This is a genomic window from Brachybacterium ginsengisoli, from assembly GCF_002407065.1.
Lineage (GTDB): Bacteria > Actinomycetota > Actinomycetes > Actinomycetales > Dermabacteraceae > Brachybacterium > Brachybacterium ginsengisoli.
Genome location: NZ_CP023564.1, coordinates 3,639,332 through 3,868,443 on the forward strand (window position 1 = coordinate 3,639,332; position 229,112 = coordinate 3,868,443).

Annotated in this window: 192 protein-coding genes (2 of these 192 running past the window's edge); 84 read left to right on the top strand and 108 right to left on the bottom strand. The window is 71.6% G+C overall.

Annotated features, from left to right (window positions below):
• The 3 genes in view from CFK41_RS16295 to CFK41_RS16305 are tightly spaced (at most 26 nt apart) and all read left to right on the top strand, a layout consistent with a single transcriptional unit that may run on beyond the window.
• On the top strand, positions 1–180 hold the 3' end of the coding sequence (locus tag CFK41_RS16295; protein WP_169928854.1) for a glycoside hydrolase family 3 protein. The gene continues 2,784 nt to the left of window position 1, outside the view; the window shows 180 of its 2,964 coding nt (coding positions 2,785–2,964); its start codon lies beyond the left edge, outside the window; its stop codon occupies positions 178–180.
• A gap of 26 nt (positions 181–206) precedes the next feature.
• Positions 207–2,252: an alpha-xylosidase gene (gene yicI, locus CFK41_RS16300; RefSeq protein ID WP_096800623.1), complete on the top strand. Its 2,046-nt coding sequence runs from the start codon at positions 207–209 to the stop codon at positions 2,250–2,252.
• Positions 2,249–4,279, top strand: a complete 2,031-nt coding sequence (locus CFK41_RS16305) for a beta-galactosidase (protein WP_096800624.1) — start codon at positions 2,249–2,251, stop codon at positions 4,277–4,279. The genes yicI and CFK41_RS16305 overlap by 4 nt, the downstream gene beginning before the upstream one ends.
• A gap of 32 nt (positions 4,280–4,311) precedes the next feature.
• On the opposite strand, the gene CFK41_RS16310 is transcribed toward CFK41_RS16305, so the two are convergent.
• The 4 genes from CFK41_RS16310 to CFK41_RS16325 form a co-directional block, all read right to left on the bottom strand.
• Positions 4,312–6,732, bottom strand: coding sequence for a glycoside hydrolase family 3 C-terminal domain-containing protein (locus tag CFK41_RS16310; RefSeq protein ID WP_096800625.1), 2,421 nt, complete (start codon positions 6,730–6,732; stop codon positions 4,312–4,314).
• Between the two features lie 86 nt (positions 6,733–6,818).
• A complete protein-coding gene (locus tag CFK41_RS16315) occupies positions 6,819–7,763 on the bottom strand; it encodes a carbohydrate ABC transporter permease (RefSeq protein ID WP_096800626.1) in 945 nt (314 codons plus the stop codon).
• Entirely contained in the window at positions 7,763–8,785 is a 1,023-nt protein-coding gene (locus CFK41_RS16320; protein WP_096800627.1) for an ABC transporter permease, read from the bottom strand. The genes CFK41_RS16315 and CFK41_RS16320 overlap by 1 nt, the downstream gene beginning before the upstream one ends.
• The gene (locus CFK41_RS16325; protein ID WP_096800628.1) at positions 8,782–10,059 is read right to left on the bottom strand and encodes a glycoside hydrolase family 5 protein; all 1,278 of its coding nucleotides are present in this window, start codon (positions 10,057–10,059) and stop codon (positions 8,782–8,784) included. The genes CFK41_RS16320 and CFK41_RS16325 overlap by 4 nt, the downstream gene beginning before the upstream one ends.
• A gap of 50 nt (positions 10,060–10,109) precedes the next feature.
• Between CFK41_RS16325 and CFK41_RS16330 the strand changes: the two genes are divergently transcribed.
• Positions 10,110–10,754, top strand: coding sequence for a TetR/AcrR family transcriptional regulator (locus CFK41_RS16330; protein WP_096800629.1), 645 nt, complete (start codon positions 10,110–10,112; stop codon positions 10,752–10,754).
• A gap of 9 nt (positions 10,755–10,763) precedes the next feature.
• Here the strand turns inward: CFK41_RS16330 and CFK41_RS16335 are convergent, their stop codons facing one another.
• Positions 10,764–12,443 carry an extracellular solute-binding protein gene (locus CFK41_RS16335; RefSeq protein WP_096800630.1) on the bottom strand — a complete coding sequence of 560 codons (1,680 nt, stop codon included), beginning with the start codon at positions 12,441–12,443 and terminating at the stop codon, positions 10,764–10,766.
• Between the two features lie 259 nt (positions 12,444–12,702).
• On the opposite strand from CFK41_RS16335, the gene CFK41_RS16340 reads away from it, so the two are divergent.
• The 6 genes from CFK41_RS16340 to CFK41_RS16365 all read left to right on the top strand — a co-directional run bounded on the left by CFK41_RS16340 (position 12,703) and on the right by CFK41_RS16365 (position 20,783).
• Positions 12,703–14,271: a glycoside hydrolase family 30 protein gene (locus CFK41_RS16340; RefSeq protein ID WP_096800631.1), complete on the top strand. Its 1,569-nt coding sequence runs from the start codon at positions 12,703–12,705 to the stop codon at positions 14,269–14,271.
• A 277-nt stretch (positions 14,272–14,548) separates the two neighbouring features.
• Complete coding sequence (locus tag CFK41_RS16345; protein ID WP_169928855.1) at positions 14,549–15,826, top strand: extracellular solute-binding protein; 1,278 nt, start codon at positions 14,549–14,551, stop codon at positions 15,824–15,826.
• A gap of 1 nt (position 15,827) precedes the next feature.
• Entirely contained in the window at positions 15,828–16,766 is a 939-nt protein-coding gene (locus CFK41_RS16350; RefSeq protein WP_096800633.1) for a carbohydrate ABC transporter permease, read from the top strand.
• On the top strand, positions 16,763–17,584 hold the full coding sequence (locus CFK41_RS16355; RefSeq protein WP_227873126.1) for a carbohydrate ABC transporter permease: 822 nt from the start codon (positions 16,763–16,765) through the stop codon (positions 17,582–17,584). The genes CFK41_RS16350 and CFK41_RS16355 overlap by 4 nt, the downstream gene beginning before the upstream one ends.
• Positions 17,585–17,634: 50 nt before the next feature.
• Positions 17,635–19,419 (top strand): hypothetical protein, encoded by a 1,785-nt coding sequence (locus CFK41_RS16360; RefSeq protein WP_096800634.1) that lies wholly within the window; start codon positions 17,635–17,637, stop codon positions 19,417–19,419.
• A 53-nt stretch (positions 19,420–19,472) separates the two neighbouring features.
• The gene (locus tag CFK41_RS16365) at positions 19,473–20,783 is read left to right on the top strand and encodes an acid phosphatase (protein ID WP_096800635.1); all 1,311 of its coding nucleotides are present in this window, start codon (positions 19,473–19,475) and stop codon (positions 20,781–20,783) included.
• Positions 20,784–20,831: 48 nt separating this feature from the next.
• On the opposite strand, the gene xylB is transcribed toward CFK41_RS16365, so the two are convergent.
• Entirely contained in the window at positions 20,832–22,223 is a 1,392-nt protein-coding gene (gene xylB / locus CFK41_RS16370) for a xylulokinase (protein WP_096800636.1), read from the bottom strand.
• Between the two features lie 177 nt (positions 22,224–22,400).
• Entirely contained in the window at positions 22,401–23,594 is a 1,194-nt protein-coding gene (gene xylA, locus CFK41_RS16375; RefSeq protein WP_096800637.1) for a xylose isomerase, read from the bottom strand.
• Between the two features lie 153 nt (positions 23,595–23,747).
• Between xylA and CFK41_RS16380 the strand changes: the two genes are divergently transcribed.
• Both CFK41_RS16380 and CFK41_RS16385 read left to right on the top strand, forming a co-directional pair.
• On the top strand, positions 23,748–24,938 hold the full coding sequence (locus CFK41_RS16380; RefSeq protein WP_096800638.1) for an ROK family protein: 1,191 nt from the start codon (positions 23,748–23,750) through the stop codon (positions 24,936–24,938).
• 564 nt (positions 24,939–25,502) lie between these two features.
• Complete coding sequence (locus CFK41_RS16385; protein WP_096800639.1) at positions 25,503–27,170, top strand: ABC transporter substrate-binding protein; 1,668 nt, start codon at positions 25,503–25,505, stop codon at positions 27,168–27,170.
• A 33-nt stretch (positions 27,171–27,203) separates the two neighbouring features.
• On the opposite strand, the gene CFK41_RS16390 is transcribed toward CFK41_RS16385, so the two are convergent.
• Positions 27,204–28,244, bottom strand: a complete 1,041-nt coding sequence (locus tag CFK41_RS16390) for a LacI family DNA-binding transcriptional regulator (protein ID WP_096800640.1) — start codon at positions 28,242–28,244, stop codon at positions 27,204–27,206.
• Between the two features lie 211 nt (positions 28,245–28,455).
• On the opposite strand from CFK41_RS16390, the gene CFK41_RS16395 reads away from it, so the two are divergent.
• Positions 28,456–29,439, top strand: a complete 984-nt coding sequence (locus CFK41_RS16395; protein WP_096800641.1) for an acetylxylan esterase — start codon at positions 28,456–28,458, stop codon at positions 29,437–29,439.
• A 62-nt stretch (positions 29,440–29,501) separates the two neighbouring features.
• Here CFK41_RS16395 and CFK41_RS16400 read toward each other — a convergent pair whose 3' ends face one another.
• From CFK41_RS16400 to CFK41_RS16435, 8 genes are all read right to left on the bottom strand, one after another.
• Entirely contained in the window at positions 29,502–30,272 is a 771-nt protein-coding gene (locus CFK41_RS16400; RefSeq protein WP_096800642.1) for a hypothetical protein, read from the bottom strand.
• Between the two features lie 70 nt (positions 30,273–30,342).
• The gene (locus tag CFK41_RS16405; RefSeq protein WP_096800643.1) at positions 30,343–31,968 is read right to left on the bottom strand and encodes an ABC transporter substrate-binding protein; all 1,626 of its coding nucleotides are present in this window, start codon (positions 31,966–31,968) and stop codon (positions 30,343–30,345) included.
• A 55-nt stretch (positions 31,969–32,023) separates the two neighbouring features.
• Complete coding sequence (locus CFK41_RS16410; RefSeq protein ID WP_096800644.1) at positions 32,024–32,896, bottom strand: carbohydrate ABC transporter permease; 873 nt, start codon at positions 32,894–32,896, stop codon at positions 32,024–32,026.
• Between the two features lie 10 nt (positions 32,897–32,906).
• Positions 32,907–33,899, bottom strand: coding sequence for an ABC transporter permease (locus CFK41_RS16415; protein ID WP_407641124.1), 993 nt, complete (start codon positions 33,897–33,899; stop codon positions 32,907–32,909).
• Positions 33,900–34,400: 501 nt separating this feature from the next.
• Entirely contained in the window at positions 34,401–35,579 is a 1,179-nt protein-coding gene (locus CFK41_RS16420) for an endo-1,4-beta-xylanase (protein WP_096800645.1), read from the bottom strand.
• Between the two features lie 146 nt (positions 35,580–35,725).
• Positions 35,726–36,652: a carbohydrate ABC transporter permease gene (locus tag CFK41_RS16425; protein WP_096800646.1), complete on the bottom strand. Its 927-nt coding sequence runs from the start codon at positions 36,650–36,652 to the stop codon at positions 35,726–35,728.
• 8 nt (positions 36,653–36,660) lie between these two features.
• Positions 36,661–37,635, bottom strand: a complete 975-nt coding sequence (locus CFK41_RS16430; protein ID WP_096800647.1) for an ABC transporter permease — start codon at positions 37,633–37,635, stop codon at positions 36,661–36,663.
• 34 nt (positions 37,636–37,669) lie between these two features.
• Positions 37,670–39,343: an ABC transporter substrate-binding protein gene (locus CFK41_RS16435; RefSeq protein ID WP_096800648.1), complete on the bottom strand. Its 1,674-nt coding sequence runs from the start codon at positions 39,341–39,343 to the stop codon at positions 37,670–37,672.
• Between the two features lie 464 nt (positions 39,344–39,807).
• Between CFK41_RS16435 and CFK41_RS16440 the strand changes: the two genes are divergently transcribed.
• On the top strand, positions 39,808–40,503 hold the full coding sequence (locus CFK41_RS16440; RefSeq protein ID WP_096800649.1) for a DUF624 domain-containing protein: 696 nt from the start codon (positions 39,808–39,810) through the stop codon (positions 40,501–40,503).
• On the opposite strand, the gene CFK41_RS16445 is transcribed toward CFK41_RS16440, so the two are convergent.
• Together CFK41_RS16445 and CFK41_RS16450 are read right to left on the bottom strand one after the other, a co-directional pair.
• Complete coding sequence (locus CFK41_RS16445) at positions 40,487–41,740, bottom strand: endo-1,4-beta-xylanase (protein ID WP_096800650.1); 1,254 nt, start codon at positions 41,738–41,740, stop codon at positions 40,487–40,489. The two genes, CFK41_RS16440 and CFK41_RS16445, sit on opposite strands and share 17 nt — an antisense overlap.
• Positions 41,737–44,103, bottom strand: coding sequence for a beta-glucosidase family protein (locus CFK41_RS16450; protein WP_096800651.1), 2,367 nt, complete (start codon positions 44,101–44,103; stop codon positions 41,737–41,739). The genes CFK41_RS16445 and CFK41_RS16450 overlap by 4 nt, the downstream gene beginning before the upstream one ends.
• Before the next feature lie 345 nt (positions 44,104–44,448).
• Here CFK41_RS16450 and CFK41_RS16455 point away from each other — a divergent pair, with 345 nt between their 5' ends.
• From CFK41_RS16455 to CFK41_RS16485, 7 genes are all read left to right on the top strand, one after another.
• Positions 44,449–45,774 (top strand): extracellular solute-binding protein, encoded by a 1,326-nt coding sequence (locus tag CFK41_RS16455; RefSeq protein WP_096800652.1) that lies wholly within the window; start codon positions 44,449–44,451, stop codon positions 45,772–45,774.
• Between the two features lie 2 nt (positions 45,775–45,776).
• A complete protein-coding gene (locus CFK41_RS16460) occupies positions 45,777–46,751 on the top strand; it encodes a carbohydrate ABC transporter permease (RefSeq protein WP_096800653.1) in 975 nt (324 codons plus the stop codon).
• 1 nt (position 46,752) lies between these two features.
• Positions 46,753–47,565 (top strand): carbohydrate ABC transporter permease, encoded by an 813-nt coding sequence (locus CFK41_RS16465; protein ID WP_096800654.1) that lies wholly within the window; start codon positions 46,753–46,755, stop codon positions 47,563–47,565.
• A 109-nt stretch (positions 47,566–47,674) separates the two neighbouring features.
• Positions 47,675–48,853, top strand: a complete 1,179-nt coding sequence (locus tag CFK41_RS16470; RefSeq protein WP_151904869.1) for a Gfo/Idh/MocA family protein — start codon at positions 47,675–47,677, stop codon at positions 48,851–48,853.
• Entirely contained in the window at positions 48,850–49,608 is a 759-nt protein-coding gene (locus CFK41_RS16475; protein ID WP_096800656.1) for a ThuA domain-containing protein, read from the top strand. Before CFK41_RS16470 ends, CFK41_RS16475 begins: the two co-directional genes overlap by 4 nt.
• Positions 49,605–50,693, top strand: coding sequence for a Gfo/Idh/MocA family protein (locus tag CFK41_RS16480; protein ID WP_096800657.1), 1,089 nt, complete (start codon positions 49,605–49,607; stop codon positions 50,691–50,693). The genes CFK41_RS16475 and CFK41_RS16480 overlap by 4 nt, the downstream gene beginning before the upstream one ends.
• A 109-nt stretch (positions 50,694–50,802) precedes the next feature.
• Positions 50,803–51,960 carry a Gfo/Idh/MocA family protein gene (locus CFK41_RS16485; RefSeq protein ID WP_096800658.1) on the top strand — a complete coding sequence of 386 codons (1,158 nt, stop codon included), beginning with the start codon at positions 50,803–50,805 and terminating at the stop codon, positions 51,958–51,960.
• Between the two features lie 19 nt (positions 51,961–51,979).
• On the opposite strand, the gene CFK41_RS16490 is transcribed toward CFK41_RS16485, so the two are convergent.
• Both CFK41_RS16490 and CFK41_RS16495 read right to left on the bottom strand, forming a co-directional pair.
• Positions 51,980–53,551: an aspartate-alanine antiporter-like transporter gene (locus CFK41_RS16490; RefSeq protein ID WP_096801148.1), complete on the bottom strand. Its 1,572-nt coding sequence runs from the start codon at positions 53,549–53,551 to the stop codon at positions 51,980–51,982.
• A gap of 160 nt (positions 53,552–53,711) precedes the next feature.
• Positions 53,712–54,386 (bottom strand): maleylpyruvate isomerase N-terminal domain-containing protein, encoded by a 675-nt coding sequence (locus CFK41_RS16495; protein WP_096800659.1) that lies wholly within the window; start codon positions 54,384–54,386, stop codon positions 53,712–53,714.
• Positions 54,387–54,643: 257 nt separating this feature from the next.
• On the opposite strand from CFK41_RS16495, the gene CFK41_RS16500 reads away from it, so the two are divergent.
• The gene (locus CFK41_RS16500) at positions 54,644–55,732 is read left to right on the top strand and encodes a Gfo/Idh/MocA family protein (protein ID WP_096800660.1); all 1,089 of its coding nucleotides are present in this window, start codon (positions 54,644–54,646) and stop codon (positions 55,730–55,732) included.
• A 27-nt stretch (positions 55,733–55,759) separates the two neighbouring features.
• Here CFK41_RS16500 and galB read toward each other — a convergent pair whose 3' ends face one another.
• Together galB and CFK41_RS16510 are read right to left on the bottom strand one after the other, a co-directional pair.
• Positions 55,760–58,471, bottom strand: coding sequence for a beta-galactosidase GalB (gene galB, locus CFK41_RS16505; protein WP_096800661.1), 2,712 nt, complete (start codon positions 58,469–58,471; stop codon positions 55,760–55,762).
• Between the two features lie 144 nt (positions 58,472–58,615).
• On the bottom strand, positions 58,616–59,590 hold the full coding sequence (locus tag CFK41_RS16510) for an FCD domain-containing protein (protein WP_096800662.1): 975 nt from the start codon (positions 59,588–59,590) through the stop codon (positions 58,616–58,618).
• On the opposite strand from CFK41_RS16510, the gene CFK41_RS16515 reads away from it, so the two are divergent.
• The 3 genes from CFK41_RS16515 to CFK41_RS16525 all read left to right on the top strand — a co-directional run bounded on the left by CFK41_RS16515 (position 59,589) and on the right by CFK41_RS16525 (position 62,711).
• Positions 59,589–60,377 carry an SDR family NAD(P)-dependent oxidoreductase gene (locus tag CFK41_RS16515; protein WP_096800663.1) on the top strand — a complete coding sequence of 263 codons (789 nt, stop codon included), beginning with the start codon at positions 59,589–59,591 and terminating at the stop codon, positions 60,375–60,377. The genes CFK41_RS16510 and CFK41_RS16515 overlap by 2 nt on opposite strands.
• Positions 60,378–60,436: 59 nt before the next feature.
• Positions 60,437–61,846: a GntP family permease gene (locus CFK41_RS16520; RefSeq protein ID WP_407641125.1), complete on the top strand. Its 1,410-nt coding sequence runs from the start codon at positions 60,437–60,439 to the stop codon at positions 61,844–61,846.
• Between the two features lie 382 nt (positions 61,847–62,228).
• A complete protein-coding gene (locus CFK41_RS16525) occupies positions 62,229–62,711 on the top strand; it encodes a hypothetical protein (protein ID WP_096800664.1) in 483 nt (160 codons plus the stop codon).
• Positions 62,712–62,792: 81 nt separating this feature from the next.
• Here the strand turns inward: CFK41_RS16525 and mgtE are convergent, their stop codons facing one another.
• A complete protein-coding gene (gene mgtE, locus CFK41_RS16530; protein ID WP_096800665.1) occupies positions 62,793–64,151 on the bottom strand; it encodes a magnesium transporter in 1,359 nt (452 codons plus the stop codon).
• 217 nt (positions 64,152–64,368) lie between these two features.
• Between mgtE and CFK41_RS16535 the strand changes: the two genes are divergently transcribed.
• The 6 genes from CFK41_RS16535 to CFK41_RS16560 all read left to right on the top strand — a co-directional run bounded on the left by CFK41_RS16535 (position 64,369) and on the right by CFK41_RS16560 (position 70,621).
• The gene (locus CFK41_RS16535; RefSeq protein ID WP_227873127.1) at positions 64,369–65,889 is read left to right on the top strand and encodes a mannitol dehydrogenase family protein; all 1,521 of its coding nucleotides are present in this window, start codon (positions 64,369–64,371) and stop codon (positions 65,887–65,889) included.
• The gene (locus tag CFK41_RS16540; RefSeq protein WP_096800666.1) at positions 65,886–66,890 is read left to right on the top strand and encodes an L-idonate 5-dehydrogenase; all 1,005 of its coding nucleotides are present in this window, start codon (positions 65,886–65,888) and stop codon (positions 66,888–66,890) included. The genes CFK41_RS16535 and CFK41_RS16540 overlap by 4 nt, the downstream gene beginning before the upstream one ends.
• A 74-nt stretch (positions 66,891–66,964) precedes the next feature.
• Positions 66,965–67,618 (top strand): bifunctional 4-hydroxy-2-oxoglutarate aldolase/2-dehydro-3-deoxy-phosphogluconate aldolase, encoded by a 654-nt coding sequence (locus CFK41_RS16545; RefSeq protein ID WP_096800667.1) that lies wholly within the window; start codon positions 66,965–66,967, stop codon positions 67,616–67,618.
• Positions 67,615–68,580, top strand: a complete 966-nt coding sequence (locus tag CFK41_RS16550) for a sugar kinase (RefSeq protein WP_096800668.1) — start codon at positions 67,615–67,617, stop codon at positions 68,578–68,580. Before CFK41_RS16545 ends, CFK41_RS16550 begins: the two co-directional genes overlap by 4 nt.
• A gap of 194 nt (positions 68,581–68,774) precedes the next feature.
• Positions 68,775–69,212: a MarR family winged helix-turn-helix transcriptional regulator gene (locus tag CFK41_RS16555; RefSeq protein ID WP_096800669.1), complete on the top strand. Its 438-nt coding sequence runs from the start codon at positions 68,775–68,777 to the stop codon at positions 69,210–69,212.
• 101 nt (positions 69,213–69,313) lie between these two features.
• A complete protein-coding gene (locus tag CFK41_RS16560; protein ID WP_096800670.1) occupies positions 69,314–70,621 on the top strand; it encodes an MFS transporter in 1,308 nt (435 codons plus the stop codon).
• A gap of 10 nt (positions 70,622–70,631) precedes the next feature.
• Here CFK41_RS16560 and CFK41_RS16565 read toward each other — a convergent pair whose 3' ends face one another.
• The 3 genes from CFK41_RS16565 to CFK41_RS16575 form a co-directional block, all read right to left on the bottom strand.
• Positions 70,632–72,380: a gamma-glutamyltransferase family protein gene (locus CFK41_RS16565; RefSeq protein WP_096800671.1), complete on the bottom strand. Its 1,749-nt coding sequence runs from the start codon at positions 72,378–72,380 to the stop codon at positions 70,632–70,634.
• A gap of 279 nt (positions 72,381–72,659) precedes the next feature.
• Positions 72,660–73,898, bottom strand: coding sequence for a D-mannonate dehydratase ManD (gene manD / locus CFK41_RS16570; RefSeq protein WP_096800672.1), 1,239 nt, complete (start codon positions 73,896–73,898; stop codon positions 72,660–72,662).
• Between the two features lie 99 nt (positions 73,899–73,997).
• The gene (locus CFK41_RS16575) at positions 73,998–75,410 is read right to left on the bottom strand and encodes an MFS transporter (protein WP_096800673.1); all 1,413 of its coding nucleotides are present in this window, start codon (positions 75,408–75,410) and stop codon (positions 73,998–74,000) included.
• A 225-nt stretch (positions 75,411–75,635) separates the two neighbouring features.
• Here CFK41_RS16575 and CFK41_RS16580 point away from each other — a divergent pair, with 225 nt between their 5' ends.
• Positions 75,636–76,427: an IclR family transcriptional regulator gene (locus tag CFK41_RS16580; protein ID WP_096800674.1), complete on the top strand. Its 792-nt coding sequence runs from the start codon at positions 75,636–75,638 to the stop codon at positions 76,425–76,427.
• Positions 76,428–76,456: 29 nt separating this feature from the next.
• On the opposite strand, the gene CFK41_RS18010 is transcribed toward CFK41_RS16580, so the two are convergent.
• Entirely contained in the window at positions 76,457–76,987 is a 531-nt protein-coding gene (locus CFK41_RS18010; protein ID WP_169928857.1) for an SRPBCC domain-containing protein, read from the bottom strand.
• Positions 76,984–77,697, bottom strand: coding sequence for a hypothetical protein (locus tag CFK41_RS18015; RefSeq protein ID WP_096800675.1), 714 nt, complete (start codon positions 77,695–77,697; stop codon positions 76,984–76,986). Before CFK41_RS18015 ends, CFK41_RS18010 begins: the two co-directional genes overlap by 4 nt.
• A gap of 66 nt (positions 77,698–77,763) precedes the next feature.
• On the opposite strand from CFK41_RS18015, the gene CFK41_RS16595 reads away from it, so the two are divergent.
• A complete protein-coding gene (locus CFK41_RS16595; protein WP_096800676.1) occupies positions 77,764–79,041 on the top strand; it encodes an MFS transporter in 1,278 nt (425 codons plus the stop codon).
• 51 nt (positions 79,042–79,092) lie between these two features.
• On the opposite strand, the gene CFK41_RS16600 is transcribed toward CFK41_RS16595, so the two are convergent.
• From CFK41_RS16600 to CFK41_RS16610, 3 genes are all read right to left on the bottom strand, one after another.
• Complete coding sequence (locus CFK41_RS16600; protein ID WP_227873128.1) at positions 79,093–80,358, bottom strand: MFS transporter; 1,266 nt, start codon at positions 80,356–80,358, stop codon at positions 79,093–79,095.
• Between the two features lie 100 nt (positions 80,359–80,458).
• Complete coding sequence (locus CFK41_RS16605; RefSeq protein ID WP_227873129.1) at positions 80,459–81,076, bottom strand: DinB family protein; 618 nt, start codon at positions 81,074–81,076, stop codon at positions 80,459–80,461.
• 49 nt (positions 81,077–81,125) lie between these two features.
• On the bottom strand, positions 81,126–81,701 hold the full coding sequence (locus CFK41_RS16610) for a mycothiol transferase (RefSeq protein ID WP_096800677.1): 576 nt from the start codon (positions 81,699–81,701) through the stop codon (positions 81,126–81,128).
• Positions 81,702–81,819: 118 nt separating this feature from the next.
• On the opposite strand from CFK41_RS16610, the gene CFK41_RS16615 reads away from it, so the two are divergent.
• Positions 81,820–82,788, top strand: a complete 969-nt coding sequence (locus CFK41_RS16615) for a helix-turn-helix transcriptional regulator (RefSeq protein WP_096800678.1) — start codon at positions 81,820–81,822, stop codon at positions 82,786–82,788.
• Here the strand turns inward: CFK41_RS16615 and CFK41_RS16620 are convergent.
• The 3 genes from CFK41_RS16620 to CFK41_RS16630 form a co-directional block, all read right to left on the bottom strand.
• Positions 82,751–83,566, bottom strand: coding sequence for a sulfite exporter TauE/SafE family protein (locus CFK41_RS16620; protein WP_096800679.1), 816 nt, complete (start codon positions 83,564–83,566; stop codon positions 82,751–82,753). The two genes, CFK41_RS16615 and CFK41_RS16620, sit on opposite strands and share 38 nt — an antisense overlap.
• A gap of 76 nt (positions 83,567–83,642) precedes the next feature.
• The gene (dhaL, locus tag CFK41_RS16625; RefSeq protein WP_096800680.1) at positions 83,643–84,317 is read right to left on the bottom strand and encodes a dihydroxyacetone kinase subunit DhaL; all 675 of its coding nucleotides are present in this window, start codon (positions 84,315–84,317) and stop codon (positions 83,643–83,645) included.
• A gap of 10 nt (positions 84,318–84,327) precedes the next feature.
• Complete coding sequence (locus tag CFK41_RS16630) at positions 84,328–85,326, bottom strand: dihydroxyacetone kinase subunit DhaK (protein ID WP_096800681.1); 999 nt, start codon at positions 85,324–85,326, stop codon at positions 84,328–84,330.
• Positions 85,327–85,474: 148 nt separating this feature from the next.
• Between CFK41_RS16630 and CFK41_RS16635 the strand changes: the two genes are divergently transcribed.
• Positions 85,475–86,071: a hypothetical protein gene (locus CFK41_RS16635; RefSeq protein WP_096800682.1), complete on the top strand. Its 597-nt coding sequence runs from the start codon at positions 85,475–85,477 to the stop codon at positions 86,069–86,071.
• A 78-nt stretch (positions 86,072–86,149) separates the two neighbouring features.
• On the top strand, positions 86,150–86,824 hold the full coding sequence (locus CFK41_RS16640) for a histidine phosphatase family protein (protein ID WP_096801154.1): 675 nt from the start codon (positions 86,150–86,152) through the stop codon (positions 86,822–86,824).
• Positions 86,825–86,898: 74 nt separating this feature from the next.
• On the opposite strand, the gene CFK41_RS16645 is transcribed toward CFK41_RS16640, so the two are convergent.
• Together CFK41_RS16645 and CFK41_RS16650 are read right to left on the bottom strand one after the other, a co-directional pair.
• The gene (locus CFK41_RS16645) at positions 86,899–88,350 is read right to left on the bottom strand and encodes a sulfatase family protein (protein WP_096800683.1); all 1,452 of its coding nucleotides are present in this window, start codon (positions 88,348–88,350) and stop codon (positions 86,899–86,901) included.
• 397 nt (positions 88,351–88,747) lie between these two features.
• Positions 88,748–89,767, bottom strand: a complete 1,020-nt coding sequence (locus CFK41_RS16650) for an aldo/keto reductase (protein ID WP_151904872.1) — start codon at positions 89,765–89,767, stop codon at positions 88,748–88,750.
• Positions 89,768–89,983: 216 nt separating this feature from the next.
• On the opposite strand from CFK41_RS16650, the gene CFK41_RS16655 reads away from it, so the two are divergent.
• On the top strand, positions 89,984–91,255 hold the full coding sequence (locus tag CFK41_RS16655; protein WP_096800684.1) for an alpha-L-fucosidase: 1,272 nt from the start codon (positions 89,984–89,986) through the stop codon (positions 91,253–91,255).
• 21 nt (positions 91,256–91,276) lie between these two features.
• Here CFK41_RS16655 and CFK41_RS16660 read toward each other — a convergent pair whose 3' ends face one another.
• The 7 genes from CFK41_RS16660 to CFK41_RS16690 form a co-directional block, all read right to left on the bottom strand.
• The gene (locus CFK41_RS16660) at positions 91,277–92,368 is read right to left on the bottom strand and encodes a dioxygenase family protein (RefSeq protein WP_096800685.1); all 1,092 of its coding nucleotides are present in this window, start codon (positions 92,366–92,368) and stop codon (positions 91,277–91,279) included.
• Between the two features lie 65 nt (positions 92,369–92,433).
• The gene (locus CFK41_RS16665) at positions 92,434–93,192 is read right to left on the bottom strand and encodes a sirohydrochlorin chelatase (RefSeq protein ID WP_096800686.1); all 759 of its coding nucleotides are present in this window, start codon (positions 93,190–93,192) and stop codon (positions 92,434–92,436) included.
• Entirely contained in the window at positions 93,189–94,070 is an 882-nt protein-coding gene (locus CFK41_RS16670) for a uroporphyrinogen-III synthase (RefSeq protein ID WP_096800687.1), read from the bottom strand. Before CFK41_RS16670 ends, CFK41_RS16665 begins: the two co-directional genes overlap by 4 nt.
• Positions 94,067–94,927: a uroporphyrinogen-III C-methyltransferase gene (cobA, locus tag CFK41_RS16675; protein WP_096800688.1), complete on the bottom strand. Its 861-nt coding sequence runs from the start codon at positions 94,925–94,927 to the stop codon at positions 94,067–94,069. Before cobA ends, CFK41_RS16670 begins: the two co-directional genes overlap by 4 nt.
• The gene (gene nirD / locus CFK41_RS16680) at positions 94,924–95,331 is read right to left on the bottom strand and encodes a nitrite reductase small subunit NirD (RefSeq protein ID WP_096800689.1); all 408 of its coding nucleotides are present in this window, start codon (positions 95,329–95,331) and stop codon (positions 94,924–94,926) included. Before nirD ends, cobA begins: the two co-directional genes overlap by 4 nt.
• Complete coding sequence (gene nirB, locus CFK41_RS16685) at positions 95,328–97,889, bottom strand: nitrite reductase large subunit NirB (protein WP_174705974.1); 2,562 nt, start codon at positions 97,887–97,889, stop codon at positions 95,328–95,330. The genes nirD and nirB overlap by 4 nt, the downstream gene beginning before the upstream one ends.
• Positions 97,886–98,824 carry a formate/nitrite transporter family protein gene (locus CFK41_RS16690; RefSeq protein ID WP_096800690.1) on the bottom strand — a complete coding sequence of 313 codons (939 nt, stop codon included), beginning with the start codon at positions 98,822–98,824 and terminating at the stop codon, positions 97,886–97,888. The genes nirB and CFK41_RS16690 overlap by 4 nt, the downstream gene beginning before the upstream one ends.
• A 517-nt stretch (positions 98,825–99,341) precedes the next feature.
• Between CFK41_RS16690 and CFK41_RS16695 the strand changes: the two genes are divergently transcribed.
• From CFK41_RS16695 to CFK41_RS16710, 4 genes are all read left to right on the top strand, one after another.
• Positions 99,342–99,848: a nucleoside deaminase gene (locus CFK41_RS16695; protein WP_096800691.1), complete on the top strand. Its 507-nt coding sequence runs from the start codon at positions 99,342–99,344 to the stop codon at positions 99,846–99,848.
• The gene (gene codB / locus CFK41_RS16700; RefSeq protein WP_096800692.1) at positions 99,845–101,128 is read left to right on the top strand and encodes a cytosine permease; all 1,284 of its coding nucleotides are present in this window, start codon (positions 99,845–99,847) and stop codon (positions 101,126–101,128) included. Before CFK41_RS16695 ends, codB begins: the two co-directional genes overlap by 4 nt.
• Before the next feature lie 98 nt (positions 101,129–101,226).
• Positions 101,227–102,066: an NAD-dependent epimerase/dehydratase family protein gene (locus tag CFK41_RS16705; RefSeq protein WP_096800693.1), complete on the top strand. Its 840-nt coding sequence runs from the start codon at positions 101,227–101,229 to the stop codon at positions 102,064–102,066.
• Positions 102,067–102,180: 114 nt separating this feature from the next.
• Positions 102,181–103,161, top strand: coding sequence for an LLM class flavin-dependent oxidoreductase (locus CFK41_RS16710; RefSeq protein WP_096800694.1), 981 nt, complete (start codon positions 102,181–102,183; stop codon positions 103,159–103,161).
• Between the two features lie 120 nt (positions 103,162–103,281).
• On the opposite strand, the gene CFK41_RS16715 is transcribed toward CFK41_RS16710, so the two are convergent.
• From CFK41_RS16715 to CFK41_RS16725, 3 genes are all read right to left on the bottom strand, one after another.
• Complete coding sequence (locus CFK41_RS16715) at positions 103,282–103,767, bottom strand: GNAT family N-acetyltransferase (RefSeq protein ID WP_096800695.1); 486 nt, start codon at positions 103,765–103,767, stop codon at positions 103,282–103,284.
• A 323-nt stretch (positions 103,768–104,090) separates the two neighbouring features.
• Positions 104,091–106,313 carry a hypothetical protein gene (locus tag CFK41_RS16720; RefSeq protein ID WP_096800696.1) on the bottom strand — a complete coding sequence of 741 codons (2,223 nt, stop codon included), beginning with the start codon at positions 106,311–106,313 and terminating at the stop codon, positions 104,091–104,093.
• Positions 106,310–108,112, bottom strand: coding sequence for an HSP90 family protein (locus CFK41_RS16725; protein ID WP_169928858.1), 1,803 nt, complete (start codon positions 108,110–108,112; stop codon positions 106,310–106,312). The genes CFK41_RS16720 and CFK41_RS16725 overlap by 4 nt, the downstream gene beginning before the upstream one ends.
• A 238-nt stretch (positions 108,113–108,350) precedes the next feature.
• Between CFK41_RS16725 and CFK41_RS16730 the strand changes: the two genes are divergently transcribed.
• Together CFK41_RS16730 and CFK41_RS16735 are read left to right on the top strand one after the other, a co-directional pair.
• A complete protein-coding gene (locus CFK41_RS16730; RefSeq protein WP_227873130.1) occupies positions 108,351–108,782 on the top strand; it encodes a (deoxy)nucleoside triphosphate pyrophosphohydrolase in 432 nt (143 codons plus the stop codon).
• Positions 108,779–111,919, top strand: coding sequence for a DUF3427 domain-containing protein (locus tag CFK41_RS16735; RefSeq protein WP_096800699.1), 3,141 nt, complete (start codon positions 108,779–108,781; stop codon positions 111,917–111,919). The genes CFK41_RS16730 and CFK41_RS16735 overlap by 4 nt, the downstream gene beginning before the upstream one ends.
• 403 nt (positions 111,920–112,322) lie before the next feature.
• On the opposite strand, the gene CFK41_RS17835 is transcribed toward CFK41_RS16735, so the two are convergent.
• The 4 genes from CFK41_RS17835 to CFK41_RS16755 all read right to left on the bottom strand — a co-directional run bounded on the left by CFK41_RS17835 (position 112,323) and on the right by CFK41_RS16755 (position 118,643).
• Entirely contained in the window at positions 112,323–114,671 is a 2,349-nt protein-coding gene (locus CFK41_RS17835; protein ID WP_151904793.1) for a P-loop ATPase, Sll1717 family, read from the bottom strand.
• Positions 114,672–115,359: 688 nt separating this feature from the next.
• Positions 115,360–116,658: an acyltransferase family protein gene (locus CFK41_RS16745; protein ID WP_096800701.1), complete on the bottom strand. Its 1,299-nt coding sequence runs from the start codon at positions 116,656–116,658 to the stop codon at positions 115,360–115,362.
• Between the two features lie 93 nt (positions 116,659–116,751).
• Positions 116,752–117,429 (bottom strand): MerR family transcriptional regulator, encoded by a 678-nt coding sequence (locus CFK41_RS16750; protein WP_096800702.1) that lies wholly within the window; start codon positions 117,427–117,429, stop codon positions 116,752–116,754.
• Positions 117,429–118,643 carry an MFS transporter gene (locus tag CFK41_RS16755; protein ID WP_096800703.1) on the bottom strand — a complete coding sequence of 405 codons (1,215 nt, stop codon included), beginning with the start codon at positions 118,641–118,643 and terminating at the stop codon, positions 117,429–117,431. Before CFK41_RS16755 ends, CFK41_RS16750 begins: the two co-directional genes overlap by 1 nt.
• Before the next feature lie 176 nt (positions 118,644–118,819).
• Between CFK41_RS16755 and CFK41_RS16760 the strand changes: the two genes are divergently transcribed.
• Together CFK41_RS16760 and CFK41_RS16765 are read left to right on the top strand one after the other, a co-directional pair.
• On the top strand, positions 118,820–119,494 hold the full coding sequence (locus tag CFK41_RS16760) for a class I SAM-dependent methyltransferase (RefSeq protein ID WP_096800704.1): 675 nt from the start codon (positions 118,820–118,822) through the stop codon (positions 119,492–119,494).
• A 241-nt stretch (positions 119,495–119,735) separates the two neighbouring features.
• A complete protein-coding gene (locus CFK41_RS16765; RefSeq protein WP_096800705.1) occupies positions 119,736–120,599 on the top strand; it encodes a CPBP family intramembrane glutamic endopeptidase in 864 nt (287 codons plus the stop codon).
• A gap of 77 nt (positions 120,600–120,676) precedes the next feature.
• Here CFK41_RS16765 and CFK41_RS16770 read toward each other — a convergent pair whose 3' ends face one another.
• Positions 120,677–121,477 carry an SDR family NAD(P)-dependent oxidoreductase gene (locus CFK41_RS16770; protein WP_096800706.1) on the bottom strand — a complete coding sequence of 267 codons (801 nt, stop codon included), beginning with the start codon at positions 121,475–121,477 and terminating at the stop codon, positions 120,677–120,679.
• A gap of 211 nt (positions 121,478–121,688) precedes the next feature.
• The gene (locus CFK41_RS16775) at positions 121,689–122,606 is read right to left on the bottom strand and encodes a CPBP family intramembrane glutamic endopeptidase (RefSeq protein WP_096800707.1); all 918 of its coding nucleotides are present in this window, start codon (positions 122,604–122,606) and stop codon (positions 121,689–121,691) included.
• Positions 122,607–122,775: 169 nt separating this feature from the next.
• Between CFK41_RS16775 and CFK41_RS16780 the strand changes: the two genes are divergently transcribed.
• The gene (locus tag CFK41_RS16780) at positions 122,776–123,495 is read left to right on the top strand and encodes a MerR family transcriptional regulator (protein ID WP_096800708.1); all 720 of its coding nucleotides are present in this window, start codon (positions 122,776–122,778) and stop codon (positions 123,493–123,495) included.
• Positions 123,496–123,503: 8 nt separating this feature from the next.
• Here CFK41_RS16780 and CFK41_RS16785 read toward each other — a convergent pair whose 3' ends face one another.
• Positions 123,504–123,881 carry a MerR family transcriptional regulator gene (locus tag CFK41_RS16785; protein ID WP_227873131.1) on the bottom strand — a complete coding sequence of 126 codons (378 nt, stop codon included), beginning with the start codon at positions 123,879–123,881 and terminating at the stop codon, positions 123,504–123,506.
• A 28-nt stretch (positions 123,882–123,909) separates the two neighbouring features.
• Between CFK41_RS16785 and CFK41_RS16790 the strand changes: the two genes are divergently transcribed.
• Complete coding sequence (locus CFK41_RS16790; protein ID WP_096801158.1) at positions 123,910–124,524, top strand: RBBP9/YdeN family alpha/beta hydrolase; 615 nt, start codon at positions 123,910–123,912, stop codon at positions 124,522–124,524.
• Between the two features lie 46 nt (positions 124,525–124,570).
• Here CFK41_RS16790 and CFK41_RS16795 read toward each other — a convergent pair whose 3' ends face one another.
• From CFK41_RS16795 to CFK41_RS16810, 4 genes are all read right to left on the bottom strand, one after another.
• Positions 124,571–126,112, bottom strand: a complete 1,542-nt coding sequence (locus CFK41_RS16795) for a GmrSD restriction endonuclease domain-containing protein (protein ID WP_096800709.1) — start codon at positions 126,110–126,112, stop codon at positions 124,571–124,573.
• A gap of 296 nt (positions 126,113–126,408) precedes the next feature.
• The gene (locus tag CFK41_RS16800; protein WP_096800710.1) at positions 126,409–126,687 is read right to left on the bottom strand and encodes a hypothetical protein; all 279 of its coding nucleotides are present in this window, start codon (positions 126,685–126,687) and stop codon (positions 126,409–126,411) included.
• A 132-nt stretch (positions 126,688–126,819) separates the two neighbouring features.
• A complete protein-coding gene (locus tag CFK41_RS16805; protein ID WP_096800711.1) occupies positions 126,820–127,002 on the bottom strand; it encodes a hypothetical protein in 183 nt (60 codons plus the stop codon).
• Positions 127,003–127,154: 152 nt separating this feature from the next.
• Positions 127,155–127,754 carry a hypothetical protein gene (locus CFK41_RS16810; RefSeq protein ID WP_096800712.1) on the bottom strand — a complete coding sequence of 200 codons (600 nt, stop codon included), beginning with the start codon at positions 127,752–127,754 and terminating at the stop codon, positions 127,155–127,157.
• A gap of 160 nt (positions 127,755–127,914) precedes the next feature.
• Between CFK41_RS16810 and CFK41_RS16815 the strand changes: the two genes are divergently transcribed.
• The gene (locus CFK41_RS16815) at positions 127,915–128,553 is read left to right on the top strand and encodes a TetR/AcrR family transcriptional regulator (protein ID WP_096800713.1); all 639 of its coding nucleotides are present in this window, start codon (positions 127,915–127,917) and stop codon (positions 128,551–128,553) included.
• A gap of 34 nt (positions 128,554–128,587) precedes the next feature.
• The gene (locus CFK41_RS16820) at positions 128,588–129,814 is read left to right on the top strand and encodes an amidohydrolase (RefSeq protein WP_321169378.1); all 1,227 of its coding nucleotides are present in this window, start codon (positions 128,588–128,590) and stop codon (positions 129,812–129,814) included.
• A gap of 370 nt (positions 129,815–130,184) precedes the next feature.
• On the opposite strand, the gene CFK41_RS16825 is transcribed toward CFK41_RS16820, so the two are convergent.
• Positions 130,185–130,841 (bottom strand): TetR/AcrR family transcriptional regulator, encoded by a 657-nt coding sequence (locus tag CFK41_RS16825; RefSeq protein ID WP_096800714.1) that lies wholly within the window; start codon positions 130,839–130,841, stop codon positions 130,185–130,187.
• Between the two features lie 86 nt (positions 130,842–130,927).
• On the opposite strand from CFK41_RS16825, the gene CFK41_RS16830 reads away from it, so the two are divergent.
• The 3 genes from CFK41_RS16830 to CFK41_RS16840 are packed head-to-tail and all read left to right on the top strand — an operon-like array spanning position 130,928 to position 132,715.
• Positions 130,928–131,479 (top strand): dihydrofolate reductase family protein, encoded by a 552-nt coding sequence (locus CFK41_RS16830; RefSeq protein ID WP_096800715.1) that lies wholly within the window; start codon positions 130,928–130,930, stop codon positions 131,477–131,479.
• A gap of 1 nt (position 131,480) precedes the next feature.
• Entirely contained in the window at positions 131,481–132,182 is a 702-nt protein-coding gene (locus CFK41_RS16835) for a DUF899 domain-containing protein (protein WP_096800716.1), read from the top strand.
• Positions 132,179–132,715, top strand: coding sequence for an SRPBCC family protein (locus CFK41_RS16840; RefSeq protein WP_096800717.1), 537 nt, complete (start codon positions 132,179–132,181; stop codon positions 132,713–132,715). The genes CFK41_RS16835 and CFK41_RS16840 overlap by 4 nt, the downstream gene beginning before the upstream one ends.
• Positions 132,716–132,737: 22 nt before the next feature.
• On the opposite strand, the gene CFK41_RS16845 is transcribed toward CFK41_RS16840, so the two are convergent.
• The 5 genes from CFK41_RS16845 to CFK41_RS16865 form a co-directional block, all read right to left on the bottom strand.
• Positions 132,738–135,503: a sugar-binding protein gene (locus tag CFK41_RS16845; protein ID WP_096800718.1), complete on the bottom strand. Its 2,766-nt coding sequence runs from the start codon at positions 135,501–135,503 to the stop codon at positions 132,738–132,740.
• A gap of 116 nt (positions 135,504–135,619) precedes the next feature.
• A complete protein-coding gene (locus tag CFK41_RS16850) occupies positions 135,620–136,822 on the bottom strand; it encodes a carbohydrate kinase family protein (protein WP_407641126.1) in 1,203 nt (400 codons plus the stop codon).
• Positions 136,819–137,622, bottom strand: a complete 804-nt coding sequence (locus CFK41_RS16855) for a carbohydrate ABC transporter permease (RefSeq protein ID WP_096800719.1) — start codon at positions 137,620–137,622, stop codon at positions 136,819–136,821. The genes CFK41_RS16850 and CFK41_RS16855 overlap by 4 nt, the downstream gene beginning before the upstream one ends.
• A complete protein-coding gene (locus CFK41_RS16860) occupies positions 137,619–138,482 on the bottom strand; it encodes a carbohydrate ABC transporter permease (RefSeq protein WP_096800720.1) in 864 nt (287 codons plus the stop codon). Before CFK41_RS16860 ends, CFK41_RS16855 begins: the two co-directional genes overlap by 4 nt.
• 290 nt (positions 138,483–138,772) lie before the next feature.
• Positions 138,773–140,137 (bottom strand): ABC transporter substrate-binding protein, encoded by a 1,365-nt coding sequence (locus CFK41_RS16865; RefSeq protein ID WP_096800721.1) that lies wholly within the window; start codon positions 140,135–140,137, stop codon positions 138,773–138,775.
• Positions 140,138–140,310: 173 nt separating this feature from the next.
• Between CFK41_RS16865 and CFK41_RS16870 the strand changes: the two genes are divergently transcribed.
• Both CFK41_RS16870 and CFK41_RS16875 read left to right on the top strand, forming a co-directional pair.
• Positions 140,311–141,081 carry a DeoR/GlpR family DNA-binding transcription regulator gene (locus CFK41_RS16870; protein ID WP_096800722.1) on the top strand — a complete coding sequence of 257 codons (771 nt, stop codon included), beginning with the start codon at positions 140,311–140,313 and terminating at the stop codon, positions 141,079–141,081.
• A complete protein-coding gene (locus CFK41_RS16875; RefSeq protein ID WP_096800723.1) occupies positions 141,078–142,622 on the top strand; it encodes a family 4 glycosyl hydrolase in 1,545 nt (514 codons plus the stop codon). The genes CFK41_RS16870 and CFK41_RS16875 overlap by 4 nt, the downstream gene beginning before the upstream one ends.
• 89 nt (positions 142,623–142,711) lie before the next feature.
• Here CFK41_RS16875 and CFK41_RS16880 read toward each other — a convergent pair whose 3' ends face one another.
• Entirely contained in the window at positions 142,712–143,545 is an 834-nt protein-coding gene (locus CFK41_RS16880) for an aldo/keto reductase (protein WP_096800724.1), read from the bottom strand.
• Between the two features lie 77 nt (positions 143,546–143,622).
• The gene (locus tag CFK41_RS16885; protein WP_096800725.1) at positions 143,623–144,987 is read right to left on the bottom strand and encodes an alpha-L-fucosidase; all 1,365 of its coding nucleotides are present in this window, start codon (positions 144,985–144,987) and stop codon (positions 143,623–143,625) included.
• A 141-nt stretch (positions 144,988–145,128) separates the two neighbouring features.
• Between CFK41_RS16885 and CFK41_RS16890 the strand changes: the two genes are divergently transcribed.
• Positions 145,129–146,727: a M81 family metallopeptidase gene (locus tag CFK41_RS16890; RefSeq protein ID WP_096800726.1), complete on the top strand. Its 1,599-nt coding sequence runs from the start codon at positions 145,129–145,131 to the stop codon at positions 146,725–146,727.
• Between the two features lie 171 nt (positions 146,728–146,898).
• A complete protein-coding gene (locus tag CFK41_RS16895; protein WP_096800727.1) occupies positions 146,899–147,834 on the top strand; it encodes a cation-transporting ATPase in 936 nt (311 codons plus the stop codon).
• Between the two features lie 413 nt (positions 147,835–148,247).
• On the opposite strand, the gene CFK41_RS16900 is transcribed toward CFK41_RS16895, so the two are convergent.
• The 7 genes from CFK41_RS16900 to CFK41_RS16930 all read right to left on the bottom strand — a co-directional run bounded on the left by CFK41_RS16900 (position 148,248) and on the right by CFK41_RS16930 (position 155,376).
• Positions 148,248–148,994 carry a GntR family transcriptional regulator gene (locus CFK41_RS16900; protein WP_096801161.1) on the bottom strand — a complete coding sequence of 249 codons (747 nt, stop codon included), beginning with the start codon at positions 148,992–148,994 and terminating at the stop codon, positions 148,248–148,250.
• A 152-nt stretch (positions 148,995–149,146) separates the two neighbouring features.
• Positions 149,147–150,202, bottom strand: coding sequence for a Gfo/Idh/MocA family protein (locus CFK41_RS16905; RefSeq protein WP_096800728.1), 1,056 nt, complete (start codon positions 150,200–150,202; stop codon positions 149,147–149,149).
• A complete protein-coding gene (iolB, locus tag CFK41_RS16910) occupies positions 150,199–151,092 on the bottom strand; it encodes a 5-deoxy-glucuronate isomerase (RefSeq protein ID WP_096800729.1) in 894 nt (297 codons plus the stop codon). Before iolB ends, CFK41_RS16905 begins: the two co-directional genes overlap by 4 nt.
• 23 nt (positions 151,093–151,115) lie before the next feature.
• Positions 151,116–152,030, bottom strand: coding sequence for a Cgl0159 family (beta/alpha)8-fold protein (locus CFK41_RS16915; RefSeq protein WP_096800730.1), 915 nt, complete (start codon positions 152,028–152,030; stop codon positions 151,116–151,118).
• Positions 152,027–153,127, bottom strand: coding sequence for a 5-dehydro-2-deoxygluconokinase (locus CFK41_RS16920; protein ID WP_096800731.1), 1,101 nt, complete (start codon positions 153,125–153,127; stop codon positions 152,027–152,029). Before CFK41_RS16920 ends, CFK41_RS16915 begins: the two co-directional genes overlap by 4 nt.
• Positions 153,128–153,279: 152 nt before the next feature.
• Positions 153,280–153,669, bottom strand: coding sequence for a tautomerase family protein (locus CFK41_RS16925; RefSeq protein WP_096800732.1), 390 nt, complete (start codon positions 153,667–153,669; stop codon positions 153,280–153,282).
• Positions 153,670–153,765: 96 nt separating this feature from the next.
• On the bottom strand, positions 153,766–155,376 hold the full coding sequence (locus CFK41_RS16930) for an MFS transporter (protein WP_096800733.1): 1,611 nt from the start codon (positions 155,374–155,376) through the stop codon (positions 153,766–153,768).
• Positions 155,377–155,791: 415 nt separating this feature from the next.
• On the opposite strand from CFK41_RS16930, the gene iolD reads away from it, so the two are divergent.
• From iolD to CFK41_RS16955, 5 genes are all read left to right on the top strand, one after another.
• The gene (gene iolD, locus CFK41_RS16935; protein ID WP_096800734.1) at positions 155,792–157,702 is read left to right on the top strand and encodes a 3D-(3,5/4)-trihydroxycyclohexane-1,2-dione acylhydrolase (decyclizing); all 1,911 of its coding nucleotides are present in this window, start codon (positions 155,792–155,794) and stop codon (positions 157,700–157,702) included.
• A 130-nt stretch (positions 157,703–157,832) separates the two neighbouring features.
• Positions 157,833–159,332: a CoA-acylating methylmalonate-semialdehyde dehydrogenase gene (locus CFK41_RS16940; protein WP_096800735.1), complete on the top strand. Its 1,500-nt coding sequence runs from the start codon at positions 157,833–157,835 to the stop codon at positions 159,330–159,332.
• A gap of 158 nt (positions 159,333–159,490) precedes the next feature.
• On the top strand, positions 159,491–160,450 hold the full coding sequence (locus CFK41_RS16945; protein WP_096800736.1) for a TIM barrel protein: 960 nt from the start codon (positions 159,491–159,493) through the stop codon (positions 160,448–160,450).
• 49 nt (positions 160,451–160,499) lie between these two features.
• The gene (locus CFK41_RS16950) at positions 160,500–161,381 is read left to right on the top strand and encodes a sugar phosphate isomerase/epimerase family protein (RefSeq protein WP_096800737.1); all 882 of its coding nucleotides are present in this window, start codon (positions 160,500–160,502) and stop codon (positions 161,379–161,381) included.
• Positions 161,374–162,537 carry a Gfo/Idh/MocA family protein gene (locus CFK41_RS16955; protein WP_227873132.1) on the top strand — a complete coding sequence of 388 codons (1,164 nt, stop codon included), beginning with the start codon at positions 161,374–161,376 and terminating at the stop codon, positions 162,535–162,537. Before CFK41_RS16950 ends, CFK41_RS16955 begins: the two co-directional genes overlap by 8 nt.
• A 241-nt stretch (positions 162,538–162,778) precedes the next feature.
• On the opposite strand, the gene CFK41_RS16960 is transcribed toward CFK41_RS16955, so the two are convergent.
• The 4 genes from CFK41_RS16960 to CFK41_RS16975 are packed head-to-tail and all read right to left on the bottom strand — an operon-like array spanning position 162,779 to position 168,061.
• Complete coding sequence (locus CFK41_RS16960; RefSeq protein ID WP_096800738.1) at positions 162,779–164,413, bottom strand: ATP-binding cassette domain-containing protein; 1,635 nt, start codon at positions 164,411–164,413, stop codon at positions 162,779–162,781.
• Positions 164,413–166,083: an ABC transporter substrate-binding protein gene (locus CFK41_RS16965; RefSeq protein WP_096800739.1), complete on the bottom strand. Its 1,671-nt coding sequence runs from the start codon at positions 166,081–166,083 to the stop codon at positions 164,413–164,415. The genes CFK41_RS16960 and CFK41_RS16965 overlap by 1 nt, the downstream gene beginning before the upstream one ends.
• A complete protein-coding gene (locus tag CFK41_RS16970) occupies positions 166,080–167,126 on the bottom strand; it encodes an ABC transporter permease (protein ID WP_096800740.1) in 1,047 nt (348 codons plus the stop codon). The genes CFK41_RS16965 and CFK41_RS16970 overlap by 4 nt, the downstream gene beginning before the upstream one ends.
• The gene (locus CFK41_RS16975) at positions 167,123–168,061 is read right to left on the bottom strand and encodes an ABC transporter permease (RefSeq protein ID WP_227873133.1); all 939 of its coding nucleotides are present in this window, start codon (positions 168,059–168,061) and stop codon (positions 167,123–167,125) included. Before CFK41_RS16975 ends, CFK41_RS16970 begins: the two co-directional genes overlap by 4 nt.
• A gap of 455 nt (positions 168,062–168,516) precedes the next feature.
• On the opposite strand from CFK41_RS16975, the gene CFK41_RS16980 reads away from it, so the two are divergent.
• The 3 genes from CFK41_RS16980 to CFK41_RS16990 are packed head-to-tail and all read left to right on the top strand — an operon-like array spanning position 168,517 to position 171,428.
• A complete protein-coding gene (locus tag CFK41_RS16980) occupies positions 168,517–169,410 on the top strand; it encodes a hypothetical protein (RefSeq protein ID WP_096800742.1) in 894 nt (297 codons plus the stop codon).
• A gap of 58 nt (positions 169,411–169,468) precedes the next feature.
• Positions 169,469–170,698, top strand: coding sequence for a toxic anion resistance protein (locus CFK41_RS16985; RefSeq protein WP_096800743.1), 1,230 nt, complete (start codon positions 169,469–169,471; stop codon positions 170,696–170,698).
• A gap of 37 nt (positions 170,699–170,735) precedes the next feature.
• On the top strand, positions 170,736–171,428 hold the full coding sequence (locus CFK41_RS16990; RefSeq protein ID WP_096801163.1) for a FadR/GntR family transcriptional regulator: 693 nt from the start codon (positions 170,736–170,738) through the stop codon (positions 171,426–171,428).
• Between the two features lie 248 nt (positions 171,429–171,676).
• On the opposite strand, the gene CFK41_RS16995 is transcribed toward CFK41_RS16990, so the two are convergent.
• The 5 genes from CFK41_RS16995 to CFK41_RS17015 form a co-directional block, all read right to left on the bottom strand.
• A complete protein-coding gene (locus CFK41_RS16995; protein ID WP_096800744.1) occupies positions 171,677–172,615 on the bottom strand; it encodes an amidohydrolase family protein in 939 nt (312 codons plus the stop codon).
• Positions 172,602–173,600, bottom strand: a complete 999-nt coding sequence (locus CFK41_RS17000; RefSeq protein WP_096800745.1) for an aldo/keto reductase — start codon at positions 173,598–173,600, stop codon at positions 172,602–172,604. The genes CFK41_RS16995 and CFK41_RS17000 overlap by 14 nt, the downstream gene beginning before the upstream one ends.
• Positions 173,597–173,935 carry an L-rhamnose mutarotase gene (locus CFK41_RS17005; RefSeq protein WP_096800746.1) on the bottom strand — a complete coding sequence of 113 codons (339 nt, stop codon included), beginning with the start codon at positions 173,933–173,935 and terminating at the stop codon, positions 173,597–173,599. The genes CFK41_RS17000 and CFK41_RS17005 overlap by 4 nt, the downstream gene beginning before the upstream one ends.
• Before the next feature lie 28 nt (positions 173,936–173,963).
• Positions 173,964–175,358: an enolase C-terminal domain-like protein gene (locus tag CFK41_RS17010; protein ID WP_096800747.1), complete on the bottom strand. Its 1,395-nt coding sequence runs from the start codon at positions 175,356–175,358 to the stop codon at positions 173,964–173,966.
• A gap of 77 nt (positions 175,359–175,435) precedes the next feature.
• On the bottom strand, positions 175,436–176,290 hold the full coding sequence (locus CFK41_RS17015; protein ID WP_169928859.1) for a fumarylacetoacetate hydrolase family protein: 855 nt from the start codon (positions 176,288–176,290) through the stop codon (positions 175,436–175,438).
• 298 nt (positions 176,291–176,588) lie between these two features.
• Here CFK41_RS17015 and fucP point away from each other — a divergent pair, with 298 nt between their 5' ends.
• Positions 176,589–177,956, top strand: a complete 1,368-nt coding sequence (fucP, locus tag CFK41_RS17020; protein ID WP_227873134.1) for an L-fucose:H+ symporter permease — start codon at positions 176,589–176,591, stop codon at positions 177,954–177,956.
• Between the two features lie 9 nt (positions 177,957–177,965).
• Here fucP and CFK41_RS17025 read toward each other — a convergent pair whose 3' ends face one another.
• The 4 genes from CFK41_RS17025 to CFK41_RS17040 all read right to left on the bottom strand — a co-directional run bounded on the left by CFK41_RS17025 (position 177,966) and on the right by CFK41_RS17040 (position 182,774).
• A complete protein-coding gene (locus CFK41_RS17025) occupies positions 177,966–179,684 on the bottom strand; it encodes a dihydroxy-acid dehydratase (RefSeq protein ID WP_096800749.1) in 1,719 nt (572 codons plus the stop codon).
• Between the two features lie 212 nt (positions 179,685–179,896).
• Positions 179,897–180,610, bottom strand: a complete 714-nt coding sequence (locus tag CFK41_RS17030; RefSeq protein WP_096800750.1) for a FadR/GntR family transcriptional regulator — start codon at positions 180,608–180,610, stop codon at positions 179,897–179,899.
• Between the two features lie 78 nt (positions 180,611–180,688).
• Positions 180,689–181,603 (bottom strand): NAD(P)-dependent oxidoreductase, encoded by a 915-nt coding sequence (locus CFK41_RS17035; protein WP_096800751.1) that lies wholly within the window; start codon positions 181,601–181,603, stop codon positions 180,689–180,691.
• A gap of 202 nt (positions 181,604–181,805) precedes the next feature.
• Positions 181,806–182,774, bottom strand: a complete 969-nt coding sequence (locus CFK41_RS17040; protein WP_096800752.1) for a C-terminal binding protein — start codon at positions 182,772–182,774, stop codon at positions 181,806–181,808.
• 436 nt (positions 182,775–183,210) lie between these two features.
• On the opposite strand from CFK41_RS17040, the gene CFK41_RS17045 reads away from it, so the two are divergent.
• Positions 183,211–184,692: an Nramp family divalent metal transporter gene (locus CFK41_RS17045; protein ID WP_096800753.1), complete on the top strand. Its 1,482-nt coding sequence runs from the start codon at positions 183,211–183,213 to the stop codon at positions 184,690–184,692.
• Positions 184,693–184,733: 41 nt separating this feature from the next.
• Positions 184,734–185,168 (top strand): hypothetical protein, encoded by a 435-nt coding sequence (locus tag CFK41_RS17050; RefSeq protein ID WP_096800754.1) that lies wholly within the window; start codon positions 184,734–184,736, stop codon positions 185,166–185,168.
• A 563-nt stretch (positions 185,169–185,731) separates the two neighbouring features.
• Here the strand turns inward: CFK41_RS17050 and CFK41_RS17055 are convergent.
• From CFK41_RS17055 to CFK41_RS17070, 4 genes are all read right to left on the bottom strand, one after another.
• Positions 185,732–186,583, bottom strand: a complete 852-nt coding sequence (locus CFK41_RS17055; RefSeq protein ID WP_096800755.1) for a fumarylacetoacetate hydrolase family protein — start codon at positions 186,581–186,583, stop codon at positions 185,732–185,734.
• 140 nt (positions 186,584–186,723) lie between these two features.
• Positions 186,724–187,908, bottom strand: a complete 1,185-nt coding sequence (rhmD, locus tag CFK41_RS17060) for an L-rhamnonate dehydratase (protein ID WP_096800756.1) — start codon at positions 187,906–187,908, stop codon at positions 186,724–186,726.
• Positions 187,905–188,951, bottom strand: coding sequence for a zinc-dependent alcohol dehydrogenase (locus CFK41_RS17065; protein ID WP_096800757.1), 1,047 nt, complete (start codon positions 188,949–188,951; stop codon positions 187,905–187,907). Before CFK41_RS17065 ends, rhmD begins: the two co-directional genes overlap by 4 nt.
• A 55-nt stretch (positions 188,952–189,006) precedes the next feature.
• The gene (locus tag CFK41_RS17070) at positions 189,007–190,353 is read right to left on the bottom strand and encodes an MFS transporter (protein ID WP_096800758.1); all 1,347 of its coding nucleotides are present in this window, start codon (positions 190,351–190,353) and stop codon (positions 189,007–189,009) included.
• 337 nt (positions 190,354–190,690) lie between these two features.
• Here CFK41_RS17070 and CFK41_RS17075 point away from each other — a divergent pair, with 337 nt between their 5' ends.
• The 3 genes from CFK41_RS17075 (at position 190,691) to CFK41_RS17085 (ending at position 193,846) form a co-directional block, all read left to right on the top strand.
• Positions 190,691–191,452 (top strand): SDR family NAD(P)-dependent oxidoreductase, encoded by a 762-nt coding sequence (locus CFK41_RS17075; RefSeq protein WP_096800759.1) that lies wholly within the window; start codon positions 190,691–190,693, stop codon positions 191,450–191,452.
• Between the two features lie 202 nt (positions 191,453–191,654).
• Entirely contained in the window at positions 191,655–192,611 is a 957-nt protein-coding gene (locus tag CFK41_RS17080; protein WP_169928860.1) for a LysR family transcriptional regulator, read from the top strand.
• A complete protein-coding gene (locus tag CFK41_RS17085) occupies positions 192,608–193,846 on the top strand; it encodes an MFS transporter (protein ID WP_096800761.1) in 1,239 nt (412 codons plus the stop codon). Before CFK41_RS17080 ends, CFK41_RS17085 begins: the two co-directional genes overlap by 4 nt.
• On the opposite strand, the gene CFK41_RS17090 is transcribed toward CFK41_RS17085, so the two are convergent.
• From CFK41_RS17090 to CFK41_RS18250, 9 genes are all read right to left on the bottom strand, one after another.
• Positions 193,827–194,819, bottom strand: coding sequence for an NAD(P)-dependent oxidoreductase (locus tag CFK41_RS17090; protein ID WP_096800762.1), 993 nt, complete (start codon positions 194,817–194,819; stop codon positions 193,827–193,829). The genes CFK41_RS17085 and CFK41_RS17090 overlap by 20 nt on opposite strands.
• Complete coding sequence (locus CFK41_RS17095; RefSeq protein ID WP_096800763.1) at positions 194,816–196,114, bottom strand: alpha-hydroxy acid oxidase; 1,299 nt, start codon at positions 196,112–196,114, stop codon at positions 194,816–194,818. The genes CFK41_RS17090 and CFK41_RS17095 overlap by 4 nt, the downstream gene beginning before the upstream one ends.
• Positions 196,115–196,200: 86 nt before the next feature.
• A complete protein-coding gene (locus tag CFK41_RS17100; protein ID WP_096800764.1) occupies positions 196,201–197,085 on the bottom strand; it encodes an NAD(P)-dependent oxidoreductase in 885 nt (294 codons plus the stop codon).
• A gap of 68 nt (positions 197,086–197,153) precedes the next feature.
• Positions 197,154–198,515 (bottom strand): four-carbon acid sugar kinase family protein, encoded by a 1,362-nt coding sequence (locus tag CFK41_RS17105; RefSeq protein ID WP_151904795.1) that lies wholly within the window; start codon positions 198,513–198,515, stop codon positions 197,154–197,156.
• Positions 198,516–198,613: 98 nt separating this feature from the next.
• Positions 198,614–200,014 (bottom strand): GntP family permease, encoded by a 1,401-nt coding sequence (locus tag CFK41_RS17110; RefSeq protein WP_096800766.1) that lies wholly within the window; start codon positions 200,012–200,014, stop codon positions 198,614–198,616.
• A gap of 184 nt (positions 200,015–200,198) precedes the next feature.
• Positions 200,199–201,185 (bottom strand): 3-hydroxyacyl-CoA dehydrogenase family protein, encoded by a 987-nt coding sequence (locus CFK41_RS17115; protein WP_096800767.1) that lies wholly within the window; start codon positions 201,183–201,185, stop codon positions 200,199–200,201.
• A 188-nt stretch (positions 201,186–201,373) separates the two neighbouring features.
• Positions 201,374–202,177 carry an SDR family NAD(P)-dependent oxidoreductase gene (locus tag CFK41_RS17120; RefSeq protein WP_096800768.1) on the bottom strand — a complete coding sequence of 268 codons (804 nt, stop codon included), beginning with the start codon at positions 202,175–202,177 and terminating at the stop codon, positions 201,374–201,376.
• A gap of 74 nt (positions 202,178–202,251) precedes the next feature.
• Complete coding sequence (locus tag CFK41_RS17125) at positions 202,252–203,181, bottom strand: sugar phosphate isomerase/epimerase family protein (protein WP_096800769.1); 930 nt, start codon at positions 203,179–203,181, stop codon at positions 202,252–202,254.
• Between the two features lie 165 nt (positions 203,182–203,346).
• Positions 203,347–204,156, bottom strand: coding sequence for a FadR/GntR family transcriptional regulator (locus CFK41_RS18250; protein ID WP_321169379.1), 810 nt, complete (start codon positions 204,154–204,156; stop codon positions 203,347–203,349).
• Between the two features lie 198 nt (positions 204,157–204,354).
• Here CFK41_RS18250 and CFK41_RS17135 point away from each other — a divergent pair, with 198 nt between their 5' ends.
• From CFK41_RS17135 to CFK41_RS17165, 6 genes are all read left to right on the top strand, one after another.
• Positions 204,355–205,182: a sugar phosphate isomerase/epimerase family protein gene (locus tag CFK41_RS17135; protein WP_096800770.1), complete on the top strand. Its 828-nt coding sequence runs from the start codon at positions 204,355–204,357 to the stop codon at positions 205,180–205,182.
• A 92-nt stretch (positions 205,183–205,274) separates the two neighbouring features.
• Positions 205,275–206,177: a phosphogluconate dehydrogenase C-terminal domain-containing protein gene (locus CFK41_RS17140; protein ID WP_096800771.1), complete on the top strand. Its 903-nt coding sequence runs from the start codon at positions 205,275–205,277 to the stop codon at positions 206,175–206,177.
• Positions 206,178–206,245: 68 nt separating this feature from the next.
• Positions 206,246–207,652 carry a GntT/GntP/DsdX family permease gene (locus tag CFK41_RS17145; RefSeq protein WP_096800772.1) on the top strand — a complete coding sequence of 469 codons (1,407 nt, stop codon included), beginning with the start codon at positions 206,246–206,248 and terminating at the stop codon, positions 207,650–207,652.
• Positions 207,653–207,819: 167 nt separating this feature from the next.
• Positions 207,820–209,535 carry a dihydroxyacetone kinase family protein gene (locus CFK41_RS17150; protein WP_096800773.1) on the top strand — a complete coding sequence of 572 codons (1,716 nt, stop codon included), beginning with the start codon at positions 207,820–207,822 and terminating at the stop codon, positions 209,533–209,535.
• Between the two features lie 96 nt (positions 209,536–209,631).
• Entirely contained in the window at positions 209,632–210,102 is a 471-nt protein-coding gene (locus CFK41_RS17155) for a ribose-5-phosphate isomerase (RefSeq protein WP_096800774.1), read from the top strand.
• Positions 210,103–210,208: 106 nt separating this feature from the next.
• Positions 210,209–210,970 (top strand): triose-phosphate isomerase, encoded by a 762-nt coding sequence (locus CFK41_RS17165; protein ID WP_096800776.1) that lies wholly within the window; start codon positions 210,209–210,211, stop codon positions 210,968–210,970.
• 55 nt (positions 210,971–211,025) lie between these two features.
• Here the strand turns inward: CFK41_RS17165 and CFK41_RS17170 are convergent, their stop codons facing one another.
• Positions 211,026–212,288, bottom strand: coding sequence for a prolyl oligopeptidase family serine peptidase (locus tag CFK41_RS17170; RefSeq protein ID WP_096800777.1), 1,263 nt, complete (start codon positions 212,286–212,288; stop codon positions 211,026–211,028).
• Positions 212,289–212,524: 236 nt separating this feature from the next.
• Here CFK41_RS17170 and CFK41_RS17175 point away from each other — a divergent pair, with 236 nt between their 5' ends.
• A complete protein-coding gene (locus tag CFK41_RS17175; protein ID WP_169928861.1) occupies positions 212,525–213,424 on the top strand; it encodes a hypothetical protein in 900 nt (299 codons plus the stop codon).
• Positions 213,425–213,472: 48 nt separating this feature from the next.
• Here CFK41_RS17175 and CFK41_RS17180 read toward each other — a convergent pair whose 3' ends face one another.
• From CFK41_RS17180 to CFK41_RS17210, 6 genes are all read right to left on the bottom strand, one after another.
• On the bottom strand, positions 213,473–214,174 hold the full coding sequence (locus tag CFK41_RS17180) for a GntR family transcriptional regulator (RefSeq protein WP_096800778.1): 702 nt from the start codon (positions 214,172–214,174) through the stop codon (positions 213,473–213,475).
• Positions 214,175–214,342: 168 nt separating this feature from the next.
• Positions 214,343–215,350 (bottom strand): Gfo/Idh/MocA family protein, encoded by a 1,008-nt coding sequence (locus CFK41_RS17185; RefSeq protein WP_096800779.1) that lies wholly within the window; start codon positions 215,348–215,350, stop codon positions 214,343–214,345.
• Positions 215,344–216,336, bottom strand: a complete 993-nt coding sequence (locus tag CFK41_RS17190) for a Gfo/Idh/MocA family protein (RefSeq protein WP_096800780.1) — start codon at positions 216,334–216,336, stop codon at positions 215,344–215,346. Before CFK41_RS17190 ends, CFK41_RS17185 begins: the two co-directional genes overlap by 7 nt.
• 516 nt (positions 216,337–216,852) lie before the next feature.
• Positions 216,853–217,845: a transketolase family protein gene (locus tag CFK41_RS17200; protein WP_096800782.1), complete on the bottom strand. Its 993-nt coding sequence runs from the start codon at positions 217,843–217,845 to the stop codon at positions 216,853–216,855.
• The gene (locus CFK41_RS17205) at positions 217,842–218,720 is read right to left on the bottom strand and encodes a transketolase (protein WP_096800783.1); all 879 of its coding nucleotides are present in this window, start codon (positions 218,718–218,720) and stop codon (positions 217,842–217,844) included. The genes CFK41_RS17200 and CFK41_RS17205 overlap by 4 nt, the downstream gene beginning before the upstream one ends.
• Positions 218,717–219,469 carry a FadR/GntR family transcriptional regulator gene (locus tag CFK41_RS17210; RefSeq protein ID WP_169928862.1) on the bottom strand — a complete coding sequence of 251 codons (753 nt, stop codon included), beginning with the start codon at positions 219,467–219,469 and terminating at the stop codon, positions 218,717–218,719. Before CFK41_RS17210 ends, CFK41_RS17205 begins: the two co-directional genes overlap by 4 nt.
• A 444-nt stretch (positions 219,470–219,913) precedes the next feature.
• Here CFK41_RS17210 and CFK41_RS17215 point away from each other — a divergent pair, with 444 nt between their 5' ends.
• From CFK41_RS17215 to CFK41_RS17230, 4 genes are all read left to right on the top strand, one after another.
• Positions 219,914–220,684 carry an SDR family NAD(P)-dependent oxidoreductase gene (locus CFK41_RS17215; RefSeq protein WP_096800785.1) on the top strand — a complete coding sequence of 257 codons (771 nt, stop codon included), beginning with the start codon at positions 219,914–219,916 and terminating at the stop codon, positions 220,682–220,684.
• Positions 220,681–221,511, top strand: coding sequence for a sugar phosphate isomerase/epimerase family protein (locus tag CFK41_RS17220; RefSeq protein WP_096800786.1), 831 nt, complete (start codon positions 220,681–220,683; stop codon positions 221,509–221,511). The genes CFK41_RS17215 and CFK41_RS17220 overlap by 4 nt, the downstream gene beginning before the upstream one ends.
• A 74-nt stretch (positions 221,512–221,585) precedes the next feature.
• The gene (locus CFK41_RS17225; RefSeq protein ID WP_096800787.1) at positions 221,586–223,037 is read left to right on the top strand and encodes a GntP family permease; all 1,452 of its coding nucleotides are present in this window, start codon (positions 221,586–221,588) and stop codon (positions 223,035–223,037) included.
• Positions 223,038–223,102: 65 nt separating this feature from the next.
• Positions 223,103–224,002 (top strand): NAD(P)-dependent oxidoreductase, encoded by a 900-nt coding sequence (locus CFK41_RS17230; RefSeq protein ID WP_096800788.1) that lies wholly within the window; start codon positions 223,103–223,105, stop codon positions 224,000–224,002.
• A gap of 30 nt (positions 224,003–224,032) precedes the next feature.
• Here CFK41_RS17230 and CFK41_RS17235 read toward each other — a convergent pair whose 3' ends face one another.
• The gene (locus tag CFK41_RS17235) at positions 224,033–225,250 is read right to left on the bottom strand and encodes a nucleoside permease (RefSeq protein WP_096800789.1); all 1,218 of its coding nucleotides are present in this window, start codon (positions 225,248–225,250) and stop codon (positions 224,033–224,035) included.
• A gap of 89 nt (positions 225,251–225,339) precedes the next feature.
• A complete protein-coding gene (locus tag CFK41_RS17240; RefSeq protein ID WP_096800790.1) occupies positions 225,340–226,683 on the bottom strand; it encodes an aminotransferase class I/II-fold pyridoxal phosphate-dependent enzyme in 1,344 nt (447 codons plus the stop codon).
• A gap of 152 nt (positions 226,684–226,835) precedes the next feature.
• Between CFK41_RS17240 and pdxS the strand changes: the two genes are divergently transcribed.
• Both pdxS and pdxT read left to right on the top strand, forming a co-directional pair.
• The gene (gene pdxS, locus CFK41_RS17245) at positions 226,836–227,747 is read left to right on the top strand and encodes a pyridoxal 5'-phosphate synthase lyase subunit PdxS (RefSeq protein WP_096800791.1); all 912 of its coding nucleotides are present in this window, start codon (positions 226,836–226,838) and stop codon (positions 227,745–227,747) included.
• Positions 227,744–228,352, top strand: a complete 609-nt coding sequence (pdxT, locus tag CFK41_RS17250) for a pyridoxal 5'-phosphate synthase glutaminase subunit PdxT (RefSeq protein WP_096800792.1) — start codon at positions 227,744–227,746, stop codon at positions 228,350–228,352. Before pdxS ends, pdxT begins: the two co-directional genes overlap by 4 nt.
• Positions 228,353–228,389: 37 nt before the next feature.
• Here pdxT and CFK41_RS17255 read toward each other — a convergent pair whose 3' ends face one another.
• The gene (locus CFK41_RS17255; RefSeq protein WP_096800793.1) at positions 228,390–228,884 is read right to left on the bottom strand and encodes a flavodoxin domain-containing protein; all 495 of its coding nucleotides are present in this window, start codon (positions 228,882–228,884) and stop codon (positions 228,390–228,392) included.
• A gap of 212 nt (positions 228,885–229,096) precedes the next feature.
• Here CFK41_RS17255 and CFK41_RS17260 point away from each other — a divergent pair, with 212 nt between their 5' ends.
• On the top strand, positions 229,097–229,112 hold the start of the coding sequence (locus CFK41_RS17260; RefSeq protein ID WP_096800794.1) for an AMIN-like domain-containing (lipo)protein. 533 nt of this gene lie beyond the right edge of the window; only the first 16 of its 549 coding nucleotides appear in the window; its start codon is at positions 229,097–229,099; its stop codon lies off the right edge, out of view.

Consider the following 229,112-nt stretch of genomic DNA (forward strand, 5'->3'; position numbering starts at 1 on the left):
CTCTCCGCCGCGCCCGGCTCCGCGGAGCTGATCGCGCCGGACGCCGCCGATCCGTCGGCCGCTCCCGCTCTCCCCCTGCCCCACCGCGTCCCCGCGCTCGGCGTCGGCCCCACCGGCCGGGTCCGGGTGCGGGTCACCGGCCCCCTCGCGCTCTCCGGCCTGCGCCTGACGCGCCCCTGATCTCGACCGACCCCTGGAGGTCCCCCGTGAAGTTCACCAACGGCTACTGGCTGCTGCGCGACGGCGTCACCCTGCAGCGCCCGGCAGAGGTCCACGACCTCGAGATCCGCGAGGACGAGCTGGTGGTCCACGCCCCCGTGACCCGGATCCTCCGCCGCGGCGACACCCTGAACAAGCCGGTGATCAGCGTGTCCTTCACCGCGCCGCGCGAGGACGTGATCGCGGTGCGGATCGAGCACTTCGCGGGCCTGCGCGAGTCGCTGCCCCGGTTCGAGCTCCGCGATGCCCCGGTCACCCCCGCCATCACCCGGGACGAGGCGGCGCAGTCCGTGGAGTTCACCTCCGGCCGGCTCACCGCGCGCATCGCGCTGCAGGGCCCGTGGCAGGTGGACTACCTGTGGGACGGCGAGGTGCTCACCAGCTCCACCGAGCGCTCGATCGGCTACGCCCAGGTCGAAGGCGAGGGCCCGTACGTCCACGAGCAGCTCTCCCTCGACGTGGGCGAGAGCATCTACGGCCTCGGCGAGCGCTTCGGCGCCTTCGTGAAGAACGGCCAGAGCATCGACATCTGGAACGCCGACGGCGGCACCAGCTCCGAGCAGGCCTACAAGAACGTCCCCTTCTATCTCTCCTCCAAGGGCTACGGCGTGCTCGTGGACGACGCGGGCCCGGTCTCCTTCGAGGTCGGCTCCGAGAACGTCTCCGCCACCCAGTTCTCCGTGCCCGGCGAGCGCCTGCGCTACGAGGTCTACGGCGGCGGCACCCCGCTCGAGGTGATCGAGCGGTACACCGCCCGCTCCGGCCGTCCCCCGGCGCTGCCGGAATGGTCCTTCGGGCTGTGGCTGTCCACGTCGTTCACCACGGACTACGACGAGGCGACGGTGCTGAGCTTCGTGGACGGCATGGCCGAGCGGGACATCCCGCTGTCCGTCTTCCACTTCGACTGCTTCTGGATGCGCGGTTTCCACTGGTCGGACTTCACCTGGGATCCCGCGACCTTCCCGGACCCCCGCGGCCTGATCCGCAAGCTCCACGACCGCGGCCTGAAGGTGTGCGTGTGGATCAACCCCTACATCGCTCAGCGCTCGCACCTCTTCGCCGAGGGTGCGGAGAAGGGCTACCTGCTGCGCACCACCGAGGGATCGATCTGGCAGAGCGACCTCTGGCAGGCTGGGATGGCGCTGGTGGACTTCTCGAACCCCGAGGCCGCAGCCTGGTACGCGAGCAAGCTCGACGCTCTGCTCGAGGACGGCGTGGACGCCTTCAAGACCGACTTCGGCGAGCGGATCCCGGTCGAGGGCATCGCCTGGCACGACGGTGCGGACCCGCTGCGCGAGCACAACTATTACACGCACCGCTTCAACCGCACCGTGTTCGAGCTGCTCGAGCGCCGCCGCGGGACGGGCGAGGCGATCGTGTTCGCCCGCTCGGCGACCGCGGGCGGCCAGCAGTTCCCGGTCCACTGGGGCGGGGACTGCGAGTCGACCTACGTCGCGATGGCGCAGTCGCTGCGCGGCGGGCTGTCGCTGACCTCCTCGGGCTTCGGCTACTGGAGCCACGACATCGGCGGCTTCGAGGGCACCCCCGATCCCACCGTCTTCAAGCGCTGGACGGCCTTCGGCCTGCTCAGCTCGCACTCGCGCCTGCACGGATCGAACTCGTACCGGGTGCCCTGGGCGTTCGACCAGGAGTCGGTGGACGTGATGCGGGAGTTCACGGTCCTCAAGCAGAAGCTGCTGCCCTACCTGCTGGAGACCGCGGAGGGGACCACCGTCACCGGCGCCCCGGTGATGCGGTCGATGGCGATGCAGTTCCCCGCAGACCCGGCCTGCCGGCCCCTGGACACCCAGTACATGCTCGGTCCCGACGTGCTGGTCGCGCCGGTCTTCCAGGAGTCCGGGAGGGTCGAGATGTACCTCCCCGAGGGCGAGTGGGTGCACCTGATCGACGGCGAGGAGGTCGCCGGAGGCCGCTTCCTCTCGCGCACCTACGACGTCCACTCCCTGGGGGTGTACGCCCGCGCCGGGACCCGGGCGCTGCAGCTGGTGCGCGGCGCGGAGGTCACCGCATGAGCGCGGGCGGCTTCGCCCCGTCGGCCCTCCTGTTCGGCGGCGACTGGAGCCCCGAGCAGTGGGACCCGAGCACCTGGCGCGAGGACATCGCGCTCATGCGCCGCGCGAAGGTCAACACGGTGTCGCTGGGGATCTTCTCCTGGTCGAGCCTCGAGCCCGCCGAGGGCGTGTACGAGACGGGCTGGCTCGAAGAGGTCATCGCCCTGCTCACCGAGGCCGGGATCGGGTTCTTCCTGGCCACACCCACCGCCTCGCCGCCGCCGTGGTTCACCCTCGCGCATCCGGGCGCGATGCCCGTGCGGGAGGACGGCACGCGTCTCACGCACGGCTCCCGCGACACCTACGCGATCAGCTCCCCGGCCTACCGGGAGGCGTCGCGGCGCGTCACCCGGATGCTCGCCGAGCGGTTCGGCACCCATCTCGGGCTGCGCGGCTGGCACCTGCACAACGAGTACGGGACCCTCGACCACGGCCCCGAGGCCGCCCGCGCCTTCCGCATCTGGCTGCAGCAGCGCTACGGCACTCTCGAGGTGCTGAACCGCGAGTGGACCACGGCGTTCTGGTCCCAGGGATACGGCGACTGGGAGGAGATCACCCCGCCGCGCACCACCCAGTACCTGCACAACCCCGCCCAGAAGATCGACTTCCGCCGCTTCAGCTCCGATGAGATGCGCGCGGCGATGGTCGAGCAGCGCGAGGAGATCCGCGCGGCGGGCTCGACCGCCCCCGTGACCACGAACTTCATGCTGCCCACCTGGAACCACCTCGAGCAGTGGGCCTGGGCCGACGAGCTCGACGTGGTCTCCCTGGATCACTACCTCGACACCACGGGCCCCGACGCGGAGGCGCACGTCGCCTACGGCTCGGACCTGTCGCGCTCGTGGTCCGGTGGGCCCTGGGTGCTCATGGAGCAGAACGCCTCCGGGATCTCCCTGGGCGACCGGATCGTCGCCAAGAGCACCGGCCGGATGATCCGGAACTCCCTGGGGTACATCGCCCGCGGGTCCCAGAGCTCGCTGTTCTTCCAGTGGCGGGCCTCCGTGGGCGGCGCGGAGCAGTGGCACAGCGGGCTCGTCCCGCACGCCGGCGGCGACACCCGCCGCTTCGAGGCGGTCTGCGAGCTGGGGTCGATCCTGGAGCGGATCTCCCCGGCCGTGCGGCTCCCGGCCGACGGGCCGCTGGTCGCGGCCGAGGTGGGGATCCTCTGGCACGCCGACGGCTGGTGGGCGCTGGAGACCCCGCATCTGCCCAGCGACGTGATCTCCTACTCCGCCGAGGTGCGGGCGACCCATCGCTCCTTCTGGCGGGCCGGGATCCCCACGGACTTCGTGCGCCCGGGGGCCGACGCGAGCGCGTACCGGCTGCTGGTCGTGCCGTGCCTGTACCCGCTCTCGGACGAGCAGGTGAGCTGGCTGGAGCGGTACGTCGAGGACGGCGGCGAGCTGCTGGTGACCTTCCTGTCCGGCATCTCCGACCCCTCGTTGCGGATCGTGCCGGGCGGGTATCCGGGGCGGCTGCGGGAGCTGCTGGGGGTGCGGGTCCAGGAGATGCTGCCGCTGCTCGCCGGGGAGCAGGTCGCGCTGGACACCGGTGCGGTCGTCGAGGAATGGACCGAGCTGGTCGACGCCGCCGGGGCGGAGGTCCTCGCCCGGTATGCCCGCGGCGAGCTGACCGGTCTGCCCGCGATCACCCGTGCCGCGCGCGGTGACGGGCACGCGCTCTACCTCTCGGCGCGTCTGCGCCAGGACTCACGGGACGCGTTCCTCGCCGAGCTCGCCGCACGGCTCGCGATCACCCCGACCCTGCCCGGCGCCGCGGAGCGCGGGCTCGAGGCGGTGCGGCGCCGCGGCGCGGAGCAGGACGTCGTGTTCCTGCTGCACCACGGGGAGGAGCCGGTGACCGTGCAGGCGGAGGGGACGGACCTGGTCACCGGCCAGGAGGCGGCCGACGGGCTCGCCATCGCCCCGGGCGGCTGGGCCGTGCTGCCGACGGCGCCCGGAGGGCAGATCACCCTCGGGCAGGGGTGAGACGGGCCCGGTCCGGGGACCGGGCCCTGCTCTCATCGGGGCTCCACGCCCCGGCTCCGGGCGAGGTAGCGAAGCACGTTGCCCGCGGTGCGCTGCAGCTCCCCGACGGTGAGCCCGTCCGGTCGCGCGAGGGAGTCCCTGATCGCGTCGTCCCGCGTGGTGCCGAAATGGACCTCCGCACCGGGCATGAGCACGTCCACCTGGGCGCGCACCCGGTAGGCGCTGTCGCGCAGCGCCGGGAACAGAGGATCGGGCGCGGAGTGCATCCACCAGTCGGTGACCACGTTCCCGTCGTACTCCCACTCCCCGCGCAGCACCGTGGTGACGAGGTCGTAGTGGTAGTGGCCCCACACCCCGTTGATGCGGTTGTAGGAGGTCATGAGGTTCTGCGGGCGGGCCTCACGCACCATGATCTCGAAGCCGCGCAGGTAGATCTCCCGCAGCGCCCGCTCGGAGACCCGTGAGTCGTTGACGGTGCGGCGGGTCTCCTGGTTGTTGGCCGCGAAGTGCTTGGGGCAGGCGGAGACGCCCTGGGACTGCACCCCGGTGACGATCGCGGTTGCCATGGCACCGGTCAGCAGGGGGTCCTCGGCGAAGTACTCGAAGTTGCGCCCGCACAGCGGGTCCCGATGGATGTTCATCCCGGGGGCGAGGATCATGTCCGAGCCCTTCTCCACCATCTCCCGTCCGTGGAGCTCGGCGAGCTCGCGCACAGCGGCCGGGTCCCAGCTGGAGGCGAGCGCCGTCCCGCACGGCAGCAGCGCGGCGGAGGCGGCCAGCCGCAGACCGGAGGGTCCGTCGGTGGTGGTCACGGGCGGGACGCCCCGGGCCCGCAGCGCCTCGGTGACGCCGCCCAGCACGCCGGCGTTGCCGGGAGCGCCCAGCGGGCTGTCCATGACGAGGTCGCCGTAGGCGAGGCTCTCGAGCTCCTCGTCGCTCAGCCGGGCCACGAACTCCTCGAGCGTCGCGCTCCCCTCGAGCACCGCGGTGAAGCTCGCCGACGGGTCCGCGATCCTCTCCAGCGCCGCGGGCAGGCGGTCCAGGATCCGTCGGCGCAGATCCTGCTGGGAGGTGGGCACCTGCTCCCAGGCCACCCGGGCGCGGCCGTCGTCGTCACGGCGCAGCGTCATGCGGTCGAAGGCGTGCTCGGGCCGCACCGCGGCGACTTCCTCGAGCTGGCGGACCACCTGCAGCCGGGGGACGTGCACGGCACCGACCGGAGCCGCGCGCCGCACGTCGGTCCCGAGGTGGAGACGGTGGTCGCCGGGTTCGAGCACCCAGGCGCTGCGATGCCCGCTGGCCCCGGAGTCGTCATAGGAGGCGAGGTCCGCGAGGGGGAAGGAGAGATCGAGCCGGCAGCTCGCGCCGGGCTCGAGAGCGGGAGTCCGCGCGAAGGCCACCAGGGCCCGGGCGGGCCGGGGCAGCGTGCCGTCGGGCCCCTGCGCATAGACCTGGACCACCTCGCTACCGCTGCGCGCACCGGTGTTGGTGACGTCGACCGAGAGGGCGACCGTGCCCCCGATCTGCTCCACCGCTCCGGCATCGAGGTCGAAGGTGGTGTACCCCAGGCCGTGCCCGAAGGGGAACAGCACCTTCTCCGGGGCGAAGGTCTCGAAGTACCGGTAGCCCACGAAGACGTCCTCGACGTACTCGGTGACCTCGGGATCGCCGAAGTGGCCGGCCGAGGGGTAGTCCTCGTACCGACGGGCGATGGTGTCGGTGAGGCGTCCGCCCGGCTCCACGGCCCCGGTGAGCACGTCGGCGACCGCGCGGCCGCCCTCCATCCCCCCGGACCAGGCGAGCACCACGGCATCCAGCGCATGGTCGGCGACCCAGGCGAGGTCGATGACGTTGCCGGTGTCCACGAGGGCCACGGTGCGGTCGAACGCGGTGCTCACCCGGGCCAGCAGCGACTCCTCCTGCGCGCTGAGGTAGTACGCACCGGGCTCGAGCACGTTGTCGCGGTCCTCGCCGGCCGCGCGGCCGATCACCACGACGGCGGTCCCGGAGCGCCGCGCCGCCGCCGCGATCTCCGCATCCGCGATCTCCGGCTCGGGGAAGGAGCGGGGCCACTGCCCCCACTCCTGCCCGGGATCGGCGGGGTGCTGCAGGCTGTGCGCCTCGTAGCGGGCGGCGAGCTCCTCGTCGACCTGGACCGCTCCCCCCTCGCGCAGGGAGTCCAGCAGGGTGGTCACGTAGGGGGCGTTGACGTCGCCGCCGGAGCCGTATCCCACCGCGATCCAGTCCTTCTGGGTGCGGCCGAAGAGGGCGACCTGCGATCCATCGGGGAGCGGGAGGGCCCCGTCGTTGTGCAGGAGGATCGCGCCCTGGGCGGCGAGGGCGCGGGCCCTGTCCGCCAGAGCGGGGGCGACCTGCGGATCCGGATCGACGGCGACGGTCGAGGCGGCGGACGGTCGGGCGGCGGTGTGCTGCGAGAGCAGGATGTCGGTCATGGTGCGGGCGCTTTCGTCGGCGGCGCCGCATCGAGCGGGCCGCGCGGGCAGATCGGAGAGCAGGGAGGCGGAGGGCGGGCCGCAGGTCAGCCCTTGATCGCCCCCGTCAGCACGCCCTTGGTGAAGAAGCGCTGCGCGAAGGGGTAGACGATGAGGATCGGCACGGTGGCCACCACGACGATCGCCATCTGCACCGTCTGGGCCGGAGGTGCCGGACGGTCCGGGGCCTGCAGGTCCGAGAGGGCGTTCCCCTGGACGACGTACTGGTTCAGGACCAGCTGGATCGGCCACTTGGTGGTGTCGTTGATGTACAGCAAGGCGTTGAAGAAGGAGTTCCAGTAGCCGACGGCGTAGAACAGCGCGATCACCGCCAGCACCGCCTTGGACAGCGGCAGCACGATCGAGGAGAAGATCCGGAACTCGCTGGCCCCGTCGATCCGTGCCGACTCCAGCAGCTCCTGCGGGAGCTCCATGAAGAAGTTCCGCATCACGATCATGTTGAACGCGCTGATCAGCCCCGGGAGGATGAGCGCCCAATAGCTGTCCAGCAGGCCCAGGTTCTTGATCAGCAGGTAGTTGGGGATGATGCCCGCGCCGAAGAACATCGTGCACAGCACCATCACCATCGCCGCCTTCGAGAAGGGGACCTCCCGGGTGCGGGTCAGGCCGTAGGCGAGCATCGAGGTGAACAGCAGCGACAGCGCCGTGCCCACCAGGGTGACCCCGGCGGTGACCAGGAGCGAGCGGGTGACCACTCCCCCGGCGAAGATCGACTCGTAGGCGACGGTGGAGAAGGACGTCGGGACCAGCTGCCCCGAGGTCACCGATCCCGCGTCCGCGAAGGAGAACAGGATGACGTAGAGGAAGGGGTACAGCATCACCCCGCCGATCATCGCGATCGCGGCCACCTTCAGGGCGCGGACCGTGGGCGAGGGGGTGTCCATCCAGGGCGGGCGCCCGGGGCTCCTGCGCCGGCGGCGGGGCGTGGGGGCGGACGAGCTGGGTTGGGCGATCTGATCGATGACGGTCATCAGAAGATGCCTCCGGTTCCGAGACGCTTGGCGATGCGGTTCGCGGCGATGACCAGGACGGTCGCGATGACGCCCTTAAGCAGCCCGGCCGCGGCCGAGAGCCCCCAGTCGCCGCCGGCGATGCCGCGGAAGTAGACGAAGGTGTCGAGCACCTGGGCGGCGTTCGCCCCGACGGCCGGCTGCTGCAGCAGGAGCTGTTCGAAGCCGACGGTCAGCACGTTCCCGACGGTGAGGATCAGCAGCAGGGAGATGACCGGCACCAGGCCCGGCAGGGTGATGTGCCACATGCGGCGCCAGGAGCCGGCGCCGTCGGTCGCGGCGGATTCGTACAGCTCCGTGGGGATCGAAGAGATGGCGGCGAAGAAGATGATGGTCCCCCAGCCGACGTCCTTCCAGATCACCTGGCTGACCAGGAGGATCTTGAAGGTATCCGGATTGGTCATGATGTTCACGCCGTGGATGCCGACGGCCTCGAACAGCTGGGCCACCGGCCCGGCGCCGCCGAGGATCTTCTGCCAGATCGCGATGACGATGACCCAGGAGATGAAGTGCGGAAGGTAGACGACGGTCTGGATGACCCGCTTGATCCGCTCCCCGAGCAGCGAGTTCAGGAACAGCGCCAGGATGATCGGGGCGGGGAACGCGAACGCGATCTGCAGCAGCGAGATGATCAGCGTGTTGCCGAGCGCCCGCAGCACCTCGTCGTCGGTGAACAGGTTCGCGAAGTTCGCCAGGCCCACCCACTGGGAGCCGAGGATGCCGCGGAAGGCGGAGAAGTCCTGGAAGGCCACGACATTGCCGGCCAGCGGCACGTAGGCGAAGAGCAGGAAGAACAGCACGCCGGGCACGATGAACACGTACATCTGCCACTCGCGCTTCATCCGCTGCCAGCGGGTCCGGCGCAGGGGCACGGCGGGCCGGGCCGGGGTTCGCTCCGCGGCGTCGTCGGCCGTGGTCGCGCCGGTGGCGGCGGCGACCGTCGCGATCTCGGGGGCCACCGGCTCCCGTGCTCCGATGCTCATCGCTCGGCTCCTTCCTGATCGGTGGGGTGCTGCGGGTCGGTGGGGTTCTGACGATCGGCGGGGTCCTGCGAACCGACGGTCGATGGGCCGCGCGAGGAGATGCCGGGCAGGGCGTCCAGCGCGCCGCCGCGGATCGTGCAGGCGGCCAGGGGCAGGGCGTCCAGGAGCTCCGCGAGGATCTCCTGGGCCCGGGGCGGGACCGGGCCGCGCCCGGCGGCGTGGTCGATCACCTCTCCCCAGCGGCGCGGCGGGGTGATCACGATCGGCGAAGTGGGCCGATCGATCTTCTTCCAGGTCCAGAAGGTCCAGGGGATCTCGTGCTGCTCGAAGAGGCCGAAGGCGGCCGCGTACCAGCCGTCCTCGTTCTCGCCGCTCTCCCCCATCCACAGGGGCAGGCCGAGTCGCTCGCGCAGCTCCAGCACTCCCCGCAGGCTCTCGGTGGTGGTCTCGGACCAGTACTTGTGGAAGTGCAGGCAGGAGTTCTCGTCCCACACCCGGTCGATCCCCTCGAAGCGGGTGGCCCAGTTCCAGCCCTCGACGGAGAGTAGGTGGTGGGGGTCGACGGCCCGGATCTCCGCGATCGCGTCCCGGTAGAAGTCCGCCAGTCGGGGCACGAGCTCGGACCGCTTCTCCGGCAGCGGCTCGTTGAGCAGGTCGTACGCCGAGACCACGGGCTCGTCGGCGTAGCGCTCGGCGAGCAGGCGCCACAGCCGCAGGCCCTGGGCGTAGGCGTCCGGGTCGGTGAACAGCTCGGGCAGGCGGCGCGGGGAGTCGTCGATGTTCTCCCCGGTCTGGCCGCCGGGAGCGCCGTGGAGGTCCAGGACGCAGCTGATCCCGGCCTCCCGGCACCAGGCGATGGTGTCGTCGACGTGGGCGATGCCGTCCGCGAGCAGGTCCCGGCCGTCGAAGATCACCCGGGAGTTCAGCGGGAGGCGCACGTGGTCGAATCCGGCCGCCGCGATCGCGGCGATGTCCCCGGCGGTGATGAAGCGTCGGCGGTACTCGGTCCAGAACTCCGCCGCGGAGGCCTCGCCGACCATGTCCAGGACGAGCTGCTCGATGCGGCGCGGGGAGTCGACGGGGGTGGGGAGGTCCCACATGTAGCCCTCGGGCAGCAGCCAGCCCCCGAGCCCCATCCCTCGCCGGAAGGCGAGGGCGCCCTCGGGCGCCACCAGCCGATCACCCTCGCGGCGGTGGAACCGCTGCGAGGGGTCGGCCGGGACCGGTCCCGGGGTTGGTGCGGCCGCGGCCGTCGCCGCCTCGTCGATCGTCATCGTGGACTTCCGTTCCTGGTCATCGCTGCAGAGGTACTAAGGTCTCGGGCATGGCTTCCAGCGCTCAGGACCCCGGTGACGCGTCGCTGGGCCCGCGCGCCCGGCGGTCGGCTCTCCGGCGCCAGGAGATCCTCGAGTCGGCGGCCCGGACCATCGGGAGCCGCGGCTACGCCGGGGCGACGCTCGCCGCGATCGCGGAGGACGTCGGCATCTCCGCACCGAGCCTCCTGCACCACTTCCGGAACAAGGAGTCCCTGCTCACGGAGCTGCTGGCTGTCCGCGACCAGCTCTCGCGCGGGGATGGCGAGACGTCCTTCGACGCCGGCGGCGAGGCCCGGCTGGAGCATCTGGTGGAGACCGCCGAGCTCAACGCCCGCGACCGGGGACTCACCCAGCTGTACGCCGTGCTCCTCGGCGAGTCGATCACCGAGGGCCACCCCGCCCGGACGTACTTCCGCGACCGCTTCCGCGGCCTGCGCGCCCCGGTGCGCGACGCGCTGCTCACCGCGGTCGCCGACCCGAGCATCCCCGAGCAGGAGGTCCTGGAGACGGCCGCCGCGATCGTCGCGGTCATGGACGGCGTCCAGTACCAGTTCCTCCTCGAGCCCGACGCGGTGGACATGGCCGCGGTGACCCGACGCGCCGTGCGCGCCCTCCTGGCCGATCTGAGGGCGCGCGGCGGCGCCGACGTCTGAGAGCACCGCTCAGGACGCCGAGTCGAGGGCTTCGGTGTACTCGTCGCAGAGCGTCTGGCCACCGCCCTTGAGCCATGCCTCCCGGTAGGCCGCCATCTCGCTGAGCGGGCGACGGCCGGTGATGAAGCCGTTGCGGTAGTCCTCGTTCAGCGAGTCCAGCTTCGCGTTGAGCGTCGCGGCACTGGGCGCGACGATGCCGGCGATCGGGTTCGGCACCGTGGCGGCGATCAGGGACTCCATCGTGGTCCGGAAGTTCTCGACGTAGTCCTCGAGGGTGGAGCGGATCGAGTAGATCGGCGAGTTGAAGGCGCCGAGCCACTGCAGCGCGGCGCGGTCCGCGTCGGCCTGCTCGTCGCCGAGCCCGACGACCTCGTGGTCCGGACCGAACTCGTAGTTCACGCCCTCGGAGCCTGAGCCGATGAACAGCGCCTCCTGGGATCCGAAGGGGGCGCGCCAGTAGTTGATGACGCCGAGCAGCTCGTGCAGCCGCGCCTCGTCCTGGGCGGCCTCCGCGGAGATCGCGACGATGCCCCAGTAGCCGTCGTCGCGCTGGATGACGAGGTCGCCGCCGTCGACGGCCGGCGGCACGAAGAACTCGGGCTCGGCCTCGGGCGTCGACTCGATCACCTGGCCGATCATCGGGTTGCCGAAGAAGCCGTTGAAGGAGTCGACCGTCAGGGCGAGCTGCCCGGCGATGAACAGGTCGCCGAGCTCCCCGCCGATGCCGTCGGGGTGGATCACCCCGGCGTCCCAGACCTTCTTCTCGAACTCCATGACCTGCTCGAAGGCGTCGGTCATCAGCACGTTGACCACCTTGCCGGCGTCGTCGAGCTGCCAGGTGGTGCCGGCGCGGAACATCCACTCGAACATCGCCTGCTCCTTGCCCGCGATGGTCGCCATGCCCCAGATCTGCTTGCCGTGCGCCTGGCGGAGCCCGGCGATGTCGCTCATCACCTGCAGCCACTCCTCGGCCGTGGAGCCCATGGAGTCGTGCCCTGCCAGGCGCATCAGGTCGCCGCGGACCAGCGGGAAGTTCGTGAGGTAGGGGTTCTCGTTGGGCACCCCGTAGATGTGCCCGTTCTTCGAGGAGACCTTCCAGGCGTTGCTGGAGACGTTGGCGAGGTTCGGCCACTGGAGCACCTTGTCCCCGGAGAGGGTCTCGGTGAGGTCCGCGAAGGCGCCGTCGGCGAGGGCCCGCTGGCCGATCGCGTCGGTGTCCTGCACGAAGGACAGGTCCGGCACCTTCCCGGAGGCGATGGTGGTGGAGAACTTGTCGTTGTAGCCGTCGGACGCGGTGAGCGTGGGGGTGAAGGTGACGTTGAGCCGCTCCTCGAGCTGCTGCCAGTAGTCGTTCTGCTCGCGCGGTCGCGGCGGAGCGCCCCAGAGGACCTGGAAGGTGGTCACCGCCTCGCCGCTGCCCGGCGGCTCCTCGACGGAGGTGAAGTACTCGGCGACCGGGGACGTGAAGATCATCGGCATGCCCTCGACCTCGGAGGCGATCCCACCGTCGGGGACGGGCGGCTCGACGTAGGTCGGCAGCTGGAGCTCCTGATCCTCGAACCCGCCGGAGGCGCCGCCGCCGGTGCCGCCGCCGCAGGCGGCCAGACCGGTGACGGCGAGCGCGGTGGCGCCGAGGCCGAGGGCGCTGCGACGGGACGGACGGAAGCTGGGGATGTGACTCGTGGTCATGACGCTCTCCCTTGAGGTCGGGCCGGACAGGCCAAACGCCTAACGGTCGTTAGGCGTTGATGGCGAGGATCCTACCCCTCGCCACCCGGGCCGCAGAGGCACGAGAGTCACGATCCGGTCACGGGGTGGGCGCCCCTCGCGCGCGGGGACCGACAGCGCGGAAGCCGCTCCAGCGGGCCCGCGGGTCGACGAAGGGTCTGGTCAGGCGATTGCACGCGGGGCTACCGTCAGCGCCACCTCATCCTGGAAAGGACCTCCGATGACCCTCGATCCCACCCGCCGCACGCTCCTCGCGACCGCCGGCGCGGCCCTCGGCACCGCCGCCGGGGCCGGACTCCTCACCGCACCGGCGGTCGCCGACGACACGCCCCGCGCCGCCGTCGGCCCCGCCGCCCCGTCTTCCGGCGCGGGCCGGGACTGGATGCACATGCTCGCCCAGCATCACCGCGTGGACCGCTCCGGCGGCGTGGTCGCCACCCAGGGCGAGCGCGAGCTCGTCTGGGAGGCGGTGCCGGCGGCCGACGGCCCGGGTGACGCCGTCGTCGAGGTGGACACCTCCGCGCCGGGCCACCCGCTCGCGGGCTTCGGCCCCGCGCTCACCCACTCTGCCGCCTGGCTGCTCCTGGAGATGCCGGCCCAGCGGCGCCGCACCCTGCTGCGGGAGATGTTCTCCCCCACCGGTCCGCTGCGCCTGACGGCGCTGCGGATCCCGGTCGGGACCAGCGACTTCGCCCCAGAGGATGTCGACCCGGTGTACTACACCTTCGCCGACGAGCAGGGGCCCGACGGCGACCCTCTGGCGGGGTTCAGCATCGCCCGCGACGAGCAGACGATCCTCCCGGTGCTGCGCGAGATCGTCGAGATCGCGCGCGACCTGACCGTCGTCCTGTCCCCCTGGTCGGCGCCGGCCTGGATGAAGACGAGCGGCTCCCTGATCGGCGGGCACCTCCTGGACGACGAGGCCACCCGCAGGACCTGGGCGACCTATCTCGCCCGAGCCGCCCGGGACTACGAGGCGGCCGTTCCGGGCCTCTCCGTGCATGCCGTCACGGTGCAGAACGAGCCGCTCCACGAGACCGCCGCCTACCCGTGCATGGGGATGACGCCGGAGGTCCAGGCGGAGGTGATCCTGCATCTGCTCGAGGAGCTGGGCGCTCGCGGGCTCTCCTCGACGGCGCTCTGCTACGACCACAACTGGGACCGCGTGGACTACCCGATGGACGTGCTGGACGCCCTGGCCTCGCACGGCGTCGAGGGCGTGGGCGCCGCCTTCCACGCCTACGCCGGCGAGGCCGCCGCGGTCGATCCGCTCCACGAGGCGCATCCGGGAGCGGAGATCTGGTTCACCGAGCAGAGCGGCACGCAGGACCCGGCCAAGAGCTACGAGGGCGACTTCGCCGACGGGATCTGGTGGATGTCCAACACGCTGTTCCTGCCGGCGCTGCGGCACCATCACCGCGGGGTGATCCTGTTCAACCTGCTGCTCGACCAGGACGGCGGGCCGGGGCCGGACTCCTTCACCAACGGGACAGGGCTGTTCCAGATCGATCGCGCCACCGGGGAGCTGACCCCGAACGCGGAGCTGTACGTGATGGCGCACATCAGCCGCTTCGTCCCCGCCGGGACGCCGACGGTCGCCTCGAGCTCCTCGACGGACCTCCCCACGGTCGCCTGTCTCCGGGCGGACGGATCGGTCGTCGTGGTGCTGCACAACAACGCCGAGGCGCGATCGATCACGGTGCGCGCAGGGGATCGTGAGCTGACGGCGGAGCTGCCGGGATGGACCCTCGCGACCTACGTGCTCACCGCGCGGCACCGGGTCCGCTGAGCGGGCAAGGGCGGCCGAGCACCTGAGGGGCCGAGCGGGCCGGCGGCGCTGCGGCGCCGTCGGCCCGCTCGTCGCGTCGGGCGGCTCTCTGCAGCGGCCCGCCCACCGCGCCCGACCGCCCTTCCCCTCGCGCCGCGGAGCACCTCATCGGAAAGCGCTTGACAAAGTAGGGGGTTTGTCCGGACCATATGGAGCACACGTCATGCTCCACAGTCTGTACAACGTTGTGGTGCAGCTCTGGTCGCGTCAACGAAGCGCTGTCCTCCGAGGAGATTCCATGTCCACGATCGATCGTCGTACCCTGCTCGCCGCCGGCGCCGCCGCGGCCACCGCCACCACCGCCCTGGCGGCCTGCGGCTCGAACTCCTCCGGTGGCTCCGCCGACGGCCCGCTGCAGTTCGTCGGCTCGGGCGACGCCAACCAGGGCGGCGGCTACGCCGCCATGGTCAAGAAGTACAAGGAGGAGACCGGGGTGGACATCGAGATCGTCGATGTTCCCTACGATGACCTGGCCACCAAGGTCTCCAACGCCGCGAAGGCGAACGATCTCCCGGCGATCGCCCGGATGCCCTCCCTGGACCCGGCTTGGCTGGACCGCACCGTCGACCTCGCCGACATCGTCAAGGAGGTCAAGCCCGTCGACGGGATGTACGCGGCGGACGCAGACGGCAAGATCCCCTCGCTCCCCAGCGACCTCACGGCCGTCGGCATGTTCCTCAACAAGGACCTGTGGGACAAGGCCGGGGTCTCCTACCCCACCTCCTTCGAGGACAAGGTCTGGACATGGGACGAGTTCGTGGAGGCCGCCACGGAGGTGCGTGAGGCCACCGGCGTGAAGTTCTCGATGGCCATGGACCGCAGCTCGCACCGCCTGAACTCGTTCCTGTACCAGTTCGGCTCCGAGGGCATCGCGCTCTCGGACGACATGACCTCCTACTCCGCGAACGATGAGACCGCCCCGGCGCTCGAGTACTTCGTGGGCCTGAACGACGACAAGTTCATGCCGCGCAGCGTGTGGCTCTCGGAGGACGATCCGAACGCGATGTTCAAGACCGGCCAGGTCGCCGCCTACTACTCGGGCTCCTGGCAGATCGCGGACTTCGCCGCCAACATCACCGACTTCGAGTGGGTCAGCGTGCCCATGCCGGCCCAGCCCGAGCAGGCCACGAACTTCGGCACCGCCGGCGTGGTGGTCGTGTTCGAGGGCACCGGCCAGGAGGACAAGGCGCTCGACTTCGTGCGCTGGCTCTACAGCGCGAAGAACTACGCCGAGATCTCCCGCATCTCCGGGTTCCTCCCCGCCGTGCAGGACATCGAGGTCACCTACGACACCCGCGCGGAGGACTTCGCCCTGTACAACGAGGCGATCGCCGCCACCCCGGCCTTCGTCAAGACGCAGAAGGCCAACGAGCTGAAGCTGCAGGCCTCCGGAGAGGCCGCCCCCGTGGACGGCGATCCGCTGCGCGACGGCATCGTCAAGGTGATCAACGGCGAGACCACCGTGGACGAGGCGCTCACCAGCGCCGTGGAGCAGCTCAACGAGAGCCTCGCCTGAGATGGTCGCCACCGCCCCCGCTCCCCCAGCCCCCGCCGCTCCCGCAGGGCGTCCGCGCACGAGCGCCCTGCGGGAGCGGCGGCGCCGCGGCCTCGTCGCCGCCGTCTTCCTCCTGCCAGCGTTCGTGCTCTTCGTGCTGTTCTTCCTGGGCCCCGCCGGCCTGGGACTCGCGTACTCGTTCACCGACTACCGCGGCTACGGCACCCCGGAGTTCGTGGGCCTGGAGAACTACCTGACGCTGTTCGCCGACTCGGACTTCTACTCGAGCCTGTGGCGCACCGCGCTGTACACGGTCGTCTCGGTGCCCTTCGGCTACCTGCTGACCCTGCTGATCAGCGCGCTGCTGGTGAGCCGGGAGACCAAGGGCGCCGCCCTCGCCCAGGTGATCTTCTTCTTCCCCTGGCTGATCTCCCCCATCGTCACCGGCGTGATCTGGAGGTGGATGTTCGGCGAGAACTTCGGCCTGATCAACTACCTGCTCACGCTCGTGGGGGCCTCCCCCGCGCAGTGGGCCTCGAACCCGAACCTCGCCCTGTCCGTGGTGATCCTCGCCGGCTCCTGGGGCGGCACCGCATTCTCGATGCTGCTGTTCATGGCCGCGCTGCGGAACATCCCCACCTCGTACCTCGAGGCGGCATCCCTCGACGGCGCCGGCTCGATCACCCGCTTCGTGCGGATCACCTGGCCGCTGCTGCGCCCCACCTCGTTCCTGGTGATCCTGCTGGGCACGATCGGCGCGATGAAGGAGTTCGCGATGATCCAGGCGCTCAACGGCGGCGGCCCGGGCACCTCGAACGTCCTCGTCGTCCAGTACATCTACAAGACCGGCTTCGAGCAGTCCAAGATCGGCTTCGCGAGCGCCGCATCCATGGTCCTCATGGTGATCCTGCTGCTCATCGCGCTCATCCAGACGCGCTTCGACAGGAGTGACCTCTCGTGACCAGATCCCTGCGCTGGATCGCGCCCACCACCATCGTCTGGATCCTCGCCGCGGCGTTCCTGCTGCCCGTGCTGTGGTTCCTGCTGAGCTCCTTCAAGCCGGGCAGCGAGCTGTTCACCTGGCCGCTGCGCCCGCTGCCCCAGGACTGGACCCTCGCCGGGTTCCGCACCGCGTGGGAGCGGTACGACTTCCAGCAGTACTTCGTCAACACCGCGGTGGTCGCCGTGGTCTCCACGGTGTTCACCGTGTTCGTCAGCGCCTGCACCGGCTTCGCCCTGGCGAAGTACCGCAGCCGCTGGGTGCAGGCCTTCTTCCTGTGCCTGCTGGCCACGACCATGCTGCCCACCGAGGTCATCATGCCCTCGACCTTCTCGGTGATCCTGGGGCTGGGCCTGTACAACTCCCTGGCGGGCATCATCATCCCGTCGATCATCACCGCGACCGGCATCTTCATGTTCCGGCAGTTCTTCACCACCGTGCCGGACGAGCTGCTCGAGGCGGCCAGGATCGATGGCGCCGGGGAGTTCCGCATCTTCTTCCGTCTCATGCTCCCCATCGCGCGACCGATCATCGCGGTGCTCGCGATCTTCTCGTTCCAGTGGCGCTGGAACGACTACATCTGGCCGCTGCTGGTGCTGAACGACCCCAAGAAGTACACGCTCCAGCTGGCGCTGCGCTCGATCGTGGGCGCCGAGAACATCGACTGGTCGGTGCTGCTGGGCGCCTCGGTGATCTCGCTGCTGCCGATGGTGCTGCTGTTCCTGGTGTTCCGCCGTCAGATCATGAACTCCGACATCAACTCCGGTCTGAAGGACTGACGGACCGCCCGTCCCGCGCCTGCCCGCACCGCCCCGAGAGGACCTCTCCCGTGCCTGCTCCCCTGCCCGACGGCCCCGTCGGCGGCTCCCCCACCGCGCTGTCCGAGGCGCAGCTCCGCACCGTCGCCCAGGCGGCGCTCGAGCTGCCGGGGCGGGCGGAGCAGGTGCTCGCCGAGCCCACCCACCGGGCGCTGGGGCGGGTGGTGCGGGATGCGGTGCTGTTCCTGCTGCCGGGTCACCCGGCGCACGACGTGCCGACGGAGCAGCTGGTCACAGCCACAGCCGACGCCCTGGACGGGCTGGCCGCGCTGCAGCTCCCCTCGGGCGCCTTTTGCGGCGGGGACAACGTGGACTCCCCGCCGGACACCGCCTTCACGATCAACGACCTCGCCTGGGCGCGCACCGCGCTCGCGGCCGCAGACGCAGACGCCTCGATCGGGGCCGACGCGCTCCTGGAGCGGCTCGATCCGCTGCTGGAGGCGGCGACCCCGGCGCTCGTGCACGGCGGGCTGCACACCCCGAACCACCGCTGGGAGATCGCCTCGGCGCTGTGCCGGCTGTGGGAGGCGCTGGGCGACCCGGCCGCGCGCGACCGCGCCGAGCAATGGCTCGCCGAAGGGGTGGATCTGCAGGCCGACGGGATGTTCTCCGAGCGCAGCGCCAACTACGCCGCGCACGTCTCGGTGCCGGCGCTGCTCGCCATGGGGCGCATCCTGGAGCGGCCGGCGCTGCTGGACGCGGCGGATGTCGCGACCCGTCGGCAGGCCGATCTCACCGATGCCACCGGGATGGTGGAGACCCTCGCCTCGCGCCGTCAGGACCAGTTCGAGCGCTTCGACGGCGGGGCGCTGCATCCGTGGTTCCGCGCGCACGCCGCCCGCACCCAGGATCCGCTCACGGCCCGCGCCGCCCGGCGCACCGCCGACCGGGCCGACGCCGACTCGCTGCTCACCCTGCTCGCGCTCGGCACGGAGGACCTCCGCGTGCTCGGCGCCCTGCCCGCGCCCGCCGCGGATCCCACGCCCGAGCAGCCCGAGGTCGTGGAGCTTTCCGTCTCCGGACTGGTGCGCGCCGACCACGGGACCAGTTCGACGGTGCTCTTCGGCGGCACGGACACCGCGCGCCTGGGCCGGGTCACCTCCGGGACGAGCTCCCAGCCGGTGCTCGCCCGGTTCCTCGGGCGCTCCGCAGGGGTGCGCGAGCTGCGGCTCTCCCGCGACTTCTTCTCGCTGGGCCCGCTGCGCCCCGGCGCGCCGATCCCCGTCGAGGCGCCCGACGGCGCGCTACGCTACACGCTCGAGGAGGAGGTGGGCGGCGAGTACTTCCAGCCCCTTCCCCCTGCGGAGCAGCGGGCCGACGGCGGATACGACCTCGAGTTCAACGGGCGCTTCGCCGCCGCGATGAGCTTCTCGCGCCGGCCGGTGGAGACCCTCACGCTGCGCACCACGATGCAGGCGACGCTGCGGGCCGACGAGCTGTCGCTGCGCTGGGACTTCGTCGGCCCCACCACCCCGATCTGCCTGCTGGTGGCGCTGGACGGCCTGGTCCCCGGAGCGGACCTCCGCCGGGACGGGCAGGGACGGCACGTGCTGGAGCCGGCTGACGATGTGCCGGCGGCCGACGGAGCGAGCAGCGCCCGCTGCGTGCTGCGCGGCGCCGAGGAGCAGCTCGAGATCGAGGTGGAGGGCGACCTGGGCGGCCGGGCCTTCTACGACCCGGGCGAGGCGTACTCCTTCCTCGGCGCCACCGACGAGCCGGGCGGCGACGTGCTGCTCCTGCCCGCCACGACTGCCGGGCCGCTGGCCCTGACCCTGCGGATCACCCCGCTGCGGTGACCGCGACCGGCGGAGGCGACCGCTCTCCGTCGCCCTCCTCCGGAAGGAATCCCATGACCCTGTCCACGCCTCCTCGCGAGGACTCCTCCCCCGCTGTCGCCCCCGACCTCACGGAGTCGGGTGGGCACGGGCCGGGACGGCGCTCCCTGCTCTCCCTCGCCCTGGCCGGCACCGCGACCGCCGCGGCCGGGGTGCTCGCCGGACCGCTCGCGACCGCGTCGGCAGACGGACCGGGCCGCGGCCACGGGAACGGCCGCCGCGACGAGATCCCGGGCCTGGACAAGGTGGACGTCGAGTCCCCGCAGCCCTTCCCCCGTGCCGTGCTGGAGGCCACGTACCCCTCGGACCGCGAGGTCGACTACGTGCCGCTGCTCTCGGGCTTCCTCACCCTGCAGCGCGACCACCAGGACGTGCTCGACCACAACCTCGACCTCACCCTGGAGATCAACCGCGAGGCCACCGCGGAGGAGGAGGCCGCGGCGATCGTCGACGAGTACGGCGACATGTCCGTGACCATGGGCAACGCCCTGGGCGAGCGGCTCGGCGCGATCTACCAGGAGGCCGTCGCCGCCGGACGCCTTCCCCGGACCACCGCGCTCATCCACAAGGACGGCGGCCGGGCACAGAGCGAGTCGACCAATCCCTCCAAGGAGTTCTTCGACTACGACAGGCCGTTCATCGTCGCACCCGACGAGTACGTGCCCCGCGACAAGGAGGGCGGGGACGCCTACTCCTCGACCTCCGGCTCCTACCCGAGCGGCCACACCAACCAGGCCTACTGGCAGGGGACCCTGCTGGCCACCCTGCTGCCCGAGCTCGCCCCGCAGATCCTGGCCCGCACCGCCGAGTCCGGCCACTACCGCATCGTCATGGCCATGCACTACCCGCTGGACGTCATCGGCGGTCGCATGATGGGCCAGGCCGCGATGGCCAAGCGCTGGGCCGACGAGGAGTTCCGGACCCTGCTCCTCCAGGCCCGCGCCGAGCTGTACGCGGTGCTGCAGGCGGACTGCGGCGAGGACCTGCTGCGCTTCCTCGCGAAGGATGAGGCATGGATGACGTCCGACGACGCTCGACGCATCTACCGCGAGCGCCTGACCTACGGCTTCGACCGTGTGGGCGCGGCGGAGATCCCGATGGACGTCCCCCGGATCGCCGCATCCCTGCTGCTCACCAGCCATCCCTCGCTCACCGAGGCGCAGCGGCTGCAGGTGCTCGAGCTGACCGCGATCGACTCCGGGTACCCGCTGGACCTCAGCGTGCACTCGATCTCGTCCTGGCAGCGGATCGACCTCTGCGCGGCGATGTCCGCCCGGGTCACCACCCGCGGCGACGGCTCGGTGCACCTGGTGGGCGCGAAGTAGCCGACGGCGCAGACGGGCGGCGGGCGGCGGCCGCCCGCCGCCCCGCGGTCAGCTCCAGCTCTCGGTGCGCTCCTTGAGCGCGCGGTACGCCTCGAGCACCTCGGGCGTCCCGTCGCCGCCGACGGTCTTCGACCCGGTGAGCTCCCAGGCGGGCGGCTCCTCGGTGCCGGCGAGCGCCCAGGCGGCCTGACGCGCGGCGCCGAGGGCCACGTACTCGGCGGGCGGGGCGAGGATGACCTCGCGGCCGAAGATCGCCGGGGCCAGCTGCTGGACGGCCTCGCTGCGGGCGCCGCCGCCGATCAGGGTGATGCGGGCGGCGGCCGTGCCGGTGCGCTCCTCGAGCGCGGCGATGCCGTCGGCCAGGGAGCACAGCAGCCCCTCGATGTAGGCGCGGGCCACGTCCTCCCGGGTGGTGGAGGTGCTCATGCCGGTCAGGGTCGCGCGGGCATCGGGACGGTTCGGGGTGCGCTCGCCGTCGAAGTAGGGCAGCAGCGTCACGCCGTGCGCGCCGGGCACGCTGGCGAGCGCCAGCTGCGCCATCTCCTCATGGGAGACGCCGAGCAGCGTGCGGCCCGCCTCGAGGATGCGGGCGGCGTTGATGGTGGTGGTCATGGGCAGGAAGCGCCCGGTCGCGTCGGCGAAGCCGGTGACGGTGCCGGTGGCGTCGTCGGGCTTGGTGGGGCTCACCATCGCGCACACGCCGGAGGTGCCGATCGAGACGGAGACGTCCCCCTCGCCCTGCGAGAGGCCGAGCGCCGCGCCCATGTTGTCGCCGGTCCCGGCCGCGATCGCGGCGCCTCCCGCGGTGCGGGCCATGACCTCCTGAGGTGTGCCCGGCAGCCGCGGCAGCTCCAGGCCCTTGCCGAGCGCCAGCTCGACCAGCTCGGGCTTCCACCCCTCGGAGGCGGTGGAGTAGTAGGCGGTGCCGGAGGCGTCACCGCGATCGGTGAAGGCCGTGGTGCCCTGCTCGGCGAGGTGGAGGGAGACGTAGTCGTGGGGCAGCAGCACGCTCGCGGCGCGCTGTGCGTTCTGGGGCTCCTCGTCCCGCACCCAGCGCAGCTTCGAGGCGGTGAAGGAGGCGACCATCAGGCTGCCGATCTCGGCGACGCTGGCCTCGGGGCCGCCCATCTCCTCGATGAGCGCCGCGGCCTGCGGGGCGGAGCGGGTGTCGTTCCACAGCAGGGCGTCGCGCACCACCTCGCCGCGCTCGTCGAGCAGCACCATGCCGTGCTGCTGGCCGCCCACGGCCACGGCGTCGGCGCGCTCGAGCAGGGGGCCGGCGGCCTCGTCGACGGCGGCGAGCCAGGAGCGGGGGTCCACCTCGGTGCCGTCGGGGTGGGCGGCGCGGCGCTCCTCGAGCACCTCGCCGGTGTCAGCGTCCACGAGGAGCGCCTTGGTGGCCTGGGTGGAGGAGTCGATGCCGAGGACGAGAGGTGCCATCAGGGGATCCTTAGGGACGAGACGGGGACCGGACGGGGCGAGGCCGTGCGGGTCCCGTGCGACGTTGTGCACTGGGCTTCCCACGATGGAAGCACAGCGCGCAACGGCGTTCATGGCCGGGACCGGCGCGACCGAACGGCCCGTCGCACCGGCGTGCGGCGCGGCGGGCCAGCGGGATCAGGCGCGGAAGCCGAGGAGGTGCTGCATGGCCAGCTGCTGCAGGCGCACGAAGCCGAAGTTCCGCTCGCCGGCCGTGTCGGCGTCGAAGTCCTCGAAGGTCGAGCGGTCCTTGAGCAGGTCCTCGAGGGACTCGCCCTCGCCGAGGGTGGGCTGGGCGAGCTCGTCGATGCCGGAGTACGTCAGCGCCTCCTGCACCTCGGAGTCCTGACGGAACGCGAGGGCGCGCTCCTTGAGCATCAGGTACATCTCCATGTTCGCGGCGGCGGAGTCGTACTGGCCCTGCTCGTGCTCGGTGCGCGAGGGCTTGAAGTCGAAGTGACGGGCGCCCTCGTAGGCGCCGGGCTTCGACGGGAAGCCGTTCTCGAGCAGGTCCACGGTGAAGAAGGCGCTGATCAGGTCGCCGTGGCCGAACACCAGGTCCTGGTCGTACATCGGGCCGTGCTGGCCGTTGAGGTCGATGTGGAAGAGCTTCTCGCTCCACAGCGCCTGGGCGAGGCCGTGGGTGTAGTTCAGGGTCGCCATCTGCTCGTGGCCGGTCTCGGGGTTGATGCCCACGATGTCACCGTGCTCGAGCTGCTCGATGAAGGCCAGGGCGTGGCCCACGGTGGGCAGGAAGATGTTGCCGCGGGGCTCGTTGGGCTTGGGCTCCAGGCCGATGCGCAGGTCGTAGCCCTTGTCCTTGATGTAGCCGGCCACGGTGTCCAGGCCCTCGCGGTAGCGCTCGAGCGCGGCGAAGAGATCCTTGGAGCCGTCGTACTCGGCGCCCTCGCGGCCGCCCCACATCACGAAGGTGGTGGCGCCCAGCTCGGCGGCGAGGTCGACGTTGGCCAGCACCTTGCGCAGGCCGAAGCGGCGCACGTCGCGGTCGTTGGAGGTGAACGCGCCGTCCTTGAAGACGGGGTGGGCGAAGGTGTCGGTGGTGACCATCTCGATGACCAGGCCGGTCTCATCGGTGACGGACGTCAGCTGGTCGATGATCGCCTGACGCTCGGCCGGGGTCGCGTCGAAGGGGATGACGTCGTTGTCGTGGAAGGTGAAGCCCCAGGCGCCGAGCTCGGAGAGCTTGCGGATGTGGGCGCTGAGCTCCAGCGGGGGGCGGGTGGCGAGACCGAACTGGTCGCGCGCCTCCCACCCGGTGGTCCACAGGCCGAAGGAGAACTTGTCGTCGCGGGTGGGGGTGGGGGCAGTCATCTGAAGAGCTCCTAGGTCGGGTCTCGGCCGTACGACTCCGTACGCCGCTGTTAGTAAGTTACCGTAACTAACGCTGGCATGCCAAGCTGTCGGCACAGATCGACGGGACGGCGCCTCGCCGCCGCCCGTCCGGACCCGTCAAAGGGGGCACAGGTGCAGTCGACCCACCTGCGGGAGCACAACCTGTCCGCCATCCTCACCTCGCTCGCGGCGGCCTCCGCCGCGGAGACCCCCGCCTCCCGGGCGGAGCTCGCCAAGCGCACGCGCCTGACCAAGCCCACCGTCTCCAAGCTCGTCGAGGAGCTGCTGGGGGCGTCCCTGGTCGAGGAGGGGGTCCCGATCGTGGCCGGCGCGGGGCGGCCGATGGTGCCGCTGACCCCGGCCCGCGGCACGGTGCTGGCGATCGGCCTGGAGATCGCGGCGGACCATGTCTCCTGCCTCGGGATCGACCTGGCCGGCGGGACGCTGAGCCACCACCGCGAGTACCTCCGCGTCACCGCGGACACCGCCGAGCAGGCGATCGATCTCGCGGCCGAGCTGGTGGGCCGGGTGCGCGCCGAGGCCGGCGACCTGCCGGTGGTCGAGGTGGTCGTGGCCGTCCCCGGCCGCATCGCCCCGGACGACGGCCGGGTGCTCTCGGCGCCGAACCTGGACTGGAACGAGGTGCCGCTGGTGGGGCGCCTGCTCGCCCGCCCGGAGCTCGCCGGCCTGTCGGTGCGGGCGCAGAACGACAACCGCCTCTCGGTGCTCACCGAGATCGACCACCGGCCGGGAGAGTCCTTCATCTTCCTGCGCGGATCCACCGGCATCGGCGGTGCGGTGGTGCTCGACGGCGCACTGCTCACCGGGGCGCACGGCTGGGCCGGGGAGTTCGGCCACACGGTCATCGAGCCCGGCGGCGCCCTCTGCCGCTGCGGCCGACGCGGCTGCCTCGAGGCCTACGTCTCCTACCACGCGCTGCGGGAGCGGGCCGGGCTCAGCGACGACATCCTCATCGAGGACCTGGTCGACGCGCTCGCCCTGACCCGGGACCGCGCCGAGGTGATCGGCATGATCGGCCGCTCGCTGGGCCTGGCGATCGCGAACGCCCTGAACGTGCTGGACATGACCACGGTGGTGCTCTCGGGCTATCTGGCCCCGATCGCGGACGAGCTCGAGCCGGTGATCCGACGGACCGTCGAGCTGCACGCTCTCGCGGCCGAGTCCGGTCCCGTGCTCATCGAGCGGTCCGACGGGCAGGCCGACCCTGCTCTGCGCGGCGCCGCACGGGCCGCGCTGCAGCCGGTCTTCAACGCCCCGAGCCTCTGGATCGCCACGGCGCAGAACGCCTCGACCTCCGCCTGACCCAGCTCCCCCGCACCGCCCACCCGGGCCGCCATCGCGCGGGCGGGAGTCCGACACGCCCGAGACGCCCCCGTCGCCGCCGAGCGGGTCCCGCCGGCGCGCAGGCCGTCCCGCCGGCGGCGGGGACGACGAAAGTCCGCGACCGTTCTCGCGACCCGGCGCACCCGCAGAGCAGGAGAACCGCACGTCGACGGTGACGCGGAGCGCCCTATTCGGTCCGCAACATTTCGTAGAGTTTCAGAATCGCGCCGCCCGTCGACCGGAATGCTGCACGACGTTTTGACCTGCATCGACAATCGTTACAACCTTGTAGACCGAGTGCCTGCACAGAATGCTTGACGGCCAGTCGGACATTTCATACTCTGGCCGCAGACCCCACGAATAGAAAGTTCTCGTAGAAACTTTCCGTTCGGGTGGAGGGGGTGGGATGCGGCAGGGACGCCGCGACCCGCCCCTCCGTGCCGAGCCCTCCCGCTGCCGCCTCACCGGTGATCCCGCGGCGACGGAGGCTCCGTCCCTCACGGCGTTCCGCAGTTCCGATCTCTTCTCCTTCAGGAGCCACTGATGCTCAACGCCCTCTCACCCCTGACCGACCGGCGCACCTTCGTGGGCCTCACCGCGGCGACCTTCGGCGCCCTCACCCTCGCCTCATGCGGCAGCTCCTCCGACGCGGAGGTCGACGCCGGCTCACAGGACGTCGGTGCCATGGACGGCTTCGAGGCGGATCAGCAGTTCACGGCCACCGAGCCGCTGAAGATCTCGATCCTCTGGACGGACTGGCCCGAGCAGCCGGTCACGGAGACCTGGAAGGTCTTCGACCACATCAAGGAGCTGACCGGCGTCGAGCTCGAGCTCACGCACGTCCCCTTCAGCGACAACGTCGAGAAGCGCAGCCTGCTGATCAGCGCCGGCGACGCGCCCACGATCATCCCCCTGATCTACCGCGGCGACGAGACCCCCTTCGTCTCCTCCGGCGCGATCCTCCCGATGAGCGACTACGTCGAGCACATGCCCAACTTCCGCAAGTACGTCGAGGAGTGGGACCTCACCGACATGGTGGAGAACCTCAAGCAGGCCGACGGCAAGTACTACATGCTGCCGGGCCTGCAGGAGGTCTGGGTCCCCTCGTTCTCCCTGATCATCCGAAAGGACGTGTGGGAGAAGGCGGGCGTGGGCATCCCCGGCACCTGGGAGGAGGTCCACGAGGGCCTCCAGGCGATCAAGGAGACCTACCCGGACTCGCTCCCCCTGGCGGACGGCTTCGAGGGCCAGTCCCTGATCAACTACGGCGGCTACGCCTTCAACACTCGGGCCGGCTGGGGCTTCGGCGACGGCATGATCGGCGGCCAGGACGGCGACCCGCTGCGCTACGCGGCGACCACCGACGAGTACAAGGGCATGGTGGAGTACTACCGCGCCCTGGTCGCCGACGGCCTGCTGGATCCCGAGACGCTGACCGCCGCGAACGACGGCAGCGGCGCGGGCGGGGTCGCCGAGAAGTTCGCGCAGGAGACCTGCTTCGCCGCCTCCGGCTCCTCCGGCACCCTGATCGAGTTCGCCCAGGCCCTGGACCAGACCGTCGGCGCCGGGAACTACGAGCTGCAGCTGATCCCGCCGCCCGCCGGGCCGGGCGGGAACATCATGGGGCCGCGGAACTTCTGGCACGGCTTCATGCTCAGCTCGACGATCGCCGAGTCCGAGAACTTCCTGGCCGTCCTCCAGTTCCTGGACTGGCTGTACTACGCCCCGCAGGCCCGCGAGATGCTGCGCTGGGGCATCGAGGGCGAGACCTACACGACGGCGGAGGACGGCGCCATCACCCTCGCGAAGGGCTACTCGCTGGACTCCTTCGACCTGAACACCGGCAAGGGCACCGACATCAACAAGGACCTCGGGTTCTCGACCTTCCTCTCCGAGGCCACCGAGTCCCGGCAGCTCAAGGAGTCCTACAACTCCGCCGAGTTCACCGAGTACATCGACGGGGTCCTGACGAACCTCGAGCCGATGCCGCCGTGGTCCCCCGCCCCGCTCGAGGAGGCGGAGCTCGAGCAGGCCTCGCTGATGGCCACCCCGCTGAAGGACGCCGTGGACACCGCGACCCTGCAGTTCATCCTCGGCCAGCGGGACATCGGTGAGTGGGACGCCTTCCTCGGCGAGCTGGAGGCCTCCGGCCTGCCGAACTACGTGGAGCTGATCAACGGCGCCCGCGACCGGTTCGTCGACAAGTCCTGAGCACGGGCCGACGGAGGCCGACGGCCCCGGAGCTCAGGAGCCCTGCTCCTCCTTCGGGGCCGTCGACTCGCGCTCGATGAGCACGGTCTCGAGCTTGAAGGGATGGGCGAACAGGCCCGGGTCGGAGGAGAGCGCGAGCAGACGCTCGATCGCGACCTGGCCCATCGAGAACAGCGGCTGGCGCACCGCGGTGAGCTGGGGATGGGTCCACTGCGCGATCATCGTGTCGTCGAAGCTGACCACGCTGAGCTGCTCCGGCACCTCGACGCCCAGCTGACGGGCGGCGCGCAGGGCCCCGACCGCCAGGGTGTCCGCGACGGCGAAGATCGCGGTGGGCGGCTCGGGCAGCTGCAGCAGGCGCTCCGCGCCGGCCTGGCCCGCCTCGTAGGAGAAGTTCCCGTGCTCGATGAGGTCCTGCTCCCACTGCACGCCGACGGAGCCGAGCGCCGAGTGGTAGCCCTGGAGGCGCTGGCGCGCGGGGACGGAGTCCGCCGGGCCGGCGAGCACGCCGATGCGGCGGTGGCCGAGGTCCAGCAGGTGCTGGACGGCGGTCCCGCCGCCCTCCCAGTTGGTGGCCGAGATCGTGACGATGCCCTGGACGTCCGGGTCGATGGAGACCGGGTCGATCGCGATCAGCGGCAGGGCGAGGTCCCGGCTCCAGCGCGCGTGACGGGCACCGATCGGGGTGGTCACCAGGACCACGCCCTCGACGCCCCGGGAGGCGACCTCGGCCATCCAGGCCCGGGAGAGCCCGGCGGAGGTCTGGTCGCCGCTGACCACGATCAGATCGACGTCGGCGCGGTGGGCGGCCTGCTCGGCACCCTCGAGCACCTGCAGGGAGTACGGGCTGGTGAGGGTGTCGAAGTGGATCAGGGCGGTGCGCCGCTTGTCGCTCTCGCGCCGCTTGGGCTGATAGCCGAGATCGCGGGCGGCCTGGGCGACCGTCTCCCGCGTGGACTGGCGCACGTCGGCGCGTCCGTTCATCACCTTGGATGCGGTCGCCAGGGAGACCCCGGCCTTCTCCGCGACCTCCTTCAGCGTGACGCGTTCGCTGCGCCCGTCGCTCTGCGCCATGTCCTCACCTCTTCGCTGTCCAGTGGCCGGTCGACGATGCCCGGCGATCTCGGGGTGCGCTCCGGGGCGCACGCGCGAGATTCGCTCTTGACCGACATCGTCACCCCTCGTAGCCTAAATCAGAACTCAACTTTCAGTAGTATTTCATGGCAGTTTCGCTCGCCGGGAGCGGGAGCTCACACCCCTCGGCGCTCACCGTGGAGGCCCCCGCATGGCGCTGTTCGACCTGTCCCTCGATGCCCTGCGGGAGTACCGGCCGTCCCTCGAGGAGCCGGCGGACCTCGCCGAGTTCTGGGAGGGCACTCTCTCCCGGTCCCGTGAGGCCTCCGCACCGATCCTCGAGATCGATCGGGCGGACAACGGCCTGGCGCTCGTGGACACCTGGGACGTCACCTTCGCCGGCCATGACGGCACCCCGGTGCGGGCCTGGTACAACCGCCCGGCCGGCGGCGGGGACGAGCTGCCCGTGGTCGTCGAGTACCTCGGCTACGGCGGCGGCCGCGGCGAGCCGCACGAGCGTCTGGCCTGGGCCTCGGCGGGCTACGGGCATCTGCTGATGGACACGCGCGGACAGGGCTCGGGCTGGGGCGCGGGCGGCCACACCGCCGATCCCGCCGGCTCGGGACCGGCCGCGCCGGGCGTGATGACCCGCGGCATCGAGTCCCCGCACACCTCCTATCTCACCCGTCTGCTCACCGACGCGGCCCGCGCCGTGGACGCCGCGCGGGAGCTGCCCGGGGCCGACGGCCGGGTGGCGGTCACCGGCGGCAGCCAGGGCGGCGGGCTCGCCCTGGGGACGGCGGGTCTCGTCCCGGATGTCGACGCCCTCCTCACCGACGTCCCGTTCCTGACCCACATGCGTCGGGCGGTGGACATCACCGACGCCGATCCGTACCAGGAGATCGTCCGCTACCTGGCGGTCCACCGGGACCTCGAGGAGCAGACCTTCGCCACGCTCGCCTACGTCGACGCCCTGCACCTGGGGCGTCGCGCGACCGCGCCCGCCCTGTTCTCCGTGGCGCTGCGCGACATGATCTGCCCGCCGTCGACGGTGTTCGCCGCCTACAACCTCTACGGCAGCGCGACCGGCACCGATCCGGAGCGGGAGATCAACGTCTACCCGTACAACGGCCACGAGGGCGGCGGGGCCACCCAGCAGCGCCGCCAGCTGGGCTGGCTGCGCGCACGCTGGTGAGCCCGGCCGCCGCCCGGTGATCGCCGCCGCCCGGTGACCGGCCGGCGAACACGCCCCGACTCTCACGCCGATGCCCCGCCCTTCTCGAGGGCGGTGAGCAGCGGCGCGGCGGAGCGGTCGAGCAGCACCACGAGCGGAGCGGCCGCGAACAGCAGCACCCATTCGCCGATGACGGCGACCTGGAGCAGGGCGGCGAGGGCCACCAGCACGATGCCGAGCACGCCGCGCCCCGAGACGCCGACGGACCCGAGGGCGCAGCGCCACAGCGCACCGCCGCCCGCCGTGAACCGCGCGGCGACGACGCTTCCGATCAGCGCGACCACGGCGACGACCGCGAGCAGGATCGCGCCGACGGCGTCCGGCCCGGTCCGTCCCTGCAGGACGGCCGCGCCCAGCAGCAGCGCCGCCAGGACGCCGACGGGCACCCACAGCGCGGCAGCCTGTCGGAGGGACTGGCGCACCCCGCGCACCAGGCGCCGCAGCGGTCGCATGTCCTGGGTGAGGTCCTGCCCGTGCACGGCGTGGAGGGCTCCGATGAGGAGGGCGCCGACCACCCCGGCCAGCAGCGGGAGCAATGCGAGGCCGAGCAGGGTCCCCGCGGTGAGCACGAGGGCGGCGAGCGGCAGCGCGCCGCCGGCGGCGAGGCCCGCGCCGAGCAGGCCGAGGTTGTAGACGACGACGGTGGCGCGCCAGATCCCGCGCTCGTGGTGATCAGGGGCGCTCACCCGCTCCTCGACCGGTGCCGGGGCCGCGCTGCACGTCGGACCCTGCGTGCGGGACGCGCCCTGCGTGCTCTGCGTGCTCGTCGTGCTCTGCGTGCTGGTCGTGCTCATGGCTCTCTCCGTCCTCCTCGCGGGGAGGCCCCGGCGCCGCCGCGGAGGACGGGTCACCGGGGCCGGGGCATCAGCCGGCGAAGGCCTTCTGCGCCTCGCGGACGATGTCCATGTACTTCGAGGCGCCGTTGTCGTCGCACTCGGTCGCGAAGGCGTCCCACTCCCCCACGTCGCGCTGACCCGTGACGAACTTCAGCGTGCCCTGGTCCACGAAGTCCTTCAGCGGGGTCGCGACCAGGGTCGCCTCCTCCCGCTGGATCTCGTCCATCGGGTACGGGGGCAGCGGCTCGAGGGCCTCGTGGGTCTTCGCCGTGCGCTCCTGCCAGTCGACCTCCTCCTCGTTCATCGTCGAGCGCAGCAGATCCGTCGTGCCCCCGTAGGAGAAGACGCCGCCGGAGAAGCCGAAGTCGGTGCGGAGGTCCTTGGCCCCGTCGGGGTTCAGGCCCAGGAAGGTCACGTCCTTCGCCGGCACGCGCTTGTCCCCCTCGCGCTCGTACGTGACACCCTCGACGCCCCACTTGGAGAACTCCTGGCCCTCGTCGGAGTACCAGAGCCAGTCGATGAACTGGAGCATGGCCAGGAACTTGTCGTCCTCGGCCATCTGGGCGTTGAACATGACGCCGTTCTCGAGGCGGGAGCCGCCCATCACCGCACCGAGCGGGCCGCCGGGCAGGAGCATCTTCTTCACCACGGCCCTGCCCTTGCCGAGCTCCTCGTCCAGGCCCTTGCGGCAGTCGATGATCGTCTGCGAGTTGGTCGAGATCGAGAAGGACTTGCCGGTGACGAACTTCCGCAGCGCGGCGTCGTCGTCCTGCGTGAAGCCCTCGGTGTCGATGAGCTTCTCCTCGACGCCGGTGGAGAACCACTCGAGCATCGCGAGGAAGGCGTCCTGCTGGGGGCCGAAGACGAGCTCGTCGGAGCCCTCCTCCGAGCGCACCACGCCGTCGCCGAAGCCCCAGCCCGCGGAGACCCCGTAAGTCGCGGCCACGAGGCCCAGGAGGTTGGCGCCGGCGAAGCGGTCCGAGAGCGGCCACATGTCCGGATGCGCCTCGCGCACCTTGCGGTAGACGTCGGCGAGCTCGTCCCAGGTGGTCGGCTCCTCGAGGCCGAGCTCCTCGAGGATGTCCACGCGGTAGGCGAGGGTGTAGTCCGGCCAGACCTCCTCGTGCAGGCCCGGCAGCACGTAGTACTTGCCGTCCTGCTGCTTGAGCCGCTCGATGTCCGACTCGAGCTTCCACCGGGTGACCTTGTCCATGTAGTTGGGCATCTGGTCGACGTAGTCGCTGATGGGCAGGATCGCGCCGGCGGCCACGAAGGCGGTCTCCTGGCCCGGATAGGTCTTCGGGATGATGTACGGCGCGTCCCCGGCGCTGACCAGGAGCGATCGCTTCTGCTCGTAGTCGGACATGGGGATCACGGTGGGCTTGAGGGTCACGTTCGTGCGCTGGGTGATCTCCTCCCAGAACAGCCAGTCCTTGCGGTACGGATAGGCCGGGTTGTCGCTGTACATCAGCCCCAGGTCGAAGGGCTCCGAGGCCGTGAAGGTGGTGCCCACGCCGTAGTCGGGCATCGAGCCGGCGCTGACGTCGCTGACATCCACCGGCTCGTCACCGCCTCCGCTCGAGCACGCGCCGAGGGCCAGGGTGGTGCCGAGTGCCGCGCTGCCGGCGGCGAGGAACTTCCGTCGAGTGAACATGGGTGATCACCTTTCATCATCGAAAAGATCGGAACGGGTGCTGCAGGACGAGCGGTTACTGCTTGACCGAGCCGAGCATCACGCCCGACACGAAGTAGCGCTGCACGAAGGGGTAGACGCACAGGATCGGGAGGACCGTGAGCACCATCGTCACGGCCTTGATGTTGGAGGAGATCTGGGTCTGCGCATCGGCCGACGCGGCGGCGACGTCGGAGGTCTGGCTGGTGCCGGCGATCATGTTGCGCAGGTACATCGTGACCGGGAAGAGCTCCTTGTCGCTGAGGTACAGGAACGCCTGGAACCAGGAGTTCCAGTGGGCGACCGCGTAGAACAGCAGCATCGTCGCGAGGATCGCCTTGGACAGCGGCATGACCACGCGCAGCAGGATCCCGTAGGTGGTGAGGCCGTCGATCGCCGCGGCCTCCTCGAGCTCGAGGGGCATGTTCTCGAAGAACGCCTTCATGACGAGCAGGTTGAAGATGCTCACGGCATTGGGGATCACGATCGCCCACATCGTGTTCATCATCCCGAGCGAGCTGATGAGGATGTAGTTCGGGATCATCCCGCCGTTGAAGAACATCGTGAACACGGCGATCCCGATGAACAGTCCGCGGCCGCGCAGCCGGGTCCGCGAGATCGCATAGGCGTACATCGTGGTCAGGACCAGCGAGATCATTGTCGCGACGATCGTGTACACGACGGTGTTGCGGTAGTTCAGCCAGAACAGGCGATCGGACATGACCACCTTGTAGGTGTCGACGTTGAACCCGATCGGGAGCAGGTTGACGCGTCCGGAGACGATCGCGGACTCGCTCGAGAGCGACTGGGCGATGATGTTCACGAACGGGTAGAGCGTCAGGAAGACGACGCCCAGCAGGACCACGACGTTGACCGCCGTGAAGATCTTGTAGCCGCGGGAGGTTCTCATGGCGTTCCCTTCACCACAGGCTCGCGCCGACGACGCGGCGGGAGATCCAGTTGGCGTACAGCACCAGCGTCAGCCCGATGACGGACTCGAACAGGCCGATGGCGGTGGCATAGCTGAAGTTGTTGGAGACGAGGCCGACGCGGAAGAGGTATGTCGCGATGACGTCCGCGGTCTCGTAGGTCAGGGGGTTGTACAGCAGCAGGATCTTCTCGAAGCCGACGGCCATGAAGGTGCCGATGTTGAGGATCAGCAGCGTGATCATCGTGGGGGTGATCCCCGGCAGGGTCACGTGGAGGGTCTGCTTCCAGCGGTTGGCGCCGTCGATCGTGGCGGCCTCGTAGAGCTGGCTGTCCACCTGGGTGAGCGCGGCGAGGTAGAGGATCGTCCCCCAGCCCACCGTCTGCCACACCTCGGAGCTGACGTAGAGGGTGCGGAACCAGCCGGCCTGCTGGATGAAGTTGATCGGCTCCGCGCCGAAGGCCCCGATGATCGAGTTGACCGTGCCGTTGAGGGAGACGAGCTGCATGACCATGCCGGCGACGATGACGATCGACATGAAGTGCGGCAGGTAGGAGACGGTCTGCACGAAGCGCTTGAACCAGCTCTTGCGGACCTCGTTGAGCAGGAGCGCGAGGATGATCGGCATCGGGAAGACGACCACCAGCGAGAGCACGCCCAGCACGAGGGTGTTCGTGAAGACCCGCCAGAACGCCGGGTCGGTCATGAACATCTCGATGTAGCGCAGTCCCACCCAGTCCTCGCCGAACATCGAGCCGCCCGGCCGGAAGCGGCGGAACGCGATGATGTTCCCCGCCATCGGGAGGTACTTGAAGATCACGAGGTAGATGAGCGGGAGAGCCAGCAGCGAGTACAGGCGCCAGTCCTTGCGCACGTCCCGCCAGACGGATGGCCTGCGCGCCACGATGGTCCGGCCGGCCGGGGGCTCCCCCGGGGCCGACCCTTCGATGCGGGCCGGCTCCTCGGCCACGCTGTTCTGCGTCACGGTCTGTGCGCCTCCTCGTGCATTCCGGGTCGAGCCCGAAGGAATGGGCTGGAGCAGAGCATCCCGCCGCAGGGACGGACCGTCATGGCTTCGGTGCCACGGGCCGCCGCACGGGTGTCGGGAACGCTCCGATCGCCAGAACGCATCCCGAAATCATTTCACGATACGTTTCTGAAACTTCTCTGGCGCGAGAGACGCTATACACCCGGTCCGGACCCGTCAAGGAATGTCGCCAGATTGGCCCGATGGCGTGGAAATGCGCGGCAACAACTCGGATAACCTGGCGCAGCACGGCATTCCCGTGAGAATATCCAGTGCCGTCCGTGTGCAGAACCGCAGCGACCGGCAGCCGAAATCTTTTCGAGGGGTCGAGTCGCTCCCGCCCGCCTGACCGCACCCGAACAGCGAAAGACGCCCGATCCATCGGATCGGGCGCCCTGTCGTGCGGGCGTCCCGGGCGCGCGACGCGGCGGCACCCCAGCCGCGCAGCGCGCCGGTGCCTCAGCTCCGCAGCGCGGGGTGCCCGGCGCGGCCGCTCGCCTCGGCGAGGGCGTCCTGCACCGCATCGTAGGCGGGCTTGCGGGTGAAGTCGTCCCACAGCACGGTCGCCGCCCCCTCGCCGGGGAAGGTCCCGGGGACCCACGAGTACTTGTCCAGCACGCCCCACAGGGTCAGCGACCGGCAGCCCTCGACGGACACCGCCGCCTCGACCACCAGGCGGTGGTACTCGGCCTGCTTCGCGAGCTGCTCCTCGGTCGGCCGGCCGCCCTCGGGGAGGTCCATGCGCACGTCGAGCTCGGTGATGGCCGTCTGCAGCCCGAGGTCGGCGAAGCGCTGGAGGTTCTCGGCGAGGTCGCTCGGGAAGCCGTAGCGGATCGAGATGTGGCCCTGGGTGGAGAAGCCGTGGACCGGGACGCCGTCGGCGAGGAGGTCCTGGATCAGCGCGTAGTAGGCGTCGCTCTTGGGGTTGATGCCCTCGACGTTGTAGTCGTTGACGAACAGCAGCGCCTGCGGATCCGCGGCATGGGCCCAGCGGAAGCAGTCCGCGATGATCTCCGGCCCCAGCTCGCGGATCCAGATGTTCCCCTCGGTGCGGAGCACGGCGGCGTCGTCGAAGATCTCGTTGACCACGTCCCACTGCTGCATGCGGCCCGCGTACCGGCCCACCACGGTCTCGATGTGCTCCTTGAGGATCGCGCGCAGCTCCTCGGGGCTGTGCTCCCCCTCGGTGACCCAGGCCGGGATCTGGTTGTGCCACATCAGGGTGTGCCCGCGCACCACCAGGCCGTTCTGCGCGGCGAACTCCATGATCGCGTCGGCATCGGTGAAGTCGAAGGCATCGCGCGAGGGGCGCAGGTGGTCCCACTTCATCTGGTTCTCGGCCGAGAGCGAGGTGAACTCCGCCGCGAGCACCGCACGGTAGGTCTCGTCATGCGTGAACGGGGCCGGGTAGGGCTGGGAGAGGTGGTGGCCGCCGCCGGCGACGGCGCAGCCGATCGCGAGCACATCGCCCGCGGCGAAGGCGAGCGTGTCCTTCGTCGCGAGGCCCGGCGGCGTGGTGCTGCCGTTGCCCGGGGGCGTCGTCCGACCGGACGGGGCCGGTGCGGCGACCGCGGCGGGGCCGACGGCGGCGGTCGTGGTGGCGAGTGCTCCGGCGGCGAGGATCTGGCGGCGTCTCATGGTGTCTCCTTCGACATCGATCGAGCGGGGTCCTGCGGGGCGCCGGCGGGTCCTGCGGGAGGCATCGACGGGCCCTGCGGGGGATTCGACGGTCCTGCACGTGCAGGCGCCCCGTCGGCCGCGGACGGCCGGCGGGGCGCCGGAGGTCAGCCCTTGACGGAGCCGAGCATGATGCCCGAGACGAAGTACCGCTGCACGAACGGGTACACGCACAGGATCGGGATCAGGATGAGGATCATCGTCACCGACTGGATGTTGGCGTTGATGTCGTTGACGCTGCCGCCCGAGGCGGCCGCGCCCTCCGACGCCGCCGTGGAGGCGCCGGCTATCAGGTTCCTCAGGAACAGCGTCACCGGGAACAGGTCGGTCCGGTCCAGGTAGAGGAACGCGGCGAACCAGTCGTTCCAGTACTGCACCGAGTAGAACAGCACCATCGTGGCGATGACCGCCTTGGACAGCGGCAGCACGATCCGGAAGAAGATCCCGAACCAGCTCAGGCCGTCGATGTGCGCCGCCTCCTCGAGCTCCGTGGGAAGGTTCTCGAAGAACGCCTTCATGACCAGCAGGTTGAAGACCGACAGTGCCGGCGGCAGGATCACCGCCCACATCGTGTTCTTCATGCCCAGCGAGGAGATGAGCACGTAGTTGGGGACGATGCCGCCGTTGAAGAACATCGTGAACACGGCGATGCCGATGAGCAGGCCGCGGCCGCGCAGGTGCTTCTTGGACAGCACGAAGGCGTAGGTCGTGGTGAGCACCATCGCGATGCTCGTGCCGATCACCGTGTAGACCACGGTGTTGCCGTAGCTGCGCCAGAAGCTGCTGTTGTTCGCCACCGCCCGATAGGTGTCGAGGTTGAAGTCGACCGGGAAGAGGTTCACCTTGCCGGCGTTGATCGCCCCGGCCGAGCTGAAGGACTGCGCCAGCAGCATGACGAACGGGTAGAGCATCACGGCGCACATCAGCACCAGCAGCACGGTGTTGACGACCGTGAACACCCTGTACGAGGTGGAGTCCTTGATCCGGGAGGTCCTGGCCCTGACGGGCGCCGGACGCGGAGAGTCCGGGGCCATTGCTTCGATCACCACAGGCTCGTCCCCACCAATCGCTTCGAGATGTAGTTCGCCGTCATGACCATCGCGAATCCGATGATCGCCTGGAACAGGCCGATGGCCGCGGCGTAGCTGAGGTTGTTGGACACCAGGCCCACCCGGTACAGGTACGTCGAGATGACGTCACCGGTGGAGTAGGTCATGGGGTTGTACAGCAGCAGGACCTTCTCGAACCCGACGTTGAGGAAGTTGCCGATGTTGAGGATCAGCAGGGTGACCATCGTGGGCCGGATCCCCGGGATCGTGACGTGCCAGGTCTGCTGCCAGCGGTTGGCGCCGTCGATGCGGGCCGCCTCGTAGAGCGCGTCGTCCACGGCGGTCAGCGCGGCGAGGTACAGGATCGTGCCCCAGCCGACGGTCTGCCAGGCCTCGGAAGCCACGTAGATGAAGCGGAACCACTCGGGCTTCTGCAGGAACGTCACGGCGTCCCCGCCGAAGGCGTCGACGATCTGGTTGACCGTGCCCTGCAGGGCCAGGAGCTGGTAGACCATGCCCACCACGATCACGACCGAGAGGAAGTGGGGCAGGTAGCTGATCGACTGCACGATCCGCTTGAAGTGCGTGCGCCGCACCTCGTTGAGCATCAGCGCGAGCACGATCGGCAGCGGGAAGCAGACCACCAGGGTCATGCCGCCGATGATCGCCGTGTTCGCGAAGACCTTCCAGAACGCGGGATCGTGGATGAACATCTCGACGTAGAAGGTTCCCACCCACTCGTCGCCGAAGATGCTGCCGCCGGGACGGAACCGGCGGAAGGCGATCACGTTGCCGAGCATCGGCAGGTACCGGAAGATCGCCAGGAAGATCAGCGGGAGGACCGCCAGGGTGTACAGCGGCCAGTCGCGCCGCAGCGCCCGCTTCCACCCTCCGGGCCTGCGCTTGGGGACCGCCGGGCGCGGCGCAGGCTTCTGCGCCGCGGCCACGGTGGGCTCTGCCAGTGTCATGAGATCGGTCCTGCCGTCGGCGTCGGCGCGCCGCTCACCCGTTCGCCTCGACGAAGCGGTCACGGGCGGTGTTGAGCAGCTCGAGGTAGCGGGGCAGGCCCGCGGCCTCCAGCTCGCCCGTGAAGGCGTCCCACTCGCTCATGTCGCGCTCGCCCATGATGAACTGCAGGGTCGCGGTGTCCACGGCGTCCTTGATCGGCGTCGCGAGCAGCGAGGCCTGCTCGAGCTCGGCCTCGTCCATGGGCTTGGGCGGGTAGGGCTCGCGCGGGGTGCGCACGGACAGGACCTCGTCGATGTACTCCACGAACTCCGGGGTGCTGTAGGACTCCTTGAGGGCCCGGGACTCGCTGGACTCCGCCGGGAAGGTGGAGAAGCCGAGGTCGACCTTGATGTCGGTCTTCCCGTCGGGGTTGATCGCGTAGTCGTCGAGGCTGAACTCGTCCTTCAGCGTGATCGTGCCGTCCTCGGCCTTGGTGTAGTTCGTGTCCTTCTCGCCCCAGCGCAACATCTCGCGGGCGTCGGGGTTGTAATAGAGCCAGTCCAGGAACTGCAGGGTGGCCAGGAAGTTCTCCGACTTCGTGATCTCCGAGTTGAGCATGAAGCCGTGCCAGAAGTTGCGCGGCTCGACGTTGTCGCCGGCCGGGCCGGCGGGCGGCGGGATGAGGGTCACCGAGTGGTTCCCCGCGCCCACGGTCTCGTCGAGCGCCGTGGCGAACTCGATCGCGGTGCCGGAGGAGCCCGACGCCGCGAAGCAGGTCTCGGCGGCGAACTTCTCGCTGACCGAGGCGGCGCCGCTGCCGTCGTTCGAGGCGGTGAGGGACTCCTTGTCCAGCAGCCCCTCCTCGACCAGCACGCGGAAGTTCTCCACCATCGCCTTGTACTCGTCGGTGATCGCGACGTAGGTGAGCTTCCCGTCGGGGCCCTCGATCGAGCCGTCGCCGAAGCCCCAGCCGGCCTTCGTGCCGAAGGCGTGGGAGGCGTAGTTGAGCATCGAGGCGGCCTCGAAGCCGTCCGCGAGCGGCACGGCGTCGGGGTACTTCTCCTTGATGAGCTTGAGGCCCTCGTGCAGCTCCTCCCAGGTGTTCGGCACCGCGCCGGTGAGCTCCTCGAAGACGTCCTTGCGGATGACGAGGCTGAACACGGGGACGGACACCTCCTGCAGGCCCGGCACCATGTAGTACTTGCCGTCGGACTGCTTGAGGTTGTCGATCATGTCCCCGAGGTCCCATTCCTCCACGTACTTCTGGAAGTTGGGCATCTTGTCGACGTAGTCGCTCATCGGGACCACGGCGCCGGAGGAGACGAAGGGTGCGTCCTCGCCGGTGTAGACCAGCGGGATCAGGGTCGGGGCGTCGCCCGCGCTGATCAGGAGGCTGCGCTTCTCGGTCGCATCGCTGAAGGGGATGTGGGTCAGCGTGATCTCGACGTTCGTGAGCTCCTTGATGTGGTCGAAGATCCGCCAGGTGTCCTCGACCGGGACCTCGGGCCAGTCGGTCCACAGCATGGAGACCGTGATGGGCTCGGTGGCCTTGAACTGGGTGTCCGCGGCGAAGTCGTCCATCGCGCCGACGTTCTGGGTGCCGAGGTCCACCTCGTCGCCCGAGTCGGAGCCGCAGGAGCTCAGGGCCACCGTGGCGAAGGCCGCCGCGGAGAGGCCGACGAAGCTCCGTCGGGAGGGAGCGAAGGGGAAGGGGTGGGGCATGGTCATTGCCGTCTCCTCATCAGGATCTGAGCCGGACCGGATGGTGCGGCGAAGGGCGAAGCGGATCGAACCGGTGCTGCAGAGTCCTCGGGGACGGGGTGCGACCTCGGAACCCCGACACGACCGAGCCCGACGGTGGAGTCGGCATGTGCGGCGCCGGCCGGCGACCGTGCCGGCGGAGCCGCGAGACTGTCGTCAAGCGTTACCTGTGCCACTCAACGTAGCCGCAGTCGTGTCGTCGGTCAAGAACTTCCCGAAAAGTTGCGGAGAGACGTTTCTGCCTCCACAGCATGGCCACAGCCTGGACATATGCAGGATCAGGCGCTCCCGGACCCCCCTTCGGCCCGGGTTCTCCTTGGTAACATTTAGGCATCCATACATCGACAGAACCCGAAAGTTTCGGGCATGATGGGTCGGAGTCGTCGCCGCGGTCGTCGTCGACGATGACGCGCTCGACCCCTGGAGGAGCCATGACGCCACCCCGCCGCCCTCGCGGGCTGTTCACCGACCTCACCGAGGGCGTGTACTGGTTCCTCGTGCTGGACCTGATGCTGGTGCTGGCCGCCGTGCCGACGATCCTGCTGTGGACCGTGATGTCCCCGGGGCCGCTGGGCGCCCTGCTCTTCGTGGTCGCGGCGCTGCCGCTCCTGCCGGCGCTCGCCGCGGGTCTGTACGCCTGCCGGTCCTGGCGCGAGGAGCGGGAGCTGATCCCCGCCCGGCAGTTCCTGCGCGGCTACCGGCTGAACGCGCTCGATGCCCTGAAGGTCGGCACCCCGGCGCTGCTCGTGATGGCGCTCGCCGCGTTCAACCTCACCCGCAGCTCCTCCCCCGGCCTCGGCGCGGGCGAGATCGCGTTCCTCGTGGTGGGCGTGGCGGCGCTGCTGGTGCTGCTGCGGGCGCTGTCGATCGTCTCGAGGTTCAGCTTCCGGGTGCGCGACGCGCTCCGGCTGACGGCCTTCACCCTCCTGGTCACGCCGCTGTCGACCCTCGCGCTGCTGTCGCTCGGGGTGCTGACCCTCGGCATCGTCCTGATGATCGGCGAGTTCCTGCTGCCGGTCGTCGCCTCGCTGCTGGTCTTCGCCCTCTGGGCCTCGGAGCGCCCGGTCGTGCGGCTGCTCACCGAGCAGTTCACGACCGGGCCCACCGTGGTCAGCGCGGAGTCGTGAGGGCGCCGTCCGCCCCCAGCCGGAGCACTCCCCCGCCGCGCGGGATGCTCACCTCGTGCACGACCCCCTCGATCTCGAGGCGGTAGCCGCCGGCGAAGCCCTGCAGGATCGTCGCCCCCTCCGCATCGCTGCGGAGCTCGGCGCGGTCCACCCACCAGTCCTCGGTGATCAGCTGCTTCAGCGCGTCATAGCCGGGCTTCGTGGTGCCGTCGGCCCGCACCAGGCCGGCCGGGGCCCCGAGCCAGGCCGAGGCGTCGTCCAGGCCCCAGTAGGTCAGCGACTCGGTCGCGGGGCTGGCGAGCACGGTGCGGTAGTGGCTGACGAGCTCCTCGGCCTGGCGCTCCTCCCCCTCGGGCGTGGAGGGCCAGGAGTCGACCTGGTGGTCGTTGAGGTCCACGATGTGCGCGGGCATGAGATCGCCGGAGAGCAGCGTCGTCTCCGTCATCTGCAGGGGCAGCCCGAAGCGGGAGAAGCGCTCGAGGACCTCGGCGATCTGCTCCTCGCCGCGATAGCCCTTGTGCATGTGGGTCTGCAGACCGATCGCGTCGATCTGCACCCCCGCCTCGAGGCACTCCTCGATGACGGCCTCGTAGTCCGGGGTGAGGTCGAAGTCGTTGAGCACCAGGCGCGCTGCGGGGTTCGCGGCGCGGGCGGTCTCGAACGCGAGGCGGATGACGTGCATCCGACCGCGAGCACGGGCCAGCCGCGTCACCGCGTTCTCCTCCGCGGTGAAGACCGGCAGAATCACCGTCTCGTTGATCGCGTCCCACTGGTCCACGAGCCCGGCGAAGTCGCCGGCCTCGCGGGTGATGCGGGAGCGGATCGTGTCCTCGACGGCCTGGTCGTCGCGCTCCATGAGCCAGGTCGGGGCGAGGGTGTGCCAGAGCAGCGGGTGGCCCTTCAGCCGCACGCCCTGCGCGCTCAGGTGCTCGGCGAGGGCGCGCAGACGGGGTGCGTCCGTCGGCCCGCCGGGCGTCTGCTCGAACCAGCGCCAGTAGAACGGCAGGGTCGCAGCGTTGAACAGGTCCAGCCATCGATCGGCGAGATCGGCGCCCGCCGGGTCGGCATCGCGCTCCTCCGGCGTGGTCGGCATCGAGAAGGCGATGCAGCCGAAGCCGAAGGCGTGGGAGCTCTGCCGGGCGATGACGTCGACCCCGGGGCGCGGGGCGCCGGCCTCGTCGACCAGCTGCACCTCGAGGGTCTCGAGCCGCCCGTCGGGGGCGGAGGCGGCGCTCATCGGACGCTCGCCGCCGCGGTCTCCTCGCCCGCCGCCGCCGGGGCGCCGGACACCGCCGTGACCTCGACCGGGGTGTCCAGCACCCGCTCGCCGTCGCCGACGACGCGCAGCGGTCCGGTGACGCGGAAGCCGTCCTCGAGCGTGATGTCCTCGCTCGAGGAGCCCACCCGCACGCGGAACTCGCCCGGCTCGACGATGCGCCGATGGTCAGGACCGAGGAACGAGGTGCGGTCCGCATGAAGGCGGAAGGTGACCCGGGCGGCCTCGCCCGGCGCGAGGGCGACCTTGGTGAAGCCGACGAGGCGCTTCAGGGGCCGCACCACGGAGGCGACGGGGTCGCTGAGGTAGAGCTGGGCGACCTCCTTGCCGTCGCGGTCGCCCACATTGGTGACGGTCGCGGAGACCTCCACGGTGCCGTCCGCGGCGATCTCCGCGGCGGAGACCTGCAGATCGGAGTACTCGAAGCGGGTGTACCCGAGGCCGAACCCGAAGGGGAACAGGGGCTTGGGATCGATGTTGGAGATGCCGTCGCTGACCCAGGCGAGGACAGGGGCGAGGTAGGTGCCGGGCTGGCCGCCCATGCCGCCGGGGATCCCGATGGGCAGGCGCCCGGAGGGGTTGACCCGGCCGGAGAGCACGCCGGCGAGGGCGCTGCCGCCCTCCTCACCCGGCATGAACGCCTGGACGATCGCGGCGCAGCGGTCCGCGTAGTCGCCGAGCGCGTAGGGGCGACCGGTGACCAGCACCAGGACCACCGGGGTGCCGGTGGCGAGCACGGCCTCGACGAGCTCGTGCTGGGCGCCGGGCAGGCGGAGGTCCGCCACGTCGCAGCCCTCGCCGGAGGTGCCGGCGCCGAACAGGCCGGCGATGTCGCCCACGGCGAGCACCGCGATGTCCGCGGCCTCCGCGGCGGTCACGGCCTCGGCGATGCCGGTGGTGTCGGGTTCGAGGAAGGGGACTCCACCGGCCTCGGTGACGGTGGCGCCTGGGAACTCGGCCCGGAGGGCCTCGCCGAGGGTGGGCACGTCCACCGAGGTGCCGTTGTCCTGCAGGCGCGAGAGGACGTGGTTGGTGAAGCTGTAGCAGCCCAGGAAGCTGCGGGGCTCGACCGCGGCCGGGCCGAGCAGCGCGATGCGGCCGGGCGCCGCGAGCGGGAGGGCTCCGGCGTCGTTGCGCAGCAGCACGATCGACTCCTCGGCGACGCGGCGGGCGAGCTCGCGGTTCGCGGCGGAGTCGAGATCGATCGCCTCGCCGGTGGTCGCGGGGTCGAAGTCGGGGTCCAGCAGGCCGAGCCCGATCTTCTGGCGCAGCACGCGGCGCACCGCGGTGTCGAGCACCTCGACGTCGAGCTCTCCGGCGTCGATGGCCTCGAGCAGCTCGGGGAAGGTGTTCGTCTCCGGCAGCTCGACGTCCATGCCGGCGCGCAGGGTGGTCACCGCGGCCTCGCGGGTGGTCTCCACGACGCGGTGCATGGACTGGAGGAAGTTCACGGCCCAGTAGTCCGAGACCACGGTGCCCTCGAAGCCCCAGGTGTCGCGGAGCAGCTCGGTGAGCAGCCAGCGGCTGGCGGCGGGGGCGATGCCGTCGATGTCGGCGTAGGAGTTCATGACCGACCGGACGCCGCCCAGGCGCACGGCCATCTCGAAGGGCACCAGGTCGATCTCGTGGAGCTCGCGCATCCCGATGGAGACCGGGGCGTGGTTGCGGCCGGCGCGGGAGGCGGCGTGGCCGGCGAAGTGCTTGAGGGTCGCGATGACGCCGGCGCTCTGCAGGCCCTTCACGTAGGCGGTGGCCAGGGTGCCGGTGAGGTACGGGTCCTCGCCCATGGTCTCCTCGATGCGGCCCCAGCGGTAGTCGCGCACGATGTCCAGCACCGGGGCGAGGCCGTGATGGGTGCCGAGCGCGCGCATGTCCTGCCCGATGCGCGTGGCCATCTCCTCGATCAGCTCGGGCGCGAAGGACGCGCCCCAGGCGATGGCCGCCGGGTAGGTGGTGGCCTGATGCGCCATGAGGCCGGTCAGGCACTCCTCGTGCGCGATCGCGGGGATGCCGTGCGGGGAGCCGGCGACCACGGAGCTCTGCAGGCGGCGCAGGTTCGCCACGCCCTCCTCGACGGTGAGCGGGGCGCTGCCGAAGGCGCGGGTGATGTGCCCGAGCCCGTTCTGCACGGCCTCCTCGAAGGGGTCGCGGCCCTCGTCGAACGTCGACTGCATGGGGGCGAAGCCCTCGGCGTCGCCGATCTCGGGGCGCTTCCAGTAGCTCCCGAGCTGGGCGATCTTCTCCTCGGGGGCGAGGTCGGCGAGGAGCGCCTCCACGCGCTCCTCGACGCTCGACGCGGGGTCTCTCCAGGGGGCAGCGGTCATGGGGTGCTCCTTCGCACGATGCTCGCGGGTGCGAGGCACCCGGTCCACCCACCCGTCCCGGGCGAGTTTAGAAAGCTTTCTGTCCACTTTCGACAGGGCACAGGCTAGGTCAGGCCACGAGCGGTGGTCAATGCCCTGGCGTCTCTCAGCGTCGATGGGGACAGAAGGGAGCGGAATGTTCGACTTCCCGACACACTGCCCGTCCCGCCCCATGGGACGACCCGCCCGAAACTTCTGCGCGCTTGACCGCAAGACTTTCCGTTCGTACGTTAGGACTCTCACCGCGGAGCGCCCCGCTCCCGTCCGGCCGTTGCATCCCGTCATCGTCGACATCAGGAGAAGGTCATGACCATCGACAAGCTTTCCCGCCGTTCCCTACTGGGGGCCACCGCCGGCCTCTCCGCCCTCACCCTCGCCGCCTGCGGGACCTCCGGACCCGGCGGCGCCGGGGGCGGCGGCGGGGACGGCGCCACCTACTGGGCCCTCTCCGGAGAGCCCAACGAGAAGATCTACGGCGACGCCGTGGATGCCTTCAACGAGGGCGACCAGGGCAGCGTCGAGGTCACCTTCTTCCAGAACGACGCCTACAAGCAGAAGATCCGCACCGCGATCGGCGCGGGCGAGGCGCCCACGATCATCTACGGCTGGGGAGGCGGCGGTCTGCGCACCTACGCCGAGGAGTCGCAGGTCCTGGACGTCACCTCGTGGCTCGAGGAGAACGCCGACTACAAGAACCGCTTCGTGGAGTCCGTGTGGGACGCCGCGACGGTCGACGACAAGATCTACGCCCTCCCCCAGGGCGCGACCCAGCCGATCATCCTGTTCCACAACAAGAAGGTGCTCGGGGACATCGGCGCCGAGGCGCCGGAGACCTGGGAGGACCTCCTGGGCGTGGTCGAGAAGGCGAAGTCCGCGGGCATCGCCCCGATCTCCCTCGCCGGCCAGTCCCGCTGGACCTCGATGATGTGGCTGGAGTACCTGCTGGACCGCGTGGGCGGGCCCGAGGTGTTCGCCAGGATCGCCGCCGGCGACAAGGAGGCGTGGCTCGACGACGCCGTCGTCGCGATGGGCGAGAAGGTGCACGAGCTGCTCGAGGTGCAGGCCTTCGCCGACGGCTTCGAGTCCATGGCCGCCGACTCCAACACGGACCAGGCCCTGCTCTGGACCGACCAGGCCGCCCTCATGCTCCACGGCGGCTGGACCTTCGGCAGCATGAAGGCCAGCGGCGGCGAGTTCGTCTCCGGCGGCAACCTCGGCTTCAGCCCGTTCCCCACGATCGACGGCGGCAAGGGCGAGCTGAAGAACCTCGTCGGCAACCCCTGCAACTACCTGTCGCTCTCCTCCGCCGCGGAGGACGAGGCCCTCGAGGTCGCAAAGGCTTTCCTCAAGGACGGGGCGATGTCCGACCAGGTCGCCTCCGACCTCATCGCCGCCGGCTCCGTCCCGGTCATCACCGGCCAGGACGATGCCCTCGCGGCGAGCGAGGACGCGGAGTACCTCCAGTGGGTCTACTCCTCGATCCAGGACGCCCCGGCGTTCACGCAGTCCTGGGACCAGGCCCTGCAGCCCACCGATGCCGAGACCCTGCTGGTGAACACCGAGCAGCTCTTCCTCGGCTCGATCACCCCGGAGCAGTTCGCCGAGAACATGAGCACCGGCAAGGGGGCCTGAGCATGACGGCTCTGTCCGAGGAGCCCGCAGTCCCCGCCGCCGGGCCGGTGGCCGAGCGCACGGAATCCGCGCGCTCGGCCCCGACGGCCCGACGGTCCCGCAAGGACCGGGTGAAGACCTCTCATCTCCTCTTCGTGCTCCCGGCGCTGCTCTTCTTCGCGGTGTTCGCACTGCTGCCGCTGGTGGGCGTCGTGGCGCTCTCCTTCACCAGCTGGAACGGGATCGGCGCGATCCAGTTCACCGGGCTGACCAGCTGGGCGGAGGCGCTCGGGCGCTCCACCACCTGGCACGGGCTCCTCCTCGTGCTGCTCATGATCGTGGCGACCTGGCTGCTGCAGACCCCGATGAGCATCCTGCTGGGCGCGTTCCTGGCGGGTCCGCAGAAGTACCGCAACGTGCTCGCGATCCTGTACTTCCTGCCCCTGCTGCTCTCCTCCGCGGCGATCGCGATCACCTTCAAGTCGCTGCTGGATCCCAACTTCGGCCTCGCCAACGGGCTGGACATGCCGATCCTCAAGCAGAACTGGCTGGGCGACTCCGTGCTGGTCTGGGTGGTGCTGCTGTTCATCATCGCGTGGCAGTTCATCCCCTTCCACACCCTGATCTATCAGGGTGCGGTGCGGCAGATCCCCCGCTCGATGTACGAGGCGGCGGAGATCGACGGCGCCGGCCGCGTGCGGCAGTTCTTCTCGATCACCCTGCCCCAGCTGAAGTTCACCCTGATCACCAGCTCGACCCTGATGGTGGTGGGCGCCCTGACCTACTTCGACATCATCTTCGTGCTCACCCAGGGCGGGCCGGGCGTCGCGACCCGCATCCTGCCCCTGGACATGTACCTCACCGGCTTCCGCGGCAACGAGATGGGCGTCGCCAGCGCCCTCGCCGTGATGCTCGTGGTCCTCGGCCTGGGGCTCGCCCTCGGCGTGCAGCGGCTCGGCGGCAAGGACTCCGCCGCCAGCCAGATGGAAGGAGCCTGACATGAAGCGCAACTGGATAGGCGGCGCCTTCGGCTGGCTGTGGCTCGCCGTCGTACTGCTCCCGATCTACTTCGTGCTCATCACGAGCGTCAAGTCGATCTCCACCTACTTCGGCTCCAACCCGGTGCTGCCCTCGCTCCCGCTGGCGTTCGAGAACATCACCGCGGTGCTCGAGGCGGACTTCACCCTGTACCTGCTCAACAGCGTGCTGGTCGCGGTGGGCACCGTGATCCCGCTGGTGCTGATGGCCTTCATGGCCAGCTACTCCCTGGTGCGCGGGACCCGCCGGGTGTTCGGCCCGATGCGGAGCCTGTTCCTGCTGGGCCTGGCGATCCCGGTGCAGGCCACGATCGTGCCGATCTACCTCATGATCATCCGGCTGCGGATGTACGACTCCCTGGCCGCGCTGATGATCCCCGCGATCGCCTTCGGCCTGCCGCTGAGCATCCTGATCATCTCGAACTCGCTGCGGGACGTCCCCAAGGAGCTCTTCGAGGCGATGGACGTCGACGGCTCCACGGAGTGGCAGAAGATGTGGCGCCTCGCCTTCCCGATCGTGCGCCCCGCGCTCGTGACGGTCGCCGTCTATCAGGCGCTGATGTCCTGGAACGGCTTCCTGTTCCCGCTGATCCTGACCCAGAGTCCTGACAAACGCACCCTTCCCCTGGCACTGTGGAGCTTCCAGGGCGAGTACGCGACGAACGTCCCCGTCGTCATGGCCGCCGTCGTCCTCTCCTCGATCCCGATCGTCATCCTGTACGCCTTCGGTCGTCGCTACCTGGTCAGCGGCATGACCGCCGGCTCGGGCAAGTGAGCCCGGGATCGCCCTGCCCTGCACCACCACCGCACCACCCATCCTCCGAGGAGTCGTGAGACCCGCAGTGACCACCCCTTCCGCGCCCGCCCGCCCGCTCCGCATCGGCATGGTCGGCTACGGCTTCATGGGCGCCGCCCATTCACATGCCTGGCGCACCGCCCACCGCTTCTTCGACCTTCCGCTCACCCCCGAGCTGCGCACGCTCGCCGGGCGCACCGAGTCCTCGCTCCTCGCCGCGGCCGAGCGCTACGGCTTCGCGCAGACCACCACCCGGTGGCAGGACCTCCTCGAGGATCCCGAGATCGACGTCATCGACATCTGCACCCCCGGTGACACCCACTTCGAGATCGCGATGGCCGCCCTCGCCGCCGGCAAGCACGTCCTGTGCGAGAAGCCGCTCGCGAACTCCGTGGAGGAGTCCGAGCAGATGACCGCCGCCGCCATCGAGGCGCGCGCCCAGGGCGTGCGGAGCATCTGCGGGTTCTCCTACCGCCGCACCCCCGCGCTCGCCTATGCCCGCCAGCTCGTGGCCGAGGGCGCCGTGGGCGAGATCCGCCAGATCCGCGCCCAGTACCTGCAGGACTGGCTCTCCGACGCCGACGCCCCGATGACCTGGCGCCTGGACAAGGAGAAGGCGGGCTCCGGGGCGCTCGGCGACATCGGCGCGCACATCATCGACCTCGCCCAGTGGATCTCCGGCCAGCGGATCTCCTCCGTCTCCGGGACCCTGGAGACCGTGGTGCCGACGCGCCCCGCCGCCGGCGACTTGCAGGGCCTCGGCGGCAAGGGCGACACCTCCGGCGAGCGCCAGGACGTCACGGTGGACGATGTCGCCCTGTTCACCGGCCGCTTCGAGTCCGGTGTGCTCGGCTCCTTCGAGGCGACCCGCATGGCCCAGGGCCGCAAGAACGCGATGCGCGTGGAGATCAACGGCTCGGCCGGCGCCGTCGCCTTCGACTTCGAGCGCATGAACGAGCTCGAGATCTACGACGCGACCACCCCCGCGGGCCGTCAGGGCTTCACCCGTGTCCTCACCACCGAGCCCGAGCACCCCTACGCCGCGAACTGGTGGCCCACCGGCCACGGCCTCGGCTACGAGCACACCTTCACCCACCAGATCGCGGACCTCGTCACCGCGATCGGTGAGGGCACCGACCCCTCGCCCTCGTTCGAGGAGGCGCTGCAGGTCCAGCGCGTCCTCGCCGCCGTCGAGACCAGCGCCGCCGACGGCAGCAGCTGGACCAGCACCGACCCCCAGAGCAGCACCCAGGAGACTTCCCGATGACCACCCCCCGCACCTGCCTCGTCGTCCGCGGCGGCTGGGACGGCCACCAGCCCATCGAGGCGACCGACCTCTTCCTCCCCTTCCTCGAGGAGAACGGGTTCTCGGTGCGCATCGAGGACTCCCCCGCGATCTACGCCGACGCCGAGTACATGGCCACGGTCGACCTCATCGTCCAGTGCAACACCATGAACACGATCGAGCGTCCCCAGTTCGAGGGCCTGCGCGCCGCGATCGAGGCCGGCACCGGCATGGCCGGCTGGCACGGCGGCATCGCCGACAGCTACCGCAACGAGTCGGACTACCTCACCCTGATCGGCGGCCAGTTCGGCTGCCACCCGGGCAAGCACCCCGATGAGCGCACGGGCGAGCAGGCGGACAACTACGTCCCGTACACGGTGACCATGGAGCCGTCGGCCGCCTCGCACTACATCACCGAGGGCATCAGCGACTACGACCTGGTCACCGAGCAGTACTGGGTCCTCGCGGACGACTACTGCGACGTCCTCGCGACCACCACCCAGAAGGTGCGCGAGTGGGATCCGTGGACCCGCGAGATCACCTCGCCGGCCCTGTGGACCCGCCAGTGGGGGCAGGGGCGCATCTTCGTCTCCACGCCCGGCCACCGCGTCGAGGTCCTCGAGGACCCCAACGTCCGCACCGTCATCGAGCGCGGCATGCTCTGGGCCGCGCGCGGTTCCGAGCAGCCCTACGGCGACCACGGCCGCCCCGCAGTCACGAAGGAGTCCTCCCTGTGAAGATCGGCATGATCGGCTGCGGAGTCATCTCGCAGCAGTACCTCAAGAGCTTCGACCAGCTGCCGGACGTGGAGCTGGTGGCCGTCGCGGATCTGGACCCCGCGCGCGCCGCCGCCGCCGCGGAGGGCCGTGAGGGCGTGCGCGCCCTCACCGTCGACGAGCTCATCGCCGACTCCGAGGTCGACACCGTCCTGAACCTCACCATCCCCGCGGCGCACGCCGACGTGGACCTCCGCGCGATCGCGGCGGGCAAGAACGTCTACTCGGAGAAGCCGTTCGCGGTCACCACCGAGGAGGGCGCCGAGGTGCTGGTCGCCGCGCAGGCCGCGGGCGTGCTCGTGGGCTCCGCACCGGACACGGTGCTCGGCACCGGCACCCAGACCGCCCGGACCGCTATCGACGACGGCGTGATCGGCATCCCGACCGCGGCGACCGCGATCATGGTCTGCCCCGGCCACGAGCGCTGGCACCCGCAGCCGGACTTCTACTACGTGCCCGGCGGCGGCCCGCTGCTGGACATGGGCCCGTACTACATCCACGCCCTGGTCACGCTGCTGGGGCCGGTCTCCTCGGTGATCGGTGCGGCCAGCCGTCCGCACGCCGAGCGCACCATCGGCTCCGGGCCGCGGGCCGGGGAGAAGATCCCGGTCTCCACCGACACCCACGTCACCGGCGTGCTGGTGCACGAGAGCGGCGTGCTCTCCACCCTGGTGATGAGCTTCGACGCGGTCGCCACCTCGGCGCACCCGATCGAGGTCCACGGCACCGAGGGCACCCTCGCGGTCCCGGATCCCAACCACTTCTCCGGCGAGGTCTCCGTGCGCCGGCTGGGCGGCGAGGGCTGGGAGGCCCTGCCGGTGTCCGGCGGCTACGAGGACTCCGGTCGCGGCGTGGGCCTGCAGGACATGGCCGTGCGCGGTCCGGAGCTGCGGGCCAGCGGCGAGCTGGGCCAGCACGTGCTCGAGGTGATGAACGCGGTCCTCGAGTCCGCGCACGGCGGCACCCGGATCGAGATCGCCAGCAGCGTGGCACGCCCCGAGGCCGTGCCGCTGACCGCGAACGACGCGGCCGCCGCAGCCCTCTGACACGCCCCGTCGGCCGGGGCCGTCGACCGATCGGATCGACGGCCCCGGCCGACGGGCACCGCACGTCCCCGCACCGCTTCCCGCACCCCAGGCTCAGGAGCCACCCCTCATGCTCTCCGTCGGCATCATCGGCACCGGCAACATCTCCCGCGCACATGTGAACGCCTACCTCGGCTTCCCGGAGGAGGTGAGGATCGTGGCGCTGGCCGACACCGCCGCGGGCAAGGCCGAGGCGGCGCGCGCCGAGCACGGCCTGGACGAGGCGCGGGCGTACGACGACCCGGCGGCGATGCTCGCCGACGAGCAGCTCGACCTGGTCTCGATCGCGACGCCGCCGAGCACCCACTGCCCGCTCACCGTGGCGGCCCTCGAGGCCGGCGTGAACGTGATCGTCGAGAAGCCGATGGCGCCCTCCCTCGAGGAGTGCGACCGGATGCTCGAGGCGCAGGAGCGCTCCGGGAAGCTGCTCTCGGTGGTGGCCCAGAACCGCTTCCGCGATGACATGGCGCGTCTGAAGGCCGTGCTGGACAGCGAGCGGATCGGCCGCGTGACCCATGCCCGGATCGCCTCGGAGTGGTGGCGCGGGCTGTCCTACTACGACCTGTGGTGGCGCGGCACCTGGGAGTCCGAGGGCGGCGGTCCCACCCTGAACCACGCGATCCACCACCTCGACCTCACCCTGTGGCTGCTGGGCAGGCCGCAGGCGGTCGCGGCGATGATGACCAATGCCGCGCACCACAACGCCGAGGTCGAGGACCTCTCGGTCGCGATCCTGCAGTACGAGCGGGGGCTGGCCGAGCTGACCAGCTCGGTGGTCCACCACGGCGAGCAGCAGCAGATCGTGATCCAGGGCGAGCACGCCCGGATCTCGCAGCCCTGGGAGGTGGCCGCCGAGACCGCGCGGCCCAACGGCTTCCCCGCCGAGGGCGGGAACGCGGAGCTCGCCGCCGAGCTCGAGGCCCTCGCCGCGGATCATCAGCCGCTGGCCCGCACCGGTCATGCCGGGCAGCTCGGTGATGTGATCGCCGCGCTCGCCGAGGGGCGCCCTCCGCTCATCGACGGCGAGGCCGGCAAGCGGGCGATCGAGCTGGTCACGGCGATCTATGCGGCCGCGATCGAGCGCCGCACCATCGACCTTCCGATCGCTCCTGAGGACCCCTGGTACCGCAGCGGCACGCTCGTGGAGCGGGCACCGCACTTCTTCGAGAAGACCGCCTCGGTCTCCTCGCAGGACGGCGACATCGACCTGGGCCCGTCCTCCCGCTGACCCGGATCGGGCGGCCCGGTCAGAGGTTCCAGAGCACGGGGACCAGCAGGATCTTCACGACGATCGAGAAGGCGAAGAGCGTCGCGTAGGCGGCCTCGATGCGGTCGTCGGCCCGTCGGGCACCGGCCGCCTCGAGCACCGCCGGCTGGCCGAGGAACCCGGCGACCGCGCCCGCGGCGCGCGGGGCGGAGAGGTCCAGCACCCAGCGCCCGGCGATCACCAGTGCCAGGCAGCTCAGCGCCGAGACGGCCGCGGCGAGCACCGCCGCACGCCAGGCCGTGGGCGAGGCGAGCATCGCGGCGACCTCGGGCCCGGCGGTGAGGCCGAGACCGGCGAGGAACAGCAGCAGCCCCAGCTGGCGCAAGGTGCGGTTCGCGCTGCCCGGCAGCGCCCACACCACCGGGCCCGTGCGACGCAGGGCCCCCAGCACCATGCCCACCAGGAGCGGGCCGGCGGCCGGTCCCAGCGCGAAGCTGCCGCCGCCGGGCATCGGCAGGGTCACCAGGCCGAGGGCAACGCCGAGCACCAGGCCGAGGCCCAGGGAGAGCACGTCGAGCTCGCCGGCCTTGCGGTCCGAGTCGCCGAGGAAGGTGTGGACGGCGTCGAGGCGGCGGCGGTCCACCACCACCGCGATCCGGTCCCCGGGCTCCAGCACGAGGTCGTCCCGGGCGAGGAGCTCGAGGTCGCCGCGCCGCACCCGGGTGACCACCGCGCCGAAGCGCACCGGCAGGTTCAGCTCGGCGATCGAGCGGGAGGCGAGGTCCGGGTTGGAGACGGTGAGGCGGGTGAACTCCACCAGGGAGCGGTCATGGGCGACGTGCCGGTCGCTGGTCTCGCCGAGCTCCGCGGTCACCTCCTCGACCTGGTCGGGCATGCCGACGGCGACCACCTCGTCCCCGGCCAGGAGGTCCTCGCCCGGCACGATCACCCGCACCGTCCCCTCCCGGCGCAGGTAGGAGAAGCGCACGCGCTGCTCGTGCCACTGGGGCACATCGCGCAGGTTCACGTCCTTCGCCACGCGCACCGTGCGGGAGGACAAGCTGGTGCCCGCCAGGGCCGGGGTGTCCTTCCGGCCCGGCCAGGCGCGGGTGACGATGCTGGAGACCAGCACGATGCCCACGATCACGCCGATGGGATACCCGAAGGAGTAGCCGACCGACGGTCCGGCGGTCCCGGTCAGACGGGCGGCGGCGTCGAGGGCCGGGGCGGCGGTGAGGGCACCGGTGAACAGGCCCAGGGACAGATCCCGTTCCAGACCCAGCGCCCCGCCGAGCAGCAGGGTGAGGGCAGCGGCGATGACCGTGCCGAGGGTGGCCGCCGCCAGCAGCGGCAGCTGACGGTTCAGGGTGCCGAAGAACGTGGCCCCGGCGGAGATCCCGACGGTGTAGACGAACAGCGCCAGTCCCAGGGTCTGCACGATCTCCATCCCGGCGCCGAGGTGCGGGGCGAGCGCGGAGAGGAGGAGCCCGGTGAACAGGGCCCCCGCGGCGCCCAGTCGGATCCTGCCGAAGGGGATCGCCCCGAGCAGCGCGCCGGAGGCGACGACCAGGAAGAGCGTGAGGAGCGGGCTCCCCTCGAGCGCATCGATCACGGTGGCCTTTCCCGTGCCCGCGGCGGGCACCGGGTCCGGACGCGGTGTGCGCGAGCACCGCAGTGTGGAGTCCAACCACGATAGACCCGGCCCGGCGCTCGGACCTCACCGAGTTGCGCCAGGTCACGACCTCGTCCTGGCACGGCAGGACACGATGGGCTCAGCCGAGGGAGAGCGGCAGCATCTGTGCGCGCGGGCCGAGGGCGTCGAGCTCCGTCCGCTGCTGGGCCGACGGCTCCTGGCGGCCGGTCGCGATCCGCAGGGCGTCGGCGTCGGTCCAGGTCGCCGGCAGCCGGAGCCGGATCCGACGTTCGAGCATGTCCCGCGTCTCGGCCAGGCCCTCGCCGGGCGGGCCGGGCGGGGCGCCCGCGGGATCGAGGTGGGCGATCAGGTCCAGGTGGTGGAGCGTCCACTCGAGCACGTAGGCGCCCAGGTAGTCGCGCACCGTGAGGGTCATGCCCTGGGTGGAGACCGGCAGGTCCGGATGGGCGAGCAGGGCGGCGCGGCCGGCGGCGCCGCCGACGTCCCCGAGGTGGTCCCGCAGCAGCGAGGGCTCCTCGTAGGCGGCCGCGAGGCGCACGGTGAGCGCGTCCAGCGGATCGGTGCCGTCCGGAGCGGTGGGGCTCGGGGTCCAGTAGCTCAGCGCATCGGCGGTGGGCGCCGTCTCCGCCGGGGTGGCGAGGGTGATGAGCACGTCCTGCGCGTCGATGACGAGGTGGCCGAGCAGATCCCGCACCAGCCATCCCCGGCAGCCGGAGGGCCGGGCGAGGGCGCGGTCCGGCAGACCGGTCGCCGCGGTGAGCAGCGCGGTCCAGCTGAGGGAGAAGAGGTCCACGCAGCGAACGGTAGCAAGCACCGTCGGCGCACGTCGGACCAGGGTCGCGAGGCATCCGGACCCTGGCAACACCCGGCACACCCCTGCCGTCGGCCCCGTGGTGCAGGACACTTCTGGGCAGTGCGCCGAGGGGGACCGCTCCAGTCCGCGACGGCGCGGTCGTGACCCGTGGCAGCCACACCGCCCCTCCCCCGCAGCGCCTCTGCCGCAGCAGACCTGTTCATCGGATCTCCTGATCACCCGTCGAAAGGACCCCCATGGCCGTCTCCGAAGGAGCCAACTACGCACCGGACTCGATGCCGAAGCCGGTCGTCGAGCCCGGCGAGTTCGTGTTCGCCGCGATGCACCTCGACCACGGCCACATCGGAGGCATGACCCAGGGCCTCCTGGACGCCGGCGCGACCCTGAAGTGGGTCTACGACCCCCAGCCCGAGCGCGCCGCCGCGTTCAAGGAGCAGTTCCCGCAGGTCACCGTCGCCTCCAGCGAGGAGGAGGTGCTCGCCGATCCCGAGGTGCACCTCGTCGCCGCGGCGGCGATCCCCGTGGACCGCGCCCCGCTGGGCATCCGCGTGATGGAGGCCGGCAAGGACTACTTCACCGACAAGACCCCGCTGACCACCCACGAGCAGCTCGCCGAGGCGAAGGCCGCCGTGGAGCGCACCGGCAGGAAGTACGCCGTGTACTACTCCGAGCGGATCCACGTCGAGGCCGCGGTGCTCGCCGGCCAGCTCATCGACCGCGGCGCGATCGGGAAGGTGCTGCAGGTCCAGGGCATGGGCCCGCACCGCATCGGCGATCCCGCCACCCGCCCCGACTGGTTCTTCGAGCGCGCCCGCTACGGCGGCATCCTCACCGACATCGGCAGCCACAACTTCGAGCAGATGCTCGCCTTCACCGGCTCCGACGACGCCGAGCTGCTCTCCTCCTCGATCGGCAACTTCGGCAACCCCGAGCACCCCGAGCTGGACGACTACGGCGACGCCCACATCGCGCTCTCCTCCGGCGCGACCGGGTTCGTGCGCGTGGACTGGTTCACCCCGAAGGGCCTGGGCACCTGGGGCGACGGCCGCACCTTCATCCTCGGCACCGAGGGGTACATCGAGCTGCGCAAGTACATCGACGTCACCACCGACAACGGCGGCGGCCAGGTCATCCTCGTCGACGGCGAGGGCGAGCACCGGATCAAGGCCTCCGGCCAGGTGGGCCACCCCTTCTTCGGCGAGCTGATCCTCGACGTGCTCAACCGCACCGAGAACGCCATGACCCAGGCGCATGCCTTCAAGGCCGTGGAGCTGGCGCTGGACGCGCAGAAGCACGCCCGGGAGCTCACCGGCCGCACGGCCTGAGCCCGCACGGGCTCAGAACCGACAGGCTCAGCGCTCCCCAGCCCCCGTCCCCGCGGTCCTGCCGCCGGGGCGGGGGCTCCGTGCGAGCTGGACGAGCACCTCGTCGCCCTGCAGGCCCTCGGCGCTCGCGCTCACGCGGAGCGTGCCGTCGGCCCCGCGCTCGGCGGCGACGACGGCGAGCGCCCTGCCGCTGAACGCCCGACGCTCCGGCGAGGGGAACGCGGTCATGTCGGTGGGGTCGCCGTTGTCGGTGGCGAGGATCCGGCCCGGGCCCTCGACGGCGAAGCGCAGCAGGTCGGTGGCAGTGGGCACCTCGACCCCGTCGGCGTCGAGCACACGGGCGGAGACGTGGACGAGGTCGCGCCCGTCGGCCGTGATCGCGCTGCGGTCGGCGGTGAGCTCGAGGTGGGCGGGGGCACCGGCGGTGCGGACCACGTCCTCGGCCCACGGCGCACCGTCCCGATAGACCTGCACCCGCACCTCGCCCGGCGTGTAGACGGTCTCGTCCCAGCGCAGGCGGAACTGCCCGGGCTGCTTCCGGCGGCGGCCCTGGGAGACGCCGTCCACGAACAGCTCGGCCTCGTCGCCCGAGGTGAACACGTGCACGGGCGTCACCTCGCCCTCCCGGCCCGGCCAGGTCCAGTGCGGCAGCAGGTGCGCGGTGGGCACCTCCGGCCGCCACTGCGAGCGGTACAGCCAGAAACGATCCTTGGGGAAGCCGGCGAGGTCCACGATGCCGGTGTACGAGCTGCGGGCCGAGTAGTACGGGGTGGGCTCGCCCAGGTAGTCGAAGCCGGTCCAGACGAACTCCCCGGCCACGTAGGGGTGGCTCTCGAGGGAGGCGAAGACCTTCTCCGCCGTGGACCCGAAGTCCACGGCGTGGAGCTCGTAGGCGCTGACGGTGCAGCTCGCGTCGTCGGCTCCGCGGCCGTCCCGGGCCGGGCCGCTCTGCTCCTCCGCCACGGGGAAGAGGTAGGTGCCGCGGGTGGACAGCGCCGAGGCGGTCTCAGTGCCGAGCATCGGCGTGCGGGGGAACGCCTCCCGGAAGAGCGGGTACTGGGGTGGGGTGCGGATCCGGTCGGTGCCCTCGAAGATCGGCTCCTGCCGGATCCCCTCGCCCTGGTAGTTGATGCCGATGACGTCCACCTCGGCCGGCAGCGGCATGTGCGGCTTGGCGTAGTTCATCGCGGTCGTGGTCAGGCGGCTCGGGTCCTCCTGATGCGCGATCTCCACCAGGCGCCGGGCGACCAGCGCGCCCTCCTCCTCCGTGTACTGCTCGCCGACCTCGTTGCCGATCCCCCACAGGATCACCGAGGGGTGGTGGCGGTCGCGGCGGATCATCGCCCGCAGGTCCGCCTCGTGCCAGTCCTCGAAGATCAGATGGAAGTCGAGGTCGGTCTTGCGGGCGTACCAGGAGTCGAACACCTCGTCGAGCACCAGGATCCCCATCCGGTCGGTGAGGTCCAGCAGCTCGGGAGCGGGCGGGTTGTGCGCCGTGCGCAGCGCGTTCGCGCCCATCTCCTGCAGGATCTCGAGCTGCCGCTCGGCCGCGCGCTCGTGGAAGGCCGCACCCAGGGACCCGAGGTCGTGGTGGTTGTTCACGCCCTGGATCCGGATCCGCTCGCCGTTGACGAGCAGTCCCTCGTCGGCGTCGAACTCGATCCGGCGCACGCCGAAGGGGGTGCGGACCTGGTCCACCACCTCGCCGCCCTGCCGCACCGTGGTGACGGCGAGGTGGCGGTGGGGCCGCTGGGTGGGCGGCGGTCCCCACAGCGCAGGCCGCTGGATGCTGGCCGATCCGGAGAGGGTGGCCTCGGCGCCGGGGCCGACGTCGGCGGTGCCCGGTCCCGTGGTCGCGACGAGGGTGCCCGCCGGCGATCCGGTGCCGGGCATGCCGCTCCCGTCGGGGATCGTGTGGATCTCGGTCTCGACCTGCACGGCGACCGGCTGCGAGCCGGCGTTCACGAGCCTCACCTCGACGTCGACGTCGGCGGAGTCCTCGCTGACCTCGTGGGTGGTGATCGTCGTGCCCCAGTGGCCGACGGCGACCGGGGCGGTGCGCACCAGGTGGACGTCGCGGAAGAGCCCTCCGCCGGGGTACCAGCGGGCCGAGCGCGGCGGGTTGTCCAGCCGGATCGCCAGCAGGTTCCGCTCGCCCGGCCGCACGTGGGGCGTGAGGTCCAGGCGCCAGCTGGTGTAGCCGTAGGGCCAGCCGCCCACCAGGGTGCCGTTGAGCCACACCGAGGCGTAGGACATCGCCCCGTCGATCTCCAGGTGGATCGATCGGCCCGTGTCCTCGGCGAGGATCTCCAGGTCACGGCGGTACCAGCCCACTCCCCAGCTCTCCAGGCGCCCCATGCCGCCGTGCGGGCCCTCCACCAGGAAGGGGCCGGCGATCGCCCAGTCATGGGGCACGGTGACCTGCTGCCAGTCGGCGTCGTCGGTGCCGGGGTCGGCAGCTCGGGGCCGGACGGGCGGTGCACCCTCCGGCCGCTCGGCGCGGGCCGACGGGTCATGGACGAAGGGGGACGCGGTGGGCAGGATCCACGGCCGCAGACCGGTGTCCGCCGCGTCGTGGCGCACCTGCTCGGGGCGGGCGTCGGCGTCCTTGCCGTCCTCGGCGGCGCCGAGCTCCGGCCAGGGGATGTAGTCCAGGGCGTGATCCACCTGGTCGGGGGCGATCCGCTGGAAGCGCCACCCGCTCTCGAGGCGCTGTCTGCTGCGGGGCGGGGGCGTCATGTGATCTCTCCGGCGAGTCGAGGACGTCGGTGCCGCCCGCGATCGGACGATCGATCTCGAAGTCTATCGGGAAGGGTTCTCGACACACGGTCGGTCCGGGTGGTGATCAGGACCCCGGCGTCCCCGCCCCGGCGCGCACGCCCGTCAGCGGTCGAGGGAGAGTCGTGACCTCGCCTCGACACCTCGGATGTGCTCCTCCACGGCGTGACGCGCACGCGCCGGGTCGCCGGTGGCGAGAGCACGGCGCACCGCGTCGTGCTCGGCGAGGGACACCTCGACGTCATCGACCCCCTCGGGCCCGAACAGACGGAAGCGCTGCACGTGGACGGGCAGCGAGTCCAGCGCGGAGCGGAGGAACCTGTTCTCGCACGCCTCACCGATGAGCGTGTGGAACTCGGCGCTCAGCTCCAGGTACTCGCGATAGTCCTCATAGGTCGGCCCGACGCTCACGCGTCGGGAGCGGTCGAGGTTCTCCCGTAGGGCGTCGTCGAGCCCCTCCGCGCCTGCGGCCTGGGCGGCGATCTCCGATTCGAGGAGCAGACGCGCGTGCATGAGGTCGACGACCTCCTCGCCGGAGAGGAGGGGCGCGACCGTGTAGCCGCGCATCGGCGAACGGAGAACGAGGTGGGATCCGGCAAGTCGCCCGAGGGATTCTCTGATCGGGGTCTGGCTCACCCCGAGCCGTGCCGCCAGGGCCTGGACGCGAAGCGGTGCCCCGGGGGCGAGGGAACCGTCCATGATCATCTCCAGGAGCCGATCGTGGACCGCATCGGTCAGCGGAACCCGCACCACCGTCTCATCCGTCATGGCCTGCCTCGCCTCCCGATCCCGTTGGTCGCCTGCGCTTCCGCCCGAGCTGCCGTCACCCGCGAGCAGCTTCTCCGTCGTCAGGGAGAGTACTGCGCTGGACGCGAGCCCGCCCTCGAGCACCTGGACGAGCCGTGTCGGGTCCACCCCCGCCCGTTCGGCCAGGGCGATGGCCTCGCCGATGGCGCTCAGCGTGCCGGGCGTGCTGTTCGCCCCTCCGCGTCGCGCGGTGCAGGACGACCATCGATCCCGATTGTATATTGTGTAGCATCTGGGATCACATGACGTCCCACTGCAAGGAGGCAGTCGCATGGCGCTGACGCCCTATCCGGCATCCGAATTCCCCACCACCCCGACCGCGATCGTCACCGGGGCCGCGTCACCGCGCGGCATCGGTCGCGCGACCGCTCATCGACTCGCCGAGGACGGCTGGGCCGTCGCGGTGGTCGATCTCGACCAGGCGGCCAGCGAGGGCGTCGCGGCGGAGGTCGCCGAGCGGCACGGCGTCCCCGCCCTCGGCCTCGGGGTCGACATCAGCGACGAGAGCGCGGTGGGGGACGCCGTCTCCCGCATCGAGGCCGAGCTCCCGCAGATCGTCGGGCTCGTCAACAATGCCGGGGTCTCGTCGCCCGTCCCGTTCCTCGAGGTCACGTCGGAGGAGTGGAAGCGTGTCATCGACGTCAACGTCAACGGCACCTTCCACGTGACGCGCGCTGTCGCTCCGATCATGGTGAAGCACTCCCTCGGCCGCATCGTGAACATCGCGAGCGCCTCTGCTCAGCGGGGCGGCGGGGTGTACGGGCGTGCGGCGTACTCCGGCTCCAAGGCCGCGCTCATGGGGATCGCCAAGACCCTCGCGCGGGAGCTCGGGCCCTACGGGATCACGGCCAACACCGTCTCGCCGGGGTCGATCGACACCGACATCATGGGCGGCCGCCTGACCGATGAGCGCAAGGAGTTCCTCCTCAAGGAGCTCCCCGTGGGCCGCGTCGGCACCGTCGACGACGTCGCCGGCGTCATCAACTTCCTCCTCGGCCGGGAGGGCGGCTACCTCACGGGCGTCACCTACGACGTCAACGGCGGCTCGCACATCGCCTGACCGACCCCGGACCCCACCTGGGCGGTCGCTGCTGATCTGCCCGACAGAAAGGAACCACGATGGAGTGGATGGAAGAGACCGGCTGGGAGAGCTGGCTCGGCACGGGCGGCCTCATCGGCGTCGCGGTCGTCGCCGTCCTCCTTCTGCTGCTGCTGGTGATGCGCTTCAAGGTGCATGCCTTCCTGGCGCTCATCATCGTCAGCCTCCTCACCGCGCTCGCAGCCGGCATCCCCGTCGGCAACGTCGTGGACACGCTCGTCGCCGGCTTCGGGAGCACCCTCGGGAACGTCGCGCTCCTGGTGGCGATCGGAGCGATGCTCGGCGCGCTCGTGGAGACGTCAGGGGGCGCTCGTGCCCTCGCCGAGAAGATGATCGGCATCTTCGGCGAGCGGCGTGCCCCCTTCGCCCTCGGCATCGCCTCGCTGTTCATCGGCTTCCCCATCTTCATGGATGCGGGATTCGTGCTGATGATCCCGATCGTCTACGCCGTCGCCCGGCGACTCGGGATGAACCTGCTCGCCATCGGACTCCCGGTGGCGGCCGCCCTGTCCACGATGCACGTGTTCCTGCCGCCGCATCCCGGACCCGTCGCGGCGACGGAGTTCGTCGAGGCGAATCTCGGGTACGTGCTGCTGCTCGGCCTCCTCGTCGTGTTCCCGGTCTGGTTCCTCTCCGGCCACCTGTGGGGGAAGGTCGTCGCCCGCCGCTTCGTCGTGGATGTGCCGGATGCGGTCTTCGGCACGATGACCGGCGAGGAGGAGGAGATCGAGAATCCCCCTGGGGCGGGGACCGTGGTGTTCCTGCTGCTCCTCCCGCTCTTCCTGATCCTCCTCAACACGGGCCTGGACGGCCTCGGCAGCGCCGGCGTGGTGGATGCCGGGGCGAGCTGGGTCGAGGCCCTGCGGATGCTCGGCCAGACCCCGGTCGCGCTGCTGATCGCCGTCATCGCCACGACGGTCCTGCTCGGGTTCCGCCGCGGCAGGAGCGGGACGGCGATCGAGCGGACGCTCGAGAACGCCCTCGGCCCGGTCTGCTCGGTCATCCTCATCACCGGCGCAGGAGGAATGTTCGGCGGCGTGCTGCGGGCCACCGGGATCGGTGACGCGATCGCCGACTCCCTCGCAGCGGTCGGCATTCCGCTGATCCTGGCGGCCTACCTCATCGCCGCGGCGATCCGCATCGCCCAGGGGTCGGCGACCGTCGCGCTCACCACCGCCGCCGCGCTGGTCGCTCCGGGTGTGCTCGCGAGCGATCTGAACGAGCTGCAGGTGGCTTGCGTCGTGCTCGCCCTGGCCGCAGGCTCCGTGCTGGCCGGGCACGTCAACGACTCGGGGTTCTGGCTCGTCTCCAGGCTCCTCCGCATCGATGTGAAGACCACCCTCCGCACCTGGACGGTGCAGCAGACCATCGAGTCCGTCGCCGGATTCGCGCTGGTCCTGGTCATCTACGGGGTCGTCTCCCTCGTCTGACCTGCTGCACACAGGAAGAGGCGTCCCCGCGAGATGCACGGAGGCGCACCTGCTGCTGCGCGCGCTGATGCATCGGGGCTTCGCCGAAAAGGCCGCCTCGGACCAGACCTGCCGTCTGGGGTCGCGATCCCGCAGTAGTCCCAGGAGCTGGTGCACCTGGGCACGCTGGACGGGCCGCACATGCTCCACCTGGGCACGGTCGAGCCCGAGCGCCCTGCGGGGTTCGTCGTCGCGCCATCGGGAACGGCGTCACATCGTGTTGGCGGTGCCGTCTGCTGACGTCCACTCCGTCGACACCTCTCGTCGACCCTCCCCTGCGTACGTTGGTCGCAGGCCGCGTGAGCACACGGCTCCGCGCACCTGAGACGACGAGGGGTACATCATGGGGTTCTGGGGCGATCTCCCCACCTGGCTGACGACGCTCGCGATAGTGGTCGCGGCATCGCAGTTCCTTCTGGAGCGCGGCAGGCGGAAGGAGGAGCAGGAGCGAGACACGCGGGAGCAGGCACGCCAGCTCACCGTCTGGACAGTCACCGATCCCGACCCGACATCGCGCTCCTACGGGGTGATCCTGTCGAATACCTCGGGATCGACCTTTCATGACGTCGACATCCAGGTGCGGCTCCACGGGAAAGAGGCCTCCCCGCTGACCTTGAAGATCCTCCCACCAGGGGTCTTCTACGTCGAGCACGCACCCCAGGAGAGCTATTCCTGGCGATTCCCTGTCGACCCGCTTCACTGCGACCATCACGAGCTACGCCCCTACATGAAGAGCGACAAGTACCAGGTCGTCGGCCTCTCCTTCACCGACAACGCCGACGTGCGCTGGCACTCGGACGACCGGGCCCGACTGGAGCGTGCCTGAGAATCGCTCGAGCGGTCCCGCCGAACGGATCCACGGCGCGGCTCTCCACGGATCCGGGCGTGCGGGAGTCCTCCGCCCCGCCTACAGCCCCAGCACGGCCGTCGCGATCGTGAAGTAGATGATCAGGCCGGTGGCGTCGCAGAACGTCGAGATGAAGGGGTTGGAGAAGACGGCCGGGTCCGCGCCCACCTTCTTCGCGATCAGCGGCATCAGACCGCCCACGATCGCGGCCATCGTGCAGATGGACAGCAGGGTCAGGCCCATCACGGTGCCGATGGCGAGGCCGTAGACGAGCCCCGAGACGAGCAGGCCGAGGGAGCCCAGCACCGCGCCGAGCACCGCGCCGATGCGCAGCTCGCGCCACACCACCCGCGGCAGGTCCCGCAGCCGCACCTCGCCCACGGCGAGCGCGCGGGTCACGGTGGTCGCGGCCTGGTTGCCGGTGTTCCCGCCGGTGCCGGTCAGCAGCGGGATGAACAGCGCCAGGATCACCACCTGGTCGAGCCGGTCCTCGAAGATCTCCAGCACGTGCACGGTGAGGATCGCAGAGATCGCGAGCACCAGCAGCCACACGATGCGGCTGCGCACCACGCGCAGGATCGGGGTGGAGAGGTAGGCGCGGTCCAGGGGCTCGGTGCCGCTGGTGCGGGCGCTGTCCTCATGGTTCTCGCGGTCCAGGATGGCCACGGCGTCGTCGACGGTGAGGATGCCGACCAGGCGCTGCTCTCCGTCCACGATCGGCATGGCCAGCAGCTCGGCGGCGAAGAAGCGGCGCGCGGCGTCCTCGCGGTCGTCGGTGGCCTCGGCGGCGACGGCCGCATGGGCGAGGTCGCCCACGAGGGCCTCCTCCTCGGCGAGCAGCAGGCGGCGCAGCCCCACCACGCCGAGCAGCACGCGGGAGGGGTCCACCACCGGGAGCAGGTAGATCGTCTCGGCCTGCTCCGCGTGGGTGCGCACGTGGGCGAGGGCCTCGCGCACGCTCATGCCCGGGGTCAGCGGGAGCACCTCCGGGGACATGTACCGGCCGATGGCGTGGCGCGGATAGCCGAGCACGGCCGTGGTCATGGCGCGTTCGTCGAGGTCGAGGCCGTGCATGAGACGCTCGGCGACGGAGGCGGGGAGCTCGTCGAGCAGGGAGGCGCGGTCGTCGGGGTCGAGGTCGCCGATGATGTCCGCGACCTGCTGGGTGCGCAGCCCGGAGATCAGCTCGGCCTGGTGGGTGGCCGGCAGCGCCTCGAAGACGGCGAGCGCGGCATCCTTGTCCAGGACGCGGAACAGGATCGCGGATTCCGTCGCCGGCCGGGTCTCGACGAGGTAGACCAGCTCTCCCGGAGGGAGGGTCTTCGCCTCGAGGGCGAGCTGCTCGAGCTGCTCCTCGCTCTGCGGCGCGCTGCGGAGCAGGGCCAGGACGGTCTCTGTGGTCGCGCTGCTCGTGGTCACCGCTCCATTGTCCACGGTGGCCCGTGACCGGCCGGGGCGAGCCGCCGGGTCTGCACGCCAGAGGGTGAGAGCCTGGGATCCTCGCGCCGTCGGCCTGTAGACTGTTGCGAGTCCCGAAATCGTAGTTTTGCATGATGAAACGTGCGGTGCTCTGCCGGTCCGGCTCCCTGCTTGCCGGCCCGCTCGGCGCGACGTCGTGAACACCTGGAGGTCCTCCGTGCCGGATGCCGACATCTCGCCCGCCCTGAGCCGCTCGCGCCTCGGGGGCCTGCCGCTGCTCGGGGCCTCCGCCCCGCAGGATCCGGCCCGCGCGGGCATCATCCACCTGGGACTGGGCGCCTTCCACCGCGCCCACGCGGCGGTCCACACAGCCCGGGCGCTGGCCGCCGAGGAGGGCGACTGGGGCATCATCGGCTTCGCGAACCGCTCCCGTTCCGTGGTCGACGCGATGTCCCGCCAGGACGGCCTGTACAGCGTGCTCGAGCTCTCCGAGTCCGGCACCCGCGCGGACGTCGTGGACGTGCACCGCGGCGTCGGCGTGATGACGGAGGATCCCGGCGCCGTGGTCCGCGAGATCGCCGACGCGCACCGCCGCATCCTCACCCTCACCGTCTCCGAGGGCGGCTACTACGTCTCCCCGCGCAGCGGTCACCTGGACGTGGACTCCCCGCTGCTGCGCTCCGACCTCGCCGACCCGTCGGCGCCGCGCACCGTCATCGGGCTGCTCGGGGCGGGCCTCACCGCCCGCGCCGCCGCCGGTGGCGAGCCGTTCACGGTGCTGCCCTGCGACAACGTCGCCTCCGCCGGGCAGACCGCCCGGCGCATGGTCACCGAGTTCCTCGAGCACTCCGGCGCCTCGGCGGACGTCCTGGAGTACGTGCGCACCGGCGTCTCCTTCCCCGACGCGATGGTGGACCGGATCGTGCCGGCCACCTCCCCGGGCACCACCGAGCAGGTCGCCGGGCTGCTCGGCGTGCGCGACGACGCCCCGGTGCGCACCGAGCAGTTCTCCATGTGGGTCATCGAGGACGACTTCCCCGCGGGCCGGCCCGCCTGGGAGCGCGGCGGCGCGATCCTCTCCGACGAGGTCGAGAAGTACGAGCAGGTCAAGCTGCGGATCCTCAACGGCCCGCACTCGCTGATCGCCTACCTCGGCGCGCTCGACGGGCGCACCACGATCCCGGAGTCCTTCGCCGAGGACTGGGTCGCCGAGGCGACCCTCGCGCTGATCCACGACGAGAACCTGCCCACGATCGAGCTGCCCTCGGGCTTCGACGTCGGCGGCTACATCGAGGACCTCACCCACCGCTGGCGCAACCACGACCTCGGCCACCGGACCCGCCAGGTGGGCTCCGACGGGTCGATGCGCCTGCCGCAGCGCATCCCGGTGCCCGCGCTCGCGCACCTGCGCGCCGGGCGGATGCCGGCGCTGCTGGCCCTCACCGTCGCCGCCTGGTTCGCCTGCGTGGTCCCGCCCCGGGGCTTCGAGCCGGGCGAGCAGGCACGGGCGATGACCGATCCGGACCAGTCGCGGCTCCAGGAGATCGCCGCGGGCACCGCGACCCCGGCCGAGCACGCCCGGGCGCTGCTCGAGAGCGGCTGCCTCTCCGCGGAGCTCGCGGAGGAGTCCGGCTTCGTCGACCTCGTCGGCGCCCTGCTGACCACCCTCGTCACCTCGGGTCCGCGCGCCGCCGCCGCCGAGGCCCTCACCCTCTCGCTCAAGGAGAACCGTTCATGAAGCAGCTCGCGATCCACGCCGCCGAGGACATCCGCTGGGAGGACGCCGCCGAGGTGGAGCCCGGCCCCGACCAGGTGCGCCTGCGCGTCCGCTACGTGGGCATCTGCGGCTCGGACCTGCACTACTACTTCCACGGCGCCAACGGGGCCTTCGTGATCACCGAGCCCCTGACCCCGGGGCACGAGCTCTCCGCCGTGGTGGACCTCGACCCCAGCGGCGAGTACGCCCCGGGCACGCCGGTCACCGTGCACCCCGCCCGCTACGGCACCAGCCGCCCCGGCATCGAGGACCGCCCGCACCTGTGGCCCGGCGGCGACTACCTGGGCAGCGCGAGCGTCACCCCGCACAAGCAGGGCGCCGCCGCCGAGCACCTGGTGGTCGAGCGCTCGACCCTGCGCCGCCTGCCGGAGTCGCTGCCGCTGGAGCGCGGGGCCCTCGCCGAGCCGTTCGCGGTCGCGCTGCACGCGGTGACCATCGCCGGCGACGTGACCGGGAAGACGTGCCTGGTCCTGGGCGCGGGGCCGATCGGGCTGCTCGCCGTCGCAGCGCTGCTGCACCGCGGCGCCGCCTCGGTGGACGTCACCGATGTGCGACCCGAGCCGCTCGAGCGCGCCGCCGCCCTCGGCGCGGAGCGCACGATCCTGGTCACCGAGGACTCCCCCGAGACCAGCGCCTACGACGTGGTGCTCGAGTGCTCCGCGGCGCCGGTCTCCCTCTCCTCCGGGGTGCAGGCCGTGCGGCCCGCCGGGATCATCGTGCAGGTGGCGATCCTCCCCGATGCGGAGATCCCCGTGAACCTCGCCGCCCTGGTCGCCAAGGAGGTCCAGCTGCGGGGCACCCAGCGCTTCGACACCGAGATCGACGAGGCGATCGAGCTGCTCGCCGAGGACGCCCGCTTCGACGCCGTCATCACCCAGACGATCCCCGCGGCCGAGGCCGTGACCGCCTTCGACACCGCCCGCGACGCCTCCCGCTCCGCGAAGGTGCTGCTGGAGCTCTGAGCACCCGCGCCGCACCGCCGGCGCGCACCGTCCGCTCCGCCCCGCTCATCCCGCCCCTCCCGAGGAGATCCGCCATGACCGCCATCGACCGCCCGTCCCTCCCCGAGCGCACCGCCGCCTCGCGCCTCGTCGTCGTGATCCGCGGTGAGCGGGCCGAGCAGTACGCGCCCGTGCTCGAGACCCTCGCCGGGGCCGGCATCCGCTCCGTGGAGCTGACCCTGTCCACCCCCGGCACGCTCGACGAGCTGCCGGCCCTGCTCGAGGGCTTCGGGGACCGGATGGACATCGGCATCGGCACGGTCACAGATCCAGCCGATCTCGTCACCGCCGCGGAGCGCGGCGCGCACTACATCGTCACCCCCATCACCCGCGCGGACATCCTCGAGGCCGCTGCGACGGCGGGCATCCCGCTGGTGCCGGGCGGTCTGACGCCGAGCGAGCTGCACGCGGGCTGGGCGGCCGGCGCGGCGGCGGTCAAGGTGTTCCCCGCCTCCGTGGTGGGCCCCGGCTACGTCAAGGACCTGCGCGGACCGTTCCCCGGCATCAAGGTGATCCCCTCGGGCGGCGTGGACCTCGAGGCCGCCGGCGCCTGGCTGCGCGCCGGCGCCGAGGCCGTCTCCGTGGGCGGGCCGCTGCTGGGCGACGCGCTGACGGGCGGCAACCTCGACGCGCTGGCCGATCGGGCCGCGCAGTTCGTGGGCGTCACCACGCGGGAGGCCGGGGCATGACCTTCGCGGCACGGGTCGTCACGCTCGGCGAGACCATGGCGCTGCTGCGCAGCGGGTCGATCGGCTCGCTCGCGCATCTGGCCTCGGTGGACGTCGCCGTGGGCGGCGCCGAGTCGAACCTCGCGATCGGCCTGTCCCGACTGGGGGTGCCGACCGCCTGGATCAGCCGGGTGGGCGAGGATCCGCTGGGGCTGCGGGTGGTGCGCGAGATCCGCGCCGAGGGCGTCGAGGTGCACTGCGCGGCCGATCCCTCCCGGCCGACGGGACTGATGGTGAAGTCCCGACCCACCGCGACGAGCACCCGGGTGGACTACTACCGGGCCGGCTCGGCGGCCTCCGCCCTGTCCGAGGAGGACCTCCCCGAAGGCCTGATCGAGCAGGCGGAGGTCCTGCACCTCAGCGGGATCACCTCGCTGCTGTCGGAGAGCGCGCAGTCGGCGGCGCTGACCGCGGTGCGCCGCGCGGCGGCGGCCGGGGTGACGGTGTGCCTGGACGTGAACCACCGCTCGCGGCTCGGCTCCCGGCAGCTGCTGGCCGAGCGGCTCGGTGAGCTGCTGGAGCAGGTGGACCTCCTCGTCGGCGGCCCGGAGGAGCTGGCCGCCCTCGCTCCGGGTGTGCCCGAGGAGGACCATCGCGGCCTGCTCGAGGCGCTCGCGCAGGAGGGTCGCCAGGTGGTGCTCAAGCTCGGCGCCGACGGGGCGATCGCCTTGGCGGACGGCGTGGTCCACGAGGCCGCCGCCCACCAGATCGAGGCGGTCGACACCGTGGGCGCGGGCGATGCCTTCGTGGCGGGCTATCTCAGCGCCCAGCTGGAGGGCCTCGACGTCGACGCCCGCCTGGCCAGGGCGAACGCGTGCGGTGCGCTCGTGTGCACGAGCCCCGGCGACTGGGAGGGCGCGCCGCGCCGGGACGAGCTGGAGGCGCTGCTCGCGGGCGGTGCGAAGGACCCCGTGCACCGCTGACCCGCCGACGGACCGACGGGCGGTCGCACGCCGTCGCCGATCGGCCGACGGACAGCCACCTCACGGGGCTGACGGGGGATCCCTGGCGGTCGCTGTGCGCCGTCGTGCGCCGTCGGGCCCCACCGTGCGCTCCACAACACATTCGCTGTGCTCCCTTGTTTTGATTCGCATTGCGAACTACTCTGGCTCGCGTGATGACCACTCCCCCTGCCTCCCCCGAGCTGCCCCAGCACCTCGCGCTGGTGTGCAGCCAGTTCACCCGCCTCGCCGCCCGGCGCTCCGAGGTGGGCGTGGGGACCGTGTCCTGGCGGGTGGTCGCCACGATCGACCGGCACGGCCCGCTGCGGCTGAGCGAGATCGCCGAGCGGGAGCGGGTCTCCCGCCCCACCGCGACCGCGGTCATCAAGCGACTCGAGGAGGAGGGGCTCGTGCAGCGAGCCCCCGACCCGTCGGACTCCCGCTCCTCGCTGATCTCCATCACCGACAGCGGCTCCACGCAGCTGGCCGCCTGGCGCGCGCAGCTCGCCGAGGGCGTGGGCGGGCTGCTCGCCCCGCTCCCCGCCGAGGACATCGAGACCCTCGAGCGCGCCTCCGTGATCCTCTCCCGCCTGGTCGACGACCACGGCGGCTGAGCCGCTCCCCTCTCCCCCGCGCCCCAGCACCGCCTGATCTCCAGCACCTCCCCGCGCCCTGCGCCGGACCGTGCGCCCGCCCCGTCCCGAAGGATCCCCGCATGACCTCATCGGTCCGCGACACCGCCACGTCACCCTCCCCGGCAGCCTCCGCCTCCTCCGTCCCCACCCTGCGCCAGGCCTTCCAGCAGCCCCGCGCCGTCTGGGCGATCGCCTTCGCCGCGACCGTGTCCTTCATGGGCATCGGCCTGGTGGACCCGATCCTCCCCGCGATCAGCACCCAGCTGGACGCCTCGCCCTCGCAGGCGATGCTGCTGTTCACCAGCTACCTCTTCGTCACCGCGATCGCCATGTTCTTCACCAGCTGGTTCGCCTCGAAGGTGGGCGTCAAGCGCACGCTCCTCATCGGGCTCGCGCTGGTGGTGCTCTTCGCGGCGCTCGCCTCCACGGCCGGCTCTGTCGGCGAGATCATCGGGCTGCGCGCCGGATGGGGCCTCGGCAACGCACTGTTCATCTCCACCGCGCTCGCGGCCATCGTGGGCGCCACCGCCGGCCCCAGCGGCGGCGCGATCATCCTCTACGAGACCGCGCTCGGGATCGGCCTGGCCGTGGGCCCGCTGCTCGGCGGCCTGCTGGGCACCATCTCCTGGCGCGCACCCTTCGCCGGCACCGCGGTGCTGATGGGCATCGGCTTCCTCGCCATCATGCTGCTCCTGCAGAAGGAGGCGACGCCGGCGCGCGTCTCCCCGCTGGCCGCGCTGCGTGCGCTGTCGAACCCGGCGCTGCGCACCCTCGCGCTCACCGCGATCTTCTACAACTTCGGCTTCTTCGTGCTGCTGGCCTACTCGCCCTTCCCGCTCGAGGCCGCCGCCGCGGCCCGCGGCACCGAGTTCGGGGCCCTGGGCCTCGGCGGGGTGTTCTTCGGCTGGGGCCTGGCGCTCGCGATCACCTCGGTGTTCCTCGCCCCGGTGCTCACGCGCCGGATCGGCCTGATCCCCACCCTGCTGACCACCCTCGGCCTGCTCACCGTGCTGATGCTGGGTCTGGGCCTGTTCCACTCCTCGATGGCCGGGATGATCACGCTCATCATCGTGGGCGGCCTGCTGCTGGGCGTCATGAACACCGCCCTCACCGAGACCGTCATGGAGGCCACCGACCTGCCGCGCGGCGTGGCCAGCTCCGCCTACTCGGGCGTGCGCTTCCTGGGCGGCGCCGTCGCCCCGGCCGTGGCCGGACCGCTCGCGGCCGCCACCACCAGCGGGGCGCCGTACCTGCTGGGCGCCGGCACGCTCGCGCTGGCGATGGTCATGCTGATCATCGGCCGACGCCACCTCGGGGCCGTCGGCACCCACCACGACCTCACCGAGGTCGAGGAGGCCGAGGCGATCACCGCCGGCGACGAGGCCTGAGCCCCGCCCGTCAGCGCCCGGCGGCGTAGCCCTGGGCGCCGCGGGAGTTCGCGGCCGCGCGCAGGACTCCGGTGCCCGGATCCCGCGCCACGCAGGAGAGCCGGCCCAGCGCCCAGTCGCCGGCTCGCACCACCTCGTGGCCGCGCGCCTCGAGCCCCGCGATCACCTCCTCGCCGAGCCGGTCCTCGACCACGGCGCGGCCCGGCGACCAGGTGCGGGGCCAGAAGGAGCCCGGCATCGAGAGGGTGTGCAGCGACGGGGCGTCGATCGCCTCCTGGAGCGTCAGCCCGCCCACCAGCACCCGCAGCAGGAACATCAGCTGCCACTGGTCCTGCTGGTCACCGCCCGGGGACCCGCAGGCCATGACCGGCTCGCCATCCCGCAGCACGAGAGTCGGGGTGAGGGTGGTGCGGGGGCGCTCCCCGGGGCGCAGCGCCGTGGGCAGCGACTCGTCCAGCCACGTCATCTGCAGCCGGGTGCCCAGGCAGAACCCGATCCCGGGGACGGCGGGCGAGGACTGCAGCCAGCCACCCGAGGGCGTGGCGCTGATGATGTTGCCCCAGCGGTCCACGACGTCGAGGTGGCAGGTGTCCCCTCGCGCCTCGCCCGTCGGGCGGACCGTCGGCTCGCCGGAGCCGCCGTGATCGACCGCTCCGCCCGTGCGCCGCGCGTGCTCGTCCTCGGTGAGCAGGGGCGGCAGCGGTGCGGGACCGTCCCCGAGCACGCTCGGGCGGAACTCGTGGCAGGCGGCGTCTCCGATCAGGGTCCGGCGCTCGGCGAGGTGCTCTGGGCAGAGCAGTCGGCCGAGGTCCAGGCCCCGGTCGCCGAAGTGGGCGTCGCGGTCCGCGAGGGCGAGCTTGAGCGCCTCGAGGATCCGGTGCGCGCCCGCCTCCGTGGACGGGTCGAGCTCGTGGTCCTCGAACCCCTCGAGGAGGCCGAGCGCACCGAGCAGGGCAGGGCCCTGGCCCCAGGCGCCGGTCTTGGCGATGGTCCAGCCGCGGAAGTCCCCCGTCACCGCGGGCTCGAAGCGGGCGACGGCCCCCGCGAGATCGGCGGCGGTGAGCACCCCGGCGTGGTCCGCGCCGTCGGAGTGGCGGTGCGGGGTGCGCACGAACTCGGCGATCGCCCGGGCGACAGGGCCGGTGCGCCAGCGCTCCCGGGCGGCGGCGATCCGCGCCCGACGGTCCCCGGTGCCCTCCCCCGCCTCGATCAGATCGCGCAGCACGGCGGCGTACTCGGGGTTGTAGATGATCTGCCCGGGCTCGGGCGGGGCGCCGTCCGGCATCCACAGCGCGGCGGAGCTCGGCCAGTGCTCGGCGAAGGTCTGCGCGACGGCCGCGATCTGGGCGCTCACGCGCTCGAGCACGGGGTGACCGTCCTCGGCGTATCCGATCGCGGCGTCGAGGACGTCCGCGAGCTCCCAGGTGCCCTTCTCCTCCAGCAGCAGGAGCCATGCGTCCACGGCGAGAGGCACCGCGGCGGCGAGGGCTCCGGTCCCCGGGACGGCGTCGAGGCCCTCGGCGCGGTAATGCTCGATCGTCGCGCCCGACGGGGCGGGGCCCTGGCCCATGACCACCACCGGCTCCGGGTCCTCGGCGGTCGCGAGGATCGCCGTCATGTCCCCGCCGGGTCCGTTGAGGTGCGGCTCGACCACGTGGAGCACGAAGGCGCCCGCGGTCGCGGCATCGAAGGCGTTGCCCCCGCGCTCGAGCACGCTCTGCATGCAGGCGGTCGCGATCCAGTGCGTCGAGGCGGTCATCCCTAAGGTGCCCTCGAGGGTGGGTCGGGTGGTCGGCCCGGAAGGGACGACGAACGGGGTGGTGGGGCCTGCCGGGGTGGTGGGGTCAGCGCTCACCAGGGGTCTCCTCGGGGGTGCGGGGTCCGCTCCGTCGCGGGCTGCGACGGCGGACGCTCACATCGTGCCCCCTGGGAGCGGGTGCTGTCGCCCGCCTCGCCCGGCCGGACCGGAATGAACCGGAACGGCCGGGCCGGGCCGGCGGGTGGGACGTCGAGCGTCGGGCCGCCGCCCCGCACGACCTCACCAGTCGTGCACGGATCCGTCCCGCAGACGGTTCACGGGCAGGTACGCGGGCACGTACTCGTGCGCGGCCGCGGCCTCGCGGTCCAGGTCGACGCCCAGACCCGGGGTCTCGCCCGGATGCAGCAGGCCGTCCTCGAAGCGGTAGCTGGTGCGGAACACGGACAGCGTGGTCTCGGAGTGCGGCATGTACTCCTGGATCCCGAAGTTGTGGATCGCGAGGCCCAGGTGGAGGTTCGCGGCCATGCCCACCGGGGAGACGTCCGTGGGTCCGTGGAAGCCGGAGCGGATCCCGTAGACGGCGGCGAAGGCCATGATCTGGCGCAGGCCCGTGATGCCGCCGGCGTGCGTCGAGGAGGAGCGGACGTAGTCGATGAGGCGCTCGGTGATCAGCGTCTGGTAGTCGTGCACCGAGTTGAAGACCTCGCCGATGGCCAGCGGCGTCACCGAGTGCTGGCGCACCAGGCGCAGCACCGACTGGTCCTCGCCCGGGGTGCAGTCCTCGAGCCAGAACGGATCGTAGGGCTCGATGTCCTTCGCCAGGCGCGCCGCCTCGATCGGGCTCATGCGGTGGTGGCCGTCGTGCAGCAGGCGCAGCTCGGGGCCGAACTCCTCGCGCACGCCGGCGAACACCGTGGGGAGATGGCGGAGGTAGGCGCGGGTGTCCCAGGTCTCCTCCGTCGGCCGCAGGGGCGCTCCGGCGGCGGTGCGTCCGGCGGGCTCGTACTCGTACTTCCCGCCCGGCGCGGAGTCGTGCACGCCGTAGATCTGGTCCAGCCCCGGCACGCCGGCCTGGATGCGCACGGCCTGGAAGCCCTGCTCGACATAGCCGTGGATCGCCTCGTTGAGGCGCTCGATGGTGGTGCCGGAGGCGTGGGCGTAGCTCAGCAGGCCCGTGCGGGAGGCGCCGCCCAGCAGCTTGTACAGCGGCACCCCGGCCTTCTTCGCGGCGATGTCCCACAGCGCCATGTCGATCGCGGCGACCGCAGCCATGGTCACGGGGCCGCGGCGCCAGTACGGGCTGCGGTAGAGGTACTGCCAGATCGACTCGATCTGGGACTCGTCGCGGCCCAGCAGCGTGGGGGCCACATGGTCGCGCAGGTAGGACGCCACGGCGAGCTCGCGGCCGTTGAGGGTCGCGTCGCCGAGGCCCACCACGCCGTCGCTCGTGGTCACGACGGCGGTGACGAAGTTGCGGCCGGGGCTGGTGACGTCGACGTCGATGCGTTCGATGGCCAAGGGGATCTCCTCCGGGAGTGGGGTGCAGGTGGTGCGGGGGCCGACGGGCGCCGTCGGCGCGGCGGGCGCGCCTCCATGATGCGCGCCCGCGGCGGGGACTCACATGGCGGGGTTCGGATCGGTGAGGTCGCGCCCGGCGACCTCCTTCATCCACACGGCGGCGAACAGGGCGCAGCCGCTGAAGAACATGATGATCACGGCGACCGGGATCCAGGAGCCGGTCGCGGCCACGATCGCGGCGGCGATGACAGGAGTGGCGCCGGTGGCGACGATCGCGGCGATCTCGCGGACCACGCCGGTGGCCTGGTAGCGGTTCCGGGCGCCGAAGATCTCCGGCAGGGTGAGGTTCTCCATCGAGGCCAGGGACATCACGCCGATGTTGTGCAGGACCACGTAGCCGACGATGACCTGCCAGGTCACGCCCGAGACGATCAGCAGCATGCAGGGGATGACGACGACGATCCCGATCGCGCTCATGATCGTGTACATCCGCTTGCGCCCGAACCTGTCGCCCAGCAGACCGATGCCGGGCACGGTCGCGAAGGCGACGATCGAGGAGATGATGACGACCTCGGTGGAGAGCTGCTTGTCCAGCAGCAGGAACACCGTCATGAAGGAGATCAGGTAGGTCTGGATCATGCCGGAGTTGCCGGCCTGGCCGAAGCGCAGCAGGAACGCGACGGCCACGGACTTCACGGTGAGCGGGCGGGCGCTGCGGAACTCGGCGGCCTCGGCGGGGGCCTCGCCCTCCTGGACCTGCGCGGCGTCGACCGCCTCGCCGTCGACCACGTCGTCCCGCGCCTCGAAGACGGGGCTCTCCTTGAGGTTCAGGCGCACCCACACGGCGAAGACCATGACCGCGGCGCTGGCGATGAACGGGATGCGCCAGGCCCAGTCCAGCAGCTGCTGCTCGGTGACGACCACGAGCAGCACGGCCCAGATCGCCGAGGCGAAGAGGGTGCCGCAGTTGGTGCCGAGCGCCACGAGGGACGCGACCAGGCCGCGCCGCTTCACCGGGGCGTACTCGGCGAGCATGACGCCCGCACCGGAGATCTCCGCGCCCGCGCCGAAGCCCTGCAGCAGGCGCAGCAGCACCAGCAGGGCCGGGGCCAGCAGGCCCACGGTCTCGTAGGTGGGGAGCACGCCGATCAGGGTGGTCGCGAGGCCCATCAGCACGATCGTGTAGAAGAGGACCTTCTTGCGTCCGATCCGGTCGCCCATGCGGCCGAAGTACCAGGCGCCCACCGGCCGCGCGACGTAGCCGACGCCGTAGGTCGCCATCGCGCCGATGACCGCCATGCCGGGATCATCGGCAGCGAAGAACAGCTGGCTGAACACGAGGGCCGCGGCGAGCGAGTAGAGCTGGAAGTCCATGAACTCCAGCGCGGTGCCGAGCCAGCCGGAGACGGCGGCGCGCACCAGGTCGCCCACGGAGCGCGTGGGCTGCGGGGAGGCGGCCTCGCCGGGTGCGGGGTTCTCGGGCGGGGCGGCACCGGTGGTCGACGGGGTCATCGTGCTCCTTCGCGCGGATCGGGCCGGCCGTGGCCGGGGCGGCTCCGTGGCCACCCGTCGCCCTTGACGTTTCGCTAGTCGAAACGCTAGTTTCATATGACGCGATGACTATAGACCCCGCGAGGGGATCGCGACAACGACGTCCCACCGCGCGCCCCGCGCCGGTTCCGCCCGTGTGGCCCCCACCGGTCCACCGCCGCCCCGAGCATCGGAGACACTGTCCCCATGACCACCACCCCGCCCTCCGAGGCCTCCCCCGTCGGCAGCGTCGACAAGGCGCTCACCCTGCTCGAGCTCCTCGCCGCGGCCGGCCCCGAGGGAACCACGCTGCGGGACATCGCCGCGCGGAGCGGGTTGAACAAGGCCTCGGTGCACCGGCTGCTGCGGGCGCTCATGCACCGCGGCTTCGCCGAGCAGTCCGACGGGGACCAGCTCTACCGCCTGAGCACCGCGGCGCTCGGCCTCTCCCACGCCTTCGGCGCCGGCGAGAACCTCCCGGCCCTGTTCGCCCCGGCCCTGGCGAGCGTCTCCGAGCACACCCAGGAGCTGGTGCACCTGGGGCAGATGGACGGCGCCCGGGTGCTCTACCTCGACAAGGTCGAGCCCCAGCGCACGCTGCGGGTGTGGTCCCGGATCGGCAGCCGCGCCCCGGCGGCGCGCACCGCGATGGGCCGCGCGATGCTCGCGGCCGACGGGATCCGCGGCGAGGCCCTGGCGGCGTACGCGCAGGCCACGGAGTCCGCCGACGGCGGCAGCGTGATCACGGCGGAGCACCTGGCCGAGGTGGTGTCGGTGACGGCGGACCGCGGCTGGTCCACCGAGATCGAGGAGAACGAGCAGGGCATCGCCTGCGTGGGCGTCGCGCTGGTGCGCCCCGGCGGCCGCTCCCTCGCGGTGAGCGTGACCGGGCCGATCGAGCGGATGGACGAGCGGCGCCGCGGCGAGGTCGGGGAGCTGCTGCGCGAGCAGCTCACCCGCCTGGCGCCGCTGGACTTCACGGTCGCCGCGCTCGGCTGATCCCGGCGGCGCCCGCCCGAGGCGGCGGCTCAGCCGGCGAGCGCCCCGTACGCCTCGGAGAGCACCATGTAGTGGCTGTCCCAGACGTCCTTGCCGGGGATGTCGCCGCCGGTCACGGCGCCGATGAGCCGGTCGAGGTACCACTCCCAGCCCGGGCCGACATGCTGCAGCATCTCGCGGGGCACGTCGTGGTGACGCAGGACCACCTGCGTGGATCCCGGCCCGTCGGCCGCGGCGCCGAGCTCGAGGCTCAGCCGCCAGGAGTCCTCCCCCATCGACGAGCTGACCGTGACCCGGCGCTCGGGCTCGCAGGCGTGGATCGTGTACTCCGAGGTGCTCGCCTCGCCGGGCTCCGCGGTCATGGTGACCTCGACGGAGCCGGTGGCGGGATCCCCGGTGTACGTCCCGTACCAGGTGGCCAGGAGGTCGGAGCGGGAGACGTGCTCCCAGATCCGGCGGGCCGGGGCGGGCACGGTGCGGGTGAGCGCGAGGTCGCGGCCCTCCCCGGTGAGCGCGCCGGCGAGGGGGCGAGAGGCGGCGGGGCTGTCGGGAATGGTCACGAGACCTCCAGGGCGTTCGCGGATCGTCGGCGGGACGTCCGCATCTGCACGAGCTCGCCGATCACGCTGCCGATCCCGAGCGCGACCAGGGCGGCGATGAGGGTCGTGAGCAGGGACAGCTCGGGGACGTCCAGGCCGGCGACCACGTGGAGCGCGTGCAGCACCGTCCTGCCCGCGGTGAGGAGCGCGGCGACGATCCCGGCGGCGGCCACGCCGAACTGCAGCCCGCGCACGCGTCCCGCGGCGGCGACCAGGAAGCCGACGATCGCGGCGAGGGCCACGCCCTCGAACACCACCGCGGCGCCGATCGCCAGGATCGAGGAGGTCAGACCCAGGAGCTCCGGCAGGGCGTCCCCCGGGGCGCCCAGGCCGATCAGCAGGCAGGATCCGATGCCGATGGCGGCGGACCAGGTGGTGCCGTCCTCGAGCACGAACACCAGCACACCGGCCACGGCCGCCGCCAGCAGACCCAGCACGATGAGCGCCCCGCTCACCACGGGCAGCGCACCGGAGGGACCGGTCGCCATCCGCAGGACCATGACGAGCACGCCCACCAGCAGACCGAGGCCCATCGCGAGCCCGGCACCGTTCCAGGCACGCCGCGGCCCGGCGATCGCCGCGCCGGCGAGGGCGAAGGAGAGCGGGACGGCCAGCAGCACGGCCGTGAGCGCGCTCGCGAGGAGCTCGGCGGGGACCAGGTCGTAGGTCATGCTCCATGATCCCCCGGACGGCGGGGTGTCGGTGCGGTCTTCCCGGAATCGGGATATCGTCCTCGGATGCCGCAGGCCGCCGAACGTGCCGAGTCCGATGCCTCTTCCGTCACCGCGCCCGACACGCAGCGCGGCGTCCCCTACCGGGTCCTGATCTGGCTCGCCGTCGCGACCTTCACCACCGGGATCGACGGCTACGTGCTGGCCGGGCTGCTGCCGGACATCGCCTCGGACCTCGAGGTCACCGCCGCCGCCGCAGGACAGCTGGTAGCCGCCTTCGCCCTCACCTCCGCCCTCGCCGGTCCGCTGCTCGGCGCGCTGACCAGCGGCTGGGAGCAGCGCCGCACGATCCTCATGGCGCTGGCGACCTTCATACTCGGCAACATCCTCAACGCCCTCGCCCCCACCTACGCGGTCGCGCTCGGCGGCCGGGTCGTCGCCGCGCTCGGCGGCTGCCTGCTGGGCGCGGCGGTGACCGGGTACGTGGTGCACCTGGTGGCACCGCAGCACCGCGGCCGGGCGCTGTCCTTCGTGCTCGGCGGTTGGATGACCGCGACCGCTCTCGGCGTGCCCGTCGGCCTGATCCTCGGCCAGTCCAGCTGGCGCCTGCCGCTGCTGATGGTCTCCGTGGTGGGCCTCGCGGCGCTGACCGGGATCGCTCTGCGCCTGCCCCATCTGCGCTACCCCTCCACCTCGCTCGCCGAACGGCTGCGCCCTCTCGCCCGGCCGCGGCTGGTGGGCGGGCTGCTGGTCTCCACCGGAGTGCTCTGCGCGAGCTACACCTGCTTCACCTACGCGGTGCTGATCCTCCAGCCCTCGCACCCGGCGAGCTGGATGATCATCGTGATCATGTGCGCGTACGGCCTGGCGAGCATGGCCGGCAACGCCGTGACCGGGCGCCTGGTGGACCGCTTCTCGCCGGTGCGGGTGCTCACCGTGGTGCTCGCGCTGCTGCTGGTCAACTCCCTGTTCGGGGCGCTCTCCCTGACGGTCGCGGCACCGGCGGCCGTGGCTGTGCTCAGCCTGGTGTGGTTCCTCGTGGCGGGCGTGGGCAACGGCGGCCACGCCGTCCCCCAGCAGACCCGCCTGGCGGCCATGGCGCCCGCATCGGTGCCGGTGGTGATGGCGCTGAACGCGAGCGCGATCTCGCTGGGCAGCGCCCTCGGCGGCGGGCTCGGCGGCGTCGCCCTGACCGTGGGTCTCGGGCCCGCGCACCTGCCGCTGGTGGCCGCCGGGGTGCTGGCCGTGACGATCCCGCTGCACCTGCTGGTGGCGTGGTCCGCGCGGCGGGCGGATCGGGTGGCGCTCGGGGCACCGTCGGCCGACGGGGCGCGGCTCAGCTGATCGCAGGGCCCGGCGCTCGGCGGCCGGCAGAGCCGGTTGCGACGGGCGGGCTCAGTCGGCCACGGACCGCGGGTGGGAGCGACGCTCCACGAGGTGCCACGTCCACAGCAGCGAGCCGGCCACCACGAAGACCACGGCCGCGACGGCGACCACGGTGAGGCTCCCGGTGATCAGCGGCGCGATGACCCCGGAGAGCAGGGCGTTGACGACCAGGGTGAAGAAGGTCCCCAGCGACGCGGCGGCGCCGCGGTGGTGCGGGAACAGGTCCAGGATCTCCAGCTGGATCGGGGCGAAGAACAGCGAGGCCGTGAAGGACATCAGCATCGGCCCCACCAGCACCGGGATCAGGGAGGCGTCCAGCTGCCCGGAGGGGTCGGGGAAGACCATCACCAGCACCAGGTTCAGGCCGCTGGTGAGCAGGGTGCCCAGGTAGCCGAGGGTGATCAGGCGGGTGCGGTCCATCGCGCCGGCCGCACGACCCACCACGAACGAGCCCGCCATCATACCCACGATCAGCGGGCCGAACAGCACCCAGAAGTCCTGCTCCCCCAGCCCCAGCAGGCGCACGACGATGATCGGCGCGGCGGCGACGAACACGAAGTGGGCGGCGAAGCCGAGCGCGGTCGCGAGCGCGATCCGCACCATCGTCCCTGAACGGCCCACCTCCCAGAGCGAGCCGACCACGGAGCCGAGCCGCAGCGGGATGCGGGCGCTGCGGGGCAGCGACTCGGGCATCAGCGCGGTCAGCACCATCACCAGCACTCCGTACAGGCCGACGCCCGCGAACACCCAGCGCCAGTCCCCGAGCAGAAGCAGCCATCCGCCGAGCATCGGCGCGATCACGGGCGACAGCGCGAAGATCATCATGACCTGCGCCATCAGGCGCTGCGCCTCGGCCCCGGCGAAGAGGTCGCGGATCACCACCCGCGAGACGATCGTGGCGGCGCCGGCGCTCATCCCCTGCAGCACCCGCAGCGCGATCAGCATGCCCATCCCCGAGGCGAGGACCGCGCCGAACATCGCCAGGATGTAGATCGCGAGGCCCGTGAGCATCACGGGCTTGCGGCCCAGGGCGTCCGAGAGCGGGCCGTGGAACACGCTCATCACCGCGAAGGACGCGAGGTAGACGCTGATCAGCTGCTGCAGCACCACGTCCGAGGCACCGAACTCCTGCCCGATCTGCGTGAACGCCGGGAAGACGGTGTTGATGGTGAACGGCCCGAGCATGCCCAGCGCCGCGAGGGTGAGGGTGATGCGGGCGCCGGCGGCGCGACGGGGCGAGGGTGCTGCGGGATCGGCCGCCGCCGGGGTGGTCACCCCAGGAGCCTAGGGGCCCTGGGGGCTGCGGGGCATCGGCCTCTCACGCCTCGGCGCCGGGCACCGCCTGCGAGGCGGCGCCCGGCATCCTGCGGGGTGCTCACTCCCGATGCGCCCACAGGTCGCGCAGCAGCGCGATCTCGGCGAGGTGGTGGATCAGCTCGCGGTTGATGTGGGCGACGAGCGTGGCGCGCGAGGAGGCGGCGTAGGGCCCCTCTGCCTCGCCGACGGCGATCTGGAGGGCGTCCGCGTCCCAGCTGCGCACACCGGCGATCCAGCGTTCGTACTCGGCATCGAACTGGGCGAGGGCTTCGTCAGCCGTGGCGGCGTAGTCCCAGCTCAGGTAGTCCGCGGGCGGGCCGCCGAAGTGGGAGTGGCTGCGCACGGCGAGCACGCCCACGATGACGTGCCCGAGCCGCCACGCGATCGTGGTGAACGGAGCGGGCGTCGGCTCGGGCCTCTCGAAGTCGATGGCCATCGCTCCGGAGCCGCCCTGGAGACGGTTCGGCGCGAGCTCCTCGTCGGGGATCCGGGGGTGGACGGTCCAGGCCTTCCCGGCAGGGGTCGGATCGAAGAGGTACTCCTCGTCCGTGAGGCCCTCCAGCCGCGGGCGCAGCTGCGCGCGGATGTCGAACTCGATCTGGTCGATGAGCACGGTGGGCAGGTCGCCGTCGGTGCCGAGCGTCTCCCCGGCAGGAGCGGTCGCGTCGGTGGTCAAGGGGTCCTCCTCAGGTCGTGGGATCGAGGTGTCGTCGAAGCCGAGGGGATCACCAGCCGGCCGGCGGCCAGGTCTGCCCGGCGGCGAGGGCGTTGAGCTCGTAGGCGGTCTTCCCGTCGAGGCTCTCGCGCACGATGTCCGCGTGACCGGCGTGGCGGGCGTGCTCCTCGATCTGGTGCGTGGCGTACCAGCGCATGCTCCAGCTGGTGCGGCCCTCGAACCAGGGCGCCTCGGGCACGGGACCGAGGGTGTCGAGGTCGGCCGCGCGGATCGCTGCGGCCAGATCCTCCCCGGCCCGGTGGAGCTCCTCGATGAGGGACTCCGCCGTGTCCTCGTCGCGCAGGGCCTCGGGCGCGAGCCCGCCCTCGCGCTGGGCCTGCTCGGGGGTGCGCTCGGGGTCCAGGCCCGGACCGGGCGCCGCGGCGATGGTCAGCGCCGCACCGCCGGCGACGAACGCCACGTGGCGGGCCAGGGCCCCGAGGCTCAGCCCCGAGGCGCTCGGGACCTGGGCGAGCTGCTCGCGGTCGAGACCGTGGAGGGTGGTCGCGACCTGCTCGATCTGCTGCTGGGCGAAGGTGGCGAGGGTGTCGGCCTCGCCGGTGGACTCGGCGGTCAGGAAGGGCATCGGGGTCTCGTCTCTGTGTGCTGGCCGCGCAGTTCGCGCCGCCGTCCGGGGTGGTCGAGAACCACTCTGCCCACCGAAGCGGACAGCTTCTGTCCGCGAAGTGGAGGAGACTTCCTCCATGAGCGATGTGACGACGAGAGCGCTGCGGCTCCTGGCCCTGCTGCAGTCGAGGTCGGTGTGGACCGGGCCCGACCTCGCGCTCGAGATGGGCGTGACCACGCGGACGGTGCGACGGGACGTGGACCGGCTGCGGGAGCTGGGCTACCCGGTGCTGACCTCGGCGGGGCACGGCGGCGGCTACCAGCTCGGCGCGGGCCGGGCGCTGCCGCCCCTGCTGCTGAGCTCGAGCGAGGCCGTCGCGGTCGCGGTGGGGCTGCGCCTCGCCGCCGCCAGCGCGGTGGACGGCCTGGACGAGGAGGCGCTGCGGGCGCTCGCGGCGCTGGACCGGATCCTGCCGGCGCCCGTGCGCGCGGAGGTCGGCGCGATCACCGAGGCGATGGGCGTGATCTCCCGGCCCGCCGCCGGCATCCGCTCCGAGGTGCTGATGACGCTGGCCACCGCGGTGCGCGACGGCGTGCGGGTGCGGGTCGACTACGAACGGGCCGACGGCGAGCGCGCCGAGCGCCGCCTGGAGCCCCACCGGGTGCTGTCGATGGAGGGCCGCTGGTACCTCTTCGCCTGGGACCTGGACCGCGAGGACTGGCGCACCTTCCGCCTGGACCGCATGCTCGCCGTGCACGCCTCGACCTTCGCATTCACGCCGCGCCCCACCCCGGACATCGAGGCGGCGGTGCGGGAGTCGATCACCGTGGGCGCCTATCCGCACTCGGTGACGGTGCGGATCCTGGCCCCTCTCGAGGAGATCGCCCCGCAGGTCCCGGCGCGCGCGGGCACGGTCACGGCCGACGGGCCGGATGCCTGCGTGCTGCGCGCCGGGGCCGGCGAGCTGCACTGGGTGGTGATGCACCTGGCCCGCATGGGGGCGCCGATCGAGGTGATCGACCCGCCGGAGCTGCTGGAGATGATCCAGGGGGTCGGCGAGTGGGCGCTCAGAGCGCGAGCAGGCCGATCGCCGAGGCCACGGTGAGCACCAGCACCAGGTTCTCGAACACCTTCTGCGGGATGCGCCGGGCCACCTTCGCCCCGACGTAGGCGCCGATCAGCACCAGCGGGACCAGCATCGCGTCCATCACCAGCACGCTGGGCGTGATCAGACCCAGCCCGGCGGAGAAGGGGAGCTTGAAGATGTTGACGATCGCGAAGTACCAGGCGGAGGTGCCCAGGAAGGTCAGCACCGGCAGCCGCATCGCGTAGAAGTACATCGACATCACCGGCCCCGCGGCGTTCGCGACCATGGTGGTGAAGCCGCCGAGCAGGCCGTAGCCGATGCCCTGGACCGTGGCCGCCCGGCCGGGCTGGGAGCCCTGCGCGACCTCGGGGGCCGGGGCGTCGGCCGGGCGAGCGGCGGCGAGCCGCTGGGCGCGATGGCGGCGCCAGACGGTCACCGCCACCAGGACCAGCAGGATCACGCCGATGGTGGCCCGCACGGCGTCGCCGTCGGCGTAGGCGAAGTAGAAGACCCCGATCACCACGCCCACCATGGCGCTGGGCAGCAGGCGCAGCAGGGTGCGCACATCGGGCTCGCGGCGATACACCCACAGCGCGGTCATGTCTCCGACGATCAGCAGGATCAGCAGCGCGGCGGTGGACTCCTTGGCGGGCATGGCCAGGGCGAAGAGCCCCACGGCGAGCGTGCCGGCGCCGGGCAGGGCGGTCTTGGCGGTGCCCACGATCAGGGCGCCGAGGGCGATCAGGATCCAGGGACCGGCGCCGAGCGAGGGGATCAGCGCGAGGAGGTCGGACATGGAGCGAAAACCTACCAGCGTCCGGATCCGGGCGTCCCCGAGGTCCACCCCGCGCGGCCGGGGTCCTACCCGAGTCTCAGGAGATCCAGCCGGTCTCCACCTCGCCGCCGTCGACGGCGGCCCGCGCAGCACCGATGACCAGGGCCATCGCTGCGGCTCCGGGGTCGATGACGCCCTTGGACACCTCGCCCACGTAGCTGGCGCGACCACGCCGGGCGGTGCTGTCCGCGGTGGCGCGGGCGGCCTCGACGGCGGCCCGTTCCGCGTCCGCGAGGGCGGCGGCGGGCTCGGCCCCTGCCTCGATCGCCTCGCGGAGGGCCGCGATGGCCGGGGCGAGGGAGTCGATCATCGTCTTGTCCCCCACCTCCGCCTCGCCGTACTTCTGCACGACGGCCTGCCCGGCGGCGAGGGCGTCGGCGAGCTGGGCGAGGGTGGGGACGGCGCCCTCCTCCCCCGCCTTGGCGAGGTCGCGGAAGAACATGCCGAACAGCGGCCCGCTGGTGCCGCCCACGCCGAGCCACGCCATGGACATCGCGCTCACCCACTGGCGGTAGGTGGTGGGGGCGTCCGCCTCGAGGTTGCCGGTGGCGAGCTTCATGGCGGTGCGGACATTGGTGCCGAAGTCGCCGTCGCCGGCGCGGCGGTCGAGATCCCCGAGGGCGTCGGCCGCGCCGGAGAGGGTCGCGTGGAGGCCGGTGATGAAGTCGCTGCCGAGGCCCTCGGGCAGAGGCTGGGTGGAGGTGTCGGTCATGTCGGGCTCCTTACCAGGTCAGGGCGGGGGTGCGGACGGGGGCGTCCCACAGCGAGCGGGCCTCGTCGTCCAGCGGCATCAGCGTGATCGAGACGCCGTGCATGTCGAGGCTGGTGACGTAGGAGCCGACGAGGGATCGCTCGATCGCGATGCCGCGGTCCGCGAGGCGATGGTGCAGGGCCCGGGCCACGAGGTTCAGCTCCAGCGGGTAGGTGCCGCCGAGCCCGTTCACGATCGCGAGCACCTCCTCGCCGCGCTGCAGCGAGAGCTCCTCCCGCAGCGGGTCCAGCAGCAGGTCGGTCAGGCCGTCGGCCGAGGTGAAGGGGACGCGGCCGCGGCCGCGCTCCCCGTGGATGCCCACGCCCAGCTCGATCTCGTCGTCGGCGAGCGTGAACTGGGGCTCGGAGTCCCCGGGATGGGTGCCGGCGGAGAGCGCGAGGCTCATGGTGCGGGCGCGGGAGGCGGCCCGACGACCGATGGCGGCGACCTCGGAGAGGCTCGCCCCGGCCTCGGCGGCGGCGCCGCAGAGCTTCTCGACGATGACGGTCGCGGCCGTGCCGCGGCGGCCCGGCCCGGTGCCGTCCTCGGTGTCGGTGGCGAGGTCGTCGTCCACGAGCACGATCTCGGTGTCGATGGCGTCGTCGCCGCTGATCTCCCCGGCGATGCGGAAGTTCAGCACATCGCCGGTGTAGTTCTTGACGATCTGGACCACACCGCGGCCCGCGTCGGCCGCTTTGGTGGCCTCGAGGACCTGCAGGGCGGTGGGGCTGGCGAAGACGGCGCCGGCGACCGCGACGTCGAGCATGCCGGTGCCCACGAAGCCGGCGTGCAGCGGCTCGTGCCCGGACCCTCCGCCGGAGACCAGGCCCACCTTGTCCTGCGCGCGCGTGCGGCGGGTGACGTAGCGGTGCTCCTGATTCAGCTCGAGCAGCAGCGGGTGGCTGAGCACGAGGCCCTCGAGGGCCTCGGGGACCAGGTCCTCGGGATCGTTGACGATGCTGCGACGCATGGAGGCTCCTTCCGGGAGCGGCCGGGATCCCGAGCCTAGCCTCGCGGCGCGCGGCGGGACAGCGGAACCGGCCGAGCGGACCGGCAGGGTGCGGCGGAGATCCGCGAATCCCGGTCGGAGGCGACAGACGATGCCTAGGATCATGCCCATGTCCCAGGTCATCCCCGTCCCGCGCCGGTGGGCGCTGCTGGTCGCCCTCGCCGCGGCCCTCGTGCTCACGCTCGTGGGCGCCCCGGTGGCTCACGCCTGCAGCTGCGACCCGCGCACCTTCGAGGAGGCGGTCGAGGGCACCGACCTGATCGCGGACATCACCATCCAGCACCGGATCGACGGCACCGACGGCGGGACCACCTACTACGCCGCCGTGGACACGGTGTGGCAGGGCGAGACCTCCCGCACGATCGAGTTCTCCACCGAGGAGGCGATCGCCTCCTGCGGGCTCGGGGAGCTCGAGGACGGCACCAGCCTGCTGGTGTGGGCGAGCGGGGCCGACGGCCAGTACTCGAGCTCCTGGTGCGCGCTCCCGGTGGATGCCGGCCCGGACGTCCGTGCACGCCTCACCCAGGAGCTCGGCTCCCCCGCGGACCTCTCCGACCAGCCCATCCCTCGGTCGGAGCACCCTGCACCGTTCTCCACGCGCAAGGCTGCACTCCCCCTCGCGATCCTGGCGGGAGCCGGAGTGCTCGTGGCAGGAGCCGGCGGGATCGCGGTGGGGGCGGTGCTCCTCCTGCGCCGCCGCCGCTGAGCCTCGCCCCGTCCGTCCGTCCGTCCGTCCGTCCACAGGACTCTCCCCCGGGACGACTCGCCCCGTACAGTGCTGGACATGCGTCTTCTCCTCATCCGCCATGGTCAGACCCCCAGCAACGTCGACGGCATCCTCGATGCCGGCTATCCCGGCCCGGGGCTGACCGCCCTGGGGAGGGCCCAGGCCGAGGCGGTCCCCGAGGCGCTGCGCGACGAGGACATCGCCGCGATCCACGTCTCCCGCCTGGTGCGCACCCACGAGACCGCCGCACCGCTCGCGGCGGCGCGGGGCCTCAGCCCCTTCCTCACCGAAGGGCTGGAGGAGATCAGCGCCGGCCAGTACGAGCAGCGCCGCGACCGCGAGGCCGTCGAGGCGTATCAGCAGAACCACGCCCGGTGGAGCGCGGGCGAGTTCACCGAGGGCGTCCCCGGCGGGGAGACCGGGGACCAGTTCTGGGCGCGCTACACCGGCGCGCTGCGGCACATCGCCGCACTCCACGCGGCGGATGCGACCGTCGCGGTGGTCAGCCACGGCGCCGCCATCCGCGTGTTCGCCGCCGTGGTGGCCGGGCTCGAGGCGGCCTGCCTCGACGAGCGCCCGCTGTTCAACACCGGCATGGTCACCCTCACCGGCCACCCCGACGAGGGCTGGGTGCTCGAGGAGTGGCTGAGCACCCCGCTGGGCGGCGAGCACCTGCTGCAGGGAACCGCGCACGACGTCACCGCGGACCAGGAGGCCGAGGCGGCGGTCTGAGCCACCCCTCCCCACGCACGACGGAGCCCGACACCCCCTGACGGGGTGTCGGGTTCGGTCGTTGCCTGCGACCCTCAGGCCATCGGCCACTCCAGCCGCGGGGTGTCCGGGCCCTCGTAGGGGGCGTCCCCCACCTCGGCCTGCATCTGCGCGGTGAGCTCCTGGAGCTCGCCGAGCACCTGCACGTACGCCGGTTCGGTCGCCACGTTGGTCATCTCGTGCGGGTCGGCGACGAGATCGTAGAGCTCGTCCTCGACGGGCATGATGCGGTCCGACGAGCCGGGGGTGCCCAGGCCGTCGTTGTAGTACCGGATGTACTTGTGGGTGGGGGTGCGCACGCCGTAGTGGGCGGGGGCGTGGTGCTCGGGGTCGTCATGCTCCCAGTAGCGGTAGTAGACGGCCTGGCGCCAGTCCTCGACGTCCTCGCCGCGCAGCTGGGCGAGGAAGCTGCGGCCCTGCTGGTCAGGGAGGCCCGAGAGCTCGGCGCCGGCGGCCTCGAGCAGGGTCGCGGCGAAGTCCACGTTGGAGACGACGTCGGTGACGTGGGAGCCGGCCGGGACCTGCGCGGGCCAGCGCACCAGCATCGGCATCGTCAGGGACTCGTCGAGCATCAGTCGCTTGTCGAACCAGCCGTGGTCTCCGAGGAAGAAGCCCTGGTCGGAGGTGTAGATGACGATGGTGTTCTCGGCGATGCCCTGCTCGTCGAGATGGTCGAGGATCTCGCCCACCGAGTCGTCGACCGCCTGCACGCAGCGCAGGTAGTCGCGCATGTAGCGCTGGTACTTCCACGACGACCGGGCGCGGCGCGCCTCCTCGCCCTCGCCCTCGAGCTCGGCGGGCAGCTCGTCCTTGTAGTCCGTGGGCCGCAGGTCGTCGAGCTGCATCGCGACCTCGCGCACCACCTGGGCGCGGGTCTCGTGCTCGTCCCACATGGTCTCGGGCTCGGGGATGGTGCCGGCCTCGTACATCCCGTCGTAGCGGGGATGCGGGATCCAGGGCCGGTGCGGGGCCTTGTGGTGCACCAGCAGGCAGAACGGCTTCTCGGGGTCACGGGCGTCCAGGAAGTCCAGGCTCTGGCGGGTCACGATGTCCGTCGCGTAGCCCGCGACCTTCTCCTCGCCGTCGGGACCGGCCATGACCGGGTCGAAGTAGTCGCCCTGACCGGGGAAGATCCGCCAGTCGTCGAAGCCGCGGGGCCGTGCCACCTCGGTGTGCCCGAGGTGCCACTTGCCGTACAGCGCGGTCTGGTAGCCGCACTCCTGGAGCACCTCGGGGAAGGTGTGCACCCGGTAGTCGAACTCGGAGTAGATCGAGGGGGCGCGGTTGATGTGGCTGTAGGTGCCGGTGAGGATCGAGGCGCGCGAGGGGGTGCAGATGGCGTTGGTGCAGTACACCGCGTCCATCCGCGCGCCCTCGTCGGCCAGGCGGTCCATGTGCGGGGTGGTGTTCACACGACTGCCGTAGGCGGAGATCGAGTGGGCGGCGTGGTCGTCGCTCATCACGAACACGATGTTGGGGCGGGTCATCGGGGGTGCTCTCCTCGAGGGCGGGGCGGAGTCGGGTCAGGGGCCGAGGCACGCCCGGTGCAGGGTCGGGCCGGGCGAGGGTCGGGCCGGGCGAGGGTCGGCCAGGCAGGCGTCGGGCCAGGCAGGCGTCGGGCCAGGCGGGCGTCGGGCCAGGCGGGCGTCGGGCCAGGCGGGCGTCGGGCCAGGCATGGGGGCGAGTCGGGGCAGGTCCGATGGAACGCCATTGTGCGCCCCACTTCCAGCCGTGGAAGCCAGGCGCACAATGGCGGGTCGGGGCCGGACCGGGGCCGAACCGGGGCCGGGTCCCGACCGACTGAACCGAACGCCGACCGACGGAACGGGGCGTCGACCCAGGCCCGTACCCCGGCCCCGGCCGACGCCCCTCTCCCCCGACGGGTCACCAGCGCGGGTGGATGTCCTCGCGCAGCAGCTCGTCGTAGGTCTCGTGCACGGCGGTGTCGAAGCGGGCGATGACCTCGGCCTGCTCGTCGGTGGGCGCGCTGCCGGCGGCGGCGTTGCGGCGGGCCTGGTCCCCGCTGCTCGCGCCGGGGATCGCGGCGGTGACGCCGCTGCGGGAGACGATCCAGCGCAGGCTGGCCTCGGGCAGGGGCATCGCGCCGTCGAGCGAGCGCTCCAGGCGGGCGACCGCCTCGAGGCCGGTGGCGTAGTCGACGCCGGAGAAGGTCTCGCCCTGGTCGAAGGCCTCGCCGCCGCGGTTGAAGTGGCGGTGGTCGTCCTCGGCGAAGCGGCTGTCCGCGGAGAACTTGCCGGTCAGCAGCCCGGAGGCGAGCGGCACGCGGGCGATGATCGCCACGCCCCGGCTCTCGGCGAGGGGCACCACCTCGTCCAGGGGCTTGAGGCGGAAGGGGTTGAGGATGATCTGGATCGAGGCGAGGTGCTCGCGCTCGAGGCTGATCAGCGCCTCCTCGCAGGTCTCGACGCTCACGCCCCAGGCGGCGATCCTCTTCTCCTCGGCGAGGGTGTCGAGCACGTCGAACACCCGGTCGTCGCGGTAGACGGCCGGCGGCGGGCAGTGCAGCTGGACGAGGTCCAGGGTGTCCATGGCGAGGTTCTTCCGCGAGCGCTCCACCCAGGCCCGCAGGTTCTCCTCGGTGAAGGTCTCCGGAGCGAAGGGGTCCGCGCGACGGGAGGCCTTGGTGGCGAGGAACGGCAGGTCCTGGGGTGCGGCGCCGCCGTCCGCGAGGCGGCTGCGCATCGCGCCGACCAGCCGTTCGCTGCGGCCGTCGCCGTAGACGTCGGCCGTGTCGAAGAAGCTCACGCCGGACTCGCGGGCCGTCTCGAGGACCTCCTGGGCGGAGGCATCGGTGACCTCTCCCCAATCGGCCCCGATCTGCCAGCATCCCTGCCCGATCACGGACAGCGGGCGGCCCAGCCGGGACGGCGTGCGGTGCTGCATGGACATCATCGACCTCGCATTCATCGGATGCCGCCGGGTGCGGCTCCGTCGGACAGTCTCCCAGGTTCTGCACCACTCCGGGGGTCCCGGTTCGCGCCATGGCCTTCGGGCCGTCCCTCGAATCTCCGTCGCGTCGGGAGCCTTCGTCCTGCGCGAACCAGGAATGCACCGCGGAACCACTTCCCAGAGGTCCGATCTTTCTGGAAAGCTGTGCGCATGGCATCACCGACGATCCTCCGCCCCTCTCCCGAACAGCTCGCCTGGCAGAAGGCCGGCTTCGGCGTCTTCTTCCACTTCGGCGTGAACACCTTCGCCGGGAAGGAGTGGAGCGATGGGACGATCCCCGCCGCCGACTTCGACCCCACCGAGCTCGATGCCGACGAGTGGGTGCGCGCCGCACGCGACCTGGGCGCCGCCTACGTGGTGCTCACCGCCAAGCACCACGACGGGTTCTGCCTGTGGCCCACCGGGACCACCGCCTACTCCGTCGCCTCCTCCCCCTGGAAGGACGGGAAGGGCGATGTGGTCGCCGAGGTCGCCGAGGCCTGCCGTCGCCACGGGATGAAGCTGGGCCTGTACCTCTCGCCCTGGGACCGCAACGCCGAGTGCTACGAGGACGCCGCCGCGTACGACGCGTTCTACCTCGCCCAGCTGCGCGAGCTGTGCACCCGCTACGGCGACCTGTTCGAGCTGTGGTTCGACGGCGCCGGCTCCGCAGGCCGCGAGTACGACTGGGACGGGATCGGCGAGCTGATCGCCGAGCTGCAGCCCGGCGCGATGGTCTTCAACATGGGCCCGGCCACCATCCGCTGGGTGGGCAACGAGGACGGCCTCGCGGCGGATCCCTGCGAGTACGTCACCGACTCCACCGACCTCAACAACTACGACGAGGACGTGGTGGGCATCGGCGCTCAGCGCTACCTGCCCCCGGAGTGCGACGTCTCGATCCGCCGCGGCTGGTTCTGGCAGCCGGGCGAGGAGCCCAAGACCCTCGGGCACCTCCTGGGCATCCACGACCGGTCCATCGGCCTGGGCGCGAACCTGCTGCTGAACGTCCCGCCGGACCGACGCGGCCGCCTGGACGCCGAGGACCTCGCCCGCATGACCGAGTTCGGCGAGGCCCTGCGGGCGCGCTTCGGCGACGGCCGCGAGGCGACCCTCGAGGTCACCGAGGGCGGCGCCACGGCGACCCTGCCCGAGGCGGCCCGCTTCGATCACGTCGAGCTGCGAGAGGTCCTCACCGAGGGCCAGCGCGTCACCGCCCACCGCGTCCTCGCGGCCGACGGCACGGTGCTCGCCGAGGGCGCGACGATCGGCGTGCGCCGCATCCACCGCCTGCCCGAGGCGGTCGAGCTGGACTCCCTGCGCATCGAGGTCGAGGGGACGGGCCCCGTGCTCGAGGCGGTCATCGTCCACGACGCGACCGGTGCGCCGGTGCCGGATCTGGACGAGGGCTACCGCGCCCCGACCGAGGCGCCCCTGGACTGACCCGCGCCGACCCTCGCCGCCTCAGCCCTCCCCGCCGTCGGAGGCGGATCCCGGGGCGGCGGGCCGGTCCCCGTCGGCCGGCGGATCACCGGCCGGCGGATCGCCCGCGGGCGGCTCGCCGCCGGGAGCTCCCCCGCCGCCCATGCCACCGGCCTCGGGCTCTGTGGTGGTGTCGATCGGGACGTCGATGCTGAAGGCGTAGCCGCTGTCCTCGTCGCCGGTGAGCCGGGCGAGCTGCTGGTCGTGGCCGTCGGAGAAGATGCCGTCGGTCTCGAGCGTGAGCTGGTCGAGGTTCTCGGCCGAGCCCACGTACTCGGGCCGTGCGTAGACCGCGGTGACGGCGTCCTCGGGCAGGGCGATCTGGGAGGTGAGGAGGGCGTTGCCGGCGTCGACGATCGACTCCGCGTCCGGGAACACCTCGAAGTGCAGGTGGGGCCAGCGCCCGGCGTAGCAGCCGGGGACGATGCTGGTGAAGGTGACCTTCCCGCTGCCATCGGTGATCTGCACGCCGCGCAGGTAGGTCTCGTCCTCCACGCCGGAGGTGTACATCGAGTACCGGCCCTCGGCGTCGCACTGCCACAGGTACACCGCCGCGCCCTCCATCGGCACGTCGCCGCCGGCCATGTCGATGAGGGACATCGTGATCTCCAGCGGCACGCCGTCGGCGGTGGTGGTGGAGTCGATGCTGGTGGTGATGTCGCTGCGCTCCACGTCGCTGGTCTCCAGCACGTCCGCGCCGTTGGAGCCGTCGCCCGGGTAGGGGCCGGCGGTCTCACCGGGCATCTCGGTGAGGCTCGAGGAACCGGAGCCGCCGTCGCTCGCGCCTCCCCCGTCGCTCGCCGAGGTGCCGTCGGTCGCCGAGGCGTCGTCGCCGGTGCTGCAGGCGGCGAGGACGGCCGCGACGCTGCCTGCGCCGAGCACGCCGAGCGCTCCGCGGCGGGAGACGAGCGTGCCCATGTCGAAGGCGAGGCCCTGGTCCTCGACGTCCTCCTCGGGGTGGGGCAACATACGACCTTCGAAGGCGGCCGGCGGGGCGGCGTGCGCGACGTCGTCAGAGTGCTCGTGCGCTGCCGGGTAGGCGCGGTGGTTGCGGGGGCCGGGGGTGTGGTCCATGGCGGTCCTCTCGGTCACGGTGGGTGAGGGGAGGGACGCTAGGACCGCCGCCTGTGGGGGTACTGCTACCCCGCCGTGACCTTCCGGGGGTCCGCCCGGGAGAACCCTGGGATCCGCTTCCGCGCCGGGAGGGTGGCGAGCGCCTCCCGGTGCCGCATCGCCGCCACCCGGATCACCTCGTGGTGGTCGCCGAGCGGCGCGCTGACGAGGTCCGCGCCGGCACCTCGCACCAGGTTCGCGAAATGGCCCGGGGCCAGCACATAGCTCGCGGCGATCACCCGCAGCGCACCGGCCTCGCGGGCGGCCTCGACGGCCTCGGGGATGGTGGGCGCGCACCCGGCCCCGTATCCGATGCTGACCGGGCAGGGCAGGCGGGCGGCGAGCAGATCGCGCGTGTGCTCCACGGCACGCGCCGCGGCGGGATCGGAGGAGCCGGCTGCGGCGAGCACCACCTGATCGCCCGGCCGATGCCCGGCGTCTCCCCCGCTGAGCGCGGCCAGCCGGTCCCGCAGCGCGAGCACCAGCGCGGGGTGCGGGCCGAGCGCCGCGGCGGCGACGGCGCGCGGATGGGGCAGGACGGCCCCGGCGATGTCCACGGAGGTGTGGAACCCGGTCGAGAGCAGCAGCGGAACCACCACCACAGGCTCCCCGGCAGCGGCCGCGCGGGAGACGACGCGGGCCACCTCGGGCAGCTCGACGTCCACATAGGCCTCGTGCACGGCCGCGTCCGGGACGGCCAGGGCGAGCTTCTCCCGGATCCGCGCGATCACGGCGCGCCCCTCCGGGGAGCTGGTGCCGTGGGAGCAGGCGATGAGCGCGGTCATGAGGCCTCCTGGGTCACGCGTGCGGCGGGATCGAAGTGCTCGACGACGGCCCGCACCAGAGCGCCCATCCGGCTGCGGGTGGGCAGCAGCGCGGGCAGGCCCCGCGCCTGCAGGGGCGCGGCGGTGAGGGGGCCGACGGCCGCCATCAGCAGCTCGCCGGCGCGGACGCGGGCGGCGAGACGGGGCAGGGCCCCGGCCCGTTCGGCGGCGCGCAGCCAGTTCTCGGTGCCGGGGGCTGCGGTGAACAGGACCGCGTCGACGGTGCCGTCGGCCGCGGCGAGCACGGAGCGGTGCACGGCGGCGGGGTCGCGCGGCGGGCCCCAGCGGTAGACGGTCAGGGCCACCACGTGGGCGCCGGCGGCGGCGACCGCGGCATCGAGTCCGTCGGCTCCGGAGCCGTGGTGCTGCACGGCGACGCGACGGCCCTGCAGGTCCAGGTCCCGGAGGTGGGCGATCACCTCGGCGGAGGTGCCCTCGTCGGCGACCCAGTCCACCTCGAGCCCGACGGCCTGGGCGGCGCCGCGAGCCTTGGGGCCGCGGGCGAGCACGCGGGTTCCGGCGAGCGAGGTGCGCAGCGCGGGGCCGACGCCGGCGGCGTCGGCCGCCTCGAACCAGCCGCGCATGCCCACGCCGGTGGTGGCCACGAGCACCTCGGGCGCGCGGGCGATGAGATCGGCGGTGCGGGCCAGCAGGTAGGGGTCGTCCACGTGCGGGATCATGCTCATCGCCGGGGCGTGCAGGATCTCGGCGCCGTGGCGGGTCAGCGCCGCGGCGAGCTCCTCCGCCCGACGGTCCAGGGCGAGCACGAGGCGCCGCCCCTCGAGGGCGTCGGAGAGCCGCGGCGGAGTGAGGCCACGGGGGCTCGGGCCGGCGCTCATGCCGCGTGCTCCGCGGTGGGCAGCGCGGTGGGCGCGGTGGCGGGCTCCGTGGTGGACGGGGTGGCGGCCAGCGTCGCGGGCGGCGCCGCCGCGACCGGCTGCAGCAGCTCAGGGCGGGCCACCTCGCCGATGACGATCACGGCGGGGCTGCGCACCTGCGCGGCGGCCGCGGCGTGCACCGCCCCGGCGAGGGTGGTGCGGGTGGTGCGCTGGCGCGGGGTGTGCCCGTTCTCGATGATCGCGACCGGCCGCTCCCCCGGCACCTCGTGCGCGAGCGCCGCGGCGACCAGCGCAGGCAGGGCCGCGACGCCCATCAGCACCACGGTGGTCACGGCGCGGTCCGCGAGCGCGGCGAGGGTCGCGTCGGAGGGCCCGCGCGGGCCCGTCAGGTCGTGGCCGCTGACCAGGTGCACGGTGGAGGAGATGCCGCGGTGGGTGACGGGCACCCCCGCGGCCTGGGGAACGGCGACCGCGCTGCTGATCCCGGGGACCACCTCGGCCTCGATCCCGGCCTCCCGGCAGGCGAGCACCTCCTCGCCGCCGCGGCCCAGCAGGAACGGGTCCCCGCCCTTGAGGCGCACCACCGCGCGGCCCGCGAGGGCGTGCTCGAGGATCAGGGCGTTGATCCCCTCCTGCGGGACGGGGTGATGGCCGGGCCGCTTGCCCACGTCGATCACGAGCGCCCCGGGGCGCAGCTCGGAGCGGATCTCGGCGCCGGGGCCCAGGCGGTCCACGATCACCACGTCGGCCGCTCGCAGCAGGCGCAGGGCGCGCACCGTGAGCAGGTCCAGCGGACCGGGCCCGCCGCCCACCAGCGCGACGGTGCCCCGCCCGACCGTCGTGCTCGGCCCGCTCATCGGGCGCCGCCGCGCAGCAGGTAGAGGTCGCCGTCGAGGGTGCGCACGGGCCAGACCCGCAGGCGTCGGACGTCCTTCCCGCGGGTGTTCACGCAGGTGCCGGAGCGGAGGTCGAAGACCTGCTTGTAGATCGGGGAGGCGATTGTGGGGCGGCCGCCGCGGGAGCCGACGATGCCGCGGGAGATGACGTTCGCGCCGGAGTAGGGGTCGTGGTTGTCCACCGCGCGGATGTCCCCGTCCGGCAGGAGGAACAGGGCCACCTGCTCCTCGCCCACCAGGGCGGCGCGCCCCCGCTCGACCTCGAGATGGCTCAGCGGGCACAGCCGCTCCCAGTTGGCGGCGAGCTGGGGCGCGAGCCCGGAGCGGGTCCGGGCGAGCGTCGCGGTGGTGAGGGTGCTGGTCATCTTCGTACCTCCAGGGTCGTGCCGGCGATCAGGATCCCGGGGCGCTCGCGCTCCTCGGGACGGGCGGGCCGCAGCTGGTCCCGTTCGGGGACGTAGGCGAGGCCGGGGTCGGGGGTGGTCGGGGCGTTGACGAAGGAGTCGAAGCGGGCGAGCTTCGCGGCGTCGGCGAGGGTCTCGGCCCATTCGTCGCGGTAGTTCTCCACATGGCGGTCCATCGCGGCGTCGAGGTCGGCGCAGAGTCCGAGGGAGTCGTCCATGACCACGGCGCGCAGCCCGTCGATCCCGCCGTCGAGCGCCTCGAGCCAGGGGGCGGTGCGCTGGAGCTTGTCCGCGGTGCGGGCGTAGTACATGAGGTAGCGGTCCAGGGTGCGGATCAGGGCGTCGTCGTCCAGGCCCTCGGCGAGCAGCTCGGCGTGGCGCGGGGTGGCGCCGCCGTTGCCGCCCACGTAGAGGTTCCAGCCCTGGGCGGTGGCGATGATGCCGGCGTCCTTGGCGCGCGCCTCGGCGCATTCGCGGGCGCAGCCGGAGACGCCGAGCTTGATCTTGTGCGGGGCGCGCAGGCCGCGGTAGCGCAGCTCGAGCTGCACGGCCATGGCGGTGGAGTCCAGCACGCCGTAGCGGCACCACGCGGAGCCCACGCAGGACTTCACGGTGCGCAGGGACTTGCCGTAGGCGTGGCCGGATTCGAAACCGGCGTCGACCAGGCGCTGCCAGATCTGCGGCAGCTGCTCGAGACGGGCGCCGAACATGTCCACCCGCTGGCCGCCGGTGATCTTGGTGTACAGGCCGTAGTCGCGCGCCACCTCGCCCACCACGATGAGCCCCTCGGGGGTGACCTCGCCGCCGGGCATGCGCGGGACCACCGAGTAGGTGCCGTCCTTCTGCATGTTGGCCATGACGTGGTCGTTGGTGTCCTGGAGGGTGGCGTTCTCGCCGTCCAGCACGTGCTCCCCGCCGAGCAGGGCGAGGATGCCGGCGAGCACGGGCTTGCAGATGTCGCAGCCGCGGCCGCGGCCGAACCGCTCGATGACGGCGCTGAAGGTGGTCAGCCCCGAGACGTGCACGGCGTCGAACAGCTGGCGGCGGGAGAGGTCGAAGTGCTCGCAGAGCCCGGTGCTGACCGTGCGGCCCAGCGCCGAGAGCTCGGAGCGGACCAGGGTGGTGACCATGGAGGTGCAGGAGCCGCAGGTGGCGCCGGCCCGGGTGCAGGCGGTGACGGCGGCGGCGTCGGTGCAGCCCTGCTCGCGCACGGCGTGGCGGATCGCGCCGGCGCTCACGGAGGAGCAGGAGCAGACCACGGCCTCGTCGGGAAGCTCGGCGGTGGGGGCCGCGGCGGCGCCGGCGGGCAGGAGATGCGCGGCGGGGTCGCCGCCGAGCGGCCCGCCCACCAGGGGGCGGAGCGAGCCGTAGGCGGAGGCGTCACCCACGAGCATCCCGCCCAGCAGGGTCTTCGCGTCGTCGGAGAGCACGAGCTTCTTGTGCACGCCGCTGACGGGGTCGGTGTAGACCACGTCGAGGGCGCCGGGGGTGGTGGCGAAGGCGTCGCCGAAGCTGGCCACGTCCACGCCGGAGAGCTTGAGCTTGGTGGAGAGGTCGTAGCCGGGGAAAGTGGCGTCCCCGCCGAGGATCCGGTCGCCGGCCACCTCGGCCATGGCGTAGCCGGGGGCGACCAGGCCCACGCACTGCCCCTCGAAGGAGGCGACCTCGCCGATCGCACGGATCGCCGGGTCGCTGGTGGTGCAGGTGGCGTCGATCCGCACGCCGCCGCGCTCCTCGCAGTCGACGCCGGCGGCACGGGCGAGCTCGTCGCGGGGGCGGACACCGACGGTGAAGACCACGAGGTCGGCGGGCAGCTCGCTGCCGTCGGCGAAGGTGACGGCGCGGGCTCGACCGTCGGCGTCCGGGAGCACGGAGGTGCTGCGGGACTCGGTGCGCACGGTGATGCCGCGGGCCTCGATGAGGCGGCGCAGCACCGCTCCGGCCGGGAGGTCCAGCTGAGCGGACATCAGCCGGTCGCTGGACTGGAGCACGGTCGCCTCGGCGTCCATGCCCTGGAGGGCGCCGGCCGCCTCGAGGCCCAGCAGCCCGCCGCCGACGACGACCCCGCGCACGGGCCGGCCGAGCTGGGCGGCGCGGGACTCGACGTGCTCGCGCAGCGCCTCGACGTCCTCCACGGTGCGGTAGACGAAGCAGCCGGGCAGCTCGGCGCCGGGGATCGGGGGCCGGGCGGCGCTGGACCCGGTGGCGAGCACCAGGTGGTCGTAGGGGTGGGTGGTCCCGGAGGCCGTGGTGACGGTGCGGGCGTCGCGGTCGATCGAGGTGGCGGGGTCGCCCTCGTGGAGGGTGACGCGGGGGTCGGCGAAGATCGTGGCGGGGAGGGTGAGCTGCTCGGGGCTGTGGTGCTCGAAGTAGCGGGTCAGGCCCACCCGGTCGTAGGGGTGGCGGGCCTCGTCGCCGAGCACGGTGATGCTGATCCGCTCCTCGGCGCGGGTGACCAGCGAGTCCACCAGTCGGTGCGCCGCCATCCCGGCGCCGATCACCACGATGCGGGCGCTCATCGCGGCGCTCCCACCAGGGCGGGGGTCTCGGCGGGGGCGTCCGTCGTGACGTCGGAGGGGGCGCCGGTGGCGGCGGGCGCCGCGGTGGCCGACGGGGCGGAGGCCGACGGGGCGGAGGCCGGGACGGCGCCGGCGAGCGCCGGGGTGCGTCGGCCGTGGGCGTAGAGCAGCGGGAGCCCCACCAGGGCCACGCCGCCCACGAGGTTGCCGAGGACCGTGGGGATCTCGTTCCAGATCAGGTAGTCCAGGAGCGTGAAGTCCGCGCCGAGCAGCAGGCCCGAGGGGAACAGGAACATGTTCACGATGGAGTGCTCGAAGCCCATGTAGAAGAAGAGCATGATCGGCATCCACATGCAGGCGATCTTCCCGAGGATGTTGTCGGTCATGAACGCGCCGACCACACCGGTGGAGACCATCCAGTTGCACAGCACCGCGCGGACGAACAGGGTGAGCATGCCGGCGGCGCCGTGATCCGCGTAGCCGACGGTGCGGCCGTGGCCGATCTCGGAGATCGCCTCGCCCACAGGGCTCGGCGCGGAGGAGAAGCCGTAGGTGAAGTAGATGGCCATCAGCACCGCGACCATGAACGCGCCGAGGAAGTTGCCCACGAACACCAGGCCCCACACCCGCAGGATCGAGCGGACGCTCACCCCGGGCCTGCGGGCGATCAGCGCCATCGGCATCAGCGTGAACACGCCCGTGAGCAGGTCGAAGCCCAGCAGGTACAGCATGATGAAGCCGACGGGGAACAGCAGCGCGCCCAGCAGCGGCTGACCGGTCTGGGTGGAGACGGTGACGGCGAAGGCGGCGCCGAGGGTGAGGATCGCGCCGGCCATGAAGGCTCGCAGCAGCGTGACGGGGGCGGAGTAGGTGACCTTCGAGGCGCCGGCGGCGGTGAGCCGATCCACCAGATCAGCAGGCTGGATGTAGGACATGGCTGCTCCTTGCACGAGGGGAGGATGGTCATGTCCCGTGCGCCTGCAGCGGGGTGCGGCCATCCTGGGCTCTCGAGGAGCAGGGGCGAAGGGCGAGAGGGCGCCGTGACCTTCTCGTGACGTGGCGTCTCAGGGGTGGACGGGGAATCGTCAGCCCATCGGCCCGCGCGGAACCGTCAGATCACGAACCAGAAAGGCGCTGAAAGTGGTTCGCCATCTGACAGTTCCGGTCGACCGAGCGACTGGCCGGGGCCTGCAGGGGTGAGGTGCGCGGTCAGCGGTGGTCCGCGCCGGCCTCACTCGTCGGGGGTGCACCACTCCTGGGTGGGCAGGGTGTCCCAGAACGAGGTGTCCGCGGAGTCGATGGATCGGTCGGCGATCGCGCGCACGCCCGGGTCAGCCGATTCACGGAACAGGTCTCGGTGCGGTCTCGCCCCCGGGGCGGGCGCGCGGCGCAGGGCGCATCGGCTCTACGATTCCAGGCGACCCTCCCCTCCCCGATCGCAGGAGCACCACCATGACCTGGACCCCCACCGCCGAGGACGATCGCCGCTTCCTCGCCCTCGCGATCGAGCAGGCGAAGGCCAGCTGGGACGAGGGCGGCGTGCCGATCGGTGCCGTGCTGGTGCACGACGGGGAGGTGCTCGCCGCTGGCCACAACCAGCGCGTGCAGAAGGACTCCGCGATCCTGCACGGCGAGACCGACGCGATCGAGAAGGCCGGTCGGCTGCGCGCGAGCGTGTACCGGGAGTCCGTGCTGTACACGACCCTCTCCCCCTGCATCATGTGCGCCGGCACGGCGATGCTCTACGAGATCCCGCGGATCGTGGTGGGCGAGAACCGCACCTTCGAGATGTCCGAGGCGCTGCTGCGCGAGCGCGGCGTCATCGTGGACGTGCTCGATGATCCCGAGTGCGTCGGGCTCATGGAGCGCATGATCGCCGAGCGCCCCGAGATCTGGAGCGAGGACATCGGCGTGGAGGCCGACGAGCTGACCGCATCCGCCAAGGGCTCCCAGCGATGACCACCGCCGATCTGCGAGAGGACGGCGCCGCCCCGCCCGTCGACCCGGACTACCCGGTCACGCCCGTCCCCCGCTCCGCCCGCCGCGGCGTGGTCTCGATCTCCGTGGTGCTGATCGGGTTCACCGTCTTCGCGCCCACCCTGATGGCCGGGGCGAGCATCGGCGTGGGCTTCCCCTTCTCCGAGTTCCTGCTGGTGCTGCTGGTGGGCTCCGCCGTGCTCGGCGCCTACGTCGCCGCGATCGGCTTCCTCGGCGCCCGCACGGGCCTGACCACCGTGGTGATGTCGCGGTACACCTTCGGGACCGTCGGCTCGAAGGTGGTGTCCCTGCTGCTGGGCGGCACGCAGGTGGGCTGGTACGGGGTGGCGGTCGGCTCGATCGGGCAGATGACCGCGCTCGCCTTCGGCTGGGAGAGCGGCTGGGCGCCCGCGCTGGTGATGATCGGCGTCTCCGCGCTGATGATGTTCACGGCGCTGTACGGCTATGAGGGCATGTACTGGGTCTCGCTGGTCTCCACTCCCCTGATCCTCATCCTCGCGTTCTGGATCACCGGCATGGCGCTCGGGGAGGTGGGCGGCATCGGCGGACTCTTCGCGATCGCACCCACCACCACGCTGACCTGGGCCGCTGCCGTGACCACGGTGGTGGGCACCTTCGCCTCCGCCGGCACCCAGGCCGCGAACTGGACCCGCTTCGCGCGGCGCGGCCGCGACGCCGTGACCGCCAGCGCGATGGGCTTCGTGATCGGCAACGGGCTGATGGTGTTCTTCGGCGCCGTCTCCGCGCTCGCCTTCGGCGAGGGTGACTTCACCACGCTGCTGCTGAGCATGGGCATGATCGGCTGGGGCCTGTTCTTCCTGTTCGGGAACCTCTGGAAGTCCAACGCCGACGCCGCCTACGCCTTCGGCGTCGCCGGGGCGGAGATCGCGAACTCGACCCGCAAGGGCCCGTTCATCATGGTGGGCGTCGCGATCGGCACCGTGCTCGCGCTGCTCGGCGTGGAGGGGCACATCGTGGGCTACCTCAGCCTGCTGGGCGTGTTCATCCCGCCGCTCGGCGGCGTGCTCATCGGCGACTGGATCGCCCGCTGGCGCAGCGGCCAGCCCGAGCTGTCCACGCTGAGCGAGAAGCTGCGCTGGCAGGCGCTCGTGCCGTACGTGCTGGGCTGCGTGGTGGCATGGGTGTCGAACCGGTACGGGCTCGGCATCGCGCCGCTGAACGGGATCGTGGTGGCACTGGTGCTGGCGTGGGTGCTGGGGGTGCGAGCCGCGCGGCGGTGAGGGGGCGTCGTGCCCGTCGGCCGCACCGCGCCGGACCGAGCCATCTCACGACGACGGCGCACGTCCCATTCCGGCCGCCGAGGGTGCACGATGTGCGCATGAGAATCGCAGTGACAGGTGGCTCCGGCAAGCTGGGACGTTCGGTGGTGCGGGATCTCCGCGAGAACGGTCACCAGGTGGTGAACCTCGACCGGGCGGGCGAGCGCGGCGACGGGTTCGTGCAGATCGACCTGCGCGACGCTGGCCAGGTGCTCGATGCGCTCACCGGCATCGACGAGCAGGCGCCGGACGGCTTCGACGCGCTCGTGCACCTCAGCGCGATCCCCGCCCCGGGCCTCGCCGCGAACTCGGCGACCTTCCAGAACAACATGCTCAGCACCTACAACGTGCTCACCGCCGCCCTGAAGGCGGGGATCCGCAACGTGGTGACCGCCTCGAGCGAGACGGTGCTGGGCCTGCCCTTCGTCACCCCGCCGCCCTACATCCCGGTGGACGAGGAGTACGACGCCCGGCCCGAGTCCCACTACTCGCTGTCCAAGCACCTCGAGGAGCAGCTCTCGATCCAGCTGTGCCGCTGGCACGAGGATCTGAAGATCATCGCGCTGCGCTTCTCGAACGTCATGGACGAGGAGGACTACGCCCGCTTCCCCGACTTCGACGCCGACGCCAGCGCCCGGGAGTGGAACCTGTGGGGCTACGTGGACGGCCGCGACGCCGCCCAGGCCGTGCGCCGCTCCCTCGAGCACGCCGAGACCGGCTTCGACCGGTTCATCGTCGCCGCGGCGGACACCGTCATGACCCGCGACAACCGCGAGCTCGTCGCCGAGGTGTTCCCGGACGTCCCCGTGCACGGCGACATCGCCGGCAACGGCACCCTGCTCTCGATCGACAAGGCCCGGCGCGTGCTCGGGTACGCGCCGGAGCATTCTTGGCGGTAGTCGGCCGACGGGTGCGGACGTCCGGCTCCGGGATCAGGAAGAGAAACGGCTCGCGAGGCGTTGCTCCTCGTGGTGCCGGGCCTGCCGGCGCCGCCCCTCGCTGAAAGGCCCCTCATGCCCGTCCCGCTCTCGATCCTCGACCTCGCGACCGCTGCCAGTGGTCAAACCCCGGCGGAGGCGCTCGAGGGCACGGTCGCCCTGGCCCAGGCCGCGGAGGCGAACGGATACGGGAGGGTCTGGTATGCCGAGCACCACAACATGGCGAGGATCGCGTCCTCCGCGACCTCGGTGCTGATCGCCCACGTCGCTGCGCACACCAGCACCATCCGGCTCGGAGCGGGCGGCGTCATGCTGCCCAATCACTCCCCGCTCGTGATCGCCGAGCAGTACGGCACCCTCGAGACCCTCCACCCGGGCCGGATCGACCTGGGCCTCGGGCGGGCGCCGGGCACCGATCAGAACACGATGCGGGCGCTGCGCCGCAGCGGCGCCTCGGCCGATTCGTTCCCCGAGGACGTCATGGAGCTGCAGGCCTATCTGCAGGGGCAGTCCCGGATCCCCGGCGTGGACGCCTACCCGGGCAAGGGCACCGACGTCCCGCTGTACATCCTCGGCTCCTCGCTGTTCGGCGCCGGCCTGGCCGCCACCCTCGGCCTGCCCTACGCCTTCGCCTCGCACTTCTCCCCCGGCGCCCTCCATGAGGCGATCGCGCTCTACCGCAGCAATTTCCAGCCCTCCGAGCAGCTCGAGAAGCCCCACGTCATCGCCGGGTTCAACGTGATCGCCGCCGACGACCAGGCCGACGCCGACCGCCAGCAGCAGGAGATGATGCGCAGCCGCGTCGCGCTCCTGCTGCGCCCTGGCACCGAGTACACCGACGAGCAGGCCGACGAGCTGCTGAACGCGCCCCAGGCCCAGCACCTTCACCAGATGGCGACCTACAGCGCCGTCGGCACCGCCGACGTGGTGCGGGACAAGGTGGCGGCGTTCGCGGAGTCCACGGGCGCCGATGAGCTGATCATCGCCCACCAGGGACCGCGGGCGGAGCAGCGGGTGCGGTCGGTGGAGCTGCTGGCGGAGGCGTACGCGGGCTGAGCCGGCGGAATGACGCGGCGCCTCTGCCCGCGACGCTCAGCCCCTCAGGGACGGCATCTGACGCCGGTGCCGGGTCCTCGACCGTGAGCGCTTCCAACTCTGCGCAAGCGCGTGCCCACCTCAGCCGAGGGACCCACTCCACTGCTCCTCGCCATCGACGACGGTGTCGGAAAGGGTCATGCCGAGCCGTCGCGCGACGTGCTGAGACGCTTCATGGCCCGGGTGGATGTGAGCGATGAGCTGCGTGACTCCTCGGGCGCGAAGGTCGTCCGCGAGGAGCTGCACCGCGCGACCCGCGTATCCGCGCCGCTGCCACGGGAGCCCGATCACCCAGGAGATCTCCGCCAGCCGCTGATCGGCCGGGAGGGTCGCCTGGACGAAGCCGACTGCTCGCTGGTCGTCCCCGACGACGACGATGTCGTTGAGCCACTCCTCGGTCCCGTCGACAGACCGTCCCCGGGTCTGGATGGCATACAGCCTCTCGAGATCGGCTTCGCTGGGTGGCTTCCCGCCCGTGTACCGGTAGAGGCCCGGGTGCGCGAGAACGAGGGTCATCTCGGCGGCGTCCGTGACGCGCAGGGGGCGGAGTGCGACGGTCTCGGTCACGAGGGATCCTCTCTCCACAACGGGAGGCTGATGGTCGCCGACGCGTCGTCCGCGGTGTTCCGGGCCTGCAGCTCAGTTCGCCCGGGAACCCAGATGCGCGCCAGGTAACAGTGGACGGGCAGGGGATCGCCCAAGGGATCGAGGTAGGCGGTGACGTCCATGGTGGGACTTCTCCTTCGGTCGATTCCGACGTGGTCGCCTTCGGTGTGCGGGCGGAGCAGCGGGTGCGGTCGGTGGAGCTGCTGACGGGGGCGCACGCGGGCTGAGCCTCGAGCCGAGGACCTGCCGCCCGCACTGCACGGACGGCGGGTCCTCGGACTACCTCACCCCTCCGGAAAGAACCTCGTGCGCAGCCGCTCGGACTGCACCGCGTTCCCGTTCCGCCGGTCGAGGGCCGCGGCGATCCGGCGCGCGTCCTCGCGCAGCCGTGGCCCGCGCTCGTCGGCCGGTGCGTGCTCGAGCAGGAGGCGCGCCGCGCCGGCGAAGGTGTCGAGATGGGTCGGATCCCCCGGGGTCGTGTCCGCGAGCGCCGCGTCGAGCACCCATCCCCGTGCCTCCGGGATCCGGGCCGCGACCTCGAGAACCACCGACCGCGGCAGGTCCCCGAACTCCTCGAGGTCCCGATCGACTGCCTCGAGCTGCGCGATCACCGCGGCGACGGCATCGTCCGCCCCCTCGCCCTCCTGGAGCGCACCCCAGACGGTCCAGGCGAGAGCCGCCCGCTGCTGGGCCGGGTCGTTCGATGCACGCAGCACGCCCGCGACGAGCCCGGGAACAGCACTGGCGTCCACCGGCGCGAGGATCCGCGCCAGATCGAGCTGCACGTCGAAGGGGTCCACGTCGCCCGCATCGGCCGCGAGCCGGGTGCGGACCTCCTCGAACAGCGGACCGTACTCCGCGTCCTGCCCGAGTTGGGCCGCTCGGGCGAGCTCCGCCACGGCGATCGGCGTGGTCGGCATCCCCGTCACGGCGCGCAGGGCGGTTTCCGCGGTGATCATCGCCCCGAGCCGGTCCAGGGGGATCGTCGGCAGATCCAGGGCGATGAAGCACACCGGCAGGAACAGCCCCGCGGCGGCCTTCTCGAGGGCGGGTTCGACACCGTCCGGTGCGAGCGCCTGAGCCTCCTGAGCCGTCGCGAAGCGCAGCACCAGCGCTTCATGGTCGTCGGCCTCATAGGCATGGAAGACGTGCATGAGGCGGGCGACGAACTCCGCCGACGGCATGCCCAGCTCCCGGCTGCGGGCGATCGTGGCCTCGACGACGGCCTCGACCTCCGGGTCGGACCCGGCCTCGGTCACCGACATCGCCTGCTCGTGGAGCGCCACGTAGCGGTCCTTGATCGCGAAGGGCACGGACTCCATCGTCACCGGCGAGGTGCGCCGCGGGATCCATCCGGCGCGCAGGATCCGCTCGGCCCGCTCGTCCGGGTCTTCGTCAGCGCTGCCGTCCCCCGGTGCGGCGGCGGGGAGGTCCGCGAACCAGAAGTCCTGCAGCTCTCGGGTGTGGAGGTCGGTCCCGCCGCGGGCATCGTGCGCCGCAGCGGCCTCCGTCGCCAGGGCACGCAGGAGGGTCGCCTCCTCCCCCGCCGGGTCGTCGAGGGCGCGGCTGCGCGCGAGAGAGGCCTGGAGCCGCCAGTCGACGTGGTCGAGCCCGCTGTTCTCGAGTCCGAAGTCCGCGACGACGCGGGCGTCGTCCGGCCGATGCTCCAGCACGAGCAGCAGATCCTGGACCTTGGCGGTCCGCAGGAGGCGGTCGATGCCGAGCTGGTCGATCAGCTCGTCGCCGATGCGGGAGGCGACGTCCTTCTTCCCGGCGCGGGCGGACAGCGACCCGATCTCCGCCCGCAGCAGCACGAGCTGGCGGCTGTCGTCCCGGTGCATGTCGATCGGTCCCGGCTCCACGCCCATCGCCGTGAAGCGCCGTGTGAGCGTCGCAGCGGCCTCGGCCGGGTCGAAGGGCTCGAGGATCATGGCCTCGCGGGTGACGGTGTTGGCGTCGAACGGCGGCCATTCGGCGCTGCCGATGCCCTGCCACTGATCCAGCAGCTCGAGCGCGCGCTCCTGCTCGCCGCAGAGGACGGCGAGCGAGGCGCGCGCGAGCGTCACGTTCGCGAGGTCGAAGCCGTACCGCACCGTCTGCTGCTCGACGAGGTCGACGACCCGCTCGAGCTGCGGACGCGTCACGGCCGGGTCCTCTCCCACCGTGACCACCAGGTTCGCGACCGTGCCGAGGAACGCCTGCAGGTTCTCGGGGCGGATGTGGTCGCCGTAGCGGCTGACGATCTGCATGAGCCGCACGAACGCCTCCAGCGCCGCCAGAGGCATGCCGCCGGTGCTGTACAGCGCGTACTGGCCGAAACGCCCGCTCGCGGCGAGGTGGGGCACGCCCTCCGCCTCGCAGGCCGCGATCTGCTCCTCCCAGGCGCGGACGGTCTCCAGGGAGTCGGGCATGTCCCAGATCGCGGTGCTCCGGTCGATGAGCGCCTGCACCCGCTGCGCCTTCTCGCCGGTGAGACCTGCGACCTCGTCGTATCGGATCATCGTCATCCCCTGTCCTCCTCGGTGCGGTGCTCGGTGGTCGCCGCCGCGACGAGCAGCGTCTCCAGCGCCCCGGCGAGGGCCGCCTGCTCCTCGGCGCTCAGGCGGATGCCGGCCTGGAGAAGGCTCAGCAGGTGCAGGGCACGGATCGCATCGGCTCGCGCGGTCGGGGCGAGGCCGCCGCTGAGGGCGCGCACCGCCCGGGCGCGGAGGTTCAGCACGAGGGTGGGCCGGGGGTCCACCGGGTCGGCGGGCTCGAGAGACGTCGCGCCGCCGAGCAGCTCGGCCCACGGGTCGTCCTCCGCCTCCTCCTCGAACGTGAAACCCGCGGTGCGGCCGGGCACATGGAGCACGAGCTGGGTCACCGGGCGGAAAGCCCGGACCTCGATCGCCACCCCGAACGCGTCGAGCACGGTCCGCGCCGTGCCGCCGATCGTCTCCGCGAGGGCCGCGTCCTCCCCGCGCGGGGCCGGGAGGTCCTTCAGCAGGGCCGGCAGCTCGAACTCGCGTGCGGTGAGGCGGGTCTGCGCCCGGTTGAAGGCCCGCAGCATCTCGGCACCGTCGGCATAGGCGCCGTTGACGAGCAGCCCGCCCTGCGCATGCACCAGGGGTGCGTAGGTGCTGAACTCCCGTTGGTCGGTGGTGAAGGTGATCCGCGCCGGCATCGTCACGAGCCGCATATCCCCCGCGCTGGTCTCCCAGATGAAGTGGCGTGCCACGAACTCCAGCATCTCCGGGTGCGCGACGGCCAGGGCGAGCAGGCTCGGCCCGTGCACGTCGACGAACCGCTGGAAGACCTCCGGGTCCCCGGCGGCGAGCCGTTCGATGCCGGCTCGGACCTGGTGTCCGATCTCCTCCTGCGCCGTGGCGAGGGAGCTGGATTCATGCAGCGACTCGCGCGAGGCCGTGAGGCCGAGCGATCCCGCCTCGATCGCGACCCGCGCGAAGCTGACCCACTCCGGGACCAGCTGCGTGTTGTCGGACGCGACGGACATGCCATGGGAGAACACCCGGTCCCCCGCGCGTCCCCGACCGGTCGCCGCCGTCCCGGTCACGAAGGCCGTGCCGCGGATCCCGAGCATCGGCACATCCAGGGGGAAGCTGGCCAGCGGGTCGAAGCCGAAGACCTCCTCGCACCAGTCGGCGGCCTCGTCCTCGGAGAGGTCCCAGGGGGCGGTGTTCCCGCTGACCTGAACCGGGGACTCGGGATCCCCCGCCACGGCGACCGTGATCGGGACGGTGAGGAGGTTCGCGTACTCGCCGGCGAGCCGGCGCACGCGATCGGCGCCGACCCATTCGGCCTCGTCCGAGCGGGCGTGCACACGCACCAGGGTGCCCGGCTCGGCGAGCGGCTCGGGGGCGGGCGACACCGTGAAGGTGCCGTCCCCGCGGCCCACCCAGCGCATCGTCTGCGCCTCCGGGTCACGGGCGCTGCGGGAGGTCACCTCGATCTGGTCCGCGACGAGGAAGCAGGAGAGCAGACCGATCCCGAACTGGCCGAGGAACTCGCGCCGCACCGCCGCGAGCTCCTCGCGCTTGCTGGACGCGCCGATCGTGGAGAGCAGGCTGCGCGCATCCGCCTCGGTGAGGCCGATGCCGTGATCACGCACCGTGAGCGCCCCCGCGACCGGGTCCACGACCAGCTCGACCGGCGGCAGGTCTCCGTGCTCTCCACGCGCCACGACCGCGTCCCGCGCGTTCTGGATCAGCTCGCGCACGTACACGCGCGGACTCGAGTACAGGTTGTGCGACAGGATCTCGACGATCCCGCGCAGATCGACCTGGAAGTTCTCCGTGGTGGGCGGCATGGGGGAAGAGTATGTGACCCCGCGGGGGCAAGGAGGGGGTGAATCACCGTGGGAGAGGGTCGATCTAGGCGGGGGAATCCGTCGGTTCTGCCAGCCGCGCGGGCCTCTTCTGTAGTGGAACCTGCGCTTAGTTTCTACGAGACACTCTGCAGCAACTGCTTCTGTCCTTGCCGTTTCGCTCTCCCTGTCAGGCGGTATCCGTAGGATCGAAGAAATCGCTGACGACAGAGGAGCTGCAGTGACGGGTGGCCAGAGAATCAGCGTGGTGGGCGCGATCATTCGACGTGGTGACGCGGTGTTCGCGGCCCGGCGTAATCTGGAGCGAAGCGCCGGTGGGCTCTGGGAGTTCCCTGGCGGCAAGGTCGAAGCGGGCGAGACCCCTGAGGGAGCCTTGGCGCGTGAGCTGCACGAGGAGCTCGACGTTGAGGTGGCCGTAGGCTCCTTCATCGATCAGAGCCTCAGCACTGTGGGCACTGTGACCATCGAGCTGTCGTGCTACTCCGTGACGCTTCGAGGTGCAGAGCCCACATCGAGTACCGACCATGACGCAATGACCTGGATTCCCCTGGATAGTTTGGATCAGTTCGAGTGGGCTCCCGGAGACGTTCCGATCATCGAGGGCTTGGCCGCGAAGCTTCATGACTCTGCCCTCGCGGAGAACGAGCGATGACCATCCCAAACTCCCTCGATCCCGGGCTCTACGAACTTTTGGTCACCGCTGGGCTTGGCAACGTGCTCGACGGCACCGAGGCGAGTGGGCTGACCACTGTGACGGCCGACGTCGACTCCGAAGACGTTGCCCATGTTCTGACTCAGCACATCGCGAGCGCGGTGAGCAACGCGCTCCAGAGCACCCCTCGGGACGGCCAGATTGAACTGGCCAATCGCATTCTGAACAGCCTGCCTCCGGCGGAGCTCGAAACTGCTGTTTCCCCGGGGCCCCGACTTCTGACGTCGGTGACCGCAGCGCAGGACACCGCCGCTCCCCGACCCTCAACGCCGCTCAGTGACGTCGCGCTGTTCACCAACTCTCGCCTAGATCCACAGCTCGGTTCAGAACTGCGACTCGAGATGGCCAGTACAGATCAGATCGATCTGCTGTGCGCCTTCGTGCAGTGGAGCGGAATCCGCGTCCTCGAAGATGCCCTCCGAGCTGCGGCTGATCGTGGGGCGAAGATCCGGGTACTCACCACCACGTACATCGGTGCCACCGACCGGAAAGCGCTCGACTACTTCGTGCGTGCGCTGAACGCTGAGGTGCGGGTCAACTACGACGCTCAGTCGACGCACTTACATGCGAAGGCGTGGATGTTCCATCGCAAGAGCGGCTACACGACGGCCTACGTGGGCAGCTCCAACATGAGCCGTGCCGCGCTCGTCGACGGCCTCGAGTGGAACGTGCGCCTGTCACGCAACGCCACGCCGAGCTTGCTCGACAAGTTCGAGTCCACCTTCGACACCTACTGGGATGACTCAGCTTTCGCCCCATATGACCCGGACCGGGACGCCGACTACCTCGATGCCCTACTGGCGAAGAACAGTGGTCGCACCGGCGCTGGAACATTCGACTTCAGCCAACTGGATGTGCGTCCCTACCCGCATCAGAGCGAGATGCTTGACGGCCTCGAGGCCGAGCGCAGCATCCACGACCGGCACCGCAATCTCCTGGTCGCTGCGACCGGCACGGGCAAGACCGTCATCGCGGCCCTCGACTACAAGCGGCTGAAGTCCTCACCAACGGATCAGCCGTCACTGCTCTTCATCGCGCACCGCAAGGAAATCCTCGAACAGGCTCTGCGCACCTACCGGGACGTCCTCAAGGACGGGAGCTTCGGCGAGCTCTTCGTCGGCGGACTCAAGCCCACCCGCGGCAGGCATGTCTTCGCATCCGTCCAGTCCATTGCACGACCTGGCGAGCTCCTCAAGTGGGGCAAGGAGCATTTCAACGTCGTTGTCATCGACGAGTTCCACCACGCGGAGGCGACAACGTACCGCCGGGTGGTTGACCATTTCGAGCCACGCGAACTTCTCGGACTGACTGCCACGCCAGAGCGTGCCGACGGCGTGGATGTCGCGGCCGCCTTCTTCGAGGGGCGAGTCGCCAGCGAGCTCCGCCTCTGGGACGCTCTCGGCGCGGATCTCCTCGTCCCGTTCCACTACTTCGGGATCGCCGACGGAGTTGACCTCCGTAGTGTCCGCTTCTCCCGCGGACGGTATGACCTGAGCCAGCTCGACAAGGTTTACACCGGCAATGATGCCCGCGCAGCGAAGGTACTGGCCTCCGTACATGACAAGGTCACCGACCCCACCCAGATGCGCGCGCTCGGCTTCTGCATCAGTGTGGATCACGCCCACTACATGGCCCAGGTCTTCAATGACGCAGGCCTGCCTGCCCTCGCCCTCTCTGGCGAGTCGCGCAGTGACGAGCGCCGAGAAGGACTCGAGAAGCTTCGTCGCGGCGAACTGACATGCCTCTTCGCTGTCGACCTCTTTAACGAGGGCCTCGATATCCCCATGGTCGATACCGTCCTCATGCTGCGGCCCACCCAGTCCGCGACGATCTTCCTGCAGCAGCTCGGGCGAGGCCTTCGACGAGCAGACAACAAGGCTGTCCTGACGGTGCTCGACTTCGTGGGGCTGCAGAACGAACAGTTCCGCTTCGACATCAAGTATCGCGCGCTGACAGGGCTCTCCCGCAACAAGCTCGAGCGGAACGTCAGAACCGGTTTCCCATTCCTTCCGCCTGGCTCGCAGATTGTCTTTGACCGAGTCGCACAGGACATCGTCCTCACGAACATCCGCAAGCAGCTCAAGCTGACCACCAGGGACTTGGTGGTCGACGTGCGCCAGCACAAGGCACCCGACATCGCAGTGCGCGACTACTCAGTGGGGACCTATCTCCGCGAAGCCGAGCGTTCCCTCGCAGACATCTACGCACCTTCCGCGCGGACGTTTGAGGGTCAAAAGCGTGCCGCGAGTTGGTCTTCCCTCGTGGACTGGGCCTTCCCGGCCGAGCGCGGCACTGCCAGCTCCGAGGACGACGAGATCCTGATGCGCAGAGTGGGGGCGCTTACTCACGTCGACGACCCGGACCGGTTGCGTGCCTATCGAGACCTTCTTACGGCGCCCGAGCTTCCTCATGGGATCGAAGAGAACCTTTATGCCGCGATGCTCTTCTTCAGTTTCTGGCCCACCGGGACCCAGGGAATCCGTGCCGGCCTCGAGGATCTCCGCACTCGTCCACGCTTTGTGAGTGAGGTCGTGGATCTCCTGACCTACCGCGAACAGATCTCGCGCACACTTCCCCGGGCCCTCGACGGACACTTGGCGGCGACGCCCCTGCGGTCCCACGCTCAATTCTCCCGCGAAGAGCTCCTTGCCGGGCTCGGTCTGGGCACTCTCGATACTGGGACGCCAGGCACCATCCGCGAAGGAGTGAAGTGGCTACCTTCGCTGCAGACAGATGCCTTTCTCGTGACCTTGAAGAAGTCCGAGGCGGACTACTCCCCCACCACGCTGTATCGCGACTACGCGGTCAACCAGGATTACTTCCACTGGGAATCGCAGAGCACCACAAGTGCCAACAGTGCGACTGGGCGCAGGTACGCGACGCACGTCGCAGGCGGCAGCAGCGTTGTGCTCTTCGTGAGGCGAGCGAAGACGGGTGATCTCGGCACGGAGCCCTACACTTGCCTCGGGACCGCCAAGTTCGAGAGCGCAACGGGATCCAGGCCGCTGCAGATCGTATGGAAGCTTGATCGCGCGATGCCAGTTGATCTGTTCCTCGAAGCGAAGGCCGCCGCCTAGATGCTGCAAGCAGGGACTTCATCACAGCGGAAGCAAGCGCCCAAACACGCACAACATGCTCATGAGTGCAGTCGGTTGTTCAGAGTTAAGCGCTACATAGAGCATCAAGGCCGGCGGCGATAGTGGCTCTCGAAGGCAACAGTTCTCGAAGCCTTGGAATCTTCGAGCAATTAAACTTCCGAACTTTAACATCCCGCTAGAGGCCATAACGCGACCGCTCCTCGCACCGTCGACGCCGAAAGACACAAGTAACGCGACACCCCAGAACTGAGTATGGACGCGTCGACGGAGCGGGAAAGTCGGGCTTAGGCATCGGATCCCCCTAAGCCTCAGCCCGACTACGCGACACCGCCAGCGCCACTGAAATCAACTCCGAGAGACTCTACTTCGCCCGCAGAATCCTTTAGGCATGCAGATCGTCATCCACGATCTCAAGGTACGCCCTGAACGCCGGGTGAACCTGAAATCTAAGCACCCGATCGTTATTAGAAGAGTTTCTCTGAGCGACACGAAGTTTTCGACGCGAGACATCAAGGCCCTCGACATAGTCGAATTTTCCGCCCGACGTTTCGACCCCAAGGAACGACGTAGACATGAGCCACCACTTAATTTGATCAGCGTTCTGTTCAGACTTAAGAATATCGTCGAGCTCCTGCTCCGACATAGTTGCGCCGACACCGGCGAACTCAAAAAGCATTTCTTCGAGCTCATCGAAAGCAGAGGAGCTTTCAACAAGAAGAGCCTCGATTGCGAATCGCGAGTACTCCTTTTCCGCGTATAGGATATCGCTCGCGTCAATGCGGTCATGCTTGCGATTAATTGCAGTAGTCAAGGCCGCATTAGCCATGTAGATAAAATCTCTTGGACGCCTAAGGACGCGCCACAAAAGATAGTCGCGGGTGGGAAGTCCTTGAACCTCGTCGCAGAAGAGTTCGGCCCACATCGTCCCACCGGACTGCCGACTGTTAACCTGGTAACGCTCTTCAAGAACTCGCACGAGAAGCTGCTCGTCATTCCAGTCGACAGTCCTAGATCCGATCTTGTCAGGCTCTCTGGCGTACTTCTTTACGGCCTCAAGGATGTCAGTCCGAATAAACAGGGAGACCGCACACTCAAACTCTTGCGCGCTTCCGCCTCCGTGCTCGAAATCTTTTTCAATCTTCCCGGAAGCAACGAGCAGGGCGAGAATCAGCCGTGACAACGACTCAAGCTGATCACTTGGCTCCCAGTTCTTATCCAGATTATCAACGAGAACCGCAATCCTAGTTTTCTCTCGGAGAGCTGCCTTTGTGAGCTGCACCAGGCGACTCAACCCGTCCGTCCGCAGTGCCTTGGCAACGTCCTGCGGCGTAAGTGTTAAGCCTTGCCCGCCATGCACCTTCTCTAGGCGTCGGACGACGCTTTCTATGCGATCCGTGAAACTACTTTCCGCACTTACTGACATATGGGAAAGCAGATTGCGCAAGTCGTCAACTACCTCTCCGTCAATGAGGTGTCCGGGAGAAACGTCACTTTCCGCGATGACCCTTAGTGCGACTTCTGTCTGCACGACATACTTCCAAATCATGGTGAGCATATATTCAAGTTGCTCTCCTGACCCATAGTCACTCACGACTTGAGTCAACCCGCTCATTTCATGCGAACTTGGCTTGATTGGAACAACAAGGATCCCTCTATCGAGGGCAAGCTCTGCTGCCGCCTGGGACATGGTCGCCGATTTTCCAGTCCCCTTTCGGCCCGCAAATACCTTCGCCTCACCCCCTACTACAGCATTGAACTCGCTCGTTTGCACGAAGTAGTCCGGCAAGGACTCAGTCTCATACTCGGCGACATACTCGCCGAACGAATGGAGTGGAAGTTCAATATCAAGTGCGAGGCGCCCCATCCTGCGCTTCGATCCAGCGGTTTTCGGAAGGCTGCCGAGCCAAGCCTCAACCTTGCCTTGAAGTTGCGCAGCGGTATCATACTCATATAGCAGGTCAACATAATCAAGCGGATTGGATTGACCTCCCTCAACAGCCATAATTATTGGAAGCTCGAGTCCTCTCGCAAACCCTGCAAGGAAGCTAGAAACGGCATTATGCTCAACTGATCGCTTCCGATTAGATCCAAGCAAGTGGAAAATTGCAGCCGACGAGCGATAGATTTCTTTTGTATAGAACTCGAGGGGTGCCAAAATTAGATCTGCATTCGAGCCCCTGAACGTCAGATGTGTCTGCCTCTCTAGGAAGCGCTCGAGTGATTGAGCCGCAGTATGCTTAATCGGAGAATGGACTGCAAACACGGCATTATCTTCTCGAGGTTGCGCACCTGCGATCAAGCTCTGCGAAAGGGACTGGGTCGATTCAGACAGGTTCCTAACTATCTGGTTTGCCAGAATCTGATGGTTCCCAGAATAGTCAACACGGCCAATCTGCTCAAAAATCGGGAAAGTCTTCCAGAGTGCCGCCGCAGACATGTCTGTTTCATCAAACGCGATATAGGTTTGCTTACCTAGCGAAAGGGCGTACCCAAATTCAAACAGAACGTTGGGATTGAAGCTACTGAGCTCCACAATTACGATGTCTGCACGTGTAATTGCCTCCAGTATGGGATCAATTAGCCTCCGCCCGGAGACAACTAGTGATTCCCACCCGACCGCATCGACTCCTCGCTTTTCGAGTTCTCCGATCGCTTGCCTGATGGCATCAACCCTCAGGGGCGGCTTTGATGCGTATGCGAAGAATATGTTCGGGTTTTCTTTAGCTTCCATGCTGTCCACTTCTTATCGAGAGCCTTCTAAATGGATGTCCATGGGTCGCGCAGAGACGCCGCGGCCCGTCCCTTGAAATGCTACCTCGTTGTTGCATCCTCGTGGGGCATTTCTAGCGAACACGGCTTCAGTTGCTCACAGGCACGGACTTGTCGACCCGGAAGCCGTGCACACGATCATCCACGTACGAGCTTCGTGCCGATGGCGTCTTACGGGGCGCGTTCCGGACGCGCGCCTATTATTTAATGATAGAGCCTACCGATGATCGGGGGCACTTATTTGCTTATCTTCTTTGAGGCAAGACTAATCACGCCTCCAATGCCCTAAGTTAGCATTTCGGGCTGAATTTTTATGCGTACGGGCGCTTTCCCGGAAGGACAATGCGTTGCTATTTTCTGCGCTGGCGCATTATTTGGCTCGCCTAGCTCTTGACGCGGGAGGGGTAGATAGTGGTACTGCAGGGGTACACATCGGGTACTCTCATAATCTTCAGGTCCGGCCCTGGGTGATCGAGAGTGCGTTTCGATTGCCACCCAAATGACCAGGCTCCGTCTTAGCGTTCCACCCGCAAAGCCGGCAGTCGTCTTTCGCCACCTGGGTTTAAGTTGGGGTGGGAGTACATGCCTGGCAAAGGCGCTAGTTCAATACAGATTGACTAGCTTGGGAATGAGTACTCCGGAAGTCACTTTTAGGATCTCGGAAAGTTAAAAACTCTGAATGCCCACAACCCCGCAACCGGCAGCAGCGGCCACACCCAGGCCACGCCGTTCTCTCCCACGGTGCCCACCGAGGCCATCACTGCGAGCGAGGCGATGACGAATACTGCCGCGGCTACCGGCATCCACACTGGCGGCGCCAGCCGGTCGTCGGCTCGCGGCGTCTCGAACCGACCGATCACCAGCACCACCACCCCGGTGAGCGCCAGCAGCACCAGTGCCCACAGCGGCCTTGTCGCCCACCACAGGCCGCTCAGCGGCTCGGGCAGCAGCGCCCGGGCATCCAGCGCGAGCAGCAGGTGCGCCACGCCCACCATCACGGTGAGGTGCCACAGGAACCAGGTCATGATCCGCTGGTTCACGAGCACGGTGGCGAACCACAGACCGGGCCGGCGCAGCAGCGCGGTCAGCGGCTTCTCGAGCAACAGGACCAGCCCGGCCTGCAGCATGCCGAGGAAAGCCATGGTGATGCGGGTGGGGCTCGAGTTGGAGATCTCGTCGGCCGCGGAGGTGACCATCGAGACCGGATACGGGCCCACCAGCACGAGCAGAAGCAGGCCCACCAGTCCAATCGCGGCGAGGAGAAGGCGTCGTCCGGATCCTGCGAGCCGACCATCCAGCCAGGCGTATCCGACCTGGTGGAATGCCGCCCACACCAGCAGGTAGTTCGGGTAGCCGAGCAGCGGCTGGTCGGCCAGGAGACTGATCGCGTCGACCGCTCCGGCGAGCGCGATGCCGCCGAGGATCGACCACCAGCCGAAGCGTTCCCAGAGCCGCAGGCACGGCGGGGCGACCAGGATGACCATGAGGTATGCGGCGAGGAACCAGGTGGGGATGAGCGCCATCTGGGAGGCGAGCTGCACGGTGGCATTCGGTGCCCCGGCGGCGACGGCCACCACCCCGATCACGAGCCAGGCCAGCAGCAGAGGGATCAGCGGGATGCCGAGGCGGCGCAGCCGGGTGCGCAGCCACTCGGCGTAGGCCACCTTCTTCCGTCGCGCGGAGCGCCAGGACAGCGCGTTGGAGTAGCCGCCCACCAAGAAGAAGATCGGCATCACCTGGAACACCCAGGTGAGCGGATGGGTCCAGGCGGCGCCGTCGAGCACGCCGTGGGGCAGGATGCCGCCGTCGGCGTCGACCGCGATGATCGTCCAGTGCCCGAGCACCACCACGGTGATCGCGGCGGCGCGCAGGAAGTCGACCACGCGATTGCGGGACTCCGGGGTGGCGGCGTCGATTCGCTGGGCGCGGCTGAGGCCGGAGGTGGTCACGGGTGTGTCCCTTCGTCGTCCGCCGGCGTCGGCCGAGGAGACGGGCCACGAGATCCGCTGGTGGTGGCCGAACTGTACCGGACGCGGGCCCGTTCAGAACGGGCGTCGCACGAACTCCCGCTGCTGGACGTTGAGGCCGCGGTCGACGAGCTCGAGCAGCAGCTGCATCTGAGCTCGGGGCAACGGCGGCAGATCCTCGTCCAGACCGTCGAACACCATGCGCACCCGGTCCGAGAGCTCTTCGAGCTCGGCCTCGGGGGTGTCGGCGTCGAGCGCGTCGAAGCGCTGCTGCAGCGCAGCCACCGCTTCACGCCTGCCCGGCTCGGTGAGCGCCTCGACCAGGCGGAGGAAGGGCTCGTGGTCGCGGTACAGGTTGGCGAGCAGGATCGCCGGAGGCACGTCGGTCGCCTCGCTGCTCAGGGCCGCTGCCTCGCGGGACAGCCCCACGTGCCCGCCCGCGCGGGCCTGCGCCAGGCGTTCGCGACGCTCCGTGAGCAGCGCGATCTGGGCGGCGAGGTCGCGGTCGGCTGCTTCCAGCACCTCCTCGTCGGCCTGCGGGGAGGGATCGGCGGCGAGCGCACCGGCCGCGGCGAGGCTCAGCCCGGATGCGGTCAGCTGGCGGATCCTCAGCGCCGTGACCAGGTCGTCGGCCGAGTAGTCGCGGTATCCGTTGGCGCGTCGGGGCGGCTCCGGCAGAGCCCCCGCCTGGTGGTAGTAGCGAATCGTGCGCACGCTGACGCCTGCGAGATCGGCGAGTTCGGCGATGCGCATCAGAGTCTCTCCGTTCCGAGTCGGCGCAGGCGGCGGGTGAACAGGGCGGCCACGACGGTGAGCAGCCACAGCCCGGCGAGGATCGCCGCGGTGAGCTCCAGGCTGCCGAACTCGATGAGAAGTGAGGCGAGGCCGATGCCCAGGGCGGGCACCAGGGTCATGAGGGCGTTCTGGGCGCCGAGCACGGTGCCCCGTCGGCCCTCGTCGACCGCCTCGACGAAGGTCAGCCCCACCACCGCGTTCATGGACCCGGCCCCCAGGCCCACGATCGCCGCGCCGAGGAGCACGATCACCGTGGACTCCAGCGTAGCGAGCACGGCAAGACCCGCCGCGATCACCAGGATCCCGGCGATCAGCCAGGCCCGACGGGGCAGCCGGGCACCGGCCGCGGCGAACACGCCCCCGCCCACCAGCATTCCGGCGGCCAGGGCGCTGAGCACGAAGCCCACCGCCTCCCCCTCACCCCGGAACGCGAAGTGGACCGGGATCACCATGCCCTGGAAGGCGGCGAGCACCACCGCGAGCGCCAGGAGCAGCAGCACCAGGGCGCGCAGCAGCGGGGTGCGGACGATGAGACGGAGGCCGTGGAGCATCGCGCCGGCGCTCGAGCGGAGCCCGCCGACCGAGGTCTCGGACCGCTCGTGCGCGGCGGCGCGGGCGGGGATCAGCAGGGTGAGCAGGGCGGCGAGCGCGGCGATGCCCGCGGTCACCCACATCACGGCGACGGGTTCGAGCGTGGCGACCAGCAGCCCGGCGGCAGCGGGCCCCAGCAGCATCGAGATTCCGCCGAGCGATTCGCGCAGCCCGATGAGGCGCGCGGGGTCGATGCCACCGGCACGGGCGAGCGACGGGAGCATGGCCTCGCGGGCGGTGACCCCGGGGACGTCCCCGAAGGAGTTCAGCACCGCGATCGCGATGAACCATCCCAGGTTCAGGCCGATCGTCAGCTCGATGAGCGGCAGCAGCGCCAGGGCCAGCGCGGAGATCACGTCGGCGAGGATCGCAGCGGTGCGGCGATTGATGCGGTCCACCAGGAAGCCCATCAGCAGCCCGGCGAGCGCCGACGGCACCGCGGCGGCGAACGCCACCGCTCCGGCACCCAGAGGGCTGCCCGTCGTGAACAGCACCAAGAGAGGCAGGGCGATCGCCGTGACCGAGTTGCCCAGCAGAGACGTGCCGTAGGAGGCGAGGTACGGGAGGACGATGCGAGTCATGACCGGAAGTCGACACGTTGACAACGCGTCAGGGTCAAGGGCCGACGGCGCTGGCCGATGTCCGGGCGTGGCGGACGTCTCCCTGCGGTGCGCCCCGCGCAACACAGCGTCCCCGCGGTGCGGCGCTCCCGGCACGAACCCTGTCCCGGGCGATCGCCGTCTGGAAGGCTCCTGCCATGGCCACACACCAGCACCAGCACTCCGCCGCGCATGCCCACGCTCACCCCGCCCCGGACCCGTCCCTCTCCCCCGCCGAGCACTGGGAGAAGCGCTACGGGGGCCAGGAGCGCGTCTGGTCCGGGCGGGTGAACGCCACGCTCGCGGAGGTGGTCGGCGGATTCGAGCCCGGCACTTCGATCGACCTCGGCTGCGGGGAGGGCGGGGACGTGCTGTGGCTGGCCGAGCAGGGCTGGCAGGCCCGGGGCCTGGACATCTCCGAGACCGCCGTCGGCCGTGCCCGCGCCGAGGCCGACGCACGCGGCGTGGACCGTGCGACCTTCACCGCGACCGACCTCGACGCCTGGCAGCCGGAGCCGGACACCGTCGACCTCGTCACCGCCTCGTTCTTCCAGTCGGAGGTGGCGCTGGAGCGGATCGAGATCCTGCGCCGCGCCGCCACCGCGCTGCGCCCCGGCGGGCATCTGGTGACGATCTCCCATGCCGCGCCGCCGTCGTGGTCCGACCATCTCGCGCCGAACATGATCGACGTGCACGCCGAGGCCGAGCAGCTCGCCCAGCCCGTCGAGGACTGGGCGGTGGAGATCGCCGAGGAGCGCCGGCGCCCCGCCACCGGACCCGACGGCGCGCACGGCGAGCACGTCGACGCAGTGCTGGTGCTGCGGCGACGGTGACCGGAGCGCCCGGAGAACGAGCCGGAGCACGAGCCGGCGCCGCGCGACCGCGCGCTGCCCCGTGCGGTGCGTCCGCGCCCGTCGAGTCGGGGCGGTCCCCTCATGACGCCGTCTCCCTCTTTCGAAGGAGGCGCGGCGGCGGGCGCGCTCCGTAGGCTCCATTCAGTCGCCTCGGTGCCGACTCCGTCGCACCCTGGCACTGTTCCCTCGACGCCACGCGCGACCGGAAGGTGACGCTCCCGTGCCACGGATCGACGCCGCCGCGGCCGCGCGGCCCCGACGGCTCGCCACCGCTGCCTGGCAGATCGCGCTCGCGATGCTCCCGCTCGGTGCGGGGCTCGCCGTCCTGCCGTCACTGCTGCCCGCCGCGCCCGATCCCTCGGACCCGACCACGCTCATGCTCCGGATCGCCGCCGGGTGCGCGCTGAGCGCTCTGACCCTGACGGTGATCCTGGGGCTGGTCCGCGTCGCGGACGGCCGACGGATGCGCGACGCGGGGCTGACGAGCCCGCGCACCGGGTGGCGGCTCGCCCTCTGGGGAGCGCTGCTGTGGAGCGCGCCGGCGGCGGCGACGCTCGGCGTTCTCAGCCTCCTCGGCGCCCCGCCGACCCTCACGGTCCCGGGACCCGACCTGGTGCGCACCGTCCTCCTGCTGCTCGTCGCCGTTCTGGCCGTCGAGGCGGTGCCCGAGGAGGCGGTGTTCCGCGGCAGCATCATGCATTCGCTCGGGACTCTCGCCCGGGGCTGGTGGGTCATCCTCGCCCAGGCGCTGCTGTTCACGCTGTTCGGAGCGCTCCTGCGCCAGAGCTGGGATCCGGTGGACCTCTCGCTGTTCCTCGTGATGGGCATCGGGTTCGGCTGGCTCCGTCAGCTCACCGGCTCGATCTGGATGTCCGTCGGCTTCCACGCCGCCTTCCAGACCGGGGCCCAGCTGGTCCTCACCCACGACGTGCTCGCCGTCCCGGGCGGGACCGGAACGGCCATGCTCGCCCTGGGGATGATCCCCTTCACCGTCGCGGCGGCCGTCACCTCCGCGGCCGGAATCCCGCGGGTGGTGAATGCGGGATCACGCGCGTCGCACGAACGACCCGGCTCGAGGGCCTGAGCGCGCCGGTCGAACAGGCCCGTCGGGTGCCGTCGCCGATCCTGATGCGCGCCGCCGGCACCCGCCGCGCTCACCCCTCACGGCAAGATCGAATCCGTGTACCCGCCGTCCACACGCAGCGCCCCGCCCGTCGTCGCCGAGGCGAGCGGGGAGCTGAGGTAGACCACCATGTTCGCGATCTCCTGCGGGCGGATGAGTCGCTGGATCAGGGACTGCGGGCGGTGCAGCCGCATGAACTCGGCCTCGGCCTCGTCCCACGGCAGCGTCGGATCCACCAGCTGGTACACGAACTCCTGCACACCCTCGGTGTAGGTGGGGCCGGCGATCACCGAGTTCACGGTGACGCCGGTGCCGGCGGCCTCCTTCGCGAAGCCGCGGGAGACGGCCAGCAGCGCCGTCTTGGAGACGCCGTAGTGGATCATCTCCGCCGGGGTGACGATGGCGGAGTCGCTGGCGATGTTGAGGATGCGGCCCCAGCCGTTCTCCGTCATGCGGGGCAGGGTCGCGCGGATCAGACGCACGGCCGAGAGCACGTTTACCTCCCAGTAGCGCTGCCACTCCTCGTCGGTGATCTCCAGCGCCGGGGCGGCGCCGAAGATGCCGAGGTTGTTGACCAGGATGTCCACGTCGCCGACCGGCTCGAGCGCGGCGGCGAGCCCGTCCGTCGTGGTGACGTCCCCAGGGGCGTCGATCAGTCGGGCACGCGGGATCCCGACGCCGACGAGCGAGTCGATCCCCTCGGAGACGCGGTCGGCCGTGCGGCCGTTGACGGCCACGCGGGCACCCGCCTCGGCGAGCTGCTGGGCGATCGCGAGGCCGATGCCCTGGGTGGATCCGCTGACGAACGCGGTGCGGTCGGTGAGATCGAGGGTGAGCATGCGAGGTCCTCCTTGGTGGATGCGTTCCCGCGGGAACGCCGACGGGGGCCGGATGCTTCCCGGTCGGGTCGCAGGCCCCCGTCGGCCCCGTCGGCAGCAGCACGGAACCATCAGATTCCGAACCATATCCGGCCGAGAAGTGGTTCGGAATCTGACGGTTCCGGTGGGGTCGCCCGACGGGACGACCGTCCGCCGTCGGCGGCGGCCCTGCTCACGTATCGCGGGTCGCGGCACGACGCCGCTCCGCGCGCCACACGATCAGCACACCGACCGCCTGGGCGAGCAGGAACAGCAGCATGTACGACCCGCCTGCGCCGGCGGAGCGGTCCTGGGCGATCCCTCCCCCGTAGGCGAAGACCGCGCCGATCCCCATGGCGAACACGTTGTTCATGGCGTGGAAGGCGATCGAGGCCTCCAGCCCGCGGCTGAGCATCGCCATCAGGGCCGTGCTGGCTCCGAGACCGAGGTAGTTCAGCAGCATCCACGGGTCCGCGGAGGTGTGCAGCAGGGCGAACAGCACGGTGGAGAGGCTGGTCCCGAGGGCGAGTGCGGGCCGGGCCGAGCGCAGCCAGGAGCCGTAGGCGGCGGTGAGCACGCCGCGGAACACGATCTCCTCGGCCGCGGCCTGCAGCGGTGTGGTGAGCAGGATGATCGCCAGCAGCGCGACCGTCGTTCCCGTCACCGCGACGGCCGCGAGCGGGGAGGGCTGCACGAGCGGCAGCACGAGGTTCAGCGCCACCATCAGCCCGGCGAACACGGCGGTCCAGCGACCCAGTCGCCGCCAGGAGAAGCGTCGGCCCACCGCGAGCACCTCCCGCCACGGCGTCCCGGTCACCAGGCGCAGCAGGGGCACCACGATCGGGACCAGCAGGATGATCGAGAGGTTCAGGGCGAGATAGGTGAGCGGGGTGAGGGACTCGTCGGCGGGATCCTTGCCGAGCATGCCCACCTCGACGACGGCGGCACCCGCCAGGAGCAGGAGCTGCAGGAGGTAGGTCATGGCGACCACGACGACCGTCATCACCACGGGTTTCCACCAGCTCATGGCGAGATGGGCGCCGAAGGGTCGGACGGTGTCGACCCGGCGGGGTGCCGGCGCGGTGGATCGGGTGTCGGAACGGGCGGTCATGGGTGCCTCCTCGGGCTCGATGGCGATGACCGCACCGCACACCGTGCCCCAGGGGCACGGTCAAGGGCTCCCTTCCGCTGAGCAGCCTGAGCAGGGAGGATGTCCGCATGTTCGAACGGCCTGCTCCCGCACCACCCGCCCCAGCACCCGCTCTGCCCGGCACCCTCTGATGGCCTGGAGCACGCGCCGCCTCGCCCAGCTCGCGGGCACCACCGTCAAGACGATCCGGCACTATCACTCGATTGGGCTGCTCGAGGAGCCCGAGCGGGCCGAGAACAACTACAAGCAGTACGGGACGCCCCATCTGGTGCGTCTGCTGCAGATCGCTCGGCTGCGCGATCTGGGGATGCCGCTGGCGGACATCGCCGGCCTCGGGACCTCCGGGGAGACCTTCACGCAGACCCTGCGCACTCTCGATGCGCAGCTGGCCGCGTCGATCGCCCGCAGCCAGGAGCTGCGCGCGGAGATCGCCGAGCTGCTGGACCACCATGCAGAGTCGGACGTCCCGGCGGGCTTCGCCTCCGTCGCCGACGCCCTCACCCCCGCCGACCGTGCGGTGGTCATGATCAGCGAGCGCATGTTCGACGAGCAGGGGCGGCAGGATCTGCGGGAGATCGCCGCGGATCACCAGGAGGCCGACGACGCCTTCAACACCCTGCCTCCCGACGCTGACGTCGAGGAGATCCAGGCCGTCGCGGCCCGTCTGGCGACAGTGCTCCGCACCATCCACGAGGAGCATCCCGGCACGAAGAACCCTCCGCTCGGAAGCACACGGCGCTCCTCCCTGCAGGACCTCACGAGGGCCGTCACCGAGCTGTACAACCCAGCGCAGGTGGAGGTGCTGCGCCGGGCCTACGTGCTCGCGCACGAGGCGGAGGCCGATGGCTGACCGGGTGGTCAGGAGGCGAGGTCACTGAGCGCGGCGCGGGTGGCGTCGATGCGGCGGGAGGCCGTATCGAGGCGTTCGGCGACCTGGTCCAGCTCGGCCTGCAGCGCGGGGCAGAGCTGGAGATGATGGGTGCCCGAGCCGGTCCTCACGCAGTCGAGGTACTGCCGGATCACCACGGTGGAGAGGCCGGCGTCCATCATGAGCCGGATGCGGGCGACGATCTCGAGATCCGCCTCCTCGAAGAGGCGGTAGCCGGCCTGGGTGCGGGCGGGGGCGAGCAGCCCCTGCTCCTCGTAGTGACGGAGGGATCGCGCAGAGACTCCGGCGCGCCGTGCGAACTCGGTGATGAGCACCTGGACCTCCACGAGGACGGATTTGACCTTCACACCAACGGTAATGCGTAGCGTCCGCGACATGACCACGAACACCGACGGCTCGTCCGCACTCCCCTTCTCCCGCCTCGTCATCGTGCACGGCTTCGGCGCCGCGCCGAGCGACCACTGGTTCCCCTGGCTCGCGGCGCAGGCGACCACGGCCGTGGTCCCCGAGCTCCCCTCACCGCTCGCTCCGTCGGCGGGCGCGTGGATCACGAGGACCGCCGAGGCCATCGGCCGTCTCGACGCAGAGACCGCCGTCGTCGCCCACAGCCTCGGCAATCCGACGGCGCTGGCAGCGGTCCGCCAGCTGCAGCAGGCCGGGGACCACGGATCCCTCGGGGCCTTCGTGGCGGTCGCGCCCTTCCTCGCGCCGCTCCCGCCGGTCGGGGACGAGGACCTCGACGGGTTCATCCGGACCGGTCTGGGCGACTTCCTCACAGGTCTCGAGCCCGCTGCACTGAAGCCTGCACTCGGCCCCGTCCGGGTGATCCGCTCCTCCGCGGATCCGCTGGTCCCTGCCGACCTCAGCGACGAGGTCGCCGCCGCCTTCGACAGCCCGGTGAGCGTGGTCCCCCGGGCCGGGCACTTCCTCGCGAGCGACGGCGTCGAGTCCCTGCCCGCGGTGCTCGAGGCGTTGCGCAGCGCGAGGTGAGGCAGAGGCCCGTGATGCCAGCTGGCATCACGGGCCTCGTCACTGACTACTCGCAGCCCACACCGTCACCGTCGCGGTCCAGGTGCTTCGCGTACCCGGGGTCCCCTCGGTGGATGGGTGCCGCGCCGGCAGCTCGGACAGCATCGCAGTTCTTGTAATAGGCGCTGCCGCTGCTGTCATCCTGCTTCGGAGCCGGAGGCGGATCCTTCTTGACCGGGGCAGGTGCCGGAGCGGGCGCCGGGGCGGGATCCTTCTTCACCGGAGCAGGATCCTTCGTCGCCGGGACCGGGTCCTTGGCCGGCGCGGGCGCAGGGGCCGGCGCAGGCTCCGGAGCCTTCGTCGGAGCGGGCTCCGCCTCCTGGGTGGGGGCGGGCTCCTTCGTCGGCTCGGACTCGGTGGCGACCACGTCGCCATCGCCGGTCACGGGCCAAGGGTTCTCGCCGGTGATCGCGAGGAAGCCCTCGCAGTCGGAGAGCACACGCTCGATCGCCTCGGCCTCGGCGGGCTTGACCCACAGGTCGTACTTGTCCTTCACCGCGACCTGCCGGGAGACGTACTCGCAACGGTAGTCCTTCTTCGGCGGCAGCCAGGTCGCGGCGTCGCCGTCGCCCTTCTGCCGGTTCAGGCTCGACTCGACGGCGAGGAGGTTCAGCGGATCGTTCGCGAACTCGTGACGCCGCTGCTCATCCCAGGTGGAGGCGCCGGTCTGCCACGCGTCGGAGAGCGAGACCACGTGGTCGATGTCGATCGTCGAGTTCGCGCGATCGAAGTCCACGGTGTCGCCGCTGTAGGGCGACTCGAGGATGCCGCGCAGCACCACGCAGCCCTGCGTCCCTGCCTTCAGGGTGATCGTGTGCAGGTCGCGGCGGAGCACGTCGTTGCGGGTGTCGCAGCCGTTGCGGTCCAGGTCCTCGCGCCAGCCGAAGGTGTCGCGGTCGTACCCGGCCTTCTCGCCGCGGTCCTTCTGCTCCAGCCCGGCCAGCACGGCGAGCGCGGTGCCTTCAGCGGGGGTCTCGACCTCGGGAGTCGACGCAAGTTCCGTGGTCGGCACGTCGGCCGGGCCGGCCGCGGGCTGGGGAGCTTCCTGCGCGGCGTCCTCGAGGGAGCTCTGTTCGACGGCTGCGACGTCGGGAGCGGGCGGTGCGGCGTCCTCGGCGGTGGCGGAGAGGGCGAAGACGCCGAGGAACCCGGCGACCACTGCGCCGGAGACGATGCGGGAGGGCCAGACGAACGGAGCCGTCGGTCGGATGCGCCGGCCCGAGGAGTCGTTCAGCTGCCCCAGGGTGAGCAGGATCAGGTCGACGAGGTACCAGATGAAGAACCCGCCGAAAGTGAGCAGCTTGACCAGTCCGCTCTTCCAGCGGCCCAGGTAGAAGCGGTCGGCTCCGTAGAGGCCGAGGATCAGGGACAGCAGCCAGGCAACAGGGAAGCTCTTCGCCGGCCTGTCGACGGGGCGCTGCAGGTACCTGCCGCCGGGCGGCGGGCGGCCGTGCGAGACACGGCTCGCACCGGAGGTGCCGAAGGTGGGGGCGGAGGGCCAGGCCTCGCTCTCCGTCGATCCGGTGGAGGGGGGACGCTGTGGGGTCATCTCGATTCTCTCTCTCAAGGAGCCGACGTCCATGCGGCGCATGGACAGTAGGGGCGGCCGGGACCGCCCGTTAGTCACCCCGAAAGGAGGGCTCGTTGAAAGATTACTGTTCAACTATGTTCCTGACCAGGAACTTCGTCCGATGTCACCGGAATCACACAGGTGTTCATTTTTTCGACTCCCGCCGTTGGCTCCGATGCCCATCACCCCGCGCCGTGACACGAGCGGCGCCCCGCGGAGTCATCTCCACGAGGCGCCGCCTCACCCCTGCCGAGGGGTCCTCCACCTCGTTCCGGTCAGGCGCTCACCGCCACCTCGGCCCGCTCCCCTGCCGCACGGCGCCGCCGCGCCGAGATCGCGATGAACGCGGCGCCGATCGGCAGCCGCTGGCCGATGAAGCCCCACGGCTGCGGGAGCCAGTGCCGTCCGGCGGCCAGGCCCGAGAGCGGGGTGGCCACGAACATCATCAGCACGGCACCGACACCCAGGCCGGCCATCCCCAGCAGCGACTCCATGCCGAGGATGAACAGCGAGGTGGCGGCGACCCCGAAGGCGAGCGCGAGGGACAGGACCACGTAGCTGCCCTCGACGAGGTGATGCCGGGCCAGCCGATATGGATGGTGCGCGCATTCCTGCAGGGCCTGCGGCCCTGAGAGCTCCCTGCCGCAGGGCGGACTCAGCCCTTCCGGGCCCGCCCGCTCGGCATCTCAGAGGCTGACGAGGGTGATGACCACGAAGGCGAGCACGAGCGCGAGCGCGATGCCCACGCTGGTGCGCCAGTTCGCCGACTGACCGGACGCATCCGAGCCGGCGGGGACCGCCGGAATCTGTCCTGTTTCGGAAGCCGCCCGCAGCTCGCGGCCGACGGGGAGTTCGTGGTGCGACTCCATTCCTGGGTCCCTCCTTCAAGTGATGGTGAGCACGGGGCTCAGGAGGCGTGTACCGCCTGATCAGACGCGGTTTCCTGCGTCTCTGTGTGCGCACCAAGACTAGGGCCGGGAACGGGGCGCGGAAAAGACCCGGAAGGCATGCGTCAGGCGAATCACAGACCCGTCCGGATGGACCCTCCGGAGCGGCGGGCCAGCAGGGCCAGCCGCAGCGCCGAGACCAGGAAGAACACCGCTCCGAGCACGGCATATCCGCCGATCCCGGAGAGCATCTCCCCGCCACTCACTCCCTGCGCCGCGAAGGACGCTCCGGCGAGGACGGAGATGCCGCCGCTGAGCATCTGGGGCACCTGGCCGCCCGCGCGGCGACGACGGATCGCGGTGAGCAGCTGCGGGAGCCCGGAGCCGATGGCCCACAGGCCCCAGATCACGAGCACCGCGGGGATCGAGATCGTCGAGGCCACCCCGAGCGCGACGGCCACGACCGCGCTCACGGCGATGTTCACCTTCTCGCTCAGACCGGTTCCGCTGCCGCGCAGCGGGGCCCGGAGCTGCTGGGCCACGGCCACGGCATCCAGCAGCGGGTAGGCGACCAGGAGCACGGTGAGCAGCACCCCCTGCCCGGGCTGGGCGACGAGGAGGATGCCGGCCCAGAGCAGGGCGGCGAGGGCGCGGATCAGGTAGAGCCGCGGCAGGGCGCCGGGGGCCGGAGCCTGGGAGGGCGCGTGATCGAGAGGGGTGGCGGTGCTGGTCATGGTGGCGTCCTGGAGGTGAGGGTCCGCCGGGCGAGGGGCGTCGGGGATCGACGGTCGCGCCGACGGAGGAATAAGTAGAGTGACTAGTTCGTCTACCTAGGGGAACCGTAGACTCCCCGGAGCGCCTGCGCAAGGGGCGCCGCCCGACCAGGAGGTGCAGATGGACGCCGAGCCACTCGACGCGGAGGCAGCCGAGACTGCACAGACCCCGCCGCGCCGCCGTTCCGCCGCAGACACCCGCGCCCGGATCCTCACCGCGGCGAACGAGCTGTTCTACGCCCAGGGCATCCGCGCCACCAGCGCCGATCGCGTGATCGAGCGGGCCGGGATCACCAAGGTGACCTTCTACCGCCACTTCCCCACCAAGAGCGCCCTGGTCGTGGCCTATCTCGAGCAGCAGTCGCAGGCCGAGCAGGCGTGGATCACCGGACTCCGCCGGCCGGACGACCCGGCCGCCACGATGCGGGCGCTCGCCGACGGGATCGGCGAGGCCAGCTGCTCCCCCGGGTTCCGCGGCTGCGCCTTCCTCAACGCCGCCGCCGAGTTCTCCGAGGCCGAGGACCCGGTGCGGGTCGCGGTCGACGCCCACCGCGCCTGGATGCTGGGGCTGTTCACCGAGGTCTCCGCAGAGGCGGGGGCGACGAGCCCGGAGACCGTGGGGCGGGAGCTGATGCTGCTGCGCGACGGCGGGATGGTGGCCGGCTACCTCTCGGACCCGTCGGCCGTGGCCCGCGTGCTCGGCGCCGCGTTCGCCGCCGTGCTCCCGGGGAACGGGCATACAGTCGAACCGGCGAGCTGACCGCTCCGCCCCTCGACCACCCCGGGAGGATCCCGTGCCCCTGCTCGATGACGCCATGACCGCCGCGCTCGAGGAGATGAGCTCCTGGCAGCAGGATCTCTACGAGGATCTCCACCGCCACCCCGAGCTGTCGATGCACGAGGAGCGCACCCGCGGGATCATCGCCGCGCAGCTGCGCGAGCTGGGCTGCGAGGTCCACGAGATCGGCGGCGGCGTGGTGGGCGTGCTGGAGAACGGCACCGGGCCCGCAGTGCTCCTGCGCGCGGACTTCGACGGCCTGCCCGTGCAGGAGGCGACCGGCCTCCCCTACGCCTCCGAGCGCACCCAGGAGGATGCGGACGGCCAGGCCCAGCCCATGATGCATGCCTGCGGGCACGACGTGCACACCACCGCCGGCCTCGGCGCGGCCCGGCTGCTGGCCGAGCATCGCGAGGCGTGGCAGGGCACGTACCTCGCGCTGTTCCAGCCCGGCGAGGAGATCGCCGCCGGGGCGCGCTCCATGGTGGAGGACGGACTGGTCGAGAAGATCCCGCGGCCCGAGGTGTGCCTGGGCCAGCACGTGCTCACCTCTCCCGTGGCCGGGAAGGTGGCCGTGGCGCCGGGGCCGGTGCTGAGCTCGTCGGTCTCGATGGCGGTGACGGTGCACGGCGCCGGGTCCCACGGATCCATGCCGCACCTGGGCATCGATCCCGTGGTGCTGGCCTCCGCGATCGTCACGCGGCTCCAGACCCTGGTCGCGCGGGAGATCTCGCCGTCGGACTTCGGCGTGGTCACCGTGGGCGCCCTGCACGCCGGGACCAGCGCGAACATCATCCCGGACCGGGCGACGATGGCGCTGAACCTCCGCGCCTACGACGAGCAGATCCTGGACCGGCTCGTCGCGGGGGTGCAGCGGATCGTCCGCGCGGAGTGCGTCGCGGCCCGGTCACCGCGCGAGCCCGAGTTCGAGCTGTTCCACCGCTTCCCCGTCACCGACAACGACGAGCAGGTCGCCGCGCGGGTGCGCGAAGCGCTCGAGGACCAGTTCGGGGCCGAGCGGGTGGAGCGGATGACGCCGGCCACCGCCTCCGAGGACTTCTCCGGGATCCCCGACGCCTTCGGGGTGCCGTACTGCTACTGGGGCCTCGGCGGCTACGCGGAGGGACGCGAGACCGCACCGAACCACAGCCCCTTCTTCGCCCCGGACCAGCAGCCCACGCTGCGCACCGGCACCGAGGCCGCGGCGAGCGCGGCGCTCGCGTGGCTGCGGGCGGCCCGCTGACCGCTCGGGCCGACGGCTCGGAGGCGGGACGCCGGGCGCTGCGCCCCGCTCCCGCCTCCACCGACCGACCGCGGGCCGACGACCGCAATCCGCCCCTCGCGGACGGCCGCCTGCCCCTCACCGATCGCGGAGAACCGGCACGGGACTCTCCACGGCGCTCCTCGCCGACCGGACGGCCCCCGCCGTCCCGGTCGACTCCCGCTGCGGGTCGATCCCGTGCCCTGTTCTCGCGTCCCCTCTGCGGGGCCCGCACCCAGTGCCTGGAATCTACGGGCCCGTGACCTGGAGCGCGATGGGGCGGACTGCCTGGGGAGAACTCCCCATGCCGCCCGAGCGGCAGGACCGTACGAGGGCCGCCCGGCAGGTCCGCTCAGCGGATCCCCGTGATCGCGTCGTCCACGACCCGCTCGGCGAGCTGCCGCACCCTTCGGCGGTCCACGCCGGCCAGGGGCCCGTGGAGCACCAGCTCGGCGAAGCCGTGCACCGCGGACCAGCACACGAACTCGGCCCCGGGCCTCCGCGCGGCCGGCAGCACCCCGGCCTCGACGCACTCGTCCAGCGCCGCCACGAGCAGCACGAACGGGGGCACGCCCGCGGTGGGGTCCGGAGCCCCGTCGCCGGGCGCGGCCTGCACGCCCCCGTCGGCCGACGGATCCTCCTCGCGCAGCGCGCCGAAGAAGCCGGTCTCGAACCAGCCCGGCTCCTCGAGGGCGAAGCCGATGTAGCCGGCGCCCACGCCGCGCAGCCGCTGCAGCGCCCGCTCCGGCGGTGCGGCGCCCTCCGGGGCGATCATACTCTCGCGCATGCGCTCCGCCATCCGCTCCTGGACCTGCCGCGCGACGGCGTCCAGCAGGTGGGAGCGGTCGCGGAAGTGACGGTAGGCCGCCGACGGCGTGACCCCCACGCGCCGGGTCGCCTCGCGCAGCGACACCCCCGTTGGCCCCTCGGTGCGGGCGAGCCCCAGCGCCTCCTCGACCAGCGCGGCCCGCAGGTCGCCGTGGTGATAGGGGCGGGATGTCGTGGCCACTCTTGACCCTCCGGGGCGTCGAAGTCTACGGTGTTCACACGCCGAAGTTGACGGTGTGCACATCCACGGTACCCGAGGAGGCACCGATGCGATCACTGGTGATCACGCAGAACATCACGGTGGACGGTTCGATCGAGATGCTGGACGACTGGTTCGACCCCACCGCGTCCCAGCCCGACCAGCTCGAGCTCCTCCAGCGCGACAGCGCCGCCTGCGACGCGCTGCTGGTGGGGCGGCAGACCTTCGAGGACTTCCGCGGCTTCTGGCCGCAGCAGGAGGACGACGCCACCGGCATCACCGACGAGCTGAACACGCTGCAGAAGTACATGGTCACCTCGACCATGACCGACCCCGAGTGGCAGCACTCCACGATCCTCGCCGGAGACCTCGTGGCCGCCGTGCGCGAGCTCAAGCAGAGCGCAGGAGCGGAGATCTCGCTGACCGGATCGATCCAGCTGTGCCACGCGCTGATCACCGCCGGGCTCGTGGACGAGTACCGGCTGTGGACCTTCCCCTACGTGCAGGGACGCGGCCGCCGCCTGGTCCCCGACGGCCACCACGAACCGCTCGAGCTGCGGGAGCACCACGCCTTCAGCTCGGGCGTCACCTACGCCCGCTGGACCCCCAGGAAGGACTGACATGAACGCCCCGACTGCTCCCGCCCTCCCTCCCGTCACCGATCTCGAGACCTGGCAGCAGGAGCTCGCCGCGCTGCGCGTGCGCGAGAAGGCCGCCACCCGCGAGCTCGACGCGATCGCCGCCCAGCGCCGCCGCCTGCCGATGGTGCAGATGCCGGACTACACGCTCCAGGGCCCCGACGGCCCGGTGCGCCTGGTGGATCTCTTCGACGGCGCCTCGCAGCTGATCACCTACCACCACATGTGGCACGACGGCGCCGAGTGGCAGTGCGGCGGCTGCACCAGCTACACCGCGCAGTTCACCCGCACCGACTTCCTGCGCAAGTACGACGCCCGCTTCGTGGTCGTCACCCAGGGCCCGATCGAGAAGGCCCTCGCCTACCGGGAGAAGGTGGGCAACCAGCTGGACTGGTACTCCACCGCGGGCAGCGACTTCGGGGCCGACGTCGACGCCCCTCCCGGCGGCGGCTTCGCCCTGAACGTGTTCCTGCGCGACGGGGACACCGTCTACCGCACCTGGCACACCACCGGCCGCGGCACCGAGCAGCTCAGCCACACCTTCTCCCTCGTGGACGTGCTGCCCTACGGCCGCCAGGAGGAGTGGCAGGACTCGCCCGCGGGCTGGCCGCAGTCCCCCACCTACGCGAAGTGGCTGGAATCCGACGAGGTCGCGGCGCTGTACGGAAAGGAGGCGACGGCATGAGCACCGAGTCCGCGCAGAGCACCCCGCCGCAGAACACCCCGACCCCGCAGAGCACCGAGGAGCTGGACCACTACATCGTCTCCCGCACCGTCCCCGCCCCGCCCGAGGCGGTGTTCGACCTGCTCACCGACCCGGCCCGGCATCACGAGACCGAGCCGACGGACTGGGTGCGCGGGCCGCTCGAGAAGGACCCCGCGCCGCTGACCGAGGTGGGCCAGGAGTTCGGCATCGAGATGTTCCACGAGAACGCCGGCGGCCGCTACGACATGCACAACCGGGTCTTCGCGGTCGAGCCCGGCCGCACCATCGCGTGGCGGCCCGGCCAGCACGGACCCGACGGGACCTGGGGCTCGGGCGGCTGGACCTGGCGCTACGACCTCGCCCCCGAGGGCGCGGGGACCCGGGTCACCCTCACCTACGACTGGAGCGCCGTGCCGGACGCGCTGGTGAAGGATTTCGGTCTGCCGCCGTTCCCGCCGAGCTTCCTCGAGGACTCGCTCGAGGCGCTGGAGCGGGCGGTGACCTCGGGCTGAGGCCCGCCCGCCCCGCCTCCGCTCACGCCACGGTCGCGCCCGCCGCGGCGGTGCCGGCGTCGGCCTCGAGGGAGACCGCGAGGCGGAGCGTCGCGCCGTCGGCCGGAGTGCCGGTCAGCGGCACCTCGAGGGTCTCCGTCCCGGTGCCCACCTCGCGCGCCTCGAGCGCGCCGACGATCGTCGCGCCGTCCCAGAGGAACACCCGCAGCGTGCCGGCGCGGTCGGTGCGCACCCGGGCGGTGGCGCCGCCGTCGGTCGCGGCGACCTGGTCGAGGCGCAGCGTGCCGGCCGGCAGCACGGGGCTGCCGCCGAGGCCGGTGCCGTCCCCCGCCGCCTGCAGGATCGAGGACGGGGACTCGACCGAGCGCGCGGCGGTGTCCGGGATCCGCGGCTCCACCGGGGCGGAGTCCGCGACGGGCAGGTCCGGCAGCTCGAGCACGCCCCAGCGGGAGGGGTCCGCCTGGATGCCGCCGAAGGTGGACCAGCCGATCCGGGACTGGCCGGTCTGGTCCTGGGTGTCGGAGTCGTAGACCACCACGTTGAAGCCCATGCCGGTGGGGTCGATGCCGTCGGGCAGCTCCGCGAAGGGGATCCGGGTCTCGAACCGGTACCCCTCGTAGGGATCGGAGATCGACGCGGCGATCTGCACCCCGGGGGCGGTGTCCGCGATCGGTCCCTGGCGGTTGTCGTGGTCGCGCCCGGCGACCGGGCCGCCGATCCCGCCGTCCACCGCGGTGCCGGGCAGGGCGCCGAGGATGAACGTGGTGGAGGTGTTGTCCGAGGTGCCGCGCGGGTCGATCATGATCTCGATCGAGTCGGTGCGGAAGCGCTGCTTGTTGTCCTCGGGCGGCAGCAGGGTTCCCAGGACATCGTCGGTGACCTGCACGAACACGTACAGGTTCTCCTCGTCGAAGGTCACCCAGGTGCGGCCGGAGGCGTCGGCCGGCTCCACCGGCTCCCCCTCCCACAGGGTGCCGATGTCGATCCCGTCGCCCGGGTGCTCGCCGCTGCCGCGCACGGCATCGACCTCGACGCCCTCGGTGGGTGCGGCGACGAGTCGCGGAACGAGGTACAGGCCCTGGGCGACGGGCGCCTCGATGCCGCCCGCGGTCGCGGTGACCGTCACCGGATACACCCCGCCGTCCGGGGCACGATTCGCGGTGGGCAGCGAGGCGTCGGTGTTCTCCAGGTGCACCTCCACCCGCTTCTCGCCCCTCGCGGGGACGGCCTCGACCGTCAGCCGGGCCGGCTCCGCGCTGAAGCCCTCCGGCAGGGTGATCGCGACCTCGGCGTCCTGCACGGACTCGGACAGGTTCCGCACCACCACCTCGACGGTGTCCGCCCGGCCGGAGCCGAGGGTGTACCGCGTGGGGACCAGCGCGTCCAGGCGCTCCATGCCGAGCTCCGCGGTCCACTCCAGGAAGGCGGCGATCTCGGGACGGTCCTCGATCCCGGCCTCGACCGGGCCGGCGGTGCGCAGCGGCAGCACGTTCTCGCCGCTCGCCCCCTTGGAGGTGGCGCGGGCGCGCAGCAGCACGGCCTCGCCCGGTGCGGCGTCGGCGGGCGCGGTGACGCTGAAGGTCGCGGTGCGCTGCTGCTTCGCGGGGACGGTGCCGACCGGCTGCACCGGGCCGACGGACCAGCCGCCTGGCACCTCGAGCTCAATCGAGGCCCCGGGCAGGGCCCTGCCCGGCGAGCCCAGCTCGACGGTGACCTCGAGGGCCTCGCCCGGCAGGGCCGTGAACCGCTCCGAGCGCACCTCGAGGGTGGTGCCCAGCGGCAGACCTCCCGCGATCGGCAGGGTCGCCCCCTGCAGCGCCGCGGTGTCGGAGCTGGTGGGATCCGCGAGCGGGGTGCGCGAGTCGATGAGCGTGAACCAGGTGGCGGGGATCTTCCCCGGATCCGTCGGCGAGGGCGGGTTCGCGAACCAGCCCTGCGTGCGATAGGCGTGCACGGAGTCGTCCCGCACCGCGCTCCAGCGCTTGCCGTGCCGCGCGGACTCGGTGCCGTTCCACGCGCCGAACACCACGTCGCTGGCGACCTGGGGCCGGTAGCCGGCGGCCACGGCGTCGGGTCCGGTGTCGGCGCTGCCGTTGGAGCCCGAGCGCAGGAGCCGACGGGGCGAGAAGGGTCGCAGGCCCTCCTCGAAGTGCTCGGGGAAGACGTCCTTCCGCCCGGCCAGGTGGTACGCCTCGACGGCGAACATCGCCGCCTGCTGGTGGTTGCCGTGGTTCCCCTCGACGGCGGAGGGGTTCATCGTGACGATGACGTCCGGCCGCGTCGCGCGGACCACCCGGATCACGCGGCTGAGCGCCTCGGCGCCGCCCCACACGTCATAGGTGAGCGGTGCGGAAAGGGTGTAGAAGAAGTCCACCGCGTCGAGGTTGAAGATGTGCTCGATCCCGGCGTAGCCGACGGCGGTGCGCTCCTCGCTCTCGCGGATCAGACCCAGCGCCGGGCCCTCCTCGAGGCCGACGGCGTTGCCCCCGCCCTCGCCGCGGGTCAGGGTGATGACCCCGGCGCGCTGGCCCTCGTACTCGTTCCACCGACCCAGCGCCGCAAGGGTCCAGGCCTCATCGTCCGGGTGGGCGCCGATGTAGAGGATGTCGAGGTCGACGGTGCCGTCGGCGAGCGCGCGCTCCATCGGGGGCAGACCGGGGAGGTCCAGCGCGGTCGCCCCGGCGGCGAGGCCGAGCACGGCCGAGCCCTGCAGCAGCCGGCGGCGGGAGAGGCCGGGGCGGGGCGCCGGGGTGGGGGTGGGGGTGGGGGTGGGGGTGCTGATCGACATCAGGTGCTGCCTTCTTTCGAGGAGGCCGCCGCATCGGTGCGGCGGATCGGGGTGGAGCCAGCTGCCGGGCCCGCAGCGGTGCGAGCCCTGGGGGGGGGTGGGGAGAGGGGCCGGGTTCAGTGCTCCCCGGCGTCCGAGCGCAGGGCGAAGGTGCCCTGTGCGCGGCGTCGGCCCTGCACACGGCGGTCCGGGACCACGGCGTCCAGGAAGCGGTAGCCGCTGCGGGTGTAGGCGGCGCGGAGGTCTCCCCCGTCGGCCGCCCGGCTCATGCAGCGCCACCAGTCGGTGATGTCGCCCCAGCCGGGAGCTGCGAGCGAGCCGCCGAACTGCTGGACGGCCAGCGCCGAGCACAGGGAGGCGAAGCGCAGCCGCTCCTCGAGCGGCCACGACGCGAGGGTGCCCAGCACCATCGACGCCGCGAAGACGTCCCCGGCGCCGGTGGTGTCGATCGCGGTGACCGGCACGGCGGGGCAGTACGCCTCCTCGCCCGTGGAGCCGTCGATCGCGTAGGAGCCGTGGGCGCCGTCGGTCACCACCGCCAGCGGGACCTTCTCGGCGAGCGCGCGCACGGCCCGGTCGGGGCTGTCGGTGCGGGTGTAGGCCATGGCCTCGAGCGCATTGGGGGTGAAGGCGTGGCAGTGGGCGAGCGGGGCGAGGTCGGCCACGTCCCACGTCCCGGTCTCGTCGTAGCCGATGTCGGCGAACACCAGCGAGCCGCGCCGGGCGAGGTCCGCCCACCAGGAGGTCTCCCCTGCGAGGTCCACCACGGCGGCACGGGCGTCGGGCGCGGAGGCGATGAGGCTGGACAGCGGCTCGGGCAGGTCGTGGCCGTGGGTGGCCATGGCACGATCCCCGTCGGCCGCGATCGAGACGGTCAGCGCCGAGTGGAAGTCCGGGAAGCGGCGTGAGGCGGAGAGGTCGATGCCCTCCTCGTGCGCCATCGTGTGCCACATCCAGTCCGCGTAGGCGTCATCCCCGAAGCCCGCGACCAGCCCCGTGCGCAGGCCCAGACGGGCGGCGGCCGTGGCGAGGTTCGCGATGCCGCCGGGGCTCGAGCCCATGCCCTTGGACCACAGCTCCTCGCCGGGTCGCGGCAGCCGGTCCATGCCGGTGAAGACGATGTCGAAGAACACCGTGCCCGAGAGCAGCACGTCCAGCGGCGGGTCCTCCTCGGTGCGCTGGGCGGCCAGCGGGTCCCAGTCCTGACCGCCGGCGGCCTCGGGCGGCGCCGCGATCGAGGCGCCGGCGTGATGCGCGGGGGGCGTGGGGTCGACGGAGGGAGTGGGGTCGGCGGGGTCGGGGGTCCGGTCGGTCGTCACTTGGCGACTCCTTCGAGCATTCCGCGGATGAAGTGGCGCTGCAGGAACAGGAACAGGATCACGGTGGGCAGGGCGACGATCACGGCGCCCGCGGCGAGCAGCGCGGTCTCCGCGGTGTACTGGCCCTGGAAGTTCGCCAGGCCCAGCGGTGCGGTGCGCAGCGAGCCGCTCGGCGCCATGATCAGGGCGATGAGGAACTCGTTCCAGGTCCACATGAACACCAGCACCACCATGGTCACGATCGCCGGCTTCGACGCGGGCACGAGGATCCGCACCAGGGCCTGCAGCGGACCGGCCCCGTCGAGCGCGGCGGCCTCCACCAGGCTGGTGGGCAGGGCGCGGAACTGCGAGCGCAGCCAGAAGGTGCCGAAGGCGACCGACTGCGCCACCTGCGGCATCGCGATCGCGAGGTAGGTGTCGGTCAGGCCCAGCGTGCGCAGGTCGAAGAACAGCGGGATGATCGTCGCCTCGGTGGGGATCATCAGCCCCAGCAGGAACAGGTAGAACAGCACCGTCGAGCCGCGGAAGCGCATGGTCCCGAAGGCGTAGCCGGCGAGGATCGCGAGCGCGGTCGCAAGGCTCACCACGATCGCGGCGACCGCCACCGAGTTGCCCAGCGAGCGCCCGAAGCCGCCCACCGTCCAGGCGTCGACGTAGTTGGACAGGTGCAGCCCGCCGGTCTCCCCGAGCGGGGCGGAGACCGAGGTCAGCACGATGGTGAGCACGGGTGCGAGCGCGAACAGGGCGAAGCCCACCAGGATCACGTAGTTCGCCGCCGTCTCGACGCGGGAGACCCTCATGACGCACGCTCCCCGATGCGGGAGACACCCACGTTGATCACGAAGATCAGCGCGGTCAGCACGATCGCCACGGCGGAGGCGGAGCCCACCTCGCGCAGCTCGAAGGCACGGAAGTACACCTCGAAGCTCGGAACCGTGGTGGTGTTGCCGGGGCCGCCGGAGGTGGTCATGTAGATCAGGTCGAAGGTCTTCAGCGCCGCGATGATGGTCAGCACCAGCGCCACCGTGATCTCGCCGCGCACGGCGGGCAGGGTGATCGCGAAGAACTCCCGCACCGCCCCGGCCCCGTCCAGTCGCGCGGCCTCGAACAGCTCGCCGGGGATGCGGCTCATGCCGGAGAGCATCAGCAGCATCACCAACCCCATCTCGACCCAGGTGCCGATGAAGCCGACGGCGGCGAGCGCCGTGCCCGGGTCGCCGAGCCAGCCGCGGGTGAGCACGTCCAGGCCCACCGCCCGCAGCGCGTCGTTCAGCAGACCGTTCGGCGAGTAGATCTGCCGCCACGCGACGGCGACCACGACCAGCGCGATCACCTGCGGCAGGAAGATCACCGTGCGGAAGAAGCCCATCCCCCGCACCTGCCCGCGACGCAGCACCGCGGCCAGCACCAGACCCACCACCAGCGGGATCACGGCATAGAACACGATCAGCAGCAGTGCGTTGGCGATCGCCGCCCGGAAGTCCGCGTCACCGGCGAGCTCGACGTAGTTGCCGAGGCCCACGAAGGTGGAGGCGCCGAAGCCCTTCCACTCGAACAGCGAGAACTGCGCCGCCCGGCCCAGCGGATACAGCGCGAACGCGCCGTAGACCAGGAAGGCCGGGAGGATGAACAGGTACGGCGTCGCCGCCGACCGGGCCACCGCCGACGGACGGGGGCGGCGGGTGCGGCGGGGTGCCTCGGGCCGGGCGCCGGCGTCGGTCCGGGGGGCGTCGGGCTGGGGGCCTTGGCCGGTGGGTTGGGTCGAGCCGGCGGGTCCCGTGTCGTGGGATGGTCGGGAGCGACGCGAGGTGGCATATATGCCATCTCTCGTCGCCATACGCCCGTCCGTGACACGACCATCCGTCCGCGACCCCGTCGACCCGGCATCACCGGGGGCGGAGTCGGGACCGGAGGCAGGGTCGTGCGGTGTCGTTCCTGGCGTCATGCGGGTCAGGACCCCTCCGTGAAGTCCGCGTAGTCCTCCTGGAGCGTGCCGGCGGCGGCCTCGGCGTCGGCCTGGCCGCCGATGACCTCCTGGAGCGTGGCGCCGGCGGTGTCCGCGAAGGACGGGGTGGCGTAGTCGAGGTAGGGCAGCAGGGTGCCCTGGGTGGAGACCGCGTCGAAGGCCTCGTAGATGTCCTTGTTCACGCCGGAGTCGGGGGCGAGCTCGGCGGTGCGGTTCACGGGCATGCCGCCGTTCTCGGCGATCATCGCCATCGCGTCGTCGCTGGTGATGAAGTCGATGTAGGCGGCGGCCGCCGCAGGGTTCTTCGCGGCCGACGGGATCGAGAAGGGGATGCCGGTGCCACCGGTGGTCGCGACCTTCCCGTCGATCCCGGGCGGCGGCGCCATGAAGCGGAGGTCCTCGCCCATCACGGCCTCCATGTCGGGGCCCAGCCAGGAGCCGCCGATCAGCAGCACGCCGGTGCCCTTGGTGAACTCGGGCCAGGCGTCGTCGTAGGCGAGGCCGTTCGGGGAGTCGCCGAGCGCGCCGTTCTGCCCCCACTCGGCGAGCTTGGAGAGGGCGGCGACGTTGTCCTCGGTGGTCCAGTCGGCGCCGGAGTTGCCCATGCCGAGGGTCACGATGGTCTCGGCGGGCACGAAGTTCGCCTGCAGCGGGCCGAAGACATGCAGGGCCGGCCACTGGTCGAGGTTGCCCAGCATGATCGGCTGCTCGCCGCCCGCGGCGGCGGCCTCGACCAGGGAGAAGACCTCGTCCCAGGTGGTCGGGGCCTTCAGGCCCAGGTCGTCGAGCTTCTTCTGCGAGTAGTAGATGCCGCAGACCTCGCCGGTCTGGGCGAGACCGTAGAGGGTGCCTTCGCCGAAGGTGACGCCGTCCTCGGAGTAGGTCATCTTCGAGAGCACGCTGGGGCTGAAGCGGTCCGCCCAGCCGTAGGCCTCGGCGTAGCCGGTGAGATCGGTGAGCAGGCTGTCGGCCACGAAGGCGCCCATGTCGCCGCGGGCGTTGTTGACCTGGAGGACGTCGGGGACGTCCTTGCCGGAGAGCGCGAGGCCGGTCTGCTGCTGGAGGTCGTCGAAGGACTGGGTGGTCCGGTCGATCGTGACGTTGGGGTACTTCTTCTCGAAGGCGGCGATCAGGGCCTCGATGGCGTCGTTCTGCGCGCCGCGGACCTCCTGGTCCCAGACCTTCAGGGTGACGTCGCCGAGGCCGGCGACGTCGGTGTCGACCTCGTCGGCCTTCGGGGCGGGGGCCTGGTCCCCGTCACCGCCGCCGTCCGAGCCGGGTGCGCAGGCGGCCAGGAGGCCGAGGCCGCCGAGAGCAGCGGTGCCGCCGAGGAAGTTCCGTCGTCGCATGGTGTTCCTCCTGAGAAGGGTCCCGCTGCGGGGGCGCGATCCCACGGCGTCGTGGAGAGTGCGCTGCAGATGGGCTGTGTGGTCCGGACCACCATGATGACACGAGTTGCGCGGGACTGCACGGGCTTGATCGAAGCTGCGCGAAGTTGCACGCGCGGTGCTACGGTGTCGCCATGCTGAGCGAGGAGCGCCACCAGGCGATCGCGGCGGAGCTCCGACGACGGGGCACCGTCACCGTCACCGCGCTCAGCTCCGGCCTGGGCGTCTCCGAGGCCACCGTGCGCCGCGACCTCGAGCTGCTCGCCGAGACCGGCACGCTGCGCCGGGTGCGCGGCGGGGCCGCCGCCGTGCGCGGCTCCGTGCGGCCCGAGGCGGATCTGCGCTCCTTCGCCGACGTCGCCGGCACCTCGACCGCGGCCAAGCAGGCGATCGCCGCCCGCGCCTGCTCCCTCGTGGAGGACGGCGAGGTGATCGCCCTGGACATCGGCACCACCGTCGCCGCGATGTGCCCGCTGCTCGTCGAGCGCTCCCTCACCGTGGTGACCGCCTCCCTCGCCGTGGTGCGCTCGCTCGCCTCCGCACCGGCCGTCGACATCGTGATCCTCGGCGGGCTGCTGCGCCCCAACTACGACTCGATGGTGGGCACCCTGACCGAGTCCGCTCTCGGCCAGCTGCGCGTGGACCGCGCGTTCCTGGGCGCCGCCGGGGTGCGGGCCGACGGCTCCGTGCTCGACTCCACCCCCAGCGAGGTGCCGATCAAGCGCGGCCTGCTCGACGTCGCCGCCTCCTCCTACCTGCTCGCCGACCACGAGAAGTTCCCCGGCTCGGGGTTCCTCGAGGTGGCCCGGCTCTCGCGCTTCACCGCACTGGTCACCGACCGCTCGCCCCTTCCCTTCGACATCACGTTCCCCGACGGGGAGGACGTGGAGGTACTGCAGCCATGAAGCTCGCCATCCTGGGCGGCGGAGGATTCCGCGTCCCGCTCGTCTACGAGGCGGTCGCCACCGCCGCCACCGGTCTCACCGTCGACGAGATCGCCCTGCACGACGTGGACCCTGCACGCCTGGCCACCATCACCGCCGTGGTCGAGGACCTCGGCGCGCAGCTGGTCGCCGCCGACGGCGCCGTCGCCCTGCCCCGCCTGATCGCCACCACCGACCTCCGCGAGGCCGTGACCGGCGCGGACTTCATCTTCTCCGCGGTGCGGGTGGGCGGCGCGGAGGCCCGCACGGTCGACGAGCGGGTCGCGCTGGGCCTGGGCCTGCTGGGCCAGGAGACCATCGGCCCCGGAGGCCTCGCCTACGCGCTGCGCACCCTGCCGGTGGCGCTGGACATCGCCCGGGTCGTCGCCGAGGTCGCGCCGCAGGCCTGGGTCATCAACTTCACCAACCCCGCCGGGATCGTCACCGAGGCCATGCGCTCGGTGCTCGGGGACCGCGTGGTGGGCATCTGCGACACCCCGATCGGGCTGGTGCGCCGGGTGGGCCGTCTGCTCGGCACGGACCTCGTAGCCGGGGAGGCCGGGGCCGACGGCACCGCGGCGAGCTTCGACTACGTGGGGCTGAACCACCTGGGCTGGCTGCGTTCGGTGACGGTCGACGGCGAGGACCGCCTGCCCGCCCTGCTGGCCGACGACGTCGCCCTCGAGGAGATCGAGGAGGCACGGCTGATCGGCAAGGACTGGGTGCGGGCCGACGGCGCGCTGCCCAACGAGTACCTCTTCTACTACCTCCACACCTCCGACGCGATCCAGCGCATCACCGGCGCCGCGACCACGCGCGGCGAGTTCCTGGCCAAGCAGCAGGGCGACTTCTACCTCGCCGCGGGCGCGGCCGACGAGCACGCCGCGGGCGCGGCCGACGGGGCAGGTGGTGGGTCGGTGGGCGGCGCCGGTGCGGAGCCGTCGGCCGGGGCCGACGCCGACCCGTCGGCCGGAGCCGGGGCCGGGTCGTCGGCCGATTCCTGCTGCACCTCGCCGCTGGACCTGTGGCGCTCCACCCTCCACGAGCGCGAGGCGACCTACATGGCCGAGTCGCGCGACGAGGAGCGGCGCGAGGAGGACATCGCCGGCGGCGGCTACCAGGAGGTGGCGATGCGGCTGATGACGGCGCTGGCCACGGGGCGTCCGGAGCGGATGATCCTCGACGTGGGCAACGCGCCCGCGGGCGCGGACGCCGCCCCGGAGCAGCGGATCGTGCCCGAGCTCCCGGCCGATGCCGTGATCGAGGTGCTGTGCATCGTGGACGGCGAGGGCGTCCACCCTCAGCCCGTGGCTCCGCTGGAGCTGGGCCGGCTGGGGATGATGAGCACCCTGCGCGCCGCGGAGCGGAAGATCCTCGAGGCCGCGAGGACCGGATCCCGCGAGGCCGCCTGGCAGGGCTTCTCCACGCATCCGCTGGTCACCTCACCGGAGCTGGGCCGGCAGCTGCTCGAGGGCTACATCGCCGGCCACCCGCAGATCGCGGAGCTGCTCGGCGAGGGCTGAGCGGCCGACGCGGCGCGGCGGGTCCGCGCGCCGCGCCGTGGGCCGCGGCGATAGCCGGCCCGGAGTTCCCGGGCCGGCCGATCAGCGGCTCAGAAGCCGGGGTTGGCGGGGTCGGCGCCGATGCGGCCGTCCGCGCGGTCCAGGCCGTTGATGCGCTCGACCTCCTCGGCGGTGAGCGTCAGCTCCGCCGCGGCGAAGTTCGAGACGATCCGTGCCGGGGTGACCGTCTTCGGGATGACGACGTTCCCGATCGCGAGGTGCCAGGCGATGATGACCTGACCGGAGTCGGCGCCGTGGGCCTCGGCGATCTCGGTGATCACCGGGTTGCCGAGGATGTCGCCGCCCTGGCCGAGCGGCGACCATGCCTCGGTGACGATGCCCTTCTCCGCGTGGACCGCACGGAGCTCGGCCTGCTGGAACTCGGGGTGGAGCTCGATCTGGTGCATCACCGGGACCACGCCGGTCTCGGCGATGATCTCCTCGAGCTGCTCGATCGGGAAGTTGGAGACGCCGATGGACTTCGCCTTCCCCTCCTTCTGCAGCTCGATGAGCGCCTTCCACGACTCGAGGTACGTGCCGCGCTGAGGGCTGGCCCAGTGGATGAGGTACAGGTCCACGTAGTCGGTGCCGAGCTTCTCGAGCGAGGTCGCCAGCGCCTCCTTCGCGGAGTCGAAGCCCTGGTCGCCGTTGGCGAGCTTGGTGGTGATGAACAGGTCCTCGCGGGCGACGCCGGAGTCGGTCACCGCGCGGCCCACACCGCCCTCGTTCTGGTAGCCGGCGGCGGTGTCGATGTGGCGGTAGCCGGCGGCGACGGCCTGGACGACCACGTCGGCGGCGACCTCGTCCTCCACCTGCCAGACGCCGTAGCCGAGCTGCGGGACGGAGCGGCCGTCGTGGAAGGGGATGACGGGAACTGCAGACATGCGAAGCCTCCTGGGTATGCGGTTGCCCGCCCAGCCTATGCCCGGCGGGCGCCGGTGTGCGGGGGCCGTCCGCTCGGTCAATCCTGGTGGGCGCGTCGGGCCCGCATCGGCAGGATCCGCACCGCCACCGCCCCGCCGTCCCCGTCGACTCCCCCACCGATCGTCACCGGCCCCTCCCCCGACACCTCGGCGATCTCGCGCACCGCGGCACTGACCTGCGCATCCAGCGTCACCGGCCCCGCGGCCGGATCCAGCAGGAGCACGTTCAGCGCCTCCCGCCCGTCCGCCGCGCGCCCGAACGTGAACCGCACCCCGGGCGGCGGGGTGCGCACCGCCTCGTGGAACCAGGGGCGGGTGCCGTGGATCGCCGCGCCGTGGAGGGCGAGCCAGTCCCCCAGGCGCTCGAGCGCGGCGGACTGCAGCGGCGGGATCGACCCGTCGGCCCGGGGCCCGACGTTGATGAGCAGGTTCCCGTTCTTGGAGACGACGTCCACGAGCAGGCGGATCAGCGCGTCGCCGTCCAGGGCGTGCTCGGCCGATTCGTCGGCGTTGTACCCGAAGGAGAGCCCCAGGCCACGGGTGGATTCGAAGACCTCGTCCTGCACCTGGTCGATGTCCTGGTACTCGCGGGTGAGCACGCCGTGGACGGGCACGCCCCACCGGTCGTTGACCATGCCGTGCGGGACGACCGCGAGGTGATCGCGGAAGAGCTGATGGAGGGAGTCGGGGCCGTCGTGCTTGCCGGCGTCGGGCCAGTCGATGTCGTTCCACAGCAGGTCAGGAGCGAAACGGTTGATGAGCTCGCGCAGCTGGGCGGCGGCGAAGGCGGCGAAGGCCCGGTCGTTGCGTCGCAGCGCGAACAGGTCCTCGTTCGAGCTCAGCGGCGGGAAGTCGCTGACATGCCAGTCGTGGGCGCCGGAATAGTAGAGCCCCAGCCGCAGGCCCTCGGCGCGGACGGCCTGCGCGATCTCGGCGATCAGGTCCCGGCCCGGCCCGCGCCGGGCGGCGGTGAAGCCGGTGGTGGCGCTGTCCCAGAGGCAGAAGCCGTCGTGGTGCTTCGTGGTGGGCACGACGTAGCGGGCGCCGGCCCGGGCGGCGAGGCGGGCGATCCCCGCAGCGGCGTCCTCGGCGGGGCGCCACTGGTCGGCGAAGTCCTCGTACGTGCGGCCGACGCCGTGGATCTCCTGGTGGCGGGCCTTCGTGGGGCCGTCGAGCCGCACGGTGTTCGCGTACCACTCGGCGTACTGGTGGCGGGCATAGGCGGTCTCGGGGGTGACGTCGCTGCGGTCGAGCACGTCGGCCCAGGCGGGCACCGAGTACAGGCCCCAGTGCACGAACAGCCCGAGCTTCGCGTCGCGGTACCAGTCCGGCACGGCGAGGTCGGGGTAGGCGGAGGCCGGCGCGGCGCCCTCGGGGCCATGGCGGTCATCGAAGCTGATCATCTCGGTCTCCCTCGGGCACGGAGCCCGGTCCCTCTGCGGTGGGGGCGGCCCTCGTCCGGCCGTCGGTGCGCCTGGCGGCGGCCGCGTCGGGGTGCGAGGATGAGCCACACGCTATCAACCGCTTAAGCCTCGGGAGCCCCCATGCCTGCGACGACCCCGCCCACGACGACGCAGACCCCCTCCGCTCCGCCGCGCATCGCGATCGCCGGCATCGCGATCGAGTCCTCGACCTTCACCCCCTACCGCTCCGGGGCCGACGACTTCGAGGTGCGCCGCGGGACCGTGCAGATCCTGGAGCGCTACCCCTTCGAGGTGCCGGAGGCCGAGTACGCGGGCGTGCTCCATGCCCGCGCCCTGCCCGGCGGGCAGCTCGAGGCCGCGGTCTACGAGGGATGGAAGGCGGAGATCGTCGCGGGTCTCGAGGAGGCCGCGGCGGCCGCTCCGCTGGACGGCTTCTTCTTCGACATCCACGGCGCGATGAGCGTGGTGGGCCTCGAGGACGCCGAGGGCGACCTCATCACCGCGATCCGCGGCGCGATCGGGCCGGACGTGGTGGTGGGCACCGCCATGGATCTCCACGGGAACGTCTCGCACACCCTGTTCGAGGCCTGTGACCTGCTCACCTGCTATCGCCACGCCCCGCACATCGACGCCTGGGAGACCCGCGAGCGCGGGCTGCGGGACCTGGTCGAGACTGCGACACGGGTGCGCGACGGCGGGGCGCTGCCCCACAAGGCGCTCGTGCACCTGCCGATCCTGCTGCCCGGCGAGAAGACCTCCACCCGCATCGAGCCCGCGAGGTCCCTCTACGCGCGCATCCCCGAGCTCACCGAGCGGGACGGCGTCACCGACATCTCCTACTGGATCGGCTTCGCCTGGGCGGACCAGCCCCGCTGCCAGGCCGCGATCGTCGCCTTCGGGGACAGCGCCGACGCGGTGGACGCCGCCGCGCTCGAGCTCGCCGACGCCGTGTGGCGGCAGCGCCACGCCTTCGAGTTCGTGGCCCCCACCGGCAGCTTCGAGGACTGTCTGGACCAGGCCGTCGCCTCGGACGCCCGACCGTTCTGGATCTCCGACTCCGGCGACAACCCCGGCGCCGGCGGGGCCGACGACACCACCCACTGCCTCGCCCAGCTCGCCGCGCGCGAGGAGATCCGCGGCGGCGACATGAGCGCGCTGATGGTCGCGCTCGTGGACCCGGAGACGACCGACGCCGCCTGGGAGGCGGGAGTGGGCGGCCGCCTCGCCGTGCAGGTGGGAGGCCGGATCGACACCCGTGAGCCGGGACCGGTGCCGCTGGTCGTGGAGGTCGCGGCGTTGGACGAGTCCGGGCCGACGGGCCGCGCCGCCGCGCTGCGGGTGCTGGAGACGGACGGGGACGCGAGCGGGGCGGCCGATCCGTCGGCCGCCGCCGTGAGCCCCGCGGACCTCGCCGGCGCCCGGCCGACGGGCCTGACCGTGGTGGTCACGGGCCGCCGCTCCCAGTGGGCGACGAGCGCGATGTACGAGCGCCTGGGACTGTCGATGACCGGCTTCGACGTGGTCACCGTGAAGATGGGCTACCTCGAGCCGGAGCAGTACGAGGCCGCCGCGGACTGGCTGCTCGCCCTCACCCCGGGCGGCGTGGACCAGGACCTCCAGCGCCTCGGCCACTCCCGCATCCACCGCCCGATGATCCCCTTCGACGACGAGATCCCGGCGCCCACGGCGACGGACCTGGTGCGCGGCGGCGGGGCGTAGGGAGACCTGGCGGGGCGCCGGCACGCGACGGCTCTCGGACGAGGCCCGTGGGAACGCCCGGAACGGTACTCAGGGAACTCCGGGCTCGGTCACGGTGAGCACGGAGGTCAGGCCCTCACGCTCGGGGGGCGCCCTCTCCTCGGGCGCGTCCCCCAACGGAAGGACACCTCCGTGAGCACGTTCCGCCGCCTTTTCGACACTGCACAGAAGGCCCTCGACGAGAAGTCCTCCGGCACGTCCCGTTCCGGACAGAGCTCCGACTGGCGGTCGCTGGTGCGCAGCGCCGCCGACACCCTCACCGGTGACGGGTCGACCGCGACCGGCGGGCGGCAGGGCCACGCCGAGCCCCGCCACCGCTCCGCGGGGGCGCAGCACGCCGAGCCCGGACTCCGCACGACCAGCTCACAGGGCGCCGCATCGGCCCCTGCCCCTGCCGCCGACCTCTCCGTGGAGGACCGCCGCGCGATCGCCCGCTACGACTACCTGGTGCGCACCGCCGAGCCGGACCAGCTCGAGCGGGTCCATCGCGAGGCGTTCGAGGCGCTCACCCCGTCGCAGCGCGCCCAGCTCTCCTCGCGTCTGGGTGAAGAGCTCCCCGCGGGCGAGCGTCCCCGCAGCGACGCCCCGCAGGACCTCGCCCGCTCGGCGACGCGGCTCGGCGCCCTCGACCCACGCCGCCTCACCTCGCTCCTCGGGCGCTCCGACCGCGGCCGACGCGGACAGGGCGGACGGGGCGCGGGAGCTCTCGGTGGCGCGGCACTGGGCGCGGGAGCGCTCGGTGCGGGCGGTCTCCTGGCCGCGGTCGCCGGCGGCGCGGTCGTGACGTCCGTGGGCGGCGCACTGCTTCAGGACGCTCTGGGAGCAGGCATCGATATCGACGCCCTCACCCCTGAACTCGCCGGCGACCTCGGCGGGATCACCGACGGACTCGGGGAGTTCGAGTCGATCGAGGGCATCGAGGGACTCGGCGGCATCGACGGCGAGGTCCCTGGCCTCGGCGGGATCGCCGACGGCGTGGGCGGGGGCGTCACCGACGCCGGGGAGGGGCTGTCCGGGCTCGGCGACCGGATCTCCGACCTCGGCCTCGGGGACCTCTTCGGGCGCTGAGCGGACGCAGCGCATCCGCCTCGGCATTGCCGCCCGTGCACTGGTGGAACACGATTCCCTCGAGGTCCATCCCCCGATCACGCCCTGCCGCGTACGAGCGCTGGCCGCTCACCGGCGCCGGATCGACGCTATGCCCCCTGCTACTCCCCGGTCATGCGCGGTTCTGCTCCAGGATCTGGATCAAGACCGGGCGTGACCGACGGGTAGCCGGGGCCGAGCGCGGCCGCCGGGGCCGAGCGCGGCCGCCGGGGCCGAGCGCGGCCGCCGGGGCCGAGCGGGGCCGCCGGGGCCGAGCGGGGCCGCTGGGGCAGAGAGAGGCGGGCGGCGCGCCGCGGTGAGGCCGGACGGAGCTGCGCGGGCCGCCGGGACGGGCTCGACGGGACCGCGCCGGGCTCACGCCGCACCCACCCACCTCACGAATCGACGAGGGTGACCTCGAAGGAGTAGCGCGAGGCGCGGTAGACGTGGAAGCCGAACTCGACCACGGAGCCGTCGTTCGCGAAGGACTTGCGCTCCATGGTCAGCAGGGCCGCGCCGAGCTGCTCGTCCAGGAGCTCGGCGTGCTCCTCGTCCGCGACAGTGGCGCCGATGCGCTCGTGGGCGAGGACCGTGGTGATCCCGGCTTCGCGGAGGCAGGCGTAGAGACCGTTCGCGGCGAGCGCCTCGCGGGTGGGGGCGATCCGTTCGGGGATGGTGTTGCGCATGACGGCCAGCGGCTCGTCATCCGCGTAGCGCACCCGGATCAGGTCCAGCACCTGCTCCCCCGGTGCGAGCTGCAGGCGGTCCACGGCCTCGGGTGAAGGCCGCCCGATCCGGTACTCGATCACCTCGGTGCGCGGCGCCTTCCCGGCGGTGCGGAGGTCGTCGTACAGGGAGGTCAGCGCGACCTGGCGGTTCACCGGCGCCTGGATCACCTGGGTGCCCACGCCGCGCTTGCGCACCAGCATGCCCTTGTCCACGAGCTCCTGGATGCCCTGGCGGACCGTCGGCCGCGAGAGCCGCAGCCGCTTCGAGAGCGCGAGCTCGTTCTCCAGGCGGCTGCCCGGTCCGAGCACGCCGGAGCGGATGGCCTCCTCGATGCCGCCGGCGAGTTGCAGGTAGAGCGGGGTCTGGCTGGAGCGGTCCACGGCGAGGTCGAGCGTGATGGGGCCTGCGGGAATCGTGTCGTCGGCGCCGGTCTCACCGGAGGGGGGTGCACTGTCCACGACGACCTCCTTCGGGTCGGGGCGGGCCGCTGCCGTGCGGTCCTGCCGGTAGCGGGCGGACGGTCCTGCTGAGCTGATCCGTTCCGAGGATACGGGGACGGCCCCGGTCAGGCAGGCTGCTCGAGCAGGGTCACCTCGACCGGGCCGTCGGCGGTGAGCGACTGCTCGGCCGCCTCGCACATCGCGGCGGCGACGTAGCCGTCCCAGGCGGTGGCGGAGCGGGGGGCGACGTTGCTGCCGTCGGCCACCGCCGCGATCCAGGCCTGGACCTCGGCGTCGTAGGCGGCGGCGAAGCGCGGACGGAAGTCGGCCGGGACCGTCCCGCCCCAGCGGCCGTCGGCCTGCTGCGTGGTGACCAGTCCGGACTCCTGGCCGATCGTCGCAGCGCCCAGCGAGCCGACCAGCTCGGTGCGCACCTCGTAGCCGGCGTCGGTGCTGACCCACAGCTCGTCGGTGACCACGGTGCCCGAGGCGGTGCGGAACAGGAACAGCAGCGGGTCGTGCAGGCCCTCGGGCGCCTTCTCGGTGCTGCGCGGCATGACGGTCTGCACGGAGACCGCAGGCTCCTCGAGGAAGAAGGAGATCGCGTCGATCTCGTGCACGGCCGAGTCGTAGACCATGTGGGTGTCGGTGAAGCCGGGCAGCACGTCGGCGTTGCGGTGCTTGCAGTTCAGCAGCAGCGGCGTGCCCAGGTCCCCCGCCTCGAGGGCGTCCTTGAGCTCGCCGTAGCCGGCGTCGAAGCGGCGCATGAAGCCGAGGGAGACCACGGGGTGGCCGGCCTCGCGCTCGGCGAGGACCACGTCGTACGCGTCGGAGGGGTTCATGGCCAGCGGCTTCTCGCAGAGCACCGGCTTGCCGGCCGCGATGCAGGCCAGGACCTGCTCGCGGTGGAACTGGCCGGGGCTCGCGATGAGCACGGCGTCGACGTCCTCCGCGGCGACGACCTCCTGCCACGTGTCGACCACGCGGGAGCCGGGCGCGGTGGCGGAGACCTTCTCGGCGGTCTCGCGCAGGTAGTCGCTGACCACGCTGACGCGGGCGCCCTTGGTGCGGCGCGCGATGCGCTCGACATGGTCGGCGCCCATCCGACCCACGCCGATCACGCCCACGCGGATGTCCTGCGGGGCTGCGCTCTGCGCCGGGCTGCTCTGCTGTGCGGTCATCGGGTCTCTCCTTCGAGTCGGGGGTCGATCCCGGCATCGGCCCAGGTGCCGCGCACCCAGGTCTGCTCGGGATGGTCGGTGATGTTCCAGGCCCGCTCCGCATCGGGGCCGGCCATGACGTTGAGGTAGTACATGTCGTGCCCGGGCGCGGCGGCGCAGGGGCCGTGCCAGCCGTGCGGGACCAGCACGGTGTCGCCGGTGCGCACCTCGGCGAGCACGTCGATCGGGCGCTCCTCGGAGCTGGCGGTGGTCTGGTGAAAGCCGAAGCCCGGGCCGGCGGGACCGTCCTGGATCTCGTAGTAGTAGATCTCCTCGAGCTCGGATTCGGAGGAGTCTCCGGCCTCGACGGTCTCGTCGTGCTTGTGCGCGGGGTAGCTGGACCAGTTCCCGCCCGGGGTGATGACCTCGCAGGCGATGAGGCTGTCCATGCCGTCGAACGCGCCGACGGCGCCGAAGTTCCGGACCTTGCGGGTCATGGCCCCGCCGCCGCGGATCTCGACCGGGACGTCCTCCGCGCGGATCAGGGCGACGGGATGGCTGCCGGTCGCGACCGCGGTGGCGAGCGCGAACCGGCCGCCGCCTGCCGACGAGATCGTGAGCTGGGAGCCGACGGGCACGTAGAGCACGTCGGTCGCCGAGGCGAAGACGTCCTCACGGCCGCGCAGCACGAAGGTCTCGCCGCCGAGGGACACCTCGCAGCCGCCGTTCAGCGGCACCACCATCGCCTCGACGCCGCCGGCGGTGACGAGCTCGCTGCCGCCCGGCTCGAGCGCGAGCACGCGCAGGCCGGTGTGCTCCCAGCCGTCGCGGGCGCCGGGATCGATGATCGTCTCGTAGTTCCCGCGGCCGGTGGAGCCGGCGGGGAGGTGGAACTGATCGTGCGTGGTCACGGTGCTCTCCTCTCGAAGGGCGGTCAGCGGATCATGTCGACGGAGGCGCGCACTGCCGCGGTGACATCGTCCCCCGCGGGGTACAGGAGCGTGCGGCCGACGACCAGCCCGCGCACGTTGGGCCGGTCCAGGGCACGCTTCCAGGAGGCGCGGAGGGTGGCCGGGTCGTCGTCGGCCGGATCCCCGCCGAGGATCAGGGTGGGCATGGTGGTGGCGTCCATGACGCGCTCCATGTCATCCACCGCCGGCAGCTTCAGCCAGGTGTAGGCGCTGGTGGAGCCGAGGCCCTGGGCGACGTGGATGGACTTGATGACCGCCTCCGGGGAGAGGTCGTTGACCACTGTGGTGCCGGGCCCGCCGGGGCGGGAGGACCAGAACGGCTCGACCATCGCGATCAGCTCGTGGCGGGCGAGGTCGGTGACGGCCTGCGCGCTGGCCTCGAGGATGAAGGAGGTGCGGTCGTCGTCCAGGTCGATGCGGGTGAGCATCTTGCCGCCGTCGAAGCCGGCCGCCCGGATCGAGGCGGCGTCATAGGCGGTGAAGCGGTCCTCGATCTCCCAGGACGCGCCCTGCAGGCCGCCGCGGTTCATGGAGGCGAACACGACCTTGTCCTCGAGCGCGCCCATGACCAGCAGGTCCTCGAGGATGTCCGCGGTGCCGAGCACGCCGTCCACGCCGGGAACGGCGAGCGCCTCGCGCATCCGGTCCAGCAGCTCGGTGCGGCTGGCCATCGCGTCCGCGCGGGGGCCGACGCCGAGGGCGCCGCGCGCGGGGTGGTCCGCGGCGATGATCATCATGGTGCCGTCGGTGTCGGCGACGGTGCGACGCCGACGGGTCGCGGCCAGGCGGGCGAACCGCCCCGGATCCTCGACGCGGACCCGCGTGACGTCCTCGTAGGTGGAGACGAATCCGCCGCCCACGGTGGTCGCGGCGCTCATGCGCGCTCCCCCGCCGGTTCGGTGGTGCCGCGTCCGCGCAGCGCTGCGAGCATCTGCTCGACGGTCTGGCCCTGGTTGGGGTCGCCGCCGGCGAGGAGCAGGTCGATCTCCTCGCTCGTGGGCATCGCGGTCGAGCACTCGAGGCGGCTGGTGACGATCGCGCCGGCCGCGTTGCAGCGGGTCAGGATGGTCTCGAGGTCCTGGCCGGAGAGCAGCCCGTGGCACAGGGAGCCGCCGAAGCTGTCGCCGGCGCCGAGGCCGTTGATCACTTGGATCAGGTTCGGGGCGACCACCACGTGCTCGTCGGCGGTCTTGCCGAGCACGCCCTTGGGGCCCTGCTTGACGATCGCGATCTGCACGCCGGCCTCGAGCAGCGCGTCGGCCGCGCGCTCCGGCTCGGTCTCGCCCACGGCGACCTCGCACTCCTCCTTGTTGCCCACGGCGACGGTGGTGTGCTTCAGCGCCTCGCGGTACTGCTCGCGCGCCTCTCCGGGGCTCTCCCAGAACATCGGGCGATAGTCGAGGTCGAAGACGGTGTGCGCGGTGCGGCCGCGCGCTCCGTCCCGGCCGCGGGCTCCGTCCCGGCCGCGGGCTCCGTCCCGGCCGCGGGCTCCGTCCCGGCCGCGGGCCTCGAGGGCGGCGAAGTGGGCGGAGCGGCTGGGCTCCTCGGACAGGCCCGTGCCGGAGAACCAGAACAGCGGCACCTCGCGGATCGCGTCGAGGTCGAGGTGCTCGGGCGCGACCTGGAGATCGGGGGCCGACGGCTGACGGTAGAAGTACAGCGGGAAATCATCCGGAGGGAAGATCTCGCACAGTGTGATCGGGGTGTTGAGCTGGTCGTTCCTCACCACGAAGCGGCTGGAGACGCCCAGGCGCTCCATCTCCTTGACGACGTAGCGGCCGAAGGGGTCGTTCCCCACGCCCGTGATCACCGCGGGGCTGTGGCCGAGGCGGGCCGCGGCGACGGCGACGTTCATCGGGCTGCCGCCGAGGAACTTGCCGAAGCTGTGGATGTCCTCGAGGCCCTTGTCGATCTCGAGCGGGTAGATGTCGACGCCGCTGCGTCCGAAGGTGATGATGTCGCGATCTGCTGCCATGGGTCGTGATGCCTCCCTGCGTCGAGAACCCGGGTCGCCTGCCGGAGCTGCTGTCGCGGCGGCGATGCCCTGCGGTCCGGCGGATGCTCCCATGGTTCCACGTGAGCATCCTCTTTGTCCAGACAAATGATGAGGATTGTCGGGCCGGCCTGTCAGAGCTCCCCGGTGAGGAACTGTGCGCGCCCCAGACCGAAGGACCAGTCCTCGCGGTCGTTGTGCACGACCGAGACGATGAGGTCCTCGGGGCGCACCAGTCCCGCGGCCGCGAGGCGCTCCGACAGCGCGGCGTAGACCGCCTGCTTCTGCTCCGTGGTGCGGCCCTGCTGGGTGATGTGCAGGATCACCACGCCGTCGCTGCGCTCGAGGCCCAGCCCGGTGTCCTCGGCGATGATCGAGCCGACGGGCAGGGTCTCGACGATCTGGTACCTGTCCGCGGGCGGGGCGCTGAACAGCTCGAGCATGACCTCCTGCACGATGTCGGCCAGCTGCCGGGACTGCTCGGGGGTGCGGACGTCCTGCTGGGTGATGCGGACGAGGGGCATGCGGGGATCCTCTCGGGTCGGCGACCGGTGCGGTCGACGGCGAACGGGCGGTGCGGGCGGGGCGGTGCGGCTGACGGTGGGGCGGTGCGCGGGAGCTCAGCGCAGGCGGATCACGCCGCCGGCCTCGCGGAACTCCCACTCGATGCGCTCGAGGGTGAACTTCTTCGTCTCCGGGATCCGCACGAAGTACCAGATCACGGCGAAGATGTTGATCGCGGCGTAGAGGCCGTAGGTGACCACCGGCCCGAGCCCGGACATCATGATCGGGAAGGTGAAGGTGACGATCATGTTCGCGATCCACAGGATCATCACGGCGAAGCCGGTGGCGGCGCCGCGGATGGAGCCCGGGAAGATCTCCGAGAGCATCACCCACATCACCGGGCCGGGGCCCGCCTGCATGCCGAGCATGAACAGCACGATGACGACCACCACGAGATAGGGCACGAAGGTGGGGATGTCGGTGGAGACCGCGCCCGAGGCGTCGATGTAGGGGTCGATCCCGAGCAGGAAGATCGCGGTCATGGCGATCAGGGACAGGGTGAGGATCGTCTGGCCCACCAGCAGCACCTGGCGTCGGCCGAAGCGGCGCAGGGCGAGCAGGCCCAGCGTGGAGCCCACCACCGAGGCGAGGCCCGTGAAGACGTTGAGGATGATGGAGGCCTGGGCGTCGAATCCGGCGGCCATGAGCACCCGCGGCGCGTAGTACATCATCGTGTTCACGCCGGTGAGCTGCTGCAGGATCGCGAAGGTGCCGCCGAAGATGATGATCGAGCGCAGCCAGGGGATCCTGATCGCGCCGCCCAGGCTGAGCGTCTCGCGCTTCGCCTCCAGGCGCAGGTTCTCGGCCATCTCCGCCACCTCGGCGCCGACGTCGTGGCGGCCCTCGACGCGCAGCCGCTTGAGGACCGCGATCGCTGCGGGGATCTCGCCGCGGCGCACGTGCCAGCGGGCGGATTCCGGCATCATCCGGATGCCGATCCAGAGGGCGACGGCCGGCAGCGAGCACAGGGCGAGCATCCAGCGCCAGGCGTGGCCGTTGCCGTCGGCGATGGTGACCCCGCCGAGCGAGGCGAGGGCGTCCCAGGAGACGGACTCACCGGCCTGGTAGGTGCCCGAGGGGTCGGAGGCGACCTCGGCGGTGGGCCCGCCCTGGACCGAGGCGATGATCGCGTTCATGACGAAGGCGGCGAACTGGCCGGTGACGATCATCAGCTGGTCGACGGCCACGAGCATGCCGCGCTGCTCCTTCGGCGCGGCCTCCGAGAGGTAGACCGGCACGGTGGTGGAGGCGCCGCCGACGGCGAGGCCCAGCACGAAGCGGGCGAGGTACATGATCACGAGGTTGGGGGCGAGCGCACAGCCCACGGCGCCGACGAAGAAGACGGCGGCGAGCAGCAGGATGTTGTGGCGTCGACCGTAGCGGTCCGAGAGCCGACCGCCGATGACGGCGCCGACGGCGCAGCCCAGCAGCAGGAAGCCGCCGATCAGGCCCTCCTCGAGGGAGGTGAGCTCGAGGCCGCCGGCGGCCTTCGGCATGAGCATGTAGGGCAGCGCTCCGGAGATGACCCCGGTGTCGTAGCCGAAGAGGAAGCCGCCCAGGCAGGCGACGACGGCGAGCAGGCCGATCGAGCGTCGCGGGCCGGAGGCGGGGGTGGATCTCACCAGGTCTCGTATCCGAGCGTTCTCCGCTGCGGGGATGGAGCTCATGTTCCCTCCTTGGAACCTGAGCCCGACGCGAGGCGTCGGGGCGCGGGCCGATGGGGCCGCTGCGCGGTGGGTGGGGCCGTTCCCGGACCGGCCGTCCCGAGGAGACGGATAGTTTGTCAGCTCAAGACGCGCCCGGGATCATGGATTGTTCGGTCTTTTGAGTCGAACCATGCGGACTTGGCGGCACGCTAGCAGAGGAATCCGCCGCTGGCGAGGGTTCGATGAGGCTCAGGGCCTGCCACATCCCTCCCGACCTGCGGGATTGTCGTCAGATTCCTTGTCCTGACATTGTCTTGACATGCCGGTCGGTTCGGTCCATGCTGGTGACCGACGAACTCACCGTCGAGTGGTCCGCATCCGACGGTGCCACCCACGTCCCGCCCCTCGCGCGGCGGATCTGCACAACGGAGGCAGCATGAGCGAGAACTCCCCCCGCCCCGCCGGCACCGTCCGGCTCACCGTCGCCCAGGCCCTGGTCCGCTTCCTCGCCGCCCAGCACGCCGAGCGCGACGGGGTCCGCGAGCGCTTCATCCCCGGCACCTTCGGGATCTTCGGGCACGGCAACGTGGCGGGGCTCGGCCAGGCCCTGCTGCAGAACGCCACCTCCCCCGCCGAGGGCGAGCTGCCGATGCCGTACTACCAGTCGCGCAACGAGCAGAACATGGTGCACACGGCCGTGGCCTACGCCCGCACGAAGAACCGTCTGCAGGCCTTCGCGTGCACCGCCTCGATCGGCCCCGGCTCCACCAACATGATCACCGGCGCGGCGCTGGCCACCATCGACCGCATCCCCGTGCTGATCCTGCCCAGCGACATCTTCGCCACCCGCACCGTGGACCCGGTCCTCCAGCAGCTCGAGGACGAGACCGGCGGGGACGTCTCGGTCAACGACGCCTTCCGGCCCGTCTCCCGCCTCTTCGACCGCATCTCCCGGCCCGAGCAGCTGATCCCCGCGGCGCTGCAGGCGATGCGCGTGCTCACCGACCCCGCCGAGACCGGCGCCGTGACCCTCTCCCTCCCGCAGGACGTCCAGGCCGAGGCCTTCGACTGGCCGCTGGAGTTCTTCCGCGAGCGCACCTGGCACGTGGCCCGCCCGGTCCCCGAGCCTGCCGCCCTCGACCGCGCCGTCGAGGTCATCCGCTCCGCGAGGAAGCCCGTGCTCATCGCCGGCGGCGGAGCCATCTACTCCGAGGCGAGCGCCGCGCTCGAGGCCTTCGCCGACGCGACGTCGATCCCCGTGCTGGACACCCAGGCCGGCAAGGGCGCCCTGAGCGCCGATCACCCGCTCTGCCTGGGCGGCGTCGGCTCGACCGGCAACAACGCGGCCAACACCCTGGCCGCCGAGGCCGACGTGGTGATCGGCGTGGGCACCCGCTACACCGACTTCACCACCGCCTCCCACACCGCCTTCGCGAACCCCGACGTGCGCTTCGTGAACCTCAACGTCAAGGCGTTCGACGCCGCGAAGCACTCCGCGACCATGGTCGTCACCGATGCCCGCGCCGGTCTCGACGCCCTGCGCGAGGCCCTGACCGGCTACGAGGCGCCGACGGAGCACGTCGAGCGCGCCCAGACGGAGCGCGCCGCCTGGGAGGAGCTCATCGCCCCCTGCTTCGCCCCGCACGACCAGGAGCTGCCCGCCCAGACCGAGATCTTCGGCGCGCTCAACGAGATGATGGGCGAGGAGGACATCCTGATCAACGCCGCCGGCTCCATGCCCGGCGACCTGCAGGCGCTGTGGAAGGCCCGCTCGCCGAAGCAGTACCACCTGGAGTACGGCTACTCCTGCATGGGCTACGAGCTGCCCGCCTCGCTCGGCGCGAAGATGGCCTCCCCCGACTCGGAGGTCGTCGCGATCATCGGCGACGGCACCTTCCAGATGGCCCCGCAGGAGATCGCCACGATCGTCGCCGAGCGGGTCAAGGTGATCCTCGTGATCCTGCAGAACCACGGCTGGTCCTCGATCGGCTCGCTCTCCGAGTCCCACGGCAGCCAGCGCTTCGGCACGAAGTACCGCATGCGCGACGAGAAGAGCGGCCTGCTCGACGGCGACCTGGTGCCGCTGGACATCCCGGCGAACATCCGCTCCTACGGCATCGAGGTGCAGGAGGTCTCGGACACCGCGGCCTTCCGCGAGGCGTTCGGCCGCGCCGAGGAGTCCGCCGAGGCGACCGCGATCGTCGTCAACACGAACCTGTACGGCCCCAACCCGCCCGGCATCGGCTGGTGGGACGTGCCCGTCTCGGAGGTCTCGACGCTCGAGTCCACCCAGCAGGCACGCACCGCCTACGACGCCGAGCGCGCCGGGCAGCGCCACTACCTCTGACCCGCCCCGGCCGCCGCGCCCCCGTCGGCCCCTGCGCCCCCGCCCGCCGCGGGCCGCGCAGGAGGACCCCGGGCCCCGCGCTGCGGCCACCTCACGACTCCCCCGACACCTGACCTGCAAGGAGAGACACATGGGATACGACGTCCAGCACTGGATCGATGGCCACGAGGATGCCGGGAGCACCGGTGACACGCAGCCGATCCTGAACCCCGCGACCGGCGGCGAGGTCGGGACCCTGCACCTGGGTGACGCCTCGACGGTGGATCGCGCGGTCGAGGTCGCGGCCGCCGCGGCCGAGGAGTGGGGCCGGACCTCGCTCGCCCGGCGCACGCAGATCCTCTACCGGATGCGCGAGCTGATGATCCAGCACACCGACGAGATCGCCGAGGTCATCTCCCGCGAGCACGGCAAGACGGTCGGCGACGCGAAGGGCGAGATCGCCCGCGGCCTGGAGACCCTCGAGTTCGCGACCTCGATCACCCAGGACCTCAAGGGCGGCTTCTCCCAGAACGTCTCCACCGGCGTGGACTCCCACACCCTGCGCCAGCCGCTCGGCGTGGTCGCCGGGATCACCCCGTTCAACTTCCCCGCGATGGTGCCCTTCTGGATGCACCCCATCGCGATCGCGACCGGCAACGCCTTCCTGCTCAAGCCCTCCGAGCGCGACCCGTCGGCCTCGAACATCGTCGCCCGCCTCTACCAGGAGGCCGGGCTGCCCGACGGGGTGTTCCAGGTGATCCACGGCGGGAAGACCGTGGTCGACGCGCTGTGCGCGCACGAGGGCATCGCGGCCGTCTCCTTCGTGGGCTCGACCCCGATCGCCAAGCACGTCCACGCCGCGGCGTCCGCCGCCGGCAAGCGCGTCCAGGCCCTCGGCGGGGCGAACAACCACGCCGTGGTGATGCCGGATGCGAACCTCGAGTTCGCCGCCGCGCAGGTCGCCTCCGGCGCGTTCGGCTCCGCGGGCGAGCGCTGCATGGCGGTGCCGGTCGCGGTCACCGTGGGCGATGCGCACGAGGGGTTCCTCGCCGCGATCAAGGCAGAGGCCGAGAAGCTCGTGGTCGGCCCGGGCGACGACCCCACGACCGACATGCCGCCGGTGATCACCGCCGACGCGCGCGATCGCGTGATCCGGATGACCGACGAGGCCGAGCAGGCCGGAGGCACCATCGTGGTCGACGGTCGCGGCCTGGTGGTCGAGGGGTTCGAGAAGGGCAACTTCGTGGGGCCGACGGTCATCACCGATCTCGCCGCGGACCACCCCACCTACACCGACGAGGTGTTCGGCCCGGTGCTCGTGGTGATGCACGTGAACAACTTCGACGAGGCGATCGCGCTGGTCAACTCGTCCCCGTTCGGGAACGGGACCGCGATCTTCACCGACTCGGGCCACTACGCGCGGCGCTTCGAGGACGAGATCCAGGTGGGCATGATCGGCATCAACGTGCCGATCCCGACGCCGGTGGGCTACTACTCCTTCGGCGGCTGGAAGGACTCGCTGTTCGGCGAACACCACGCCCACGGCCCCGAGGGCGTCGGCTTCTACACCCGCCAGAAGGCCGTCACCACCCGCTGGCCCGCCCAGAACGAGACCGTCGAGTCCTCGATGAGCTTCCCGACCCACGACTGACCGGGCCGCCCACCACCGTCGACTGTCAGCTGGCGAACCATTTCTGACCGCAATCTGGCTCGCCAGCTGACAGTCCGGCCGCACCGCACCGCACACGCCTCGCCCCGCTCCGCCTCGCCCCGCACCGCCCCGCCCCGCCCTTCGAAGGAGAAGCCCGCATGACCACCACCTCCGACAGCGCCGCCGGGCGCACCGACCGGTCCCGCAACCCCGAGGCCCCGTTCGACAAGCTCACCGTCGGCGTCTGCCCCGACCAGTGGGGCGTGTGGTTCCCCGAGGACGAGAAGCAGATCCCCTGGCGCACGGCGCTCGGCGAGATGGCCGAGGCAGGCTTCTCCGTGATGGAGACGGGCCCGTGGGGCTACTTCCCGAAGGACGCGAAGGAGCTGCGGTCCGTCATGGACGAGCACGGCTTCCAGGTCGTGGCCGGCACCGGCTGGGGCATCCTGCACAAGGAGGAGGCCTGGGCGGAGACGGAGCGGACCTTCCGCGCGATCGCCGAGACCCACGCGGCCGTGGGCGCGGAGTACATGGTGCATCTGCCGCCGATGTACCGCGACGAGAAGACCTGGCAGTTCACCGACGACCGCGAGCTGACCGGCGAGGCGTGGAAGCGCTATGTCACCAACGCCAACGAGCTGGGCCGGATCATGAAGGAGGACTACGGGCTGACGATGGTGCTGCACCCCCACGGGGACAGCCACATCGAGACCCCGGAGGAGATCTCCCGGGTGTTCGAGGCGACCGATCCGGAGCTGGTGAGCTTCTGCCTGGACACCGGCCACATCGTCTACGGCGGCGGCGACCCGGTGCAGATGATCGAGCAGTACCCGGAGCGGATCGGCTACGTGCACATCAAGGCGTTCGACCCGGACATCACCCGCGAGGCCCACGAGAAGGACTGGCCCTTCGGGGAGGCCGTCGCCAAGGGTGCCTCGGTGCGTCCGCCGGCGGGCCTGCCGGACATGAAGGAACTGGTCGCGAAGCTCGCGACGCTCGACAAGGAGCTCTACGTGATCTGCGAGCAGGACCTCTACCCGTGCGAGCCGGGGCTCCCGCTGCCCAACGCGATCGCCACCCGCGTGTTCCTGGCCGAGTGCGGCCTCGGCGTGAAGTGACTCCGCACCCTCCCATCGCCCGCACCTGACCTGCGAAGGAGCATCGACCATGGTCAAGATCCTGCTGGACCCGAGCATGTATCACCCGCATCTCTCGGTCGCCGAGGAGCTGCACAAGGCCCGCGAGCTGGGCTTCGACCACCTCGAGCTGTCCCCGCGCGCGGACTTCCACGAGTGGCACCACTATCCGAAGGTGGACCGCCACCTGATCGCCGAGGTCACGCAGGCGATGAAGGACACCGGGGTGAGCATCGGGTCGCTGAACCCCGTCTTCGACTGGGCCAGCCCGGATGAGCAGGAGCGTCAGGCGCAGGTGCGCAACTGGCGGCGCCTGCTGGAGATCGCCGACGCCCTCGAGGTGCCGCTGATCGCCACCGAGTTCTCCGGTGACCCGAACCGGGCGCGGCAGAGCGAGGCGCAGTTCTACCGCTCGATGGAGGAGCTCATCCCCCACTTCGAGAAGTACGGCCTGGAGTGCACGATCGAGGCGCACCCCTACGACTTCGTCGAGGAGAACGACCGGGCGGTGCAGGTCATCCGCGGCGTGGACCGGGACTGGCTGAACTACGAGTTCTGCTTCCCGCACGCATTCCACCTGGGCCAGGGCGCCCGCGATGTGCGCGAGATGATGGACTACGCCGGCGACCGGCTGAAGCACCTGCACATCGCGGACGTCTTCGACCACACCGCGAACGTGGGCAACCGCTACATCATGAACCCGCCCGGGGTGGACGCCCGCATCCACCAGCACAACGAGATCGGCAACGGCGAGATCGACTGGGACGCCTCCTTCGCCTACCTGCGCGAGCGCGAGTACGACGGGACCGTCTCCGTCTGCGTGTTCGGCTGGGAGGAGGAGGCCGACGCGATCAACGTGCGGATGCTGGAGCGGATCGAGAAGGAGCTCGGTCAGGGAGGTTCCCGTGCGTGAGATCGGCATCGGCCTGGTGAGCCTGGGGTGGATGGGGCGCCTGCACGCGAGCAGCTACCAGCGCCTCCCCTCCCGTTATCCCGACCTGGGGATCCGCCCCCGCCTGGTGGTCGCAGCGGACCCGCTCGAGGAGAACCAGCGCGCGGCCGTGGAGCAGTTCGGCTTCGGGCGGGCGGTGGCGAGCATCGACGAGGTGCTCGCCGATCCGGAGGTGGACGTCGTCTCGATCTGCTCCCCGAACTTCCTGCACCGCGACTTCGCGATCCAGGCCGCCGAGGCGGGGAAGCCGTTCTGGATCGAGAAGCCGATGGGCGTCTCCGCCGAGCAGTCGCGGGAGATCCACGACGCCGCCCGCTCGGCAGGGGTCGCGACGGCGGTGGGCTTCAACTACCGCCACGCCCCAGCCGTCGCCCATCTGCGCTCGATGATCGCAGGCGGCCGTCTGGGCCGGATCACGAACGTGCGCTGCTGGCTCGACGCCGACTACGCCTCCTCGCCCGACGGGCCGCTGACCTGGCGGTACGACCGGGCCCGCGGCGGCAGCGGCGTGATCGGGGACCTGCTCTCCCACGGCGTGGACCTGGTCCAGCACGTCACCGGGCAGCGTCTGGCGGAGGTCACCGCCACCTCCGACGTGTTCATCCCGGAGCGTCCGCTCCCCCTCGGCGCGGGCGTGGGCCACGGCGCCGTCGCGGTGAGCGAGGAGCGCGGACCGGTGGAGAACGAGGACTGGGTGGCGGCGCTCGGCCGGCTCGACGGCGGAGCACACGCGACGCTGGAATCCTCCCGCGTGGCGCGCGGCCACCGCAGCGACTACGCGCTCGAGGTGTTCGGCACCGAGGGCTCCGCACGCTGGTCCTTCACCCGCATGAACGAGTTCGAGGTGATGATCGGCGACGGCGGCACCGAGCACGGCTACACCACCGTGCTCGCCGCGGCCGGTCACGGCGACTACGCCCGCTTCCAGCCCGGACCGGGGATCCCGATGAGCTTCGACGACCTCAAGACCATCGAGGCCGCCGCCTTCCTCTCGGACGCCGCCCACGGCACGCACCTCGCCCCCACCGCGGCCGACGGGCTCGCCGCCGCCGAGGCCTGCGAGGCGATCGTCCGCTCCGCCGCGAGCCGGGCGTGGGAGGCCGTGCCACAGGGGTGAGGGCGAGGGGTCCGGTCGGTCTGGCCGGGCCGGACCTGGCCGGGCGGACCTCGCCTGCCGAGCCGGCCCCGGGGCACCTCCCCTCCGCCATTGCGCGCTGTGCTTCCACGGCTGGAAGCCAGGTGCACAATAGCGTCCCGTCCGGCCGGAAGCGGCCAGCACGACCGGGGCCGGCGAACGCGACCGGGTCCAGCGAGCACGACCGGTCCATCTCAGCCCGCGCCGGAAGGACCGACCCCGCTCACGCCGCCGTCGGCCCGCCTTCGCGCAGCCGGCGCTCCGGGTTCGGGATGCTGGCCAGCAGGGTGCGGGTGTACTCGTGCTGCGGGTCGCCGAGCACGGAGCGGGTGGGCCCCTGCTCCACGGTGCGGCCGGCGCGCAGCATGGTGACGTGGTCCGCGAGGGAGCCCACGACGGCCAGGTCGTGGCTGATGAACACGCACGCGAAGCGCGCCTCCTCGATCGCGTCGCGGAGCACCTCGATCACGTGCGCCTGGATGGTGACGTCCAGGGCGCTGGTGGGCTCGTCGGCGATCAGCAGGGACGGCCGACGGATCAGGGCCCGCGCGATCGAGACGCGCTGGCGCTGACCGCCGGAGAGCTCGTGCGGCAGTCGCGTGGAGTACGACGCCGGCAGACGCACCAGCTCGAGCGCCTCGCGCACACGGCGCGCGGTGTCCAGGCGGTTCACGTCCCCCGCGAGCTGCAGGGGCTCCCCGATCGACCACCCCACGGTGCGCCGCGGGTTCAGCGAGGAGGCCGGGTTCTGGAAGACCATGCCCACCCGTGAGTATGCCGCCCGGCGCTCCGCCCGGGGCAGGCTGCGCGGGTCCACGCCGTCGAGCTCGAGCAGTCGCGCCTCGGTGGGGACCAGCCCGGCCAGAGCCTTCCCCCAGGTCGACTTGCCGGAGCCGGACTCGCCGACCAGGCCGTGGATCTCCCCGCGGCGCACCTCCATCGAGACGTCGTCGAGCGCCCGATGCCCGCCGCCGCGGCGCTGGTACTCGACGGAGAGCCCCTCGATCCGGACGACCGGGGCCTCGTCGGCCCCCGCCCCGTCGGCCGTCGCACCCATCTCCCCCGCGAGCGCCTCGTCCAGGCGCGGCACGGCCCGCAGCAGCTCCTGGGTGTACTCGGAGGCGGGAGCGGTGAGCACCTCGCGCACCGGCCCGGTCTCCTGGACCTCGCCGTCGCGCAGCACCACCACGTCGTCGGCGATCTCCCCGACCACGCCCATGTCGTGCGTGATCAGCAGGATCCCCACCTCGCCCTCGTCCACGATCCGCCGCAGCAGCTCGAGGATCCCGCGCTGCACGGTGACGTCGAGCGCGGTGGTGGGTTCGTCGGCGATCAGCAGGTCGGGGCCGCCGCTGAGGGCGAGCGCGATGACCACGCGCTGCAGCTCGCCGCCGGAGAGCTCATGCGGGTACGAGGCGGCGGTGCGGTCCGGATCGGGCAGGCCCACCGAGCGCAGCAGCTCGGTGGTGCGGGCCTGCACCCGGGCCTTCCCGCGCAGGTCCTCGCGCACGGCGAGCACGTCCCGGAACACGGCCGAGACCTTCATGACCGGGGACAGCGACTGCCCCGGCTCCTGGAAGACGGTGCCCACGCGCCGGGCGCGGATCCGTCGCAGCTGCGTGGCCGAGCGGCCCACGAGCTCCTCCCCCTCGAGCACCGCGCTGCCGCCCACCTCGGCGCCCGGAGGCTGCAGGCCGATGGTGGACAGGGCGGTGATGCTCTTGCCCGAGCCGGACTCACCGACCAGGGCGGTGATCCGGCCGCGGCGCACGGTGAGATCCAGGCCGGTCACGATCGACCGGCCCGCGATGCCCACCTGCAGGCCGCGGAGGGCGAGGAGCTCGTCGGCGGTGCTCATCAGCCGAGCGTCACCGTGAGGTAGTTCGGGTACGCCGGGAACTCGCCGATCACGAAGTTCTCGACCCCGGAGCCGTGCAGGAAGGAGTTCTTCGAGTAGATCAGCGGCACCACCGGGGAGTCCTCGAGGATCTGCTTGTCCACGGCGGCCCACTTCGCGTGCGCCTCGTCGGCGTCGAGCGTCGAGGAGGCCTCCAGGATCGCCTTGTCGACGTCGGGGTTGTCGTAGCGGGCGAGGTTGTAGTTGCCGTTGCCGATCTGGCTCGAGTCGAACAGCGGGGTCAGGTTCGCGTTCGGCGAGGGGACGTCCGGCTGCCAGGAGCTGAGCACCAGGTCGTAGCCGGTGCCGTCGCCGGCGGTGACCTCGGAGTCGTAGGCGTTCTGGTCCAGGGGCTGGATCGTCACGGTGATGCCGGCCCGGGCCAGGCCCTGCTGGATCGCCTCCGCCGAGGCGGTGTCGTCCTCGGTGATCAGCAGGCGCAGCGAGAGGTCGCTCGCGCCGGCCTCGGCCAGCAGCGTCTTCGCCTTCTCCGGGTCGCCGGCGGGCTCGTCGCCGTACAGCGAGTACTCCTCGCGGCCGGCGATGCCCGGGGTGATCAGCGTGGTCGCGTAGTCGCCGGAGATCTCGCCGCCCTTCGCGGTGCGGTAGGCCTCCTTGTCCACGGCGTACTGGATCGCGGTGCGGACCTTGACGTCCTCGAGCGCCTTCGAGCTCGTGTTCAGCGCGAGGTACTCGAGCGCTCCCGGCCCGGAGGTCACCAGGCGGTCGCCCACCTTCGGGTCGTTCTGGGCCTGGACCAGCTGGGCGGTGGGCACGAAGCTCGCCAGGAAGGCGTCCTGCGCGTCGGAGCGGTCGGCGATGAGGGACTGGGCCACGACGCTCGGGTCCTGCGCGAGGGCGAACTCGATCGTGTCGGGGCCGCCGGTGCGGGCCGCGTCGGTCGCACCGTCCCACTTCTCGTTGCGCTCCATCACGGCCTGGCTGCCGGCGGAGTAGGACTTCAGGCGGTAGGGGCCGCTGGCGATCGGCGCGGTGGCGTACTTCTCCGGCTCGCCGGAGTCCTCCGGGACGGGCGCGAAGGCGGGCGTCGAGGCGATCCAGCCGAAGTCGCCGTAGGGGCGGTTGAGGTGGAAGACCAGCGTGGTCTCGTCCGCGGCCTCGATCGAGTCGAGGTGCTTGCCGGAGAAGGGCCCCTCGTAGTCCTCGCCGCCCTCCAGCAGCACCTTGTGGTAGGTCAGGCCGCCGGTCAGCTCGGAGGCGAAGGAGCGCTCGAGGCCGTACTTCACGGTCGCGGCGGTGATGGGGGTGCCGTCCTCGAACAGCAGGCCCTCCTGGAGGGTGAAGGTCCAGGTCTTGCCGTCGTCCGACGGGGTGCCGGTGTCGGTGGCGAGGTCCGGGATCAGCTCCGTGGGGGCGTCGGCGGAGGTCTTCCAGGCGGTGAGCCGGCGCGCGATCAGGCCCAGCGTGGTGATCGCGAGGTTCTGGCTGGTGGCCGGGTCGAAGCTGATCTCCTCGCTGGAGGTGAAGATCGTCAGCGTGCCGCCGCTCTCGCCGCCGCCGGCGTCGGAGGAGCCGCTGGAGTCGTTGCTGCAGGCCGCGAGGGCACCCAGGCCGAGCAGCACGGGGCCGGCGGCGAGGAGGCCGCGGCGAGGGAGGCGGGGGCTGTTCATGAGGGGTTCTCCTGGGTGGTCGTGGTCGGGGTGGTGGCTGTGGGGGTTGCGGGGCGTCGGCCGCCGACGGCGAGCCGACGGTCCAGCAGGGGCCGGGCGAGGTCGGCGGAGAGGTTCGCGAGCACGATCAGCAGCGAGCCGAGGAAGGTGGTGCCGACGATGACGGGCAGGTCCGCGGTCGCGGTCGCGTCCAGCAGCAGGGCGCCGAGCCCGGGCAGGCCGAAGATCCGCTCGGTGATGACGGCGCCGCCGAGCAGCGCCCCGATGTCGAGGGCCACGAGGGTGGTCAGCGGCAGCGCGAGGTTGCGCAGGGCGTAGCGGTCGATGCGGCGCTCGGAGAGGCCGGCGGCGCGCGCGGTGCGGGCGTAGTCCAGGCCCAGCTGCTCGATCATCGAGGAGCGCACCAGGCGGGCGTAGACGGCGCCGTTGAGGAACGCGAGGGTCGCCCAGGGCAGGACCAGGTGCCGGGCCCACTCCAGGGGACCGTCGGCGAAGTTCTCGTAGCCGCCGCTGGGCAGCAGGTCCAGCCGCAGCGCGAAGACGACGACGGCCAGCAGCCCCACCACGAACGCCGGTGCGGAGGCCGCGACCACGGAGATCCCGGTGACGACGCGGTCCAGCAGCCCGCCCTGGCGACGGGCGGACAGCGCGCCCGCGGCGACGCCGAGGATCACCTGCAGCGCCACGGCCCCCAGCGCGATCGAGAGGGTCACGGGGAACCGCTCGATGATCAGCGAGGTCACGTCCTGGTGGTACTGGAAGGAGTAGCCCAGGCACGGTGCCGCGCACTCGACGACGACGTCCGCGGAGCCGAAGGTGCGGCCCACGAAGATCGCGGCCAGGAAGCTCCCCAGCTGCGCCCACCAGGGCGTGTCGAAGCCCATGAAGCCGCGGGCGGCCTCGAGGTCCTCGGGCGAGCACGGCTTGCCGCACATCCGCAGCGCCGGATCGACGGGGGCCATGTAGAAGATCGCGTAGGTCAGCACGAGCACGGCCAGCAGCACGCCGAGGCTGCGGACCGCACGGAGCACGGCGGGGTTCATGCGCGGCCTCCGCGGGGGTCGAGGGCGTCGCGCAGGGTGTCGCCGAGGATGTTGAAGGAGAAGGTCACCAGGAAGAGGGCGGCCGCGGGGAACAGCAGGAACGCCGGGTCCACGAGCAGCCAGCCGATGGCGTCGCCGATCGAGCGCCCCCACGACGGGGTGGGCGGCAGCATGCCCACGCCGAGGAAGGACAGCGTGGCCTCCGCGGCGATGCGGCCCGGCAGCGAGATGCAGGAGTAGACGATCACGGTGGAGGCGACGTTGGGCAGCACCTGGTGGCGGAACAGATGACCGAAGCGGGCGCCCATCACGCGCGAGGCGACGACATAGGGCTGCTGCACGATGACCCGGGTCTCCGCGGCGACCACACGGGCGATGCCGGGCCAGCCGAACATGCCGATCACGAGCGTGAGCAGGAGGGCGCGCGGCGCCTCGAGCGGGAACAGGGCGCTGAGCGCGATCGCGAAGATGAGGAACGGGAAGCCGAGGGTGACATCGGTGGCGAAGTCCACCAGCTTCTCGACCAGGCCGCCGACGGCGCCGGCGACGATGCCGAGGACCACGCCGATCAGCGTGGCGAGGACCGTCGAGGCGAGGCCCACCAGCAGCGAGACCCGCGCTCCGTAGAGCACGAGGGAGAAGAGGTCCCGGCCCGTGCCGGGCTCCACGCCGAACCAGTGGGCGCCGCTGACCCCGCCGAACGCCCCGGCGGGAGAGGTGTCCGCGGCCAGGGCGTCCGAATGGTAGGTGAAGGGGTCGTTGCCGCTGAGGGCCGCGAGCTGCGGGGCGAGGAGCGCGCCGAGCACGCTGAGCACGACGACCACGGCGGCCGCGAGGGGCAGCGGGCGCAGGAAGGCGCGGCCCACGCCGGGGCGCGCGGGGCGCTCCTCGTGGGACGCGGCCGCCTCGGCGGGCAGCGCTTCGCTCGAAGTCATCATGAGAGCTTTCAGTCGTTCAAACGTAAACCGTGACGACGCATCAGTATGCCACCGCGGATCCCTGCTCACCCCTCCAGGTGACGCACTATGCACGGGCTGTGCGCGAGGCTCCTCCTCGACGGCCCGGCCGACGCCACGGGCACCTCCCCCTCCGCCATTGCGCGCTGTGCTTCCACGCGTGGAAGCCAGACGCACAATCGCGTCACGTCCGGCCGGGCGGCGCGGGGGGGGTGGACGGGCGGCGCGGCCGGCGCGCACGTCCGGTGCGGACGTCCGGTGCGGACGGGCCGGCGTGGAGGAGATGTCCGGATATCCCCAGGGCGTCGTCCAGCTCCTCGCGATAGCCTTTCAGCACGCCCAGGTCGAGGGGCCCGCACGGCACAGGACGGCGACCGCATCGCTCCCTCCCCGCGGCACCCTCGTCTCCGTCTCGGGGGAGGACAGAAGGAGCAGTGAGCGCAGCACAGGATCCGTCGGCCGAGCCGCCGACGAACGGGGACAGCAGGTTCCCCGATCCCTTCGCGCCCTCCCCCGGCGATCAGGACCTCCCCTGGAAGGCCACCGCCGAGCGCCGTGACCTGTGGGGGCCGGTCCAGAAGCCGCTCGAGGGGACCGTCAGCTCCCCCGCCTCCCGCGCGGTCGGCCGCCCCCGTCGCTCACCCCTGGTGCGCTTCGGGGCTCCCGTGGTGGTCGGCGGGCTCGCGGCGCTGATCACGCTGGCGGTGGTGCTCGGCACCGGGCTCGGCGGCCCGCTGCTCGCCGTGGCCGCGGCGGCCGGTGTGGGCGTGGTGGCCCTGGGCGGCGTGGGCGTCGCCGCGAACCTGCCCCGCCGTGAGCAGGAGCGCCCGGTGCTGGACGCCTCCGTCGCCGGCGGCACCCGCGAGCTGCTCGAACGGATCCTCACCGCCGACGTCACCACCCGGGAGCGCCTCGCCCCGCTGCGACCCCAGGCAACCAGCACGCCCGCCGCCGTCACCGTGCTCGACGCCGTCGGCACCCTCACGACCAGGATCGACGCCCTGGTGGGCTCCGAGCGGCTGCAGGCACAGCGTGCGTCCTCGAGCGAGGTGATGATGCTCGAGGGGATCGCCTGCCGCTACGTGCCCGAGCTGGTCGACGCCGCGGGCGAGACCATCGGCTTCCTGCGGACCTTCGAGGGGACCGCCCGGCAGGAGGCGATGGCGAACCTCGAGAGCATCGACCGCCAGCTGGACGTGCTCCGCGAGGAGGTCGAGCAGATCGAGGGCGACATCGTCGGCGGCGTCTCCCGCTCCCTCGAGGTGCACGCCGAGTTCCTGCGCACCCGCTTCGCCGACCATCACCTGGACCCGATCATCGACGTCTGATCGCCCCAGCTCCCCGACCACAGACTTCTCACCCCGCGAATCCACCCAGGAGGCCCCGATGGACAAGCTCCAGCCACCCGCTCCCGCCCAGGAGATCACCCCCGCCGAGCCGGTCGCGTCGGTCGACGACGACCAGGCCGGCGCGATGCTGCCCGACGTCCCCGCCGAGCAGCAGGCCGAGCTCGAGCAGCGGGCCGACTCGTGGGTCGAACAGGTCGCCCAGCTCAACCCCCACTCCCAGGAGTACACCGCGCAGGTCAACGCGCTCGGCGCGGTCGCGCGGCGCACCTTCGAGCGCACCACCCAGACCTCCTCCCGCTTCATGCAGCAGTCGCTGCGGGAGTCGAAGGAGAAGGGCACCGCGCAGGAGTCGGTCGCGAAGTCGCTCTCCGAGCTGCGCACCACCATGGAGGATCTTGCCCCCAAGGAGGAGACCTTCGGCAGCAAGGCGCTGGGCTGGCTGCCCGGGCGCAACGTCGCCAAGCGCTACTTCCGCACCTTCGAGTCCAACCAGGACCAGCTGGACCAGGTGCTCGGCGCGCTCGGCCGCGGCCAGGAGATGCTGCAGAAGGACAACGCCGAGCTGGCCGTCGAGCGTCGGGCGCTGTGGGAGGACCTCGCCGCCCTGAAGAAGGCCTCCTACCTGCTGGGCCTGCTGGACGACCGGGCGGTGCGGCGCGCCGAGCAGACCCGCGCCGAGGGCAGGGCCGCCGAGGCCGACGCCCTCGAGCGGGACGTGCTCTTCGCCGTGCGCCAGCGCCGCCAGGACGTCGCGACCCAGATCGCGGTCACCGTCCAGGCCTACCTGTCGATGGGCCTCATCGAGGACAACAACACCAAGCTCCAGCAGGGCGTGGAGCGGGCGCGGACCACCACCGTCACCGCGCTGCGCACCGCGGTGATCACCGCCCAGGCGCTCGAGAACCAGAAGATCGTGCTGGACCAGATCGACGCGGTCAACCGCACCACCGACAACCTCATCTCCCGCACCTCGCAGATGCTCGCGGACAACTCCGTGAAGATCCAGGAGCAGGCCGCGACCTCCGGGGTCTCCGAGGAGACGCTGCAGAAGGCCTTCGACAACCTGTTCACCACGATGGACGGCATCGACGCCTTCCGCTCCCAGGCCAACCAGAACTTCCTCACCACGGTGACGAACCTGGAGCGGCAGGTGGAGCGCTCGCAGCCCTACCTCGAGCGGATGCAGAAGGAGCAGCCCGAGCACGAGCAGATCGAGCAGGCGAGCGCGAACGCGATGGATCTGCTCGAGATCGAGGACCCGCGATGACGCGCGTCCCTCTCCCCACCATGAAGGGATGGCGCTGATGGCCTCAGCAGTCACCGACCGCGCGATCGGCGCGATCAAGCAGATGGTCATCGACGGGACGCTCAAGCCCGGCGATCGCCTGCCCACCGAGAGCGAGCTCTCCGAGCGGATCGGCGTCTCGCGCAACTCGCTGCGCGAGGCGGTCAAGGCGCTCTCCGTGATCCGGGTGCTGGACGTGCGCCAGGGCGACGGCACCTACGTGACCGCGCTCGAGCCCGAGCAGCTGCTCGAGTCGCTCGCGTTCGTGCTGGACCTCCATCAGGACTCCAGCTACGTGGAGATCATCGAGATCCGACGCCTGCTCGAGCCGGTCGCCGTCGAGCAGGCCTGCCCGCATCTGGTCGACGAGGACTTCGTGCGGCTCGAGCAGACCATGGCCGACCTCGACGGCAGCTCCACCATCGAGGAGCTCGTCGAGGCCGACATCGCCTTCCACCACCTGATCAACGACCGCTGCCCCAACGACTACCTCAGCTCGCTGCTGGACAGCCTGGCCAGCTCGACCTCGCGGGCGCGGGTGTGGCGAGGCCTGACCGACGACTCGGCCGTCGAGCGGACCCTCTCGGAGCACCGCCGGATCCTGGACGCGCTGCGCGCCGGCCGCGCGGACCTGGCCCGCACCTACGCCGCGGCGCACGTCGCGGGCGTCGAGTCGTGGCTGCTCCAGAAGGGCGAGCCGCCGGTCAGCTGACGCGGGCGGCGGCCCAGCCGCCCCGACGCAACAGCAGCCCTCAACGGTCAGCTGGCGAACCGGAATCGCGCCGGATCTGGTTCGCCAGCTGACAATCGGCACGCCCGGCCCGGCGAACCGCGGTGTCACCACCACCACGCGGCCACAGCAGCGCTCAACGGTCAGCTGGCGAACCGGAATCGCGCCGGATCTGGTTCGTCAGCTGACTATCGGCACGCCCGGCCGGGCGAGGCCTGGCCCGGCCGCGGTCAGGTGGCGGGGGCCGGGTCGCCCGGGCGGCGGTAGATGCGGGCGGCGGTCCCGCGGGTCACGGCGGCGACGTCGGCCGCCTCCCAGGTGCGCACGTGGGCGAGCAGGGGCGCGAAGCCGCTGCCGAGGTCCAGGTGCGTGGGGGCGATCGGCCAGTCCGAGCCGACCATCAGACGGTCCGCGCCGAAGAGCTCGAGAGCGCGGTCCGCAGCGGCGGCGAAGTCGCCGTCACCGCTGGTCGCGAGGCCGGAGACCTTCGCGACGACGTTCGGGCAGGCCGCGATCCGCTCCAGCTGCGCGTCCCACAGCGGCATCGCCGCGGCGTCGCCCAGCGGCGGCTTGCCGAGGTGGTCCAGCACCACGGTGAGACCGGGATGGCGACGGGCCACGCACTCCACCTGCTCCATGTGGCGCGGGAAGGCGTCGGGCACGTCGAGCGGCGGACCGGCCTCGGCGAGCAGATCCAGGGACTGCGCGACCTCGGGCCGGTCCAGGAACCCGGGGTCGGGTTCGTCGTGCACGAGATGGCGCACGCCCACGAGGTGGTCGGTGCGCTGCGGATCCGCGAGCGCCTCGCGCACGGCGGCGGGGTCCATCAGCGGCAGCCAGCCCACCACGTCGGCGCGCACGACGGTGCTCGCTCCCCCGTCCGGCCCGGCCTCGATGGCGCGGGCGGCGCGCTGGAGGTGGGCGGTGTCCGCGGTGGTGTCGTCGGCCTGGACGAGCACCACCCGGGTCACGCCGAGCTGCTCGAGGTCGGCGCGGACGCCCTCGAAGGACACGGTGCGCCGCAGCGGCTCCGCGGCGCCGGCGAGCCAGGCGTAGGAGCTCTCGGCGAGGTCCCACAGGTGCAGGTGGGTGTCGGTGACGGCCCCGGCAGCACCAGCCCCGTCGGCCCCGCCGACGACCCCGTCGGCCGACGGATCAGCGCCCGGCATCGGGGCTCTCCCCGGTCGCCGACCCCTGTCGCGCGGCGGCCTCGAGGCGGGCGACGTCCTCCCAGGCGACCTCGGGGATCTCCACGCCCATGCGCTCGGCATTCGACTCCACCTGGGCGGCGGTGCGCATGCCCAGCGCCACGGAGCGCACCGCGGGGTGGCGCAGCGGGTACTGGACGGCGAGGTCCGGCAGGGTCACGCCGTGCCGCTCCGCGATCGCGGCGAGCTCGCGGGCGCGGGCGATCAGCTCGGCAGGAGCCTGGGCGTACTCGTAGTGGGAGTCCTCGGCGACCTGGTGCCGGGAGAGCAGGCCGGAGTTGAACACGGAGACCGCGACCACTCCCACCCCGTGCTCGATGCAGGCCTCGAGCAGCTCGGCGGAGGCCGCCTGCTCGAGCAGCGTGTAGCGGCCGGAGAGCATGACCAGGTCGATCAGCCCGGTGCGGACGGCGCGGGTGAGCACGTCGGCGTCCTTGGAGCCGACGCCGACGGCGCTGACCAGGCCCTCCTCGCGCATCGCGGCGAGGGCGGGCAGGCCCTCCTCGATCGCGGCGTCCGCCGGGCCCTCCTCGGGGTCGTGGGCGAAGAGGATGTCCACGCGGTCCAGGCCCAGGCGCTCGAGGGACTCGGCGTGCGAGCGGCGCACCCCGGCCTCGGTCCAGTCCCAGCGGCGCACGAGGTCGTCGGGGACGTGGAAGCCGTTCTCGAGGTCGTCGCCGGTGCCCGGGCCGGGCACCAGCAGGCGCCCCACCTTGGTGGAGACGAGGTACTCGTCGCGCGGGTACCCGGCCAGGCGCTCCCCGAGCCGGCGCTCGGAGGTGCCGACGCCGTAGTGCGGGGCGGTGTCGAAGTACCGGATCCCGGCGTCCCAGGCGGCGCGCACGGCGCCGTCGGCCTCCTCGTCGGTCGTGACGCGGAAGATGTTGCCGAGCTGGGCGGCGCCGAAGCCGAGGCGCGGCAGCGCGAGCGGCTGGCGGGCGCTCATGCGCTCACCCCCGCGGCAGGCTGCTCGGGCAGCTCCCAGACGGGACGGATCCCGGTGTCCTCGCCGCCGTAGTCGTCGACCACCTCGAGGTACTGGTTGATGTGCTCCTGCCAGCGCTGGTTGACCGGGTCCTGGGCGAGGGTGCGGCGCATCGCCTGGTAGTCCTCGACCTCGACCAGGTGGAAGATGTCGCGGCCGTCGCGCCAGATGCGCCAGGCGTGCACGCCGGCGGCGCGCAGGGACGCGTCGAGCTCGTCGGGGATGCGGGCGTGCTCGCGGTCGTAGTCGGCCTCGCGGCCCTCTGCGATGCGGGTGTGCAGGGCGATGTTCTCCATGGGGAGATCCTCTCAGTGCGCGCGGGGTTCAGGGGGCGACGGCGGCCGACGGGGCGACCGGCGCGGCGCCCGGGGTGCCGGCGGCCGACGGATCCGACAGATCCGAAGAAGCCGACGCGACCCCCTCAGCGCCCTCGGCCCAGACCGGCCCGTCGGGGAACAGGTGGTCCTGCACCGAGGCGGCGTGCATGCGCGCCCCGCCGCCGACCTCCTCGGGCGGCATGTAGGCGCCGTTCTCGATGCGCACAGGCACCTCGAAGTGCTCGTGGAGGTGGTCGACGAACTCGATGCGTCGGCGCTGGTCCTCCCCGCCCACGGCGACCGCGTCGAGGAAGGCCACGTGCTGGACCATCTCGCACAGGCCGACGCCGCCGGCGTGGGGGCAGACGGGGATGTCGAACTTCGCCGCGAGCAGCAGGATGGCGAGGTTCTCGTTGATGCCGGCGACGCGGGTGGCATCCGCCTGCAGCACGTCGATGGACCCGGCCTGCAGCAGCTGCTTGAACAGCACGCGGCTCGCACCCTGCTCGCCGGTCGCGACGCGCACGGGGCTGACCCCCTGGCGGATCGCGGCGTGGGCGAGGATGTCGTCGGGGCTGGTGGGCTCCTCGACCCAGTACGGCTCGTACGGGGCCAGGGCGCGGATCGCCTCGATCGCCTCGGCGGTGCCCCAGCGCTGGTTGGCGTCGATCGCGATCGGGAAGCCGGGGCCCATCACCTCGCGGGCGATGCGCATGCGGCGCTCGTCGTCGGCCGGGTCGGCTCCGACCTTGAGCTTGACCATCTCGAAGCCCTCGTCGCGGGCCTCGCCGAGCAGGCGGGTGAGCTTCTCGTCGCTGTAGCCGAGCCAGCCGGGAGTGGTGGTGTAGGCGGGCACGCCGTGCTCGCGCAGGGCGGCGATGCGCTCCTCCTTGCCCTCCGCTCCGCGCCGCAGGATCTCCAGCGCCTCCTCGCGGGTCAGGGCGTCCTCGAGGTAGCGCAGGTCCACGAGGTCCAGCAGCTCCTCGGGGCCGAGGGAGGCGAGGGTGAGCCACAGCGGGCGGCCCTCGCGACGGGCGCGCAGGTCCCACAGGGCGTTGACCACGGCGCCGATCGCCATGGTCATGACGCCCTTGTCGGGGCCGAGCCAGCGCAGCTGCGAATCGTGGGTGAGCTCGCGGTACATCCCGCCGAGGTCGGCGAGGACCTCCTCGACGTCCCGGCCCACGAGGTGCGGGGCGAGCGCGGCGATCGCGGCGCTCTGCACGTCGTTGCCGCGGCCGATGGTGAACACCAGGGCGGTGCCCTCGTCGGGGGTGTCGGTGCGCACGGTGAGGTACGCGGCCGAGTAGTCCGGGTCGGTGTTCATGGCATCGGAGCCGTCGAGATCACGGCTGGTGGGGAAGCGGACGTCCTGGACGTCCAGGGCGGTGAAGATGCTCATCGGGTCGCTCTCTGCGAGGTGGCCGCGGCCGAGGAGGTCGTGGCGGGGTACGTCGTGGCGGGTCAGATCGTGGCGGGTCAGATCGTGGCGGGGACGAAGGTGGTGCGCTGGGCGCCGAGGTTCTCGATGCCGATCTCGACGACGTCGCCGGCGACGAGGTACGGGAAGCGGCCCGAGAGGGCGACGCCCTGCGGGGTGCCGGTGTTGATGAGGTCGCCGGGCGAGAGCACCATGAACTGCGAGAGGTGCTGGATGATCTGCGCGACGGAGAAGATCATGTCGGCGGTGGTGGAGTCCTGGCGGGGCTCGCCGTTCACGCTCGAGGCCAGGCGCAGGGTCTGGGGGTCGATCTCGTCGGCCGGGACCAGCCCGGGACCGAGCGGGTTGAAGCCGCGGGCGTTCTTGCCCTTGGACCACTGCCCGCCGGACTCGGCCAGCTGGTAGCCCCGCTCGGAGACGTCGTGGCTGGTCACGTAGCCGGCGATGACACCGAGCGCGGCCTGTTCGTCGGGCAGGTAGGCGGCCTCCATGCCGATCACGACGCCGAGCTCCACCTCCCAGTCGACCTTCTGCGCGCCCGGCGGGATCTCGACGTCGTCCTCGGGGCCCACCACGGTGTTGGGGTGCTTGTGGAACAGGATCGGGACCGCGGGCGGCTCCGCCCCGGACTCGGCGGCGTGCGCGGCGTAGTTCTGGCCGATGCAGAGCACGGCCTGCGGGCGGGCGATCGGGGCGCCGATGCGCTCCGCGTCGGCCCCTTCCCAGACGGGCAGGTCCCCCGCGGCGAGCGCCTCGCGCACGCGCGCGATGCCGTCGGCGGCGAGGAAGCCGCCGTCGATGTCGGCGGTCAGACCGTCGAGCCGATAGGTGGCTCCCTCGGAGACCACAGCCGGCTTCTCCTGGCCCACCGGGCCGAGACGTCGCAGTTCCACGGACATTCCCTTCGTGATCGGGCTCGGTGCCTGTCGCCGCCGGCGGGGACCCGAGCCCCGTCGACCGGAAGATCATCCCATCTTTCCGAACGACTCGGCAACCCTCCCGTACTGCCGGGCTCATCACTCCGACCACCGACGTCGACGCAACGGGGGAAGTGCGCACGGTGTGACGGAGAGATCTGGGCCGACATGCAGGGCCGCATCGCCCCTGATAGCGTGCCGCGGGTCAGCGCAATCATCGGACCACTCCAGAGGGCCGTGATGCACTCGATGACGAGCTCTGCGAGGAACCCCCATGACGTCACCCACCACCCGGACACCCGCCGTGGACACGCCGAGCCCGGGGCGGCGCGGCTTCCTGCACCGCGGCATGCGCCTGCCGTTCATCCTGATCGTGACCTGCTTCGCCGCCTGGGGCGTGCTGAACAACATGACCGACCCGCTGGTCTCGGTGTTCAGCTCCGTCTTCTCCATGGGGGCGTTCCAGTCCTCGCTGGTGCAGTTCGCGTTCTACGGCGCCTACTGCGTGCTGGCGATCCCGGCCGCCTGGATCAACTCCCGCCCCGGCTACAAGGGCGGGGTGCTCATCGGCCTGCTGCTGGCCAGCTTCGGCGGGTTCCTGTTCTTCCCGGCCTCGCAGATCATGACCTACACGATGTTCCTCGCGGCCCTGTTCACCCTGGCGGCGGGCCTGTCCATCCTGGAGACCAGCGCCAATCCCTATGTGATGGCCATGGGACCGGAGGCGACCGCCACGCGCCGCCTGAACGTCGCCCAGGCCTTCAACCCGGTGGGCTCGAACCTCGGCGTGCTCCTGGCGGCGATGCTCATCCTCCCCCGCGTGAACCCCTCGACCGCCGAGGAGCGCGCCGCCCTCTCCCAGGACGAGCTGGAGTCGATCCGCTCCTCCGAGCTGCAGGCCGTGATGGGGCCGTACATCGGCGTGGCGATGGCCCTGGTGCTCATCGCGATCGCGATCGCGATGGTCCGCGTCCCGAAGAACCCGGCCGTCATGGCCGATGCCGAGCGCGGCGCGGAGCAGCGGATCGGCGCGCGCCTCTCCCGCCTGCTGCGGAACCGCCGCTACTCCTTCGGCGTGGTCGCGCAGTTCTTCAACATCGCCGCGCAGATCTGCATCTGGACCTTCACCATCCACTACGTCACCGAGACCCTCGGGGTGGACGACACCCGGGCGGGCTACTGGCTGCAGGCCTCGCTGCTGGTCTTCCTGATCATGCGCTTCGTGATGGTCGCACTGATGGGCCGCTTCGACGCCCGGAAGCTGATGGTCCTGATGTGCACGCTCGGCACGGCGCTGTCCGTGCTGGCCGTGCTGAGCGGGAACATCGTGGGCGCCGTCGCGATCGTGCTGCTCAGCGGCTGCATCTCCCTGCTGTTCCCCACGATCTACGGCGTCGCCCTGGAGGGCCTGGGACAGGACACGAAGTACGGCGCGGCCGGCCTGATCATGGCGATCGTGGGCGGGGCGGTCATGCCGCTGCTCCACGGCTGGGTGATCGACATCAGCTCCGCCCGGACCAGCTACCTGGTCGTGGCCGTCTGCTTCGCCGTGGTCGCCGCGTACGGGATCTACGTGCTGCGCACCCCGAGCCCCGCCGCCGCGGAGTCCGAGGCCGAGGCGGGAGCGGACACCGCCGCCTGACCTGCGCGCTCAGTGGGACTCGCGGTGCACGTCCGGTCCGCTCGCGCCGGTGAGCACGTCGAGGTCCGCGCCGAGGCTCGCCGAGGTCACATGATCGATGTAGAGCCTCTGCCAGCCGCGGGCCGGGGTCGCGAACCCCTCGACGGTCGCGGCGTCCGGGGTGCGGGCGGCGAGCTCGGCCGGGTCCACCTCGACGTCCAGCCGACGCTGCTCCACGTCCAGCACGATCGTGTCGCCGGTGCGGACCTGGGCGAGCGGGCCCCCGTCGGCCGCCTCCGGCGAGACGTGCAGGACCACGGTCCCGTAGGCGGTGCCGCTCATGCGCCCGTCGCAGATCCGCACCATGTCGCGCACGCCGCGCTCGAGCAGCTTGCGGGGCAGGGGCATGTTCGCGACCTCCGGCATGCCCGGGTAGCCCTTGGGGCCGCAGCCGCGCAGGATCAGCACGGTGTCCTCGTCGACCTCGAGCTCGGGGTCGTCGATCCGGGAGCGGAAGTCCTCGATCGAGTCGAAGACCAGCGCGGGGCCCCGGTGCTGGAGCAGGGCGGGGGTCGCCGCCGCGGGCTTCACGATCGCGCCCTCCGGGGCGAGGCTGCCGCGGAGCACCGCGATGCCGGCTTTCTCCTGCAGCGGGGTCTCGCGGGCGGAGATGACGTCGGCGTCCCAGATCCGGGCCTCGTCGAGGTGGTCCGCGAGCGGTCGGCCGGAGACGGTGATCGCCTCGGGGTCCAGCAGCTCCCGCACCTCCCGCAGCACGGCGAGGAAGCCGCCGGCGCGGAAGAGGTCGTCCATCAGGTGCTTCCCGGAGGGCTGGAGGTTCACCAGCAGGGGGACGTCCGCCCCGGTGCGGTCGAAGTCGTCGATCGAGATGTCCAGGCCCAGTCGGCCGGCGATCGCCAGCAGGTGCACCACGGCGTTGGTGGAGCCGCCGATCGCGGCGAGGGCCACGATGGCGTTGCGGACGCTGCCCTCGGTGATGACCTTCTGCGGGGTGAGCCCCTCGGCGACCATCTCCACGATCCTCCGGCCGCTCGCATGGGCGCCCTCGAGCAGGCGCGCGTCGGGGGCGGGCGTTCCGGCCAGGCCGGGCAGGACCATGCCGAGCGCCTCGGCGACCAGGCCCATCGTCGACGCGGTGCCCATGGTGTTGCAGTGGCCCTTGGAGCGGATCATCGAGGACTCGGAGGCCAGGAAGTCCTTCTCGGTGAGGTCGCCGCCGCGCACGTCCTCGCTGAGCTTCCACACGTCGGTGCCGCAGCCCAGCGGCGTGCCACGGAAGGTGCCCGAGAGCATCGGCCCGCCGGGCACCACCAGGGCCGGCAGGCCCACGGAGGCGGCGGCCATGAGCAGCGCGGGGACGGTCTTGTCGCAGCCGCCGAGCAGCACCACGGCGTCGAGGGGGTTGGCGCGGAACATCTCCTCCATCTGCATCGCGGCGAGGTTCCGCCAGAGCATGGCGGTGGGGCGCACCAGGGTCTCGCCGAGGCCCATCACGGGCAGCTCCAGCGGGATGCCGCCGGCCTCGTAGATGCCGTCGGAGACCGATCGGGCCACCTCGCCGAGGTGCATGTTGCAGGGCACCAGGGCGCTGGCGGTGTTGGCGATCGCGATGTGGGGGCGGGTGCCGTCGAAGGCGGAGGCGGGCAGTCCGCGCCGCATCCAGGCCCGGTGGATGTAGGCGTTGCGGTCATCGCCCACGTACCAGTCGGCACTGCGCAGCTCGTTCATCGTCGGGTCCTCTCCGGGGTCCGGTCCGGTCGCCGGGGGCGCCGACGGGGCAGCTCCCGGAGCAGGAGGGACGCGACGGCGCGGCGACATCGCGTCAAAGGTAACACCAATGATGCGGCGGGCGCTGGGCCGACGACGGCGGAGGGATCCGTCGGCCGACGGGCGGACGTCGGCCCGGCGGCCGACGGGCCAGAGTCCGACGACCGGGCGGCTCAGTCCTCCGGCGAGCCCTCGTGCCCGGCGACCTCGCGCAGCACGTCGCCGGCGATGGCGCGGGCCATGGCCTCGGCCTCCTCGGCACGTCCCTCGGCGACCGCGCGGGCGAGCTCGCGGTGATGATCGAGCGAGCGGGGGGTGGGCCAGGCGGGGTTGCGGCCCAGGCGGGCCCGGCCGCGGAGCACCTCGGAGATCGAGGGCTCGAGGGCCGCGAACATCTCGTTCCCGCTGGCCCGCAGGAGCTGGGCGTGGAAGGCGACGTCCGCCTCGATGTACGCCTCGGTCGCTCCCTCGCCCCGCTCGCCGAGGGCCTGCAGGCGCTCGGCGGCCTCGAGCAGCGGCCCGGCCGCGTCCCCGCCGCGGCGCGCGGCGGCGGCGCGGGCGGCGTTCGGCTCGATCGCGCGGCGCAGCTGGGTGAGGCTGCGCAGCTGCTCCTCGCGCGCCCCGGATCCCAGCCGCCAGGCGATGACCTGCGGCGAGAGCACGGACCAGGCCTCCGGCGGCTGCACCACCACGCCCACGCGCCGCTTCGAGACGACCAGCCCCAGGGACTCCAGCACCCGCACCGCCTCGCGCAGCACGGTGCGCGAGCGGGAGAAGCGCTCCTCGAGGCCGGCGAGGGTCAGCACGTGCCCGGCGGGCACCACCCCGCCGACGATCTCCTCGCCCAGGGCGCGCGCCACCTCGCTGTGCAGGACGGGTGCGGGCACGGGACCTCCGAGGTGGGGCGGAATGGGCGGAGCGGGACGGACGGGACGGGCGGGACAGGGAAGGTTCCGGCCAGTCTGTCACTCGTCCAGGTAGAGCTCCTGCACGGCGGCGTGGTCGAGCTGACCGCCGCCGCGCTCGACCACCTCGGTGTACGCCGCGAGCAGCACAGGGGTCAGGCGTCCCGTCACCCCGGCCTGCTCGAGCGCCGCGGTCGCGTAGCGGAGGTCCTTGACCTGGTTGTCGGTGCTGCCGCCGAGGGCGTAGTCGCGCTCGAGCAGCTTGTCCCGCTTCTGGGTGAGCACCTCGCTCGCGGCGAGACCGCCGGCCAGCACCTCCGTGAGCCCCTCCGCGTCGATCCCGCCGGCGCGAGCCAGGCCGTACGCCTCGGCGAGGGCAGCGAGGGTCCCGGCCACCACCACCTGGTTGCAGAGCTTCGCCAGGGAGCCGGCGCCCAGCGGGCCGAGGTGAGTGAGGGTGCCGCCGATGGTCTCCAGCACGGGCCGGGCCCGTGCCACGTCCTCCTCGGCGCCGCCCACCATCAGGCTCAGGGTCCCGGCGACCGCGCCCGCCACCCCGCCGGACATCGGGGCATCCAGCACCCGCACCCCGCGCGGGGCGAGCTCCTCGGCGAGCGCACGCACCTGCTCCGGGCTGGTGGTGGAGGTGATCACGAGCAGCGAGCCGGCCGCCTCGAACGCGGCGAGCGCCGCCTCGTCGAGGATCTCGCGCAGCTGGGGCACGTCGGGCAGCACGGCGAGCACGACGTCGGCCGCGGCGTCGGCGACGGTGGTGGCGACCCGTGCACCGTCGGCCGCGAAGGCCTCGGCCCGCGAGCGGGTGCGGTTCCAGACCGTGGTGGGGCGCCCGGAGGCGAGGAGGTTCCGGGCGATCGGAGCGCCCATCGGGCCCAGTCCCAGCACGGAGACGGTCGGGGCGCCGGGGTCGGCGGCCGACGTGCCAGGGGGCGGAACGGCGGATTCGTGGGACGGCATGCGGGCTCTCCCGGGTCTTCTCGGATCGGGTCTTCTCGGATCGAGGCTGGTCGGATCGGGGCTGGTCGGAGCGTGGCTGGTCGGCGGCGGGGCTCTCCGTCGCGGGGCTCGACGCGCCGGCGACCAGTCTCCCGCACGCCTCCCGCATCCGCTGAGCCGCACGGCGGCCGACGGGGATGCGCGCCCCGTCGGCCGCCTGCGCTCAGGCGCGGTCCAGCACCTCGGGGTTGAGGATGTCGCGCGGCCGCTCGCCGCGGATCACCGCGGCCACGGCCTCCGTGACGCGGCGCTTGAGCTCCGAGTAGGACTCCTCGCTGTACCAGGAGGCGTGCGGGGTGAGCACGGCGCCGGGGCAGTCCATCAGCGGGCTGTCCAGGCCCAGCGGCTCCTGCTCGAAGACGTCCAGGCCCGCGCCCTGGAGGCGCCCGTCCTGGAGGGCGCGCGCCACGGCCTCCGTGTCCACCACTCCGCCGCGGCAGGTGTTGATCAGCATCGCGCCGGGCTTCATCCGCGCGAGCGTCTCCTCGCCGATGAGATGGCGGGTGGACTCCAGCAGGGGCACGTGCAGGCTGATCACGTCGCAGGTGGAGAGCAAGATCTCGAAGTCGACCACCTCGATGTCGTCGGCCGTGCGGCTGCCGATCTCGAGCTGGGGGTCGCTGCCGATGACGGTGAAGCCGAGCGCCTGGGCCTTCCGGGCGGTGGCCGCGCCGATCCGGCCGAGGCCCACCACCCCGAAGCGCAGGGTGGAGATGCGGTGCAGAGGCTTGACCGGCACGAGCCCGTACTCGCCGGCGCGCACGAGGCGGTCCAGGCGGGCGGTGCCGCGCACCACGGACAGGGTCAGGGCGATGGCGTGGTCGCTGACGTCCTGCACGCCGTAGTCGGGGACGTTGCACACGGCGATGCCGCGGGCGGTGGCCGCCTCGACGTCCACGGTGTCGACCCCCACGCCGTAGCGGCCGATGGCGCGCAGGTCCGGCAGGGCGTCGAGCACCGCGGCGGTGATCGGGGCGTACTGGACGAGGATCGCGTCGGCGCCGCGCGCGGCCTCGATGGTCTGCTGCTCGTCCGACGCCTGGGACCGGCTGAGCTCGATCCCGAAGCGTTCGGCGACCTTGTGCTCCTCCTCGAAGCTCTCGTTGTCGCTGTCGACGATGGCGATCTTCATCGATCTCCCCTTCTCCTCGGCGTGATGCATCGGCAGGTTGCCGCGCCATCCTATTGGATTCACGGCCGACGGAAGCAGGCTCTCACGAGGCGGCCTGCGACCCGCGCGGACCGTGCCGCACCCGCTTCTGCCGAGGACACGGACGCCTACCGGCATGCCGGCGTCGACCTGTCGCCCTCCCGGGGTCGAGCCGTCGGCCTCCTGGCAGGACACGCCGATCCTGTAGGAACTGCTTGACGGAGCGAGTGCCCAGTGCTTACTGTTCCGATCCGAGCGTGACGTGGGTCTCGCCCGCCGACGGGCAACGCAGCCCTCGGTCCCCGATCCAGCCGGACCCCACCGTCCAATCCTCCGGACCCACCCACGCACGCACCGTCGGCCGCTCCCCCGCGACCGCACGGAGATCCACGCTCGGCCCAAAGGAGGACCAGCAGACATGACGACGTCACAGCCTGAGAAGCTCGGTCTCGGGGAGCTCCGCTTCCCCGAGGCGGACCCACGACTGAAGAAATGGAGCTTCGGGAACCTGCTGGCCTTCACCGGCCCCGGCATGATCCTGGCCTCCGTCACCATCGGCAACGGAGAGGTCTTCTCCGCCTCGCGCGGCGGCGCCGTCTTCGGGGCCGCGATCCTGTGGACCTTCGTGCTCTGCGCGATCATGAAGGCGTCGATCGTCTACTCCGGCGCCCGCTACATCACCCTCACCGGCGAGCACCCGTTCCAGCGCTGGGCCCAGATCATCCCCGGCCCCCGCAACTGGCTCGCCCTGATGCTCGGCGTGCTCGCCGTGATCTGCTTCCCCTCCTGGGCGGTGGCGTTCATGCAGGGCCTCGGCCAGTGGTCGAACTGGACCTTCCACACGGACATCAACCCGCAGATCTGGGGCCTGTTCTGGGGCCTGGTCGCCTTCGGCACCGTGTTCCTGCGCAGCTTCAAGATCGTGGAGAACTTCCAGACCGTCGTCGTCGGCCTGATGATCCTGTTCTCCTTCGTGGCGCTGTTCGTCTCGAACCCGCCGTGGATCGACGCCCTCAAGGGCCTGGTCCCCAACGTCCCCAGCGGCTACCCGGACTGGGTGCAGGCGGACTACCCCGACGTCGCCTCGCGGCCGATCCCGCTGGAGATCATCGCCTACCTCGGCGCCCTCGGCGGCGGCACCTACGACTACATCGGCTACGTGGGCACCCTGCGCGCCAAGCGCTGGGGCATGCTCGGCGCCCCGAACCACGCCGAGCTCGAGGAGAAGCTCAACCGCCTGGACACCGATCAGGCGCAGATCCCGCTGGCCACCGACGCCGACAACGTCGACAACGGCCGCGCCTGGCTGCGCGCCGTGAAGCTCGACATCCTCGCCTCCTTCGTCTCCGTGAGCATCCTGGCGATCACCTTCGTGCTGCTGGGCGACGTGATCCTGGGCAGCGGCGCCGCCCAGGAGGTCCCCGAGGACACGAACATCCTCACCAGCCAGGCGCAGTTCTTCTCCGTGATCAGCCCGGTGCTGGTGTACCTGTACCAGCTCGCGATCTGGGCGGCGTTCTTCGGCTCCCTGCAGGCGCTGTCGACCATCTACCCGTACACGGTGCGCGAGGCCTTCGCCCCGACCTTCCCGTCGTTCCGCAACGAGGCCAACTTCCAGAAGCTCCGCATCTGGGTGAACGTGTACACCTTCGGCGGCGCGCTGGTGCTGCTGTTCACCGGCGTCAGCTACACCACCGTGATCTCCTTCGCGGGTGTGCTCGGCGGCGTGCTCTCGCTCGGCATCTGGGGCTTCGCCCAGCTGTGGACCGAGCACAAGGTCCTGCCCGCACCGTTCCGCATGCGCAGGTGGGTGCAGGTGGTGGTGCTGATCAGCTCGACCTTCCTCACCGTCGCCGGTGTGCTCGCCCTGATCCAGTTCTTCATGGACCTGCTCGGATGAGCGCCGTGACCGCGCAGGCGCCCGTGAGAGGATCCGGTGCCATGCGCGTGCCCGTCTACCTCATCGCGATCGCCTCGTGCCTCGTGCTCTCGGCCCTCTTCGCGAGCCGGGAGAACTGGCTCGGCCTGGTGCTCGTGATCCTGGCGGCGATCGCCTACTCGGTGCGCCTGGTCACGACCACGCGCGCCGCCCGTCGCGCCGAGGTGGAGGCGGCACGGGGCCCCGTGGCCCGCACCTCCGCCGAGCAGGAGCAGCTGAAGTCCGAGCTGCGCGAGATGCGTGAGGCCTACGAGCGCAACCGCCGCTGGATGCTCCTCATCGCCATGGTCGTCGCCGGCCTGGCCGTGGTGGCGTGGAGCTGGAACCCGGCCTTCGCCCTCGCGCTGGTGCTCTTCGCGATCCCGCCTCTGGCTCTGGCGTGGAGGAACACCACGGCCGTGCGCAAGATCGACGCGGGCCTGGCGAAGGCCCGCTGAGGCCGGGGCGGCTGCCCCACCTGGTGCGACGACGGCGCCGATTCCCCGAGGGGAGTCGGCGCCGTCGTCGTGTCCGGGGTGGGGGCGGGCCGGCGCGACCGGGCCGGCGCTGCTGCGTGGCGGCCGGGCCGGCGTGGCCGCGCGGAGCGGACTCAGGGCGGTCATGGTCGGCTACGGGACCAGGAGCGACGACTATGCCAATAGCTCCGTACTCATCGCCCAGGCGCCAGTAACCGACCATGTGGGAGCCGAGCCAGGCCGGGACCAGGCTGGGCAGGGCCGGGATCGGGCTGGAGCTGGCCGAGCCAGCCGGGGCCTCGGGCCGGGCCGGCGCTGCTGCGTGGCGGCCGGGCCGGCGTGGCCGCGCGGAGCGGACTCAGGGCGGTCATGGTCGGCTACGGGACCAGGAGCGACGACTATGCCAATAGCTCCGTACTCATCGCCCAGGCGCCAGTAACCGACCATGTGGGAGCCGAGCCAGGACCGAGCTGAAGAAGGCCAGGCACCCCGGGGCCGAGGCCGGGCCGGCACGCGGCCGGCTGCCCTGCCCCGACCCCGCACCCTCAGCCGCGCTGGACGAAGACCGAGCGGTGGTCGCCGAGGCCTTCGATGCCGATCTCCACCACGTCGCCGTCGGCGAGGTAGGGGAAGCGGCCGGAGAGGGCCACGCCCTGCGGGGTGCCGGTGTTGATGAGGTCGCCGGGCGAGAGCACCATGTACTGCGAGAGGTGGTGCACCAGCGCCGCGACCGAGAAGATCATGTCCGAGGTGTTCGAGTCCTGGCGGACCTCGCCGTTCACGCTCGACCACAGCCGCAGCTCCTGTGGCGTGACGTCCGCCGCGGGGACCAGCGCGGGGCCCACGGGGTTGAAGTTCTCCGCGCACTTGCCCTTGGACCACTGCCCGCCGGACTCCTGCAGCTGGAAGTTCCGCTCGGAGACGTCATGGCTGGTGACGTAGCCGGCGATCACGTCGAGCGCCTCCTGCTCGTCCTTCAGGTACGAGGCGCGGCGGCCGATGACCACACCGAGCTCGACCTCCCAGTCCACGGTGGTGGCACCGGGCGGGATCGGGACCTCGTCGAACGGGCCCACCACGGTGTTGGGGTGCTTGAAGAACACGATCGGGGTGGTGGGCGGCTCGGCGCCGGACTCCGCGGCATGCGCGGCGTAGTTCTGGCCGATGCAGATCACGGCCTCGGGTCGCGCGATCGGGGCGCCGACGCGCTCCGCCTCGGCACCCTCCCAGACGGGCAGCTCCCCGGCCGCGAGCGCGGCGGCGGCCTTCTCGATCCCGCCGTCGGCGAGGAAGGCGCCGGTGATGTCCTCGGTGAGGGAGTCGAGGCGATACGTCGCGCCGTCGCTGACGAGCGCGGGCTTCTCCTGGCCGATGGGGCCGAGTCGTCGCAGTTCCATGGATTCTCCTTCGAAAGGGGTGATGAGCTCGTCCGGCCCGTCGGCCTCGGGGGCCGACGGACGGAGCGCAGGCATGGCACCACTGTGCCAAGCCGCCGGGCGGCGTGCCGGGACGCCCGCCCAGCGATACCTGGGAGGTCTCAGTGGGCGTAGGGGCGGTGGCGCGGGATCTCGGGGTTGAACTCGACGCCGAAGCCCGGGGTGTCCGGCACGCGGATCCTCCCGTTCTCGGGGACGGGCTCGCCGAGCAGCATCGGCGAGAACATCGGGACGATCTCCTCGGCCGTCGGATGCATCATCAGGAACTCGCTGAACGGGGAGTTCGTGCGGGTCACGACGAAGTGGTACGAGTACACGGAGGAGCCGTGGGGCACCACCAGGGCGCCGTGCGCCTCGGCGAGCGAGGAGATCTTCAGCAGCTCGGTGATGCCGCCGCACCAGCCCACGTCGGGCTGGATGATGTCCGCGCAGCCCATCTCGAGCAGCTGCCGGAAGCCCCAGCGGGTCGCCTCGTGCTCACCGGTGGTGACGAGCATGCCCTTGGGCACGTTCCTGCGCAGCTGCTGGTAGCCCCAGTAGTCGTCGGGGATCAGCGCCTCCTCGAGCCAGCGCAGGCCGTGCTCGTGGGCGCGGTGGGCGAGCCGGGTGGCGTAGTCGATATCCAGTGACATCCAGCAGTCGTACATGAGCCAGAAGTCGTCGCCCACCTTCTCCCGCATGTCCGCGAGCAGGGCGATGTTCTTCTCCAGGCCCTCCTCGCCGTCGGCCGGGCCGTGGTGCAGCGGCATCTTCCCGCCGATGAAGCCCAGCTCCTTGGCCACGTCGGGCCGGGCGCCGGTGGCGTACATCGTCAGCTCGTCCCGCACGGGCCCGCCCAGCAGCGCGAACACCGGCTCCTGGCGGAGGCGGCCCAGCAGGTCGTAGAGCGCGAGGTCGACGGCGCTGATCGCGTTCAGGACGATGCCGCGGCGGCCGTAGAAGAGGGTCGAGCGGTACATCTGGTCCCAGATCCGCTCGATGTCGGTGACGCGGGCGCCCTCGAGGAAGCGCGAGAGGTGCTTCTCGACGATCCACGCGCCGGGCTCGCCGCCGGTGGAGACGGCGAAGCCGACGGTGCCGTCGTCCGCCTCGATCTCGACCATGAGGGTGCCCAGCACGTTCAGCCCGAAGGACTGACGGGACTGCGCGTACTCGGGGTAGACCGACATCGGGGTGGAGATGTGGTCGTCGATCCAGTGGTCGGCGCCCTGGTCGTGGTAGTCGGCGCCGCCGCCGGTGACGGTGTAGGCGCGCACCTGCGCGATGGTGCGGTGGTGGGTGCTCATGCCGTGGCCTCCTGGCCGTCGAAGCGGACCAGGATCTTGCCGGCGGGGCCCTCGCCCGCGGCGAGCGCGGTGAAGGCCGCCTGGGCCTCCTCCACACCGACGATGCTGCTGACCAGCGGCGTCACCTGCTCGGCATGCTCGCCGATCCAGGCGGTCGCGTCCGCGAAGTCCTGGGCGGAGTAGGTGAAGGAGCCCACCACGGTGCGTTCCTCGGTGCTGATCGCGAAGGCGGGCAGCTCGAGGCGGGGCGAGCCCATCCCCACGAGCACCACCCGGCCGCCGAGGCGGGTGGCGGTGAGGGCGTCGGCCATGGTGGGGCTGATCCCGACGGCGTCGACGGCGAGGTCGGCGGGTGCGCCGAGCACCTCGGCGACCTGGGCGGAAAGGTCCCCGGCCGACGGGTCGAGCGTGGGCACGCCGAGGGAGGCGACGAGCTCGCGTCGGGCGGGGTCCCGCTCGGAGAGGACGATCTGCTCCACGCCGGCGCGCTGCAGCGCGATGACGACGCTCTGGCCGATCGGTCCTCCGCCGATGACCAGCACCTTCTGCTCCGGGGAGGGCTCTCCGAGGCCCACCGCGTGCACCGCGACCGCGAGCGGCTCGATGAGCGCGCCGAGGTGGAGCGGCATCGCCGGGTCCAGCAGCAGCACGTTGCGGGCGGGGACCACGACGTAGTCGGCGAACGAGGCCTGACGGTCCGGGACCACGCCGATGACCTGCTTGCCCGGGGCGTGGTGCTCCTGGCCCCGGTACTCCGCGGCCTGGTCCTCGGGGACGACGACGGGGTTGAACGTGGCGGGGGCGCCGACGGGCAGCGCGGCGGCGTCGACCCCCTCGCCGAGCGCGGCGATGGTGCCGGAGGACTCGTGGCCCATGATCTGGCCGGGCACGCGGCGGCCGTTGTCGCCGGTGAAGCCGTGGAAGTCGGATCCGCAGATGCCGGTGGCGCACAGGCGCAGCAGCACCTCGCCGGGTCCGGGATCGGGGCGGTCGATCTCGACGACGTCGAGCTGGTGGAAGGCGGTGAGGACGAGTGCTCGCACGATGGCTCCTTCGAGGGGTCGGTTCGGGGACGGTCGGTTCGGGGTCTGGCGGTGGTCAGGCAGTGGGGGCGGGCTTGCGCCGGTCCAGGAGTCTCGTGCCGGCGAGGAAGAGGGCGCCGAGGAAGGGCATGGTCGCGAGCATCAGCAGGCCGGCCGCCTCGGTCCCGAAGGTGGAGACCACCCAGACCCGGAGGTTCGGGGCGACGAAGCCGCCGAGGTTGCCCACGCCGTTGATGAGGCCGATGGAGGAGGCCAGCGCCGCGCCGGAGAGGTAGGAGGTGGGGATGTTCCAGAAGATCGGCTGCGCGGAGCAGAACCCGACCGCCGCGAGGCAGAGGCCCAGCATGACCACCACCGGCTGGGTGAACAGGCCGGTCATCAGCAGGCCCACGCCGGAGACGATCAGCAGCACGGTCGCCACGTCCCGGTACCGGCCGGTCCTGTCCGCGAACCGGCCCGAGAAGAAGTTCGCCGCGAGGCCCACCACCCAGGGGATGGTGAACAGCAGGCCCACCACGAGGCCCACGTCGCGGCCGGCGATCCCCGCGATCTGCTGGGGCAGGAAGAAGGTCAGGCCGTACACGGAGAGCTGGATCGTGAAGTACACGAAGCAGAAGTAGAGGATGCGGCCGTTCAGCAGCGCGCGCCACCAGGTCAGAGGGCGGGCCTCCTCCTTCTGCGCGGATTCGGCGTCGAGCGTCGCCTGCAGCTCGGTGCGCTCCTCCTCGGTGAGCCAGCGGGCGTTGCGCGGCCGATCGGTGAGGTAGAAGAACGCGATCACGCCGACGGCGACGGCGATGAGCCCCTCGATGAGGAACATCCACTGGAAGCCCCACAGCCCGAGGAACCCGTCGAGCTCCATGAGGCCGCCGGAGAGGGGGCCGCCGAGGATGTTGGCGACGGGCAGGCCCATGTAGAACAGGGCCGTGGCCTGGGCACGACGTCGGCGCGGGAACCAGTAGGTGAGGTAGAGGATCACGCCGGGGAAGAACCCGGCCTCGGCCACGCCCAGCAGGAATCGCAGGATGTAGAACATCGTGGGCCCGGTGGTGAACATGAACAGGGAGGCGATGATGCCCCAGGTGATCATGATCCGCGCCATCCACCAGCGGGCTCCCACCTTGTGCATGATCAGGTTCGAGGGGACCTCGAAGACGGCATAGCCGATGAAGAAGAGCCCGGCGCCGAAGGCGTAGGCCGCCGTGGACAGCCCGGCGTGGACCTCGAGCGACTCCTCGGCGAAGCCGATGTTGGTGCGATCGATGAAGGCGATCACGTACATGAGCAGGAGGAAGGGCAGCAGCCGCTTCAGCGCCTTGGTCGAGGCGCTCCTGGTGGCCGGGGTGTACTGCTCATCGCCGGGGGCGACCGATGTGCCGCGAGGCGTGCGGACAGAGGTCATCGGGACTCTCCTTCGTCGTCGTCGAGGAAGTGCGGAGGGCCGCTGGCGGTGCGCCGGGCCGGCTCCGACCCCGCGCAGGGGCCGACGGCCTCCGGCGAGCGGGGACTTCGACGCTACTGCGCGCCAGGTCAGTTGCCGAGTCCGTCGCCATACGCGTTCCGCGAATCCCTTATCCCCTTTCGGAAATCTCCGGGCCGGGCGCCCTGCGGCCTGGTGGGACGCCGTCGTCGTGTGCCTCTCACTTCCCTCTCACTCCGTGTATTCATCCGACCTCCTGCACGCGGAGGGCGCATGATGGGACTGCTGATCGACACCACTCGACGAGGAGAACACCCCCATGAACGCAGCATCGGATCTCGAGTTCGACGGACTCGCGGCCATCGTCACCGGTGGCGGCGCCGGCATCGGCGCCGCGACGATCCGCGCCCTCCAGGCCCGGGGCGCGAGGACCGCCGCGCTCGACATCGACCCCTCCGGCGCCCCCGAGGGCGCGCTGCAGATCCAGGTCGACCTCACCGACTCCGCCGCGGTGACGGCCGCCGTGGACCGCGCCGCCGAGGAGCTCGGCGGGATCGACATCGTCATCAACAACGCGGGCATCGGCGCCCAGGGCGAGGTCGACGCGAACGACGACGCCGAGTGGGCGCGCGTGCTCGACGTCAACGTCATCTCCGTGGCGCGCGTGACGACGGCGGCGCTCCCCCACCTCCGCCGCTCCGAGTCCGCCGCCGTGGTCAACACCGCCTCGATCGCCTCGATGCTGGGCCTGCCCGAGCGCGTGCTGTACTCCGCCTCGAAGGGCGCCGTCCAGGCGATGACCCTCGCCATGGCGGCCGACTGGGTCGCCGAGGGCATCCGGGTCAACGCCGTGGTGCCCGGCACCGCGAACACCCCGTGGATCGGCCGCCTGCTCGAGAAGGCCGCGGACCCGGAGGCCGAGCGTGCGGCGCTGAACGCCCGCCAGCCCCACGGCCGGCTCGTCGAGCCCGAGGAGGTCGCGGAGGCGCACTGCTACCTCGCCTCGCCCCGCAACCGCTCCACCACCGGCGTGCTGCTCCCCATCGACGGCGGCATGACGAACGTTCGCACGAGGTCCTGACCGGGCGCGCCCGGAGCACGCGCAGCGGCCCCGTCGGAGAGGATCTCCTGCGGGGCCGCAGTGCGTGGTCGGCGGCCGACGGGCAGAGTGCGGACCCCTCGACAGCGGTGCTGCCCGACTTGATAGCCTGTGCCAGATCTTTGCCGTGACCTGCCACGATGCACGTCCCGACGTCGCCGCCAACGCCCGCCCAGGAGGATCTGTGCCGCGCATCGAGCAGACGGACTGGCTGGAGACCTTCGTGGCCGTGATCGAGCACGGCAGCTTCTCCGGCGCCGCCCGCGCCCTGCACCGGGCGCAGTCCCGGGTGAGCACGCACGTCGCCGCCCTGGAGCGTGCCCTCGGCGGGACGCTCGTGGATCGCAGCCACCGCCCGATCGGGCCCACCGAGCTGGGGACGACCTTCCTCCCCCACGCCCGCGAGGTGCTCGCCGCCCTGGAGCGGGGCGCGGAGGCGGTCGAGGCCCACACGGGGACGCTGCGGGGCCGGGTGGTCGTGGGCTGCCATCCCAGCGTGAGCGCCGGCTTCCTGCCCGGGGTGCTGGCGGAGCTGCACGCCCGCCACCCCCTGCTGCGGGTGGAGCTCACCGAGCACACCACGCCGGACATCGTCTCCGGCATCGCCTCGGGCCGTTTCCATCTCGCGATCCATTCCGTGGCGAACGACCCGCCCTCGGCGGATCTGCGCAGCGTGCCCCTGTGGACCGAGCGCTACGTGGCGGTGGTCCCTCCGGAGCATCCGCTGCTGCCCGCCGGCGGGATGACGGAGGAGGGCCTGGATCCGCACCGGCTCACCGAGCATCCGCTGATCGGGATCGCCCGTCCCGGGGCGCCGGTCGATCCGGACACCGCCGGGGCGCTCAGCGCCTGGGGGCTCGAGATCCCGCTGGCCTGGCAGTCCGAGCTGCCGCAGTCCGTGGTGGGCCTGGCCCGGGCCGGGCTCGGCGTGGGAGTGCTTAACGCTCTGGCGGCGACCACCTGCGACACCTCGGGGATGGCGGTCGCGCCGATCGGGAGCGTCGACGAGGGCCGCCTCGTGGCGGTCACCTCTCCGCGCAGCACCGCCTCCTCCCCCAGCGTGGACGCCCTGTTCCGGGCGATCGTCGAGGCGACCCCGCCGGCGGGAGTGCTCCCCGCGGCCGGGCGGGGCGAGCGGTGACCCGCGCGCACTCCGTCTGGGCCGTGGGCGTCCTGGCCTACCTGTGCGCCGTCTCCGGGCGGGCGTCCTTCGGGGTGGCCGGGGTCGAGGCCTCCGCCCGCTTCGGCATCGACGGGACGGTGCTGAGCCTGTTCGGCGTGGTCCAGCTGGGCACCTACGCAGCGGCGCAGATCCCCGCGGGGCTGTTCCTGGACCGACTGGGCCCGCGCCGCATGCTGGTGCTCGGCGCGCTGACCATGGCCGTCGGGCAGCTGCTGCTGGCCGTCGCGACCGATGTGCCGACGGCGCTGGTCGCCCGCCTGCTCACCGGTGCGGGCGACGCCGCCACCCTGATCAGCATGGTGCGGCTGGTCGCCACCTGGTTCCCCTCCCGGCAGGTCCCGGTGTTCACGCAGCTGGGGACGATGGTGGGCCAGTTCGGGCAGGCCGTGGCGGCAGTGCCCTTCCTGGCACTGCTGGTGGCGCGCGGCTGGACGGTGGCGTGGGCGAGCCTCGCGGTCCTGCTGCTGCTCAGCGTGGTGCTGGTGCTGGCCGTCGTGCGGGACTCGCCGCCGGGCGAGCCCGACGCACCCCGGATCGTGCGTGTCCACCCCTCGCAGGTGCTGCGGGACGCGTTCACCTCCCGGCAGGCGTGGTCGGGCTTCTTCCTGCACGCCCTCACGCTCGCCACCGTGAACGCCTTCCTGTTCCTCTGGGGCGTGCCCTACCTGACCCGCGGCCACGGCCTGGACACCACCGAGGTGGGCGCCCTGCTCACCCTGAACGTCGTGGTGATGGTGGGCCTCGGCCCCCTCATCGGGGTGGCGACGGGCCGGTTCCCCCACCACCGGGCGCGCATCGGCGCGATCGCCGGCGGCATCATCACGCTGGTCTGGGCGATCACGCTGCTGATCCCCGTGCCGCTGACGGCCTGGCAGCTGGTGCCGCTCATGGCGGCCCTCGCAGTCGGCTCGGCGACCTGCTCGGTCGGCTTCGACCTGGCCCGCACCGCGGTGCCGCCCCGCGCGATCGGCACCGCCACGGGCATGGTGAACATCGGCGGCTACTCGACGTCCCTGCTGGCCGTGCTGCTCATCGGCATCGTGCTGGACCTGCGCGCACCGGACGGCGCCGCGACGCTCGGCGACTACCGCGTCGCGTTCGCCTGGGTGGGCGTGCTGGTCGCGGCGGTCGCCGTCGGGCTGTGGGTGACGGCCCGCGAGCCCCGCGCCGGGGTCACGCCCCCGGCGCGCTGACCACGTTCCGCGGAGTGCGCCCTGCGGCGACGGCCGTCACCTCGCCGAGCACCTCGGCGCCGGTGGCGGCGGCGAAGTCCGCGGTCCAGCACAGGGCATGCGGGGAGAGGACCACGTTCTCGAGCGCCGGCAGCGGGCTGCTCGCGGGGAGCGGCTCGACCTCGAAGACGTCCAGCCCGGCGCCCGCGATCGCGCCCTCCTGCAGGGCGGTGACCAGGGCGGACTCATCCACCACGGCGCCGCGGGCGATGTTGATGAGGAAGGCGGAGTCCTTCATGAGCGCGAGCTCGCGGGCACCGATGAGGTGGCGGGTGCCCGGTGCGGAGGCGACGGTGAGGATCAGGTAGTCGCTGCGGGCGATCACCTCGTCGAGCGCGAGCTGCTCGATGCCGGCCTCGGCGCAGAACTCGGGGCGGGGCGAGCGGTTCCAGGCGATGACGTCGAGGTCCAGGGCGCGCAGCTGGCGCACCGTCTCACGCCCGATGCCGCCGAGTCCCACCATGCCGATGGTGGCGTCGGCGAGCCCGGGCCCACGATGCTCGGCCTTGCGGTCCCACGCCGCCTCCCGCACCAGGCGGTCCTTGGGCAGCAGCGAGTGCGCGAGGGCGAACAGGAAGGTCAGGGCGGTGTGCGCCATGGGGACGCGCAGGCCGGTGGGGGCGTTGGTGACGGTGATCCCGGCGGCGGCGCAGGCCTCGAGGTCCACGGAGTCGTAGCCGGCACCGAAGCGGGCCACGTGCTTCAGGGTGGTGCCGCCCTCGAGCTGCGCCGGGCCGAAAGGGGTGCCGCTGAGCAGCAGCAGGGCGTCGAAGCCGCGCAGATCCTCGGCGGTGAGGTCCCGGCCGGCCTCGCCCACCAGCGACCATTCGATCCCGTGGTCGGCGAGGGTGCCCAGCCCGATGTCGCCGTAGATGGTCGACCCGTCGGCCTCGGCGTAGTCGGCGGTGATCGCGAGCTTCCAGGGGGTGCTCATGCGGTGGCTCCCTTCGTGGTGGCGGAGGTGGCGACGGCGCCGGTCTCCGGCTCGCGGTGCACCCCGGTGCCGTGCCACGCCTCGGGGTACTCCACGAAGCCGCGATCCAGGGCAGCGATGCTGGTCGCGCCCAGCTGGCCCATGGCGAGCTCGAGCTCGCCGTCGAGGATGTCGAGCACGCGGTCCACGCCCTTCTCCCCCGCCGCGGCGTTGCCGTAGCCCCAGGCCCGGCCGATCGAGACGAGGTCCGCGCCCACGGCCAGGGCCTTGGCGATGTCGTCGCCCGTGCGCACCCCGCCGTCGAAGACCACGGTCAGGTCCTCGCCCACGGCGTCCACGATCATCGGCAGCGCCCGGATGGTGCTGGGCGTGGAGTCGAGCTGGCGGCCGCCGTGGTTGGAGACGTAGATGCCGTCGGCCCCCACGTTCCGGGCACGCAGGGCGTCCTCCGGGGTGAGGATGCCCTTGAGGTACAGCGGGCCGTCCCACTGCCGCCTCACCTCCTGGATGTTCTCCCAGGTGAGGGTGAGGTTCGCGAGGTGCTTCGCCACGAACTCCTGGTGCGAGACGGCGTTGTCGCCCTGGATCTGGTCCTTGAGGTTGCGGAAGCCGATCGCCGGCGGGCGCATGATCGCGCGGGTCCAGTTCAGGTGCCGGATCGCCTCGACGGCGTTCTGCGGGGTGACCTTGGGCGGGATGGACATCCCGTTTCGGTGGTCGCGGTAGCGCTTGCCGTTCAGAGGGACGTCCACCGTCACCACGAGCACCTCGGCGCCGATCCCCTGGGCGCGCTCGATGAGGTTGGTGACGATCTGCTCGCTCTTGTACATGTACAGCTGGTACCAGAGCGGGCCGGTGGCCTGCTCGGCCAGCTCCTCCATGGTCCAGTTCGAGGCGGTGGAGATCGTGAAGGGGATCCCGGCCCGTCCGGCGGCGCGCACGGCGCCGAGCTCCCCTTCCCCGCCGATCATGCGCTGCAGGCCCAGCGGACCCATCACGTAGGGGCGGTCCAGCGCGATGCCGTCGGCCGTGGTGGAGACGTCGATGTGGGAGATGTCGGTGAGCCAGCGCGGCCGGAAGCGCACCTCGCGCAGGTCGCGCACGTTCGCCTCGAGGGTGATCTCGTGGTTGGAGGCGCCGTCGATGATGTCGAAGGCCATGGTGGGCAGGCGCCTCTTGGCCAGGCGCCGCAGATCCTCGATCGACGGCGCGGAGTCCACGGGGTCCAGGCGGAGCCCGCCGGCGGCGAGCATCTTCGCGAATTCGAGGGCTCCGCTGAGGGGGGAGTCGGGCATCGGTGATCTCTCCTTCGAGGTCGGTCCTGCGGTGTCGGGTCGAGCGGTCCTGCGGTCGAGCGGGTCGTGATCTGCGGGTCGAGCCGTCAGGCGGGCCTGCCGCGCAGCACCTCGTAGACGATCGAGTCGTCGCGACGGTCCCAGCCCAGCTCGCTGCCGCGCCGGTAGAGCTGCTGGGCCGACGCCGCGAGCGGCACCTCCTGGCCCACCTCCTCGGCGGCCTCCGCGACCAGCCCCATGTCCTTCACGAAGATGGTCAGCGCGGAGCGCACGTCGTCGAAGGTGCCGTCGACCATGCGCCGGCCGCGGTCTCCGAACATGAACGACGCCGCGGCGCCGGTGCCGAGCACGTCGTGGACCTGCGCGAGGTCCAGGCCCATCGAGTCCGCGAGGGCGAGCGCCTCGCCGGCGGCGGCGATGTGCACCCCGCACAGCAGCTGGTTGACGATCTTGAACCGTTGGCCGTCGCCGGGGCGGGGGCCGACGACGGGGGCGTTCGCGGCGAGCGCGTCCAGCACCGGGCGCACGGCGGCGATGTGCTCCTCGGCGCCGCCGACCATGATCAGCAGGTCGCCGTCGGCCGCCCGGGCGGTCCCGCCGGAGACGGGGGCGTCGACCACCCGCGCTGTTCTGCCCTCGAGGCGCTGCGCGGCGCTCTCGATCGCGGCGGGGCCCACGGTGGACATGACCAGCAGCGTCGACTCCGCGGTGAGGACCTCGGCGATGCCCTCCTCGCCGAAGAGCACGGCGTCGAGCTGGGCGGGGGTCGCGACCATGACGGCCACGACGTCCGCGCCGCGGGCGGCCTCCCGGGCCGACTCGGCGGTGTCGGCGGCGTCGGCGACGGCCTCGCGGGCGGCGCTGCTGAGGTCGAAGGCGGTGACGGGCAGCCCGGCGCCGGCGGCGGCGCGGGCCATCGGGGTGCCGATCGCGCCGAGGCCGATCCAGGCGAGGGTGGGGGTCGCGGTCATGGGGTGCTCTTTCGCAGTGGGCGGGACGGTGGGGCGAGTCAGGGGCGGTTCGAGGGAGGGGAGGGTTCTCAGCGGGCGGCGACGGCCGCGGTGAGGGTGTCGACCACGTCCGCGAGGGCGTCCGCGCCGCCCACGTTGCCGGGGAAGACGACGTAGGGCATGCCGAGCACCTCCTCGGGCGCCTCCTGGGCGGAGAACAGGGAGACCTGGCCGGCCCAGAACTGGCCCTCGACCCGCGCGCGGCGGATCCCGAGCCCGTTCGCGGCGACCTCGTGGGAGGTGATCCCGCCCTTGGCCACGACCCAGGCGGGGCGTGCGGTGCGCACGCGGCGCACCACCTCGACCACCGCGTCGGAGACGCTGCGGGCGATCGCGAGGGACTCGGCCGGATCCTGCGTGCGCACGAGCTCCCGGCTCGTGTAGATCACGCAGTCGGTGGAGGTCAGGGCGTCGCGCACCGCGGCGGCGAGGGCGGCGAGGTGCTCCTCGCGGCGCTCGTCGAGCACGGAGGGGACGTCGATCTCGATCTCGCGGAGCGCGCCGCGCTCCTGGACCACCTGCAGCTGGGTGGTGGTGAGGCCGACGTGCGAGCCGACGACCACCAGGCCGTGCTCCTGCCGCCCCGCGGGGACGGGGATGTCCGCCGGGCCCACCACGTGCGCGCCGCTCTGGCCCGCCAGGGGGCGCACGAAGGAGGGGGCGCAGCGGGTGAGCAGGGTGCGGCCGGCGGCCTCGAGCTCGGCCACCACCCCGGCGACGACCTCCATGTCCGAGTACTCGGTGGCGTTGACGACCACCCAGCGGCGGTCGCGGGCCGAGCCCAGGATCTCCCGGACCCGCTCCGGCCCGCCCTCGCGGATGTCAGTCAGGGACAGGCTGAGGACGTCCTCCGCGGCGAGGGCGCCGCCGGAGCGCTCGGCGAGGAAGTCGCGCAGGTCCGAGCTGGTGAATCCGAAGGTCGCGTCGCGGGCGAAGTCCGTCCGGGCCACCTCGACCGCGGTCCCGTCGACCGTGGCGTAGTGGATGTCGCCCTCGGTGAAGCGGCCCGCCTCGAGCATCGCCGGGCACAGCAGGATCGCGTCGACCTCTCGCCCGTGGGCGGCGAGCTCGTCCGCGATCGCGAGCGGCTCGGCGATGACGTGGCCGCGCAGCGTCGAGTCGGAGCGGGAGACGACGTGCAGCCCGTCGACCGGGACCCCCGCCTCGAGCACGCCGCCGACGATCCGGCGGTTCAGCGCGACCGCCTCCGCCTCCCCCAGCGCCCGCGTGTTGGTCAGCACGAAGCAGGCCGAGCCTGCCTCGGCGAGGACCTCCGCGGGGACCGACGGGTCCTCGTCGAAGGCCACGTCGATCCCGGCCACGCACTGCGAGCCGGTGGGGTCGTCGTCGAGGATCAGCAGGCGGCGGGCGGGGGCGACGGTCTCGGTCACGAGGTCCTTCTTCCACGGGAACAGCTGGCGGGGCAGGTGGGCGGGGACGGGAGAGGGCCGGTGCGCCGCAGCGCACCGGCCCTCAGCCTGTCAGAGAGTCATGCGGCGATCACGAACACCACGGCCGACAGCGCGAAGCCGAGCAGCGAGATGGTCGTGCCCACCAGGGACCAGGTCTTGAAGGTGGTCACGGTGTCGAATCCGCAGAACTTGCCGATCAGCCAGAACCCGGAGTCGTTCACGTGCGACCAGCCGATCGAGGCCGCGCCGATCGCGATGACCATGGCCGCGACCGCGACCGAGCCGAAGTCGCCGCCCATGATCGCCGGGGCCATGATCGAGGCGCCGGTGGTCGCGGCGACGGTCGCCGAGCCCTGCGCGACGCGCATCGCCATGGTGACCAGGTAGGCCGCGACGATGAGCGGCAGACCCATCGCGTCCAGGCCGTTGGCGACCTCGGTGCCGATGCCGGTCTCGGTCAGGACGCGGCCGAAGGCGCCGCCCGCGCCGGTGATCAGGATGATCGAGCAGACGGGGGCCAGGGCGTCGTCCACGAGCTCCTCGAGCAGCCCGCCCACCTTCTCGCCGCGGCGGCGACGCGGCACGACGTACAGCAGCACCATCGCGGTCAGGGCCGAGAGCGCGAGCGCGACCGGCGTCGCGCCCAGGAGCCGGGAGAGCTGGAACAGGACGTTGTCCTCGGAGACCGAGCCCGACTTCTCCAGGGTGGACAGCCCGGTGTTGAAGAAGATCAGCACCAGCGGCATCAGCAGCACCAGCAGGATCGCGCCGAAGGCGGGGCGCTCCTCGACGGGGACCTCGCGCGGATCGCCCAGCAGGGCGGGCACGGGGGTGTCGGGGTAGCGCCGCGCGATGGCGCGGGCCACCAGGTAGCCGCCGAAGTACCAGGTGGGGAGGCCGATGAGGAGGCCGACGACGATCACGAGGCCGACGTCCGCGCCCATGACGGTCGCGGCGGCGGTGGGGCCCGGATGCGGGGGCAGCAGGGCGTGCATCATCATGAACGACGCGATCGAGGGCAGCACGTAGAGCATGAACGAGCCGCCGAGGCGACGGGCCACGGTGTAGATGACCGGCAGCATCACGATGAAGCCGGCGTCCAGGAAGATCGGGAACGCGTAGAACAGCGAGGCGACGGAGAGGGCCAGCGGGGCCCGCTGCTCGCCGAAGGTGTCGAGCATCTTGTCGGCCAGCACCTGGGCGCCGCCGGTGATCTCGATCAGCCGTCCCAGCACGGCGCCGAAGCCGACCAGCAGGGCGACGGTGCCGACGGTGGTGCTGAAGCCGGCGATGACCACGTCGATGACGTCGGCGACCCCGATCCCGGCGGCGAGGCCGGTGGCCACCGCGACGATGAGCAGGGAGAAGAAGGCATGAAGCCGGGTCTTGATGATGAGGACCAGCAGCAGCACGATCGCGACGACCGCGATCGAGAGCAGCAGCCAGACCGGGCGGTCCGCGAGGACGAGTTCTTCCACGGGGGAATCTCCAGAGAACGGGTGGGCGCACGTCGTCGGGGCCCGGCGCGTCGGCGCCGGGGCCGGGCTGTCGCTCGGACCCCGGGCGCGCGGCGCGGGATCCGGGCGGCGATGCCCGGCCGACGGGCATGGCCCGGCGGATGGTGGTGGGGGTCCGGGCCGGCGCGAGCCGGCCCGGAGGGGGTCAGGCGTTCTTCGGGGTGGCCTTCGGGGCCGGGCCGAGCTCGGCGAGGAGCTGGGACATCTTGGCGTAGGCCTTGTTGCGGTAGGCGATGAGCTCCGCGGCGGTGGCCTCGTCGTAGTCGCCCAGCAGGCCCTTGCCGTTCTTGACGCCCTTGCGGTCCTCGGCGACGGAGTCGGTGAGGATCTTCGGGGTGGACAGGCGGTCGCCGAAGGCGTCCTCGAAGGTCACGAAGCAGTTGGCGTAGACGTCCAGGCCGGCCTGGTCGGCGATCGCGAACGGGCCGAAGAAGCCCAGACGGAAGCCGAAGGTGGTGCGGACGATGGTGTCGACGTCCTCGGCGGTGGCGACGCCCTCCTCGACCACCGAGGTGGCCTCCTTGAGCAGCGCGTACTGGAGGCGGTTGAGGACCATGCCGGGGGTGTCGGCGACCTGGGCGCCCTGGTTGCCGGACTTCTCCAGCAGCTCCTTGACCGCGGCGACGGCCTCGGGGGTGGTCGACTCGCCGGCGACGAGCTCGACGCCGGGGATGAAGGGGGCCGGGTTGGAGAAGTGCACGGTGAGGAAGCGCTCGGGGTTCTTCACGGCGCTGACGAGCTCCTTGACCGGGATGGTCGAGGTGTTCGTGCCGATGATCGCGTCGGGGCGGGCGTGCTCCGAGATGGTCGCGAGGACGTCGCGCTTGACGTCGAGGCGCTCGAAGACGGCCTCCTCGATGAAGTCGACGTCGGAGACGGCGTCCTCGAGGGTCTTGCCGGCGGAGATGTTCTTCTCGACGAGATCGGCGGAGCCCGGGGCGTACAGGCCCTGCGCCTCGAAGTCCCGCGCCTCCTGGCGGAGGCGCTCGAGGGAGGCGTTCGCGTTCTCGACGCTGACGTCGGCCACGGTCACCTGGAAGCCGGCGATGGCGAGGACCTGGGCGATGCCGCCGCCCATGTAGCCCGCGCCCACGATGGTCACGGTGGAGATGGTCGAAACGGTGGTGGTCATGAGGGGACTCCTTCGTCGATGGTGCCGCGGCCGAGGGCTCCTGAGGGGAGCCGGTCGTCGGCCGGTCAGGGCGAGCCTATCGATCCTATTGGATATTGACTAGTGGTGGAACCGGCGGCCCCGCACGGCGGGCACCGCCTCCCGCGGAGCCTTCCCGGCGGCGAGGCCAACGGGAGGGCGGCCGGGGATCAGTGCATGTGCTTGCCGCCGTCGACGCTGATCGAGGTGCCGCTGACGAAGCTCGAGTCCTCGCTGACCAGGAAGTTGATCAGGCCGGCGACCTCCTCGGGCTGGCCCACCCGCTGCAGCGGGATGTTCGCGCTCATGCCCGCCTTGCGCTCGTCGGTGAGGGTGCCGCCCATGATGTCGGTGTCGATCGGGCCGGGCAGGATCACGTTGGCGGTGATGCCGTGCTCGCCCAGCTCGCGGGCCGCGCCGCGGGTCAGGCCCTGCACGGCGGCCTTCGCGGCCGCGTAGCCGGTCTTGGAGAAGGTGCCGCCGCCGTCGAGCGCGGTGATCGAGGAGGTGTTCACGATCCGGCCGCCCACGCCGCCGTCGATCATGCGCCGGGCCGCGGCCTGCATCATCAGCAGGGTGCCCTTGCCGTTGACGTCCATGACGCGGTCCCAGATCTCCGAGGTGATCTCGAAGATCGAGTGGGGACTGGGGATGCCGGCGAGGTTCACGAGCGCCACCAGCTGGGGAAGCTCGGCGTCGACGCGCTCGAAGGCGGCGTCGACCGAGGCCTGGTCGCTGATGTCCACGCCCACGCCGATCACGCGCAGCCCCGACTCGGCGGGGATCTCGGCGGTCAGCTCGGCCGCGAACTCCTCGACGGCGGCGCCGTCGATGTCGGCCGCGGCCACGTTCCAGCCCTCAGCGACGAGCTTGCGCACCACTCGTCGGCCGATGCCCCGGGGGGCGCCGGCGCCGGTGACCAGCGCGGTGCGCTGGGCGGGGAAGGGCTGGATGGTCGTCGTCTCGATGGTCATGCGGGTTCTCCTTCGAACGGTTCTCGATGCGGACGGTGCCGCCCGGCCGCCTCGTGGGGCCGGGCGCCCGGGGGTCAAGCGGACTCGGCGAGCGCCGAGGTGAGGACCTGGCGGATGTAGTGCACGTTCTCGGCGATGACGCCGAGGGAGTCGGAGCCGTAGTGCTCGCAGCAGAACGGTCCGGTGTAGCCGAGCTCGAGGGCGCGGCGGATCACGGTGCGGTAGTTGATGTAGCCGTACTTCAGCGGCATCGGCGCGCTCGAGTAGGCGCCGGTGGCCGCGTCGTAGTCGCGGGTGTAGTTCTTGATGTGCCAGAAGTTCGAGTGCGGCAGGACCTTCTCGAACATGTCCGACCACGGCTCGACCTCGCGGTGCAGGCGCACGAGGTTGCCGAGATCGGGGTTCAGGCCCACGGCGTCGTGGTCGACGTCCTTGAGGAACGAGACGGCCTCGTCGGCGGTGCCCACGTAGGTGTCCTCGTACATCTCGAGGCTGAGCTGGATGCCCTGCGCCTTCGCGGCGTCGCCGAGCTCACGGGTGCGCTCGATGGCGAGATCGCGCAGCGCCGGGTCGTCCACGTGGCCGTCCTCGAGCCAGAACCAGATCGCCTGGGCCTGCTTCTCGGTGAGGCCCTGCATGAAGCCGGTGTTCACGACGGAGACGCCGAAGCTCGGCGCGATCTCGAGGAAGCGGTGGGCGTCGGCGAGGTTCTCCTCGCCGTGCTCGACGTCGACGATCGAGTTGCGGGTCATGGAGATCGAGGAGAGGGACAGGCCCTCGCCGTCGAGCACACGACGGAACTCCTCGATGCGCTCGTCGCTCAGCTTCGCGAGCGGCAGCCAGGCGTCGGTCGGATCGACCTGGTCCACGCCGAGCTCCTTGACCTGGCGCAGCTGCGAGGCCCAGACCGAGGAGGAGGCCTCCAGCGTGGGCGTGCCGTCCGAGGTCCTGCTGCCGAACGAGAGCATGTTGGCGCCGATCGGCCAGTTCTCTGCGGTGAACATCGTCGTCCCTTCAGGATGCGAGAAGAATACCCGTGGATCCTATAGGAAAGCGTGCGGCTGTGGGAAGACGTTGCGGCCGGCGAGTGCCGCCCGAGACTCTTCCGGCTGCGTGAGCAGGGCGGATCCGGCGGGCGTCCGCGCCGGAACCTCGAGCGTCGCCGATGCTCAGGCCCCGTCGTCAGCCGTCGAGGTCGAGCTGCGCAGCACGCGGGCCGACGCCGTGTCCATGTGGCGGGCCATCGCGGCGGCGACCGCGACGGCGTCGCGATCGGCCACGGCGCGGGCGATCTCGGTGTGCTCGCGGATCGCGTCCTCGATGTCCGCCCGGCGGTCCACGGCGTTCTCGAACCACACGCGCAGCAGGGTGCGGGTGGTCGAGAGCAGCTCGGCGAGCAGGGTGTTCCCACCCATCAGGGCGAGCTCGCGATGGAAGGCGATGTCCGCCTCGACATAGCGCTCATGGTCGTCGGCCGCCTCGCGCTGCAGCTCGACCAGCTCGAGGAGGTGCCGGGCCTGCTCGTCGGTCCGCAGGGTCGCGGCGAGCTCGGCCGCGCTGCGCTCGAGGGCCGCGCGCACGACGGTCAGCTCCGCAGTGCGCTCCTGATCCAGCAGCAGCGACCAGGACAGCGTGCTGGGCAGCAGCTCGGAGGTGCCCGAGCGCAGGTAGCTCCCGGAGCCGGCGCGGGTCTCGACGATGCCGAGCACCTCGAGGGCCGAGATCGCCTCCCGCACGGCGCTGCGCCCCACGCCCAGATCCTCCGCGAGGGACCTCTCGCCCGGGAGCCGGTCGCCGGGGCGCATGCTCTCGCCGAGCAGGAGGTCCAGGAGCCGGAAGGTGACAGCGCTGCTCGGTGAGCGGCCGATCCCCAGCGGGCCGTCGGGGGTTCCCGGCTCCACGCCCGACGGGCTCAGCGAGGAGAGGGTCGCCCGGCCACGGGGGCGGTTCGGCGCGGCGGGATCGGTCGTGGCGTTCACGCGCCTCAGCGTACCGGCGGCGCGCGGCGGTCGCCCCCCAAAGTGGCCAACCGGTTGACCAGTTGCGGGTTCTCGTTCTAGGGTTCCGACGACACCACGGACACGACCGGCTGCACGCCGGGGGCGGCGCACGGCCTGCGCACCGCTCCCCCGCTCCCGGATCGGCCACCGCGACGCACACGACGGAGTGACCAGCGCATGAAGATCGGCATCGGCACGTACTCCCTGTTCTGGGAGTTCTCGGACCGCACCCCCGAGCCCCTGGGCATCGCCGGGATGATCGACCGCGCCGCCTCCCTGGACTGCGAGGTCTTCCAGATCTGCGATGACCCGCGTCTCGAGGAGATGGAGGCCGACGAGGTCCGAGGACTGCGCGAGCGCGCCGAGCTGCTCGACCTCGAGCTCGAGCTCGGCACCCGCGCCGTCGCCCGCGACCATCTCGATCGGTACCTCGATCTCGCCGAGGCGCTCGGCGCGACGACGCTGCGCTCGATGGTCCAGAGCCAGGAGATCCAGCCCGGTCCGGAGGCGGCGATCGCCGAGCTGCGCGCCGTGCTCCCCCGCCTCGAGGCCACCGGGATCACCCTGGCCCTGGAGACCTACGAGCAGGTGCCCACCGAGACCCTGCTCGAGATCGTCGCGGCCGTGGACTCCCCTCACCTGGGCATCTGCCTGGACCCGGCCAACTGCGTCTCCGCCCTGGAGCATCCGAAGGACGTCGTGGACGGCTGCGCCGCGCGCACTGCGAACCTCCACGTCAAGGACTTCGCCTTCGCCCGCCAGGAGGGCTGGGTGGGATTCACCTACTCCGGCGCACCGCTCGGCGACGGCCTCCTCGACCTCGAGCACGAGCTCTCCGCCGTCTACGCGGAGGGCCGCTCCCCCAGTGCGATCGTCGAGCACTGGCTGCCCTGGCAGGGCGACCTCGAGAGCACCCTCGCCACGGAGCGCGCCTGGACGACGCGCACCCTGACCGCGCTGCGCGACTGGCGCAGCGCCCACCTCCCGTCGGCCGCACGCGGCTGAACGACCCCTGCGGCGCCCGCCGCCCCCGACGGACCCCGGCACCGGGGTCCACCGCACGACATCTGTCGCATCACCATGAAGGAGTCACACCGATGACCAGCTCCAAGGAACTCAACCCCCTGTTCGGCAAGACCGTCGAGCTCGATCCCTCGATCACCGTCGCCGTCGTCGGCGCCGCCGGGAAGATGGGCACCCGCGTCTCGAACAACCTCAACCTCACCGACGCCCCGATCCACTACGTCGAGGCCTCCGAGGCCGGCCAGCAGCGCCTGAAGGAGCTGGGCCGCGAGGTCTCCACCCTCGAGGACGCCGCCGCCGCGGCCGACGTCGTGATCCTCGCCGTCCCCGACGTGATCCTCGGGAAGATCTCCGAGCAGGCCGTGCCGCTCATGAAGGACGGCGCGGTGCTCCTGACCCTGGACCCGGCCGCCGCCTACGCCGGGCTGCTCGCGGAGCGCGAGGGCGTCCACCAGGCCTGCGCGCACCCCGCGCACCCCTCCGTCTTCCTCGAGCGCACCACCCCCGAGGAGTGGGCCGACACCTTCGGCGGGATCGCCGCGCCGCAGGAGGTCGTCGCCGCGTACGAGGGCGGCGACGAGCGCGTCCAGCAGCTCACCGCGCAGGTCATCCGCGCGATCTACGCCCCCGTCATCGATGTCCACTGGGTCACCGTCAAGCAGCTCGCCCAGCTCGAGCCCACCCTCGTGGAGACCACCGGCTGCATGATCGGCCAGTTCCTCAAGGACTCGATGGACCACGCGATCCACGAGGTCGGCATCCCCGAGGACGCGGTCAAGGCCCTCTTCTACGGCCACATCTTCATCTCGCTCACCAACGCCCTGCGCGGCTCGAACCCCTTCTCGGAGGCCTGCCTGCGCGCCATGGACTACGGCCGCGACAGCATCATCAAGCCCGACTGGACGAAGGTCTGGGACGACGCGGAGCTCGACACCGTCCTCGCCCAGATGCTCAACCTCGACAAGATCGAGCGCTGACCAGCCAGGACACACCGCCGGGCGTGGGCGACGACGCCCACCCCGGCCCTCTCGAAGGAACCCCCCCAATGGACCCCCTGCTCCTCGTCGCCATCGCCGCCGGCGCGATCGCGATCCTGCTGTTCACCGTCATCAGGCTGAAGTGGCCGGCCTTCGTCTCCCTGCTGGTCGTGGCCGTGCTGACCGCGCTGGCGGGCGGCGTCGCCGTCCAGGACGTCATCCCCCTGATGATCGAGGGGATGGGAGGCACCCTCGGCAGCGTCGCCCTGCTCGTCGGTCTCGGCGCCATGCTCGGAGGCATCATCGAGCGCACCGGAGGGGCGGAGGTCATCGCCCGCGCCGCCGCACGGGCGCTCGGCGAGAAGCGCCTCGAGCAGGCCCTCCTCCTCTCCTCGGGCCTCGTCGCGATCCCGATCTTCTTCGACGTCGCCTTCATCATCCTGGTCCCGATCATCTTCGCCTTCGCGAAGGCGGCCGGGCATCGCGGACCGGTCGCGATCGGCATGCCGGTCGCCGTGTTCATGGTGTTCATCCACAACACGGTCCCGCCGCATCCGGGGGTCGTCGGCTCGACCACCCTGCTCGGCCAGGACCTGATGGGCCTGGTGACCCTCTCGGGCATCGTGCTCGCGATCCCCATGGGCCTGCTCGTGCACCTGCTGGGCAGGCGGATCACCTCGCGCGCCTTCGCGCTGTCGACCGAGATCGAGGAGAAGTACGACGGCGCCGGGGCGGCCTCCCTCGACGACCACGGTGCGGGCGAGGGCGCAGCGACCGGGCAGTCCGACGACCGACCCGTCGGCCGCCCGTCGGCTCCCCTCGTCATCACCCTGATCCTGCTGCCGATCCTGCTGATCGCGATCGGCACCGTCGGCTCGCTCGTGGTCCCCGAGGGGTCGACCGCCGCGAACGTCGTCTCCTTCCTCGGCGCACCGGCCTTCGCCCTGCTCGTGGCCACCCTCTCCGCGATGTACCTGATGGGACTCCGGCACGGCTGGGGCCGGGAGCAGATCAGCGAGGTGATGGACGGGGCGCTCGGCCCCGCCGCGATCGTCATCCTGGTCACCGGCGCGGGCGGCGTCTTCGCCAAGGTGCTCACCGAGACCGGTGTGGGCGATGCCGTCTCCGGGCTGCTGCTGGAGGCCGGTGTGCCGATCCTGCTGCTGGCGTTCCTGGTGGCGCTCGCCTTCAAGGTCGCCCAGGGCTCCGGCACCGTGGCGACGCTCTCCGCCGCGGGCATCGTGCAGGGTACGGTGCTGGGAGGGGACTACTCCTCGATGCAGATCGTGCTGATCATCCTCGCGATCGGGCTGGGTTCCCTGTCCCTGTCGCACATCAACGACTCGGGCTTCTGGATCGCGACGAAGTTCCTGGGCCTCTCCGTGGCGGACGGCCTGCGCACGTGGACCGTGATGACCACGGTGCTGGGCTTCTCGAGCATGGTGCTGCTGAGCCTGGCCTGGCTCGTCGTCTGACCCGAGCCGAGCGCCCGTGCCGCCTCGGCGCGGGCGCCCGCCGTCCTTGTCCCCCCTCTCCAGATTCCTATAGGATCGCTCGAGACCTCAGAGGCGCTCGTCCGCCCAGTCCCACACCACCACCATGCGCCGCCGCACCCTGGCGGCGACCTTCGGAGGAAAACACGATGACGTACCTCTTCAACGACCCGGCCGACTTCGCGTCCGACGCCGTCCACGGCCTCGCCCTGGCCCACCCCGACCACGTCGCGGTCGTCCACGGCGGCGTGGTGCGGCCCACCGAGACCCCCGCGGGCCAGCCCGCGCTGGTGATCGGCGGCGGCTCCGGCCACTACCCCGCCTTCGCCGGCTGGGTGGGCCCGGGCATGGGCCACGGCGCCCCCTGCGGCAACATCTTCTCCTCCCCGTCGGCCTCGCAGGTCTACTCGGTGGCCCGCAACGCCCAGAACGGCGGCGGCGTGATCCTCGGCTTCGGCAACTACGCCGGCGACGTGCTGCACTTCGGCGCCGCGGCGGAGAAGCTGCGCGCCGAGGGCGTGGACGTGCGGATCATCAAGGTCAGCGACGACATCGTCTCCAACTCCCCCGAGAACCACCGCGACCGCCGCGGCATCGCCGGCGACCTGCCCGTCTTCAAGATCGCGGGCGCCGCGATCGAGGCCGGCGCGGATCTCGACGCCGCCGAGGCCATCGCCTGGAAGGCCAACGACGCCACCCGCTCCTTCGGCGTCGCCTTCGACGGCCCCACCCTCCCCGGCGCGGAGAGCGCGCTGTTCCACGTCGAGGACGGCCAGATGGGCGTGGGCCTGGGCATCCACGGCGAGCCCGGCGTGCGCGACGAGAAGATCGGCACGGCCGACGAGATCGCGACCCTGCTGGTCGAGGGCGTCCTCGCCGAGCAGCCCGAGCGCGTCGAGGGCGGCTACCAGGGCCGCGCCGCGGTGCTCGTCAACGGCCTCGGCACCGTGAAGTACGAGGAGCTCTTCGTGGTCTACGCGAAGGTCGCCGAGCTGCTCGAGGCCGCGGGCATCACCCCGGTGCGCCCCGAGGTGGGCGAGCTCGTGACCAGCCTGGACATGTCCGGCCTCTCCCTGACGCTGGTCTTCCTCGACGAGGAGCTCGAGCAGCACTGGCTCGCCCCCGTCGACACCCCCGCCTTCCACCGCGGCGCGATGGAGCAGGCCCGGCGCACCCCGCGCTCCTCCTACTGGGAGCCCGGGGCCGACGAGATCCCCGCCGCGAGCGAGGAGTCCCGGGCGGCGGCGGCGAAGGCCGCGGCCGTGCTGGACCTGTTCGAGTCGGTCTGCGCGCGTGAGGAGGCCGAGCTGGGCCGGATCGACGCGATCGCCGGCGACGGGGACCACGGCCAGGGCATGGCGTACGGCTCCAAGGGCGCCGCGGCCGCCGCGAAGGAGGCCCTCGAGGGCGGCGCCGGTGCACGCACGCTGCTGGTCCGCGCCGGGGAGGCCTGGTCGGAGTCGGCCGGCGGCACCTCCGGTGCGCTCTGGGGCGCGGCCCTCATCGCCGCCGGCGGCGTGTTCGACGACCAGGCCGGGTCCGAGCCCCGCACCGTCGTCGACGCGATCGACGCCGGCATCGACGCGGTCCAGCGCCTGGGCGGTGCGACGGTGGGCGACAAGACCATGGTCGACGCCGCCGCACCCTTCCGCGAGACCCTGGACACGGCGTTCACCGGCGACAACGCCGCTGCAGCGATCCTCGAGGCGGCCGGCGTGGCCCGCGAGGCCGCCGACGCCACCGCCGACATCACCGCCACCCTGGGCCGCGCCCGCGTGCTCGGTGAGAAGTCGGTGGGCACCCCCGATCCCGGCGCGATCTCCTTCTCGATCCTCATGAAGGAGCTCGGGCAGCACCTGTCCTGATCCCTCGGGTTCGCGGGACCGGACCCCCGCGAGCCCTTCCCTGCAGGCGCCCCCGCCTGCGACCCTCGAAGCACGTCCTCTGAAGGAGAGAACCCCATGGCACTGAAGATCATCGTCGGCGGCGACAACGCAGGTTTCGGCTACAAGGAGGAGTTCAAGGCGCTCCTCGAGGCCGACGACCGCGTCGAGTCCGTGGTCGACGTCGGCGTCGGCTCGGCCGATGACGGCACCTACTACCCCAACGTCGCCGTCGCCGCGGCCGAGAAGGTCGCCGCCGGCGAAGCCGACCGCGCCCTGCTCATCTGCGGCACCGGCCTGGGCGTCGCGATCGCGGCGAACAAGGTCTCCGGCATCCGCGCCGTCACCGCGCACGACCTCTACTCCGTGCAGCGCTCCGTGCTCTCGAACAACGCGCAGGTGCTCTGCATGGGCCAGCGCGTGATCGGCCTCGAGTCCGCGAAGGAGCTCATCAAGGTGTGGCTGGACCTCGAGTTCGACCCGAACTCCTCCTCCGCCGCCAAGGTCGACGCGATCTGCGCCTACGACGGCTCGCTCGAGCAGGCCTGAGGCCACCGGCGGCGCCGGCCCCGCGCGGGTCGGCGCCGCACCCGACCGCCCACCAGGGTCAGCACGAACAGGGTCGCGAGCATCTCGGCCCCGATGGAGGAGAGACATGAGCAGCCTGTGGGTGGGCACCAGCTGGAAGATGAACAAGACCCTCGCCGAGGGCCGCGAATGGTCCCGTGGTCTGCGTGATCACCTGGGCGGGGGCGCTCCGGCCGGGGTGCAGCCGTTCGTGATCCCCTCGTTCACGGCCACCACCGCCGTCGCCGAGGAGCTCGGCGAGGGCTCCCCCGTGCTGCTCGGCGTGCAGAACGCGCACTGGGAGGACGCCGGGGCGTGGACCGGTGAGGTCTCGGTGCCGCAGGCGAAGGACGCCGGTGCCCGGATCGTCGAGATCGGCCACTCGGAGCGGCGCGAGCACTTCGGCGAGACCGTCGAGACCACGCGGCTCAAGGTCGCCGCCGCCCTCCGCCACGGCCTGACCCCGCTGCTGTGCATCGGCGAGAGCGCCGAGGTGAAGGACGCCGGCGGCTCCAGCGCGTTCATCCTCGACCAGGCGCGCGGCGCCCTCGAGGGGCTGAGCGCCGAGGAGCTCTCTCGCGTGGTGATCGCCTACGAGCCGATCTGGGCGATCGGCGAGACCGGCCGCCCGGCCACCGTCGAGGAGCTGATCGAGCCCTTCGAGGCGCTCGGCGCGGAGTACACCGGCACGGTGACGGGCCTGCTCTACGGCGGCTCCGTGAACCTCGACAACGCCGCCGGACTGCTCGGGATCCCGCACGTCACGGGCCTGTTCGTCGGCCGCACCGCCTGGGAGCTCGAGGGCTATCTCGAGCTGCTGCGCCTCGCCGAGGCCCACGCGGCAGGCTGACCCCGAGGACCGCTCCGGCCCCGCGCCGTCCGCGCGGGGCCGGAGCATCCGTCGCTCAGAGGCTCTGCGAGGCCATCCACTCCCAGAGGTGGACGCCCTGCTCCTGCGGGTCGTTGCGGCCGACGTAGATCCACGAGAAGTGCCCGGGGTAGTCCACGCCCTCCCAGACCACGTCCGGGTAGAGGCTCATGATCGAGCCCTCGATCAGCTCGTGGAAGCGCACCGTGTTCTCCTGCGGATCCAGCGTGGTGTCGTTCTCCGCGGCCACCAGCCAGGTGGGGGTGGAGGCGAGGGAGCTGAGGGTGTCGTCGCTGAGGTGGAACGTGCCCTCGGGTCCGCTCACCGCTCCGCAGATCGGCACCTGGGAGGCGAACTCCGTGGGGTTCTCGGCGACCATCTTCAGCGACATGTAGCCGCCGTTGGAGCAGCCGGTCACGTGGATGCGGTCCACGTCGATGTGCTCGTTCGCCACCACCTCGTCGATGACGGCCTGGATCTGCGGGGCGAAGCCGTCGCCGTCCTGCATCCAGGCCGAGGTGGACTGCGGAGCGAGCACGTACGCGCCGTCGAAGATCCGCTGCGCCTCGGCGGTGGCGAAGCCGAGCGCCCCGCGGTTCGCGCGCAGCGTGGACTCGTTGTCGTAGTAGTCGTTCCCGCCGGTGAGCAGGCCGCCCTCGCCGCCTCCGTGCAGCCACACCACCAGCGCCTTGTCGCGCCCCTTCTGGCCGCGGGCCGACGGGGTGAACAGCCGGTACTTCAGGCCGCCGTCGACCTGGTGATGGGTGAACTGGTCCACCTCCGGATTGCGCAGGTCCCCCTGGGTGAGCGGGTCGAGCACGAGCGGGTTCCCGGTGCCCCGGCGACGCAGCGGCGCGACCTGCGTGATCGTGTACTCGAGGTCGAGCCGGACGTTGCGGCTGCTGGTGTAGAGCAGGGTGTTCCCCGCGGTGACGTCGAAGCCGTGCTCGAGCTCGAGGACGGCGTCCTTGCCCTGCCAGCGGACCGCGGTGACGAGGCGGTCCTCCTCGAGCACGAGGCTCCCGTCGAGGGGGCTGGTGGCGCGCACGTGCACCGTGAAGGAGTCGACGGTGAGGGACTCGGGCCGGGCGGAGGCGAGCGCGGCGGAGCGCAGGGTCAGGGAGACCACCTGCTCCCCGCCGTCGAGCACCTCGGCGTCGAGGTGGTAGACGGTCGACGCCTCGGGGCCGCCGGTCGGAGCGGCAGTCGCCGCTCCTGCGGGGAGGAGCGCCGCGGCGCCGAGGGCGGTGCCCACGGCTCCCGAGGCGAGGAGGGAACGGCGGGGCAGGGCGGTGGTCATGGGGACTCCTTCGTCCGCGGGATTCCGAGGGGCGGCCGACGGGACAGCGCATGCCGCCCGCTCAGATTAGGGAGGGGTCACTATTGCGTCAAGGCTCTGACCACCACCCGGATGCCGCGGCCTGCCGTCCCCGAGCCCCGGGGTCCGAGGGCCGACGGTTCGGGGGATAGCCCCCCAGCCGATGCTCGGGGCCCCGCGATAGCCTGGATGCCCCGACCACAGGGAGGTCCGGTCCCATGAACGCCCAGAACCGTCCGTCCCGGCAGCAGCAGCCGCTGCGCCGCGGAGCACCCTCGCGCCGCGGCCCCGGAGGCCCGCGTGGCACGGGAGCGCCCTGGGCGACGACGTCGACGTCCTGGCGGACCGGCCGGGACCCGCTCGAGGGCACGATCCATGCCCCGCGCTCCCAGGCGATCTCCGCACCCCGCCGCCGGGGTCGCTGGCTCACCACGGGTGTGCCCGTCGTGCTCGCCGGGATGCTCGGGATCAGCAGCTTCATCCTCCTCGGCGTGAGCAGCCTGATGGGCGGCGCCGGGCTCCTCGAGCCGCTCCTGGCCGGGCTCGGCATCGCCGCGGTCACCGGCGGCGGCGCCGCGATCCTGCTGCGGAACCGTCGGCCGCGACCCGTGCGGCTGGGCCGCCCCTCCCCCGAGGTCCCCGCCGGGACCCGCGCGATGTTCGAGAAGATCGTCAAGGACTCCCGCCAGCAGAGCCGCCGGCTCCAGCGGATGCAGCGCCGTGCCCGCGGCCCGGCCGTGAAGCAGATCCTTCACCGCGCCGAGACCCTGCTGCTGCGCATCGACACCCTGCTGGGCTCGCCCGAACTCCAGACCCGCCGCGCCTCCGACGCCGACGTGATGCTGCTCGAGGGGATGGCGGACCGCTACGTCCCCGACCTCGTCGACGCGCTCGAGAACACCGTCGGTTTCCTCGCCCCCACCACCACGGAGGAGGCACGGGCGCGAGCGATCCAGAACCTGCACAGCATCGACGAGCAGCTGGTGGTGCTCGGCGGGAGCCTCGATCAGCTCGAGAACGACCTGGTCGGCGGGGTCACCCGCTCGCTGGACGTGCACTCGGAGTTCCTGCGGGCCCGCTTCTCGGAGCCCTCGGCGGATCCGCTCTTCGACCGCTGAGCCCGCACCGGGGCCGGGCGACTGCGCCCGCCGATCGCGACCTGCCGACTACGCCCCGCCGTGCCCTGCGCCGCCCTCGGCCCCGCTGAGGGACCGGGCGAGCACCCCGTCCAGATGCGCGGAGAGCGCCCGCAGCGCCCCGTCGTGGTGATGCTGGCGGACCATGTCCAGGATCTGGCCGTGCTCGTGATGGGCGATGTGTCCGTCGAAGGTCTCGGGGCCCCCGGACCAGGTCTGCCGCATGCGGTGGGAGTAGGTGCTGAGGTTCTCCACCATGGTGCGCAGGTACCGGTTGTCGGCATGGGCGAAGAACACCTGGTGGAAGGCCCAGTCGGCACGGAAGTGCTCGTTGAGCAGGGCGTAGTCGTCGCTGCCGTCCTCGCCGATGCGGGCGAGCACCTCGGCGTGGGTGCGGTGGGCCTCGTCGAGGTCGGCCACGAGCGCGTCGTGCGCGCGGAAGCTGCGTCCCAGCGCCGCCGACTCGACCACCTTGCGGGCGTCCAGGAGCTCCGTCATGTGCGCCGCGTCCAGCGGGGGCGCGACCACGTAGCCGCGCAGCGCCACGTACTCGACCAGGCCGGACCGCTCGAGGGACACCATCGCCTCGCGCACGGGAGTGGGCGAGACCTCGAGGTCACGGGCCAGCCCGTCGATGCTGAGCCGCGAACCGGGCGCCCACTGCGACTCGAGCAGACGCTGGAGGATCAGCTCCTCGACCTCGGCGCGGAGCACCTGTCGTCGCACGGCCATCTCGGCACTCTCTCTCTTCCCCGGGGACACCGTCCTCCCGAGGGATCGGGCAACGTCTCGAGCCACCCTATAGGAAGTGGTCCTCTCGGGGCGGGGACTCGGCAGGACCGTGCCGGGCGGGGAGCCGCGGCGCCGGAGCGCCGCGGATCTCCCCGATGACCTGCCCGCTCAGACCTCGGCGAGCGCGACCGGCTGCCCGGTGCGCACGGACTCCTGCGCGGCGGCGACCACGCGCACGGTGCGCAGGCCCACGGCGCCGGTGGGGTCCACGGCGCGGCCGTCCCGCACGGCGGCGAGGAAGGCCTCGACCAGCTCGCCGTCCAGATCGCTGCCGTAGGGCAGCCACTGGCCGGGCCCGCCCACGTGCTGGGCGAAGGCGTCGATCTGGAGCTGCCCGCCGGTGCCGAGCGCCTGCAGCCGCAGTCCGCCCCAGGTGGCGGCGTCGTTCGGGAGGGACCAGGAGCAGTCGATGGTCGCCACGATGCCCGAGTCATAGGTCAAGGTGACCAGGCCGCCGGTCTCGGCTCCCTCCCCCGCCCGATCGGCGTGGAGGATCCGGTTGGTGGTGGCGTGCACGGTCGCCGGGGCGCCCAGGACCGAGTCGAGGATCTCGGCGAGGTGGACGGTGTGGTCCACCATCGCGCCGCCACCGGCGAGGGCCACGTCGGTGAACCAGTCGCGGGCGGTGGGCAGCTTGCCGTTGTTGGTGCCGGTCAGGCCGATCACCTCGCCGAGGGCGCCGTCGGCCACCGCGGTGCGCAGGGCGCCGACGGCGGGCGAGAAGTGCACCGGGAAGGCGGTCATCAGCACCACGCCCGCCTCGCGGCAGGCCTCGACCATGGCCTCGGCATCGGGGACGGTGGTGGCCAGCGGCTTCTCGCACAGCACGTGCACGCCGCGGCGCGCGGCCTCCAGGACGAGGTCCTTGTGATGGGCGTTGGCGCTGGTCACGACGATCGCGTCGGGGCCCTCGGGCCAGGCGTTCCAGGCCTCCTCGTAGGAGGGGACCACGCGCACCCCGCGCACGTCGCCGAAGCCGTCGGGGTCGGCGACCACGAGCTCCACATCGGCCCGGGCCTCGAGCAGGGCGGCGTACGACCCGGCGTGGGTGTGCGCGCAGCTCATCAGGGCGATCCGGAGCGGTGCGGCGGGATCGAGGGGGCGTGCGGTCAGCATGTGATGCTCCGTCCGGTGCGCAGGGACTCGAGGGCGGCGTCGGCGACCTCCACGGCGCGGACGCCGTCGGCCGCATCCACCCGGGCGGGGCCGCCGTCGGAGAGCGCGGTCACGAACTCGACGATCTCGGCGGCGTAGGGGTCGCGCAGGGTGGAGACGTCCGGGAGGAAGCCGTCCCCCGAGGCGTGGCGGGCGGAGGCGACCGCGTCGAACATGATCCCGGGGTCCTTGGTGCTGTCGTACTGCAGCTGCCCGCCGTCGCCGGAGAGGTCGAAGGTGTAGCGGAACTCGGTGCCGGCCGGGCCCCAGAAGCCGCGGCAGTGGGAGATCGCGCCGGAGCGGTGGGTGAGCACCACGTGGGCGGTGCGCACGGCGGGGTCGGAGGCGGCGATCGACTGCTGGGCGTAGACCCGCTCGACGGGGCCCGCGAGCCACAGCGCCTGGTCGATGTCATGGATCATCTGGTCCATGACGATCCCGCCGGAGAGGGCCTCGTCGGCGTACCAGTCGCGGTCCGGCAGGGATCCGGTGCGCTCGAAGCGCAGCACGGCGAGGGATCCCACGGCGCCGGCGTCGATCGCGCGCTTCGCCGCGGCGTACTGCGGGAAGTAGCGCACCACGTGGGCAGGGAAGAGCGTCCGGCCGACGCGCTCGGCGTGCGCGAGGAGATCCTGGGCCTCCGCCGGGTCCAGAGCCAGCGGCTTCTCGCAGATGACGTCCTTGCCGGCGTCCAGCGCGGCGCGCACGAGATCGGGGTGCGCCGGGGTGGGAGCGGTGATGTCGACCAGATCGACCGCAGCCAGCAGCTCCTCGAGGGTGGAGTGGACGCTCGCGCCGCTCTCGGCGGCGTACTGCTCAGCCCCCTCGAGGCTGTAGCAGTGCAGCTCGACGTCGAGCTCGGCCCAGCCGGGCAGGTGCGCGCGGGAGATCCCGCCGGTGCCGACCACGCCGACGCGCAGCGGGGCGGCAGGTGATGACTGGGCCATGGCCCACCTTTCCTGGCTCTCCCGGCAGCGGCGCCGAGGACCTCCGCACCGCACCGCCGGGACCTCATTATGAAACCTGATTACAGAAGTCTTGCCGGGGGTCCGGGACGTGTCAAGGGGGCGGGCGATGGGGCCCGCGGGCGGGGGCGACGCGATCACACCCCGTCCCCGCGGGCCGCCGTGCTCAGAGCAGTCCGCCGAGCAGTCCGCCGATGAGCCCGAGGACGGAGTCGAGAAGGCCGGTGACGAGTTCCATGAGAGGTCCTTTCGCAGCGGGGCGGAGCGGTTCCGCCCTCCCCTCCACCCTCCCGTCCGACGCCTCGAGGGGCTCAGGACGGGGGCGTGAGTTACCCGTTCGTCATCAACGGTCCGCGGTGCGGTCGGTGGTGGAGGCGGGGTGATCCGTGGGCGACGCGTGCGCGTGGGCCCCCGGATGGTTCGGAACCTGACGGTTCCGGTGCGGCGGACATGGGCGGGGACGGGGACGCGGCTCCATGGCCACGCCCGCCCCTCACCTCACAGCAGCCCGCGCACCCGCTCGACCATCGCCCCGACGCTCACGCCGTAACGGTTCTCGAGGGTGGGCAGGGCTCCGGCCTCGAGGAACGCGTCGGGCAGACCGATCGGGGTCACCTTCTCCCCCAGGCCGCGGGCGGCGACGATGCGAGCGACGGTGTCGAACAGCCCGCCCACCACGGAGTGGTTCTCGGCGGTGAGCACGAGGCGCCCCTTGCCGAGCTGCGCCACGAGGGCCTCCTCGTCGAACGGTTTGATGGTAGGCGCGTGCAGGACGGCCACGCCGATGCCGTCGGCCTCCAGCTCCTTCGCGGCGTCCAGCACCCGCTCGGTCATCAGGCCGCTGGAGATGAACAGGACGTCGGCGCCGTCGCGCAGCAGCTTCGCCCTGCCCAGCTCGAAGCTGTAGTCGTACTCGTCGAGCACGGCGGGCACCTTCCCGCGCAGCACGCGCAGGTACGTGGGTCCGTCGTGCGCGGCGAGCTGGGGCACGGCCTGCTGGATGTCGATCGCGTCGCAGGGGTCGACGATGGTGAGGTTCGGGGCGGCGCGCAGGATCGCGAGGTCGTCCGTGGCGGCGTGCGAGGGGCCGTACCCGGTGGTGAGCCCGGGCAGCGCGCACACCAGGTTCACGTCGAGGTTCGCCTCGCAGATGTCCAGCAGCAGGAAGTCGTGGGCACGACGGGTGGCGAACACCGAATAGGTCGAGGCGAAGGGGACGAATCCCTCCATCGCCAGTCCCGTGGCGGCGCCGAGCAGCGCCTGCTCGGCCATCCCGATCTGGTAGAACCGATCCGGCATCTCGTCGCGGAAGATGTGCAGGTCGGTGTACTTCGCGAGGTCCGCGGAGAGGCCGACGATCCGCTCGTCCTGCCGCGCGGCCTCCACCATGGCGTGGCCGAAGGGCGCCGCGACCGCGCGCTGCCCGGCCTTCGCGAGGTCGGCGCTCATCGCGCCGGAGCGGAGGTTCTGGGTGCTCGTGCTCTGGTTCATCGTCCGATCTCCTGCGTCAGCGCCTGGTGGCTCTCGGCCAGCTTCTCGTGGGCGCGCGCCCACTCCTCCTCGTCGACCTTCATGAAGTGCAGCTTCTCGCGCTCCTCGAGGAAGTCGACGCCCTTGCCGAGCGTGGTGTCGACGATGAGCACCCGCGGGCGGGGGTCCTCGATCTCGCGCAGCTCGACGAGGGTCGTCAGCAGCTCCTCGATGTCGTGGCCGTCGCAGCGCCGGGCGATCCAGCCGAAGGCCTCGAACTTGTCGGTGACCGGCTCCATCGAGAGCATGTGGGTGGACTTCCCGTCGGCCTGCTGGTCGTTGAAGTCCACGATCGCGATGAGGTTGTCGAGGCTGTGGTGGGCGGCCACGGCGGCGGCCTCCCAGGTCGATCCCTCGCCGAGCTCGCCGTCGGAGAGCAGGTTGTAGACGAAGCGGTCGGACCCCTTGCGCTTGAGCCCCATCGCCACGCCGTTGGCGATGCCGAGGCCGTGGCCGAGGGAGCCGCCGGAGATCTCGACGCCCGGCGTGTAGGTGCGCATGGAGGACATCGGGAAGCGGCTGTCGTCGCTCGCGTAGGTGCTCAGCTCCTCGACGGGGAAGAACTTCGCCTCGGTCAGCGCGGCGTACAGCGCGAGGGCGTAGTGGCCGATCGAGAGCTGGAAGCGGTCGCGGTCCTCGCTCTCGGGGTCCAGCGGGTCCAGCTGCAGCTGGTCGGTGAACAGCACCGCGAGGACGTCGGAGATGTCGAGGGCCTGGCCGATGTAGCCCTGGCCCTGCACCTCCGCCTGGATCAGCGCGTACTGGCGGATGCGGAAGGCGGCCTCGCGGAGGCGGAGGATCCGCTCCGGGTCCGGGCTCGTCCTGGTCGTTGTCACGGTCGGTCATCTCCTCGTTCGGTGGTGGTCTCGTCCTGGGGTGAGGCGGCGCGCGAGATGCGCCGCCACTGGTCGAAGTGCTCGGTCATCGCGGCGGCGACCGCGCTCCGTCGCCGGGAGCGCAGGGCCCGGGTGATCTCGAAGTGCACCGAGTCGCTCGCGAACATCTCGGGCACCTCGCCGCCGTTGGCGGCGATCTCCTTGCTGATCACGACGCGGCGGCGCTCGAGCAGGAGGTCGTGCAGCGCGTGGTTCATCCCGCCCGCCACGAAGCTCATGATCGGGTTGTCGAGGATCTCGAACAGCGCGAGATGGAAGGCGTGGTCGGCCGTGAGCCCGCCGACGAAGTCGCGGTTCGAGGAGGCGTCGACCATCGCGTAGACGAGGTCCTCCAGCTCGTGGATCTGCTGGTCGGTCACGCGCTCGACCATCCGCGGGGCGATCGCGATCTCGAGCATCTCCCGCGCCTCGGCGATCTGGGCGACGCTCACCATGCCGGCGCGCAGCATCAGCTCGAACACATTGCCGCTGCCGCCGTCGAAGGACGGGGTGACCAGGACGTTCCCGCTCCCCTGCACCTTCTTCAGCATGCCCAGCATCTGCAGGCCGGAGAGCCTCTCCCGCACCCTCGCCCGCGACATCCCACTCACCTCGGCGAGTCGCCGCTCGGTGGGGATGAGGAGTCCGTCCTCGACCGGCGTGCCCTCTCGCACGAGGCTGTCGAGGAACTCCAGGGTCTCGGCGTCCATGGGACCTCCTTCGGTCGGCATCGTGTCGGGCAGTGCGCTGGCCACGGGCGGTGCGCGGGACGGAGCCGGCGAGGCTCCGGCGCCCGCGCCTCGGTGCCCTCGGCGTCGGGACGATGCAAGCACGCCCCCGGGAGACCAGCAATCAGCGGGGGATGCTCCACCACCCCGTCGGCACGGAACCGCGCTGGTCAGCGACCGTTCCCGACAGGAACACATTGGTCGACCATTCTTCCACGGGGCGCCCCGTCGGCCGCTCGAGCGCCCATCGCATCGCGGTGGTCTGACCAATATTCGACCCACTTCCCCGCTCTGAACTGCACTGTTGCTCGGGGAGCCGCACAGCGCGCCGACGCACAGGTTGTCCGACCACTGCTTCGCTCATAGCGTCACCTCGATCCGTTAGGGCCCAGCGCCCATCCACATCGACGTGAGGGGAGTGCACCGATGCACACACCGCCCAGCCAGCACCGCACCGCAGTCGTCACCGGCGGCGCCGGCCACCGGAGCATCGGTCGCGCCACCGCCACCCGCTTCGCCCGCGAGGGCTGGGCAGTGGCGATCCTCGACATCGACGGAGAGGGCGCCCGCACCCTCGCGAGCGAGCTGGCCGCCGAGCACGGCATCGCCGCCGAGGGGTACGCCCTGGACGTCACGGACTCCGCCGCGGTGGACGCCGTCGCCGCCCGGATCGCCGAGAGCGACCTCCCGCCCGTGGGCGCCCTGGCCAACATCGCCGGCATCCCCTCCCCGGTCCCGTTCCTCGAGGTCACCGACGAGCTGTGGGACAGGATCCTCGCCGTGAACCTCAGCGGCAGCTTCTACACCTGCCGCGCCTTCCTGCCGGCCATGCTCGAGGGCGGCTACGGCCGCATCGTGAACATGTCCTCGGTCTCCGCGCAGCAGGGCGGCGGGGTGTTCTCCAAGACCCCGTACTCCGCGGCGAAGGCCGGCGTGCTGGGCCTGACCCGCTCCCTGGCCCGCGAGATGGCGCCCGAGGGCATCACCGTCAACGCGGTCTCCCCCGGCGCGGCCGACACCACCATCCGTGGCAACACCTCCGCCGAGTCCGAGGCCGCGCTCTCCGCCTCGATCCCGATGGGCCGCCAGGCCTCGGCCGACGAGATCGCCGCCCTCGTTCTCTGGCTCTCGAGCGAGGACGCCGGCTACATCACCGGCACCACCCAGGCCATCAACGGCGGCGCGTACATCTCATGACCGCACCCTCCGAGCGGGTCGGGATCTCGACCATCTCCTTCCGCCACCGCCCGCTGCCCGAGGCGCTGCGCCTCATCGCGGCGACCGGGGCGCGCGAGATCGATCTCGGCGCGATCCCCGCCGTCACCGACCACGTGCCGGTGCCCTTCGACGGCGAGGCCTCCGAGTACGCGAGCGCGATCGGCGCAGCGGGCCTCACCGCCGGAGCGGTCAACGCCGATCCCGGCGACCTCAACGACCCGGCGCTCACCGCCGAGGCGCTGGCCTCGGTGATCGTCCCGCTGGCGGACCTCGCCGCCGCGCTCGGCGCCGCGCTCATCGTGCCCGCCGGCCGCGCGGACCACGCCCCGTTCGTGGGTCACGAGGCGGATCTCGACCGCATCGCGGAGAACCTCGCCCTGATGTCCGGGCTCTGCGCCGAGCGGGGCGTGCGCCTGCTGGTGGAGGTGCTGCACCACCGCCGGTACGTGCACACGGTCGCCGATGCCGATGCGATCCTCGACCGCTGCCCCGCGAGCCTCGTCGGCGTGCTCTTCGACGTCTCGCACGTCGTCGCCTCGGACGAGGACCCGCTGGCCTGGGCGCGCAGCCTCGGCGATCGGATCGAGCGGGTCCACCTGCGCGACGCCGTGCCGGGGAACCTCAACCTCTCCCTCGGCGCCGGCCAGGTGGACGTCCCCGCCCTGGTCCGGGCCCTCGAGGAGCAGGGCTTCTCCGGCACGTACATCCTGGAGCTCGAGACCCACGACATCGCCGAGCAGGATCGGGAGGCCGACGTGGCCCGCAGCCACGCCGAGGTCTCCGCGCTGCTCTCGCCGCTCCCCTGACCCCCTGCGGCCGATCCGGCCGCCCCCCCCCGCAGGCCGCGCACCGCTGCGCGCCCGACCCTCCTGGAGGAACCATGGACACGATGGTGATCGTCCATCTCGTGATCGCGGTCGTCGCGATCATCCTGCTGATCTCGTGGGCGAAGCTGAATCCGGTGATCTCGCTGGTGATCGGCTCGCTCTACCTGGGCCTTGCCGCCGGTCTGGGGGTCACCGGCACCGTGACCGCCGTCAACCAGGGCTTCGGCGACCTCATGATGGAGGTCGGCCTGATCATCGGCTTCGGCGTGATGATCGGGACGACCCTCTCCGTCACGGGGACGATGCAACGGGTCGTCGACGCCCTGCTCACGGTGGTGGGGCCATCGCGCTCCCCCTACGTGCTCGGCCTCGCCTCCGGCATCCTGTTCCCCTCGATCTACTTCGACGTCGCGCTCGTCATCCTCGCGCCGATCGCCGGGGCCATCGCCAAGCGCACCGGTCGCAGCGTCGCGGTGCTCGCCGGCGCCCTCGCGATCGGGCTCGAGGTCGGCCTGCTGATCGTCGTCCCCGGTGTCGCCGCCGTGGCGGTCGCCGGTCCGCTCGGGATCCCGCTGGGCACGCTGCTGCTGTGGAGCATCCCGCTGGGCATCGTCTTCATCGTCGCCAGCATCTTCCTGCACTCGCTGCTCATGCGGAGGATCTTCGATCCGGCCACGGACCTCGACCACGACTTCGACGACTCCATCTTCGGGGAGTCCCCCGCAGAGACCGTCGCCGGGGACGGCCCCGCCGCGGAACGCACGACGGAACCGCCCGCGCAGGACGGCGGGGGCTCCGGCGCAGCCGCCCCGCACGGCGGGTCCGTCGCCCTCACCCGCGACGCGGCGCCGACGGCTCATCGCTATCCGCTCGTGGTCGCGATGCTCCCGGTGATCGTCCCGGTGGTCCTGATCGTCCTGGACACCTTCACCCAGGCGCTCGGCCACACCTTCTCCGTCCTCGGCTTCCTCGGGAGCCCCGTCGTGGCGCTCCTGATCGGGCTGATCATCGGGATCATCCTCGCGGTCCCCGAGGTCACGCGCGGAGGCATCGACGACCTCGTGTCCAAGGGCGCCTCGACCGCGGGCTCGATCCTGCTGTTCACCGGTGTGGCCGGATCCCTCGGTGCGGTGATCACCGAAGTGGGCGTCGGAGACATGCTGGCGGGCCTCTTCCAGGCCAACGCGACGCTCCCGGTGCTGCTCGCCTGGGTGGTGGCGGCCGTCCTGCGCCTCGCGCAGGGATCCGCCTCGGTCGCCGCCATCACCGCCGCGACCCTGCTCGCGCCGATCATGGGATCGATCGACGCCACGCCGCTGCTGATCCTCCTCGCCGCCGGCAGCGGTGCGGCGCTGGGCGGCCACGTCACGGACAACACCTTCTGGATCTTCAAGCAGATGCTGGGCTTCACCACGAAGGGGACGTTCAAGATCTACACGCTCGCGCAGTCGACTTTCGCCGTCGTGGGCCTCGCCGTCTGCCTGGTGCTCGATCTGTTCCTGTGAACCACCCCCTCCCCTCCCCTGATCGAACCGCCCGTGACCTGCGGGCCCGGAAGGATCCTCCGCTCATGACCTCTCCCTCCGCGGGCACCACCCGCATCACCGTCGTCGGCATCGGCGCGATCGGCCTTCCGATGGCGCTGCGACTGCTGGAGGCGGGGTTCCCCGTCACCGGCGTCGACCCCTTCGAGGCCTCGCGCACCCGCGCGGCCGCGCGGGGGCTGCCCGCCGAGGCGACCTCCGCCTCCGCCGCGGAGGCCGACGTGGTGATCTGCATGGTCGCCACTCCGGAGCAGCTCCGCCAGGCCGCTCTCGGAGAGGACGGCCTCCTGCGCCGCATGAGATCGGGGGCGACGCTCGTGGTGATGAGCACCGTGGGCGTGACCCCTGTCCAGGAGGTCCTCGCCGCGGCCGAGGGCACCGGGGTCACCGTGCTGGACGTCCCGGTGACCGGGGGCGTCGCGGGCGCGGAGGCGGGAACCCTCACGCTCTTCGCCGCCGGGGACCCTGCCGGCCTCGAGCGCCTGGGCCCGGTGCTCGCGCCGCTCGGCACGGTCCGGCCCTGCGGCGAGGCGGTGGGGAGGGGCCAGGCGATGAAGGCGGTGAATCAGCTCCTCGCCTCGGTGCACCTGGTCGCGGCGGCGGAGGCGCTCGCCTTCGCGTCGGCCCTCGGCCTGGATCCCGAGGACGCCTTCGGGGCGGTCTCCGCCGGAGCGGGCGGCTCATGGATGCTCTCCGACCGCGGGCCCCGGATGCTCGAGGGGCTCGATGCCGAGATCACCAGCACGATCGGGATCTTCGTCAAGGATGCGGGACTGGTGTGCGACATGGCCGAGGAGCTCGGCTTCGACGCCCCGCTCGTGGCCGCCGCCCGGGATCGCTTCCTGGCGGCGTCGGCCCAGGGCCTGCTCCCCCGCGATGACTCCCAGGTGATCCGCACCTATCTGGACGCAGGCGCCACCCGCTGACGGGGTCCCGCCTCGAGCGCCGCCACCGCCTCACCGCACGGCGTCGGCAGTCTCCTGCTCCCGGAACAGGCTCGCGAAGAAGACCGTGACCAGCACCGCGAGCGCGGCGGGGATCAGCCAGATGGTGAGCCAGCGGTGGGTGCCGTCGGCCGCCAGGAAGGCGTCGACGATGGGGCCGGAGATCAGCGAGCCGATCAGCAGGCCCACGCCGTAGGTGGCCAGCGAGATGAGGCCCTGCGCGGCCGAGCGCACCTTCTTCGGGGCGAAGCGGTCGGTGTAGATCTGCCCGGCCACGAAGAAGAAGTCGTAGCAGACGCCGTGCAGCAGCAGGCCCAGGATCACCAGCCAGATCATCGAGCCGGCGTCGCCGAAGGCGAACAGCGCGTAGCGGGCGGCCCAGGCCAGCATGCCGATCAGCAGGGTGCGCTTGATGCCGAGCTTCTTCAGCATGAGCGGCATGATCAGCAGGAACAGCACCTCGGAGACCTGGCCGAGGGACTGCACCGCTGCCGCGCCCGGCACCCCGATCTCGTTGAGGTAGAGGTTGGTGAAGTTGTAGTAGAACGCCAGCGGGATGCAGATGAGGATCGAGGCGACGAAGAAGACCAGGTAGGAGCGGGTCTTCAGGAGGGCGAGGGCGTCCAGGCCCAGGATGTCGCGCACGGTGGCGGGGCCGTCGGACGTCTCCGGCGGGGTGTGCGGGAGGGTGAACGCGTAGACGCCCAGCAGGGCGGAGCCGATCGCGGCCATCACGAAGGTGTTCGAGAGCGCGTCGCCGCTCTCCCAGCCGAGCCAGCCGATGAGCAGACCGGCGATGATCCAGCCGATCGTGCCGAACACGCGCACGCCCGGGAACTGCTTCTCCGGGCTCTCCATCCGTCGGAAGGAGATCGAGTTGGCGAGCGCGAGCGTGGGCATGAAGGAGACCATCGCCAGCAGCGCGAACACGAAGAAGGCGCCGAAGTCCTCCTGGCGACCCGCGAGGAACAGCATCACGGCGCTGAACAGGTGGAGCACGCCGAGGATGCGCTGGGCGGCGAAGAAGCGATCCGCGATCAGCCCCACGATGAAGGGGGCGAGGATCGCGCCGAGGGACTGGGTGAGGAAGGCGAGGGAGATCTGGCTGCCGCTGGCCTGGAGGTCGTTCGCGAGATAGGTGCCCAGCGTGACGAACCACGCGCCCCACACGAAGAACTCCAGGAACATCATCGTCGAGAGGCGGAATCGGGTGAGGGCATCGAGTCTCATGGCTCGGTAACCTAATGCGCCCGGCGCGCGCACGGGAGGGATCTGTCGAACCCGGCGCCCGAGGCGCGCTGGACGAACCCCCGAGAACCTCAGACCCGTGCGGCCGCGGCGAGGTCCGCGGCGAGCCGTTCGAGCTCCGCGCCCTCCAGGTCGTGCACGGTGAGGCGCAGGTGGTTGGACGGTTCGGCGCCCGGCGCGAGGCGGAACTCGTCCCCGGTGCGCACCCGCCAGCCGCGGCGGGCGAGCTCGGCGGTGACCTCCTGCGCCGGCCGGGGCAGCGGCACCCACAGGCTCATCCCGTCACCGGCGGTCAGGGGCAGGCCCTGGGCGGTGAGCAGCCGCGCGGCCTCGGCGTTGCGCTCGGCGTACCGACTGCCCGCCTGGTCGATGAGCTCCCGGGCCGACTGCTCCCGCAGCACGCCGTGGGCGAGGCGCTGCAGCAGATGGCTCACCCAGGTGGTGCCGGAGCTGAGGCGCAGCGCGAGCCGGTCGGCCGTGGTCGGATCGGTCGCGGTGACGGCGAGGCACAGGTCGGGGCCGAGGAACTTCGAGACCGAGCGCACCAGCGCCCAGCGCCGATGCTCCGGGCCCACGACGGAGCGGAACGGGGAGCGGGAGAGGAAGGAGTAGTAGTCGTCCTCGATGACCAGCACGTACGGGTGCTCGGCGAGGACGTCGCGCAGCTCGGCGGCGCGCTCGGCGCTCAGGGACGCGCCGGTGGGGTTCTGGGCGCGCGGGGTGATCACCACGGCGCGGGCGCCCTCCTCGAGCGCGGCGCGCAGCCCGTCGGCCGTCATGCCCTCGGAATCCACCGGCACGGGCAGCGCCCGGTAGCCGCCGTGGCGGACGGTCTGGATGCTGGCCAGGAAGCACGGGTCCTCGAGCGCCACGGCGTCGCCGCGCACGAGGGCCTGGGCGAGCAGGCGCTCGATCGCGTCGACCGCACCGCTGGTGAGGGTGAGGCGCACGTCCTGCCCGGTGGGGACGTCCGGTGCGGTCCAGTCCCGGACCCACAGCTCGAAGTCGGGATCGATGACCGGCTCGCCATAGAGCACCGGGCGGCCGACGGCGGCGGCGAGCGCGGGCGCGAGGTCGGGGATGAGGGCGGGGTCCGGGTTGCCGGAGCCGAGGTCTCGCAGCGCGCCCTGCTCCGGATGGGCGGGAGCCTCGGCGAAGCCCTCCTGGGGAAGGGCGGCGCGGGAGGCGACGCGGGTGCCGGCGCGGCCCTGGGCGATCACCACACCGGAGCGGGCGAGGGCGCGGTAGGCGGCCACGGCGGTGTTCCGGTGCACGCCGAGCTGGGCGGCGAGGGCGCGCACCGGCGGCAGCGGGTCGCCCGGGGCGAGGGCGCCGCGGTCCACGAGGGTGCGCACGCTCTCGGCGATCTCCGCCGCGGTGCCGCCGCTGATCGCCTGTTCGTCGCCGGGTTCCACGGAGTCGAGTGTAGGCGGCGCCCACCTGTCGACCCTCCCGAGACTGTTTGGCACATGCCATGCTATTTTCTGGCACAGATCATAGTGGTGCAGGGAGGGTCACGGCGTCCGATGCCGTCGGCCCGCGCCGCGCGAGAGACGGGACAGGACCCATGAACGCGACCCCCACCAGCACGAACGCCCCCACGACCGGCACCGGCACCGTGAAGCGCGGCCTCGCCGAGATGCTCAGGGGCGGCGTCATCATGGACGTGGTCACCGCCGAGCAGGCGAAGATCGCCGAGGACGCCGGCGCCGTCGCCGTCATGGCGCTCGAGCGCGTCCCCGCGGACATCCGCGCCCAGGGCGGGGTGTCCCGCATGAGCGACCCGGACATGATCGACGGCATCATCAGCAGCGTCTCGATCCCGGTCATGGCCAAGGCCCGCATCGGCCACTTCGTCGAGGCGCAGGTGCTCCAGGAGCTCGGCGTGGACTACATCGACGAGTCCGAGGTGCTCTCCCCCGCGGACTACGTCCACCACATCGACAAGCACCGCTTCACCGTCCCCTTCGTGTGCGGGGCGACGAACCTCGGCGAGGCGCTGCGCCGCATCACCGAGGGCGCCGCGATGATCCGCTCCAAGGGCGAGGCCGGCACCGGCGACGTCTCCGAGGCGACCAGGCACATCCGCACCATCACCGCCGAGATCCGTGCGCTCGCGGCCAAGGGCGAGGACGAGCTCTACCTCGCTGCGAAGGAGCTCCAGGCCCCGTACGCGCTGGTCAAGGAGATCGCCGAGACCGGTGAGCTGCCGGTGGTGCTGTTCACCGCGGGCGGCGTGGCCACCCCGGCGGATGCCGCGATGATGATGCAGCTCGGGGCCGACGGGGTGTTCGTCGGCTCCGGGATCTTCAAGTCCGGCGACCCCGCGAAGCGCGCCGCGGCGATCGTGCGCGCGACCGCCTTCCACGACGATCCCGCCGTGATCGCGGAGGCCTCCCGCGGCCTCGGCGAGGCGATGGTGGGCATCAACGTGGCGGACCTCCCGGCCCCGCACCGCCTGGCCGAGCGCGGCTGGTGAACGGCGCGCCCCGCGTCGGGGTCCTCGCCCTGCAGGGCGATGTGCGCGAGCACGCGCGGATGCTGGAGGGCCTCGGCGCGCAGGTCACGACGGTGCGCCGGCCCGCGGAGCTCGCCGGGGTCGACGCCCTGGTGATCCCCGGCGGCGAGTCGACGGTCATCGATCGCCTCGCCCGGATCGGGGGTCTGCGCGAGCCGCTGCGGGAGGTGATCGCGGGCGGGCTGCCGGTGCTGGGCACCTGCGCCGGGCTGATCCTGCTCGCGCAGCGCCTGGTGGACGGCGTTCCCGGCCAGGGGACCTTCGGCGGGCTCGACGTGACCGTGCGGCGCAACGCCTTCGGCGCTCAGGTGGAGTCCTTCGAGACCGGGATCGCGGTGCCGGATCTCGGCACGGCACCGGTGCGCGCCGTGTTCATCCGTGCCCCGCTCGTCGAGCAGCTCGGCTCGGGGGCGAGGGCCCTGGTCACACTTCCGGACGGGCGGATCGTCGGCGCGGAGCAGGCGGCGGTGACGGGCCTCGCCTTCCACCCCGAGTCCACCGGGGAGCGGCGCTTCCACGAACGGCTGCTCGCACAGGTCGCCCGTCGGCAGGACGCCGCGGCCTGACCCGCAGGGCGGCCGACGGGCCCGTCGGCCGCTCGCCTCAGCCGCGCAGAAGCGGCGCGATCTCGTGCCCCCAGGCCTCCACGGCGGCCAGGTCGCGGAAGTCGCCGGTGGGGGTGCGCATCGAGGTCAGCAGCACACGTTCGTGCAGCGGGATCCGGTCCATGAGCACCCAGCCGGGGAAGTTCCGCACCGCGACCGGGGTGAAGGCGGCGCCGGCGAGGAAGGTGTCGGTGGCCTTCTGCCGGCCGGCCTTGGCCGGATCGGCGGCGGAGCCCGAGCAGGAGAAGAAGGCGACCGGCATCTCGGAGAGCACCGCAGAGTGGGTCTTCGCCCAGGTCGCCGCGGACTTCTCGACGGATTCGACCCGGACTCCCGAGCCGAGCACCACCGCGTCGTGGCCGGAAGGGTCCGGGCCCTCCTCCACATCGACGAGCTCCACCGTGAGCCCCTCGGCGCGCAGGGCACCGGCGAGGGTCTCTGCGATGGTGCGGGTGGCTCCGGAGTGGGTCGCATAGGCGAGGAGGACGCTCATGGACACATCGTGCCAGGGCATTCGCGCGGCCACCCGGGACCGAGGTCTCAGCAGGTCCCTGCTGCCGCGTACCGGACGGCGGAGCACCAGGTCAGCGACAGATCACGATTCATAGGTCATGACCGGCCGGTCACTGGATATGCCCGATCCGCAAGCGGACAATTCGGGTATCCGGGGCTGCAACGGCCCCGCCGGTGCCCTAGGAGGCAGCCATGAAGAAACGCATCC

Excerpts from the sequence above, each read along its gene's own strand:
- CFK41_RS16305 (WP_096800624.1), top strand. The coding sequence starts at position 2,249 with ATGAGCGCGGGCGGCTTCGCCCCGTCGGCCCTCCTGTTCGGCGGCGAC.
- CFK41_RS16310 (WP_096800625.1), bottom strand. The coding sequence starts at position 6,732 with ATGACCGACATCCTGCTCTCGCAGCACACCGCCGCCCGACCGTCCGCC.
- CFK41_RS16315 (WP_096800626.1), bottom strand. The coding sequence starts at position 7,763 with ATGACCGTCATCGATCAGATCGCCCAACCCAGCTCGTCCGCCCCCACG.
- CFK41_RS16320 (WP_096800627.1), bottom strand. The coding sequence starts at position 8,785 with ATGAGCATCGGAGCACGGGAGCCGGTGGCCCCCGAGATCGCGACGGTC.
- CFK41_RS16325 (WP_096800628.1), bottom strand. The coding sequence starts at position 10,059 with ATGACGATCGACGAGGCGGCGACGGCCGCGGCCGCACCAACCCCGGGA.
- CFK41_RS16330 (WP_096800629.1), top strand. The coding sequence starts at position 10,110 with ATGGCTTCCAGCGCTCAGGACCCCGGTGACGCGTCGCTGGGCCCGCGC.
- CFK41_RS16335 (WP_096800630.1), bottom strand. The coding sequence starts at position 12,443 with ATGACCACGAGTCACATCCCCAGCTTCCGTCCGTCCCGTCGCAGCGCC.
- CFK41_RS16340 (WP_096800631.1), top strand. The coding sequence starts at position 12,703 with ATGACCCTCGATCCCACCCGCCGCACGCTCCTCGCGACCGCCGGCGCG.
- CFK41_RS16345 (WP_169928855.1), top strand. The coding sequence starts at position 14,549 with ATGTCCACGATCGATCGTCGTACCCTGCTCGCCGCCGGCGCCGCCGCG.
- CFK41_RS16350 (WP_096800633.1), top strand. The coding sequence starts at position 15,828 with ATGGTCGCCACCGCCCCCGCTCCCCCAGCCCCCGCCGCTCCCGCAGGG.
- CFK41_RS16365 (WP_096800635.1), top strand. The coding sequence starts at position 19,473 with ATGACCCTGTCCACGCCTCCTCGCGAGGACTCCTCCCCCGCTGTCGCC.
- xylB (WP_096800636.1), bottom strand. The coding sequence starts at position 22,223 with ATGGCACCTCTCGTCCTCGGCATCGACTCCTCCACCCAGGCCACCAAG.
- xylA (WP_096800637.1), bottom strand. The coding sequence starts at position 23,594 with ATGACTGCCCCCACCCCCACCCGCGACGACAAGTTCTCCTTCGGCCTG.
- CFK41_RS16385 (WP_096800639.1), top strand. The coding sequence starts at position 25,503 with ATGCTCAACGCCCTCTCACCCCTGACCGACCGGCGCACCTTCGTGGGC.
- CFK41_RS16390 (WP_096800640.1), bottom strand. The coding sequence starts at position 28,244 with ATGGCGCAGAGCGACGGGCGCAGCGAACGCGTCACGCTGAAGGAGGTC.
- CFK41_RS16395 (WP_096800641.1), top strand. The coding sequence starts at position 28,456 with ATGGCGCTGTTCGACCTGTCCCTCGATGCCCTGCGGGAGTACCGGCCG.
- CFK41_RS16400 (WP_096800642.1), bottom strand. The coding sequence starts at position 30,272 with ATGAGCACGACCAGCACGCAGAGCACGACGAGCACGCAGAGCACGCAG.
- CFK41_RS16405 (WP_096800643.1), bottom strand. The coding sequence starts at position 31,968 with ATGTTCACTCGACGGAAGTTCCTCGCCGCCGGCAGCGCGGCACTCGGC.
- CFK41_RS16410 (WP_096800644.1), bottom strand. The coding sequence starts at position 32,896 with ATGAGAACCTCCCGCGGCTACAAGATCTTCACGGCGGTCAACGTCGTG.
- CFK41_RS16420 (WP_096800645.1), bottom strand. The coding sequence starts at position 35,579 with ATGAGACGCCGCCAGATCCTCGCCGCCGGAGCACTCGCCACCACGACC.
- CFK41_RS16425 (WP_096800646.1), bottom strand. The coding sequence starts at position 36,652 with ATGGCCCCGGACTCTCCGCGTCCGGCGCCCGTCAGGGCCAGGACCTCC.
- CFK41_RS16430 (WP_096800647.1), bottom strand. The coding sequence starts at position 37,635 with ATGACACTGGCAGAGCCCACCGTGGCCGCGGCGCAGAAGCCTGCGCCG.
- CFK41_RS16435 (WP_096800648.1), bottom strand. The coding sequence starts at position 39,343 with ATGACCATGCCCCACCCCTTCCCCTTCGCTCCCTCCCGACGGAGCTTC.
- CFK41_RS16440 (WP_096800649.1), top strand. The coding sequence starts at position 39,808 with ATGACGCCACCCCGCCGCCCTCGCGGGCTGTTCACCGACCTCACCGAG.
- CFK41_RS16445 (WP_096800650.1), bottom strand. The coding sequence starts at position 41,740 with ATGAGCGCCGCCTCCGCCCCCGACGGGCGGCTCGAGACCCTCGAGGTG.
- CFK41_RS16450 (WP_096800651.1), bottom strand. The coding sequence starts at position 44,103 with ATGACCGCTGCCCCCTGGAGAGACCCCGCGTCGAGCGTCGAGGAGCGC.
- CFK41_RS16455 (WP_096800652.1), top strand. The coding sequence starts at position 44,449 with ATGACCATCGACAAGCTTTCCCGCCGTTCCCTACTGGGGGCCACCGCC.
- CFK41_RS16460 (WP_096800653.1), top strand. The coding sequence starts at position 45,777 with ATGACGGCTCTGTCCGAGGAGCCCGCAGTCCCCGCCGCCGGGCCGGTG.
- CFK41_RS16465 (WP_096800654.1), top strand. The coding sequence starts at position 46,753 with ATGAAGCGCAACTGGATAGGCGGCGCCTTCGGCTGGCTGTGGCTCGCC.
- CFK41_RS16470 (WP_151904869.1), top strand. The coding sequence starts at position 47,675 with ATGGTCGGCTACGGCTTCATGGGCGCCGCCCATTCACATGCCTGGCGC.
- CFK41_RS16475 (WP_096800656.1), top strand. The coding sequence starts at position 48,850 with ATGACCACCCCCCGCACCTGCCTCGTCGTCCGCGGCGGCTGGGACGGC.
- CFK41_RS16485 (WP_096800658.1), top strand. The coding sequence starts at position 50,803 with ATGCTCTCCGTCGGCATCATCGGCACCGGCAACATCTCCCGCGCACAT.
- CFK41_RS16500 (WP_096800660.1), top strand. The coding sequence starts at position 54,644 with ATGGCCGTCTCCGAAGGAGCCAACTACGCACCGGACTCGATGCCGAAG.
- galB (WP_096800661.1), bottom strand. The coding sequence starts at position 58,471 with ATGACGCCCCCGCCCCGCAGCAGACAGCGCCTCGAGAGCGGGTGGCGC.
- CFK41_RS16515 (WP_096800663.1), top strand. The coding sequence starts at position 59,589 with ATGGCGCTGACGCCCTATCCGGCATCCGAATTCCCCACCACCCCGACC.
- CFK41_RS16510 (WP_096800662.1), bottom strand. The coding sequence starts at position 59,590 with ATGCGACTGCCTCCTTGCAGTGGGACGTCATGTGATCCCAGATGCTAC.
- CFK41_RS16520 (WP_407641125.1), top strand. The coding sequence starts at position 60,437 with ATGGAGTGGATGGAAGAGACCGGCTGGGAGAGCTGGCTCGGCACGGGC.
- CFK41_RS16525 (WP_096800664.1), top strand. The coding sequence starts at position 62,229 with ATGGGGTTCTGGGGCGATCTCCCCACCTGGCTGACGACGCTCGCGATA.
- CFK41_RS16540 (WP_096800666.1), top strand. The coding sequence starts at position 65,886 with ATGAAGCAGCTCGCGATCCACGCCGCCGAGGACATCCGCTGGGAGGAC.
- CFK41_RS16545 (WP_096800667.1), top strand. The coding sequence starts at position 66,965 with ATGACCGCCATCGACCGCCCGTCCCTCCCCGAGCGCACCGCCGCCTCG.
- CFK41_RS16550 (WP_096800668.1), top strand. The coding sequence starts at position 67,615 with ATGACCTTCGCGGCACGGGTCGTCACGCTCGGCGAGACCATGGCGCTG.
- CFK41_RS16555 (WP_096800669.1), top strand. The coding sequence starts at position 68,775 with ATGACCACTCCCCCTGCCTCCCCCGAGCTGCCCCAGCACCTCGCGCTG.
- CFK41_RS16560 (WP_096800670.1), top strand. The coding sequence starts at position 69,314 with ATGACCTCATCGGTCCGCGACACCGCCACGTCACCCTCCCCGGCAGCC.
- CFK41_RS16565 (WP_096800671.1), bottom strand. The coding sequence starts at position 72,380 with ATGACCGCCTCGACGCACTGGATCGCGACCGCCTGCATGCAGAGCGTG.
- CFK41_RS16575 (WP_096800673.1), bottom strand. The coding sequence starts at position 75,410 with ATGACCCCGTCGACCACCGGTGCCGCCCCGCCCGAGAACCCCGCACCC.
- CFK41_RS16580 (WP_096800674.1), top strand. The coding sequence starts at position 75,636 with ATGACCACCACCCCGCCCTCCGAGGCCTCCCCCGTCGGCAGCGTCGAC.
- CFK41_RS18015 (WP_096800675.1), bottom strand. The coding sequence starts at position 77,697 with ATGACCTACGACCTGGTCCCCGCCGAGCTCCTCGCGAGCGCGCTCACG.
- CFK41_RS16595 (WP_096800676.1), top strand. The coding sequence starts at position 77,764 with ATGCCGCAGGCCGCCGAACGTGCCGAGTCCGATGCCTCTTCCGTCACC.
- CFK41_RS16610 (WP_096800677.1), bottom strand. The coding sequence starts at position 81,701 with ATGCCCTTCCTGACCGCCGAGTCCACCGGCGAGGCCGACACCCTCGCC.
- CFK41_RS16615 (WP_096800678.1), top strand. The coding sequence starts at position 81,820 with ATGAGCGATGTGACGACGAGAGCGCTGCGGCTCCTGGCCCTGCTGCAG.
- CFK41_RS16620 (WP_096800679.1), bottom strand. The coding sequence starts at position 83,566 with ATGTCCGACCTCCTCGCGCTGATCCCCTCGCTCGGCGCCGGTCCCTGG.
- dhaL (WP_096800680.1), bottom strand. The coding sequence starts at position 84,317 with ATGACCGACACCTCCACCCAGCCTCTGCCCGAGGGCCTCGGCAGCGAC.
- CFK41_RS16630 (WP_096800681.1), bottom strand. The coding sequence starts at position 85,326 with ATGCGTCGCAGCATCGTCAACGATCCCGAGGACCTGGTCCCCGAGGCC.
- CFK41_RS16635 (WP_096800682.1), top strand. The coding sequence starts at position 85,475 with ATGTCCCAGGTCATCCCCGTCCCGCGCCGGTGGGCGCTGCTGGTCGCC.
- CFK41_RS16640 (WP_096801154.1), top strand. The coding sequence starts at position 86,150 with ATGCGTCTTCTCCTCATCCGCCATGGTCAGACCCCCAGCAACGTCGAC.
- CFK41_RS16645 (WP_096800683.1), bottom strand. The coding sequence starts at position 88,350 with ATGACCCGCCCCAACATCGTGTTCGTGATGAGCGACGACCACGCCGCC.
- CFK41_RS16650 (WP_151904872.1), bottom strand. The coding sequence starts at position 89,767 with ATGCAGCACCGCACGCCGTCCCGGCTGGGCCGCCCGCTGTCCGTGATC.
- CFK41_RS16655 (WP_096800684.1), top strand. The coding sequence starts at position 89,984 with ATGGCATCACCGACGATCCTCCGCCCCTCTCCCGAACAGCTCGCCTGG.
- CFK41_RS16660 (WP_096800685.1), bottom strand. The coding sequence starts at position 92,368 with ATGGACCACACCCCCGGCCCCCGCAACCACCGCGCCTACCCGGCAGCG.
- CFK41_RS16665 (WP_096800686.1), bottom strand. The coding sequence starts at position 93,192 with ATGACCGCGCTCATCGCCTGCTCCCACGGCACCAGCTCCCCGGAGGGG.
- CFK41_RS16670 (WP_096800687.1), bottom strand. The coding sequence starts at position 94,070 with ATGAGCGCCGGCCCGAGCCCCCGTGGCCTCACTCCGCCGCGGCTCTCC.
- cobA (WP_096800688.1), bottom strand. The coding sequence starts at position 94,927 with ATGAGCGGGCCGAGCACGACGGTCGGGCGGGGCACCGTCGCGCTGGTG.
- nirD (WP_096800689.1), bottom strand. The coding sequence starts at position 95,331 with ATGACCAGCACCCTCACCACCGCGACGCTCGCCCGGACCCGCTCCGGG.
- nirB (WP_174705974.1), bottom strand. The coding sequence starts at position 97,889 with ATGAGCGCCCGCATCGTGGTGATCGGCGCCGGGATGGCGGCGCACCGA.
- CFK41_RS16690 (WP_096800690.1), bottom strand. The coding sequence starts at position 98,824 with ATGTCCTACATCCAGCCTGCTGATCTGGTGGATCGGCTCACCGCCGCC.
- CFK41_RS16695 (WP_096800691.1), top strand. The coding sequence starts at position 99,342 with ATGACCTGGACCCCCACCGCCGAGGACGATCGCCGCTTCCTCGCCCTC.
- codB (WP_096800692.1), top strand. The coding sequence starts at position 99,845 with ATGACCACCGCCGATCTGCGAGAGGACGGCGCCGCCCCGCCCGTCGAC.
- CFK41_RS16705 (WP_096800693.1), top strand. The coding sequence starts at position 101,227 with ATGAGAATCGCAGTGACAGGTGGCTCCGGCAAGCTGGGACGTTCGGTG.
- CFK41_RS16710 (WP_096800694.1), top strand. The coding sequence starts at position 102,181 with ATGCCCGTCCCGCTCTCGATCCTCGACCTCGCGACCGCTGCCAGTGGT.
- CFK41_RS16720 (WP_096800696.1), bottom strand. The coding sequence starts at position 106,313 with ATGACGATGATCCGATACGACGAGGTCGCAGGTCTCACCGGCGAGAAG.
- CFK41_RS16725 (WP_169928858.1), bottom strand. The coding sequence starts at position 108,112 with ATGCCGCCCACCACGGAGAACTTCCAGGTCGATCTGCGCGGGATCGTC.
- CFK41_RS16735 (WP_096800699.1), top strand. The coding sequence starts at position 108,779 with ATGACCATCCCAAACTCCCTCGATCCCGGGCTCTACGAACTTTTGGTC.
- CFK41_RS17835 (WP_151904793.1), bottom strand. The coding sequence starts at position 114,671 with ATGGAAGCTAAAGAAAACCCGAACATATTCTTCGCATACGCATCAAAG.
- CFK41_RS16750 (WP_096800702.1), bottom strand. The coding sequence starts at position 117,429 with ATGCGCATCGCCGAACTCGCCGATCTCGCAGGCGTCAGCGTGCGCACG.
- CFK41_RS16755 (WP_096800703.1), bottom strand. The coding sequence starts at position 118,643 with ATGACTCGCATCGTCCTCCCGTACCTCGCCTCCTACGGCACGTCTCTG.
- CFK41_RS16760 (WP_096800704.1), top strand. The coding sequence starts at position 118,820 with ATGGCCACACACCAGCACCAGCACTCCGCCGCGCATGCCCACGCTCAC.
- CFK41_RS16770 (WP_096800706.1), bottom strand. The coding sequence starts at position 121,477 with ATGCTCACCCTCGATCTCACCGACCGCACCGCGTTCGTCAGCGGATCC.
- CFK41_RS16775 (WP_096800707.1), bottom strand. The coding sequence starts at position 122,606 with ATGACCGCCCGTTCCGACACCCGATCCACCGCGCCGGCACCCCGCCGG.
- CFK41_RS16780 (WP_096800708.1), top strand. The coding sequence starts at position 122,776 with ATGGCCTGGAGCACGCGCCGCCTCGCCCAGCTCGCGGGCACCACCGTC.
- CFK41_RS16790 (WP_096801158.1), top strand. The coding sequence starts at position 123,910 with ATGACCACGAACACCGACGGCTCGTCCGCACTCCCCTTCTCCCGCCTC.
- CFK41_RS16795 (WP_096800709.1), bottom strand. The coding sequence starts at position 126,112 with ATGACCCCACAGCGTCCCCCCTCCACCGGATCGACGGAGAGCGAGGCC.
- CFK41_RS16805 (WP_096800711.1), bottom strand. The coding sequence starts at position 127,002 with ATGGAGTCGCACCACGAACTCCCCGTCGGCCGCGAGCTGCGGGCGGCT.
- CFK41_RS16810 (WP_096800712.1), bottom strand. The coding sequence starts at position 127,754 with ATGACCAGCACCGCCACCCCTCTCGATCACGCGCCCTCCCAGGCTCCG.
- CFK41_RS16815 (WP_096800713.1), top strand. The coding sequence starts at position 127,915 with ATGGACGCCGAGCCACTCGACGCGGAGGCAGCCGAGACTGCACAGACC.
- CFK41_RS16830 (WP_096800715.1), top strand. The coding sequence starts at position 130,928 with ATGCGATCACTGGTGATCACGCAGAACATCACGGTGGACGGTTCGATC.
- CFK41_RS16835 (WP_096800716.1), top strand. The coding sequence starts at position 131,481 with ATGAACGCCCCGACTGCTCCCGCCCTCCCTCCCGTCACCGATCTCGAG.
- CFK41_RS16840 (WP_096800717.1), top strand. The coding sequence starts at position 132,179 with ATGAGCACCGAGTCCGCGCAGAGCACCCCGCCGCAGAACACCCCGACC.
- CFK41_RS16845 (WP_096800718.1), bottom strand. The coding sequence starts at position 135,503 with ATGTCGATCAGCACCCCCACCCCCACCCCCACCCCCACCCCGGCGCCC.
- CFK41_RS16855 (WP_096800719.1), bottom strand. The coding sequence starts at position 137,622 with ATGAGGGTCTCCCGCGTCGAGACGGCGGCGAACTACGTGATCCTGGTG.
- CFK41_RS16865 (WP_096800721.1), bottom strand. The coding sequence starts at position 140,137 with ATGCGACGACGGAACTTCCTCGGCGGCACCGCTGCTCTCGGCGGCCTC.
- CFK41_RS16870 (WP_096800722.1), top strand. The coding sequence starts at position 140,311 with ATGCTGAGCGAGGAGCGCCACCAGGCGATCGCGGCGGAGCTCCGACGA.
- CFK41_RS16875 (WP_096800723.1), top strand. The coding sequence starts at position 141,078 with ATGAAGCTCGCCATCCTGGGCGGCGGAGGATTCCGCGTCCCGCTCGTC.
- CFK41_RS16880 (WP_096800724.1), bottom strand. The coding sequence starts at position 143,545 with ATGTCTGCAGTTCCCGTCATCCCCTTCCACGACGGCCGCTCCGTCCCG.
- CFK41_RS16885 (WP_096800725.1), bottom strand. The coding sequence starts at position 144,987 with ATGATCAGCTTCGATGACCGCCATGGCCCCGAGGGCGCCGCGCCGGCC.
- CFK41_RS16890 (WP_096800726.1), top strand. The coding sequence starts at position 145,129 with ATGCCTGCGACGACCCCGCCCACGACGACGCAGACCCCCTCCGCTCCG.
- CFK41_RS16905 (WP_096800728.1), bottom strand. The coding sequence starts at position 150,202 with ATGACCGCACAGCAGAGCAGCCCGGCGCAGAGCGCAGCCCCGCAGGAC.
- CFK41_RS16915 (WP_096800730.1), bottom strand. The coding sequence starts at position 152,030 with ATGAGCGCCGCGACCACCGTGGGCGGCGGATTCGTCTCCACCTACGAG.
- CFK41_RS16920 (WP_096800731.1), bottom strand. The coding sequence starts at position 153,127 with ATGGCAGCAGATCGCGACATCATCACCTTCGGACGCAGCGGCGTCGAC.
- CFK41_RS16925 (WP_096800732.1), bottom strand. The coding sequence starts at position 153,669 with ATGCCCCTCGTCCGCATCACCCAGCAGGACGTCCGCACCCCCGAGCAG.
- CFK41_RS16930 (WP_096800733.1), bottom strand. The coding sequence starts at position 155,376 with ATGAGCTCCATCCCCGCAGCGGAGAACGCTCGGATACGAGACCTGGTG.
- iolD (WP_096800734.1), top strand. The coding sequence starts at position 155,792 with ATGAGCGAGAACTCCCCCCGCCCCGCCGGCACCGTCCGGCTCACCGTC.
- CFK41_RS16940 (WP_096800735.1), top strand. The coding sequence starts at position 157,833 with ATGGGATACGACGTCCAGCACTGGATCGATGGCCACGAGGATGCCGGG.
- CFK41_RS16945 (WP_096800736.1), top strand. The coding sequence starts at position 159,491 with ATGACCACCACCTCCGACAGCGCCGCCGGGCGCACCGACCGGTCCCGC.
- CFK41_RS16950 (WP_096800737.1), top strand. The coding sequence starts at position 160,500 with ATGGTCAAGATCCTGCTGGACCCGAGCATGTATCACCCGCATCTCTCG.
- CFK41_RS16960 (WP_096800738.1), bottom strand. The coding sequence starts at position 164,413 with ATGAGCACCGCCGACGAGCTCCTCGCCCTCCGCGGCCTGCAGGTGGGC.
- CFK41_RS16965 (WP_096800739.1), bottom strand. The coding sequence starts at position 166,083 with ATGAACAGCCCCCGCCTCCCTCGCCGCGGCCTCCTCGCCGCCGGCCCC.
- CFK41_RS16970 (WP_096800740.1), bottom strand. The coding sequence starts at position 167,126 with ATGAACCCCGCCGTGCTCCGTGCGGTCCGCAGCCTCGGCGTGCTGCTG.
- CFK41_RS16975 (WP_227873133.1), bottom strand. The coding sequence starts at position 168,061 with ATGACTTCGAGCGAAGCGCTGCCCGCCGAGGCGGCCGCGTCCCACGAG.
- CFK41_RS16985 (WP_096800743.1), top strand. The coding sequence starts at position 169,469 with ATGGACAAGCTCCAGCCACCCGCTCCCGCCCAGGAGATCACCCCCGCC.
- CFK41_RS16990 (WP_096801163.1), top strand. The coding sequence starts at position 170,736 with ATGGCCTCAGCAGTCACCGACCGCGCGATCGGCGCGATCAAGCAGATG.
- CFK41_RS16995 (WP_096800744.1), bottom strand. The coding sequence starts at position 172,615 with ATGCCGGGCGCTGATCCGTCGGCCGACGGGGTCGTCGGCGGGGCCGAC.
- CFK41_RS17000 (WP_096800745.1), bottom strand. The coding sequence starts at position 173,600 with ATGAGCGCCCGCCAGCCGCTCGCGCTGCCGCGCCTCGGCTTCGGCGCC.
- CFK41_RS17005 (WP_096800746.1), bottom strand. The coding sequence starts at position 173,935 with ATGGAGAACATCGCCCTGCACACCCGCATCGCAGAGGGCCGCGAGGCC.
- CFK41_RS17010 (WP_096800747.1), bottom strand. The coding sequence starts at position 175,358 with ATGAGCATCTTCACCGCCCTGGACGTCCAGGACGTCCGCTTCCCCACC.
- fucP (WP_227873134.1), top strand. The coding sequence starts at position 176,589 with ATGACGTCACCCACCACCCGGACACCCGCCGTGGACACGCCGAGCCCG.
- CFK41_RS17025 (WP_096800749.1), bottom strand. The coding sequence starts at position 179,684 with ATGAACGAGCTGCGCAGTGCCGACTGGTACGTGGGCGATGACCGCAAC.
- CFK41_RS17035 (WP_096800751.1), bottom strand. The coding sequence starts at position 181,603 with ATGCCGTCCCACGAATCCGCCGTTCCGCCCCCTGGCACGTCGGCCGCC.
- CFK41_RS17040 (WP_096800752.1), bottom strand. The coding sequence starts at position 182,774 with ATGAAGATCGCCATCGTCGACAGCGACAACGAGAGCTTCGAGGAGGAG.
- CFK41_RS17045 (WP_096800753.1), top strand. The coding sequence starts at position 183,211 with ATGACGACGTCACAGCCTGAGAAGCTCGGTCTCGGGGAGCTCCGCTTC.
- CFK41_RS17050 (WP_096800754.1), top strand. The coding sequence starts at position 184,734 with ATGCGCGTGCCCGTCTACCTCATCGCGATCGCCTCGTGCCTCGTGCTC.
- CFK41_RS17055 (WP_096800755.1), bottom strand. The coding sequence starts at position 186,583 with ATGGAACTGCGACGACTCGGCCCCATCGGCCAGGAGAAGCCCGCGCTC.
- rhmD (WP_096800756.1), bottom strand. The coding sequence starts at position 187,908 with ATGAGCACCCACCACCGCACCATCGCGCAGGTGCGCGCCTACACCGTC.
- CFK41_RS17070 (WP_096800758.1), bottom strand. The coding sequence starts at position 190,353 with ATGACCTCTGTCCGCACGCCTCGCGGCACATCGGTCGCCCCCGGCGAT.
- CFK41_RS17075 (WP_096800759.1), top strand. The coding sequence starts at position 190,691 with ATGAACGCAGCATCGGATCTCGAGTTCGACGGACTCGCGGCCATCGTC.
- CFK41_RS17090 (WP_096800762.1), bottom strand. The coding sequence starts at position 194,819 with ATGAGCACCCCCTGGAAGCTCGCGATCACCGCCGACTACGCCGAGGCC.
- CFK41_RS17095 (WP_096800763.1), bottom strand. The coding sequence starts at position 196,114 with ATGCCCGACTCCCCCCTCAGCGGAGCCCTCGAATTCGCGAAGATGCTC.
- CFK41_RS17100 (WP_096800764.1), bottom strand. The coding sequence starts at position 197,085 with ATGACCGCGACCCCCACCCTCGCCTGGATCGGCCTCGGCGCGATCGGC.
- CFK41_RS17115 (WP_096800767.1), bottom strand. The coding sequence starts at position 201,185 with ATGACCACCACCGTTTCGACCATCTCCACCGTGACCATCGTGGGCGCG.
- CFK41_RS17120 (WP_096800768.1), bottom strand. The coding sequence starts at position 202,177 with ATGACCATCGAGACGACGACCATCCAGCCCTTCCCCGCCCAGCGCACC.
- CFK41_RS17125 (WP_096800769.1), bottom strand. The coding sequence starts at position 203,181 with ATGTTCACCGCAGAGAACTGGCCGATCGGCGCCAACATGCTCTCGTTC.
- CFK41_RS17135 (WP_096800770.1), top strand. The coding sequence starts at position 204,355 with ATGAAGATCGGCATCGGCACGTACTCCCTGTTCTGGGAGTTCTCGGAC.
- CFK41_RS17140 (WP_096800771.1), top strand. The coding sequence starts at position 205,275 with ATGACCAGCTCCAAGGAACTCAACCCCCTGTTCGGCAAGACCGTCGAG.
- CFK41_RS17145 (WP_096800772.1), top strand. The coding sequence starts at position 206,246 with ATGGACCCCCTGCTCCTCGTCGCCATCGCCGCCGGCGCGATCGCGATC.
- CFK41_RS17150 (WP_096800773.1), top strand. The coding sequence starts at position 207,820 with ATGACGTACCTCTTCAACGACCCGGCCGACTTCGCGTCCGACGCCGTC.
- CFK41_RS17155 (WP_096800774.1), top strand. The coding sequence starts at position 209,632 with ATGGCACTGAAGATCATCGTCGGCGGCGACAACGCAGGTTTCGGCTAC.
- CFK41_RS17165 (WP_096800776.1), top strand. The coding sequence starts at position 210,209 with ATGAGCAGCCTGTGGGTGGGCACCAGCTGGAAGATGAACAAGACCCTC.
- CFK41_RS17170 (WP_096800777.1), bottom strand. The coding sequence starts at position 212,288 with ATGACCACCGCCCTGCCCCGCCGTTCCCTCCTCGCCTCGGGAGCCGTG.
- CFK41_RS17175 (WP_169928861.1), top strand. The coding sequence starts at position 212,525 with ATGAACGCCCAGAACCGTCCGTCCCGGCAGCAGCAGCCGCTGCGCCGC.
- CFK41_RS17180 (WP_096800778.1), bottom strand. The coding sequence starts at position 214,174 with ATGGCCGTGCGACGACAGGTGCTCCGCGCCGAGGTCGAGGAGCTGATC.
- CFK41_RS17185 (WP_096800779.1), bottom strand. The coding sequence starts at position 215,350 with ATGCTGACCGCACGCCCCCTCGATCCCGCCGCACCGCTCCGGATCGCC.
- CFK41_RS17190 (WP_096800780.1), bottom strand. The coding sequence starts at position 216,336 with ATGGCCCAGTCATCACCTGCCGCCCCGCTGCGCGTCGGCGTGGTCGGC.
- CFK41_RS17200 (WP_096800782.1), bottom strand. The coding sequence starts at position 217,845 with ATGAACCAGAGCACGAGCACCCAGAACCTCCGCTCCGGCGCGATGAGC.
- CFK41_RS17210 (WP_169928862.1), bottom strand. The coding sequence starts at position 219,469 with ATGGACGCCGAGACCCTGGAGTTCCTCGACAGCCTCGTGCGAGAGGGC.
- CFK41_RS17215 (WP_096800785.1), top strand. The coding sequence starts at position 219,914 with ATGCACACACCGCCCAGCCAGCACCGCACCGCAGTCGTCACCGGCGGC.
- CFK41_RS17220 (WP_096800786.1), top strand. The coding sequence starts at position 220,681 with ATGACCGCACCCTCCGAGCGGGTCGGGATCTCGACCATCTCCTTCCGC.
- CFK41_RS17225 (WP_096800787.1), top strand. The coding sequence starts at position 221,586 with ATGGACACGATGGTGATCGTCCATCTCGTGATCGCGGTCGTCGCGATC.
- CFK41_RS17230 (WP_096800788.1), top strand. The coding sequence starts at position 223,103 with ATGACCTCTCCCTCCGCGGGCACCACCCGCATCACCGTCGTCGGCATC.
- CFK41_RS17235 (WP_096800789.1), bottom strand. The coding sequence starts at position 225,250 with ATGAGACTCGATGCCCTCACCCGATTCCGCCTCTCGACGATGATGTTC.
- pdxS (WP_096800791.1), top strand. The coding sequence starts at position 226,836 with ATGAACGCGACCCCCACCAGCACGAACGCCCCCACGACCGGCACCGGC.
- CFK41_RS17255 (WP_096800793.1), bottom strand. The coding sequence starts at position 228,884 with ATGAGCGTCCTCCTCGCCTATGCGACCCACTCCGGAGCCACCCGCACC.